Genomic DNA, 227,275 nt, shown 5'->3' with positions numbered 1-227,275 from the left:
CGACCGCCGGCTTCGTCGTCTACGAGGGCGGCGGCGGCTACACGGCGGCCAAGCACGCCGAGACCGCCGTGGCCGAGACGCTGCGCCTGGAGCTGTCCGGCCGGCCGATCCGGGTCGTGGAGATCGACCCCGGCATGGTGCGGACCGACGAGTTCGCGCTCAAGCGCTACGAGGGCGACGCCGAGAAGGCCGCCGCGGTGTACGCCGGGGTGGCCGAGCCGCTGGTCGCCGAAGACATCGCCGAGTGCGTGGCCTGGACCGCGACCCTCCCCCACCACGTCAACATCGACCGGCTCGTGGTCCGCCCGCTCGCCCAGGCCGCCCAGCACAAGGTGCACCGAGTGTTCGAATGAGGCCTTTGGGTTCGATCACGCGCGGTACGACGAACCCGAACCGCCTGCGCCGGGTCGACAACTGGATCGCCGCGACGCTCGGCGGGGTGCTGCGCCGCGCCCGGGACCCCCTGGTGGTCGATCTCGGGTACGGCGCCTCGCCGATCACCGCGATCGAGCTGCACGCCCGGCTCGGCGTGCCGGTCGTCGGCCTGGAGATCGACCCGGCCCGGGTGGCCGCGGCCAAGCCCTACGAGACCGCCGGGCTGCGGTTCCGGCTCGGCGGCTTCGAGCTGGCCGGCCTGCGCCCGACGGTGGTGCGGGCGTTCAACGTCCTTCGCCAGTACGGCGAGCAGGACGTCCCCGCCGCCTGGTCAGCGATGACCGCGTCCGGCGCGTGGCTGGTCGAGGGGACCTGCGACGAGCTCGGCCGGCTGGCGGCCTGGGTGCTGGTCGCCCCGGCCGGCGCCCCGCGCACGCTGACGCTGGCCGCCCGGCTGGCGAACCTGGACCAGCCGGGGACGATCGCCGAGCGGCTGCCGAAGGCCCTGATCCACCACAACGTCCCCGGCGAGCGGATTCACGCCCTGTTGCGCGATCTGGACGCCGGTTGGCGGGCGGCGGCCCCGCTGTCTGTCTTCGGCCCGCGCCAGCGCTGGCGCGCCGCGGTGGAGTCGGCGCGGACCGCGGGCTGGCCGGTGCTGGACCGCCCGGCCCGCTGGCGCCTCGGCGAGGTCACCGTCCCCTACGCCGCCGTCGCGCCCTAGATCGCGCAGTTCACCAGCACGGGCTCCGGGTGCAGGGTCACGCCGAAGCGCTCCTCGACCCCCGCCCGGATCTCGCGGGCCAGGTCGAGCAGGGCGGCCGTGGTACCGCTGCCCCGGTTCGTCAGCGCGAGGGTGTGCTTGCCGGACAGGGCCACCCCGCTCGCCGGGTCGCCGTGGCCCTTGCGGAAGCCGGCCCGCTCGATCAGCCAGGCGGCGCTGAGCTTGACGTCGTCGCCGGACGGCCACGCGGGCGGGGTGCCGAACTCGGCGGCCAGCTCGCGGACCCGCTCGAAGTCGGCCGCGGGCACGATCGGGTTGGTGAAGAACGAGCCGACCGACCAGGTGTCGGGGTCGGCCGGGTCGAGGACCATCCCCTTGCCCGCCCGCAGCTTCAGCACGGCCGCGCGGACCTCCTCCAGCGGGGCGGTCGCGCCCGGTTCGACGCCGAGGGTGCGGGCCAGCTCGGCGTACGCGATCGGGGTCGAGCGGTCCGAGACGGCGAGCCGGAACGTCACCGACAGGACCACGTGGCGCGGGCTGTGCTTGAAGATGCTCGTGCGGTACGCGAAACCGCAGCCGCCGGCCGGGATCGTCACGACCTCGTCGCGCTCGCGGTCGTAGACCCGCACCTCGGTGATCGTCTCGGCGACCTCCTGGCCGTAGGCGCCCACGTTCTGGATCGGCGTGGCGCCGGCCGAGCCCGGGATGCCGGAGAGCGACTCGATCCCGGACCATCCGTTGGCCACCGCCTCGGCCACCACCTCGTCCCACGGGTGACCGGCGGCCACCGTGAGGGTGACCTCGCCGTCCTCGACCTGGGCCCGGGTCCCGCGCTGGCGGAGCAGCACCACGGTGCCGGGGAAGCCCTCGTCGGCGACGACGATGTTGCTGCCACCGGCCAGGATCAGCTGATCGCCACCGGCGCGGAGCGCGGCGAGCGTCTCCTCCTCGGAGGTGACCTCGATCAGCCGGCCGGCCGGGCCGCCGAGGCGCAGGGTCGTGAACGCGGCGAGCGTGCGGGGTTCGGGCACCGCACCAGACTAGGCCTTGCCCTAATCTTGTTGGCTATGAGCAAGCCTCAGCTCACCAAGGACATCTGGCTGGTCGCACTGCGCACCGAGGGCGACGCCTTCCGCGCCGCCCTGAGCAGCGGCACGCCGCTCGACGCCCCGGTGCCGAGTTGTCCGGGCTGGAGCCTGGCCGACCTGGCGTGGCACCTGAGCCAGGTGTACACGTACGTGACCGGCCACATCACCCGTGGCTCGCTGGACAAGCCGGAGCCCCGCTCGAGCGACCCGCTGCCGGCGGGCGTGGACGCGGCGTCCGCCTGGACCGACGCCTTCACCGAGCTCGTCGCCACCCTGGACTCGGTCGACCCCGAGCAGCCCGCCTGGAACTTCGCGCCCCAGGCCAAGAAGGCCGCGTTCTGGCACCGGCGGATGGCCCACGAGACGACGATCCACCGCTGGGACGCGCAGATGGCCGGCGGCCTGGCCGAGCCGATCGAGGCCCGCCTGGCCAGCGACAACGTGACCGAGGTGCTCGACACTTGGATCCCGTCCGGGCGCCGCAGCGGACCCGCCGACCGGGCCGGCATGATCGCGCTGCACGCCACCGACACCGATCAGGTCTGGTACGTCCGCCTCCGCAACGCCGGCATCGCCCTGCTGGACACCGACACGCTGCTCGACTCCGACGAGCACCACGAGCGGGCCACGGCCAGTGGCAGCGCGAGCGACCTGGCGCTGGCCCTGTGGGGGCGGGTGCCGTTCGACACCCTGCTGGTCAGCGGGGACGCAACGCTCCTGCGGGGCCTGCTGGCCTGATCGCGTCCGGGCCGGGCCGGTCCTCGATGGCCAGGCCCAGGCTGCGCCGGGTCAGCAGGGTCGCCCCGCTCACCGCGGCCGGGATCACGATGATCGCCACCACCGGGATCAGCAGCACCAGGAAGACCGGGATGCCGAAGCCGAGCGCGAGCGCCCGGTTGGCCCGCATGATCTTGCGGCGGTCGGCCAGGCGCATCCCGCGCCGGGTGAACGGGATGCCGGTCAGCTCGAGCGTGATCAGCCAGCCGCCGAGGATCGCGTTCAGCACCGGCACCACCGTCTGCCCGACGACCGGGATGAAGCCCATCGCGAACAGCGGGATCGCGCAGAGCACGCCGAACATGATCAGGCGGAGCGAGTCGACCACGCTGGGCCACAGCGTGCGGTACCAGGGAAGGTCCACGGCCCCGGGTGTGCCGCCGAGCCCTTCTTCGATCCGCTCGGAGATGGTCTCGTAGAACGGGTCGCCGATGAGCAGCGTGACCGCGGTGAACCCGACCGCCGAGAGGAACGCGGCCGCGATGAGGATGGCCGCGCCCGCCCCGAACTCGATCAGCCCGCGCCAGAACTCCGACCAGTCGTCGGCGAACCAGGTCGCCCAGCCGGCGATGTCGTCGATGTAGATGATCAGGAAGACCCAGGCGACCGCGAACAGCGCGCACGTGATCACGGCCGGGATGGCGCCGAGCAGCAACAGCTTCGGGCTGCGGCCGTACCGCGCGAACCCCTTGCCCAGCAGCCGCAGGCCCAGCATGAACTCGGCCCCGGTCGTCCTCAGCTGACTCACGGCTTGGCAGCCTACTCGCCGGGGGCCAGTCCGTTGCGGTACGCGTACGCCACCGCTTGCGCCCGGTCCCGCCCGCCGATCTTGGCCAGCAGGTGGTTGACGTGGCTCTTGACCGTACCCTCGCTGATGAACAGCCGCGCCGCGATCTCCCCGTTGCTCAGCCCGGCCGCGATCAGCCGCAGCACCTCGACCTCCCGCGGCGTCAGCAGCTCGTCGGCCTTCACCGGCGGCGGCTGGGTCAGCGCGTTGAGCACGTGGTGCTGCACGGCCGGGTCGAGCGCGGCCCCGTCGTCGAGCACGCGCTGCAGGGCGGCCCGGATCTCCTCGCCGCCGGCCTCCTTGGTGAGGTACCCCTTGGCCCCGGCCCGCAGCGCCTCCAGCATCGACCGGTCGTCGGAGTAGGTGGTGAGCACCACGACCCGCACCTCGGGCGCGCGCTGCCGCAGCCGCCGGGTCGCCTCGACCCCGTCGCAGCGCGGCATCCGCAGGTCCATCAACACGATGTCGGGCCGCAGCCGCACCGCGAGCTCGACCGCCTCGGCCCCGTCCCCGGCCGCCCCGACCACCTCGACGTCCGGCAGCAGTCCCAGCACGAGCGCCAGCCCCTCCCGGACCACCCGCTGATCGTCGGCGAGCAGCACGCGGATCACGGTCATGCCGGCACATCCAGCGTGACCCGGAAGCCCGTCGCGGTGGGAGCGGCGTCGAGGGTACCGCCGAGCAGCTCGGCCCGTTCCCGCATGCCCGTCAGCCCGTAGCCGGCCCCGGGGCTGGGCGTCGCCGCGCGCGGCCCGAAGTCCTCGACGGTCAGCCGGACAGTGTTGGCCAGATATTCGAGGTGCACGGTGACCAGCGTGGGCGACGCGTGCCGGGCCGCGTTGGTCAGGGCCTCCTGCGCCACCCGGTACACCGCCAGCCGGGCCGGCGACTCCAGCTCCCGCTCGGTGCCGCCGATCGTGTATTCGCAGCGCACCCCGTGGTCCTGGGCGAAGGACCTGGCCAGCTCGGCCAGGCTGGGCAGCTCGTCGTCGCGCAGCAGCCCGATGGCCCGCCGCGCCTCGTCGAGCCCGGCCCGCCCGAGGTGCTGCGCCCGCTCGAGGGCGGCCGGCAGCCGCGGATCGTCGGGCGAGCGGGTGGCGAGCAGCCGGGCCCCTTCCAGCTGCAGCATCAGCCCCGAGAGCGAGTGGGCCAGCAAGTCGTGCATCTCCCGCGCGAGGTGCTGCCGCTCGGACAGCCGCGCCGCCTCGGCCTGCGCCGCGCGCCCCCGTTCGAGCTCCTCGACGAGCCGCTCGGCCTGCTGGTTGGCCTCCCCCAGCCGCAGCGCGAAGACCATCATCCCGTAGAAGGCGCCGACCATCACGGCATCGAGCAGCGCGTCGATGATCGGCCCGTTCCGCGCCGAGCTCACGGCGACGGCGAGCGAGATGAGCGCGACGACGGTGATCGGGATCGAGAGATGCCCCCGCAGCAGCGGCGCGAGCAGCGAGACGCCGACGAAGATCCCGGCCACGGCGGCCCCGTCGGGCTGCAGCCACACGAGCGCCGCCGAGGCCGCGAGCAACGCCCCGACGAACCCGATGTGCGTCCGCACGTAGTTGATCGACACCACCGCCCCGGTCCCGGCGACGATGAACGCGACCAGGGCGAGCAGCACCGCCCGGCTGGACGCCGGCCCCGGCTGCTGGGTGCAGGCCGACCAGACGACGATCCCCATGATCAGCGGGGCGAGCGGCCGCAGCCAGCGGATGACGGCCGCCCGCTGCGCCCGGGCCGAATCGAGCGAGGCCAGCGCCGGCGAGGTCATGCCCCCATTCAAGCCGGATCCGGCCGCGCCGACATCCAACCGGGGTTGGAGATCGCGGCTCTACCCGGGCGCCGATGCGGTTGAGGGCCGGTGGTCACGAGCCTGGAGGCATGACACGAACCCCGCGGTTGCTGATCGCCGCCTACCTGCTGCTGAGCCTGGCCACCCTGGTCGCGGCCTACCTGCTGCGACACCACGCCGACCTGGTCAACGACGCCGTCTGGGTCCGCGCCACGATCGTCGTGGCGAGCGCCGCCGTCTGCAACTGGCTGGCCGCCCGCGGCGACGTGAAGCGGCTGCGCATCATCGCCATCGTCATGACGGTGGCCATCGCGGTCATCGTCTCGGTCCCGCTCCCGTTCCCGCTCTGGCTGAAGCTGGAACAGATCGCCTGCGGCCTGCTGCTGATCGGGGTCGTCCTCACGCTACGAGGCGGCCAGCCGGCGAAGGGCGGCGCGGACGACGTCGGGCTTGGTCGTGTACCAGAACGGCGGCAGTGACTTCCGCAGGAACGGCCCGTAGCTGGACGCGTGCTGCAGCCGGGAGTCCAGCACCGCCACCACTCCCTTGTCCCCGCGCGAGCGGATGAGCCGGCCGACTCCCTGGGCCAGCCGGACCGCCGCGATCGGCACGCTGACCGCCGCGAAACCCGACCCGCCGGCCGCCTGGACCGCGTCCGAGCGCGCGGCCGACAGGGGCTCGTCGGGGCGCGGGAAGGGCAGGCGGTCGATGATCACCAACTGGCAGGCGTCGCCGGGCACGTCGACGCCCTGCCACAGCGACATCACACCCAGCAGGCAGCTGTTGCGGTCCTCGCGGAAGCGCCGCACCAGCAGCGGCAGCGACTCCTCCCCCTGCAGCAGGATCGTGATCCCCGGCGTCCGGGCCCGCAGCACCTCCGCCGCCCGCTCCGCCGCCTTGCGCGACGAGAACAGGCCGAGGGCCCGCCCGCCGAGGGCTTGGACCAGCTCCACCATCTCGTTGGCGGCCGGCTCCGACAGGCCCGAGGTCTGCGGCTTGGGCAGGTGCGCCGCGACATACAGGATGCCCTGCTTGGGATAGTCGAACGGCGAGCCGACGTCCAGCGAGCTCCAGGAGAGCCCGGCCGTGTCCCGCGCCTCGTCGGCCCGCACGACCGCCTCCCGGGCCTGCTCGGCCGGGGTGGCCGCGGTCGCCGGGCGCTCGACGGCGGTGGGCAGGCCCAGCGAGCGGGCGACGGTGTCGAACTGGCCGCCGAGGGCGAGGGTGGCCGAGGTGGCGACCACGGTGCGCTCGCTGAACAGGTGGCTGCTCAGCGTGCCGGCCACCGACAGCGGGGCGATGACCACGGCCCGGCGGCCGCGCTCGTCGCGCTCGACCCAGGTGACGTCGTGCTCCGCGTTGGCGAGCATCCGCTGGGCGACCTTCACCAGGTCGCCGATCATGGTCTTGGCCTGGGTCTTGCGCACCGGGTCGGCGTCGTCGGCGCGGACCTCGCCGATCGCCTCCAGGGCCTTGCGGCCGCCGCCGTCGAGCAGCGTGAGCGCCTCGGCGAGCACGGTCGGCAGCTCGCCGGTGATCCGCCCGGCCGGCACCTCGGCCAGGGCGATGGTCAGCACGTCGCCGGCCTCCATGAGCCGGTCGGCCACGTCGTCGTCGACGTAGGTCCGGCACCGGCGGGCGGTCCGCTCCAGCGTCTCCGGGGTGAGCTCGGCCTGCGAGGCGGAGCTGACCCGGTCGGCCAGCTCGTGCGCCTCGTCGACGACCAGCAGCTCGTGCGGCGGGATGATCTGCCGGCCGGTCAGCATGTCGACCGCGAGCAGGCTGTGGTTGGTGACGACGATGTCGGCCTCGCGGGCCCGGGTGCGGCTGGCCTCGGCGAAGCACTCGGCCCCGTAGGGGCAGCGCTGCGCGCCCACGCACTCGCGGGCCGGCATCGAGACCTGCCGCCAGGCCGTGTCGTCCACGCCCGGGTCGAGCTCGTCGCGGTCGCCGGTGTCGGTCTCCATCGCCCACTTGCGCAGCCGCTCGATCTGCTTGCCCAGCCGGCCCGCCTCGCCGAGCCACTTGGTCGGCCGCGCCTCGCCGACGTCGAACAGCGCGTCGTCGGGCTCGTCGGCGTTCGTGCCCTCCAGCCGGGCCAGGCAGAGGTAGTGGTGGCGGCCCTTGAGCACCGCGAACGTGGGCCGCTTGCCCAGCGCCGGCTCGACCGCGTCGGCCAGCCGGGGCAGGTCGTGGTCGACCAGCTGGGACTGCAGGGCCAGGGTGGCCGTCGAGATCACCACCGGCCCGTCGACCAGCAGCGACGGCACCAGGTAGGCCAGCGACTTGCCGGTGCCGGTCCCCGCCTGCACCAGCAGGTGCTCCTCCTTCTCCACCGCGGCCTCGATCGCCTTCGCCATGCTCTGCTGGCCGGGGCGCTCGGCCCCGTCCGGGACCGCGCCGACGGCGGCGGCCAGGAGATCGATCACTTCCGGTCGGGGGCGACGAGGCTTGGGGGTGGCGGTCACGGGTGGGACGCTACCCCTTGCGTACGACAGAAACGGCGGGCACACGCGGTCGGTACCGTGAGGCGCATGAAACGCGTGAGGGTCGTGTACCGCAAGTACGACGGCTCGCTGCACTGGAACTACGAGACGCAGTGGCTGGGCGAGGACGAGCACGGCGTGTGGGTCGGGGCCGGCCCGCAGACCGCGATCTTCAAGGGCGAAGCGCCGAAGGGGGTCGCCGAGTCCCCGCACGTGCTGCTGTTCCCCCGGCAGGCCTGGTGGACCGCCTGCTTCAACGCGGCGCCGCACCGGACCGAGATCTACTGCGACATCACGAGCGTGCCGCACTGGCCCGCCGAGACCGAGGTCACCGCGATCGACCTGGACCTCGACGTCCGCCGGCGCCGCCACGGCGGGGTGGAGCTGCTGGACGAGGACGAGTTCGCGGTGCACCAGGTGCGCTACTCCTACCCGTCCGACGTGGTCACGCAGGCCCTGGCCAGCGCGGACTGGCTGATGGGCGCGGTCACCGAGCGGGTCGAGCCGTTCGGGTCCGCGTATCACGAGTGGCTCAGTTTCGTGACCTAAAGTGGCCGCGCACGAAATGTGCGTTAAGTACCATTTTGCTATGACCACTGCCCTGGCGACCGTCGCCACCGGCCTCGCCGGCCTGGCGACCTGCGGCGCCCTCGGTGCGATCGCCGCGTCGAAGGTGCGCCGGGGCCGGCCGTATCTCGCCAGCGGGCTCTTCGTGGCGCTGGACGGCCCGATCGATCCCGCCGCCACCGCGGCCCGGGCCGGCTTCGCCGGAGTCGAGGTCGGCGTGCGGATCGATCCGGACACGACCACCCCCACGCTGCGGCTGACCTGCGCCATGCCGCCCGGGGAGCCGCCGCCGACGTTCGAGCAGGCGGTGCTCGCCCCGCTGGCCGCGCGGGTGGCCGGCAATCCGCTCGGCCGGGTGCACGCCCGGCGGGCCGAGCCGTTCCTGCTCATGGTGCGGGCCGAGCCGGAACCCGACCCGGAGACCGGCGTGGTGCGGGCGAGCGGCCGGGAGTACGACACGCTGGACCACCTCCTGCGCCCGCACGCGCCGATCCTGACCCAGTTCCTCGGCGGGCGGGTCGTCCCGGGCGCGATCACCGTGGTGCTCACCGGGGCGCACTGGTCGCGGGCGGACCTGCTGGGCGCGTACGAGCGGTACGCGTTCCTGGAGGGCCGCTTCGGCGACCTGGAGCCGGGCGGGCTGCCGGTCGGGGTCGCGCCGATCGTCACCGAGTCGCTCGCGGCCCGGCTCGGCTTCGACGGACAGGAGGAGTGGCCCGAGTTCCCGGCCGAGGCCCGGCACATCCTGCGCTCGCTCGTGCGGGCCGCGCACGAGGACGGCCGCCGGGTCCGCTTCGCCGACGTCCCGGAGGCGCCCCGCCGGGTGCGCAACGCCTTCTGGGGCGAACTGCGGGCGGCCGGGGTCGACGTGATCGCGAGCCGGCACCGTGCGGCTCTGGCCCGATTTCTCCGCCGGCCGGTCCAGCGCACCTACAAGCACCGCGCGGCAGCCGTCCGGTACACCCCCGCCGCCCGAGGCGAATATTCGGTGAACGGAGGATGAACCAGCAGCGTGCGAGGGATCTCACGGCGACGGCCGGATGGTATGGGCCTTAGCATTCACGCTTTAGGCGTTTCAGCGCCCCCTCAATGACGTAAGAGGTTCACTGTGCGGTTCAGGCTGCGTCCCAGCGACGATTCGTTCTACGAACTGTTCAGCCGTGCGGCGCAGAACCTCGTCAAGGGCACCGACCTGCTCTCCGAGCTGGCCGTCCCGGGCGTCGACGTGCAGTCGGTGAGCGAGCGCCTGGTCGAGGTCGAGCACGACAGCGACGCGATCACGCACGAGCTGTACAAGAAGATCAACTCCAGCTTCATCACGCCCTTCGACCGCGAGGACATCTACCGCCTCGGATCGCTGCTGGACGACGTGATGGACCACCTGGAGGCGGTGGGCAGCCTCCTGTACCTCTACGGCCTCACCAAGCTCCCGTCGCTGCCCCGCGAGATCCACGAGATCGTGAAGGTGCTCGACCAGCAGTCCCGGCTCACCGCCGAGGCGATGCCCCGCCTGAAGTCGATGAAGGACCTCGAGTCGTACTGGGTGGAGTGCAACCGGCTGGAGAACGACGGCGACAGCGCGTACCGCATGGCCCTGGTCCGGCTGTTCTCCGGCGAGTACGACGCGCTGACCGTGCTCAAGATGAAGGAGGTCGTGGACGAGCTCGAGGCCGCCTGTGACGCCTTCGAGCACGTGGCCAACACGATCGAGACCATTGTGGTCAAGGAGTCGTAGCCATCAGCGCACAGCTCGTAGGAGTTCTCGCCGTCATCCTGGTGGCGCTGATCTTCGACTACACCAACGGCTTCCACGACGCCGCCAACGCCATCGCCACCTCGGTGTCGACCCGCGCGCTGACCCCGCGGGCCGGGCTGCTCATGGCCGCGGCCGGCAACTTCATCGGCGCGCATCTGGGCGGGCACGTCGCCGCGACCGTCGGCAGCGGCATCATCGACCCGCCGACCGGCATGAGCGGGCTGGGCATCGTCTTCGCGGCGGTCGTCGGGGCCATCGCCTGGAACCTCGTCACGTGGTACTTCGGGATGCCCTCCTCCTCGTCCCACGCCCTCTTCGGCGGCCTGGTCGGCGCCTCCGTCTGCGCCGTGTGGTTCGGCCTCGACGCCAAGGTGCTGTGGTCCGGCATCGTGGACAAGGTCCTGGTGCCGATGGTCGTCTCGCCGGTGGTCGGCTTCGTGCTCGGCGGCCTGTTCATGATCGCGATCATGTGGCTGTTCCGGCGGGCCCACCCGCGCGTGCTCGGCCGCGGCTTCCGGCGGGCCCAGACCGTCTCGGCGGCGGCGATGGCGGTCGGCCACGGCATGCAGGACGCCGCCAAGACGATGGGCATCATCGTGCTGGCCCTCTACACGGGCGGCTACCACGCCGACAAGACCGACATCCCGGAGTGGGTGTTCCTGGCCTGCTCGACCGTGCTGGCCCTGGGCACGTACTCGGGCGGCTGGCGCATCATCCGCACCCTCGGCCGCAAGATCATCGACCTCGACCCGCCGCAGGGCTTCGCCGCCGAGACGGTCGCGGCCGGCGTGCTGTTCACCACCTCCCAGCTCGGGCTGCCCATCTCCACCACGCAGAGCATCACCTCGGCGATCATGGGTGTGGGCGCCACGAAGCGGCTGTCGGCCGTGCGCTGGCAGGTGGCCGGGGACATCGTGATCGCCTGGATCCTGACGTTCCCGGCCGCCGCCGTCATCGCGATGCTGACGTATGTGCTGACCCACCCGCTGTTCTGAGCTCAGGGCGAGCCGTACCGCTCCCGCTCGCCCAGCCCCAGCTCGCCCCGCAGCCCATTCTCGGTCCGGGCCAGCGGGTGGCCCGGGTCGATCCGGTTCGGGGTGGCCGGGTCGCCGTCGTCGTCGATCGGCAGGCCGACCGCCTGCCGCTCGAAGTTCTTCACCGGCGGCCCGCCTCTCCACTGGTGGTCGGGGCCGCTGGCCTGGTTGTAGTCGTTGCGGTCGGCGTTGGCGCGCTCGTAGTCGTACACGTGCGCCATCTCGTGGAACAGCGTCGTGACCGGCGGGCGGTCGTCGAAGGACGGGTTGTACTGGATGACCGGCACCCCGTCGCGGTAGGTCGCGAAGCCGTTGCGAGCGTCGAGCGGCTCGATGTGCAGCCGCTGCCCGGAGGCCCGCAGGTCCTCGAGCATCGCGCGGCCCGCCGGCGAGGCGGCGAGCAGGTCGAGGTCGGCGTGGACCCGCGCCCGGTACTGCGCATCGCCCCCGACCTCGATGAACCCGCTCAGGTCGGCGGTCTGGGCGGCGGTCATCCGCTCGACCTCGCGCACCGTGTCCTCGGTCTGCCCGTAGAGCGTGTCGACCCCGTCGCCGCCGCGCACCGCGTCGCGCCCGGCGCCGGAGTAGACGACGTCGTCCCCGGCCCCGCCGTCGAGCTGGTCGTCGCCGCGGCCACCGGAGACCACGTCCGCGCCCTCGTCCCCGGCGGCCAGGTCGGCGCCCTCGCCGCCCTCGACGTAGTCGTCGCCCTGGCCGCCGCGCAGCTGGTCGGAGCCGCCCAGCCCGTACAGCGTGTCGTCGCCGCGGCCGCCGGCCAGCACGTCGTCCCCGTCGCCGCCGTCGAGGTAGTCGCGCCCGTCGCCGCCGGTGAGCCGGTCGAAGCCGGCCCCGCCGAGCAGCCGGTCGCCGCCCCCGCCGCCGGCCAGCACGTCGTCGCCGTCGTCGCCGGACATGCGGTTGTCGCCGTCGGTACCGAAAAGCAGGTCCGACCCGCCCCCGCCGGTCACGTCGTCGGTGCCCTGACTGCCCCACAGCCGGTCGTCGCCGTCGCCCAGGTCGGCGCGCTCGGCGGTGCCCTCCGGCACCGTGCCGCCCGCGGGCACCATGACCCCGAGGCTGACGCGGTCCGCGCCCGCCCCGCCGCTGACCGTGTCCACGCCCGAGCCGGCCACGAGCACGTCGTCGCCCCGGCCACCGGTCAGCCGGTCGTCACCGTCGCCGCCGAGCACGGTCGCGCCCGTGGTGGCGGTGGACCGTACCGTGTCGTCCCCGGTGCCGGTGCGCACCACCAGCCGGGCCCCGGGCGGGACGATCAGCCGCACGCCGTTGACGATGACGTAGCCGTCCTCGACCTCGACACGGTCCGCGCCGCCGGTCGCCTGCACCACGAACACGTCGCCGACCCGGCGCGCGTCAATCCCGGCGGCCGGTGGCGGCGGCACCCAGGCCGGCAGCATCCGTCCGATGACCATGGCCCACACGGCCCCGAGCGACTCCCAGCGGGCCTGCGCGTCGGCCAGCCGCCCGTGCTGCTCGGCCAGCCCTCGCTCCAGATTCCGCCCGGATGTCCAGCGCCTCGGTGATCGCGGCCCGCACCGCCGCCTCCTGCGCCGCGTCAACCGGCGCGAACGTGACGGTCCCGTCGCCGCGCCGGTGCGGTACTCCCGACGCGTAGCCGAAGGCAGCATCGAGCTGGTCCCGGCCGTTGCGGAGCAGGGCGGCCGCGCCGTCCAGGGCTACGGACGTGTCCAGCAGGACGGCGTCGAGGTCGTGCAGGCATTCCGTGTACCGCGCGAAGTGCCGCCGGAACCCCTCCGCGGCCTCGCCCTCCCAGGAGCCCCGAGTTATCGGGCCCGCGGCCTGTTCCAGGGCGTCCAGGGCGGCGCGCACGTCGGCGCGGACCGCCCGCCAAGTTGTGGCCGCCCGCCCGAGCAGTTCCGGTCGTGCGGCGAGTTCCCAGATGTCGTCCACCGTGACGGCGGACAGCTCAACCGTCTTCACCATCAGTAATTCCCCCGTGATGTGGGCCAAGGCCCCTGAATACAAAGAGACGTACTGCCTAGCCAGGAGCGCGCCTGGCGTTGCCTACGGTCTGCATGGCCTGGCGGTCGGCGGCCAGGTACGCGAAGGCCGTCTGCAGCAGCGCGTCGGCGTCCTCTTCGAGGACTTCGACGTGTGCTGAGACGGCCCGGTGGGCGTTCGCCCCGACCGCGGCGGCCGTGCGGGCCAGCCCGGCCGACACCCCGGTGTTGCCGAAGGCGTCGGCGGGCAGGTCCAGCTCGCCGTGGTCCGAGCGGTAGCGCCCGCCCAGTGTGTCGGCCGCGGCCAGGCAGGCGGCGGCCAGCTTGATCAATTCGTCCGGGTCGGCCCGGAGTTCCTGAGCCATACGCCGCACGGTAGTGAGGGCGGAACGCTGCGTCCGCCCCGTTCAGTCCTCAGCTTGAATAGTCAAGTCCGACAATTCCGGATACCTCCGCGAGCAGCCGGAGGATGTCCAGCGTCTCCCCGAGCGGGACCAGCGGGCTCTCCAGCAGGCCTTCGCGCAGGCAGCGGTGCACCTCGGCCGCCTCGAACTGATAGCCGCTGCCCTCGTACGGCAGCTCGAACTCCTCGGTCTCGCCGGCCCGCCAGAGCGTGAAGCCGTGCGGGTGGAAGAAGTCCCGCTTGACGTCGATGCGGCCCTGGGTGCCGGTGACGATCCCGGTCCGGGCCGTGTCCCCGAGCAGCGAGCACGTGAGCGCGGCGACGGCGCCCGAGTCGTACCCGAAAAGCATGCCCGTGTTCTCGTCCACCCCGCCGCCGCTCATCCGGGCCCAGGCCTGCACCGAGGCTGGCCGGCCGAGGAACAGGTGCGCGAACGTCACGGGGTATATCCCCACGTCGTACAGCGCCCCGCCGCCGAGCTTGCGGTCGCGCAGCCGCGAGGTCTCCGGGAACGGCCCCTGCATGCCGAAGTCGGCGTGCACCGCGACCGGCTCGCCGATGGCCCCGTCGCGCACCATCTCGGCCATCCGCCGGATCGCCGGGATGCAGCGCATCCACATCGCCTCCATGAGGAAGACCCCGAGCTCGCGAGCGGTGGCCACCATCTCCTCGGACTCCGCGACGGCGAGCGTGAACGGCTTCTCGCAGAGCACCGCCTTGCCGGCCCGCAGCGCGAGCATCGAGGCCTCGTAGTGGGCGCTGTGCGGGGTCGCCACATAGATCGCGTCGACGTCGGGGTCCTCGACCAGCGCCTGCCAGCTCCCGTGGGCCCGGGTCACGCCGTGCGCGGCGGCGAAGCGCTCCGCCGATTCGGTGCTGCGCGAGCCGACCGCGGCCAGTTCGGCGTCGGGGAGCAGCTTCAGGTCCTCGGCGAACGTGGCGGCGATGGAGCCGGTCGACAGGATCCCCCAGCGGATGCGATCACTCATGGGGACAGCCTATGTGGGTACACGGTGGTCATGAACGACCAGAACCACAGCGGCCCCGATGCCGCCCACACCCGCCCGGAAGGGCTCTCCGACAAGACCGTCGAGGCCCTCGGCAAGCTCAGTGAGGCGCTGGAGACCGTGGAGCGGGCCCGCGGCCGCCTGTACGACCTGCACCAGCTCATCGGCCACGCCGACCTCATGCTCGACGACGCCGTGGACCTCCTGCGCGCGGCCGGGCACGACGAGGAGGCGGAGCGGGTCGAGACGGAGCTGCTGGGCCGCAACGTGATCGCCGGGCGGTGGACCTTCCAGATCGTGGAGGACTTCGACGACGGGTACTACACCGTGTTCAAGGACCTCGAACGGGACGCCCGGGACAAACTGGCCCAGGGGCGCCGGCACCTGTTCGAGGCCGAGATGAAGGAGCAGCGGAGGACCCACGGTCGCGCCGGCCACGAGGCCACCCCTTAACGTAGGTTCATGGTCTCGTACAAGCTGCCGCCCAAGATGGCCGAGATGGCCCGCCGCTTCGAGGCGGAGGGTGGCGTCCCGGTGCGGCCGAGGCTGGCGAGCACGGTGGTGCTGCTGCGGGAGCCGTTCGAGGCGTACCTGATCCGGCGGGTGGCGACGATGGCGTTCGCCGCCTCGATGTACGCCTTCCCCGGCGGCGGGGTCGACCCGCGGGACGCCGCGGTCGTGCCGGGCTGGGCGGGGCCGTCGCCGGAGGACTGGGCGGCCCGGCTGAAGCTGGACGAGTCGGTGGCCCGCTCGGTCGTCTGCGCGGCCGTGCGCGAGGTGTTCGAGGAGTCCGGGGTGCTGCTGGCCGGGGCCGACGCGGACACCGTGGTCGGCGACGTGAGCGGGCCGGACTGGGAGCAGGCGCGGCGGGCGCTGATCGCGCGGGAGCTGGGGTTCGCCGAGTTCCTCAGCCGCAACGGGCTGGTGCTGCGCAGCGACCTGCTGGCGCCGTGGTCGCGCTGGGTCACGCCGGAGTTCGAGCCCCGGCGCTTCGACACGTACTTCTTCCTCGCCCTGCTGCCCAAGGGCCAGGTGACCCGGGACGTGGGCGGCGAGGCCGACGACCACGTGTGGTGCGCGCCGGGCGAGGCGGCCGACGGGCGGTACACGATGCTGCCGCCGACCAGTCACACGCTGCTGGAGCTCGCGGAGGCCGGCGGCATCGAGGCCGCGCTGGCGGCGGCGCCGGAACGGGACCCGTCCGACGCCATCCGCCCTGGTGCGTGAATCGTCCTGGTGCGTGAATCGTCCTGGTGCGTGAATCGGCCTAGCCGAAGCGGCCGGTGATGTAGTCCTCGGTCTTCTTCACCGAGGGGTTGGTGAAGATCTTCGCGGTGTCGTCGTACTCGATGAGCCGGCCCGGCTCCCCGGTCTTGTCGATCGAGAAGAAGCCGGTGCGGTCCGAGACACGGGCCGCCTGCTGCATGTTGTGCGTGACGATCACGATCGTGTACTGGTTCTTCAGCTCGGTGATCAGGTCCTCGATCGCGAGCGTGGAGATCGGGTCGAGGGCCGAGCAGGGCTCGTCCATCAGCACGACCTGCGGCTCGACCGCGATCGTCCGGGCGATGCACAGCCGCTGCTGCTGACCGCCGGACAGGCCCGCGCCGGGGCGACCCAGCCGGTCCTTGACCTCGTTCCAGAGGTTGGCGCTGCGCAGCGCCTTCTCCGCGACCTCTTCCAGCACCGACTTCTTGCGCACGCCGTTGAGGCGCAGGCCGGCGACGACGTTCTCGAAGATCGACATCGTCGGGAAGGGGTTCGGCCGCTGGAAGACCATGCCGATCATCCGGCGCACGGCCGTGACGTCGACGTCGCGGTCGTAGATGTTCTGCCCGTCGATCAGGAGCTGGCCCTCGATGCGCGCGTTGGGCAGCACCTCGTGCATGCGGTTGATCGACCGCAGGAACGTGGACTTGCCGCAACCCGAGGGTCCGATCAGGGCGGTGACCGACTTGGGCTCGATCGTCATCGACACGGAGTCGATCGCCTTGAACGATCCGTAGTACGAGGTGACGCCGTGGGCTTCAATCCGCTTTGCCATGTTGGCGCTCCAGTGATTATCGGGCGAGCTTGTTGCGGCGGGCGAGCAGCTTCGCGGCAACGGTGAGGACGAGAACGAGGACGACCAGCGTCAAAGCGGCCGTCCAGGCCCGCCCAGGCGCGAACTCCGAGGCGACACCGGCCTGCTGATACACGAACAGCGACAGCGACGACTGGTTGCCGTCGAACAGGTTGAAGTTGATCGCGGAGGCGCCACCGGCCACGAGGAGCACCGGAGCCGTCTCGCCGCACGCGCGGGCCACGGCCAGCATGACACCGGTGACGATACCCGGGCCGGCCGTCGGCAGGACGATGCTCGTGATCGTCTTCCACTTCGGCACGCCCAGCGCGTACGAGCCCTCACGCAGCGCCGTCGGCACCAGCCGCAGCATCTCCTCGGCGGAGCGCACGACGGTCGGCAGCATCAGCACGCTGAGCGACAGGCCGGCGGCGAAGCCCGAGTAGTGGGCGAAGCCGTCCGAGCTGTACAGCGGCGTGATCGTGAACACCCAGAACGACAGGATGAACAGACCGGCGACGATCGAGGGGATACCGGTCATGACGTCGACGAAGAAGCGGATGAGGTTGGCGAACCAGCCCCGGCCGTACTCGACGATGTAGATGGCGCCCAGGATGCCCAGCGGCACGGTGATCAGCGTGGCGATTCCCGCCTGCTCGATCGTGCCGATGATGGCGTGGTACGCGCCGCCCTGCTCGTCGAACGGGCCGATGTTGTTCATCGACGTGTTGAAGAAGTTGCCGTCGAGGCGGTCGCTGCCCTTGTCGAGCAGGGTCCACACGACCGACAGCAGCGGCAGCAGGGCGAGGATGAACGCCCCGTAGATCATGATGCTGGCCATGCGGTTGCGGGCCGACCGGCCGCCCTCGACCACGGTCGCCGCGGCTCCCATGAGGAGCACGAACAGCACCGCGGCGACGACGCCGGTGAGCACCCAGCCACCCGCGCCGGTGAGGTTGATCAGCACGTAGGACAGGACGATCGCCACCACGGCGACCGCCCACGGCGACCACGACGGCAGCGTCTTGGCCCGCAGCTGGGACGCGTCCTGCACGCCCAGGCTGCGAACGGGGGTCTCGACGGCCATTACGCACTGCCTCCCACGAACTCACGACGCCGGTACACGATCGCGCGGGCGGCCATGTTGACGACGAGCGTGATGGCGAACAGCACCAGACCGGACGCGATGAGCGCGCTGCGGCCGAACTCGTTGGCCTCGCCGAACCGGCTGGCGATGTTGGAGGCGATGGTGACGCCGCCGGGGCCCAGCAGGTCGAAGTTCACGGCGAAGACGCTGCCGAGGGTCAGTGCGAGCGCGATCGTCTCGCCCAGCGCGCGGCCGAGGCCGAGCATGACCGAGGCGATGATGCCGGCGCGGCCGTAGGGGATGACCGCGGTACGGATCATTTCCCACTTGGTCGAGCCGAGCGCGAGCGCGGCCTCCTGGTTCTCCGGAGGCGTCTGGAGGAACACCTCACGGGACAGCGAGGTCACGATCGGCAGGATCATGATGCCCAGCACGACCGAACCCAGCAGCACCGACTTGCCGTAGGGGCCCTCGCTGCCGAAGATCGGCAGCCAGCCCGCCACATCGTGCAGCCAGGCGGAGAAGTTCGAGATGGGCTCGTAGAAGTAGTCCCGGCCCCACAGACCGAACACGACGCTCGGCACCGCCGCGAGCAGGTCGATGACGAAGCTCAGCGCCGTCGCGACCCGCCGGTGTGCGTAGTGCGACAGGCACAGCGCGATGCCCAGGGCCACCGGAACGGCCATGAGCAGCGCGAGCACGGCGGTGAGCACCGTCCCGAAGGCGGTCGCGGCGACACCGAACTTCGGCTGGTCGCCGTCGGTGAACCAGTCCTTGTAGGTCAGGAAGTTCTCGGTGTCCTTGCTGATGGCCGGGATCGCCTTGACGAGCAGGAAGATGGCGATGGCCGCGATGATGACGAGCACCATCGAGCCGGCGGCCGTGGCGGTTCCGCGGAAAATGATGTCACCGCTGAACCGCTTGCGCGGCGGAAGACCGCCACCTCCGTCGGGCGAACCGACGGAGGTGGCGGGCTGAGTCGTCTGGCTCAACGAGACTTCCTGTCAGGCCAGGTTCTTGACGGAGGCAGCGACCTTGGCGCGGACCGTCTCGGGCAGCGGGGCGTAGCCCAGCTTGTCGAGCTGGGTCTGGCCGTCGGCGCTCGAGGTGAAGCCGAGGAAGCCCTTGAGGAGCGCGAGCTTGTCGGCCTGGTTGCCCTTGCTGCAGACGATCTCGTAGGTCACCAGGACGATCGGGTAGGCCCCGGCCTCCTTGGTGGAGTAGTCGATCGTCATCGCGAGGTCGTCGCCGGTGCCGGTGACCTTGGCGCCCGCGATGGTCTTGCCGGCGGCCTCACCGGTGAGGGCGGTGTACTCGCCCGCGCCGTTGTAGACCTTGGCGGTCGCGAGGGCGTTGGTCTTGGCGAACGACCACTCGACGTAGCCGATGGCGCCCGCGGTCTTCTTGATCGCGCCGGCCACACCGTCGGACTTCTGCTCGCCCGAGCCGCCCGGTGCCTTCCAGACCTTGTCCTTGCCGAACGTCCAGGCGCTCGGGGCGGTCGCGGTCAGGTAGTTGGTGAAGTTCTCCGTGGTGCCGGAGGAGTCACCGCGGTGCACCGCGAGGATCGCGGTCGAGGGCAGGGTGGCCGACGGGTTGTCCGCCTTGATGGCGGCGTCGTCCCACGTCTTGACCGTACCGGCGAAGATCTTGGCGATGGTCTCCGGCTTGAGCTGGAGGTCCTTGACGCCGTCGAGGTTGTAGGCGATCGCGATCGGACCGGTCACCATCGGCAGGTTGAGCGCCGGGGCGCCGCCGCAGCGGGCGTTGGCCTTGGTCTGCTCGTCGCCCGACTTCAGCGAGGAGTCGGAACCGGCGAAGTCGGCCGTGCCGCCCTGGAACGCGGTGATGCCCGCACCGGAGGCGGTCGCCTGGTAGTTCACCTGGGCGCCCGAGCACTTCTGCTGGTAGGCCTTCGCCCACTCGGCCATGGCGTTGCCCTGGGCGCTCGAGCCCTGCGAGGTAAGGGTGCCACTCGCGCACTCGACGGTGCTGCCGGTGCCACCGGAAGCTCCGCCGGTCGCCGAGGTCGAGGGTTCGTTGTTGTCCGAGCCGCACGCGGCGAGCGCGAGCGTCGCGGTGAGCGCGATGCCGGCGATGAGGCCGTGCCGCTTGAAGTTCACTGCGGTCCCTTCGTCGGGAGTAATCCGACTTCCGATGCCTGGGGAGGGAGTCGGAAGGCCGACGCAGTTCGTCGACTGACAGCGACGCTAAGAGGGGTAGGTAACCACCCCTCTGGAGAAGGGTGAACGCGGGGTGAACAGGTCACTCTCCGCAGATGACGCCTGGTCGGAGGCGAGTTGGCCATTGGGTGAACTGCCCAGCGGTGATGCGTGGTGTCCGTTTTGGCCGGGTGATCACCGTTACAGAGAGTCAGATCACAGCGCGCGCTGGAACGAAACGTCGTTCGACCAGCGCACGAACCCGAGCTTCTGGTACAGCTCCACGGCCCGCGTGTTGCTCTCGTCCACGTACAGCATCACCTGGGCCAGGCCCCGGTTGCGCAGGTGGTGCAGGCCGGCCAGGGTCAGCGCCCGGCCGAGGCCGCCACCGTGCGCGTCGGGGGCGACGCCGAGAACGTACACCTCACCAATCGGCTCGTGCGCATGAGGCCGCTCGCCGGTGTCGTGCGGATGAACATGGGTCTCCCCGTGCACCTTGGTCCAGTGGAAGCCGAGCAACCGATCGTCCCGCTCGTCGGTCGCCAGGATGAACCCCGCCGCCTCGAACCACGGCTCGCGCAGCCGCACGTGCAGGTCTTCGAGGGTCCACTTCCCCTGCTCGGGGTGCTCGGCGAAGGCGGCCGAGTTGACGGCCAGCCAGGCCTCGTCGTCCCGGCCGGGCTCGAAGGCACGGAGACGTACACCCGCGGGAAGGCGAATCTCGTCCAGCGGCGCGAACAGCGAGCGCCGAAGCTGCAACAGCACCCGCACCCGATCGAAGCCCAGCCGGATGGCCAGCGCCGACGCCGACGGGTGATCACCGTGCGCCCACAGCCGCAGCCGCCCGTCGGCCCGCTCGTCGGCGACCGCCATGGCCACCGTGACCAGCGCGCGCCCGAGTCCGTGGCGCCGGTGCAACGGGTGCACGACCAGCTCGGCCGAGGCCCCCTCGACGGCGTCGGTGGTGTCGACGTGCGCATAGCCCACGACGTTGTCGTCATCCAAAGCCAGCAGGTGTACTGCCGGTGCCTCGCCCCCGTCCCGCAAATGCAGCACGACGTGCTCGGACAGCGGCAGCGCGCCATCGGTGTCCCCTGCCGCCCGCATGAGCGCGAGCACCTGCTCGACCTGATCCTGGGAAAGACGATCGGCGCGCTGGACCTCTGTGCTCATTCGATCAATCTAGCGGGGGTTCGCGGAAGGACCATTTGGCACGGTTGACTACCGTTCGATGTCCTGAAAAACGGTGGGGGAGCTTCGCTCCACCCACACCCCCTCAAGACCGCACCTGGTCCTAGCTCCGCAGCCGGGACTTAGACCCGGACCGGTTCGGAGTCGTGGAGCGGGCGGGACGGCGGGACGACGAACTTGTAGCCGACCTGGCGGACCGTGCCGATCATCGACTCGTACTCCGAGCCGAGCTTGGCCCGCAGCCGTCGCACGTGGACGTCCACGGTGCGGGTGCCGCCGAAGTAGTCGTAGCCCCAGACCTCGCGCAGCAGCTGGTCGCGGGTGAACACCCGGCCCGGGTGCTGGGCCAGGAACTTCAGCAGCTCGAACTCCTTGTAGGTCAGGTCGAGCGGGCGGCCCTTGAGCTTCGCGGCGTAGGTGTCCGGGTCGATGGTCAGCTCGCCCGCCTTGATCATCCCGCCGCTCGCCGCCGCGGCCGAGTTGAGCCGGCCGACGGCCAGGCGCAGGCGGGCCTCGATCTCGGCCGGCCCGGCGGTGGCCAGGATGACGTCGTCCAGGCCCCAGTCGGCGTGCAGCGCGACCAGGCCCGCCTCAGTGACCACGGCCAGCAGCGGGACACCGAGCCCGGTGGCGTGCAGCATCCGGCAGGTGGCGCGGGCGTCGGCGAGCTCGGTGCGGGCGTCGACGATCACGGCGTCGGGGCTCGGCCCGCTCACCAGCGTGCGGACGTCGCGCGGAGCGGTGCGCACCGTGTGGGGCAGCAGGTCGAGTCCCGGCAGGACCACCTGGCCCGCGGGCGCCGCGGTCAGCAGCAGAATCTCCACGAGTCACCTCCGTGGCCGCGGCGCTCCCTCGAGGAGGGGCGCTGTGGGCTCGCTAGCGTCCCGGCAACTCTGACGGGAGGTATGTGGCTTGTCCCGAACGAGAATATCGGAGTATTCACGTTTTGCGACCGGTCGAACCGCACTTCGAGACAGTCGGGTGAGCCACACCCCACCGTTTCCGGCAACGTGATATGGGCTCCGTGACCAGCGTTTCTACTGTATTTCACCGTTGTGTTGGGGCCGTTTCGGGCCCACTTTCGGGTGCCACGGCCGCCGGTCCACTGTTTCGTACGGCCCTATGGCCCGGACCCACTTCCAGCACCTCAAGAGACTCGGCTGTCCCCGGCGCGGCCGGAACGCCCACTCTCTGGCACCATCGTTGCGTGCCCGCATCCCCGCCGCCCACCGAGGACTTCGGCGCCTGGCCCGACGCCACCGAGCCGGCCGCCCGTCGCCGTCGCCGCGACGCGGGCCCCGACCACTCGAAGGGTGACCGCCGCCCGGACGACTCCCGCGCGGGTGACTCCCGCCCGGACAACTCCCGCCAGGACAACGCCCGCCCGGACGACTCCCGCGCGGGTGACTTCCGCCCGGGTGACGACGCCCCCGACGGGCAGCAGCAGCCGCTGCCGCCCGTGCGCCGCTGGGTCTCCCTCGGCGTGGCCGGCTTCGCCGCCCTGGTCGCCATCGCACTGATCGTCGGCGCGCAGACCCGCCACGAGTCGTACGCCGTGGTCATGTTCGGCGTCCAGGCCCTCTTCGTCGCCGTCTGGACCATCGCGAGCCGCCCGCCGGCCCCGAAGGTCGTCGGCACCGTGGGCATCGCGGTCGCCCTGGGCACCGACGCGGCCGCGGTCTTCACCCGCCCCGCGTCCCTGGCCCCCCTCGCGTACGTCACCGCGGCCGGCTTCATCATCGGCGTGGTCGGCCAGCTCACCCGCCCGGCCGGCCGGCAGCGGGTGACCGAGTCCCTGGGCTCCTCGCTGGTGGTGACCCTGGGCGTGGTCTCCCTGGCCAGCCTGATCGTCCTGGGCCGCAGCCCCAAGGGCACCCAGGCCATCGTGGCCTGCCTGGCCGCCGCCGGCATCGCCCTGTTCATCGCCCGCTTCGCCGACTCGATCGCCGCCCTGCCGCGCATCGCACCCCAGGTCCCCCGCGGCGGCGCCGGCGTGGTCCTGGGCACCATGGTCGGCACCGCCGCCGCCGGCGCGATCGGCAACTACCTGGACGGCCTCGACCCCCTGCCGAGCGCCCTGGCCGGCCTGGCCACAGCCATCGTCGCGGTCATGGTCGACCTGTCCGTCGGCTACGCCGAAGCCAGCCGCCTCATCGACGGCGACGAGCCCGCCCTATGGCTGGCCAGGCACATCCAAGGCCCCATCGGCGCACTAGCCTTCGCCGCCCCCGCCGCCTACGTCGCCTCCACCCTGTTGCTCCTATAACTTCCGCCCGCTTCTACGACGTCCTGCCTGCTTCTACGACTTTCGGCCCCCTCATCCCACCAGGTGCGCTCTTGAGGGGGCGCCCGCTCCTACGACCTTCTGCTTGTATGACTTTCGCCCCCTCATCCCACCAGGTGCGGTGTTGAGGGGGTGTGGGTGGAGCGGAGCTCCCCCACTGCTCTTCAGGACATCGAACGGTAATCAAAAGCGCCAGTAGGTCCGTCCGCCCACGGCTCTAAGGACACCGACGGTAACCAGCAGCGCCAGTAAGACCATCCGCACACTTGCAGCGGTAAGAAAAACTCGTTCGTGGGTACGAGCGGTGCAACCACGGTCGGAGGGAGTCCCAGTGGCGGCGAGGCGAGGGGCCAAGATCGGCATCGTGCTGGTCGTGCTGGTGATCATCCTGGTCGGGGTGCTCGTCGTGGTGGACCGGATCGCGGCCAGCGCGGCCGACGACCGGATCACCGAGGAGACGAAGTCGCAGCTCGCGGCCAACAACGTCCAGTACGAGGGCGAACCCGACGTGACCATCACCGGGTTCCCGTTCCTGACCCAGGTGATCGCCGGCGAGTACAAGAAGATCACCATCTCGCTGACGAAGCCGCAGGTCAACAACGTCAAGCTGGACACCCTCACGGTGGAGGCGCGCTCGGTCAAGGCCGACGCCCGCGATCTCATGAACGGCCGGGGTGACGTGGTCGCCGGGGTCGTGGCCGGCAACGCGACGATGTCGTGGGAGAACGTACGGCCGCTGCTGGAGGTGGCCGGGCTGCCGTCCTCGATCGACCCGTCCAACGTCGACCTGAAGGTCGTGGACAACAAGATCGAGATGCGGGTGCCGCTGTCGTTCCAGGGGTTCAGTCTCACGCTGATCGCCAAGGGGGCGATGGTCGTGGAGACGGGCAAGGTGCGGCTGAAGCTCGAGTCCGTCACGACCGACCGTGGCAATCTGCCTTCGCAGATCAATTCGCTGATCAAGCAGTACCAGAGCAAACTGCAGGTGTCGGTGAAACTGCCCGGCCTCCCTTACAACCTCGTGGTCAACTCGGTGCAGACAACCGATGCGGGCCTGCAGGTCACGGCCTCGGCCGCGGACGTCAAGCTCACGGATCAGTGACGCGGCGGACCCTGGGCGGGCACGCTCGGCGATGCTAGGCTGCCGGACTATGAGCATGCTGCTCACGAAAAGGCGCGCGGTCGACCTGTGCCGCGTGGCCACGTGCCTGTGTTGCCGCCCCTAGTGGTGCGGCCCTGCAGCGTGCTCTTCTGACGGCTCGAGGCAGCGGCGCCCCAGACCGATGAGTCTGGCCCGCCGGGCTTTTTGCGACTCATCGTCGAAACCGTGATCCGTCCCCCTGGGTCGCGCGCGGCACCATGCCCGCGTGCCCAACTCAATCCTGGGAGAGAGAACACCCATGAGTCGCGAATCCGCCCTGGTCACGGCCGACTGGGCCGAGCAGAACCTCGAGACCCCCGGCGTCGTGTTCGTCGAGGTCGACGAGGACACCACCGCGTACGACGGCGGGCACATCCCCGGCGCCGTCCGGATCAACTGGAAGACCGAGCTGCAGGACCAGGTCCGCCGGGACTTCGTCAACAAGGAGCAGTTCGAGGCCCTGCTGTCCAGCAAGGGCATCGGCAACGACGACCACGTCGTGCTCTACGGCGGCAACAACAACTGGTTCGCGGCCTACGCGTACTGGTACTTCAAGCTCTACGGCCACGGCGACGTGAAGCTGCTCGACGGTGGGCGCAAGAAGTGGGAGCTCGACGGCCGCCCGCTGAACAAGGAAGAGGTCAACCGCCCGGCGACGACCTACTCCGCCGTGCACGACCAGGACCTCTCGATCCGCGCGTTCCGCGACGACGCCATCAAGGCGATCGGCTCGTACAACCTGGTCGACGTCCGCTCTCCCGACGAGTTCGCCGGCCGGCTCCTCGCCCCGGCGCACCTCCCGCAGGAGCAGGCGCAGCGCCCGGGTCACATCCCGACCGCGATCTCGGTGCCGTGGAGCAAGACCGCGAACGAGGACGGCACCTTCAAGTCCGACGACGACCTGCGCAAGATCTACGGCGACGCGGGCCTGGACGAGAGCAAGCCGACCATCGCGTACTGCCGCATCGGCGAGCGCTCCTCGCACAGCTGGTTCGTGCTCAAGGAGATCCTGGGCCACGCCGACGTGCGCAACTACGACGGCTCGTGGACCGAGTACGGCTCGCTGGTCGGCGTGCCGGTGGCGCTGGGCGACGAGCCCGGCCAGGCCTGAGGGAAGAGGTACTGACATGAGCACCGACAGCTGCGCCGCGCCCGACCAGAGCGCACCCATCCCCGCGAGCGTCGACGTGGAGAAGGAGACCGTGATCACCGGGGTCGTCCGCTCCGGGTCCGAGCCGGTCGGCGGCGCGTACGTGCGCCTGCTCGACTCCACCGGCGAGTTCACCGCCGAGGTCGTCACCTCGCCGGCCGGGCAGTTCCGCTTCTTCGCCGCCCCGGGCACCTGGACGCTGCGCGCCCTGTCCCGCCAGGGCAACGGCGACGCCACCCTCGCCGCCGACCGCGGCCTCAACGAGGTCGCCGTCACCGTCGGCTGACACCGTGTGACGTGACGCCGCTCGCCGGGTTCGCCCCGGCGGGCGGCGTCTCACTATGTGGCTGCGAGGATGACCGCCGTGAAGCGTCGCTGGATCATCGCCGGACTGGTCGCCTGGGCCGTGGTCATCGCCGGGCTCGCGCTGTACTCGTACTCCAGCGACCCGCCCACCGCCCGCGACCAGACCACGATCGCCGACGCCCTGCCGACGGTGGACGCGGCCCTCGGACGCATCTACGCCGCCCTTGACCCGGCCGGCTCGGTCGCCGCGCTCGGCGGGTACCGGCGCACGGAGGTCAGCTGCCGGGTGACCACGGCCCGCGAGGGCACCCGGTTCAGCCGGGACCTCATGGTGTACGTCAAGCAGGACGCCGAGGCCGCCACCCTGGACCGGGTGAAGGCGGCGCTGCCCAAGGAGTACGAGGCGGAGGTGGCCCACAGCGGCACCACCGACATCCTCAGCGCCGACGCCGGCAACTTCGTGGCGGTCCGCGGCACCGTGACCGACAAGGGCATCCTGCGCTTCTCGGCCGACACGGGCTGCCGGGTGCAGGACGCGCCCGTCACCGAGGCCACACCGCAGTCCGAGAACGCCAACCGCGCCCCCGTCCAGGCCGTCCTCGACACGCTGGGCAAGCCGCCGGCCGAGTGGAGCACGCACCGGCTCACCAGCCCGGCATGCGGCGCGCTGTGGACCGTGGAGGCGGTCGTCACCAGCGACGGCCAGGCCGTGCGGGCCACAGTTCCCGCCTCAGCGGTCGTTTTGGACACCGAGAAGCTTTTCGTGTACCGCGCAGGCTCAGCCGGCCTCACGCTCCGCCGAGACGGCGACAAGTTGATCGTGAGCTCGACGGCGGGCTGCTAAATGCTGATATTTCCGATATGTCGCGGCGCGTCAGCGCCCGACATATCGCCCTAATACACCAGCGCCTGCGCGCCGTCGGCCAGCGCTTCTTCGACGAACGCCGCCGCGCCCGCGATGCGGATGCCGGGCAGGACGTCGTCCGGGCCGATGCCGCGGCGGGCCGCGCACTGGGTGCAGACCGTGACCGTGCCGCCGGCCAGGATGGCCTCCAGCAGGTCGGGCAGCGGCGCGGCGTGCGGGAGTTCGAACTCGGCGGCGCGCCCGGGCACGGCGAACCACGCCGACTCGCCGGTGAGCCACAGCGAGGTCGGCACGCCGCCGGCGACGGCGGTCGCGGCCACGGTGAAGGCCTGGGAGCAGCGCTCCGGGGCGTCTGATCCGGCGGTTGCCTTGACGACGAGAGAACGGGCCATGCTCCGCAGCATAGGATTCCGGTGATGGTTACGGAGATCGGGTTCGTGAGCCTGCTGGTCGCCGGCATGGGTGCGCTGGCCGGTGGGCTGATCTATCTCGCGGTTCGGGTGTCGAGGGGGCGTTGGTGACTGACGATCAGCCGCCGTGGGCGGGGCTCGCCCAGGTCGGTGAGTATCCGTACGAGGAGACGCACGACCTGCGTCAGGGACCGGACCTGCATCCGGCCCTGCTCGGGCTGCTGCCGCTCGTCGGGGTGTGGCGCGGCCGCGGCCAGGGCGACTACCCGACGATCGAGGGCTTCCACTACGGCCAGCAGATCCGCTTCAGCCACGACGGCCGGCCGTTCCTGTTCTACGAGTCGCGCTCGTGGCTCATCGACGAGGACGCCAACCCGATCCGGCCCGCCCAGCGGGAGGTCGGCTGGTGGCGGCCGGTGCTCACCGACGAGGGCAAGGCGACCGACGAGCTCGAGGTGCTGACGAGCGCGCCGACCGGGATCGTGGAGCTGTACACCGGCATCGCCCGCACCACCACGCAGTGGCAGATGGCCACGGACGGCGTCGGGCGCACCGGCACCGCCAAGGAGGTGCGCGGCGGCCAGCGGCTCTACGGCATCGTCGACGGCGCGCTGCTGTACACCTTCGACATGGCCGCCGTCGGGCAGCCGCTCCAGGTCCACCTGTCCGCTCGGCTGGAGCGGGTCGCGGGATAGATTGGGAGCTGTGGACCTCGCGGAACTGCTTCGGTCGCGCGGGCTACGGCTGACCGCGCCGCGGCAGCTCGTGCTCGAGGCCGTCTACCGGCTGCGCCACGCCACGCCCGACCAGATCCACGCCGAGGTGGCGGGGAAGGCGGCCGGGGTCAACATCACCACCGTGTACCGCACGCTCGAACTCCTCGAGGAGCTCGAGCTGATCACGCACGCGCACCTGTCGCACGGCGCGCCCACGTACCACGCGGTCGACGAGCATCAGCACGCCCACCTGGTGTGCCGGGACTGCGGATCGGTGCGCGAGCTGCCGTCCGCGGCCCTGGACCAGCTGGCCGGCGAGCTGCTCGCGGCGCGCGGCTTCCGCCTGGACATCGGGCACGTGGCGCTGTTCGGCGTGTGCGGCGACTGCGGTACGAGCAAGGGAGCACCATGCTGAGCGCCATCCCCGTCGCCGCCCTCGATCCCACCGACCCCGATGCCGGCGCCGTCGCGCACTACGGCGAGCCGGCCAAGGAGCAGCGCACCCTCGACACGGCGGCCGGTCTGGTCGACCGCTCGCACACCGGCGTGCTGGCCGTGCCCGGCGCCGACCGGCTGGGCTGGCTGCACAGCCTGACCACCCAGCACCTCACCGACCTGGCCCCGATGACCGGCTCCGAGCTGCTGGTCCTCTCGCCGCACGGGCACGTCGAGCACCACGCCGTGCTCACCGACGACGGCGCGGCCACCTGGCTCGACACCGCCGACGCGCCCGGGCTGCTGCAGTTCCTGGAGCGCATGCGGTTCCTCATGCGGGTCGAGCCGGCCGAGGTCACCCAGGACTGGGCCCTGCTCTCGGTGGTCGGGCCGCAGACGGACGAGGTCCTGATCTCGCTCGGCGTCGGCCCGATGCTGCCGCCGGACCTGCTCGCGGTGCCGGACGCGAAGTTCGCCACCGGCTCGGTGCCGCCCCGCCCGACCGCGGTCTACGCCGTGGAGCGGCTCACCTACGGCGGTTGGGTGCGCCGGATGCCGTACGGTGCCGACCTCCTCGTCCCCCGCCAGGTCGTGCCGACCGTGGTCGACGATCTCGGGCTGCCGCTCGCCGGCATCTGGGCGTTCGAGGCCATGCGGGTCGCCGCCCGCCGCCCGCGGGCCGGGTTCGAGACCGACCACAAGACCCTGCCGGCCGAGGTCGGCTGGACCGCGCCCGCCGTACACCTGGAGAAGGGCTGCTACCGCGGCCAGGAGACAATCGCCCGGGTGCACCACCTGGGCCGGCCGCCGCGCAAGCTCGCCCTGCTCCACCTCGACGGGATCGCCACCGACGAGCTGCCGGCCCGGCACTCCCCCGTGCTGGTGGAGGGCAACGAGCGACCGGTCGGCTTCATCGGTACCGCGGTCCGCCATTACGAGCTGGGCATGATCGCGCTGGCCGTCGTGAAGCAGAACCTCACCCCCGACTCGCCACTGCGAGTGGGGCCGTCCACCGCCCGGATCGACCCGGAGTCCTGAGGCCGCCCCACCGGCCGCCTCGACCGCCCGAGCGGATCGACGCGGCGCCAGGACCGACCCGGAGTCCTGAGGCCGCTCCACCGGCCGCCTCGACCGCCCGAGCGGATCGGCGCGGCGCTGGAACCGACCCGCAGGCCTGAGGCCGCCTCGACCGCCCGGGGCGGATCGGCGCGGCCGGGGCGGATCGGCGCGGCCGGGGCGGATCGGCGCGGCCGGGGCGGATCGGCGCGGCCGGGGCGGATCGGCGCGGCCGGGGCGGATCGGCGCGGCCGGGGCGGATCGGCGCGGCCGGGGCGGATCGGCGCGGCCGGGGCAGCCGCACCAAGGCCCGTCGGCCGCCTGGGTCGACCCGGAGTCGTGGTGCGGTCCCGGATCGTGGAAAACTCGGCGTCGTGATGACGACGACGTTGATCACGGTGGCCCCGACCGGCGCGGAAAACCGCAAAACGGACGTGCCGGCGCTGCCCGTGACGCTGGACGAACTGGTGACGACGGCGCGGGACTGCGAGGCGGTCGGGGCGAGCGTGATCCACGTCCACCTCCGCGACGACAAGGCGGAGCCGACGCTGGACCTGGGCCGGCTCACCGACGCGGTGGCCGCGCTGCGCGAGGCGACCGGCCTGATCGTGCAGCTCTCGACCGGCGGCGCGGTGACCGACCCCGAGGCCGACCGGCTGCGGGTGCTCGACGCCCGGCCCGACATGGCCTCCTGCACCATGGGCACGGTCAACTTCGGCGACGACGTGTTCCTCAACCGCTGGGAGTTCATCGTCGAGCTGCACCTGCGCATGCAGGAGCGGGGCATCGTCCCGGAGTACGAGATCTTCGACCTGGGCCAGCTCACCACCCTGGCCCGCCTGCTCGACAAGCACGGCCTGCCCGCGGGTGGGCACGTGCACGTCGACCTGGTGATGGGCGTGCCCGGCGGGATGCCCGGCACCGTCGCCGCGGTCGCCGCGTGCGAGGCGGCGATCAAGGACCTGCCCGCCGGTACCACCTTCTCGGCCACCGGCATCGGCCGCTCCTCGCTGCCCGTGCTGCTGGCCTCGCTCGCCGCCGGCGGTCATCTGCGGGTCGGCCTGGAGGACACGGTGACGTACGCGAAGGGGCAGCCGGTCGAGAGCAACGCCCAGCTCGTGGCCCGGGCCAGCGGCTTCGCCCGGCTCGCCCAGCGCCCGCCGATGACCGCCGGCCAGGCCCGCGAGCTGCTCGGGATCGACCGTGTCTGACCTGTACGCGGGCGGCGAACCGCTCGCCGAAGTGGTGCGCAACGAGATCGTGGAGAGCCGGCACTACGGCTCGGTCGTCGTGCTCGGCGCCGACGGCGAGGTCGACCGTGTCTGACCTGTACGCGGGCGGCGAACCGCTCGCCGAAGTGGTGCGCAACGAGATCGTGGAGAGCCGGCACCACGGGTCGGTCGTCGTGCTCGGCGCCGACGGCGAGGTCGACCGTGTCTGACCTGTACGCGGGCGGCGAACCGCTCGCCGAAGTGGTGCGCAACGAGATCGTGGAGAGCCGGCACCACGGGTCGGTCGTCGTGCTCGGCGCCGACGGCGAGGTCGCGGCCTGGGCCGGGGACGTGCTCGGGGCGGTGTTCCCGCGCTCGTCCGCCAAGCCGCTGCAGGCGGTCGGGATGCTGCGCGCCGGGCTCGACGTGGAAGGCCCCGACCTCGCGCTGGTGGCGGCGAGTCACCGAGGTCAGGCAGTACACGTGACGGCGGTTCAGGCTCTTCTGGACCGGACCGGGCTGACCGTGGACGACCTGCGCTGCCCGCCCGATTTTCCGCTGTCCGAGGACGCCCGCGATGCCGTGGTGCGCGCCGGGCACGGCCGTGAGCGGGTGTTCATGAACTGCTCGGGCAAGCACGCCGGGATGCTGCGGACCGCGCGGGCCAACGGGTGGCCGCTGGAGACCTATCTCGACCCGGCCCATCCGCTCCAGGAGCACCTCACGGCGACCGTCGCCGAGCTGGCCGGCGAGCCCATCCGCGCGACCGGGGTGGACGGCTGCGGTGCGCCGGTGCTCGCGTTCTCGCTGCGCGGACTGGCGGGATCGTTCCTGCGCCTGGTGCACGCGCCCGAGGGCACGCAGGAGCGGGCGGTGGCGGATGCGATGCGGCGGTACCCCGTGCTGGTCTCCGGCGACGACGCCGGTGACGACGACACGCGGCTGATGCGCGCGGTGCCGGGCCTGCTGCTCAAGGGCGGGGCCGAGGGCGTGGCGGCGGCCGCCGTCCCGGGTGTCGGCGCGGTCGCGCTGAAGATCGACGACGGTGGCATGCGGGCGCGGTTCCCGGTGCTCGCGTCGGCGTTCGCACGCCTCGGGGTGAACCTTCCGGGCCGGGTTCCGGTTTTGGGCGGCGGGCGCGAGGTGGGCGTGGTTCGCTCGGTGTGGTGACCCGGTTCACGCTAGCCAGAGTTAGCACTTTGCTTGCAACCAGCTAGCACTTCGCGCTACCGTCTGTAAGCGTGACCGAAGAGCCGCGCGACCTGGGTGGGTTCATCCGTGACCTGCGCCGCAACGCGCGTATCTCGCTCCGGCAGCTCGCTGAGCAGGCCGGAGTGAGCAACCCGTACCTGAGCCAGATCGAGCGTGGCCTGCGCAAACCCAGCGCCGAGGTGCTGGCCCAGCTGGCGGGCGCGCTGCGGGTGTCGACCCCGCTGATGTACCTGCGGGCCGGGCTGCTGGACCGCGAGGGGCACGACGTGCTGGCCGCGATCGCCGCGGACAGTGATCTCACCGTGGCCCAGAAGCAGTCGCTCACCCAGATCTACGAAACGTTCCGCCGGGAGAACGCGCGGAACACCTCGGACCCGGCCGACGCCGGAGCCGATGGCGCGAACACGCAGGACGCGCAAGTTGAGCGCGCGCCCGACGCCGAGCCCACACGTTCCCTTGAGGAGTCGCAGTGACCACCGAGTTCAACACCAAGACCACCACGCGCAAGATCCCCACGCCGCTGTACGCCGCCGCCGGTGCCGGTGACCTCGCCTACGAGCAGCTGCGCAAGCTGCCGGAGCAGTTCGCCCAGCTGCGGGCCCGGGTCGACGACCTGCGCCCGGCCGGCCCCGACGCCAACCTGCGCACCGACCTCAACCGCCTGCGCGGCGTGGCCCGGCGCAACGCCGCGAGCTTCCTGGCCAGCGCCCAGCAGGGTGCCCAGGTCGCGCAGGACCGGGCCCTGGCCGTCTACACCGGCCTCGTCGCCCGGGGCGAGAAGGTCGTGAGCACCGCCCGCACGGCGGAGGCCCGCGTGGAGCTGAAGCCGGCCAACAAGGCCGTGACCGCCCAGGTCACCACCGTCGAGACGCCGACCGCGACGGCCCCGCAGACGGCCACCCAGACGGATGCGCAGCCGGCCAAGAAGACGGCCGCCAAGAAGCTCGCCCCGAAGAAGTAACAAGGTTTATTCCCGGGCCCTCCGGCACCGTCGTACACGGGCCGGAGGGCTTCGGCTTAAGCTCGTTGCATGGTGAGTGCCGTCCCGATCTTCTACGCCCAGGTCGAGAACTACATCTCCATCGTCGTATGGATCTTCTGCCTGGTACTGGGGGCCGCGTCCTTCCTGCACTGCGTGGTGCAGCGCACCGACGCCTTTCCGGCGATCGGCACCATGTCCAAGTCCATCTGGCTCGCCCTGATCGGCGGCGGCGAGCTGCTCACCGCGATCTCGCCCAACCTCGGGCTGGGCTACCTCGGCATCTTCCCGCTCATCGCGTGCGGGATCTTCGCGGTGTACCTGCTCGACATCCGCCCCGCGCTGCGTGACGCGGTCGACGGCCACGGCTCCTGGTGATGGACTTTCGCTGGCCGCCCCCGCCGGACGGGCGCCCCGACCGGTTCCGGCCGCCCGTGACCCGGGGCCCGCAGACCGGCCGCCCGACGCTTCCCGCCCCGCCGACCGAGCTGGTCGCCACGCCGCACGGCGTCGAGCTGGAGCAGCTCGTCACCGGCGAGGGCGACCCCGTCACGGTCTTCGCGCACGGCCTCGGCAGCGGCATCGCGGAGACCCGGCCGCTGGGCAGCGCCGTGCGCGGGCGGAAGGTCTTCTTCCAGTTCCGCGGGCACGGGCAGTCGGCGGCTCCGGGGGGCTCGTGGACGTACGTCGACCTGGCCCGTGACCTCCGCGCGATCGCCGACCTGGCCGGCGCGACCCGCGCGCTCGGCGTCAGCATGGGTGCCGGGGCCCTCACGCGGCTGCTCGCCGACAACCCCGGCCGCTTCGAGCGCGCCGTGTTCTTCCTGCCCGCCGTGCTCGACGCCCCGCGCCCGGCCGCCGCCCACGAGCGGCTGACCGCCATGCTGGAGGCGATCGAGGCGGGCGACGCGGCCGCGGTGGCCGACGTGATCTCCCAGGAGATCCCGGCCCACCTGCGCAACTCCCCGCCGGTCTGGGCCTTCCTGCGCCAGCGCCTCGACCAGCTCATGCGCGACGGCCTCGGCGCCGGACTGGCCGGGCTTCCCGAGCAGGCCGCCCTGGACGACAAGGCCGACCTGGCCGCCGTCACCGCCGAGTGCCTGGTCATCGGCTGCCGCGGCGACGACCTGCACCCGGCCGTCGTCGCCGAGCAGCTCGCGGCGGCCATCCCGGGCGCCGAGCTGCACCTCTACGACCGCCCCGGCATCCTCTGGACCCAGCGGGCCGACCTGCGCAACCGCATCTCGGAGTTCTTGAACGCCTGATTCGGGATGTATCAGTGCGGCGCGGTCGCGACTCCGTAGGGCGCTATGACATGGATGATGGAGGTCATGCGCGACGACCCGACGCTGGTGGCGCTGGTCGATCGAGCGCGCGGCGGCGACCAGGCCGCCTGGGATGCGCTCGTCGCCCGTTATGCGCCGCTGGTGCATGGGATCTGCCGCCGGTACCGCCTGCAGGACGCCGACATCGAGGACGCTGGAGCCGCCGTCTGGCTGCGACTGGTCGAGCGCCTCGCCACCATCCGCGAGCCGGCCGCGCTGCCCGGCTGGATCGCCACCACCGCGCGCAACGAGTGCCTGCGGGTGCTGCGGGCCCGGCAACGGGTGAGCGTCGTGGACTTTCTCGACGGCCCCGAACCCGGCGCCACCGACGAGGACTGGCTGCTGGTCGAGGAGCGGGCGATCGCCCTGCGCGCCGCGTTCGCCGAGCTGCCCGAGCGCTGCCGGCGCCTGCTGGCGCTGCTGTTCGCGGATCCGCCGATGCCGTACGCGCAGATCAGCGCCGAGCTCGCGATCGCCGTCGGCGCCATCGGCCCCAACCGCCAGCGCTGCCTGGACCGCCTGCGCCGCGACCCCGCGCTGGTCCCGCTGCTCACGGAGGTGGCCGGATGACCGCTTTCTCGGACGATCACCTGCTGGACTCCCTCGGCGAGGCGGTCCGGGCGGCCGCCGCGGTGCCCGAGTCGTTCCTGGCCACCGGCCGCTCGGCCTTCACCTGGCGGACCGTCGACGCGGAACTGGCCACCCTGACCGAACCGGAGACGGCCGCGGTGCGTGGTGCCTCCCGGGTGTTCACCTTCGTCGCCGGCGAGCTCACCATCGAGGTCGAGGCGACCGAGGAGGCGCTCGTCGGCCAGGTCGCTCCCCCGGCACCGGGCCGCATCGAGCTCACGCCCCACCGCGGCGCGCCGACCACGGCCGAGGTGGACGCGCTGGGCTGGTTCACCCTGCGCCCGTTGCCCACCGGCCTGTTCCGGCTGCTGGTGGAGACGACGAACGGCTCCCGCGTAGTGACCGAATGGCTGAGCCTCTGACGCGTATCAAACCCGGGGTCGACGGTTTCTGTATTGCATGACTACTTCGCAGTGCTGGGCCGGGCCGACCTGCCGCATATAGTCGGCTTTCATGGGTGTCACACATCACGGCCGCACGTACCGGCTCGACCTCGCCGACCCGACGCTTCGTGAATGGACCGCCAAGGTCCTGCACGCGTCGGCCGAGGACGGGATCGTGCTGGATCGTTCGGCGTTCTACCCGGGCGGGGGCGGCCAGCCCCCGGACCACGGCGTCCTGCTCTGGCAGGGCGTCCAGACGAGGATCGTCGGCACCCGCAAGGCCGACGACCTGTACCTCCTGCCCGCCGAGGGCGACCCGTTGCCCCCGGTGGACACCGAGGTGACCGGCGCCGTCGAGGACGATCGCCGCACGAAGCTCATGCGCACCCACTCGGGCCTGCACGTCCTGTGCGGGGTCGTCTTCCGCGACTTCGGCGCCCTGGTCACCGGCGGCTCCATGGAACCGGCGGAGGCGCGGATGGACTTCAACCTGCCGGAGGTCCCGCCGGACTTCAAGGCCCGCCTCGAAGAGCTCGTCAACGCCGAGGTGGTCGCCGACCGCAAGGTGGTCACCAAGGTCCTGGGCCGCGACGAGGCCCTGGCCCTGCCGGACATCATCCGCACCCAGTCCAACCTGATCCCGGCCGACGAACAAGAAATCCGCATCGTCGACATCATCGGCCTGGACACCCAGGCGGACGGCGGCACCCACGTCGCCTCGACGGCCCAGATCGGCCGCCTCCACGTCGTCAAGGTGGAATCAAAAGGCAAAGCCAACCGCCGTGTCCGGCTACGCATCACCGACTAGGACCCGCTGCGCTGAGTAGGACCCGGTGCGGTGTTGAGGGGGTGTGGGTGGAGCGGAGCTCCCCCACTGCTTTTCAGGACATCCAACGGAAGCCAAAAGCGCCAATAAGTCCGTCCGCTGACAGACCTTCCGCTGCCCCAAGACAAAAGAGCCACTACTCCGAAGAGACGATCACGGCGTCTGGTGGGGGCTCGCTGCGGTGCTGGACCAGGTGGCGGATGCCCGTATTCAAGACGGCCACCAGCGGGACAGCTACCAGGGCGCCGATGATGCCGGCCAAAACCACGCCGGTCGCGATCGCCACGATTACGGCCAGCGGGTGGACCGAGACGGCCCGGCCCATGATCAGGGGCTGCAGGACGTGGCCCTCCAGCTGCTGGACGGCGATCACGCCGATCAGGACGACCAGGGCGGTGATCGGGCCCTCGTCGACCAGGGCGACCAGCACGGCGACCGCGCCGGAGACGGTCGCGCCCACGATCGGTACGAAGGCGCCCAGGAAGACCAGGGTGCCCAGCGGGAACCAGAAGTCCACGTCGAGGAAGAACAGCAGCAGGCCGATGCCGAGGGCGTCGATGAAGGCGACGAGGACGGTGGCCCGCACGTACGCGACCAGGGTGCGCCACGCCGCCTCGCCCGCGCGGCGGATCGGGTCGCGGGCCGGGGTGGGCAGGATGCCGGTGACGAAGTGCCAGATGCGCTTGCCGTCGCGCATGAAGAAGAAGGTGACGAACAGGATCAGCAGCATCAGGGCCAGGAACTCGACCGTGGCCGTGGCGGTGTTCACGGCGCTGTCGGTCAGGCTGCCGCGGTTGTCGTTGAGCCAGGTCGTGGCGGCGTCGAAGGTGGCGTCCAGCTGACGGCCGCTCAAGTGCAGCGGGCCGGTGGTCAGCCACTCCTGGATCTGCTGCACGCCGATCGAGGCCTTCTCGGCCAGGGCCGGGAAGCCCGCCACGAACTCGCTGATGACCAGGGTGAGCACGCCGGCGACGGCGCCCAGCCCCATGATCAGCACGACGAACGCGGCCAGCGACGGGGGCAGCTTCACCCGCCGGCTCAGCACGCCCATCACCGGCGCGAGCAGGGCCGAGAGCAGCAGGGCGATGCTGAGCGGGATGAGGACCGTCTTGAGCCGGCTGATGAGCCACAGCAGCACGGCGGCCGCCGCGATCAGGATCAGCAGGCGCCAGGACCAGGCGGTGGCGACGCGGAGACCGTGCGGTACCTCGGCGTCGTCCCGGCTTGTCGTCGTCGCATGGTCGAGCGGGCGGACCGGCTCGACCGGCTCCGGCTCGGGTTCCGCGGCGGCGTGCTCGCGCTCGGCCTGAGCCGCCGCCAGGCGCTGGACGTAGGCCCGGCGCAGATTGGCGCGCACCTTGTCGAACCGGCCCACGTGAAGTACCTCCCCAAACGCCCCAACGCCGCGACGGTGACTCCCCACGGTAGACCGGGTCGCGCGACGTTGGCACGCACCGAAGCGGTAGCGTCGCAAGCGTGACAGCACAACCCGCCGGTGGTTACCAGGCGTCCACCGGCGATCTACCCGGCAATCCGCCCACCGAGGCCCTGCCGATCCGCCTCCTGCACGACCGGGTGCTCGTCCGGCTCGAGGGCGCCGAGGGCGAGCGCCGGCACATCTCCGGCATCGTCATCCCGGCGACCGCGTCGGTCGGCAAGCGGCTGTCGTGGGCGACCGCGGTCGGCGTGGGGCCCAACGTGCGCTCCATCGTCTCCGGCGACCGCGTGCTCTTCGACCCCGAGGAGCGCTCCGAGGTCGAGCTGCAGGGCCGCGACTACGTGCTGCTCCGCGAACGGGACGTGCACGCCGTCGCGGCCCGGCGGGTCGAGCCGGACTCGACGGGCCTCTACCTGTAATACGGCGCGTTCTTTACCTGTAATACGGCGCGGCAAACATCGGCGGGGGCGGCGGGGCCAGGGAGACCGGCACCGGGACCACTGGCGTCGGCGGGGCGTCCAGCACACGGACCACGCCGTCCGGGAACGTGATGTGGTACCGGGCGCCGTCCCATACCGCGCGCGGCGATTGCGGGTCGCGGCCGATGAAGACTTGACGGTACGCGTCGAGGGCAGTCAGCAGTTGTCGCTCTTCCGCGAGCGCCTCCATGCGGCGTTTCGGCTCCTTGTCCAGCCCGCGGTGCAGCCCGTCGCGCAGGAGCGCCAGGCGGGTCGCATCGAACTGGAACGCGCGCATCGCCTTGGCGCCCGCGTCCCCGGCCACACGCTTGGCCCAGCGGCGCGCCGAGAGCCGGCGGCCGAGCGTGCCCAGCGCGGCCACCTCGGGCGGCGAGAACCATCCGGCGCGCGCGTACTCGCCCAGCACCCGCTCGGTCAGCTTCCCCTCGTTGGCCCGCAGCCACAGCGCGAACCCCACCATGCAGAGGAAGATCGGCATCATGACGGCGAAGTAGCCGTACAAGAGGACCCAGGCGCTGGTCGAGGCGGTCACCGACATCAGGTTCCACGAACCGTGCAGCATCATGGCGACCAGCAGCCCGGCGATCGGGGCGAGCCAGCGCACCGCCTTGGCCGACGAGCGCGAGGCGAAGCCCAGCCCGATGCCGGTCATCGAGGTGAACAGCGGGTGGGCGAACCCGGTCATCAGGATCCGAACGATGAAGATGCCGACCAGCGCCGCGGCTCCGGTCACGGGCCCGGACTTGTCGGCCGTCTCCCCGTAGCCCTTGAACCCGAGGTACAAGATGTTCTCCACCATCGCGAACCCGGTCGCCGACAGTCCACAGTAGACAATGCCGTCGATGATGCCGGAGAACGCGCGGGGCCGGCGCCAGAACAGCAGCACCGGGCCGAGCGCCTTCATGCTCTCCTCGATGAGCGGCGCCACGAGCACGGCGACGATGGCGTCGGAGAGGCCGGCCTTCTCGGCGAAGTACGACCCGGCCGTGTTGACGACCAGGGCGACGCCGGTGGCCACGAACGCGCCCCAGCCGAAGACGAAGACCAGGTACTTCACCGGCTCCGGCTCGTACCGGTCCAGCCACAGGAAGCAGGAGACCAGCACCGGCACCGGAATGATGGCGGAGGCTACGCCCACGACCAGGGCGGTCCAGCCCCCGTTGAACCCGAAGAACGCGAGCACGGCCACACCGCACGCCGCGATGAAGCTCATGACGCCGATGAGCGTCCAGAGCCGCCGCCGATCCGACCTCCGCGCTGGTGGCGCGGCGGCCAGGGCGAGGGCGGCGGTTGGATATTGCTGCTGGCCGGTTTGGGGTTCGGCCGCTTCAGTCACATTTGGTACGGCCGAAGCCGGCACCATCGGCCCCGCCCCTTGCCCGAGCGCACCCTGCCCCATCACCGGTCGCGCCCACTCCGACCCGGCCGCGGTAGGGCCAGCAACCCCCTGCCCAGCCGCCGGTCCACCATGCCCAGGCGGCGGAACCTGCCCTGCCGGCGGAACCTGCCCTGGCTGCGCGACCTGCCCTGGCGGCGGGACCTGGCCTGGTGGCGGGACTTGCCCTGGCGGCGGCGCGGCGGCATAACCGGACGGCGGCGGAGTGACGGTTCCGGGTGGCGGCGCGGCGGGGTAACCGGGTGGCGGCGGTGCGCTGTGCCCCAACGGTGGCGCTGCGGGCTGTGCGCTCGGGGAGCCCCAACCGTGGCCCGGAGGCGACGAAGCGGGTCCAGGCGGTGCCGAGGCAGGCTGCGCACCCCAAGCCGGCGGCGCCGACGCGGGACCGGGCGGCGCGGAAGCCGGTCCGGGCGGCGCCGAGGCGGGCTGGGCCTCCCAAGCGGGCGGCGCCGACGCGGGCTGGGCTTCCCAAGCGGGGGGCGCTGACGCGGGCTGAGTCCCCCAAGCCGGCGGCTCCGAAGCAGCCCCAGCCGGCTGCGTCCCCCAAGCCGGCGGCGACGAGGAGGGCCCAGGCGGCGCGGACGCGGGTCCGGGCGGCGCGGAGGAAGGACCGGAAGCGGGCGGCTGAGCGGGTGATCCCCAGCTCGGATCGGGCGAACCCCACCCCGGCGACGGCGCGCTCGGGGAAGCCCAAGGCCCCGCATCCGAGGATGGCGCGGCGGGCGGCCCGGAAGCCGGATCGGACGAGGACGGCGTCCCACTCGGCGGGAGTTCGCTCATGGGGCAACTCTATCCGCGGTACCGTCGGGACAGGTCATGAGTGCCAGCGCACAGCCCCGGCTTGCTGGCCGGCAACCCTCGCGTTCGCGGCGGGGTGCCCCGGGTGATGACCCGGCCCGGCACGCGGTGTGCTGGGCAAGCGCGAACGATTTGGGGTGCACCCGTGTCTGAAATCCTCACGCCCGGCGACGTCAAGCTGTCCGACGGGCGGTCCGTCGACTTCGCCAACCTCGACATCGCCGCCACCGCGCCGTGTCTGCGGGTCGTGGCCGACGCCGTTGCCGAGCTGCTGCCCTACTACGGCAGCGTCCACCGGGGTGCGGGCGCGCTGTCCGAGCGCTGCACCCGCGAGTACGAGCAGGCCCGCGAAACCGTCGCCGACGTGCTCGGCCACGGCGCCGGCGACACGGTGATCTTCACGCGCAACACCACGGACGCGTTCAACCTGCTCGCGCGGGCCGTCCCGGTGGGCACCACGGTCGTCACGTTCGACGCCGAGCACCACGCCAATCTTCTGCCCTGGCGCGACGCCGTGCGCCTGCCCGCGCCACGGTCGGCGGAGGAGGCGGTCGGGGCGTTGGAGCTTTGGTTGTACCGTCGACAAAACGCGAACGTCCTCGTCAGCATCACCGCGGCCAGCAATGTGACCGGGGAGCTGTGGCCGGTCAAGCGCCTCGCCGAGGTCGCACACCGCTTCGGCGCCCGCATCGCCGTGGACGCCGCGCAGCTCGCGCCGCACGCGCCGGGCCGCCTCGCCGAGCTGGACGCCGACTACATCGCGTTCTCCGGCCACAAGCTCTACGCGCCGTTCGGGGCGGGCGTCCTCGCGGGGCGGGCCGACTGGCTGGACGCCGCGGAACCGTACCTGGCCGGCGGCGGCGCCAGCGCCCACGTCCCCGACGCCGGCGCCACCCGCTGGGCGACCGGCCCGGCCCGCCACGAGGCCGGCACGCCGAACCTGCTCGGTGCGGTCGCCCTCGCCACCGCCCTGCGCGCCCTGCAACACCGCGACCTGGCCGCGACCGAGCAGGCCCTGCTGCACCGCCTGCGCACCGGCCTGGCCGCACTGCCGCACGTCGAGGAACTGCGCCTGTTCCCGGCCGACGCCGAGCGCGTCGGCATCGTCTCCTTCACTGTCGCCGGCCGCGACCCGTCCGAGCTGGCCGCAACCCTCGGCCGCGACCACGGCATCGGCGTCCGCACGGGCCTGTTCTGCGCCCACCCCCTGACCCGCCGCCTGCTGACCGCGGCTGAAACCCGCATGTCCGACATTTCCGATAAGTCGCGGCGCGCAGCGCCCGACTTATCGGACCCCGCCCACGAGCCGCCCGCCGCCGACCACGCGAGTCCAGCCACGCACGAGCCGCCCGCCGCCCGGGCAAGTTCAGCCGCGCACGAGCCGCCCGCCGCCCGGGCAAGTTCAGCCGCGCACGAGCCGCCCGCCGCCGACCAGGCGAGTCCAGCCACGCACGAGCCGCCCGCCGCCCGGGCAAGTTCAGCCGCGCACGAGCCGCCCGCCGCCGACCAGGCGAGTCCAGCCGCGCACGAGCCGCCCGCCGCCGACCAGGCGAGTCCAGCCACGCACGAGCCGCCCGCCGCCGGCCAGGCGAGTTCCACCACGGGCGAGTCTGCCGCCGGCCACCCAAGTCGAGCCACGCACGAGCCCGCCGCCGGCAAGGCGAGTTTCGTCGCGGGCGTTTCGCCGGCCAGCGGCGCAATTCGCGGCGCGGCGTGCGAGCCGGGCGCCGACCAGGCGATCCGGGCCAGCATCGGGATCGGCACCACAGCGGAGCACATCGATCGCCTGATCAACGCGCTGCGCTAACCCAACAACAAAATCGGGCATATACGAAATATCCGATAAGTCGCGGCGCGCCAGCGCCCGACTTATCGGATCACAACCGCAACAGATCGCCGAGCGACTCGACCCGTTCCAACACGGCGGAAGGGCCCAAATCGACCGCCGTCAACTCGCCCGCCTCGACCTCGTCCCAAGTGAGCGGGGCGCTGACCGTAGGCACCGCGCCCGCCCGCAAGGAGTACGGCGCGATCGTCGTTTTGAACGCGTTGTTCTGGCTCCAGTCGATGAAGACCTTGCCGGGGCGCAACTGCTTGGCCATTTTCGCGACGATCAGTTTCGGATGGGCGCGGGCCAGTTCGTCGGCGATCGATTTCGCGTACGCGCTCAGTTCGTCGGCCGTCTCGTCGCCGGGTAGCGGTACGACGAGCTGCATGCCTTTCTTGCCCGACGTCTTCGCGCAGCACGAAAGGCCGTCCGTGGACAAGCGTTCGCGCATGATCAGGGCGACCTCGTAACACTCCGGCAAGCCCGCCGGCGGACCCGGATCGAGGTCGACGACCAGCTGGTCGGGGTCGAGTTTCTGCCCGTCGGCGTCGACCCGCCATTGCGGCGTGTGCAGTTCCAGCGCCGCGAGGTTGGCCAGCCAGACCATGGTGGCGAGCTCCTCGACCACGATGAAGTCGATCTGCTCGCGGCCTTTCGAAGAACCGGGAACCGGCAGCCGCACCGTCCTGACCCAATCAGGCGTGCCCGCCGGCGCGTTCTTCTCGAAGAAGCTGTTGCCCTCGACGCCGTTGGGATAGCGGGTGCGGGTGAGCGGCCGGTTTTCCAGATACGGCAGCAGGGTGGGCGCGATGCGGGTGTAGTAGTCGAGCACCTCGCCCTTGGTGAAGCCGGCTTGCGGGTACAACACCTTGTCCAAATTGGAGATTTCGAGCTGCCGGCCGTCCACTTCGACGCGCACTCGATCAGGCATCGTGCACCTCCTCGGCGGTGAGGTCCGGGCGGATGCGCAGAAAGCGCGGGAAACGCAGCCGGCCGTCGCGCGTCCGGTGGCTGAATTTGACCTCGACCACCAGGTGCGGGTGGACCCAGACGGCGCCGCGGGCATCCTCACGCGGTACCGCTGCGGCAAAGGGATTTTGGTTCGTCGACAACGGCTCGAGTGCGGCCAGCAGCGCCCGCTCGGACGCGCCGGAGATGCCGCCGCCGACCCGACCGCGATAGGCGAGCCCGCCCGGGACCGGGACGCCGACCAGCAGGGCGCCCAGCGCGCGCTTGCCCGGCCGCCAGCCGCCGACCACGAACTCGGCGCTCTCCTCCAGCTTGACCTTGATCCAGTCGGAAGTGCGAATCCCCGGGTGGTACAGCGAGTCGGCCCGCTTCGCCACCACGCCCTCGAGCCGGTTCTCGGCGCTCGCGGCCACCGTCGCCGGGCCGTCGTCGAAGGACGGGGGGACCATCGCGCGGGGACCCAGCGGCAGTGCTTCGAGGCGTTCCCGGCGGCTCCGGTACGGCACGCCGGTGATCTCCTCGCCCTCCGCGCGCAGGGCGTCGAAGACGAGGTACGTCACCGGCACCGCCGCCGCCAGCCGGGCCGCGCGGTGCGGTTCGCGCACGTGCATCCGCTCGGCGAGCACCTGGAACGACGGCTGCCCGGCCTCGTCCATGGCGACCACCTCGCCGTCGAGCACCGAGTCGGCGAGGCCGCGCCCGATCCCGGCGAGCTCGGGATAGGCGGCCGTCACCTCGGCCCCGCTGCGGGCGAAAAGCCTGGTCACGCCCGCCTGGACGACGGCGATCGCGCGGATGCCGTCCCATTTGAACTCGTACGCCCAGCCCGGCCCGGCGGGCAGCACGCCGGGCGAGGCGAGCATCGGTGCCGGTGGACCTGCCATGCACCACACGATAGTTCGCCTAAGAGTTGCTCGCGCCCAGGTCAAAACGATGCGAAGCTGAAGATTGCATGGTCGATACGCTGCGGAAAGGATCCTCATGCGCGCGATCTGGAAGGGCGCGGTCTCCTTCGGGTTGGTCTCGATCGCCGTCCGCCTCTATTCGGCGACGGAAGAGAAGGACATCCGCTTCCACCAGGTGCACCGGGAGGACGGCGGGCGGATCAAGTACAAGCGGGTCTGCTCGGTCGACGGTGAAGAGGTCTCCTACGACGACATCGCCAAGGGTTACGACCTGGGCGGCGGCGAGATGGTCATCCTGACCGACGACGACTTCGCCGAGCTGCCGCTGACCTCCAGCCGCGCGATCGAGGTGCTGGAGTTCGTGCCGACCGAGCAGGTCGATCCGATTTTGTACAACAAGGCGTACTACCTCGAGCCCGAGCAGACCGCGGCCAAGCCGTACGCGCTGCTGCGGGACGCGCTGACCAACGTCGAGCGGGTGGCGATCGTCAAGGTCGCGCTGCGGCAGCGCGAACAGCTGGCCACGCTGCGGGTCCGCGACAACGTGCTCGTGCTGAACACCATGTTGTGGCCGGACGAGATCCGCGCGGCCAAGTTCGACATCCTCGACGAGGACGTCACCGCGCGCCCGGCCGAGCTGGCGATGGCCGGTTCGCTCATCGAGTCGATGGCGGCGGACTTCGACCCCTCGACGTACACCGACAACTACCGCGAGGCGCTGCAGGAGGTCATCGACGCCAAGGTGGCCGGGCGCGAGGTCGTGCAGCCGGAGGAGGCCGAGGAGGCGCCGGCCGCCGCGGTCGATCTCATGGCGGCGCTGCGCGCGTCGGTCGAGCGGGCCCGCGCCGCGCGGGGTGAAGAGCCCTCGGACGAGGACGAGGAGTCCAAGCCGACGCCGATCAAGAAGGCGGCGGCGAAGAAGGCTCCCGCGAAGAAGGCGACCCCGGCCAAGAAGGCCCCGGCGAAGAAGGCGGCCGCGAAGAAAAGCGCGTGAAGTACACGGTCGCCGACGCGCGGTCGAGCAGCAGGCCCTCGCCGACGGTGATCCAGTGCGGCGCGGGCGGGGCGAACGGGCGCAGGTCGACCGGCACGTCGGGGTCGGCCGCGGCCGGTCCGTCCGGGGCGGCCGCCGCGCGCTGCGCGGTCAGCACCGCGAAGCCGTTCATCTCGTAGTCCATCGGGCCGATCTCGGGGCAGCTGCGCGCCCTGGCCTCGTGCTCCTGCCAGTGGACGGACTGGATCGGCTTCAGCGTGGGGTACGACTGCTCGATCCTCGCCTTTTCGGTGATGACCGAGGTCTTGGCGGGTCTCGTCGGGTCGGCGCAGCCCGCGAGCCCCGGCACCCAGTCCTTGAGTGCCAGGGCCACGCCGCAGAGCGCGATCACGCATGCCGACAGGGCGGCGGTGATCGCCAACGCAATCTTGGCCGGGCGGGTCACCCGTTGATCTCTACCACCTCCAGGTCCCCGCCCGCATAGTCGGACCGGACCCGCTTCTTGTCGAACTTGCCGACCGAGGTCTTCGGCACGGCCTCGATGAACGACCAGCGCTCGGGCAGCTGCCACCGCGCGACCTTGGCGGACAGGAACTCGCGCAGGGTCGCGGCGTCGGCGCTCTGGCCCTCCTTGAGCACCACCGTCGCGAGCGGCCGCTCGCCCCACTTGTCGTCCGGCACGCCGACCACGCAGGCCTCGAGCACGGCCGGGTGGGCCATGAGCGCGTTCTCCAGGTCGACCGAGCTGATCCACTCGCCGCCGGACTTGATGACGTCCTTGGCGCGGTCGGTCAGCGTGAGGTACCCGTTCGGGGTGAGCGTGCCGACGTCGCCCGTGCGCAGCCAGCCGTTGTCGAACTTGTCCGGATCGGGACCGTCCTCGCCGATGTACTGCGCGGTGATCCACGGCCCGCGCACCTGCAGCTCGCCGACCGCCTTGCCGTCCGCGGGCATCGGCTCGCCGGTGGGGCCCACGATGCGGCCCTCGACGCCGGCCGGGATGCGGCCCTGCGTGTAGCGGTACGCCCAGGCCTCGGGGCCCTCGGTGCCGAACGGCGCCCGCGCGATCGAGCCGAGCGGCGACATCTCGGTCATGCCCCAGGCGTGGATGACCTGGATGTCGTAGCGCTCGGCGAACGCGTGCATGAGCGCCGGCGGGCAGGCCGAGCCGCCGATGACGACCTCCTTGAGCGAGGAGACGTCGGTCGGGTTGGCGTCGAGGTACGCGAGCAGGTCCGTGAAGATCGTCGGGACCGCACCGGCGAACGTCGGCTTCTCCGCCTCGATCATCTTGGCCAGCGGGGCGGCCTGCAGGAACCGGTCGGGCATGACGAGCTGCGCACCGCTCATGAGCGCCGCGTAGGGCAGACCCCAAGCCATGGCGTGGAACATGGGCACGATGCACAGGTCGCGCACCTGCGGGCCGAGGCCGAACGACTCCGCCATGCACACCTCCATCGAGTGGAGGTAGATCGAGCGGTGCGAGTAAGCGACGCCTTTGGGGTTTCCGGTTGTACCGCTGGTGTAGCACAACGCCGCCGCGTCGTCCTCGTCCACGTCCGGCCATTCGAACGTGTCCGGCTTGCCCGCGAGGAGTTCGTCCCAGGCGTGCACCTCCACGCCGTCCTTGGCGAGCTTGGCGGTGTCGCCGCCGCCGACCACGACGATGTGCCGGATCGTGGTCAGGTGCGGCAGGACGCCGGCCAGCAGCGGGATCAGCGTCGAGTCGACGATCACCACGCGGTCCTCGGCGTGGTTGGCGATGTAGATCAGCTGCTCGGGGAACAGGCGCAGGTTCAGGGTGTGCAGCACGGCGCCCATGCTCGGCACCGCGAGGTACGCGACCAGATGCTCGGCGTTGTTCCACATCAGGGTGCCGACGCGCTCGTCGCCGGTGACCCCGAGCCCGCGCAACGCGTGGGCGAGACGCGCGGCCTGGCGGCCGACCTCGGCGTAGTTGGTCCGCCGGGCGCCCTCGCCGGTCCAGGTGGCGACCTCGGAGTCGCCGTGGACGGTGCTGCCGTGCTGCAAAATGCGGGAGATCAGGAGGGGTGTCTTCATCATCGTGCTGCGCATGCCTGCAAAAGTAATGTGTCCTGCGCCACAATGAAAACCCACCGGTAACAAAATATGGCCGGACTCCTTTCCCAGGAATCCGGCCATATCGTGACTTTTCTAGAAAGCCGCGGCTTTCGCTTCCATCTCGGCCGCGGCGTCCTCGCCCGTGGTGGTCTCCACCGGCGAGCTGCCCTGCAGTGACTTGTTCGGCAGGGCGATCGTGATGAGCGTTCCGACCAGCGCGACGACCGCGGCGGACAGGAACACCGGGTGCAGCGCGTTGACGAACAGCCGCTCGACCATCTCCAGCTGGGCCGGCGGGAGCGCCCGCACCTGCGCCGGAGCGTTGATCGACACACCGCCGCTGCCGCCGCTGAGCTTGCTGTTCATGACCGCACCGAGCGCCGCGACGCCGACCGAACCGCCGAGCGAACGGAAGAACGTGGCGGCGGACGTGCCGGCGCCCATGTCACGCAGCTCGAGCGAGTTCTGCACGGCCAGGATGAGCGGCTGCATCGCCATGCCCAGGCCCACACCGATCACGGTCATGTAGATGAACGCCTGCCACAGCGGCGTGTTCACTTCGAGCGTGGTGAAGAGCAACAAGCCGGAGCCCATGATGACGGTACCGGCGACCGGGAACCACTTGTAGCGCCCGACCTTCGAGATGATCCGCCCGGACACGATCGACGTCACGATGACGCCCGCCATCATCGGCAGCATGAGCAGGCCCGAGCGGGTCGGCGTGGCGCCCTTGACGATCTGCAGGTACAGCGGGACGTAGATGATCGAGCCGAACATCGCGAAGCCGAGAATGAACGTGGCCGCGTTGGACAGCGAGAACGTGGCCCGCTTGAACAGCCGCAGCGGCAGGATCGGCTCCTCCGCCCGGCTCTCGACGACGATGAACGCCGCCGCCAGCACCGCGAACGCCGCGAACAGCCCGAGGATCGTGGCCGAGTCCCAGGCGTAGCCGTCGGTCCCGCCCAGCGACAGGGCCAGCAGCAGCGCGCTCGACCCGGTCACCATGAACGCGGCGCCGAGGTAGTCGACCTTGTGGTCGCGCCGGGTGTGCGGGACGAGCCGCAGCACACGAGCACAGACGAAGAGCGCGAAAATCGCCAGCGGTACGTTGATGTAGAAGATCCAGCGCCAGTCGTGCTCGGCGAAGTAGCCGCCGACGAGCGGACCGGCGACCGAGGAGATGCCGAACACCGCGCCGAAGAGGCCCTGGTACCGCGCACGCTCACGCGGGGCGACCACGTCCGAGATGATCGTGAACGCCAGCGTCATGAGACCGCCGGCCCCGATGCCCTGCAGCGCGCGGGTGGCGATCAGCTCGGGCATGTTCTGGCTGAGCCCGGCGAGCAGCGAACCGGCCAGGAAGGTCGCGATCGCGAACAGCAGCACGGGCCGGCGGCCGTAGAGGTCGCTGATCTTGCCGTACAGCGGGGTCGAAGCGGTGGAGGCCAGCAGGTAGGCGGTGACCACCCACGAGTAGTGGTCGAGCCCGCCGAGGTCGCCGACGATCGTGGGCAGCGCGGTGCCGACGATGGTCTGGTCGAGCGCGGCGAGCAGCATGCCCGTCATGAGGCCGCCCATCAGCAGCAGAATCTGCTTGTGGGCCAGGGCTGGCCGGGCTTGGTTCATCGAGCGTCTCTTTCTTTCGGCAGACGTTGCGCAATGGACTCGTTCAGACGGGCGAACAGCGCGGCGAACTCCTCGCGCTGCTCGGGTGTCCAGTCGGCGAGCAGTTCTTCCCAGGTGGCCAGCCACTGGGCCCGGTTCTCGGCGAACACCTCGCGCCCGAGTTCGGTGACCTCGACCAGGCTGGCCCGCCGGTCGTGCGGGTCCGGGTACCGCCCGATCAGCCCGGCCGTCTCCAGCGCGGCAACCTGCCGGCTGACGGTCGAGAGGTCGAGGCTCACATCGGCGGCGAGGGCCGACAGCCGGAACGGCCCGTCGACGGCGATCCGGCTCAGCAGCAGGTAGGCGGGGCGCTCGAGGCCGCGACCGGCCTCGTTCCACTTGAGCGTGGCAAAGAGCCGCTCGGACAGCCGGAGGAACCGGCCGACCTCCCGCCCGATCTCTTCATGCACGCCCGCGTACTCCCGCTTCGTCGCCGATACTTGCTTGCCACAAGCATCGGTTCAGCGGGCAGCGTTGAACAACTTATTTGCGGGTGATACGCGTTACCTAGGCGTTTTGCTCAGCCAAGTGTCTTTTCGCGACCTGGCCTCTGCCGCCCGGTTTTCAGCTGGCGCTCTCGGCGGGACCGAACTCGTAGCGATCGGCCGGGTAGGCCCGATCGCCCACCACGAGCACCGGCACGCCTTCCTGCATGCTGTGCTCTTTCTTCTCCACCGGCGTGGGCATGCGGGCGGTGACGACCTCGCCCGGATGCAGCCAGACCCGTTCGCGCTGCTGGAGCGAGCGCACCCGGCTGCGATAGCCGCGCTTGCTCTCGACGAGACCCTCGCTGCGCAGGTGCGCCATCGCGTCTCGGATCGTGTCGCGACCGACATCGTGCTCCTCGGCCAGGTACTTCTCCGAGGGCAGCAGACTCCCCGGCGGCAGTTCACCGCTGATGATCTGTTGCCGAATCGCGTCCGCGACCTGCCGATACAGCGACAAGCCGGAACTCCGGGAGATCATGCTGGCGACCATACGAAGTTCCATCGGCCCGGGGGGTACTGGCCTTAGGGCCAAACGGCTACTATGTTGTTCGTAGCGCGAAGCCGGGCTGGGCGGTCAGGCCTCGCGCTACCCCAACCGGGGTGCGGCGGCCGCCAATCGCTGCGAGCCGCACGGCCGCCGCACCCCGCTCGGCCTTTTTTTGGAGCTGGTAGCGATGCTGGACGACGACGAAGAACTGAGCCCCGTGGTCTCGCTGGACCTGCGCGCCATCCACACCCAGCTGACCGAGGACGACGGCGACCCGATCCTGCTGATCGACGACGGCGACGTGCAGATCGAACTGACGTCAGGCATGAACGGCAGCTACGAGACCGCCATCATCGGCGCCCAGCGGGTCGCCTCGGCCGCACTGGAATTCGCCGCGATACTCCGCCGCCTGGTCCCGAGATAGTCCGCCGCTCCCTCCGCGCCGCCCCCACCACCAACCGTTCCTGGACTCCCAGGAGCGGCTTTCGTGTTTCGGAGCCACCGCGAACCAGCAACGGACGACGGCAGCCCTAGGCCCCGGGGTACGACAAAAAACGCCGCCCGGGCAGCCCTCCCGGAGGAAGGGCTGCACGGGCAGCGAAGGGGTTACGAGGGGTCTCAGACCGCCGACGACCGGCGGCGGGCAAGGACGACGAACATCCGCCCCGCGACGACCAGCAGCAGGCCCGCGCCGGCCACGATTGCCGTGGTTGAGCCGGTCACCGGGAGCGTGCCGCCGCCACCGCCGCCGGTGTCGCCGCTCACGCCGCCGTAGCCGCCCGAGTGTCCGCCTGTGCCGTAGCCGCCGGAGGAGGACGGGGCGGCCGCGGCGGCCTCGAGGGCGCAGACGCCCAGGTCGAGAATCGTGGTCTGGTCGGTCTGGTCGCCGTAGCCGCCGGACTTCCACTTGGTGCGCACGATCAGTTTGACGCGGACCGAGTATGCCTTGGCGTACAAGCCGGTCTTGCTCGTCTGCTTCTCGACCGAACCGAGCTCGACCCGCAGCACCACCGCGCGCGCCGGGTGGGTCGATTGTCCTTCGGTGTTGCGGACCGTGGACTCGCCGCCGCCGACCACCGGCAGGCCCGGGAGCAGGCCGGCCAGCAGCGACTCGGGGATGGCCGTGGCGCCGGCCACGGTGCCGGACAGGGCGCTCGTCGCGCCGCCCAGGAGGTCCAGCAGCGGCAGGCCGGCTACCGGCAGGTTCTCCGCGCGGCCGAGGTCTTCCGCCTCGGTGCGGGAGTTGCCGTCGACCGGGACGACGACGTCAATGTGCGAGCCGGCCGAATCGATCTTCATCGCGTCGCGGCCGGGGACGCGGACCTCCAGGACGGGGGCCTTGTAGTCGACGGTCTGCTTCGATGCGCTTGCCGCGACCTTCAGGGTCGGAGGGCTGATGACCCGCACACCCATCGCGGCCGGGGTGCCGGCGAGGAGGCTGAAGTCGGCGATGTCGCCGGTCGCGGTGGCCTGGGCGGCCGCCTTGCCCGCGACCTTGTCGACGCCGGTGTTGGTCGAGCTTTCGATGGCGCCGAAGCGCAGCAGGGCCTTGCCGCCGCGGCCGGGCAGGATGGACAGGCCGCCCAGGCGGGCGTCGGCGGTGGCGCGGGGGCCGGCCGACTCCGTGCACTGCGCGGCGTCCTTCCAGGTGGCGTGAGCGCTCAGGCCACCCGTGCCGACGGTGAGGGCGCCGAGGTTGACGCCTTGTACGGGTACCGTCGCCGCCTTTTCATGCGGTGGAGGAGCCTGCTGGTAGGCGCTCGGTCCGATGAGGCCGGGAGGCAGCACGCCGCTGCTCTGGATGTAGCGGGCGTCCGCCGCCGCGCGGGCCGGGCCGCCGGCGAATCCGGAGTGGGCGGTCGCGGCGCGAAGCTCGGGCAGCGGGGGCGTCTTGAGGCCGATGCCGCGCAGGTCGAGCCCGCCCACGGCCAGCGTGTTCGCGGCGGCGGTGGCGCCGAAGCCGTTCGGGCAGCCGGAGCTCTCCGCCGCGCCAGCCGAGGCGGGAGTCGCTAACGCGACCGGGCACGCTGCTCCGAGCAGCCCTGCGGCAGCGAGGGTGGCGAGGAGTCGGGCTGTTTTTGGGCGCGCTGAAGCTACAGGTGCCGTCATAGCGATGAGGTCCTCCGAGACCGGGAGTACGGGAAGCAAGCCCGTCAGGGCGTGCCACTGCTGCGCCCAACGAGGCCTTCCCGGCCGGAGTTACGCCCCTTTTTGCGGTCCCATCCGCACTAGTAACGACGAAAGGGTTGAGATAGGTACGGCGTCCCCCAAAAGTGTCGAGTCGGACTTTTCCCTACTTTTCCTGTCATCCGATCGCGGGCCGTAGGCGCCCGGCGTGACCCGCGTTACTGTGATCGCCATGGGCATGCTGTGCGCGGTGAGTTTCAATCGCTACGGACGGCTGTTCTACTTCGACCCGGGCGAGCTGCGCCCGCAGGTGGGCGACCGCGTGCTGGTGCCGACCGACGACGGGCCCGAGGTGGCCGAGTGCGTCTGGGCCGCCCAGTGGGTCACCGAGGAGACCGAGGGCTTCCCGCGCCTGGTCGCCATGGCCGGCGACGACGACCTGCGCCGCGACGAGCTGCTGCGCAAGCGCAAGGCCGAGGCCAAGGTCGCGGCGAAGCGGCTGATCCGCGACCACGAGCTGCCGATGAAGGTCGTCGCAGTAGATCACGTGCTGGACTCCGCGGGCGGGCAGGGCGCGCGGACGACCATCTACTTCACCGCACCCCATCGGGTGGATTTCCGTTCCCTGGTACGGGATCTGGGCGCGACCCTGCACTGCCGGGTGGAGCTGCGGCAGCTGTCCGCGCGTGATTCGGCCCGCGTCCAGGGCGGCATCGGCTCGTGCGGGCGCGACCTGTGCTGCGCCACGTTCCTCAACGACTTCGAGCCGGTCACCATCCGCATGGCCAAGGACCAGGACCTGCCGCTCAACCCGCTGCGCATCTCCGGCGCGTGCGGACGGCTCATGTGCTGCTTGAAGTACGAACATCCGTTGTACGCCCAGTTCCAGGCGACCGCCCCGGCCGTCGGAGCGCGGGTGAGCACCCCGGACGGCGAGGGCCGCGTGGTGGGCCACAGCGTTCCCCGCGACTCGGTCATCGTCCGCATGGACGCCGACGGTTCACGCTGTTCGTGCAGCCGGGCGTCGGTCTGCGGATCGCGCCAGGCCTACGAGGAGCGGCACGGCTAGGAACTGAACGCCCCCCGAACGCCACCGCGAGCCGTCATCGAGGGGCGCAACCGGAACTCCGCCGTGAGCTGACGTGAGAACGCGGCAGGGGCGGGCATGTTTCGGAACTCGTTGCCAACCGCGCGGGTCCGTGGTGTCGTGGCGCCCGTGACGAAAGTGCTGGTGATCAGCGGTACCGGGCACACGCTGGCCGAGCTGATCCGGCCCGTGGCGGACGGTGTGGAGGTGCGCCCGATCGTCGACGTGCTCGGGGGCACCACCCCGGCGGCGGACGTCGTCGTCCTGCACACGCTCGCACCGGTGCGCGAGCTGGCGGCGCTGGCGACCTTGCCGGGGCCACGCCCGCCGGTGCTCATCCTCGCCCACGCGATCGTGCCGGGCGACGTGCTCACCGCGCTGCGCTCGGGTGCCCGCAGCATTCTGGTCGAGGGGCAGTACACGCGCGCGGATCTGCTCGATGCGGTGACCGCGACGGCCGCCGGGCACAGCCGCCTGTCGCCGGGGCCGCTGTCGGTCGTCGTCGACCACGTGCAGAGCCGGCCGCCGGAGCATGGTGCCGGGCCGTTCCGCCAGCCGCTCACCCAGCGGGAGCTGGACATCATGGAGCTGCTCGCGGCGGGCGAACCGAACGCGGTGATCGCGGACCGGCTGGCCCTGGCCGAGAAGACCGTGCGCAACCGGGTGAGTCAGATCTACCTGAAGCTACAGGTGAACAACCGCACCGAGGCGATCGTGCACTGGCTCAGCCGCACGGGGAGCCGTTGACGGTGAAGCCCGCCGGGTTCGGATTGGTGCCCTGCCAGGTGCCCTGGATGCCGAAGGTGAGCGACCCGCCGGCCACCACCGACGGCTGGTCGCCGGTCGGGCGGACGGTGACCGCGGTCCCGCTCTGGGCGGCGATCGCGTTCCAGTAGCCGGTGACCTTCTGCCCGCTCGGGTAGTCGAAGCGCAGCGTCCAGCCCCGCAGCTCGGCCCCGGTCAGGTTGGTCAGGGTCACGTCGGCCACGAAGCCCGGGTTCCACTCGGAGCGCTTCACGTACGTGACCCGGCAGGTGCGCTGCTCGGCGGCGAGCGTGCCGGGCGGCGGGGTGGGCGGCGGCGCGGCCGGGCCGGTGCCGGTGGGCGCGACCGAATCCGACGGCCGCGCGGACGCGCCGCGCGACGCGGTGGCGGTCGGGTTCGCGGTCGAGGACGAGCGGCCGGGCCCGACCTCCGAGGCGGGCAGCGCGGTCGCCGGGCCGTGGGTCGCGTTCGGGTCGAAGGGCAACTGGCCGTCGTCGGTCGCGAGCGGCGTCGTGAGGCCGCCGGAGGTGCTGAAGGCGGCGATGACCACCAGCGGTACCGACGCAGCAGCCAATGCGGCCCCCAGCCGGACCCGCCACGTGGGCCCCGCGACCACCTTCGCGGCGAGAACAGCCGGGACGACGGCGGTGACCCTGGTTCCCTGACCCGGCCGCGACCAGACCGTCAGCTGCCCGCCACAGACTCGGGCCCGCTGCTGCATGCCGGCGATCCCGCGGTGCCCGGCCGGCCCGGACGCGAAGCCGACGCCGTCGTCGCGGACCTCCAGCAGGATGCCGTCGCCGTCGCGGCCGAGCGTGACCGCGACCGTTTCGGCGCGCGCGTGCGCGGCCACGTTGCGCAGCGACTCGCGCAGGATCCAGCACAGCTCGAGGCTTGCCCGCGGCGAGGTGTCGCCGGCCTCCTCCAGCCCGGCGCTGTGCAGGATGACGCCGATGCCGGTGCGCGCCGACCACTCCTCGGTGATCGCCGCGACCAGGTCGGGCAGGGGCGCCTCGGCCATCTCGAGCGTCTCGGGCAGCTCCACCGCCCGCCGTCCGCGCGCCGTCCAGCGGCGCCAGGCCCATATGGCGAGCGGTGGCAGTACCCCGGCGAGGACGACGGCGACCCGGGCCGCTGTCCCGTCGGCGAGGAACAGCAGGGCCGGCCCGGCGAGCGCACCCGGCCAGCCGAGCAGCGCCCCGGCGGCACACGCGGCCGCGATGAGCACGATCGCTCCGAGCAACCCCGGCAACCCGGGCAGAACGGACGCGGCCACCGCGGCCACGACGACGGCGGCGAGGGACACGCCGAGGCGGAGGCGAAGGTGGGCACCCATGGCCCGTGCAGTATCACACCTCCGGGCCCCAGACCTCCGCCTCGTATCGCGACAGATCGCCGGCCGGAAGCCATCGCTGCAGCTCAGCGGGGGTGAGCGGGCGGGCGAAGTGATAACCCTGGGCCTTGTGGCAGCCGAGCAGCGTCAGCTCGCGCGCCTGCGCCTCGTTCTCGACGCCCTCGGCGACGGTGTCCAGGTTCAGGATCTGCCCGAGGCGCAGCACGGCCTGCGCGACCGCGCCGCCGCGGGAGGTGCCGTCGAGCTCGGCCACGAAGAGCCGGTCGAGCTTGAGCACGTCGACCGGGAGGCGGGCGAGGTACCGCAGCGAGGAGTACCCGGTGCCGAAGTCGTCCAGCGCGATGCGAATGCCCGCGTTGCTCAGCACGGCCAGCTGCGCGACGGAGGCCGGCGCGCCGATGACCGCGCCCTCGGTCACTTCGAGCACCAGGTTGCCGGGGAAGAAGCCGGTCCGGTCGAGCACGCGCAGGACCTCGGCGGCGAAGCCGTCGTCGTCGAGCTGGCGCGGCGAGACGTTCACGTTGAGCTGGAGGGCCGGCATCCGCCGCTGCCAGCGCGCGGCCTGGGTGGAGGCCTCCTGCAGCACCCAGCGCCCGATCTCGCCGATCAGCCCGACGCGCTCGGCGAGCGGCACGAACGCGTCTGGTTCGAGCGTGCCGCGTTCCGGATGCGCCCAGCGGACCAGCGCCTCCACGCCGGTCAGCTCAGCGTCGGGAAGGGCCACGATCGGCTGGTACAAGAGCCGCAGTTGGTCCTTTGTGGTCGCCTCCCGCAGCGCCTCGGCGAGCGGGGTGGTCGCCGTCGGGTCCGGCTCGTAGCAGGCCCAGGGCGCCCCGTCGGGCCGGCTGCGCGCCTCCTGCAGGGCGAGGGCGGCCCGGTTGAGCAGGTCGTCGGCCCCGTACTCGCCGGGCGCGGCCACCGCGATGCCGATCCGCGCGGGTCCGGCCACGGCGATGCGCCGCGCGACCGCCTCGGCATTGTCGACGCTGCGGATGTCCTGGAGGACGGCCGCGTACTCGTCGCCGAACCGGCCGATCGGATCGTCGCGCAGCACGCTGCGGCGGATGAGCTCGCCGAACCCGTCCCGCGCCGCGCCGTCGGCCCCTTCGAGCCCGACGAGGAGCACCGCGGTGCTGCGCCCCTCGCTCGCGCCCCGACTGAGCGCGGCGGCCACGGCCTCACGCATTCCGCCGTCCCGATTCCACCCCGGCCCAATCGACCGACGCGCCCCGAACCTGACGAAAACCGGCGCCGATGCAGATGAAACTCGCGGCGGACCGCGCGTCCGCGAGCGCGACCTGCGCATCGGCGAGCGCCTCGGCCGGCGTGCGGCCACCGGCCAGGCCCTCGTGGAAGGCGAGCATGAGCGCGTGGGTGCTCGCATCCGGCACCGGCAGCACCGGCGCGATCAGCTGCGCGGCCCCGCGGGCGAGAAACGCCACCCCGAGCCCCATCAGCTCGTCGCCGGCGCGCACGACCGGCCGCCCGCCGTCGCAGGCGGCCAGCACGAGCGTGTGCGGCACGCGCGGCAGCCGCTCGATGTCGTACACCATGAGCGGCCCGTCGGCGAGCGCGATCGCCGAGAACAGCGGGTTCTCCGCCGACAGCCGTCCGTGCGCGGCCAGGTGCGCGAGCCCGGCGGTGCCCAGCGCGGCCAGCGTCGCCGCCACGGTCGCCTCGGCGCCGGTCAGCGCGACCCCGCCGTGCCGCGCCGCGACCGCCACCGCCTCGGGTCCGGCCGCGGCCAGCCCGGGCCCGGCCACCGCGACCACGGGTCCGTCGTCCGCGACCCGGGCCTGCGCCCGCAGCCACAGCGTCGCCGACGGCGCCACGGTGATCGGCCGCCCCGCGCACGAGGGCAGCAGCGACCACGGCAGCGAGTGCAATGGCCCGGTCGGCACCACGACCAGCGGCCGGTCGCCGAGCCCGAGCGATCCGAGCAGCAGCGCGTCGAGCCGGGCGGCGGCGTCGGCGAGCAGCGCGGCCGCCGCGGGCCGGGCCAGCCGGCTCACCGCGAACGCGACCCGATCGACGAGGTCCCCCACGTCCGCGCGGCCGAGTTCGTGCACCCGGGCCCGCCCGTCGACGACGGTGATCGCATAAAGAGCCCCATTGCGCCGGGTGTACTCGACCAGCCCGCACTCCCCCAGCGCCACCCCGAGTTCGGCGACCGAGGCCGGCCGCCCCGCCAAGGTGCCGGACCCGCCGTCGAGGTGCCGGCTGCGATCCCGGATCCGCCGCTCCAGCACCGCCTGCCGGGCCGGGGACGGCCGGTCGGCGTGCATGACCGCGCGCAGCCGGGCGAGCAACTCGGTCAGCAGGGGATCGTCGGGCGGGCGGACCGGGGTGGCCGGCAGCCGGCTGGCCCGGGCCCGCTCCGAGAACTCCAGCAGCGTCGCCGGCCGCCCGGTCGCGAACGCCGTCTCCAGCCCGAGCGCGGCCAGGTCGGCCCGGTGCGCGGCGGCGTGCACCCGCAGGTCGGTGGCGCCCATCGCGGCCCCGTGCTCGTCCAGGATGCGCAGGCCCGCCCGGGTCGCGGCCAGCGTGCCGGCGGTATCGCCGCGCGCCTGGTGCTGCCGCGCCCGCGCGTACCACCCGCGCGCCCGCACCAGCGCCGGCCCTCGACTTCGCGTGGCCGCGGCGGCCCGGGCGAGGTACGGCGCCCCGTCGGCGGCGAGCCGGGCGGCGACGAGGGCGGCGTCCGTGGCCGCACCCGGCCAGCCGGCGGTCGCGAGCGTGGCCAGCATCGCGTCGAGCACGGCGACCGGCACCCGCGGGCGGCCCCCACCGGCCAGCCGGGCGCGCAGGCCGCCGAGCCGGGCGAGCTCGGCGTACGCGGGCCGGTCCTGGGCCCGGAACGCCCGCCGCGCCGCGTCCGCGTGCCGCCCGGCCGCCGCCGGATTCCCGGCCAGCAGCTCGGCCTGGGCCAGCAACAGCTGCACCTCGGGCACCTTGAGATGCCGGTGCTCGCGCCGGTACGTGGTGACCGCCCGCGCCGCCGCCTGCCCCGCCTCGGCGGTCAGCCCGACCGTCAGCAGCAGCTCGGCCCGATCCTGGTGCAGGGTCCCGAGCTGGGCCCCGTGCGCGCCGATGATCCGCTCGGCCCGGTCCAGGTGCCGCAGCGCCGCCGGCACGTCCCCGCGCAGGGTCTCCATCAGGCCGAGGTTGTTCGCGATGAGCCCGATGGTCAGCGGCCGCTCGAGCTCCCGGGCGAGCTGCTCGGCCTCACCCAGATCCCGCTCGGCCGCGGCGAACGCGTGCCGGTCGGCGTGCACGAGCGCACGATTGATGAGCATCCGTTGTACGCCGAGCAGGTCCGCCTCCCGCCGCAGGACCCGCAGGGCGACGTCGTACTCGCCCAGCGCCTCGTCCAGCCGCCCCATGTTGTGCAGCACGATCCCGCGCTGCGCCCGCGCCCGCGCGGCCGGCACCCCGTCGAGGTCGGGCAGGGCCGCGTCGATCTCGCGCAGCGCCGCCTGGGGCCGCCCGCGCTGGAGCACGGCGAAGGCGAGCTTGTGCCGGGCCTCGGCGGTCAGCTGGGGCGAGCCGGCCCGGGTGCCCCAGGCGGCGGCGCGGCCCAGGTGCCGTACCGCGCCGGCGAGATCCCCCTTGTGCAGCAACGCATGGCCCCAGGCCCGCTCGGCGGTCGACGCGGCCGCCGCGTGCCCGGCCCGAATCGCCGCGCGGGCGGCCCGCTCGGCCAGCGGAAGCCCGCTGCCGGGGTCGCGGTCGACCGCCGCGAGGGCCGCGCCCGCGCGCTCCAGCAGCCCGTCCGGGTGTATCACCGGCCCGGTTGGCGACTCTGGTCCGTATTCGGACAGCTGGACCTCCCGTGTGAAAGGACACTGGCGCCATGGTGGACAACCCGGATGAGCTCGTCGTCGATCTCCTGCACCTCAAGGTCGTCGAGGACATGCTGAAACGTCTGGACATCCCGTACAACCCGATTGCCGATGACGACCGGGACGAGCGACTCGGCCTGGCCCTCGTTCGGGGGATCGCGTCCATGGACGTCGGCGAGGCCCTGGCCCTGCTGCGCCAGCGCTGCGCGGCCGAGCGGGACGGCTGGACGCCGACGATCGGGCGCAACCGCGACGTGGAGGCGGTCGTCGGCGAGAGCCACAAGCCGATGGACGGCGGCCCGCCCGGCTTCGTCGAGGGCCCGGTGACCATCGTCCCGCTCGGCGACCCGGTCGACGAGCACTCCGGCCGGGGCGTGCGCGTCGGCGTCATCGACACCAAGCCGGCGGCGCCCGGGACCGAGCCGGTGCCGTACCGCTCCGGCCACGCGATCTTCGTGAAGAGCCTGATCCGGGCGTACGCGCCGGGGGCCGAGATCGTCGAGCTCCCGCTGCTCGACCCGGTCACCGCCCGGGCCACCTCGTGGGACACCGCCCGCGCGATCATGGACCTGGCGACCGATCCGCAGAAGCCGCTGGACATCCTCAACCTCTCCCTCGGCTGCTACACCCTGGCCGGCGGCCCGCCGCTGGTCATCGCGCGCGCGATCGAGCGGATCGGCGCGCGCGTGCTGGTGGTGGCGGCGGCCGGCAACCACGGCCTGTTCGAGACCCTCACCAAGGGCCGCGACAAGCACTCGGCGACCTGGCCGGCCGCGATCCCGCCGGTGATCGCCGTGGGAGCGGTCGACGGCGACGGCGCCGTGCCGGACTGGAGCCCGCATCTGCCGTGGGTGCGGTACGCCGCGCCGGGGGTGGAAATCGTGGCCGAGTACCTGAACGAGACCGAGGTCGAACACCCCGAGGGCCGGCAGAAGTTCACCGGCGCGGCCAGCTGGAGCGGCACCTCCTTCGCGGCCGCCATCGCGTCCGGGGCCATCGCCGCGCGCACGGTTCCCGGCTCGGTCACACCGCTGGCGGCGCTGGACAAGATGACCGGCCCGGACGGCGGCGGACCGGTGCGCCGACTGTAAGAAGCCCGACCGCATCACGGCTCCTCCTCGTGCATCTGCCCTGTGTACGCAACACGAGGAGGAGCCGGTTATGGCATGGAGAGCGGCAAAGTCCATCCTCGCCCTGTTCGAGCAGCTGCAGCGGGCCGCGCCGCGAGCCGTCCCGCCCGGCACGGACCCCAAGTCGTGGGGCACGGTGGGCAACGACCTGCACGACGAGACCAGCGACCACTCGCCGCACGATTTCCCCGGCTGGGGCGACAACATCGTGACGGCCGGGGACTTCCCGAACGTCCCCGGGCTCGGACTGGACGCGCGCAAGGTGCTCGACGACATCCGGCGGGCCCGGGACCCGCGGGCGAAGTACGGCATCAGCAACGACGAGATCTTCAGCAACCACGACGTCAACCAGGACGGCAAGCACTACCCGGCCTGGACCTGGCGGCCGTACCTGCCGCACGACCCCGACCGCGACCAGCACCGCGAGCACGGGCACCTGTCCGTGGTCGGCGACCAGCGCGCGGACGGCACCCAGGCGTGGCCGACCCTCGGCGGCCTGCGGGCATTCGATGAGGAGGAAGAGATGGGCGCATCATTCGGACCAATCCAGCTCGAGGCCACCCAGACGTCACTGACCATCCCGCCGGTACAGGCCGGCCTCGCCGACCCGCGCAAGGTCTGGCTCAACGTCGGCGCCGACAGCGGCAACGACGCCTACGCGCTGCGCATCTGGGGCAGCAAGGGCGAGGGCAACTGGTTCCCGGTCGACACCGGCGGCAGCCGCGACGGCATCCACACCCTCAAGTCGGGCGTGGTGCTCTCGATCGAGCTGACCAAGGGCCTGCGCGTGCTCTCGGTGACCCGCATGCCGATCGAGGCCGGCCGCCCGCCGTTCGCGGGGTCGATCTCGGCCTGCTTCGAGCGGGCCTGACGTCCGTATGGAAAGGGCCCGGGAACTGAGTCCCGGGCTCTTTTCGCTGGGCGCTCAGCGCTCGACCCGGCCGGTCCCGCCGCAGATCTCGCACTGCGTCTGCGGCGCCGACTCATCGACGAAGCCCTCGCCGTCGAAATCGAGCGTTCGCCGGCTGCGATCCACCCACCCGCGCCCGCGGCAGTTGATACAAACCGCCGAGATCGGTTGATCCGGGGATCGGCGGAAGAAACGGCGGTCATCGAGACGGCCGCGGACCGCATAACCCGCGACCGCCAGCACCGCCAGAAGGCAGACGCCACCGCAGATCCATTCCATGCCGGCGCATCCCTCCGCTCATCCGCGTGCCGGATCGAACTTAACCGCCGACTGACACGGAAACCGTCCGCCGTTCGGAGCACCCCCATCACCTGGCGGGCCGCCGTATCGACACTGACGGCCGGTGAGCCGTCCGGTCGGCTGCCCGCACTCCGGATGATCGAGCATTCCTTGTACCAAATACGTTGAGTGCTCTTCTGTGATCTTAACGTAGCTGATTCACTTGCGTCGGGACAGGCGTCGACATCCGACGATTCGGGTCGTACCCGTTCCATGATCTGTCCGGAGGGCCGGAAGGACGTCTCGACACAATGAGCGAAGCGAATATCGAACCGAGCCCGCTCACGCGGTTGGCCGTTCCTGGCGAACGGTTCGGATGGATCTTCCGCGACCGGAATCTTTTCCGGCGCCGGTTCACCGAACCGCCGCCCGAGCCGATTCCGGTGCCGCTCGCGCTCGTCGAAGCCGCACGCAATGCCAAGCTGCGTATGACGAATCGGATCGTCATCGCCGTCGGCGTCACGCTCGGCGCCGTCATCCTGTTCGCCTGCTGCGGCGGCGCGACCAACAGTGCCGCTTTCGGCGTACTGGCGGCGATCGCATTCATCGCCGGTGGTGGCATCGTGGCCCTCATCGTCTACTCGGCCGGCCAGGCCGAGGGGGCGCTCCAGCGCAAGACCGACGAGCTCCGGGCCGCGTACCAGCAGGCGTACGGACAGTGGGACGCCCGCCGGCAGGCCCACGAGCACGGCCAACAGCAGATGATCAGCGGGATGCTCGAGTGGGGCGCCGCGACGCCGTCGCCAGGCACTCGCCGGGTTGACGTCTTCGGCGGCACCACCTGGGGCTGGGAAGCCGTGCTGACCATCTTCGGCGGCTCGTTGCTGAGCACCCACGGTTCGATGGTCGTCGTCGACTTCAGCGGCGAAACACTGTGCGGCGAGCTCGCCGACCTGGCGCGCCAGGTCGGCTCTTCGGTCGACATGCGGCACATCCCGTCGCAGCTCGCCGAGGTCGACCTGCTGGCCGGGCTCGGCAAGCAACAGCTCATCGACAGCCTCGTGGAAGCGATGCACGGCGATTCCACCACCGGCAGCCGGGCCGACCGTGTGCAGGACAGCATGCTGCTCCACGAGATCTGCGAGGAACTCGGGGACGACGTCACCATCGGCAGGCTCATCGCAGGCCTTCGGGTGATCACAGACCGGTCCGGCGGCCCCGCGCTCACCCTCGCAGAGGCCGACCGGATTCGCGACTCGATGCCCGATGAGACCCGCCGGCAGCTGCACGGCAACGTACGGCGGATCGAGGCCTTCCTGCGCCCGCTCGGCGCGATGGGCACCGCGATCCGCCCAGCCACCCCATCCGCCATGACCATCCTGGCGACGGACCGGGATGGCCGGTCGGCCCAGAACGAGCTGCTGAAGGATCTCGTCGTGCAGTGGCTCACCCACTGGGTCGGCAGTGGTCAGGGCAAGGTCGGCTCGCTGATCGTGGTCGGGGCCGACGAGATCGACCACCGGCACGTCGAGAAACTCGGCACGCTCTGCGAGCGGCAGGGCATCCGGCTCGTGGTGATGTTCGAGCACCTGCGCGAGTCGTCGTTGCATGCGATCGGAGGCGGCGAGGTCGCGTTCATGCGCTTGGCCAACCACGACGAGGCCCGGCAGGCGGCCGAGTTCATCGGCAAACAGCACAAATTCGTGCTCAGCCAGCTCACGCGCACCCTGGGCGGCAATGAGACGCATTCCGTCGCCGATACCGAGGGCTACTCGACCAGCGAGAGCCAGACCTCGGGGTGGTCCAGCGGACACGGTCACAGCAGCCGCAGCCGGAGCCGGACGTGGACCAACACGTACAACTGGAGCCAGACGGTCACCAATGCCGAGGGCACGACGTGGTCCGACGCGGCCTCCGCGCAACGCGTCTACGAATACGCGGTCGAGCCGCGCGTTCTCCAGGATCTGCCCGACTACGCGATGCTGCTGGTCAAGTCCCACGACCGCGGTTCCACCCTGCAGGCCGTCGAGTGCGACCCGGCCATCGTCATGCTGCCCCGGCTGAGCATGCAGCCACTGCCGCCGATGGCGTTGCCGCATCAGCACGAGGCGGTGCATCCGGTCTCCGGTCTGCCGAACGAGGCGACCATCTCACAGCCGGTCACGATCGCGCCCCAACCGGTGTCGCCAGGCGCGGCCGCCGCGAACACCATTCCGGGCTGGGGCGGCGCACCTGGGCAATCCGGACCGTACCCACAACACGGACCGGGCTGGCGGCGCTGATGGGCGGTGCCGCGGCTCTGTACGACTGGCTCGCCCAGGTCGCGGGCGTCCGGGTGGTCGAGTTGCCCCGCCGGGCACCGGCGAAGGCTGAGGGACGCCCGATCGACCTGGGCCAGCAGCAGCGACTCGCCGCCGTCACAGCGATCTACCACGCGGCCGGGGCGGACACCGGCGCGCCGCTGGCCCTGGGCTGGGCGCGCAACGGCGCCACGAACGCGGTACACGTCTTCACCGCCGGCGGCATCATCGGCGCCGCCGGCAGCGACGGCCGACGGCCGCTGAGCCTGCCGCCGGGGGCAACCGGCCTGGCCCGCGAGGGTGGCGCGCTGTTGCGGATGCTCGCCGCGATGCCGCACTGGACGCGAGTTTCCGGCATAGCGGACGGGCTGCTCGTGGAGGACGGGATGTACCGGCCGGACGACCTGCGTCCGACGCTCGACGAGTGCCTCCTGCGCGTCTGGCATGCCGAGTTCGCCTGGCTGCTGCTGGCCGAACCCGTACCCATGGCCGAGATCGACGCGGCGGCCCGCAGCGTCGCCGCCGACGAGCGTGACGCGCGCACGCGAGCCGGATCGCCGGAGCACGCGGTGCGCGCCGAGCGGCTCGCACTCCGGCACCGCGAGCTACGCCAGGGCGAGTCCGGCGGCATGTGGCGAGTGCATCTGCTCGCCGGGGCAGCAACCCCGGCCGGCGCCGCCGCGGTCGCCGGACTGCTCTGTGCGTCGGCCGACCTCAGCCGGTTGCCGTACGCGCTGATACCCAGTGGCATCGTGACCGACCTCGCGTCGGCCCTCGACGGATCGCCGCTGGTCGCGAGCTCGGCACTCGTCGCGGCGCTCGCCGTGACGCCGGTCGAGGAAATTCCGGGGGTCCGGCTCGCGGTCCGCTCGGAGTTCGACGTGACCCCGGAGATGCCGGCCCCGACCTCCCCGCGGCCCGGCTCGGCCGCGGTGGGCGTCCGGCTGGGCCAGGTCCTCGACCACGACGGTCGGCCCGGCGAGGACCTGCACATCGGTACGGCGAGCCTCAATCGGCACACGTTCGTGTCGGGCGCGACCGGCGCCGGCAAGTCACAGACCGTGCGCCACCTGCTCGAGGAGACCACCCGCGTCGGCGTGCCGTGGCTTGTCGTCGAGCCGGCCAAGGCGGAGTACCGCCAGATGGCCGACCGGATCGGCGGCGAACGGGTCATCGTGATCCGGCCCGGAGACCGCGATGCTCCACCGGCCGGATTCAATCCGCTCGAACCGGCCGCCGCCGACTTTCCACTGCAGACCCACATCGACCTCGCGCGCTCGCTGTTCCTGGCCGCTTTCGACGCCGAGGAGCCGTTTCCGCAAGTGCTCAGCGCGGCCCTGACGCGGTGCTACGAGGACCTGGGCTGGGACCTCGTGCTCGGTGGCCCGAGGGTGCCGGGCAGCCGGCCCCGGTATCCGACGCTCGGAGATCTGCAGCAGACCGCAGAGTTGGTCGTCGAGCAGATCGGCTACGGACGCGAAGTGACCGACAACGTCCGCGGCTTCATCCGGGTCCGGCTGGCCAGTCTGCGGCTCGGCACGACCGGACGGTTCTTCGAGGGCGGTCATCCCCTGTCCGTCCAGCAGTTGCTCGCGCACAACGTGGTCTTCGAGATCGAGGATGTCGGGGACGACCGGGACAAGGCGTTCCTCATGGGCGGGCTGCTCATCCAGCTTGTCGAGCACCTGCGGACGATCGGCCGGCAGCAGCCGGACCTGAGCCGGCTCGGCCTGCGCCACCTCAGCGTCTTCGAGGAGGCGCACCGGCTGCTGCGCCGGGCCGAGCGGGCCGGACCGGCCGCACACGCCGTCGAGCTGTTCGCCGCGCTGCTGGCCGAAATGCGGGCCTACGGCGAGGGGCTCGTGATCGCCGAGCAGATACCCAGCAAGCTCATCGCTGACGTCATCAAGAACACCGCGGTGAAGGTGATGCACCGGCTCCCGGCCGAGGACGACCGCAAGGCCGTCGGCGCGACGGTCAACCTGACTGACCCGCAGTCGAAGTTCGTGGTGACGCTTCCACCCGGCACGGGCGCCGTGTTCGCCGACGGCATGGATCAGCCGGTGCTTGTCCGGATGCCCGACGGCAGCTCTCGCGAACAGGGCGGCGTGACCGCGACCGCCGCTGTCGGCCCATTGATCGGTCGGCGCAGCGGGACCTGTGGAGGTACCTGCGCGGCGGACGCCTGCACACTCCGCGACATGCGCACCGCCCAGCTGTATCTCGCCGAGCACCCATGGCTTCCGCTGTGGGCGGAGCTCGCGGTGCTCGGACATCTGACCGGCTGGCCGGTGCCCGCGCTGCGGGCGGCCCACATCCGCGCCCTGCTCGACCTGCCGGATCGGCTTCGCGAGTGCGCCTTGTCGCATGCCGTCGACGAGGCGGTCGCGGCCCGTTCTTCAGTGCTGTCCGCGACCGCCGGCCCGGATCGGCTGGGACGGCACGTGTTGCGGGCGCTCGACGGATATCTGCACGGCGTGGTCCGCTGCGAGGACGACGAGACCTGGAGTCTGGCCAAGCCGTACCGCTGGGCCCGCCTGTGGGACGACCTGCGGGCCGCCGACCGCGCCGGGGCGACTGGACGTGATCCCCGCAGCGCCGAGTGGGCGGCCCGGTACGGCCGTACCGTCCCCGGCGACGACGTCTCCGCCCAGCTGGCCGAGGTGTCCCGCTGGTTCGACGCGGATCTGCGCGACCCCGCGGTCAACCGACGGGTGGCGCTCGGGGTCCATGCCCCGTCGGCACTGGAGCGTTCAACCGCGGCTTCGTCGAGTCCACCCGCATGGCGGGCGACGCGCTCAAGCAGACCCATCCCCTGCCCGGCGCGGCGCTGGGCTTGAGCGCCAACATCATGGAGGCCGTCAACGCCCGAAGCACCTCGGAGCGCGGCGAAACCGTGATCAAGCAGGGCCTCGGCCTGGTCACTCCGGAGCATGACCCGGCGAGCAAGGCGGCCGTCGACCAAGCGGCCGGCTATGTGGGCATGGTGCTGGAGCAACGGCACGGTGGCGGTGGCGAGGACTCCCAAGGCCCGCTGACCCGCTGATGGCCGAGTCCGTCCGGGAGAACCGTCCGCCCGAGCCGCCGCCGAAGCCACCCGAGGTGGTGAAGCCGATCGAGCACCGCGCGAGCGGCGCCCGGTCGGACTCGGCCGGCACGGCGTCACACGCTGACGCCCAGCGGCAGACCGGCAATGCCGTCCGCGACGAACATGCCAAGGCCGCTGCGCCGGTCGACGGTTCGCTCCGTCCGTCGCCGGAATTCCAGGCGAAGCTCGACGACTTCAAGGCCGCCAAGGCCGCCAAAGGCAACGGCCCCGCACCGGGCGACGGCTCCCTCCGGCCCACTCCCGAGTTTCAGCAACGGCTGGACGCGCATCAGGCGGCGAAGGCCCAACGCGACACGCCAACCGGGCCGCCCGGTGAGCGCGCCGCGGCCCACGAGCGCACCGGCAAGGTCGCGACCGCCGAATTCGTCAAGGCGACCGCGCCGGCCGGGTCGAACTCCAGAATCGGTGAGGAGGCCCTCCATCCCGCGGCCGACCAGTCCCGGCAGAGCGTTCAAGGCGCCGGCGAGCAGGCGCGGCCACCCGCTCGGCCGGGTGACAACGCGCTGCCTTCCTGGGCCGTGCCGACCGACACGACGCAACGGACCGGCCTCGACACCCCCGGGACCGGCAACCTTCCGCGGCAGAGCACCGGCGAGCACGACACCTCTGGTCAGAAGGCCGTCGATCAGCATTCGACCGGCAAAGACGCCCTCCCGAGCTGGGCAGTCCCCGGCGACGGAGGAAGCGGGCCGGCGTCTGGCGAGAACCCGCAGAAAGCTCATGTCACCGACGCGGCCAAAGCCGCCGACCAGCCGTCCGCAACACCGCGAGCGGATTCGTTGCGCGAAAAGCAGCCGGACAACATACCCGGCCCGGTCTGGGATCGCATCTGCAACGGCGTCGCCTTCAACGAGCAGCGAGAACCGCTTTACCAGGAACGTGGCGGCGCAAACGAGATCACGCTCGAGAATGGCAAGCGGCTCGACTCGTACGTGCCCGGCGACGAGATCGTGTCGCGTAAATTCAGCCAACTGGATCAAGTCGACCCGGCGACCGCTGCCGGTTATGTACGTGAGGTGGCCAACAAGTACAGCCCCGAGCAGGTGATCGCCGATACACCCAAGAATCGTGAGAAGATCCCGGACCAGATCGGGCAGAACCTTCGGGGCGTCATGGTGCTGGAGATTCCCCCACAGGACTCCGGGAGCGTTCCCCGGGAAGCCATCGCCGCCGCCTGGGCGAACAATGTCACAATCAGAGACACCGACGGAAAGTCCTACATGCAACCGCTTGGAGCCTTGACGTGACGGTTTCGTATTGTCGCCGCTGGAACACCTTGTTGCATGCTCCGATCGAGCCGATGACGGAGGAGGAGGCTCGGGCGGCAGATGCCGCCGGCACCCTCTATTGTGCCGTCGTCGGCGGCCCGCACGAGGTCGACGCGGTCGTCGAGGTCGTGCGCGGGCATGGTTATTTCGGCGTGTACTTCTTCGACGCCCACGAGCGGCAGAAGACGAAGTTCGAGTTCAGCCGGCGTCCCGGTGGAGGCCTCTTCCTCAAAGCGGTCATCGCCTGGCAGTACCCGGACGATCAGCCGCGCCGGCAGATCAACGAGTCCTCCCGCATCGACGAAGTCCAGTACCAGCCCGACGGCGTCGTGCGGCACATCGTCCGTGACAAGATCGCCGACGAGAAGACGACCACCGACTTCCAGGACGTGCCGCTGGACATCAACGGTGAGCCCGAGCCGGCCTTCGGAGACTGGGCGTCCATCGCGCGCTTCGACCGCGCCCCCAAGCCGGCCGCCTGACTCACGGGCGACCACGAAGCTGAGACGACGATGGCCCGGGAGAACCTCCCGGGCCATCGTCGTGGCTGGTCAAGCCGGTGGAGCCGCCTAACGGAATCGAACCGTTGACCTATTCATTACGAGTGAATCGCTCTGCCGACTGAGCTAAGGCGGCAACGGTTCCCAAGTGTACGGCACGCCCCCGGGCGTCGCGCGAGGGGTTTCCCCCTTGGTCGTTAGCCGGGTAACGTCCCGCGCGTGATGCCCGACGATATGCCGCCCGCGCCTGGTGAGCTGAGCGCCGACCCGGGCGAACCGCTGCTGCCGCTGCCCCAGGAGGACGACGAGGCCCTGCCCGCGCCGCCCGGCGGGCGGCCGACCGCGCTGGACCCGGAGCAGATGGGGTTCACCCCGCGGCGGGGGGTGCCGTGGCTGAGCCCGGTGCTGCTGAGTGGGACGGCGGTGCGGGTGGTGCTGGCCGACCTGTTCGGGGCGTACCTCGACAAGCGCGAGCTGCAGGACGCGCTCTCCCCGCGCATCCTCCGGGAGGGGCCCGGTTTCGCCGGCGAGCTCACCGACGACACGGAATGGCCGGACGACGGCGAGCTGTGGCTGGACTACGCGGCCGACACCGGCGACGGGTTCAACGCCACCTACTCGGTGGCCTACCTGCTGGCCCAGCCGAGCCTGAGCGTCGACGGCCACGAGCTGCCGCGGGGTGAGGTGCTGGTCCTCGGCGGCGATCAGGTCTATCCGACGGCGAGCGGGCAGCAGTACGAGGACCGCTTCAAGGGCCCGTTCCGCGCGGCGCTGCCCGAGGCGCCGGCCGAGGGTCCGCAGCCGAGGATGTACGCGGTGCCGGGCAACCACGACTGGTACGACGGACTCACCGCCTTTCTGCGGCTCTTCGTCCGCAGCGACGAGGGCTCGGTCGGCGGGTGGCGGACCCGGCAGTCGCGCTCCTACTTCGCGATCCAGCTGCCCAACCGCTGGTGGATTCTGGGGCTGGACGTGCAGGCGGGCGCCTACATCGACGACCCGCAGCTGCGGTACTTCCGCGCGGTCGCGGCCCGCCTGGGCCCCGGCGACAAGGTCATCATCTGCCCGCCGTCGCCGAGCTGGGTGGAGGCGACGGACGACCGCAAGGCGTACGACAGCCTCGACTACTTCATCCGCACGATCATCGACCCCACGGGCGCCGAGGTGCGCGCGATGATCTCCGGCGACCTGCACCACTACGCCCGCTACTCCCGCCCCGGCCGCGAGCTGATCACCTCGGGCGGCGGCGGTGCGTACCTCTACCCGACCCACGAGCTGCCGGACAAGATCGCGGTGCCGCCGGTCCGCTCGCTGGTCCGCAACGCCTCGCCGTCGCGCTCCTACCAGCTCAAGCAGACGTTCCCGACCAAGGCCCAGTCGCGCGGGCTCGCGTTGGGCGTCTTTTGGCGCGTACCGTGGCGAAATCCTGTGTTCCTGGGTCTTCTCGGCCTGTTGCAGCTGCTCACCATGCTGTCGTTCGTCAACGCGGCCGACCGCGTGGTGTCGGGCGTCGAGCAGCGCCTGGTCACCGTGCCGGCCGTGCTCATGGTGATCATCGACCTCCTGGGCACGTGCATGCTCGCGATGCCCCGCTCGGCCGGCCAGCGAAGGCCGCGGCACTGGCTGCTGGGCCTGCTGCACGGCCTGGCGTTCGTCGGCCTGGCCACGCTGGGCACCTGGGCGTGGCTCAACCTGCCGTTCGTCGACCTCGCCTGGCCGTTCCCGCTGTTGATTTCCATCGTCTTGTACCTCCCGCTGTCCGCCGTCGCCGCCGGCGAACTGTTCGCGCTGTACCTGCTCATCGCGGCCAAGTTCGACGTGAACCTCAACGAGCTGTTCGCCGGCCAGGGCATCACGGGCTACAAAGGCTTCCTGCGCCTGCATTTCCAGCGCGACGGATCGCTCACCATCTACCCGCTCGGCGTCCGGCGCACGGGCCGGCACTGGCACGCCAATCCGGACGCCCCGCTCGACGCGCCGTGGTTCGAGCCCGGCCGCCCGATGGACGTCCACCTGATCGACGACCCGATCGTGATCCGATGAGCTCGTACCTGCAGTTCCTGATCTTCGCCGCGATCCTCGTCCTCATCCCCGGCGCCGACTTCACGATCGTCGTCAAGAACACCCTGATGGGCGGCCGGCTCCGGGGCGCATGGGCCTCGGTCGGCGTGAGCGCGTCGAACGTCCTGCAGGGCGCGGCCGCCGTGGCCGGCCTGGGCGCCGTCATCGTCCGCGTCGAGCCGCTGTTCCTGGCCGTGAAGTGGGCCGGCATCGGGTACCTGCTCTACCTGGCCTTCGACTCGTTCCGCTCCTGCTACCAAGGCGCGTACCCGGCCCAGCTCTCGGCGGCGCCCGACTCCCGCGCCGCGTTGACCGGCTTCCGCCAGGGCTTCCTGTCGAACATCACGAACCCGAAGGTCCTGGTCTTCTACCTGGCCGTCCTTCCCCAGTTCCTCGGCCCGGCCTCGCCACCGCTCACCCTCCTGGCGTACGCCCTGAGCCACGCCCTCCTCTCGCTGCTCTACCTACAACTCATCGTGGCCCTGCTGAACCGGGCCCGCCGCTTCTTCGCCAACCGCCGCGTCCGCCGCACCCTGGACGCCGCGACGGGCGGCATCCTGCTCGCGTTCAGCACCCGCCTGGCTCTTGAGCACGCCTAAAGTTCGACGCGCGTGACGCCAGGGATAACCGCCCCCTCTTGTACCGCGAGCAGCTGCCACTCCAACCGCCCGACCCGCGGTTCCCAGCGCCGCCGGAGGTCCTCGGCCGCGTCCAGCCCTTCGGCCGCGGTCCGCAGCACCCGCTCGGCGATCTTCCCAGCCGCTTGTACGGCCGGCACCCCACCGGAGGTCACGACGACGACGGCCTCGGCAGAGGAGATGACCCGGGCAACGGCCTCGGCCACCTCGTGCCGGAACCCCGCAGCCCAGGCCGCCACCCCGTCCGCATACCCGGCAGTGGCATCGAGCCGTTCGACCATGCTCTCGAGGTGTTGGTTGAGCCCGTTCCAGGCGACCCGGAACGCCTCGGCTCCCGCGCCTTCCCAGACGGTGTCACCGACATCGGCCCCGAGCCTCGCGGCCTGCCCTCGGAACTGATCCCGCAACACCCTGACCTCTACGGCGGCGGCGCGAAGGGCATCGACATCAAGCTTGAGCGCGTACTCCAGCACCTCGGCCGGCAGCGCCCCGACCCGCCGCACCAGCTCGACGGCGGCGGGCGGCACTCCCCCGCCGGAGAGTAAGGTTCCGACCCTTCGCAGGAGATCGTCCCCGGGCTCGGCGAGCCGTTCGAGCGCATCGGTGACCATCACGGCCGCCCTTCTTCGGCCCCGCGATACCCGGCGGCCGCCTTCCGCACCGCATCGGCCATCTCCGCCAGGCGCCCGCCATGGGCCACGGCTTCGCTCCCCCGCTCGGCGAGTGCGATGGCGAGCAGCCGATACAGGTCACGGCCGGCCTGCCCGAGCGCCCCATCGGAGTCCGCCCCGAACACCCGCGCGCCCGGATCGACGACGTTCATGGTGGTGCCCGCACCGGCGAGCTCATCGGCGACCGCATCGAGCCGCCGCGCTAGTTCCTCGAGCCGCATCTCAGTCCCCCGCCACCGCCGTTTGAGCCGTCACACACGCCGAATCGCCGCGGCCACGCACCAAGCCGCACCGATCAGACACGACGCGCCGGGCAGACACGACCCGCCGGGCAGACCGGACCCGCAGCACGGTGAGCCGGCCGCACCGAAGTCGCGGCCCGATCGACCGAACCGGCGTGGCCCGCATCGCCGCCAGTCGGCCCCGCAACCCGGCGAGTCGGCGCGGCCGATGCCACAGCGCGGCGGGTCCAGGCACCCCACTCGACAGCACGACGGATCGCTCCAGCTCGACCCGCAGTGCGGTGGTCCGGTCCAGCTCGACCGTCAGCGCGTTGGGTTGGCCCGACCCGACTGGTGGCGTGGTGCAGCGATGCGGCCCAACCCGCAGTCCGGCAGCCCAGCCCGACTCAACCCGCGACGAGGTAGAACGGTCCGGCTCGATCTGTGGCGCGATCCGTCGATCCGGCTCGGCCCGTGGCGCGCTGGAACGGTTCGGCTCACCCCGTGACCAACCCGGCGATGCGGTGAACCGGTGCGACTCGACCCGTGGTGCGGTGGGTCGGTGCTGTGCAGCGCCGGTCGTCATTGCAGTTCGCGGTAATCGCCGAAGGTCTCGGCCTGAAGCTTCTTCCGCGCCCAAGCCGCAGCATCCCCGGCAGCAGTCACCGCCTCCCGGAGCGCCCGCGACACGGACTCGTTCGTCCTGTTCTGCAGCGGCCCGTTGATGTGCACGTCGCGGATCGTCCCGTCCGCGGCGACCAGAACTTCGACCAGCCCGTCGGCCGAGCGTACGGTCACCTCGACGGTCTGAACCGCCTTGTCGAACTTGGCCTGCAGGGCCTCGATTCGGCGGTAGCGCTCGACCGCCTCCTCGATCCAAGTCTCGTCGATCTCCCGCCCCATCCGACCTCCCCGCACCGACCGTACGGCACCCCTCCGCGCCCAAGGAAGACCGAACCCCGCCCTGTGGATAACTCCGGAGCGGAAGCTACTTGTCGATGTCGCCGACGACGAAGAACATCGATCCCAGGATGGCGATGAGGTCGGGGACCAGGGTGCCGGGGAGCAGGGTGGAGAGGGCCTGGACGTTGGCGTAGGAGGCGGTCCGCAGCTTCAGGCGCCATGGCGTCTTCTCGCCGCGGGAGACCAGGTAGTAGCCGTTGATGCCGAGGGGGTTCTCGGTCCACGCGTACGTGTGGCCCTCCGGCGCCTTGACCACCTTCGGCAGGCGGACGTTGACCGGGCCGGTGAGCTGGTCGACGCGGTCCAGGCACTGCTGGGCCAGGTCGAGCGAGACGTACACCTGGTCCAGGAGCACCTCGAAGCGCGCGTGGCAGTCGCCGGCCGTGCGGGTCACCACGGGCACCTGGAGCTCGCCGTAGGCAAGGTAGGGCTCGTCGCGGCGCAGGTCGAGGTCGAGGCCGGAGGCGCGGGCGACCGGGCCGGACGCGCCGAACGCGGCGGCCTGGGCGGCGGTGAGGACGCCGACGCCGACCGTTCGGGCGCGGAAGATCTCGTTGTTGCGGATCAGCTTGTCGAGGTCGGGCATGCGCCTGCGCACCTGGTCGATCGCGGTGCGGGCGCGCCCCGTCCAGCCGGCCGGCACTTCTTCTTTCAAGCCACCGACGCGGTTGTACATGTAGTGCATCCGCCCGCCGCTCGCCTCTTCGAGCACCGCCTGGATGGTCTCGCGCTCGCGGAACGCGTAGAAGACGGGCGTGATGGCGCCGATCTCCAGCGGGTACGAGCCGAGGAACATGAGGTGATTGAGCACCCGGTTGAGTTCGGCCAGCGCGGTGCGCAGCCACACCGCCCGCTCGGGGACCTCGATGCCCATCAGACGCTCGACGGCCAGCACCACGCCGAGCTCGTTGCAGAAGGCCGACAACCAGTCGTGCCGGTTCGCCAGCATGATGATCTGGCGGTAGTCGCGCACCTCGAAGAGCTTCTCGGCGCCGCGGTGCATGTACCCGATGATCGGCTCGGCGCTGAGCACCCGCTCGCCGTCGAGCACCAGCCGCAGGCGCAGCACGCCGTGGGTCGACGGGTGCTGCGGGCCGATGTTGAGCACCATGTCGGCGGTGTCGAGGCCGGCACCCGTGCCGACCGTCACCTCGGACGTCATGTCGTCACTCTAGAGGTACACCTCAGAGATCCTGCAGGATGCGCAGCGCGCGCGAGACGTTGTGCATGGTGCTGGTGTCGGCGACCGCGACCCGCTCCACGAACCACCGTTTCAGCGGCGAGGACAGCCGGTCGGGCATGACGACGAGCTCGTCGAGCTCCACCGCGAGCGGCGAGTCCCGCAGCTCCTCGGCGTCCGTCACCTCCGCCACGATCACCACCGGGACGTCGGTGCTGTTGAACACGTCGGAGCTGACGATCAGACCGTACCGCTCCCGGGCACCCTTGATGAGCCACACTTCACCGCGACGCACGGCGTCCACGGTATAGCTCGGCGTGGACGAGCGCGATCTCCTCCTCGTCGGCGAGTGCGGACGCGTCGAGATCGATCTTGGCGCGGCGGACCGCCTCGGCGTGGGCCGTGAAGATCTCCCGCAGGGCGCGCTCCTGGGTGGCGCGGTCGATCCACGCGCTGAGCGACACCCCGTCGCGCTCGGCCCAGTGGCGGGCGTCGGCGATGGTCTGGTCGGAAAAGGAGAGAGTCACCTTCGTCGTCATGCCTTCGAGTGTACCGCTGGTATGACCGCGAGTCATACCCAGCGCATGACCCAATAGTGACCCCCGAGGCCCGACGGGTCGGTGAGCTCCGCCGCCGCCGAGGCGCGGGCAAGTGCGCGCACATATCCGGCCGGATCGGTGCTCGCCAGGGCCAGCGGCGGGCGGGCGCCGTCGACTCCCAGCAGCCGCAGCGCCTCCCGCTGGGTCATGACCGGGTCGCCGAGCGAGTCCAGCGCCACATGGGCGGTCAGGTCGCGGTTGCCGTCGGCGAGCGGTTCGACCTGGCGCCCGTCGCGGTACCCGGTCAGCGTGCCGAACGGCGGCCGGTCGGCGGCGAAGTGGCCGTAGTCGACGGCCAGCGCGAGGCCGCGCTCGACCGTGGCCGCCGCGGCCGCCCAGGCCTCGTCGCGCGCGCGGCCGATCTCGGCGCGGGCCCCGGGCGGCGCGCCGTCCAGCGGCCACCAGCGGTCCAGCCAGGCGGCGTCGCCCGGGTGCAAGGGCTCGTCGGTGGGGGTGAGGAGGCTCGTGAGGTACCAAATCCGGCTCTGAAAATCGACCTCGACGATCTCCAGCGGGACGTTGTCGAGCCACTCGGTCGCCATCAGCAGGCCGACCGTGCGCGGAGGCGGGCTCGCGGACCACTCGATCGTGGGCGGCAGATCACCCGGCCGGGGCGCCCGCTCCACCCCGGTCGCGCGGACGCGGCGGCGAATCCCTTCCGGCAGCGCGGCCAGGATGCCGACCAGCAGCTCACCGCGGCCGGCGCCGACGTCGACGAGGTCGAGGCGCTCCGGTTGCTCCAGGGCCTCGTCGAGGCGGCCGAGCAGGGTGGCGATCGCACCGGCGAACAAGGGCGAGGCGTGGACGCTGGTCCGGAAGTGGTCCGCCGGCCTCTGGTGCACGAAGAAGCCCGCCGGGCCGTAGAGGGCGGCCTCCATCGCCTCGCGCCAGCGCGTCACAGGAAGGCGTGGCCCTCGCCGCGATACGTGGGGACGACGTCCACGATCCGGTCGCCCTGCACCAGGTGTACCTCGTTCACGTGCTCACACAGCTCGCCGGCCTTGGAGTGGCGGAAGTACACGCGTTCGCCGACGCGCAGGCCGGACGCGCCCGGGCCGACCAGCGGGGTCTGCACCTCGCCGGCGCCCTCGGTGCCGATCAGCTTGAGGCCCTCCGGCAGCCAGGGCAGCGGCTGGCGGGTCGGGGAGGTCTCGCCCGAGGCGATCCAGCCGCCGCCGAGCACGGTCGCGGTGTGCGCGTCGGGGCGGCGGACCACGGACATGGCGAAGAGGGCGGCGGGTTGGGGGCGCCAGGTGCGGTACCCGTCGAAAAGCCAAGGTCCGAAGAGCCCGGAACCGGCGGCGACCTCGGTCACCGAGGGGTCGGCGGCCGTCGCGGCGACGCTGCCGGTCCCGCCGCCGTTGACGAACTCCAGGTCGGCGTGGCGGCGCACCTCGGCGACGACGGCGGCCCGGCGGGCCAGCAGCTCCGGCATCGAGCGGGCCTGGATCGCCCGGATGAGCGCGCCGCGGACCGGGCGCCCGGGCGGGGCGTCACCGAGGCCGGCGATCTGGGCCTCGTACGACATCAGCCCGACCAGCCGGAATCCCGGCCTCTTGGCGATGGCGGCGGCCAGCTCGCCGGCCTGCTTGACGCTGTGGATCGGCGAGCGGCGGACGCCGATGTGGACCTTGGACAGCGGGCGCCACGAGGCGTCGAGGTCGATGCAGACCCTTTTCAGCAGGTCGCTCTGCGGCACCAGGTCGAGCTGCCCGACGCTGTCGACCATGATGGTGATCTTGGCGGCCAGCTGCTCGTCGGTGGCCAGGCGGCGCAGGGCGGCGCGGTCGGCGGTGGGGTACGCGACCAGGATGTCGTCCGCCGTGCCCTGCTCGGCCAGCCAGATGGCCTCCGGAAGGGTGAACGCCATGATGCCGTGCCAGCCCGGCTGCGCCAGGGTCCGCTCGATCAGGGCGCGGACGCGGATCGACTTGCTCGGCGCGCGCAGCGGCTTGCCGGCCGCCCTTGCGACCAAGGCTTTACTGTTCGCGTCGAAGGCGTCCAGGTCGACGATCGCGAACGGCGGATCGAGATCGGCGGTGGCCCGGTCGTAGCGGGCCCTGAGATCGGACACGCCTCAAGGTAACCGGTGCGATTCGAATATGAAAGAACCTCGCATCCGCTGGCGCGCCGCGAGAATTGTCAGGGGTGGGCTGTAGCGTGAGGGCCGGAGATTTTAGGGGGTGTCGTCATCGCCAGCAGCGATCTCTCCGGATTCGGGGAACTTCAGGCCGTCCTGCGCATCCGGCCCTTCCGCCGGTTGTGGGCGGTGCTCGGGCTGTCCTCCCTCGGTGACTGGCTCGGCCTGCTCGCCGCCTCGACGTTCGCCGCCGCGCAGGTGTCCAACGAGGCCGCCCAGGGCGTGGCGTTCGGCTCGGTCATCGCGGTGCGGCTGCTGCCCGCGCTGATCCTCGGGCCGGTGGCGGGAGTCTTCGCCGACCGCTTCGACCGGCGCTACACGATGGTCGTCTGCGACCTGCTGCGCTTCCTGTTCTTCGCCTCCATCCCGGCCGCGGCGCTGATCACGCACGATGCCGCGCTGGTCATCACCTGGACCGCGATCGCCACGTTCGTGATCGAGACGGTCGCGATGATCTGGACGCCGGCCAAGGAGGCGGCGGTGCCCAACCTGCTGCCCCGCGCGCGGCTGGAGACGGCCAACCAGCTGACCCTGGCCACGACCTACGGTGTCACCCCGGTCGCCGCCGCCCTCGTCCTCATCGGCCTGCAGCAGCTGGTGACCGCGGTCTTCGGCCGGGACGCGCCCGCCGGCGTGCAGCCGAGCAACGTGGCGCTGTGGTTCAACGCGCTGACGTTCCTGGCCACCGCGGCGACCGTGTTCTTCGGCATCCGGGAGATCAGCGGCCGGCGTACGGCCGGGGTCGAGCACAAGCCCGGCATGCTCCGCGAGTTCACCCAGGGCTGGGCCTTCGTCAGCAAGACCCCGCTGGTGCGCGGCCTGGTGCTGGGCATCTTCGGCGCCTTCGCCGGCGGCGGCGTGGTGGTCGGCACGGCCAAGTTCTACGCGGTCTCGCTGGGCGCCGGCACGGCCGCGTTCGCCCTGCTCTTCGCGGTGCTCTTCCTCGGCCTGGGGGTCGGCATCGCGGCCGGGCCGAAGCTCGTCGGCGCGCTGTCCCGGCGCCGCTGGTTCGGCCTGTCGATCATCCTGGCGGCCGGCTCGGTGCTCATCCTGGCCCTGGCCACCCACCTCGCCATCGCCGTCGGCGGCGCGCTGCTGGTCGGCGTCGGGGCGGGCATGGCGTTCCTGTCCGGCACCACGCTGCTGGGCGGCGAGGTGGCCGACGACATGCGCGGCCGGGCCTTCGCCTTCGTGCAGATGGGCACCCGCGTGGTGCTCATGCTGACGATCTCGCTCTCCAGCGTCATCGTCGGCCTCGGCGGCACCCGCACCATCAACCTGGGCTTCTACGAGTTCGACGTCTCCAGCACCCGGCCGCTGCTCGCGATCGCCGGCGTGCTGGGCGTCTTCGCCGGCCTGTTCGCCCTGCGGCAGATGGACGACAAGCGGGGCGTACCGATCCTGGCCGACCTGCTCGGCTCGATCCGCGGCCGCCCGCTCAGCGCGGCCGACCCGCGGGCCGCCCACGGCCTGTTCATCGTGTTCGAGGGCGGCGAGGGCGCGGGCAAGTCGACCCAGGTCAACCGGCTCGCCGAGGCCCTGCGCGCGATCGGCCGCGAGGTCGTGACGACCCACGAGCCGGGCGCCACCCCGGTCGGCTCGCAGATCCGCCGCCTGGTGCTCGACAAGCCGTCCGACGGCGGCGACGTGGTGACGCCCCGGGCCGAGGCCCTGCTCTACGCGGCCGACCGCGCCCACCACGTGGCCTCGGTGGTCCGCCCGGCCCTCACCCGCGGCGCGGTGGTCATCAGCGACCGCTACGTCGACTCCTCGCTGGCCTACCAGGGCGCCGGCCGCACCCTGCCGGTCGACGAGGTGTCCTGGCTGTCGAAGTGGGCCACCGGCGGCCTGAAGCCCGACCTCGTGGTCCTGCTCGACCTCGACCCGACGGTCGGCCTGGCCCGGGCCGGCAAGCGCGGCGAGACCGACCGCCTGGAGGCCGAGTCGCTGGCCTTCCACGAGCGGGTCCGCTACGCATTCCTCGACCTGGCCTCCGCGGACCCCAGCCGCTACCTGGTCCTGGACGCCACCAACGGCATCGACGCCCTGGCCGAGGGCATCCTGCAGCGGGTGCGGCACCTGATCCCGGAGGACGAGTCCTCGATCGAGACGGTGCTGCACGACGCGGCCGAGGTGGCCACCACCCTCACCGGCGACGCCGACGCCGATGCCGATGCCGATGCCCCCTCCGGCAAGGGCTCGCGGGTATGACGCCGCCGATCTTCGACGAGCTGGTCGGCCAGCCGGACGCGGTGGCGACGCTGTCGCGGGCCGTGCAGGCGGCGGACGCGATCGTGCGCGGCGAGTCGCCGGACGTGGCCGGGCAGCAGGCGATGACGCACGCGTGGCTGTTCACCGGACCGCCGGGCTCGGGGCGGTCGGTGGCCGCGCGTACGTTCGCGGCCGCGCTGCAGTGCCCCAACGGCGGCTGCGGCACGTGCCAGGCCTGCCACACGGCGCTGACCGGCACACACGCCGACGTGCGGTTCGTGGTGCCGGAGGGCCTGTCGATCGCCGTCGGCGAGATGCGGGCCCTCGTGCTGCGAGCCGCCAGCTCGCCGACCCAGGGCCGCTGGCAGGTGCTGCTGGTCGAGGACGCCGACCGGCTGACCGAGGCGGCCGGCAACGCGCTGCTCAAGGCCGTCGAGGAGCCCCCACCGCGGACCGTGTTCCTGCTGTGCACCCCGAGCACCCACCCCGACGACATCTCGGTGACGATCCGCTCGCGATGCCGCGTAGTACCGCTCCGCCAGCCCCCCGCCGACGCCATCGCCGACGTCCTGCACCGCCGCGACGGCATCGACGCCGAAACCGCCGCCTGGGCCGCCGCGGCCGCCCAGGGCCACGTGGGCCGCGCACGCCGGCTGGCCCGCGACCCACAGGCCCGCAGCCGGCGCGATGCCGTGCTGGCCGTACCCCGCCGGCTGACCGGGATCGGAGCCGCCTTCGACGCGGCCAGCTCGCTGATCGAGGCGGCGGAAGCGGAAGCGGCAGCCTCGGTGGCCGAGCTCGACGCCAAGGAGCGCTCGGCGCTGGAAACCGCCCTGGGCGCGGGTGGCACGGGCAAGGGCGCCGCGGGCGCGGCCCGCGGCTCGGCCGGCCAGCTGAAGGACCTGGAGCGCCGGCAGAAGTCCCGCGCGACCCGGGCCCAGCGGGATTCACTGGATCGCGCGCTGGTCGACCTGGCCGGTTTTTATCGCGACGTGATCGCGCACTCCTTCAAGGCCGACGTGGCGCCGGTGCATGGGGACATCGACGAGCTGGCCAACACTGCCGCGGAGAAGTGGGCCCCGGAGAGCACGTTGCGCCGCTTGGAGGCGGTGTTGGAGTGCCGGGTCGCCATCGAGGCCAACGTCAAGCCGAAGATCGCCGTAGAGGCCATGATGCTGACCCTCTGGCGCGGCTGAGGGCCGCGGTCAGCGCCAGCGGTCGTCGTTGTTGTCGAAGTCGGCGATCGGGCGGGTGGGACGGCCGCCGCGGTGGTCGTTCCAGCCGTATTCTTCGTCGTCCTGGGGGCGGCGGGGGACGCGGTCGTCCTCGCGGGGTGGGGGCGAGGTCCAGCGGGAGGCCGGGTCGGCCGGGGACGGGGGCAGCGCGGCCTGGGGGCCGGTCAGGCTGCGGTCGGTGCGGCGTACCTCGGACCAGCGGGTTGAGCCCGTCTCGTCGCGGCGGGCCTCTTCGTAGGTGCTCTCCGACCACTGGGCTTCCGGGCGGCGGCCGACCTCGACGCGGGCCTGTTCGCCGGAGGCCCAGCTGCGTTCGCGTTCGCGGCGGGCTTCGGAGCGGCGGGGGCTTTCGGTGCCGGCGTCGTACCGGCCCTCGAAGCGGGCGTCGTGGTCCTCATCGTGGTCGTCGGGCTCGGCGCGGCGGCGGCCGGGGCGGCGTTCGTCGGGTTCGGCGTGGTGGCCGCCGGAGCGGGTCTCCTCGGCGTAGTACTCCTCGTGGCGCACCGTGGCCCAGCGGTCCTCGATGCGGACGTGGGTGCCGGTCTCGTCGGCGTGCACGGCCGAGCGGCGCTCGCCCATGCGCAGCTCGCGGCCGCCGCGTTCGTCGCTGTGGACCGAGGCCCAGCGGTCCGTGGTGCGCATGCCGCTGACGTTGTCGTCCTCGTCCTCCTCGGCGGCGCGGCGGCGACCGGCGCGGCGCTCGACCTCCGCGCCGCTGCGGGGGGCCGGGACCTGGGGCCATTCGCTGCTCTGGGAGCGTTCGAGGCGCTCGCGCAGCAGCTGCTCGGTCCAGGAGGTCTGCTCGCGGGCCTGCTCGCGAACCGACGGTTCGCGAGTGCGTTCGCCGCGGCCGTAGTCGTCGCGCTCGCCCCGGTGGTCGGGCCGGCGCTCCTCGCGGCGGCCGTAGTCGTCGCGCTCATCACGCCGCGCGAAATCGTCGCGGTCAGAGCGGTGGCCGAAGTCATCGCGGCGGTCGTCCCGCCGATCATCCCGGCGTTCGTCCCGACGATCATCGCGGCGTTCGGAACGCTGACCGTAATCGTCGCGCTCGGAGCGGTGGTTGAAGTCGTCACGTTCGGAGCGGTGGTTGAAGTCGTCACGTTCGGAGCGGTGGGCGTAGTCGTCGCGCTCCGGGCGGGGCTCGGGCCGTGGTTCCGGGCGGGCCGAGATGCGCTCGGAGCGGTCCGGGCGGCGCTGCTGGGGGATGTCGGCGCGCGGGCCGGCGCCGTACACGGTGCCGGAGCGGGACTCGTTCGGGTCGACGACCGTGGTCTTGGTGGTGACCTGCACGGTCTCGGTGTGGCGCAGGACGCTCGGCGGGGCCTGCGGGGCCGGCGCCTGGTGCTGCTGCGGCGGGGGCTGGGCCGCCGCCCGCTCGAGCTGGCGGCGCATCATCTCGACCTGGTTCCGCAGCGCGTCGACGGTCTCGTGCAGGACGCCGATGCGCTCCATGAGCTGGCCGTGCGTCTGGCGGGCGGCGTGGGTGATGTCGCCGCGGACGTTCTCGCGAAGGGTGTCGATCTCCTCGTACACCATCTCCTCGACCTCGCCCTTGACCGTCTCGCCCTCGCGCCGCAGCGCGATCGACAGGCCGATCAGGACCACGGCGAGCAGGCCGAGCACGGCGGCGAACTGCAGGACGAAGCCGCTGCCCACGAGCAGGAGCAGGGCGGCCAGCGGGGCAAGCCCGACGCCGCCCCAGAAGAGCAACTGGAGCAGTTTGGTGCTCCGCTTTACCCCGGTCACACCGGTGGTCTCCGCGGGGGGCATGAGCAGACAACTTACCTGCTCTTCATGACAAACGAAATGTCCTCTCGTACCGCCTTGCAGCAGGCGGTACGAGAGGACGTGTTACGAACCTGCTAGCCCAGCGAGCCGTCGGACGAGAACACCAGCGCGAGCGAGGCGGTGCCCTTCTTGAGGGCGTCCTTGCTCTGCGGGCCGCCGGCGTCGAGGCTCAGGACCTTGCCGAACTGGATGCCGTACGTCTTCTCCAGGCCCGGCTGGCAGAACGGGCGCTGCGGGCACTCCGCCGGACCACCGAGGACGGTGGCCTGACCCGAGCACTTGGAGGCGAAGTCGGTGAGGGTCTTCAGGCCGTACTTCGACGCGAACTCCGACGTCACCGCGAACGCGTTGCCGTCGGTCGCCGTGGACGCCTTGCCGAAGGAGAGGCCCTGCTTGCCGCCGAGGTCCTTCAGCGCCGCCACGGTCTTGTCGACGTCACCGGAGGCGAGCGCCGTCGCGTCCTTGCCGTTGACCGACTGGTTGATGAACTCGGTCAGCGTCGCGGCGTACTCCGGGACGATCTGAATGTCGCCCTTGGTGAGCTGGCCGTAGTAGACCTCGCGCTTGCCGATGGTCTGCACCGAGGCGTCGTAGCCCGCGGCGTCGAGGACCAGCTCGTACAGCGCGCCGAGGGTGGCGCTCTCGGAGAAGTCGGCGGCGCCGATCTTGACGGCCCCACCCTTGCCCTTCTCCAGGCCGGTGGTGAGGTTTGCGGTCTTGGCGAAGTCCTCCGCCGCGACCTTGGAGGTCTTGCGGTCGACGTCGACCGCCTTGTTCAGCGCGATCAGCTTCTCCGGCGTCAGCGCGTCGGAGACCTTGTCCAGCGCAGCGATGAGGGCCGGGTCGGCGACCTTGGTGTTGATCGCCGGAATGATGTTGTCCGCCAGCTGGAGCTTCTTGTCGTCGTTGAGGACGACCAGCTTCTCTCCAGCAACCGGGGCACAACCCGCACCGCTGACACTCGCCGGCGCCTCAGTGCCCGAAGAGCCCGACTCGCCACAGGCCACGAGGCCCATGCTGGCGAGACCGAGGACGACTCCGAGCGAGGCGCGTATGGCTGTTCGCAAAATGGCCCGCCTTCCGTGTCCCGGCGCGATCACTGTGACCGGCCGCGTGTCCGACGGGCAGCGCTTCAATTGGCAATGGAAGCCCGCCCGCTTCCAAATAGGCAACTCCGGCGATGGAAATTCGGCAACCGCAACCAGGCACGTTTTCGTAACGACGTGTCACCGGATCGTGTTCACACGCGGCCGGCGGCCCGGCGGAGCACCTTCGGTGTGAGCTTCCGCTCAATGATCGCCATCACACCGTCGATGATGAGCGCGAGACCGGCCACCAGGATCGCGCCGGCCAGGATCTGCCCGCCGTGTCCGGGACCGAGCCCGAAGCCGGCCGAAATGATCATGCCGAGCCCGCCGCCGTTGACCGCTGTGGCCAGAGTGGCGGTGGCGACCACGGTGGTGGTGGCGATGCGGAGTCCGGTGGCCAGGAACGGTACCGCCAAGGGCAGTTCGATCCTGAACAGTCGCTGGGCCGAGGTCATCCCGACGCCCTTGGCCGCGTCGCGCACCTCCGGGTCGATCTGGCGCATGCCGGTGTAGGCGTTGGCGAGGAGGGCCGGCAGCGAGAACACCGCGAGCGCGATGATCACCGCCGGTTTCCCCAGGCCGATCGGGGTGAGGGTGAGGATGGTCAGCAGCGCGATGACCGGGACCGCCTGGGTCAGGTTGGACAGCAGCACGATCACCCCGGAGGCGGCCCCGCGGCGCCCGAGCAGGATGCCCAGCGGCCAGGCGACCAGGCAGCCCAGGACCACGGCGCCGGCGGAGATCTCGGCGTGCTCGGCGAGCCGGTCGAGGATGCCGTCGGGGTTGGTCCAGTTGAGCGGATCGTTGAACCAGACCAGGGCGTCCGAGATGACGCTCATGCGACCCGCCTCCGCGTCCACGGGGTCAGCGCGCGGCTGACGAAGATCAAAATGAGATCGAGGACCAGGGCGAGGGCGACGCAGCCGATCGCGGCGGTCGAGATCTCGGCCTTGTAGTAGTTGTTGCGGAACCCGGCCAGGATCAGCGAGCCCAGCCCGCCGTGCGAGCCGACGATCGCGCCGACTGTGACCAAGGCCACCGTCGATACCGTCGCCAGTCGCAGGCCGGTCAGCATGCCCGGCAGTGCCAGCGGCAGCTCGACCCGCCACAGCCGCGCGAACTTGCCGTACCCCATCGCCGTCGCGGCCTCGCGCACGTCATCGGGCACCTGCAAGAGGCCGGTGAGGGCGTTGCGGATGAGCACGATGAGGGCGTACGAGGTGAGTGCCAGGATCACCGGCGACCGCCCGGTGCCCATGAACGGGGTCAGGGCGGCGAGCAGGGCCAGCGACGGAATCGTGTAAAGCACGCCCGCTGATGTCAGAATCGGCGTGGCGAGCGGGCGCACCCAGTACGCCAGCACCGCCAGGGGAATCGCGATGACCACCGCGATCACCACTGACCACACGGTAATCACCACGTGGTCGAGGAGCGCATCCCGCAGCGTGTCGTAGTTGTCCTGAACGTACGTCCAGGAGAACCAGGGGTTGCCCGCCTCACCGCGAGCCAGGAAGGACATGCGTGGACGTTACCGCGAAGCACGATGCCGCGCCGATCACCCTCGATCGGCTGCGCAAGGTGTATCCGGACGGGACGGTGGCGGTCGGCGAGCTCAGCCTCGAGATCGGCAGCGGTGAGGTCACGGTGCTGATCGGCCCGTCGGGGTGCGGCAAGTCGACCGTACTGCGAATGGTGAACCGGCTCATCGAGCCCTCCGGCGGCCGCATCCTCATCGACGGCGCCGACGCCACGGCGGCCGACCCGACCCAGCTGCGGCGGACCATCGGCTACGTCATCCAGAACGTCGGGCTGTTCCCGCACCAGACGGTGCGCGCCAATGTGGGCACCGTGCCGCGGATGCTCGGGTGGGACAAGCGCCGGATCACCGAGCGCACCGATGAGCTGCTCGAACTCGTGGGGCTGACCCCGGCGCAGTACGCCAAGCGATACCCGCACGAGCTCTCCGGCGGCCAGCGCCAGCGGGTCGGCTTCGCCCGGGCGCTCGCCGCGGACCCGCGGGTGCTGCTGATGGACGAGCCGTTCTCGGCCGTCGACCCGATCAACCGGGGCCGGCTGCAGGACGAGTTCCTGCGGCTGCGGCAGGCGGTGCGCAAGACCACGATCCTCGTCACGCACGACCTGCAGGAGGCGATCAAGCTCGGGGACCGGATTGCGGTGCTCTCGGATCACGCGCAGCTGCAGCAGTACGCCACGCCGGCCGAACTCCTCGCGCGCCCGGGCAACGAGTTCGTGGAGCGGTTCGTGGGCGAGGACCGCGGGATCATGCGGCTCTCGGTGACCCCGATCCCGGCCACCGGGCTGCGGCCGGTCGGCGAGGCGGGCGACGGCGCGCCGGTGGTGTCGTCCGGCGCGACGCTGCGGGAGGCCTTCGGGGCGATGCTGGCGGCGGGCAAGGGCGCCGTGGTGGTGCGGGACGGCGACTCGCCGATCGGCGCACTCACCGCCGCCGACGTCCAGGTCGCCCTGGCGTCCGCGGCGGTGGACACGCCCGCCTGATCATGAGCTTCCGGGCGGCGATTACGGTCGCCGCCCGGCCATGGTCGCCAGGCCGATGATCCAGCCGACGATCAGGCCGTACCCCGCGCCGCCGGCCGCATTGGCGGTGGCCTGGCCGAACGAGGGGTTGGCGAGCAGGAACGACGTGATGAAGGCGGCGAGGGCGGCCGCGAAGATGTAGGCGGCCCACCCGGTGAAGATCGCCGAGATGGTGCCGCGCGCCGAGGCCAGCTGCGCCCCGACCAGCAGCGTGATGAACAGCGCCGTGAAGACGATCAGCAGGATCGCCTTGAGGTCGGCCCCGAGCAGGTCGCGCACGGAGGCGTCGCTGTCGAAGGCCCAGGCCGGCCAGGCCAGGGTCTCCAGGAAGATGCCCCGGTCGCCGGAGTTGACCCAGTCCACGTACCAGGGACTGCCGAAGATCAGCACCAGGAGAAAGGCGACGAGTGTACCCGCACTCGTCGCGGTGCGGTATCGGGATCGCGTGATTGCCATGCCGGGATAAGGCCCCCCGGCATCAAAAACTAAACCGCGAGCCTCAATGTCCGGATTCGTCCCCGTACTTCATGATGTAGTCGATGAACGCCGCCCGGACCAGGGGCTCGTTGCCGCCGTAGTCGTGCCCGGTGGCCTCGCGCCACAGGGCGACGGCGTCGTCGATGGTCGCGTCGAGCGAGCCGAGCCAGCCGTCCTGGGTGTCGTCATCGCTGTGCGTCACGTGCGTGAACAGGTCCCAGAAGAACTTGATGTCCCGCCGCTGCCGGGCCAGGGCGAACGCGCGCTCGCGCAGCTCCTCGGTGGGCATCGCATCGAGCTGTTCCAGGGTGACGTCAGTCATGGTCACCAGGTTATCGGGTGACGCGCGCGGCTACCGGGTGCCCCAGCGCTCCTCGGCGCTCCAGCCACGGTCCGGGCCGCGGTCGCGGTCGGCGTCGGGCGCGAAGCCGCCGGGCCAGCTGCCGGTGCGGCTGGAGGGCGGGGACCAGTTGTCCTCGACGTCCACCGGCGCCGGGGTGATCGACGGCGGCGTCCACGGCGCCTCCTCGGCCAGCTCGGCAGCGGTGCGCGGACGGCCGAACGTCTCCACCAGGCGGGTCACCACGAGGCCGAGCGCGATCGCGCCCGCCGCCAGGGCGATGGGCTGGAGCTTCCAACCTTCAGCAGCGGTGTACCGCAGCAGAAGCGTGATGACGGCGACCGCCAGCAGCGTGCCGAGGACCCCGCCGCGGCGGCCGTAGGCGGAGGTGCCGCCGGCCAGCGCCGCGCCGAGGGCGAGCACGGTGACGGTGAACCCGCCGAACGAGCCGGTCGCGTCGGCCGCCGCCACCCCGCGGTCGTCGAGCGCCACGAGCACCCCGGCGACCGCCGCGAGCAGCGACGATCCGGCGATCGCGAGGCCGGTGAAGGTGGCCGCCCCGCCGCCGCGCCGGTCGGCCGGGTCGCGGACCGGGCGGAAGCGGCCCAGCGAGCGCCGCAGCGGCCGGATCACCCCGAGGGCTCCCCCGCCGGCGGCGAGCACGGCCACGCCGAGGGCCCACCACATCGCGTGCTTGTGCGGGTCGTACGCGCCGTCGACGAGCTTCTCGCTCGGCTGGTTGGCGATCCAGGCGATCAACGCGAGCGCGACGGCCAGGCTGGTCGCCCAGCCGGGCACGTGGAACGCGACGACCAGGACCGCGATCACCACCCCGACGCCGACCGCGATCAGGCCGGTGATCAGGGCGGTCATGAGCAGGCCGCGCTCGGAGTTGCTCGCGAAGAACAGCCCGGCGGCGAAGGCGATGGGGCCGGCCGCCAGGTTCGGGGCGCCGGCCCGCAGGCTGAGGCCGAGGGCCAGGGCGACCAGGCCCAGCTCGGCCCCGGAGAGCAGCAGGCCGCGCAGCTCGTCGCCGCGCAGGGCGGCCGGGCTGGCGTCGCGCACGAGGTACAGCAGCGCGCCCGCCGCGAGCAGCAGCACCAGCTCCCACAGCGCGTGCACCGCGAACCGGTCCCGGCCGGGCTCGCCGTGCTCGGGGTCGTCGAACACGTCGCCGAGCTGCTGGGCGGTGGGGGTGCGCCGGCGCGGCGGGTCGTCGAAGCTCTCGCCGGACGGGGAGCCGTAGGCGGGCGAGACCGGGAAGGCGCCGGGCGTGTACACCGACTGATTGGAGACCCCGAGCGTCGGGGCGTCCTCGGGCACGCCGCCCGAGCGGAAATCGGGTTCCTCCCGGAATCCCGGCTCGCCGCGGAACCGCGAGTCGTCGTACGCCATGGCGCGCGCCTCCTGCCAACCGACGGGTACGCGTCGCACAGTAACCGCGTCAGGTGACGGGCGACAGACCCAGCGATCTGCTCATCCGGCTTTTTATGCGTTCTGGTCGTCGGGGGTCCGGTCGTTGCCGCCCTGGCGGTTCTGCCTGGGCACGTCCTTGTCCCGGTCGCTCGGGGGCACGCGGCAGGAGCGCTCCAGCCAGAGCGCGGCCGCGATGAGCACGATCGATGCAGCCACCCCGAGCAGGGCCTGCGGCAGGTTCTCGGAGACCTTGGCCAGCACGCCGCGCTGGGTGAGCAGCCAGGTCGACAGCCCGACGTACATGCCGCCGAAGAGCGCGGCGACCAGTGCCGAGGCCTTGCCGAGCACGGCGTAGCGGGCGATCACCAGTGGCTGGAGCGGTCCCGCGCCCTCCTTGCGGAGGATGCGGTTGCGGGTGGAGTACGCCTCGATGCCCTCGAAGATCGCCAGCCCGATCAGCGTCAGCGGCGGCAGCCACGGCAGCGTCGGCAGGCTGTTCCAGAAGTTGCTGATCGCGATCCAGGCCAGCGCGGTGGTGGCGAGCGCCGCGATCACCAGCGTGGCCGGGCGGGTCGGCTCCATCCGGCCCTTGGGACCGTTCGGTCCGTTCACGTTGGGGTCTTCGGGTGGCGGCGTGGCCATCGCTTAGCGCTCCAGACTCAGGTGTCGAGGTGGACGTCGACTCGTGGACGCAGGTCGGCGAGGTCGGCGGCGACCGCGTCGGCCCGCAGCAGGTCGTTGACCCATCCATGCCCCGGCAGCTGGGCGTACGGCTGGATGTCCAGCCACGGCCGGAGCACGAACGCCCGCAGGTGGGCGCGCGGATGCGGCAAGGTCAACTCTGGATCGCCGGAGGTGACCGGCGTCCCGTCGTCGTTCCACACAGCAATCACGTCAACGTCCAGGGTACGCGGACCGAAGCGCCGAGCGGGATCGCGCACTCGGCCGGCCGCCTCTTCGAGCCGGTGCGCGGCCGCCAGCCAGTCCCGCGGTTCGGCGTCCGGATCCGTCGCGAGCAGGGCGGCATTGAGGTAGTGCGGCTGGTCGGGATCTCCCCAGGGCGGCGTCTCGTACACCCCGGAAACCACGAGGATCTTGTCCGCCAGGCTCTCCACCGCCCCGCGCAGGTGCTGCTCACGGTCGCCGAGGTTGCTGCCGAGGCTGAGCACCGCGGTGGTCACGGCCGCTCCCTTCGGATGACGACGGCGACGTCGGCGAACTCGAGCGGGATCGGGGCCTGCGGCTTGTGCACCGTGACGGTCGCGGCGCGGACCCGCGGGTCGGCCAGCGACTCGGTGGCCAGCTTCTCGGCCAGCGTCTCGATCAGGTTCACCGGCGGCCCGGTGACGACCGCGGCCAGGCGCTCGGCCAGCTCGCCGTAGTGGACGGTGTCGGTGACGTCGTCGGAGGCGGCGGCCGGGCGCAGGTCGAGCTCCAGGTCCACGTCGATCACGAAGTCCTGGCCCTCCCGGCGCTCGAAGTCGAAGACGCCGTGGAAGCCGCGGACCTTGAGACCCCGGAGCAAGATCCGATCCGGTACGTTCACGCCGCCGCCTTCGTCGCCTGCCACACCTTGATCGCGTCCACGTTCCCACGGACCTCGTGCACGCGCACGCCCCACGCGCCCGCGGCCACCGACAGGACGGTCGTGGCGATGGTGGCGGCCTCGCGGTCGTCGGCCGGGCGGTCGTGGCCCTCCGGATCGGCGAGCAGGCGGCCCAGGTGCGACTTGCGGCTCGAGCCGACCAGCACCGGATGCCCCAGCGCGACCAGGTCGGGCAGGTGGGCGGCCAGGCGCCAGGTGTGCTCGGGCTTCTTGGCGAACCCGAGGCCGGGGTCGAGGATGATCCGCTCGGGCGCGACGCCGGCCGCGACCGCGTCCTCCACCCGTTCGAGCAGCTCGGCGGTGACCTCCTTGACCACGTCGCCGTACACCGCGAGATCGGACATCCGCCGCGAGTGCCCCCGCCAGTGCATGAGAACCCACGGGCAGCCGGCGTCGGCGACCACCCGGCCCATGTCGGGGTCGGCCAGTCCTCCGGAGACGTCGTTGACCAGCTCGACCCCGGCCTCCAGCGCGGCGGCGGCGACCGCGGCCCGGGTGGTGTCGATGCTCATGGCCACGCCCTCGGCCCGCAGCGCGCGGATGACGGGCAGCACGCGGGCCGCCTCGGTCTCGGCGTCGACCCGCCCGGCACCCGGACGGGTGCTCTCCCCGCCGACATCGACCAGTTCAGCGCCCTCGGCCGTCATCTGCAGCGCGTGGGCCACCGCGGCGTCGAGGTCCCCGTAGCGACCCCCGTCGGAGAAGCTGTCCGGGGTCACGTTGAGCACGCCCATGACGAGCGGCGTTGAACGGCGCAAGACCATCACTTGAATGAAGGTACTCAACTCACCGAGGCTGCCCGGTGGCGACCTGCGACAACCTTCGGGGGCCTGCGCGCAAGCACCTCAGGAGGCACACTGTGCACACTGACCCCACATCGGTCAGCTTGTTGGACAGGGGACTGCAACGTACTCTCTGCAAGTGAACGTTATTCGGACCGTTAAACCCGACAATGGTCATTTAACAGGGCAAACGCCCGGATAAGGTTCCGCCGGAGGGCGACACAGCAGCCGGGGTTGTACCCCTGGGTCGTCTTTTCGGCGAGGCTTAACGTGTGGCGTGCACCTTGCCCGCCGCACCTCCGGGGAGGTCTGATGATGTTGATGGAGATCGGCCAGGCGATGTGGGGCTCGGCCGCACACGCCGTGGATGCGATCGCCCTCGCGCCGACGCCAGATCCAGCGCCGAAGACGATCAACACCGATGGCATCCTGACGTTCTTCACGACCAAGATCGTGCCGATCCTGTTGGCCGCCCTTGGAGTGATCTTCATCGGCCGGGCCAGCAAGGGCGAGGTCTCGCGGGTGCTCACGAGCTCCGCGATCGCGATCATCGGCCTCGCGTTCGTCGCCGGCGCCGCGTCGCTGTTCTTCTTCGGCGACTCGCTGGTCAACCTGATCTTCAACTAGGCCTGACCTGCCATGCGCCTGCGCACCGACGACGACATCTACCGAGCACGGCTGGTCTACCTGGGCCCGCCGGGCTACACGCTGCCCATCCAGCTGCCGTATGCGCAGTACGGGGTGTTCGCGCTGCTGGTGCCGTTGTTCATGTTCATCCGCTACCTGATCACGCTGCACGTCGACTACTTCCCCGCCTACGAGATCGCCCTCGCGATCGTGGCGACGTCGCTGATCTTCCGTTACGTCGACCCCGATCGTCCTGCCCGCATGGTGGTCCGCACCGCCCTGACCGACTGGCGTCACACCCGCGAGCCGAGCGCCGAACAGCGCGACGCCCGGCTGGTCGCGTCCAAGGTGCGCATCCGCCCGGAACTCACCGGTGATCTCGTATGACCACACCTCCGCCCCGCAAGAACGGGGGCTTTCAGGACCGCTCGGACTTCGATGACGACGCTGCGCAGTCGGACGACTACGATGGCGGACTTCGCGCTGTCGCCGAGGGCGGGCGCGTCGCCATGTTCCGGGGCCCTTCCCGCGAGAACGGCAGCGGCCCTTCCCGTGAGAACGGCGGCTCCGGGCGTCCCGGTGGAGCGCAGCCCGCTCCCGACGTCGACTCGCCGTTCATGGGGTTGTTCGACGACCCGCCGGGCGGGGCGGCGCGCGATCGGCTGCGCGCCCTGGAGCCCAGCCCGAGCCGGGCCGAGCGGGTGCAGCCCATTTCCGGGGTACCGATCTCGGCCGCGCCCTCCTCGGGAGCGCCACGGTCGGCCGAGGACCTGCGCGTGCCGAAGCGGGCGATCCCCCGCGGGCCCGGCGCCGAGTCCGGCCGCACGAACGGCTCCGAGTCTGGCCGCGCGAACGGCTCCGAGCCTGGCCGCGCGTACGGCGAGCGGCACCCTACGCGGCCGGCGCTGAGTGACCGGCCGGCCTTCGACAACTGGGCTGAGACGAGTGGTCGTCGTCCCGGCGCCGCCCCGGGCGAGCCGCGCCCGATGGGTGGACCGGCTGCTCCCCGGCCGCCCGAATGGGGTTCCGGGGGGCGTGGGGGCACTGGGGGTACCAGTCGAAGGGCTGTAACGACAGCGCCTCCCCCACCGCCGACGCGCCGGGCCGCACCCGCCCGGGTCGTGCCCACCCAGCAGCCGCCGCGGCCGCCGCGGGAGTTGCCGCCGGCCGCGCAGCGCGGGCGCAAGACGCCGCTGGACAAGACGCCGCGGCCGAAGCACAAGGACCGCAGCGCGGCGATCGACCTGGCGATCAAGGAGATCGCCGGGCACCTGACCTTCACGCCGAACACCGTCACCGCCTGGTACTGGCTGCCCGAGGTGCGCTGGGCGTTCCGCCCGGACGCCGAGCGGGAGGCGCTGCTGTCGGCGATCTCGGAGCAGTACGCGGGCCTGGCGGGCTTCCGGCTGCACCTGCGCCGCACGACCCGGCCGTTCCCGGCGGACCAGTGGGCGCGCGTGGTCGACGGCAACACGCCGCACCCGCTGCCGTCCGTGCCCGGCGGCCCGTCGTGGGCCGACCACCTGGTCGGGGCCCAGAAGCACCTGCTGTCGATCAATCACGCCGAGGGCCAGACGTACCTCGGGATCGCGTTCGCCCGCCGCACGCTCGGCGACACGCTGTCCGAGCGGATCGGCGCCCTGTTCAAGCGCGGGGTCGCCGACGCCGAGCGCCGCCGCATGGCCCGCACCGTCGAGCAGTTCGACGAGGTGCTGGGCGCGTTCGGCATGCGTGGCCGCCGAGTGAGCTCGTTCGAGCTGGAATGGCTCTTGTACCGCTCGGTCGCGCTGTGCATGTCGCCGCCCGGTCACATCACCTCGCTGGAGGGTGGCTGGGACGCCGGCGACCTGCTCGCGTTGACGGAGGCGGTGGAGCGGTACCGGACGCCGTACGGGTCGACGGTGAAGCTCGTCAATCGCCAGACCGGCGAGGAGCGGCACGTCGCCGTGCTGACCGTCGGCCGCATGGAGCCGCTGGAGATCCCCGAGCGGCACGAGCCGTGGCTGCACTTCCACGAGCGCATGCCGTGGCCGATGGAGCTGTCGTCGCGGATCGACATCCTGGGCCCGGGCGACTCGTTCCGCAATCTCGAGCACCGCCTGCGCCTGATCCGTTCCCAGCAGGCCGACTACTCCGAGCACGGCATCGACGCTCCCCCGGAGCTCGAGCGCCTGGCCAAGCGCGCCCTGACCATCGGCGACGAGATCAGCACCGGCCTGCCGGTCGACTCGTCCCGCGCGCACGGCTGGCACCGGGTGGCGGTCGGCGGGCGCACCCGCGAGGAGTGCCTCGAGCGGGCTCGCCGGATCACCCAGATGTACTCCCGGGAGATGCGCGTCGCGCTGCAGCACCCCAAACAGCAGGACTGGCTGGCCCGCGAGTTCATTCCCGGCGAGCCGCTGGCCAACACCGGCTACCTGCGGCGCATGCCGGTCAAGCTGTTCGCGGCCGCGCTGCCCCAGGCCGCCTCCACGGTCGGCGACCGGCGGGGCGACCTCATCGGGCGCACGGCGGGCACCTCCCGCCGCCCGGTCTTCCTCGACCTGCACTTCCCGATGGAGGTGCGGGAGCGCTCCGGCCTCGCAGTCTTCGTCGCCGAACCGGGCGGTGGCAAGTCGACCCTCATGGGTGCGCTGGGGTACCTGGCGGCGCGTCGTGGGGTACAAGTGACGCTTCTGGATCCTTCGGGACCGCTGGCGCGCCTCTGTGCGATGCCCGAGTTGGCCCCGTATGCGCGGGTGCTCAACCTGACCGGCTCGGAGCAGGGCACGCTCGCTCCGTATTCCCTGATTCCTACCCCGCAGCGCCAACATTATGCGCACGGCCCGGCCGGCGACCGCGAGTTCGAGATCGCCGTCTCCAACGCCCGCGCCGAGCGCCGCATGCTCGTGCAGGACATCTGCATGATGCTCGTACCGCCCCAGGTGGCCCGCGAGGCATCGACGGCCACCATGCTCCGCCACGCCGTCCGCCAGGTGCCGGCCGAGGAGTCCTCGACGCTCGAGGACGTGATCCGCTCCCTGCGCGACACGGGCGACCACGACGCCGCCGAGCTGGGCAACCTCCTGCTCGACACCGCCGAGATGCCGCTGGCCATGCTGTTCTTCGGCTCCCCACCCCCCGGCCTGCTCGGCGCGGACGCAGCCCTGACCGTGATCACCATGGCCGGCCTGCGCCTGCCCGACCTCAAGATCGAGCGGGAGTACTGGTCGGCGGAGGAGTCCCTGGCGCTGCCCATGCTGCACACCGCGCACCGCCTCGCCGTCCGCCGCTGCTACGGCGGTGACATGTCGATGCGCAAGCTCGTCGGCCTGGACGAGGCGCACTTCATGGAGGGGTGGCGGTCGGGCCGCTCGTTCCTGGTCCGCCTCGCCCGTGACTCGCGTAAATGGAACCTGGCGGCGCTGGTCGCTTCCCAGAACCCCAAGGACATCCTGGGGCTGGACGTGCAGAACCTGGTGTCGACGGTGTTCGTGGGGCGGATCGCGGAGGACTCGGAGATCGCGGCTGAGGCACTTCGGTTGCTGCGGGTTCCTACTGACGTGGGGTACGAGCAGACGCTGGCTTCGCTTTCGCAGGTCGACACGAGTTCTTCGTCGCGCTTGGGCTTCCGCGAGTTCGTCATGCGGGATGTGGATGGGCGCGTGCAGAAGGTGCGCGTGGACGTTTCTTACGTGACTGATCTGCTGCGGTACTTGGACACGACGCCTGGCGGCGTGCCGGGGACCCCGACCCTGGGCGGCGAGATCATGGACCTGCACGAGGATGGGGCGGAGGATGAGCGGTGAAACGCTTGCGACGCTTGCCCGTGTATTTGATCGTGGTGGTTGTTGCGGCTTTGGGGACGTTGTTTGCTGGGCCTATGGGGCCGGCTTCGGCGGCTCCGGCCTACGCCCCGGGTGATCCCCTCTGCACCGTCGAGGAATGGCGTTTCCCGGGCAACTTCGACAACTGCGCAAACCGCCTCCAGGTTGACATCCAGGGCAAGCTCAGCTGCCTCGATGCCCCGGTTCCAAGTGCTCCGGATTCGGGCGTGGCCGGGTGGTTCGCACAGCAGCCGGATGCGGATCGCGGTTCTCGCCTATTGTTCCGCTACAGTGAATACGGTTACGCGGGCTACGACTTCAGCACATACGATCTTAAATGCGCAGCCGTCGTTACCAATCCCAGCGCAGAATTCGAGAATACCGTAGCTAACGGCGAATTCCTGTTTGCAACAGGTATCGTCGGTGCATCGAATGCGCTTCGCGAACGCGCATGGGACCCATCTTACATGTGGGGATGGGCTGATCCGTTGGTCGACACCGCCACGAAGGCGGTCTACTCGAAAGTGTTCACCGTGTTCGGCGCGATCACGGTGGCGATCGTAGGCCTCTATCTACTGTGGCGTTCTCGACAATCCGATCTTTCCAATGCAGTCACCACGGCAGGCTGGGCGCTTTTCGTGATGGTCTTGATCACCGCCCTCGCGCAATGGCCGAGTTTCTCTGCCCATCTGGCGGATAAGACGCTGATCACGAGCCTCGACATGATCCACGGCGCCGTCGGTCCTCCGGACGAGTCCATTCCGCCGGAGAAGTGCCACAACAACGATCCGACCGCTTGCCAGGACGGTCGACCGCCTGCTGTCCGGGCCAGCGACACCGTCGTCGACGGGCTGCTCTACCGCAACTGGCTGCGCGGCACACTCGGATCTGCGGACAGCGAGACGGCGAACAAGTACGGTCCGGCCCTGTACGACGCGAAGTCCTTCACCTGGGTTGATATTCAGAACATCCGGGCCGACGAGAAGCAGGCTGCCGACCGCGAGGCAGACCGCATCCGAAACCAACAGCCGGGCCCGCCGATCACCTCTACGATGCGCAAGACCATCACCGAGGAGAAGCAGCAGCGGTGGATGAAGATCGCCGAGCAGATTCGCACCGAGGATCCTGAAGCCTACGAGCACCTCCAAGGCAGTCGGGGCATGGATCGCGTCGGGTCGGGATTCCTCGCCATCCTCTCCGCCCTGTTCTTCGCCTTGTTCGACATCACGGCATCGGTGCTCGTCATCCTGGGCTTCCTGATCTTCCGGTGGGCGGTCATCGCATCGCCCATCCTGGGAACCATTGGATTGTTGCGTCCCGCCAATGCCGGTCTCCGGCGACTCGGCAATGCCGTCATCGCTGCGATGTTCAACATCATCATCTTCGGAACCGGGTCGGCGATCTACCTGTTTGCCGTTTCGTTGATCCTGACGACCGGCTCCTTGGCGCCATGGCTTCAAGTGCTGCTGATCTGGCTCACCGGTGTCGTCGGCTGGCTTCTCCTGCGGCCGTATCGGCGGATCACCCAACTCGGCGGCAAGGACTCCACTCGCGCCATCACATCGGTGGGCGGCTGGCACCGGCTGTTCATGCGAGACGTCCGGCAGGCTGCAGCGCTGAAAATCGTGGACGCCGGCGGGACGCGCGAGCCGGGGTCGCAGCGGCGCGGCGGCGAAACCGTACAGACGCAGCAGCGGCCCGAGTCTCGTACCGAGGACGTTGTCTCCGCCGGTGGTAGCGAAGTGGCGCCCGTGGATCGGCCAGAAACTGGGCGGCCCTCGACCGCTGCCGGCAGTCGGACCACCAGCGGGACCACCCGGCGGCGAGAGCCCTCCTGGGAAGCGCCCGACGTGCCGGCCGAGAGTGCGCCGTCGTACTCGATCTATCGGCCCGGGTCGGATCGGAGTGGGTCTGAACGGGCGCCGGCGCGACGGCCTGAGTCGGCGAATCTCCCCGGGTAGGCGGGCATGCGTACGGTCCTGCGGCTACTTGGTACGCGGTACGGCATCGCGTTGGTTCTTGTTGTCGTGGTGCTTGTCGTTGTGGGGCTCGGCCGGACCGTTCTCGATCGGAGTGACGGGCAGTCGGCCAACGACGGGCTCGGGCCGACCGTTGCCGCGGTTCCCACCTCGGCCGATCCGTACGCGTCGCTCGGCGATGACGGCGTCGACGAGTCGGCCAATCCCGCTCCCTCGCTGAGCAAGGGGGCCGCGGACGTGTCCACTGTGGCCACTCGGTTTGCCAAGGCCTGGCTGCGCAAGCCGGGGATCAGCGGCGATCAGTGGCGGGCCGGGCTCAAGCCGGACGCGTCCACCGAGCTCATGACCGACCTTGCCGAGACCGATCCCGCCGACGTGCCGACCGACGCCATTACCGGCGCGGTTCAGCTGCAGAACCTCGGGTCCGTCACCGTCGCCAAGTTCCCCGCGCAGGGCGGGACGATCGTGCTCGAGCTGCAGGTCACGGGCGGGCGCTGGGTGGTCACGTCGCTGGACTGGGAGACGGCGTGAGCATTCTGGGCGAAGAAGACGATTTCGATGTACCGCCGGCAAAGAAACGCCTCCGGCCAGTTATTTGGGCAGCCGTTGGCGTTTTGCTGGTACTGATTTGTTGTGGCGGCGGAGCAATAGCGTTCTTTATGGACGCGGCTCGCAACACGCAGGACTACGACGCCGCCGGGTGCGGTAATGGGCAGCTCGTGGATGCGGCCGCGAATATGCCGAGCCACCATGAATTGTCCGAGGAGCAGGTGCGCAACGCGGCCATTATCGTGCGGGTCGGGCAGGACATGAAGGTGCCGCCACGCGGATGGGTGATTGCCGTGGCGACCGCTATGCAGGAGTCGAGTCTGCACAACCTGCCGAATCTCGGTGCGCGCAACGACCACGACTCGCTGGGACTCTTCCAGCAGCGACCGAGCACCGGATGGGGCACTCCGGAGCAAATCATGGATCCGCAGTACGCCACGAGAAAATTCTACGAAAAGCTCCTGCAGGTGCGAGGCTGGGAGCAGATGAGCCTCACTCGGGCCGCGCAGCGGGTGCAGCGGAGCGCATACCCGAATGCGTACGCGAAACACGAACAGCTCGCGAGCACCGTGGTGAATTCACTCACGGGCGGGGCGGCACGCGCGGCCGGCAACTCGACGCAGCTGATGTGCGTGAGCGCGAATCAGATTGCGGCCTCGGGCTGGACGGCACCGGTGAACGGCGAGGTGGGATCCGGATTCCGTACCGCCTCGCGCCCCACCCACCAGGGCGTCGACCTCATTGTCCCGCGCAATACCGTGGTTCGAGCAGCGGCGGCCGGACTCGTGGTGAAGGTACGCTGCCAAGCCCATCTCGCGAACGGCACCGAATGGGGCTGCTGGCGCGACGGCTCCCCATCCGTGCTCGGCTGCGGCTGGTACGTTGAGGTTCAGCACGCGAACGGTCTTCTCACCCGGTACTGCCACATGATCAAGCAGCCCAGCGTCGTCATCGGCCAGCAGGTCGCACCGGGCCAGGAACTCGGCCTCTCGGGCACAACCGGCCACTCGTCCGGTCCGCACCTGCATTTCGAGGTACACATCAACAGCGACCCGAGCAGCAATGGCGCAATCGACCCCGTGGCGTTCATGCAGCGCATGGGCGCGCCACTGGGAGTCAAGACGTGAGCGATTTACCCTCGGACGGCGACTTCCCCGACTGGGACCTGCTGGCCGGCGGCGACGAACGCGTACCGCCGGGCATCGAGTTCGTCCCAGCCGCCGGATCACGCTCTTTGCGCGGCCGCCGAGCGGTAGTCGGTCTCCCCGGCCTCGGATGGCGCGGCGACTTGCGCATCGACGACGCCATCGTGCAGGCGAGCCGAACTTACGTGCCGGCTCTGCCGGAACAGGAGTGGTACCGGGCGGAGGCCGAACAGACTGAAGTGTTCGCACCACTCGTGCCGATCGAGCGGGTGTGGGTGGAACAGCTATCCAGTTCAGTGACGCCGCCATCCGGGGCGGACCTGGCGCTGGTCTCATTGGATGCCCCGCCGCCAAAGGCACCTCGGCGAATTCGTGAGGCTCCCCGGGTCACCGGCTTACGGGTCATTCGAATTCCCGGGCCGGATGACAAAGTGGGCAAGGATCAGCGAGATTTGCGGGCCGTGACCGAGGCATACAACGGCGTGGAAGGCGACATCTGCGTTCGGGTCTGCCGGGAGGTGGACTGGTACCGGTGGGCGTGGAGCGGGCAGGCGCCCAAGACCATGGAGATCCCGGTCCACTTGCTCTGGGTGGAGTAGCTCCTACACCTGCGATGCCGAACAGACTCTCCAGCCGCTTTCCAGCGTCATACCGAACTCCCAGTTGTAGACCTCGCCTGAGCTCCGGCCGCCTTCCTCCGGGATCTCGTAGGTAATCTTGGTGCGCACGGTGGCGGTCTTCGATGTCGATGTCGTGATGGACATCTCCGTGGTGAACATCCGGATCCGTATCTGATCTTTCTGCTCGCGCCGTTCCACATCGCTGATCGCCTGGTCCATCGCCGCGAGCTTCGGCGAACTGCACACGAAAACGCTTGCTCGTCCTGCGTCGCGCGAGTTGTACCGGGCGTCGAGATATTGCCGCAACGTCGCGGTCGGATTGCCGCGATCAGGCTCCGCCGCCTTGTTGTACAACACAAACGCAGTAATCCCGCCACCCAGACACCCCACCACCACAATCCCGAGCAACGTCCACAAGATCGTTCGCCGCACCCGTCCCGGACGCCGCGGTTTTCGGGGTGGTGGAGCAGGAGGCGCTTGCGGCCCCGGCCGAGCCCGCCCCAACGGCACGCCCTTGTCGATGACCTCGCCCTCAAGGACCTCCCCCTCCCCCGATCGGGAGCGCGGGATCGACCTCCCCTGCTCCACGCCGGGGTCGTTAGGAATCGATGGGTCCACGCCCCAGAGGCTATCCGCCACACGCCCCCCAAGGCACCCTCCCGCGCCGCAGACGCGCCAGCAACGCGCCGGCAACCGCGCCGGAGACAGACCAAGGTGAGCCAAGACCAGATAAAGGCAACACGGCTACCAGCGACTATGCGCAAGCCCCAGTGTGCCTGCTGACGAGAATGGCAGTCTGCGTTACCGTTCCCGCATCTGCTTGGATCGGAAGGGGCACGGTGGCACGCCTGCGGGCACGGATCGAGCGAGCGGCTGCGCAGCATCGGCACACCGCTGCGCTGATCGCCGCCGCCGGGCCGATCCTCGAGGGGTACTCCGCCAACGCCGCCCCCGCCGAGCAGTACGCCGAACAGCATGATCTTGCCGCTGGGCTGCGGGCCAATGCGGCGATGCTCGCGCCGGGGTGGCTCGGGGCTCAGCTCGACGCGCTCGCGCCCACCACGCCGCTCGGGGGGCCGCTGCCCCCTACGTTTGTGCGGGTCGGGCAGGCGCATCCGCTCGATGATGCTCGATTCCCGGTGATTGTGCCCCTGCTGCGGGCCGGGCACATCGCGATCGACGCCGATGCGCGGGACGCGCGGGTGGGTGGACTGCTCCGCAGCCTCGTGCTCCGGCTGCTCGCCTCGTCGCCGCCGGGGTCGGTGCGGATTCGGACGATCGATGCGGTGGTCGACGGGGGGACGTTCGACTGGTTCAGCGGCATCGATGCGATCATGCCGCCGCCGGCTACCGATGCCGAAGGACTTCGCGCCGTACTCGATGAAGGCGAACGCTGGCTCGCCGCCCGCACCGACGGGCCGGCGCCCACGCTGCTCATTGTCATCGCGTCGCTGCCCGAGCTCACGGAGGGGCGCGACCTCGCACGGATCGCGCAGCTCGCGCACGCCGGGCCGGCCGGGCGGCTGCATCTGATCGCCGCCGGTTGGCCGCCGCCGCCGCTGACGCAGGAGACCACGCAGGCGCCGTTGCCGCACGCCACCCAGATCGCGATTCGCAACCCGCACGCCTGGGTGGGCGATCCGCCGGGGGCGACCTTCTCCGGCACCGGTACCGGTCCCAGCCGCCTCAACGCGCCCGTCTACCTCGACCCCGACCCGCCCGCCGAGCTCGTCCGGCGGGTCTGTGCCCAGCTCAGCGGGCCCTGGACGGCGCCACCGGTCCCGGTCGGCGAGGCGAGCCGGACGGCCTGGACGGAGTACGTCGCCGCCGGCCAGCGCCTCGACGCCGTCCGCCGCGAGGTGATCGCGGTCGTGGCGGAGCACAAGTCGGCGCTCAAGGCGGCCCAGCAGGACCTGGCGGCGATCCGGGCCAAGCTCGCCCACCACGAGGCCTACCTGTCCGAGGTGGCCGGCGAGGCGGGGGGCCGCCCGTTGGAGATGCGTCCCGCGTGGCCGGAGATCCAGGCCGCCCACAGGGCGCTCACCCAGGGCCCCCAGCCGGTCGACCCGCGCCGCGGCGCACCGATGGCCCCGCCGCCGCCCCCGTCCGCCGCGCTCACCGGCGGCTCGGGTGCGTGGCCGCAGGGGCAGCGCATCCTCACCACCCCGGTCAGCTCCCCGCCGTGGCCGCCCACGAGCGCGCCCCCGGTCTCGGGCGTGCCGACCTCCGCCATGCCGGGCACCCCGACCCACGCCATGCCGGGCACTCCAGCCGTCGCCGGCGCCCCGCGGGCGGTTCAAGCCCCGCAACAGCCCGGCACCGGCGGCTATCCCGTCGTCGTACCCCGCAGTGCCCCGCCAACCCCGCCCAGCCTCCACAACACCGGGGCGATCCCACGGGTCCCCGTCAGCGGCATGCCCAACCGCGTCAGCGGCGTGCCGGTCTCCGGGCCGGGTGGGTTCGTCGGAACCGGGGTCGTAAGCCCCCTGAGCCCGCCGGTACCGAACTCAGTGCCCGGAAGGGTATCGACGGCCCTGCGCATCGCCGCGGCGGGTCTGAAGCGTTCTGAGGCGGAGTTGGCGGCCCCGGGGCGGCAGGCCGCGTCCAACCGCCGCGTCTGGCTCAACGCGGGCGTCTACTTCGCCTTCGCGCTCCTGGCCGCGATCGTCCAGATCCCCGCGCTCCTGGCCAGCGAGCAACTGACCGGAGCAGGTCTCCTGGTCCTTCCCTGCGCTCTGGTACTCCCCGCCCTCTCCTTCGGCCTCGGCTGGCTCACAATCGGCTCGATGACCCGCAAGTCCACCTCGCGCACACCGGTCCTCGGCCTCGTGATCAGCCTCCTGGCCCTCGTCCCCCTCCTGGTCTTCGGCGGCGTGATCCTCTTCTACTGACCCGCCCGCCGAAAACGCGCACAAATACGCTGCAGAACCGGCGCGAGCAAAGAACCCCCTGGCCCAAAGAGGGCGCAGGGGGAGCAAGCCGAGCCGTTATGGCACAGGAAGTACCAACGAAACCTCTAACTGTGCAGAATCAACGCCATAGCCTCAGAACGAGACTTCGCGTCATCGCGCAGCAAGCCGCGCACCGCCGAAGTGATCGTGCGGGAGCCGCCCTTCTGAATGCCGCGCATCGACATGCACATGTGCTCGCACTCGATGACCACGATCACGCCGCGCGGGTTCAGCTGGCTCTGCAGCAGGTCGGCGATCTGCGAGGTCAGCCGCTCCTGCACCTGCGGGCGCCGGGCGTAGACCTCGACCAGCCGGGCGAGCTTCGACAGGCCCGTGATGCGGCCGTCGGTGCCGGGGATGTAGCCGATGTGCGCGACCCCGTGGAACGGCAGCAGGTGGTGCTCGCACATGGACTGGACCTCGATGTCCCGCACGAGCACGAGCTCCTCGTGGTCGGCCTCGAAGGTCGTGCTGAGCACCTGCGCCGGCTCGACGCGGAGGCCGGCGAAGAGCTCTGCGTACGCGCGCGCGACGCGGGCCGGGGTCTTGCGCAGGCCGTCGCGCTCGGGGTCCTCGCCGATCGCGATCAGGATCTCCCGCACCGCGTTCTCGATGCGCTTGAGGTCGACGTTGCGTTCGACCTCGACGCCGCCCAGCTTGCCGCTGACCAGGCGGGCGGCCACGTGATCAAGCTCCCGGTCGGCAACGAGCCCGGCACCGTTGTCGGTGTCGGGCTCGGTGCCGCTGAACTCGCTCAGTGCGTGCCGTCCGGGGTCTCGCCGCCGCCGATGCGGACGTGGTCGTCCCCACCGAAGCCGGTCGGCTGGTTGACCTCGGAGCCGTTCGCGCCGGCCTCGCTCGCGCGCCGGCGACGGCCGTTGCCGCTGTACGGCGCCATCGGCGGCCGCTTGACGACGCGGGCGCAGATCCGGGTCATGTCGGCCTGGGAGATGGTCTCCTTCTCCATGAGCTCCTCGACGATGCTGTCGAGCACGTCACGGTATTCGACCAGGATCTCCCACGCCTCGTCGTGCGCGATCTCGATCAGGCCGCGCATCTCGCCGTCGATCTCGGCCGCGACCTTCTCGGAGTAGTCCCGCTCGTGGCCCATCGTGCGGCCCAGGAACGGCTCGCCGTCGCCGGTGCCGTACTTCACGGCGCCGAGCTTGGCGCTCATGCCGTACTCCGTGATCATCGAGCGGGCGAGCGCGGTCGCCTTCTCGATGTCGTTGCCGGCGCCGGTGGTCGGCTCGTGGAAGACGAGCTCCTCGGCGGCGCGACCACCCAGCGCGTAGGCCAGCGTGTCGATCATCTCGGAGCGGGTCTGGGTGTACTTGTCCTCGGTCGGCAGGACCAGCGTGTGGCCCAGCGAGCGGCCGCGGGACAGGATGGTCACCTTGTGCACCGGCGCTGAGTGGGGCAGCGCCCAGGCGACGAGCGCGTGGCCACCCTCGTGGTACGCCGTGACCTTCTTCTCGTGCTCGCTCATAACCCGCGTGCGCCGCTCCGGGCCGGCGATGACCCGGTCGATGGCCTCTTCGAGGTAGTCGTTGGTGATCGCCCGCTTGTCGTTGCGGGCGGCCAGCAGCGCCGACTCGTTGATCACGTTGGCCAGGTCGGCACCGGTGAAGCCGGGCGTGCGCCGGGCGACCGAGTCGAGGTCGACGTCGGGCGTGAACGGCTTGCCCTTGGCGTGCACCCGGAGGATCGCCTTGCGGCCCTCCATGTCCGGCCGGTCGACCGCGATCTGGCGGTCGAAGCGGCCCGGGCGCAGCAGCGCGGGGTCGAGGATGTCGGGCCGGTTGGTCGCGGCGATCAGGATGACGCCGCCCTTGGTGTCGAAGCCGTCCATCTCGACGAGCAGCTGGTTGAGCGTCTGCTCGCGCTCGTCGTGACCGCCGCCCATGCCGGCGCCGCGGTGGCGGCCGACGGCGTCGATCTCGTCGACGAAGACGATGGCCGGCGCGTTGGACTTGGCCTGCTCGAACAGGTCGCGGACGCGGGAGGCACCGACACCGACGAACATCTCGACGAAGTCCGAGCCGGAGATCGAGTAGAACGGCACACCCGCCTCGCCGGCGACGGCCCTCGCGAGCAGCGTCTTACCGGTTCCGGGCGGCCCGTAGAGCAGCACGCCCTTCGGGATCTTGGCGCCGAGGGCCTGGTACTTGGCCGGCGCCTGCAGGAAGTCCTTGATCTCGTGGAGCTCCTCGACCGCCTCGTCCGAGCCGGCGACATCGGCGAACGTCGTCTTCGGGGTGTCCTTGGAGATGAGCTTCGCCTTGGACTTGCCGAAGTTGAGCACCCGGGAGCCGCCGCCCTGCATCTGCGACATGAACAGCAGCAGGAGGACCACCAGCACCGCGATCGGGAGCAGGTTGATCAGCAGGCTGATGAAGATGTTGTCCTGGGTGACGTTGACGTTGTAGCCGTCCGGGAGCTTGCCCTGCGACTGCAGGGTGCTCAGCTCGGTCTGCAGATCGTCAGCGCTCTGCGAGGAGAACTGGCCCTGGATCTTGTTGGTTTCCGTGCCCTTGACCTTGATCTTGGTCTTGAGATCGAGGTTGAGCGTCTGCTCCTTGTCCTGGATCACAGCCTTCTTCGCGTTGCCGTTGCGAAGTTCCGCGAGCACGACGGACGTGTCCGCCTTGGTGTAGCTCGGGCCGGAAGTGAAGAAGGAACTGAGCACGATGGCACCGATGATCACCAGAAGGATCCAGACCACCGGCCGGCGGAACAAACGGGTACGTTCCATGTTGTCGTCGGACGCCGCGGCGCCCGGCCCCTCCATCCGTAAGGCCGTCAACCGCGCCGGACCCACTTTCCGACGCGGTGTCGAAAGCGCCGCCAAGGTATGGGCTCAGTTGACGCTTGCGACCATTTGACGGTACACCGTGGCACCGACAGACGCGGATCGGCGTCGGCCGGGGAGGATGGGCTCTCAGCAGACTCTCAGGAAAGTTCCGCCGAAAGTGCTGGTCAGCCGCGTCCGTACACGGAGGGCTTCAGAACTCCGACGAACGGCAGGTCCCGGTAGCGCTCGGCGTAATCGAGCCCGTATCCGACCACGAACTCGCTCGGGATGTCGAATCCGACGTACCGGACCGGGATGTTGACCTTGAGGGCGTCGGGCTTGCGCAGCAGCGCCACCACGTCGACCCGGGCCGCAGAGCGGCTCTCCAGGTACTTGAGCAGCCACGACAGCGTCAGCCCGGAGTCGACGATGTCCTCCACGACGACCACGTGGCGCCCGGCGATGTCCCGGTCGAGGTCCTTCAGAATCCGCACCACGCCCGACGACGTGGTCCCCTGCCCGTACGACGAGACCGCCATGAACTCGAGCTCCACCGGCGGCCCGACCCGCCCGAGCGCCCGCGCGAAGTCCGCCATGAACATGACCGCGCCCTTGAGCACGCCCACCAGCAGGATCGACTCAGCGTTCGCGTGATCGGCCGCGACCTGCTTGGCGAGCTCCGCGGTCTTGTCGCGGATCTGCTCCTCACTGACGATGACGTGGTCGATGTCGGACGAATGCCAGGTGGTGCCGTCGGCCATGCGACAAGCCTGCACTATCCCCGGTGCCGGATCGACGGGGGGTCGCTCGGATGAGAAACCCGTCTCGGCTCGTCAGTACCCCATCGCCTGCCCGTCCGCGCGCGGCTCCGAGCCCGCCACGAAGCCGGCCGGCGTGCGCCAGATCGCCTGCCCCATCCCGAACACGTCCGGCGCCGGTGAAACCGACGCCGCGTGACCCTTGCGTCGCAGCCCGTCGACCTGGCCGGCCAGTTCCGGCTCGACGAGCACCTCCTGCCCGCGGTGCCAGTACCACCGCGGGCGGTTGAGCGCCTCCTGCGGATCCAGCCGCGCGTCCACCGTCGCGAGCACCACCTGGACATGCCCCTGCGGCTGCATGTGGCCGCCCATCACGCCGAACGGCCCGACCGGCGCCCCACCTCTGGTCAGAAAAGCCGGAATGATCGTGTGGTACGGCCGTTTGCCCGGTCCGACCACGTTCGGGTGACCCTCCTCGAGCACGAACCCGTACCCGCGATCCTGCAGCGAGAAGCCGGTCCCGGGCGGCACGACGTGCGAGCCGAACCCCATGAAGTTCGACTGGATCAGGCTCACCATCCGCCCTTGCGCATCGGCCGTGCACAAATACACGGTGCCGCCCTTGCGCGGCTCGCCCGCCGGATGGCGCCCGGCCCGCTCCCCGATCAGCGCGCGCCGCCCGGCCAGATAGTCCGCGGTGAGCAGCTCGCGCACCGGCCCGTCGAGCGAGGGATCGGCCACATACGCGTGCGCGTCCGCGAACCCGAGCTTGACCGCCTCGATCTGCTCGTGCAGCGATGCCGACGCGAGCCCGTCCAGCACGCCGAGCGCGATGAGCGCCGCGATGCCCTGCCCGTTGGGCGGCAGCTCCCAGATTTCGTGCCCGCGGTACGAAACGGCAATCGGATCGACCCACGCCGAAGTGTGCGCGGCCAGGTCATTCGCGCGCAGCAGCCCGCCGGTCCGCTCGGAATGCGCGACGATCGCCTGCGCGATGTCGCCGTGATAGAAGTCGTCGCCGTTCGTACGCGCAATCCGGCGCAACGTTCGCGCGGCGTCGGGATTGCGCCATCGCTCACCCGCCCGCGGCGCCCGCCCGCCGAACGTGAACACGCGCGACCACTCCGCGAACTCGTCCCCGTGCAGTTTCGAATGCTCGCGCTCGGCCGCGATCCGCCACCCGGCGGCGACGTGCGATGACACCGGGTAACCGTGCTCGGCGTACTGCACGGCGTCCTCGAACAATGCGGCGAACGGCAGCGACCCGAACCGCGCGTGCAAATCCCGCCACCCGGCCGGCGCGCCCGGCACCGTGACCGGCAGCCACCCACGCGCCGGCATGGTCGGTTCACCGAGTCCCGCGGTCGGGTGGGTCGCCCGCTCGAGCACCAGCTCCCGCGTCAGCAACTGCGGAGAGCGACCGGACGCGTTCAGCCCATGCAGCCGCTCCCCGTCCCACACCAGCGCGAAGAGATCCCCGCCGATGTCGTTGGACCCCGGCTGCACCACGGTGAGTGCGACAGCCGTGGCGATGGCCGCGTCGACCGCGTTCCCACCGCGCCGCAGCACGGCCAGCCCGGCCGACGACGCGAGACTCTGGCTGGTCGCCACCACACCCCGAGGAGCAAAAACCGAAGTGCGCCGGATTTGGTACCCCATGTGCCTCGACCTCCAGCCGCCGGCCCTCCTCAGCCGCGCAACTGCCCGCCCGTCCTCGACACCGAAAGCCCGCCGGGCAGCGCGACCGCCCCCTGACCATGCCAGCGCACGATCAGTTGTTCCAGAGCCTCCACATGCCGGTACGACAAATCGGTCCCCGGCGCCCCCAGCCCCAACGCCCACGCGTGCAGCACCCGCGTGCGAATCGGCCCCGGCATCCGCTCCAGCTCGGCAACCGCCAGCCCGCCACCCTCCGTAACGGCCTTGGCGAGCGCGTCGGCCGCCAGCCCGTCGAGAAACGCGGAGTCAGCCCCGATCAACCGAGCGGTACGAGCGAGGTTGTCAACCACACCCTCCCCGAGCGCCGCAACAAGCGGCCGAACCCGCGACCGCGCATAGGCGACGTCAACGTTGTGCGGATCGTCCCAAACGGTCAGCCCCTCGGCCGCACAGGCCGCCCGCGTTTCGGCTCGACTGACATCGAGCAACGGCCGAACAAACAACACCCCGTTCCGCACCCGCCGCTCCGGCATACCGGCCAGCCCGCGCGGCCCCGACCCGCGCGCGAGCGCGAGCAACACGGTCTCAGCCTGATCGTCCCGCGTGTGCCCGAGCAGCACCATGACCGCCCCATGTTCAACGGCGGCTGCCTCCAACGCGGCATACCGAGCTTCCCGAGCGGCCGCTTCGGGCCCGCCGGAACCACCGACCCGCACACTCCGCACCTGTACCGGCGAAAACCCCCGCTCCACCGCCCAGTCCGCCAACTCCGCCGCCCGATCCCCGGAGCCGTCCTGCAGCCGATGGTCGACGGTCACCAGCCCGCACCGAACCCCGATCCGCCGCGCCACGAACAACGCCGCCACCGCCAACGCGAGCGAGTCGGCCCCACCCGAACAGGCCACGAGCACCGTGTCCCCCGCCACCACCCGCCGCGGCACCCCACCCAGCACGCTCTGGTTGGACCGCTCACCCTCGCGCGCATCCCCGAGCACGCCTTGGCTGGATTGCTCACCCGCGCGCGCATCCCCGAGCACGCCCTCGACGGATCGCTCATCTCCGACGGACCGCCCATCTCGGACGGAACGCTCATCGCGGACGGAACGCTCATCGTGCAGGACGGCATCGCGCGCCACCGCCGCGAGTCGGGCGGCGGATGGGCCGGATTCGGTAGCCGGGCTCCCGATCGGCGGCGTGTCGGCCTGGGCCGCCATCGCCGTGGTCGGCTTCAGTGACCGCGGGCTTGCCGCGGACGCCGCCGATCGGGAGCTCGGAGCTGCGGTGCCGGCCTCCACCGGACCGCTGGTCGTGGCGCGAGCGGGACCGCCGAGACTGCGCCGCACGGCATTTCGTACGGCGGCAACCGCCGGCGCCAGGCTCGCCACCCGATCAGCCGCTGCCGACGGGCCTGGCTGGACCCTCGTCGTCGCCGGTCTTCGCTTCGCCCACCCCGCTGTCGCCCGCCGCAGAACCGCCTACCGCAGATTCGTCTGCCACAGAACCGCCCGTCGCGAAATCGCCCACCGCAGTCTCGCCCGTCGCGAAATCGCCCACCGCAGTGCCGCCCGCCACGGAATCGTTCGCCGCAGTGTCGCCCGTCGCGAAATCGCCCACCGCAGAACCGCCCGCCACGGAATCGCCCGCCGCAGCGTCGGTCGCCGCGGAATGGCCCGCCGTGGACGTGTCGCCCGCGCCGGTGTCGGTCGCGGTTTCGGCCGCCTTCATCGCCTCGCCCGGTTGGAACGCGCCGATCGGGCCGGAAGCCGGATCGCCGCTCGCCGAGGCCGCCGACGAGTCCGAGTCGGCCGTGGTCGTCCAGCCGGACGGGGTGGGCGGCTCGGCATCCGGCACCGGTGTGGTGGCGGCGACGTTGGTGTCCGAGGTCTCGGCCACGTTCATCGCCTCCCCCGGTTCGAAGGCGCCGATCGGCTCGGGAGCGTCCAGCCGCGCCTCGGCCGCCGTCTCGCTCCGCTCGGCCGACAGCTCCGGCTCGCCGTCCTCGTCCACCCGCGCCGACGCCGGCGGACCCGGCTCGATCTCGGCCGGCTCGTCGTCCACATCGGACGCAGCAGTCGCACCAGCCGCAGGAGTCGCGGCCGTGGAGGAAGCGGTGGACGCAGGAGTCGCGGTCGTGAAGTCGGTGGGCGTGGGAGAGGCGTCGGCGGGGACGAAGCCGGGCGGTACCGCAGAAGGAGCCACAACCGCGGCGGACTCCTCCGACGTCAGTCCGGCCACCTCGGTCGCCTCGGCGACGCCCGCTTCGGCGGCCGCCTCGTCGACCGGCTCCGGCACCGTCGGCACGGGGGCCGGCGGCTGCTCGACCACCGCGGCGGCGGTCGGGGCGGCGATCGAGGACGGCGGCACCTGCACCGGTCGGCTCAGCGCGCTCGCCCCCAGCACGCGCACGATCCAGGCGTCGGGGTCGCCGAGCTCGTTGAGGCGCGGAATGGTCAGCGGCGACTGCCAGATCCGGTTGAAGCGCTCCATGCCCACGCGCTCGACGACAGCGTGGACGAACTTGCGGCCTTCCGCGTACTGGCGCATCTTGACCTCGACGCCGAGGAGCTTGCGCAGGACGCGGTCCAGCGGGTTGCCCGCCTCGCGGCGGCGGTTGAACTTGGAGCGGATGTCCTCCACCGTCGGTACCACGTCGGGGCCGACGCCGTCCATCACGAACTCGGCGTGCCCCTCCAGCACCGTCATCAGCGCCGTGAGGCGATCGAGCACCGCCTTCTGGCCCGGCGTCTGTACGAGATCCAGCACCGAAACCCGGCTGTCGGGGTCGCGGACCACGTCGGCCAGCGCGCTCACCCCGCGGCGGACGCGCTCGGCGAGCTGGTCCTGGTTGAGCTGGGAGGCGTCGACGAACGCGCCGACCTCGCCCAGAAAGTAGCCGCGCATCCACGGCACGCCGGTGAACTGGACGCGGTGGGTGACCTCGTGCAGGCACACCCAGAGGCGGAAGTCGCGCGAGTCGGCGCCCAGCTTGCGCTCGGCCTCGACGATGTTCGGCGCGACGAGCAGGAGTTGGCCGGGGTCGGCGGAGAAGACCTCGTACTGGCCGAGGACCTTGCCGGACAGGTACGCCAGCACCGTGCCGGCCTGCACGCCGGTGAAGCGCGAGCCGATCGCGCCGACGATCGCACCCGGTGGCTTGCCGCCCGCCAGCCGCTCGGCCAGCGGCTGGATGACCTCGCGCAGGCCCGCGATGTTGGTGGCGGCCCAGTCTCGACGGTCCACCACGCGAACCGGCGGACCCTGGATCATGGCCTTCAGGCCGGTGAACTCGGTGACGTGCCCGGAGGCCTCTTCGGCCAGGCCGCGCAGGTCGGTTACAGCGTCCGCGGCCTCCTCGTATGACACCGCGGGGCCGCTCTTGCCCAGCGCCGCGGCGGTTGCTGCGGCCAGATCCCAATCGACGAACTGCGCCATGGACCAACCGTACCCGCGCGGGACCACCGCCGCCGGAGGTGCGAACCCTGAGTATCCCCTGATCGACCCAGCGTCACCGGAGGACTGCTCAGCGGCATCCACACGCGGCGAGAGCTGCGGCGACTCTGTCAAGGGCGACAACCGCCTGATCCGCGTTCGTGGTCTGGTCGGCCATGAACGCGAACGCGAGCGTCCGCCCGTCGGCGTCCACCACGACCCCGGCCAGCGAATTGACGCCGGTCAGCGTGCCGGTCTTGGCGCGCACCATGCCGGCCGCCGATCCGCCCTGGTCCGACTTGAGGTACCGGGTGCTCAGCGTCCCCGAGTACGCCGCCACCGGCAGCCCGCTGAAGATCGAGTGCAGGTCGGCGCGGTCCGCCCGCGCGGCCATCGCGAGGATCGCGGTGAGCAGGGCCGGGGACAGCCGGTCGTTGCGGGAGAAGCCGCTGCCGTCGACCAGCCCGTACCCGGTCGTCGGAAGGCCCAGCTCCTCCAGGACCGCCTTGGTCGCCGCCGCGCCGCCCTCGAACGAGGCCGGCTGGTTCTTGGCCAGCGCGACCTGCCGCGCGAGCGCGTCGGCGAGCACGTTGTCGCTCTCCTGCAGCATGAATTCGACCATCCGCGCCATCGGTGCGGACTCCACCTTGCCCAATTCCTTGGCGCCCTGGGGAGCATTTCCAACCGCAACCGCATTCGTCGGTACTCCCAGTGCCCCCGCAAACGCCTGCGCCGCCTGCAGATCCGGCTTCGGGTACCGCTGCGCGTATTTCTGGGACTTGACTCGTCCACCCTCGGTCATGATCGGCGTCATCACGGCCCCGGAGCCGCCGGTCGTGGCGTCGGCGTCCCAGGCGGGCCCGATGCCGGACCCGGTGTAGACGCTGACGTCGTAGGTGACCTTGGTCGGCGCCTGGCCGCCCAGTGCCTCCTTGACCTGCTTGGCGAGGTCGTCGATCCGCGCCGCGCCCGGGTAGTAGGGAGGTCGGGAAGACCGCGAGCGTCGGATCGCCCCCGGCCACCAGCACCACCTCGCCCGGCTGCGCACCCGCGACGACCTTGGTCTCGATCCGGTACGCCGGCCCGCGCGCCGCCAGCGCCGCCGCCGCGGTCACCAGCTTGGTCGTCGACGCCGGGGTCATCGCCGCGTCCGGTTCCGACGAGTAGATCGTCTCGCCGGTCGACACGTCGACCACGGAAGCGGTGATGTGCGGCCCGAGCTGCGGCACCGTCAGCAGCGCTTGGAGCGCCGAGGTCACCCCGTCCTTGGTCGGCATCGGGGCCTGGCTGTCCATCGCGGCGAGCACCGGCGGCGGCGCGGCCGGCGCGCGGCCGTCCGTCCAGTGCGTCTTCTGCCCGCCCGCCAGCCCCAGCCCGTTGACGATCTCGGTCCCGGCGACCAAGGCGGAAACGGCCAGCCCGAGCGCGACAACCACCGCGACGATGCTGGCGATCAAGCCTCGTTGTGGTGTTTCCCTCGCCATCTGACCCTCCCCGTACCGCGCCGGCGTGCCGTACGGAAGACTAATGGCAGGCGCAGCGGTGCGAGGGTGAGGAGTCGTCAGATGGACTTCGACGTCACGGTCGAAATCCCCAAGGGTCAGCGCAACAAGTACGAGGTTGACCACGCGACCGGTCGGATCCGGCTGGACCGGACGCTGTTCACCTCGACGCAGTACCCGGCGGACTACGGCTACATCGAGGGCACGCTCGGCCAGGACGAGGACCCGCTCGACGCACTCGTGCTCGTGCAGTCCCCGACCTTCCCGGGTTGCCTGATCCGCTCCCGGGCGATCGGCATGTTCCGCATGACGGACGAGAAGGGCGGCGACGACAAGGTCCTGTGCGTCCCGGCCGACGACCCCCGTCTCGAACACCTGCGGGACATCCACCACCTCGGCGAGTTCGACCGCCTGGAGATCCAGCACTTCTTCGAGGTCTACAAGGACCTTGAGCCCGGCAAGAGCGTGGAGGGCGCGACCTGGGTCGGCCGCGTCGAGGCGGAGGCGGAGATCGCCGAATCCCGCCGCCGCTACGCCGAGGCCATCGCCGACGGCACGTACCACGACCCCGGCGTGGCCCCGATCGCCCGCCCGATCTGACCAGCAGCTCCACCGCGAGGCGCCCGGTAGCAACCCGCCCGGGCGCCTTTCGCGTTGCCTGTCCTTTTTCCGGCGGCGCGGATGGCGTCGGTGTGCACCGGCTCGCTCATCCCCGCCGAAGCCGAGCTCAGGGAATGGCTCCTCAGCTTCCGGACGCCTTCCGCACAACCGCGCACCGCACATCCGCGCACCGCACAACCGCGCACCGCACAACCGCGCACCGCACAACCGCGCACCGCACAACCGCGCACCGCACATCCGCGCACCGCACATCCGCGCACCGCACATCCGCGCACCGCACATCCGCGCACCGCACAACCGCGCACCGCACAACCGCGCACCGCACAACCGCGCACCGCACAACCGCGCACCGCACAACCGCGCACCGCACAACCGCGCACCGCGCACCGGGCACCGGGCACCGGGCACCGGGCACCGGTAGCAACCTGAATGGACGCCTTAGCGTCGCTTGTCCTTTTCCGCGGCCTCCTCAGCTTCCAGGCGCCTCCTCAGCCGAAAAGTCCGTAGAGTCCCAGCACCGCGCAGGCGAGCGGGACCATAGCCATCAGGCACAGCGCGTCGAGCAGGTCGGCGGCGCGGCCCAGGTAGGGCGACGCCGGACGGACGGCCCGGCGGGCGCCCGCGACGGTGGCCGCCAGGCTTATCAACGGCACCAGCGTGGCCGCGATCCACGCGTCGACCGGGACGAACAGCCCGATCAGCGCGAAACCGGCAGCCCCCGCCGCGATCAGCGGCAGCCGCTGTCGCGCGGTCAGGAACGTCCGGGCCCGCAGCAGCAGAGCCGCCGCCGCGACCGCCACGAGCACCGTGCCGGAAACGTCGCCGGACCGCGCGAGGACCAGGAACGCCCCGGCGGCGGCCAGTGCAAACCCCTGGACCTGTCCGGTCAAAATCTCGTCCGCCCGGGCGACGGAGACCGGCCGCCGTGCCTCCGCGGGCTGCCCGGCCGCGACCGGCACCGGCTGCCGCGCCTCCGCGGGCTGATCGGCCGCGACCGGCATCGGGAGCCCGCCCAGGCGGATGGCCAGCAGCGGCAGCCCGGCCACGCCCGCCACGAGGACGGTGAGCAGCACCGCCGCGGCGGCCACCGGGCGGGTGGTGGCCGCCAGCAGGCCCGTCAGGGAGCCGAGCAGGCCCGCGGTCGCGGCGGCGACGAACAGGCGGGCCAGGTGGGCGACACCGACGATCGCCACGAGCGCGGCGAGCAATACGGCAACGCATCCGAGCAGCGCCCGCGCGGCCGGTGTGGCAGGTCCGGGTGCGGCTAGCCAGCCCGCTAGGAAAGCGAACGGTAGAGCGAATGCGGCCAGGCCGGAGCCGATGAGAGCATCACCGTACACACGAGCCGAAATGATGCCGGAGAGCAACAGCGCGACCGTAACCGCCGCGGCCGCTGGTGGCAGGTCGGCGCGCGCGATCACGGCGAGTGCGACGAGCAGCCCGGTGGCGGTGATCCCCAGCGCGGTGGCGCGGGTCGCGGCCGGGCTCCAGGCGGCTCCCTGGCGGCGCGCGTCGGCCGCGATGGCCTCGACGACGTCGTCGTATTCGAGCTCGGGCCAGCCCGTCAGCGCCGGGACCAGGTGCAGCACGGCGCCGTCCTGCACGCCCTGCCCGGCCAGCCCCGCGGCTGGGGACAGCATGGTGCCGTCGGCGCGGCGCAGGAGCCATCCGCCGTGCCGTTCGCCCTCGTCGGCGAGCCCGTTCCCGGCGTGTTGCAAAAGCTCAGGGAGCAATTCCGCCACTGGTACCGCATCAGGCACCGCGACGTCCACGCGCCTCCTGGGAGCGTTGATCGTGATGCGGGCCAGACCGGCCGCGACGGTGGACATGGCGACAGGAGTACCACGGTCCCCGGCGCCGCGTCGTCCCCGCGATGCCGCCATTCGCACAAAGTGAAGGAGCGGTTCCGGGGTCGAAAAAATGTCGTACCGTCCGCCTAGAGTTCCGCAACGTGACATCGGTCAGCGTCAAAAGATCACCTCGGCGCCCCGCTCCGGACATCCCGAGCGGGGAGATCGCCGTGGACGCACCGCCGGAGGTGCCGCGGGCGCCCGCGTCGCGCTGGCAGCAGTTGGTGCAGGTCGTGCCGATGCTGACCGGCACCATCGCGACGGCTCTGCTCTTCGCCGGGCGGGAGGGCGGCACCTACTCCTACGTCGTCGGGGCCATCTTCGGCTTCTCGACCCTCGGCATGCTGCTCACGACCGGTGCCGGCGGGCCGAAGAAGGCCGAGATGATCGCTGCCCGCCGCGAATACCTGCGGCACCTGGCCCAGCTCCGGCACCGGGTCCGCGACACCGCGAGCAAGCAGCGCATCGGCCTGCACTACCGACATCCCGACCCCCGCGCGCTGTGGTCCACGGTCGACAGCTTCCGGTTGTGGGAGCGAAGGCCGAGCGACGGCGACTTCGGGGTGGTGCGGGTCGCGATCGGACCGCAGACTCTCGCCACTCCGCTCATCCCGCCGATGACCCGGCCGCTCGAAGACCTGGAGCCGATGACCGCAGCGGCCCTGCGGCGCTTCCTCGACGCGTATTCCGTGATCCCCGACCTCCCGGTGGCGATCTCGCTGCGCGGCTTCGCCCGCGTCCACCTGCGCGCCGGCGCCGGAGGTGAGCAGGATCCGGCGCGGGCCCTGGCGCGGGCGATCCTGGCCCAGCTCACCGTGTTCCACGCGCCCGAGGATCTGCTCGTCGCGGTCTGCGCGGGACCGGATCGGCGGGCCTGGTGGGAGTGGACGAAGTGGCTGCCGCACGCGCTGCACCCGACCCGCCGCGACGCCGTGGGGCCGGTCCGGCTGTTCGCCGAGACGGCCAAGGAGCTCGAACAGGGCCTCGACGACCTGCTGCGCGACCGGGGCCGCTTCGACGGCGAGCGGGACGAGGGGGCGGGCGCCACGCCGTACCTGGTGATCGTGCTCGACGGGGCCGACCTCGCCAGCAGCGCGCACCTGGGCACGGACGGCGGCATCGACGGGGTGACCCTGATCGACCTCGACCGGGAGCCGCCCCGGCTGCTCGACCGCTCCGCGATCGTCCTGCAGCCCGCCGACGGCCGGCTGACCACCATCTCGGCCGACGACGACGTCGCCGAGCCGCGGGCACCGGTCGGGGTCGTCGACGCCCTCGGACCGGCCGAGTCCGAGGCGATCGCCCGGCGGCTCGCCCCGCTGCGGCTGGCGTTCGGGGCCGGGCTCGAACCCGGCGACCCCCACGCGGCGATCGCCGAGCCGGACTTCGCGGCGCTGCTGGGGATCGGCGACCCGGAGACCCTGGACGTCACGCGCACCTGGGCGCCGCGGCCGCAGCGCGACCGGCTGCGGGTCGCGATCGGCCTCGACGTCGACGGTCAGCCCGTCGACCTGGACCTCAAGGAGGCGGCCCAGGGCGGGGCGGGCCCGCACGGGCTGCTCGTCGGGGCAACCGGCTCCGGCAAGTCCGAGCTGCTGCGGACGCTGGTCCTCGGGCTCGCCGCGACGCACTCGTCGGAGACGCTCAACTTCGTCCTCGTGGACTACAAGGGCGGCGCGACGTTCGCCCGGATGGACCGCCTGCCGCACGTGGCCGCATTCATCTCCAACCTGCGCACGGAGCTGCTGCTGGTCGACCGCATGACCGACGCGATCACCGGCGAGGTGATCCGGCGCCAGGAGGTGTTGCGCCGCTCGGGCGGCTACGACTCGGTCCGCGACTACGAACGGGCCCGGGCCGGCGGCTTGCCGCTGCCGGCGCTGCCCAGCCTGCTCATCGTGTGCGACGAGTTCAGCGAGCTGCTCGAGGCCAAGCCGGACTTCATCGACCTGTTCGTGCAGCTCGGACGGGTCGGGCGCTCGCTCGGCATCCACCTGCTGCTCGCCTCCCAGCGCCTGGAGGAGGGGCGGCTGCGCGGGTTGGACACGCACTTGTCGTACCGGATCGCCCTGCGCACTTTCACGTCCCTCGAATCGCGGACGGTGCTGGGGGTGTCGGACGCGTACGAGCTGCCCAAGACGCCGAGCGGCCAGGGCATCATCAAGGCGGGCAGCGAGCCACTGAACCGGTTCAAGGGCGCCTACGTCGGCGGGGTGTGGCAGCGGGCGAGCCGGGTGGCGGCGATGCGCGCCGATGGGCGGCCGGTGGTGACGTCGTACGGCACGGAGTACGTTCCCCCGCCGCCCGTCCCGGAGCAGGAGGCGGAGCCGGTCGAGGCAACGGGGAGCGAGACCCTGCTCGACATTGTGGTCGACCGGCTGGCCGGCCGGGGCGTGCCGGCGCACCAGGTGTGGCTGCCCCCGCTGGGCGCCGCCGCGCCGCTGGACGAGCTGCTCGAGCCGCCGGCCGTCGACCCCGACCGGGGCCTGCACGTCACCGACCCGGACCTGCACGGCGCCCTGCACGTTCCCGTCGCGCTCGTCGACAACCCGCTCGAGCAGCGGCGCGACACGCTCTGGTTCCGGCTCGACGGCGCGCAGGGGCACATCGCGGTCGTCGGCGGCCCGCGGAGCGGCAAGTCGGTGGCGCTGCGCACGCTGGTCATGGCACTGGCGCTCACCCACACCCCGGTCGAGATCCAGGTGTACTGCCTGGACTTCGGCGGCGGCCAGCTCGCCGGACTGCGCGGGCTGCCGCACGTCGGCGGGGTCGCCGGCCGCCTCGACACCGACCTCGTCCGCCGCACGATCGGCGAGGTGGCCACCGTGCTCGCCACGCGGGAGCGAGAGTTCGCCGCGGCCGGCATCGAGGGCATGCCGGCGTACCGGCGGCGGCGCGCGGCCGGTGCCGCCGACAATCCCGACGACGGCTGGGGCGACGTGTTCCTGGTCATCGACGGCTGGCCGAGCGTGCGCAACGACTACGAGGACCTCGAGCCGGTGGTGCTGGACCTGGCCGCGCGCGGACTGTCGTACGGCGTCCACGTGATCGTCTCCGCCTCGCGCTGGATGGACTTCCGCCCCAGCTTCCGCGACCTGTTCGGGGCCCGCGTGGAACTCCGGCTCGGCGACCCGTCCGACTCGCTCGGCCCACGCAAGGCGGCCACGGCGGTGCCGGCCGAGTCGCCCGGGCGCGGCATCACCCCGGAGGGCCTGCACATGCTCGTGGCCCTGCCCAAGCTGACCGGCGGCGAGCCCGGCGAACTCGTCGAGGCGATCGCGGACGCCTGGCCCGGCGCTCCGGCCCGGCCCGTGCGGATGCTGCCGGCCTCGGTGCCGTACGCCGAGATCGCCGCCGACGCCGACCCCGGCAACCCGTTCGCACTGCCGATCGGCATCGCCGAGTCCAACCTGCAGCCGGTGCGCCTCGACTTCGCGAGCGAGCCGCACCTCATCGCCCTCGGCGACGCCGAATGCGGCAAGTCGACCCTGCTGCGCGGCCTGGCCACGGCCATCAGCACCCGGTTCACCCCGCAGCAGGCCCGCCTGGTGGTGATCGACCACCGCCGGAGCCTGCTGGGCGCGGTGCGGTCCGAGCACCTGATCGGCTACGGCACGGGGCCCGAGCAGACCGTCGACCTCATCGCCTCGGTGGCCGACTACATGCAGCGCCGCCTGCCGGGCCCGGACGTGACCGAGGAACAGCTGCGCACCCGGACCTGGTGGGCGGGGCCGCACTGCTTCGTCGTGGTCGACGACTACGACCTGGTGCCGTCGGGCGGCGTGAACCCACTGACGCCGCTGCTGCCGTACCTCGCCCAGGCGCGCGACATCGGCCTGCACCTGATCGTCGCCCGGCACAGCGGTGGCGTGGGACGGGCACTGTACGAGCCGATCCTGCAACGCCTACGCGAACTGGCCTCGCCGGTCCTGGTCATGTCGGGCGATCGGGAGGAGAACCTGGGGCTTGGGAACGTGCGATTCGGCTCGCTCCCGCCGGGCCGAGCCCGCCTGGTGACCAGGAAGGGAGGCGGCATCTTGATGCAGATCGCCGACTGCCCCGCCCCTGTGTGACGCCCGGCCCGCCCACGACCTGCGCCCAGTCCACGGGTCACAGCAGATGGCGCGGCACGACAGGCACGGCACGGCGCGCGGCACAGCGCGGCACGGCAGGCACGGCACGGCACGCACGGCACGGCGGACAGCGGGCGCGGCACGGCACGCACGCGAGGCACGGCACGGCACGGCACGGCACGGCACGGCACGGCACGGCACGGCACGGCGCGCGAAGCATGGCGCGGCACGGCGCGCGAAGCATGGCGCGGCACGGCGCGCGAAGCATGGCGCGGCACGGCGCGCGAAGCATGGCGCGGCACGGCGCGCGAGGCACGGCGCGGCACGCGGCACGGCACGGCGCGCGAGGCACGGCGCGGCACGCGGCACGGCGCGGCACGCGGCACGGCACGGCGCGCGCGGCACGGCGCGGCACGCGGCACGGCACGGCGCGCGCGGCACGGCGCGGCACCGCGCGCGAGGCACGGCGCGGCACCGCGCGCGGCACGGCACGGCACCGCGCGCGCGGCACGGCGGATGGCGGGCGCGGAACGGCAGGCGCGGAACGGTAGACGGCGGGTGTGGAACGGCGGTGAAGTTCGCGTGGCGGTCGTGGGGCGTGGGCGTTGTGCGGTATCGGCACGGAGTGGGCACGCTTTGTCACCGAGGGTCGGAACAAGCGGTTCGCGCGGGTTGGGCGTTGCTGTGGGTGAGGCGGAGGGACGAGAACACCTTTCGGCGAGGGTGTGGCTAGATGCCTGACAGATTTGGAGGCGCGGTCCAGAATTGGGCCATCGCGCTCACCTCCGTCACCCGCGCCGCCGGCCGTGTCCTTGTTTTGGGACTGTCGGCGGCGCTCGCCTGTTCGGTGGGGGTCTTCGGGGTCGCGCCCGCCGCGCAGGCCGATGAGGCGCGCAGTGAGCAGTGGCAGCTCAGTGCGCTCGACGCGCGCGATGCGTGGAAGGTGTCGACCGGTAAGGGCGTCGTCGTCGCGGTGATCGACAGTGGGGTGGACGCCAAGCACCCCGATCTGGTCGGGCAGGTGCTGCCGGGGATCGACTTCGTGGACCCCAAGGCCGGGGACCAGGGGATGGTCGATCCGGTTGGGCACGGTACGACTGTGGCGGCCCTTATCGCCGGCAGCAACTCTGACAATTCCGGCGCCGAGGGCATCGCGCCCGGGGCGAAGATTCTGCCGATCCGGGTGTTGGACAAGGCCAACAAGTACGACGATCCCGGTGTCATCGCCAAGGCTCTGCGCTGGGCGGTCGACCATCACGCGTCGGTGATCAACCTTTCGCTCGGTGGGGCGCTGCGGAGCGAGGCTATTGCGGAGGCGCTGCGGTACGCCGCGGAGCATGACGTCGTCGTGGTCGCGTGCACCGGCAACATCGCCACCGATCCGTCGATTCATGAGGTCTGGTATCCGGCGCGCGAGCCGGGGGTCGTGGCCGTTGCCGGGCTCGGGGCGGCGAGTCCGCGCGGGCCGGAGACGCTCTGGGCCGGGTCGCTCACCGGGCCGGAGACGGTGCTGACGGCGCCCGCGGTGAATTTGACCGGAGCAAAACCCGGCGGCGGGTACTGGGTCGTCCAAGGCACCAGCTTCGCCACTCCCCTGGTCGCCGGGGCGGCCTCACTCGTGCGGGCGCGCTACCCGCGGATGAGCGCGGCGAACGTCATCAACCGGCTGATCGGCACCGCGAAGGACCTGGGGCCCGCGGGCCGGGACGACCGCTTCGGCTACGGCGAGGTCGACCCCGTCGCCGCCCTCCACGACACCATCGGCGAGGTCGACAGCAACCCGCTCGCCGAGGTCGGACCCCCGCCGGTGTCGGCCACGGGTGAAGCGGGCGAAGCGGGCGAGGCCGACGAGCTGCACGCGGACGCGGCGCCGGCCGAAGGAGCCGAGTCGCAGCGTCCGGGCGGGGCGGCCCCCATGCCTGACGGCGCGGACCAGCCCCAGGAGCAGCGACTCGCCAGCGAGGCCCGCACCCAGCTCAGCGCACTCGCCGGCCTCACCGCGATGCTGCTGATCTCCGCGCTGGGCGCCGGCGGCGTCCTGTTCCACCAGCGCCGCCGCAACAATGGCCGCTGGAACCGATAGGCCTGCAAGAACAAGGGAAAACTAAGCGCACTTCCCAGTAGGCGTGGGATCCGTGTGCGCCTTGCCCGCCTCGGCGACCACCGACGCCTCGTCCGCCGTAACCGCGAACCCGGTCTGCGGATCGTCAGCCGCCGCCGCGAAGATCACGCCCAGCACCTCGCCCTCCGGGGAGAGCAGCGGCCCGCCGGAGTTGCCGGACCGTACCAGGGCGCGGATCGTGTAGATCTCCCGCGTGACCTTGCCGTCCTCGTAGATGTCGGGGCCGGTGATGTTGCGGTGGTCGCGAATGCGGGCGGACTGCGCGTCGTACGGGCCGTCGAGCGGATACCCCAGCACGATCGCGTCCGCGTTGGAGTCGGCCTTCTTGGTGGCGAAGGGCATGACCGGGGCGGTGAGGTTCTTGACGTACAAGACGGCGATGTCGCGTTCGGGATCGTAGGCGACGACCGTGGCCGGAAGGGGGCGCGAGGAGCCGTCGACCAGGACGCTCACGGTCTTCGTGCCGGCGACCACGTGCGCGTTGGTCATGACGCGGTTCTGGGAGTACACGAAGCCGGAGCCCTCGATGCGCCGCGAGCAGCTCGGGGCCTGGCCCAGCACCTTGACCACGGACTTCTTGGAGTTCTTGACCAGCTCCGAGCCGGCGAGCTTCGGGTCGGGCGGGGAGACCTCCTTGACCCGGGTCGGCGAGAGGCCGTCGAACACGTCGGGGAAGCCGCGGGTGTCGACGGTGTCACGCAGCGCCTCGGACAGGGCGTCGGCCTGCGCGGGCATGGCCTTGTCGACCACGTTCAGGATGATCGAGTTGCTGACCGCGCGGGCCAGCCAGGGCAGCGACGAGGCGCTCAGGGGTGCGGCGACGAGCCAGACCACGAGGAGCACCGCGACCACGGAGACGACGGCCCCGCCCGCGTTGTCGACGGCCTGGGCGTTGCGGCTGACGATCGCGTTGCGCAGCCGGTTGCCGACGAAGCTCGCGAGGGCCTGCCCGGCGACCGCGAGGCCGAAGACGAACGACAGCGAGATGACCACGCGCGCCTGGTCGGACTCGAAGAAGCGCTCGGCCAGCAGCGGGCCGAGCTGGAGGCCGAGCAGCGCACCGCCGAAGAAGCCGACGAATGACAGCAGACCAACAAGGAACCCCTGGCGATATCCGTTCACCGCGAACATCACCATGAGGAGCAAAAGGACTAGATCGATCACGCTGCCAGACACGCATTCAACGTACAGGTGCGGCACCAGATGTCGGCAGTTCCTCAACTCGGCCGGTCGGCCAGTCCACCGCCCATCCGCCGAGTTCCAGCAGCGTAGAGAGCACGCCCGCGGTGAAACCCCACACCAACATGTCGTGAATCCGAAACGCCGGGCCGATCCAGCCGCTGGGGTGGCGCAGGCGCAGGCGGTTCGCGGGGTCGACCAGTTCGCGGATCGGCAGCCGCTCGACGCGGGCCACCTCGTTCGGATCGGCCGGGCCGACCGGATGCGGCGCGCGCCACCAGGCGATGACCGGCGTGACGAGGAAGTTACTCACCGGGATCCACAGCATGGGCAACGTGGTCACGACCTCGACGGTGCTCGCGTCCAGGCCGACCTCCTCCTCGGCCTCGCGCAGCGCGCACGCGACGGTGTCGGCGTCGTCCGGATCGACCGCGCCGCCGGGGAACGCGGGCTGGCCGGCGTGGTTGCGCATGGTCGCGGCCCGCTGGAGCAGCAGGATGTCGGGGCCGGTGACCGGGTCCTCGCCGAACAGCACGAGCACGGCGCTCTGCCGCCGCCCCTCACCCTCCGGCGTCGGCAGGCGCGTGAAGTCGGCCGCCTCGCTCGCGCGCAGGTTGGTGAGCAGCGGCTCGAACCAGTCGGGCAAGGTCACGCCGAAACCCCCAGATACTGCTGCGTCAGCTCCCGCACCTTGTCCGTGGTGAGCGGTTTGCCCTGGTACGCGTACGCGATGCGGCCCTCCGCCGTCACGAACAGCGTCGCCGGCAGCGCGACCAGCGACCGCGACACCAGCGGACTGGCCGCGATCGCGAACTGCTGCCCCTGGTCCTCCAGCATCGGGAACGTCAGCTTCTTGTCATCGATGACCGACTGCGCCTGGTCGTGGCGATCCTTGGTCACGACGCCGACCACGCGCACCTTGCCGCCGGCCGCGAGCTGCTGCAGCACCGGCAGTTCCTCCCGGCACGGCTCGCACCACGAGGCCCAGAGATTGACGACGGTCGGCACCCCGCCGAGGTCGGCCACGTCGGTGAACCGGCCGCCGGAAAAGCACGGAAGCGCCATTGCCGGAAGAGCAGGGCCGGCTTTTGTACCTTCAGTGCCCCCCGAACCCGCCAGTTTCTCGATGCACCGGGGCCCGGACGTCGCCGCCGCATCGGGCGCGGACGGCTTGACCTCGGCGGCGCAGGCGGCGAGCAGCACGGCCACCGAGAAAAGCGCGGCCAGGGACAGGAGACGCTTCACAGCACCAGCTCCGCGAGTTCGTTGGCGCGCGGGCCCTTCAACAGCTTGATGGCGCTTTCGACGTCGGTCGGCCCAAGACCGTACGACGGACAGTCTTTCTTCAGGGTGCACGCCCCGCACGCCGGCTTGCGCGCGTGGCAGACCCGCCGCCCGTGAAAAATGATGCGGTGCGAGAGCATCGTCCACTCGCGCGGTGGAAACAGCACCGCAATGGCGAACTCGATCTTCACCGGATCGGTCTCCTCGGTCCACTGCCACCGATGGACCAGCCGCTGGAAATGCGTGTCGACCGTGATCCCCGGCACGTCGAAGGCGTTACCGAGAATCACGTTGGCCGTCTTGCGCCCGATCCCGGGAAGCGCGACGAGTTCATTGAGGGTGCCGGGCACTTCGCCGTCGTGCCGCTCCACCAACGCCTGCCCGAGCCCGATGAGCGAGTCGGTCTTGTTCCGGAAGAACCCGGTCGGCTTGATGAGCTCCTGCATCTCGATCGGGTCGGCGCCGGCATAGGCGGCCGCATCCGGATAGCGCGCGAACAGCTTCGGCGTCACCTGGTTCACGCGCTCGTCCGTGCACTGCGCGGAAAGAATCGTGGCCACGGCCAGCTCGAGCGGACTGGTGAAATCGAGCTCACAGTGCGCGTCGGGATGGATCGTCACGAGGGCCCGGCCCATCCGCCGCGCCCGCCGCTTCAACGCCAACGCGGTCTCGGTCACGCCACGACAATACGTCGCGCCGCTCGCCCGCCCGATCGAGCGACCCGCCCGTCGGCCACCCGGCCGATGCCCGCGCCACTCAACGCCCTGCTCCGCCGCCCTCGCCGCGCAATCGCGGCTTGGGTCAATCAAGAGCCCCGGCGGTCGATTCGGACCACCAGCGCTTATCCGAAATTTCCGATAAGTCGCGGCGCGCCAGCGCCCGACTTATCGGAACCAAACGCTAAGCAGCCGGAGCCGTGATTGTGCCGTCCTGGGCGATGACCGCTCCGCTCTTCGGGAAGTCCTGCTTCGTCAGGTTGGAGACGAACGGGATGGCCTGCTTCTTCGGATCGGGCTGCGGCAGGCCCGGCGACACCATGTACGTCGCGGTCAGCGAGCCGCCCTTGAACGTACCGTCGCCGAGGAGGGTCACCTTGAGCACGCCGCCGATGCCGACCGTGCCGTTGTAGGACAGCGCCCGGTAGCCCGCGAAGTTGCCCAGGCTGTAGGCGATCAGCCGGCCCTTGTAGAACTCCATCGCGCGCATCACGTGCGGGCCGTGGCCCACGACCAGGTCGGCGCCGGCGTCGATGACGCGGTGGCTGAACGCGACCGGGTTGCAGCGGTTCTCGCCGAGGAACATCTCGGTCTGGTCCTTGGCGTGCGTCTTGTCGGAGCCCTCGGCGCCCATGTGCACCTGCACGACCACCAGGTCGGCCTTGGTCGTGGCCTCCTTGACGATCTTCTCGGCGGCGTCGAGGTCGGAGCAGAGGTTCGACCACTTGTAGGAGGCGAACCCGATCACGGCGATCTTCACGCCCTTGGCCTCGCCGACCGAGATGTCGCCCGGCCAGCCGGTGTACTTGATGCCGGCGCCGTCCAGCGCCTTCTGGGAGTTCTTGTAGCCGACCTCGCCGTAGTCGTAGGCGTGGTTGTTGGCCATGTTCATCATCTTGAAGCCGGCGTCGGTGAGGTTCTGGACGTACCCGGGCGGGGTCCGGAACGCGAAGCACGTCTTGCCCGCGCTGTCGGCCGAGCACTTGCCCACGCCGGTGTCGTCGGTCAGGACCTGCTCGAGGTTGCCCATCTGGAAGTCGGCCGCGAGGTACTTCTTCACCGGGTCGAAGAAGCCCTTGCCGTTGTTCGGCGGCAGCCCGCCGGGGGCCATGCCCATGACGATGTCGCCGGTCGCGCTCAGCGAGATGCCCTCGGCCGGGCCGGGCACCGCACCGGCCGGAGCCGACGAGCCGCCGCCCGCGGGCGAGGAGGAGCCGTCGCCGACCGGGGCCTGCGCGGCCGGGGTCTGGCCGGCGGGCTTGTCGTCGCCGCCGAGGAAGGTGGCCGCGCCCGCGGTGCCGGCGCCGATGACCACCGCGGCCACGGCGCCCAGGATGATCGCGGTCCGCCGGCCGCCGCCGCTGCGTGCGGCCGGAGCCTCGCCGGGCAGTGGCAGCTTGCGCCGGCCCGCGCGCTCGTCGGGTTCGTACGCCCTGGCGTTGTACAGGTCCTCCGGGCGCTGCGGGCCGGGGATCGGCTCGCGACCGCCGCCGTAGAGGGGCTGGACGGGCGGGGCGCCGTAGACCGAGCCGGTGCGGTCGCCGACCTGACCGGTGCGGTCGCCGCCCCAGATGTTGCCGGAGCCGGGCTCGGGGCGCTGATCGGGATGTTCGGCGCGCGGGGTGCGACCCGCCGCGAATCCGTCGAAACGCCCCGTACCGGACCCGTAACCCGCGTCCCGGCCCGGCGGTTGATCACGTTGCGGGGGCGTAGTGCCACGCTCCGGCTCCTCGTCGGGCCAGCGAGAGGGCCCGGCGCCGTACACCGTCATGCGATCCACTCCACCACTCGGCAACGCCCATGCCCACGGCGAGCACGAGCGGTCGTGTCCGACGCGAAGATATCGCACGCCCGCGAACGGGGCGCCGCCCTTCAGGACTACTGCCCCGCCGCAGGTCGCGGAGTACTATCCCGGCCGCCCACCGTCGGAGAACCGACCCCGTATGCATAAACTGGCGTTCGGCCGACTGATAGAGGTGGACGCGATGGACGAGGTACTGGCGCGGAGCGGGATTTTCCAGGGGGTCGAGGCCGACGCCGCGGAATCGCTCGCCAAGGAGATGGAGACGATCGACGTCCGCAAGGGCGAGGTCGTGTTCAGCGAGGGCGAGCCCGGCGACAGTCTCTACATCGTGCTGTCCGGCAAGATCAAGGTCGGGCGCCGCGCGGCCGACGGCCGGCAGAACCTCATCGCCGTGATGGGCCCGAGTGACATGGTCGGCGAGCTCTCGCTGTTCGACCCGGGTCCGCGGACCGCGACCGCCACCGCCGTGCTCGACACCCGGCTCGCCCGGCTGCGCAAGCAGGCGCTGCGGCCCTGGCTGACCAACCGCCCGGAGATCGCCGAGCAGCTGCTGCGCGTGCTGGCCCGCCGCCTGCGCCGCACCAACGACTCGCTGGCCGACCTCATCTTCACCGACGTGCCCGGCCGGGTGGCCAAGACGCTGCTGCAGATGGCCGGCCGCTTCGGCACCCGCGACGGCGGCGTGCTGCGGGTCAACCACGACCTCACGCAGGAGGAGATGGCCCAGCTCGTCGGCGCCTCGCGCGAGACGGTGAACAAGGCCTTGGCCGACTTCGCCTCCCGTGGCTGGCTGCGGCTGGACGGCAAGAGCGTGATCATCATGGATCCGGAGCGCCTCGCCCGCCGCGCGCGCGTGTAAGTAGGACCAGGCCGTCCACACCAGGGCGGCCTAAAAAACACGTGCGAAACAATCAGTCTTGACTGTTTGTTTTCTAGCGAGCAGGCTGAGTACATGCAGGAGCGGAGCCGAATCACCCAGCGCCGCCTGCTCGAGGCCACCGTCGAGTGCCTGTACGACTTCGGCTGGTCCGGCGCCACCACCACGGTCATCGCCGAGCGCGCCGGCGTCTCCCGCGGCGCCCAGCTGCACCACTACCCCACGCGCACCGCCCTGGTCCTGGCCGCCGTCCAGCACCTGGCCGAGCGGCGCGCCGAGGAGATCCGCATGGAGGCCGCCGAGCTCACCGGCGATCGGGCCGAGCGCCTGGACCGCGTCGTCGAGCTGCTCGCCGCCGCGTTCACCGGCCCGCTGTTCGTCGCCGCGCTGGAAGTGTGGGTCGCCGCCCGTACCGATGCGGAATTGCGCGATGCTCTGGTGCCGCTCGAGGCCCGGGTCGGCCGTGAGATGCACCGGCTCACCGTCGACGTGCTCGACGCGGACGAGTCGCGGCCGGGCGTGCGGGAAGCGGTGCAGGCGACGCTCGACCTCCTCCGCGGCCTCGGCGTCGCGAACCTGCTCACCGACGACACTCCCCGCCGCACCCAGCTCCTCGCGGCCTGGAAACTCCAACTCGCCGAAATCCTGTAACCGGAGGCGCGAATGCAGCTCGACGAGGTGCTGCAAGACCTGGCGGCGGAGTCCGAGGCGCTCGACCGGCTGGTCAGCGGCCTGGACGCGCAGCAGTGGAGCCGCCCGACGGCGGCGCCCGGCTGGACCGTGGCCCACCAGATCGCCCACCTGCACTGGACCGACGAGGCGGCCACCCTCGCCAACACCGACCCGGCCGCGTTCTTCGCGCGGCTCAGCGAGATCGACGACCCGCACACGTTCGTCGACCGGGCCGCGGCCGCCGGTGTCGCCCCGCCGGACGAGCTGCTCCCCCGCTGGCGGGCCGGCCGCCAGGCGCTGGCCGACGCGCTGCGGAAGGTCCCGCCGGGCGAGAAGCGGCCCTGGTTCGGCACCGCGATGTCGCCGGCGTCGAGCGCGACCGGCCGGATGATGGAGACCTGGGCCCACGGCCGGGACATCGCCGAGACCTTCCCCGAGCTCGCGCAGGATCACCTGCGGCCGACCGCACGTTTGCGACATGTCGCTTTCATCGGGTACCGGACGATCGGTCATGGCTTTGCAAGCCACGGTCGATCCGCTCCGACCGATCCGTTCCGCGTCGAACTGAGCCTGCCGGACGGGGACCTGCTCGCGTTCGGCCCAGCGGGCGCGCCCGATCGCGTGACCGGCCCGATCCTGGACTTCTGCCTCCTCGTCACCCAGCGCCGCAACCCGGCCGACCTGGCCCTGCAGGCCACGGGCGAGCACGCGACCGAGTGGCTGACGGTCGCCCAGGCCTTCGCCGGCCCGCCCGGCGCCAAGCGTGAGCCGAAGGCCAAGAGATGATCCGAATCGGCAACGCCTCCGGCTTCTACGGCGACCGCGCCTCGGCCTGGCAGGAGATGCTCGATGGCGGCGAGCTCGACGTGCTCACCGGCGACTACCTGGCCGAGCTGACCATGCTCATCCTCGGCCGCGACCGCATGAAGGACCCGTCCACCGGCTACGCGAAGACGTTCTTGCGGCAGTTGGAAGCCGTCATCGGTACCGCCAAAGCCGCCAACGTCCGCCTCGTGACCAACGCCGGCGGACTCAACCCGGCCGGCCTCGCCGACGCCATCCGGACCCTCGCCGCGCGGCTCGGCCTCGACATCGCCGTCGCGCACGTGGAAGGCGACGACGTGACCGCGCAGGTGCCGGGGCTGACCGCCAACGCCTATCTCGGCGCCTTCGGCATCGCCGCCTGCCTGGAGCACGGCGCGGACATCGTGGTCACCGGCCGGGTCACCGACGCCTCGCTGGTGGTCGGACCCGGCATCGCCCACTTCGGCTGGACCCGGGACGACCTCGACGCGCTCGCCGGGGCCACGGTCGCCGGCCACGTGCTGGAGTGCGGCGCCCAGGCCACCGGGGGCAACTTCGCGTTCTTCACCGAGCTGCCCGACGGCGCCCGCCGCCCCGGCTTCCCCCTCGCCGAGCTGCACGCCGACGGCTCCTCGGTGATCACCAAGCACCCCGGCACCGGCGGGGCGGTGACGGTGGAGACGGTGACGGCGCAGCTGCTGTACGAGATCGGCGCTCCGGCCTATCCGGGCCCCGACGTGGTCGCGGACTTCGGCTCGATCACCCTGGCCGCCGACGGGCCGGACCGGGTGCGGATCTCGGGCGCCCGCGGCACCCCGCCCCCGCCGGAGCTCAAGGTCGGCGTCAACACCCTCGGCGGCTTCCGCAACGCGATGACGTTCGTGTTGTGCGGGCTGAAGATCGAAGAAAAGGCTGCTCTGGTACGGCAACAGCTCCGCGATTCCCTCGGCCCCGACGGTCTGGAGTTCACCCTGGCCCGCACCGATCGCGCCGACGCCCCGAGCGAGGCGGCGGCGAGCGCGCTGCTCACGGTGTCGATCAAGGATGCCGACGCCAAGCGGGCGGGCCGGCCGTTCTCGCAGGCCGCGGTGGAGCTGGCGCTGGCCTCGTACCCGGGGCTGGCCGTCACCGCCCCGCCCGGCGACGCCACCCCGTTCGGCGTGTTCACCGGCCGGTTCATCCCGCAGGCCGCGGTCGAGCACGTCGCCGTCCTGCCCGACGGCAGCCGCCAGTTGATCAGCCCTCCGAAGATCACCGCACCCCACAATATGGTGATAAGTCCGAAATATCCTGACGCGCCAGCGTCTGGATATTTCGTCGCCGCGCCCTTGGGCGAGGTGTTCGGCGCCCGCTCTGGAGACAAGGGCGGCGACGCGAACATCGGCGTATGGGGGCGCAGCGAACAAGCGTATGAGTGGCTCCGCGACTATCTGACGCCCAAGCGGATCCAGGAATTGCTGCCCGAGACCCGCGAGCTGATCGTCGAACGGTATGAGCTGCCGAACCTGCTTGCCGTGAACTTTGTGGTGCGCGGGATTCTTGGCGAGGGGGTCGCGGCCAGCACGCGGTTCGATCCGCAGGGCAAAGCGCTCGGCGAGTGGCTGCGGTCGCGGGTGGTCGAGCTGCCTCGGGAGTTGCTGCCGTGAGCGATCCCTTCGAGACCGAAGAGCGGCGGCGGTTGCGGGAGCTTGTGCGCGCCTTTGTCGAGCGTGAGGTGGTGCCGCACCTCGACGGGTGGGAGCGGGCGGGCGAGATTCCGCGGGCATTGCACCGTACCGCTGCGGGGGTTGGCATTTTGGGCATCGGATTCGCCGAGGACGTAGGCGGGTCCGCGGGAGATCTGGTCGATACCGTCGTGGTGATCGAGGAGATCATTCGGGCCGGCGGGTCGTCCGGGCTGGTGGCGGCGCTGTTCACGCACGGGATCGCGCTGCCGCACATCGTGGCGACCGGGCGGGCCGACTTGATCGAACGGTTCGTGCGGCCGACCCTCGCCGGGGAGCGGATCGGGTGCCTCGCCGTCACCGAGCCCGGCGGCGGGTCGGACGTGGCCGGCATCCGCACGACCGCCGTCGACCGGGACGACCACTACCTGGTCAACGGGTCGAAGACGTTCATCACCAGCGGGGCGCGGGCCGACTTCGCGACCACGGCCGTGCGGACCGACGACGGCTTCCGGCTGCTGGTGATCGAGGACTTCCAGGTCACCCGGCGGCTGGAGAAGATGGGCTGGCACTGCTCGGACACGGCCGAGCTGGCGTTCGTGGACGTGCGGGTGCCCAAGGACCACGTCGTGGGCGGCTTTCCCGAGCTCATGACCCACTTCGCGACCGAGCGGATCACGCTGGCGGTGCAGGCGTACGCCACCGCCCAGCGCTGCCTGGACCTCACCCTGGCCTGGGTGAAGGACCGGCACACGTTCGGCCGTCCACTGGCCGGCCGGCAACTCGTGCGGCACCGGCTCGCCGAGATGGCGCGGCAGGTGGAGGTGGCCCGGACGTACGTCCGCCACGTCGCCGTCCGTGTCGCAAGCGGCGAGCGGCTCGTTACGGAGGTGGCGATGGCGAAGAACACCGCGGTCGCGACCTGCGACCACGTCGTCGACCAGGCCGTGCAGCTGCACGGCGGCCTGGGGTACGTCCGCGACGCCGAGGTCGAGCGCCACTACCGCGACGCTCGGATCCTGGGCATCGGCGGCGGGACCACGGAGATCATGAACGAGATCATCGCGAAGCAGTTGGGGGTCTGAGGCCATGCCGGTCCTGACGAGCAACCTCGACCCGCGGGGCGCGGCCTACTCGGAGAACCGGGCGGCCATGCTCGAGCGGCTGACCGAGCTGGAGTCGGCGCTGCGGCAGGCCCGCGGCGGCGGGGGCGACAAGTACATCGCCCGCCACCACGCCCGCGGCAAGCTCCTGCCGCGCGAACGCATCGAGCTGCTGATCGACCGCGACTCGCCGTTCCTGGAGATCTGCCCGGTCGCGGCCTGGGGCACCGACTACCCGGTCGGCGCGAGCGTGGTGGCCGGCATCGGGATCGTCGAGGGCGTGCCGTGCGTGATCGTGGCCAACGATCCGACGGTACGCGGCGGCGCGGTGAACCCGTTCTCGCTCAAGAAGACCCAGCGCGCCTCCCAGATCGCGCGGGAGAACCGGCTGCCGCTGATCAACCTGGTCGAGTCCGGCGGGGCGGACCTGCCGCAGCAGGCCGAGATCTTCATCCCGGGCGGCGCCGCGTTCCGTGACCTGACCCGGCTCTCGGCCGACCGGATCCCGACCGTGGCCGTGGTGTTCGGCAACGCGACGGCGGGCGGTGCGTACGTCCCCGGCATGTCCGACTACACGATCTTCGTGCGCGACCGGGCCAAGGTGTTCCTGGCCGGGCCGCCGCTGGTCAAGATGGCCACCGGCGAGACGGTCGACGACGAGACCCTGGGCGGCGCGATCATGCACGGCACGCGCTCGGGGCTGGCCGACTACATCGCCGAGGACGAGCGCGACGGGCTGCGCCTGGCCCGGGCCTGCGTGCGCAACTTCAGCCACACCGTGAGCCGGACCTACGGCGCCGAGCCCAAGTTCGACGCCGACGACCTGCTCGGCATCCCCTCGGCCGACCTGCGGGTGCCGTTCGACCCGCGGGAGATCCTGGCCCGGGTGCTCGACGGCAGCGAGTTCGACGAGTTCAAGCCCGCGTACGGGGCGGCGCTGTGCACCGGCTGGGGCGCGATCCACGGCCACCGGGTCGGCGTGCTGGCCAACGTGCGCGGCGTGCTGTTCTCGGCCGAGGCGCAGAAGGCGGCCCAGTTCATCCAGCTGGCCAACGCGAGCGGCACCCCGCTGATCTTCCTGCAGAACACCACCGGCTACATGGTCGGCAGCGAGTACGAGCAGGGCGGCATCATCAAGCACGGCGCGCTGATGATCAACGCGGTGGCGAACTCACGGGTGCCGCACCTGACGATCAACATCGGCGCGTCGTACGGCGCCGGCAACTACGGCATGTGCGGGCGCGCGTTCGAGCCGCGGTTCCTGTTCACCTGGCCCAACGCCAAGTCCGCGGTGATGGGCCCGCAGCAGCTGGCCGGGGTGCTGTCGATCGTGGCCCGCCAGGCGGCCGAGGCCAAGGGGCACGCCTACGACGAGGAGCAGGACCGCACCATGCGGTTCATGGTCGAGCACAAGGTCGAGCAGGAGTCGGCCGCGCTGTTCCTGTCCGGCCGCCTGTACGACGACGGCGTGATCGACCCACGCGACACCCGCACCGTCCTGGGCATGTGCCTGGCGCTCGTCGGCACCGGCGACCGGGCGAACTTCGGCGTATTCCGGCATTAGGGGAGCCATAGTGATCAGAAGGCTGCTGGTAGCCAACCGCGGCGAGATCGCCCGCCGGGTGTTCGCCACCTGCCGGGCGATGGGGGTCGAGACGGTCGCCGTCTACTCCGACGCCGACGCCGACTCCCCGCACGTGGCCGAGGCGGACTACGCGGTCCACCTGCCGGGCAACTCGCCGACCGCCACGTACCTGCGCGGCGACCTCCTGATCGCGGCCGCGCGCAAGTGCGGGGCGGACGCGGTGCACCCCGGCTACGGCTTCCTGTCCGAGAACGCCGACTTCGCCCGCGCGGTCATCGACGCCGGCCTGACCTGGGTCGGCCCGTCGCCCAAGGCGATCGCCATCATGGGCTCGAAGTTGGAGGCCAAGGCGATGCTGGCCGAGGCCGGCGTGCCGATGCTGCCCACCGCCGTCGAGCCCGAGGACGTCGACACGTTCCCGGTGCTGGTCAAGGCGTCCGCGGGCGGGGGCGGCCGGGGCATGCGGATCGTGCGCGACCGCGACTCGCTGGCCGAGGCGGTGGCCGCGGCCCGGCACGAGGCGGCGTCGGCGTTCGGCGACGGGACCGTGTTCTGCGAGCGGTACGTCGAGCGGGCCCGGCACATCGAGGTCCAGATCATGGCCGACTCGCACGGCAACGTGGTGCCCCTGGGCGAGCGCGAGTGCTCGATCCAGCGGCGGCACCAGAAGATCCTGGAGGAGACCCCGTCCCCGGCGGTCGACCCGCAGCTGCGCGAGAAGCTCTGCCAGGCGGCGATCGCGGCCGCGCGCGCCGTGTCGTACGTCGGCGCCGGGACGGTCGAGTTCCTCCTCGCGCCCAACGGCGAGTTCTTCTTCCTGGAGATGAACACCCGGCTGCAGGTCGAGCACCCGGTGACCGAGTGCGTCGTCGGCGTCGACATGGTCCGGCTCCAGCTGGTCGTGGCCGAGGGCGGGCCGCTGCCGTTCAACGGGCCGCCGGTGCTGCGCGGGCATGCGATCGAGGTCCGGCTGTACGCCGAGGACCCCGCCTACGCCTGGATGCCCTCGACCGGCACGCTGCACCGCTTCGACATCCCCGGCGTCACGCACTCGTTCGGCCCGCTGACCGCGCCCGGCCTGCGCCTGGACTCCGGGGTCACGGACGGCTCGGTCATCGGCGTGCACTACGACCCGATGCTGGCCAAGCTGATCGCCTGGGCGCCGACCCGCGCCGAGGCGGCCCGGATGCTCGGCGGGGCGCTGGCCCGCGCGCGCATGCACGGCGTGACGACCAACCGCGACCTGCTGGTGCGGACGCTGCGGCATTCGGCGTTTCTTTCGGGCGGTACCGACACCGGCTTTTTGGATCGTCACCCCGAGGTCTTCGCGCCCCTGCTGTCCTCTGTGGACGCGGTGCGGTTGTCCTGCCTGGCCGCGGCGCTCGCGGGAGCCGCACGGCGGGCCAAGACCGCGCTGCTGCCCGGGCTGCCGTCGGGCTGGCGCAACGTGCCCAGCGCCCTGCAGACCGTGGTCTACGAGGGTCCGACCGGCACGATCGAGGTCGGCTACCGGCTGGACCGCGCCAACGACCTCGCCGCGTGGGCGGTGCGCCGCATCGACCCGGAGGACATCGGCCTGCCCGGCGCGGGACTCGACCCGGCCGGCGCCCCCGACCACCCGCCGGCCGCCATCCTCAGCGCCACCGGCGAGCGGGTCGTGCTCGACGTCGGCGGGGTGCGGCTGCAGTTCGCGGTGCACGAGGTCGACGGTGTGTCCTTCGTGGACAGTCCCGAGGGCTCGGTGGCGCTGACGGAGCTGCCGCGGTACCCGCTGCCGGTGCCCGACCAGCCGGAAGGCTCCCTGGTCGCGCCGCTGCCGGGCGCCGTCGGCCGGGTGCTCGTGGTCCCCGGCCAGCGGGTCGCGGCCGGCGACCTGCTGCTCACGGTGGAGGCGATGAAGCTCGAGCACCCCGTGCACGCCCCCACCGACGGCGTCATCAGCGACCTGCGGGTTGCGGCCGGCTCGCAGGTCGAGTCCGGCGCACTGCTGGCGGTGCTCTCCCCCTCATAGCCCCTTGTAGGAGTTAGCGTGGATTTCGATTACACCCCTCAACAGCAGGATCTGCGCGACGCGGTGGCCAAGCTCGGCAAGCGCTTCGGCCACGAGTACTTCGTGCGCACGGCCAAGGCCGGCGAGCACTCCGACGAGCTCTGGCAGGAGGCGGCCAAGCTCGGCTACCTCGGCGTCAGCGTCCCCGAACAGTACGACGGCGGTGGCGGCGGCATCACCGAGCTCGCCATCGTCTGCGAGGAACTGGCCGCGGCCGGCACGCCCCTGCTGCTGCTCGTCGTCTCCCCCGCCATCGCCGCGACGATCGTGGCCAAGCACGGCACCGAGTCGCAGCGCCAGGCCCTCCTCCCGGGCTTCGCGGCCGGCTCCCTGAAGGTCTGCTTCGCCATCACCGAGCCGGACGCCGGCTCCAACTTCCACAAGCTGACCACGGTCGCCAAGCCCTTCGAAGGCGGCTACTCCCTGACCGGCCGCAAGGTCTACATCTCCGGCGTGGACGAGAGCGACAAGGTCATGGTCGTGGCCCGCCTGGAGGACGAGCGCACCGGCAAACTCAAACCGGCCATCTTCGTCGTCCCCACCAACGCCCCGGGCCTGACCGCAACAAAGATCGACATGGAGATCGTCAGCCCCGAAAACCAGTTCCAGGTGTACCTCGACGACGTACGCGTTCCCGCCGCCGCCCTGATCGGCGAGGACCCGGAGGCTGGCCTGCCGGCCCTGTTCTCGGGCCTCAACCCCGAGCGCATCACGGTGGCCGCGATGGCGTGCGGCACGGCGCGGTACGCCCTGGAGCGCGCCTCGGCGTACACCGCGACCCGGGCGGTGTGGGGCCGGCCGATCGGCAGCCACCAGGGCGTGGCCCACCCGCTGGCCCACGCGTACATCCAGGTCGAAATGGCCCGCCTGATGGTGGCCAAGGCGGCGGCGCTGTACGACGCGGGCCGCGACCTGGAGGCGGGCGTGGCCGCGAACACGGCCAAGTACGCCGCCGCGGAGGCGGCCGCGCTGGCGGTCGACACGGCGATCCAGTCGCTGGGCGGCAACGGCATGACCACCGAGTACGGCGTGGCCACCCTGCTGGGCGCGGTCCGGGCGGGCCGCATCGCCCCCGTCTCCCGCGAGATGATCCTGAACTTCGTCTCCCAGCACCTGCTGGGCCAGGAGAAGTCGTACTAACTCTCCAGGGAGTGACGGCTTGATTCACGGCCGTCACTCCCTTCGCTTGTTTTAGCCAACATGAGCTGCGGAAACACCGGAGCGGTACGCCGGTCGACGTCCGGGCGCCCGCCGGTCACCCGGTGTTATGAGCGGCCTGACCTGCGCACACTTCTGGATGTCGATATTTTCGCCCGCTCCGGAAGGCCCGTCGTGCGCGTCCCCCGTCAGCCCCGCCACTTCGTCATCGCCGCGACCGCCTTCATGGCCGCCCTGGCCTGGACCACGGCTCCCGCGGGCGCCGGTACGGGCTGGACGGCCGCCACCGACGTCCTGGTCCTGGGCAAGGCCGCCCAGTTCGCCCCGCCCACTTCCGCCCCGGCCACTTCACCTACGGCCGATTCGGTCGTTGCCGTGGTTGCTGCGCCTAAATCGACTTCTTCACCTGTTCGGGCCAAGCCCACGACGGCCGCCCCGGTCCTTCCTGGGACTCCCGCGCCTACAACGCAGTACCCCAACAAAATCAAGAACGGCACAATCCTCCTCGGCCAACCGCCGGCCGCCGTGGAGACTCCCGCCGCGGAACCGGTAGCGGAATCGACAACGGCCGAGGCCCCGAAGCCCACTCCGACGGAATCGCCCGCACCATGACGCTCGCCGAACTCCGCCCCGTCCTGGTGGCAGCAACGTTGGCCACCACAATGGGCGTGTCAGGCTACGCCTTCGACACCCTCCTGAAGACCACGGACGCCAGAGCCGGCGACGGCCGCGCCGGCGACCTGAAGCCCTTGGTGGTCGACCCGTCCACCGTCAGCTCCATCTTCGACGGCGAGGACGGCCTCTTCCCCGGCCACAGCGCCGACATCACCATGCGCGTGACCAACCCGAACCACGTCCCCATGACCGTCACCTCGATCACCCCAGCCGCAGCCCAGCCGAAGTCGGTAACGTCAGGCACCACCCCCGACGACGCCACAACGCGCGCGTATTGCACCGCCCGCCTGACCATGGCCCCACAGCCGGCCTTCGCGATCGACGACCGCCCGCAGACGTCCCGAATCCCCCCGACAACGACGGTCACAATCGTCCTCCGCTCGGCGGTGACCTTGAGCCCGGAGACAGACAACCGCTGCCAACGCATGAAGTTCGAAACCCGCTGGACGGTCGCCGGCCAGAACGCGTGAAGTTCATGAATCGCCGTATGCTCGCCGCTTGAAAGCTCCCCGACGAGACGAGGGCGAATTTGTCACGGAGCTCCGGAGCACGAGGGCGGCGACCACGTTGAACCAGCCGGCCCTCGTGAACGCGCGTGGCTAGACATTCCGCACCGCCTCCGCGCCCTTGGGTAGTGGTGTTGACGGCGGTCGCCTGGTTCGCAATCGCCGCCGTCGGCGTGATGCTCATCCTGCTCTGCGGCCACGCCTGACCGGCACGCAAGTCGGGGAAACGATGCAGGGCCGGTCCCTCGTGATGAGGAAACCGGCCCTGCTTACGAAGTCGGGGTAGCCGGATTTGAACCGACGGCCTCTTCGTCCCGAACGAAGCGCGCTACCAAGCTGCGCTATACCCCGAGCGTGCCGAGTAATCGTAGCCCACGCCCGTCCCGCCTCCAACTCGGTATCCCCCGTGTCGGGCAAACGGGTCCTGACCAGCCACTACACCGAAGCCAAGAACGAGGCCAAGCGCGATTCGTACGCCAAAGGATCTCGGTTCCAGCCCCGGCAGTGACCCGCCTCACGCGTCTCGACCAGCGCGGCGCGGGAACCCAAGGAGGCGGCGAACGCGATGGTCGGGGCCGAGGCCACCGTCCGGTCATCGTGGTCGACGTACAGCAACGTCGGCACATCCACCCGCGCGGACAGGGAGCTGTAGTCGAGGTCGGAAGCACGTACGCCCAAGCGGCGCTGGATCAGGCGCATCGCTGTCCAGACCCAGATCGGGGGGACGTTCAGCTGGCGGCCGTTCATCCGCAGCGTCTCGTTCCAGTCGACCACCGGGCAGTCCAGGACCAGGGCACGCAGGAAGCCGCCATGGTCCCACTCGCGCAACAGGTTGAAGATCGCGGCGCCGCCCATGGACCAGCCCATGAGGATCACGTCCCGGGCGCCCGCGGCGCGGGCGTAGTCGATCGCCGCGCGCACGTCGCGCCATTCTGTGTGGCCCAGGTGGAAGCGGTGGTCGTAGGACGGTGGGGCGTCCTCGTCGTTGCGATATGACACGACCAGGGTTCGGCGGCCCGAGGCGGCCAGGGTGGGCAGGGCGCGCAGGGCCTCGCCGCGGGGGGCGCCGCGGCCGTGGACGGCGATGATCCAGGTGTCGTCGACCAGGGGGACTGTCGGCGGGACCAGCCAGGCCGGCAGTGGGCCCAGCTCGCCGGAGACCACCACGTCCTCGAAGGGCAGGCCGCGCGCTGCCGGGGTGCCTTCGAAGACATAGCCCGAGGTGTACCCCCTGACGCCCGTCACCAGCGCCCCTCGGGTGACCTCGGCGACCTCGCGGGTCACGGTGGCGCGGTCGACCGAGATCACGTCGCCGAGGATCGCGTGGCCCGCCGCCCAGACGAATGACAGGGGCAGGTTGCGCGCGGTGTCGGGGGTGCGGGTCAGCGTGATGCGGCGACCGGCGTAGGCGCGTACTCGCACGGGGTACACGCGAGGGCTGTTGACGTTGAGAACCTGCCCGGCGAGGAACCAGGCGGCGCCCGCCGTGCCCGTGGGGAGCAGGACGGCCAGGCCGGCGGCTCCGGCGATCCCGGCATAGGCGGCGCGGCGGGGCCATTTGCGGACGACCACCGCGCCGGGCGCCACCGCTGTCATCGCGGGATGAGGGTCAGGATCGTCGCCTCGGGCGGGCAGGCGAAGCGGATCGGCGCGGTCGGGTGGGTGCCGAGGCCGGCCGAGACGTGCAGGAAGGCCTCGGAGTAGGGCCAGCGGTGCAGGCCCTTGGCGAGCTTGCGGTCGAGGCCGCAGTTGGTGACGAGCGCGCCGTAGAGGGGGACGGCGACCTGGCCGCCGTGGGTGTGGCCGGCCAGCAGCAGGTCGAAGCCGTCGTCGGCCATGCGGTCGAGGATGCGCGGCTCGGGGGCGTGGGTGACGCCGAGGCGCAGGTCGACGTCGGGCGAGGTGGGGCCGGCGACGGCGTCGTAGTCGTCGCGGCCGACGTGCGGGTCGTCGACGCCGACCAGTTCGACCGAGCGGCCGCCCGCCTTGATCGTGGTGCGCGCGTTGTTCAGGTCGGCCCAGCCGGAGCCGGTCAGCACGTCGCGCAGTTCCTCGGCCGGCAGCGCGGCGCCCTGGACGTACGGCTTGTTCTTGTTGAAGTACCCCAGCGGGTTCTTGAACACGGGGCCGAAATAGTCGTTCGAGCCGAAGACGAACGCGCCCGGCCGGTCCAGCAGCGGGGTGAGCGCGCGGACGACGGCGGGCACGGCGTCGACGTGGGCCATGTTGTCGCCGGTCACGACGACAAGGTCCGGGTCGGTGCCGGCCAGCTCGGCCACCCAGCGCTGCTTGCGGTGCTGGCCGGGCATCATGTGCAGGTCGCTGATGTGCAGCACGCGCAGCGGCTCGGCGTCCGGGGCGAGCACCGGCACGTCGAAGCGGCGCAGGGTGAACATGTTGCGCTCGACGAGCGAGGCGTAGGCAAAGGTGGCGGCGCCGGCGGCGACGGTGCCGGCCGCGAGTCGCAGTACGGTCTTCGAGCGCATTGCTTCAGCCTACCGGCGCTTTTACAACGGGATTTGAGCAAGATCTGACGGATAGACTTTTCTCATGTTGAAGGCACGCCTGGAGTCCGACCTGCGCGACGCCATGAAGGCTCGTGACGAGCTGGTGACGTCGACCCTGCGGATGGCGATCGCCGCGGTACGCAACGCGGAGGTCGCCGGGAAAGCCGCTCGTGAGCTCTCCGACGACGAGGTCCTGTCGGTGCTCACCAAGGAGGCCAAGAAGCGCCGGGAGGCCGCCGACGCGTTCGCCGGCGCGGGCCGCGAGGCCCAGGCGGCCAAGGAGCGCGCGGAGGAGGAGGTCATCGCGGGGTACCTGCCGAAGCAGCTCTCCGACGAGGACCTCACCGGCATCGTCCGCGACGCGCTGGCCGCCGGTGGGTTCAGCGGTCCCGGCAGCATGGGGCCGGCGATGAAGGCCGCGCAGGCCGCGGTCGCCGGTCGCGCCGAGGGCGGCCGGGTCGCCGCGATCGTGAAGGCCCAGCTGACCTCCAGCTGAACACAGAAGAGGCGGGCGCCCCGATCAGGGGACGCCCGCCTTTTTCATGCCTTCAGGTGATCAGCAGACCCACGGGATGGGGCAGTTGTTGGTGTCCACCCCGTCGCCGGTGTTCGGGATGTCGCCGTTCTGCTGTACTCCGCCGTTGCCGTTGCCGCCGTTGTTGCCCAGGTACGGCGGGGCCGGCGCGCCCGGGCCCTTGCTCACGACCAGCTGGACCCCACCGCCCTTGGTGGTGGAGCCGGCCGGGTTGGTGCGGTCGACGGTGCCGGGCGGGCACTGCGAGGCGACCTGGCCCGAGGCGACCGAGACCGAGAAGCCGGCGTTCTTGACCTTGGCCCGGGCCTGGTCGACCGAGAGGCACTTGACCGACGGGATGTCGACCAGCTTGCCCTGCGAGCGGTCCTTGGTCGGCGCGGTGAAGCCGACGATCGGCTGGCCGGCCAGGCCGTCGCGCAGCACACCCAGCGCGGCGTAGTTGACCGGCGGGTGCTTCATGTCCTTGTTGGTCTCGGGCCAGTCCGGGTCGGTCAGGAAGCCGGAGACCGCCATCTGCTTGGTCATGACGGTGAAGGTGGCGCTCTTCTCCGAGTCCGTGGTGCCCGTCTTGCCGGCGATCGGCCGCTTCACGAAGTCGCGGGCGTAGCCGGCGGTGGCCCCGGCGCACTTGCCGGAGGCCGACTGGTCGCCGACCGGGCAGCGGGCCATGTCGACGGCCGCGCGGGCGACCTCGGGGTCGATGGACTGCTTGCACTTGGGGTCGAGCCCGTCGACCTTCTTGCCGCTGTTGTCCTTGACCTCGAGGATCGGGGTCGGCTCGCAGTACAGGCCGTCCGCGGCGAGGGTGCCGTAGGCGTTGGCCAGCTGCAGCGGGGTGGTCGCCGACACGCCCAGCGTGAAGGCGCCCCAGCCCTTCGGGTTGGCGGCGAGCTTGGCGTCCTCGGGGGCGTTGAACTGGATGCCCATGCGCTTGGCCACGTCGACCACGTGGTCGACGCCGACCTGCTGCTCCAGCGGCACGAAGAACGTGTTGATCGAGCTGCCGAAGCCGGTCCACATGTTGTAGGGGCCGGACTGGCCGCCGGAGTTCTTCGGGCAGTAGTGGTTGCCGTTGCAGGCGGCCGGGCTGCTGGAGCTGATGATGAAGTCCGAGACGAACTGCTTCTCGGTCTGGATCGTGGTGGCCAGCGGGAGCCCGGACTCCAGGGCGGCGACCGCGGTGAAAATCTTGAACGCCGACCCGGCCTGGTAGCCGGGGATGTCCGAGTCACCGGTGATGATCGGCACCGTGGTGTTGGGCCAGTTGCCCTTCTGGCCCCTCTTGTCCGGGTTGGTGTTGCCGCCGTTCTGCGTCTGGTCGTTGCTGAAGTTGCGGTTGGTGGCCAGGGCCTGCACGCGGCCGGTGCCGGGCTGGATCGCCGCGAGCATCATCGCGTTGGACTGGCCCAGCTTGACCTTCTGGTCCTTGGAGACCAGCGGCTGGTCCTGCGCGTACTTCCACGCCGCCGTCTGCGTCTGAATGTCCAGCGACGACACGACGGTGTAGCCGCCCGCCCGCAGCCGGTTCGCGCGCTGGTACTGGTCCTCGCCGAACACCTTCTGGTCCATCCACCAGCGGCGCAGGTAGTCGCAGTAGAAGCCGGCGCCGAGCTCGGGGCGCTGGACCGACTCGCAGCCCTCGGGCGTGCGCTTGCCGACGATCTTCAGCTTGTCCTTGCCGGCGGCGGCGTCGGCGGTGGCCTTGTCGATGTAGCCCATCGTGACCATCTGGTTCAGCACGTACTTCTGCCGGTCCAGGGCGCGCGGCAGGCCCTCGGCGGTGGCCGGGTCGTTGGTGCCCGGCGCCTTCACCAGACCGGCGATGAGCGCGGCCTCGGAGAGCGTGAGGTCCTTGGGGTCCTTCTCGAAGTACACGTGCGCGGCCGCGTAGACGCCGTAGGCGCCGTGGCCGAAGGGCGCGATGTTGAGGTACCGCTCGAGAATCTCCTTCTTGGAGAGCTTCTTCTCGAGGTCGATCGCGTACTTCATCTCGCGCAGCTTGCGCGTGGGCGTCTTGTCGGTGGCGTCCACGACCTCCTGCGGCGTGCGCGCGGAGTAGGCGATGGCCTGCCGCACGTACTGCATCGTCAGGGTCGAGGCGCCCTGCTCCGTCTGGCCGCCGGCGTTCTGGTTGGCCACGAACGCGCGGGCCACACCCTTCACGTCGACGCCGCGGTGCTCGTAGAACCGGTTGTCCTCGGCCGCCACCATGGCCTGCTGCATGACCTGGGCGACGTCATCGATCTTCACGTCGCGGCGGTTCTCGTCGTACATCATCGCCAGCAGCGTCTTGCCGTCGGACGCGTAGACGTACGAGATCTGCGGCGACGGCAACACGTCGATATCGGTCGGCAGATTCTCGAACGTGTCGGAACCGGCTTTCGCCGCCAATCCCGACATCGCGACCGCAGGGAACGCGGCCGCAGCGACCACCAGTCCCGCCAAGAGCCCACACAGCAGCAATGAAGCCGCGTTGGGCAGCAGGCCGTGCTCGCGTTTGCGCATCCAGGTCACCGCCTCAGACTACGTGACGACGTCATGAGGCCGCGTCCAGATGCACGCGTCCTCGTTGTCCTAGACGCGTGACACCGAGCGTGAGGTTGACCCGATTCCGATTCTGCGGCATGCCGCACGGGGGCCGTCGGCATTTTGGGCAAATCGCACCCGGTAGTGGCGCAGCGGTAGCACGGATCGGCCCTTTGGTGGATCGCGAAAGGGCGGTTAACCTGGTGCAACAACGTTGCGTAACTGGACGACTACAGAGCATGATGTTCCGGAAAGCTCCTTTCGGGGTTCCCGAGGCCGGGAACCCTGCCGTCTGACCGGGGAATCCCGGCGAACTGCACCCGAATGCCATGGGGGGACGTGGTTTGGGCGCTTTTCGCCGGGGCAAGACCGGCGGATGGACCCGGGGGGAGTCCAAGGGGGGAAGAGGAAATATGAGCATGGTCGTCGACTGGCCCAGCATCGCCGCGTGTCGCAATGGCGACCCGGACGCACTGTTCGTCCAGGGTGCCGAGCAGAACGTGGCGAAGCGGATCTGCCGGAGCTGCCCCGTGCGGTACGAGTGCCTGGCGGACGCCCTCGACAACCGGATCGAATTCGGAGTGTGGGGCGGCATGACCGAGCGCGAGCGCCGGGCGTTGCTGCGCCGCCACCCGCAGGTGCCCAGCTGGCGCAAGATGTTCGAAGCGGCCATGGACCGCAACAGCACCAGCAAGGACACCAAGGAGCTGGTGCCGACCGGCTGAAGCACTACGCGAAGGTCGCTCCGATCGCGCGCAGCCCGTCGAGGTCATGGACGTCGGCGGGCTGAGCCGGGATTCGGACGACCGGCACACCCGGGTAGGCGTGCAGGAACCGGCCGGAGACCGCCGCCTGCCTATCGTGCTGGTCGGCCAGTTCCGCGTGCACGCGCAGCACGTCCGCCGTCGCCTGGTGGCCGCCGAGCTCGTCGAGACGCTCCGCGGCCGCCCGGGCGTCCTCCGCCGTGAGGTCCGGTGCCGCCACCGGGATCACGCGGTTGAGCACCAACCCGGCCAGCGGCATCCGGTCCGCGGCCAGCCGCCCGGCGAAGTAGACCGCCTCGCGGACCGCGTCGGGCTCGGGCGCCGCGACGACCAGGAACGCCGTCTCGGGGGCCTGCAGCACGCGGTACGTCTGCTCGGCGCGCTCCCGGAAGCCGCCGAACATCGAGTCGAGCGCGCCCACGAAGCCGGACAGGTCGGTCAGCAGCTGCGCGCCCAGGATCTTCTGCACCGTGCGGCTGAACAGCCCGAACGAGGCCGAGACCAGGTTGAACACGCTGCGGCCGCCGGCCCGCGCGGGGGCGAGCAGCAGGCGCAGCATCTTGCCGTCGAGGAACCGCGACAGCCGGGCCGGCGCGTCGAGGAAGTCCAGCGCCGAGCGCGACGGCGGGGTGTCGACGATGATCAGGTCCCAGTCGTCGCGGGCCCGCAGCTGGCCCAGCTTCTCCATCGCCATGTATTCCTGCGTGCCCGAGAACGTCGAGCTCATGGCCTGGTAGAAGGGGTTGGCGAAGATCTCCTCGGCCTTCTTCGGGTCGGTGTGCTGCAGCACGACCTCGTCGAAGGTCCGCTTCATGTCCAGCATCATGGCCTGCAGCTCGGCCGAGTCCGGCTGGAGGCCCTTGACCTGGCGGGGCGTGTTGTCCAGCTCGGTGAGGCCGAGGGCCTGGGCCAGCCGCCGGGCCGGGTCGATGGTCAGGACGACCGTGCGCCGGCCGTGCTCCTCCGCCGCGCGCAGCGCCAGCGCGGCGGCCGTTGTCGTCTTCCCGACTCCGCCCGAGCCGCAGCAGACCACGATCCGGATCGCGCGGTCGGCGAGGATCGCGTCAAGATCCAGGTCGGGGGACCCGGGCGTCTCGGCATTGGGAGGCACTCTGCGAGCGTATCCGCTGCGAGCATCCTCAAGCAGACGTGAGGAGCAGATCACCGAGGGACTCGAGGGTCGCGGCGGTCACACCCTCGGGAAACACCGGCAGTTCGACGACCGGGCGGCCCAGGCTCTGCAGCTCCGCGCGCAGGGAGCCCTCGGCCGCCACCTTGGTCTGATACGCGCGCGCCTCGCCCGCCAGGCCGGCCAGCGTGTCCTTGTCCGCCGGTACGCCGGCCGCGCCCAACCCGCGCCGCAGGTCGGCCTGGGTGATCTTCACCCCGGCGAGCACCGGCGGCCGGGTCGCGTTGACGATCACGGTGCCGATCGGGATGCCCAGCCGGGTCAGCTCGTCGATCGCGTCCGCCGTCTCCTGGACCGGCATCTCCTCCAGGAGGGTGACCACGTGCACGGCGGTCATCGGCGAGCGCAGGATGGCCGCCACGCCCTCGCTCTGGGTCTTGATCGGGCCGACCTTGGCCAGCCGCGCCGTCTCGGCCGTCACGTTGAGGAACCGGCCCACCCGACCGGTCGGCGGCGCGTCGAGCACGACGGCGTCGTAGACCCGGCGGCCGTCGGCGGTGCGCGTGACCGCCTCCTTGATCTTGCCGGTGAGCAGGACGTCACGCAGGCCCGGGGCGACCGTGGTGGCGAAGTCGACCGCGCCCACCTTGCGCAGGGCCCGTCCGGCCACGCCGAGGCGGTAGAACATCTCGAGGTACTCGAGCAGCGCCTCCTCGGCGTCCACCGCCAGCGCCCGCATCTCGCCCCCGCCGGGCGCCGTGGCGATGCGCATCTCGCGGTAGGGCAGCGGGTCGCGGTCGAACAGCTGGGCGATCCCCTGCCGCGCCTCGACCTCGATCAGGAGGGTCCGCTTGCCGTCGCGCGCCAGGGCCAGCGCCAGCGCCGCGGCCACCGTCGTCTTGCCGGTGCCGCCCTTGCCGGTGACCACATGCAGACGGGCGGGCCAGCCGTAGCCGCCCCGCCCGTCCGAAGTCTCGCGCGCCGTCACACCCTCGACGCTACCTGGTCGAGGCCCGTGGTCACGCGGCAGTGATCTCGCACACGAACCAGCCGTCGCCGTGGGTCGCGACGTACCGGTACTTCGTCTCCGCGACCTTCTCGTCGCTCGTGGTCACCTTCACCGTGGTCGTGAGCGTGGCCTCGTCGGCGGTGGACTTCTCCACGGTCGGCGCCGGCCAGGTGTAGGTGGGGCTGGAGAGGCCGCCGTCGTACTTGCGGATGTCATCGATCCGCTGGGTCAGCTTCTCCTTGTCGCGCGCCGCCGAGCAGACGTACTTCAGCGCGTCGTCGATGTTGCGGTTCTTGTACACCGCGGTGAGGAAGCCGTTGACCGCCTCGGCCGCCGTCGGCGCGCCGGTGCCCTGGTTGTTCTGGACCACGAAGTACGCCGCGGCGCCGCCACCGCCGCACAGCACCACGACCACGGCCAGGATGATCAGGGTGATCATGAGGCCGCGCTTCTTCTTGACCGGGGCCTGCTGCGGGTACACCGGGTAGCCCGGCGCCGGCGGCCCGGAGAACGGCGGCGCCATGCCCGGCTGCGGCACCGGCCCGGTCGCCATCGGGCCGGTCGGGAACTGCCCGGTGGGCGGCGGGAACTGCCCCGTTGGCTGACCGAACGCGCCGGTGGCCGGCGGCGGGGCGTAGGGCTGGGCATACGGTCCACCGGACGTCGGCGGGGCCGACGTGGGCGGCACGGCGTAGGGATCCGGCTGCTGCGCGTAGGGGTCCTGCACCGGCGGAGGCCATCCCGGCTGCCCGGGTTGACCGGGTTGGCCCGGATACTCCGGCTGGCCCGGGTACGGGGGCGGTTGCGTCATTTCTCCCACCTTTGTGCGACACACGCGACGGCGGCCCTCACAGTAGCGTCACCCGGCCACCGGCGGGGGTCCCGATATCAGGCTGTGCCCCGACAAACCCGGACGGCTCGGCGCTACTGTCCCCACATGCAGAAATGGGAGTACCTGACCGCGCCGCTGCTCGTCCACAACACGAAGATGATCCTGGACAACTTCGGCGACGAGGGCTGGGAGCTGGTGGCCATCGTGCCCGGGCTCAACCCGGAGAACCTCGTCGCCTACTTCAAGCGCCCCAAGGCCGGCTGACGTGGGCGACGTCCACGCGCGCCTGGCCGAGCTCGGGATCACCGTTCCGCCGGTGGTACCGCCGGTGGCCGCGTACGTTCCCGCCGTGCGCACGGGCAATTACGTGTACGTCTCCGGCCAGCTGCCGATGGTCGACGGCGCGCTGGCCGCCACCGGGCTGGTCGGCGCCGAGGTCGCGCCCGAGCGCGCCAAGGAGCTCGCCCGCACCTGCGCGATCAACGTGCTCGCCGCCGTGGAGGCCCTGGTCGGCCTGGACAGCGTGGTGCGGGTGGTCAAGCTCGTCGGGTTCGTCGCGTCCGCGCCGGGCTTCACCGGGCAGCCGGGCGTGGTCAACGGCGCCTCCGAGCTGTTCGGCGAGGTCTTCGGCGACGCCGGCAAGCACGCCCGCAGCGCCGTGGGCGTCTCCGCGCTGCCGCTGAACGCGCCGGTCGAGGTCGAGGCCGTCATCGAGGTGGCCTGAGGCCGGATGGCCCAGCCGGCCCCGCCTTTTACCGCTGGCGGGGTCGGCTACTGGCCGGTCGGGTGACGTGTGAGGCGAAGAACGCCGCCGTAGGATCACGTTCGTGGTAAGCCACGTCACCACCCCCGCCGCCGAGGTGCTCACCGCGTTGCCCGACTGGGTGACGCTGGTCCGCGCGCCCAATCCGGGCCCGATGACGCTCGACGGCACCAACACGTGGCTCCTGCGCGCTCCCAACGGCGGCAGCGTCGTGGTCGACCCTGGCCCCCTGGACGAGGGCCACCTGCGCGCGGTCGCCGCGCACGCCCCCGTCGCCGCGATCGTGCTCACCCACGGCCACATCGACCACACCGAGGGTGTTCAGCGGCTGGCCGAGCTCACCGGGGCGCGGGTGTACGACCCGCCCGTGCTCGAGCACCTCGACGCGGACGGTCTCACGGTCGAGCCACTGCCGACGCCGGGTCACACGAAGGATTCGGTGTGTTTCCTCGTGCGGTACCAAGGCGAAGAAATGGTGCTGACCGGCGACACCATCCTGGGGCGGGGCACCACGGTGGTCGCACATCCGGACGGCGACCTCGGCGACTATCTCGCCAGCCTGGACAAGCTGGCCGCCCTCGACGGCCGCCCCGCGCTGCCCGGCCACGGACCGTCACTCACCGACACCGGGATCGCGGCACGGTACTACCGCCAGCACCGCCAGGCCCGCCTGGAGCAGGTGCGCGCGGCGGTGGCGGCCGGCGCGACCGACGCGCCCGAGGTCGTGGCCCGGGTGTACGCCGACGTCGACCGCTCGCTGTGGTGGGCCGCCGAGATGAGCGTGCGGGCGCAGCTCGATTTTCTGCGACGGGAATCACACCCACCCGCTGATGGTTTGGGTACGACGTGACCTGTTCGGTCTGCGGGACCGTGGCCGTTCCCGGCGCGCGGTTCTGCCACCACTGTGGCTCCGCGCTGCCGGCCGCCGCCACCCTGCCCGCGGCCGAGCGGCGGATCGTCACCGTGCTCTTCGGCGACCTCTCGGACTTCACCGCCTGGTCGGAGGACCTGGACCCGGAGCGGGTCGGCGCGGTCACCGACCGGGTGCTGGCCGCGCTCGCGGGCGCCGTGAAGACCTTCGGCGGCCACGTCGACAAGCTCACCGGCGACGGGATCATGGCCGTGTTCGGCGCGCCGGTCGCCCACGAGGACGACGCCGAGCGGGCCGTGCGGGCCGCGCTGTCCATGCAGCGCGCGGTCCGCCGGGTGCTGGACGACGAGCGCGGCGGCGGCGCCCCGCTGGGCCTGCGCATCGGCCTCAACACCGGGCCGGTGGTGGCGGGCGTCCAGGCCGGCATCGAGTACACGGTCATCGGCGACACCGTCAACACCGCCGCCCGGCTGGCCGACGCGGCCGCGATCGGCGCGGTGTACGCGGGCGATCGCACCTCCTCCTCCACCCGCCTGCTGGCCTCCTGGCGGGCGCTGCGCCCGCTGCGGCTCAAGGGCAAGCGCGAGCCGGTCGAGGCCTACGAGCTGCTCGGCCTGCTCGACGCCCCCGGCACCCGCTCCGGGCTGGGCGACGAGGCGCCGTTCGTGGGCCGCGAGCCCGAGCTCGGCCGGGTCTCCGGGCGCCTCGCCGAGATCGCGGACCGGCAGGAGCCGCGGGTGCTGGTCTTCACCGGTGAGGCGGGCCTGGGCAAGACGCGGCTGGCCGGCGAGATCGAGCGCTTCGCGGCCGGCTATCTGGGCGGCGCGGGGTACACGCCGAGCGCCGGTTTCGCTCCTGGCGGCGGCGCCCGCGTGCTGTCCGTGCACTGTGCCGCGTTCGGCGAGCGCCGGCGGCTGGCCCCGCTGGCCGACCTCGTGCGCGCCGCGATCGGCCTGCCCCCGGACGCCGCGCTGACCCGCGAGGCGGTCGAGGAGCGGCTGCGCCGCCTGGCCCAGCGCCTGGCCCGGGCCGCGCGGGGGCGTCCGGAGCCGCCCCGGTTCGCGAGCGATCTGTTGTTGACGCTGATCGGCTACACCGAGGCGATCGGCGACACCGCGTGGGTCGCGCCCGGCGGCAAGCCCGACGAGCTGGACCTGCACGCCGTGCCCGCCGCGGTCGCCGAGCTGCTGTCCGGCCTCGCCGCCGAGACGCCGCTCGTGGTGATCGTCGACGACCTGCACGACGCGACGGCCGAGACGCTGGACGCGCTCGGGGCCACCATCGAGCGGCTCGAGGGCTCGGTGCTCATCGTCCTGCTCGGGCGGCCGGAGCTGGTGCGGTCGGCCGGAGTGCTGACGCGGATCGCCGATGCCGAAGTGGTACCGATCCCGCCCCTGCGTGGCGCGGACGCGGCCCGGCTGCTGTCGGCCTACCTCGGCGGCGGACGGCTCGCCCCGGCCGACGAGGACCGGCTCCTCGCGACCGCCCAGGGCAACCCGTTCTACCTCGCCGAACTGGTCACCCTGCTGCAGGAGCGCGGTGCGCTGACCACCGTGGCCGGCACCGACCCGCCCGGCTGGCGGCTCGCGCCCGGCTCGCTCGGCGGCCGGCTGCTCTCCCGCGACCTCGCGGCCGTGCTCGCGGCCCGCATCGACGCGCTGCCCACCGACACCCGCGCCGTCCTGCGCGACGCCGCGGTCATCGGCGACACCGTGCCCGCCCGCGCCCTGGAGGCGCTGCGGTTCAACCCGCCCGGCCAGCCGGCCCGGCCCGCGGTCGTGGCCGCGGTCGAGCTGGAGCGGGCCGTCGAGGAGCTGCTGCAGCGCCGCATGCTGCGCCGGGGCCGGGGCGGGTTCGCCTTCGCCACCCCGCTGCTGCGCGAGGCGGCGTACGCGGGCATCGGCAAGGCCGACCTGGCCGAGCGGCACGCCGCGCTCTCGCGCTGGGCCTCCGCCGCGGTCACCACCTTCCTGGCCGCCGGTGGCACCGGCAACGTGGCCGGGTTGAACATGACGCTGGGCTCCGCGGACGCGTTCATCGCCGAGCACGCCGAGCGGGCCGGGAAGCTCGCCGACGTGGTCGGGCTGCGGCCGGACTCATTGGCCCGCTCGGCCGCGCCGCTGGGCGTGCAGGCGCTGGGCCGGGCCGCCCGGGCCGCGCTGGCATCCGGCGAACCGGCCGTCGCCGCGCAGGCCGCCGACCGGGCCGCGGTGCTCGGCGGCGGAATACTGCCGGCGGCCGATCGGCTCGTGCACTCCCGGGCGCTGCTCCAGCTGGGGCGGTTCGCGGAGGCGCTCGGGTACGCCGAAAAGATCACGGCGAACGCGGGAGACGACGCGGCCGTCCAGGTCGGCGCGTTGCTCGTGGCCGGTCGGGCCTATCGCGGCATGGGCGACCACCGGCGCAGTTACGCCACGCTGTCCGACGCGCTGGAGGCGGCGACCGGGGCCCACCTGACGTACGAGCGCGGGGACGCGATGCGCCGCCTCGGCATGGCCGACTTCCTGGAGGGCCGCCTGGCCGAGGCCGGCGGCCGCTTCGCCGAGTCGTTCCAGATCGCGGTCACGGCCGGCGACCGGCGCGCCCAGGCGTGGTCGCTGCAGCACCTGGCCTGGGTCACCACCACCCGCGGCGACTTCGCCGGGGCCGACGCCGCGCTCGGCCGCGCCGCCCGCCGCTTCGCCGAGCTCGGCGACCCGGTCGGGCGGGCCTGGCTGCGCGGCACCACGGCGTTCGTGCGCCTCCTCGCCGGTCGGCTGGGCGAGGCGCGGCGGCTGGCCAAGGCGTTCCTGCCGTTCGGCGAGCGGGTCGGCGACGCCTGGGCGGTCGGCACGCTGCGCGCGGTCGAGGCGTTCGCGGCGGCCGAGAGCGGCGACCTGGCCGAGGCGGACCGGGAGGCGCGGCGGGCGTACCGCGAGTTCGCGGCGGCCGGCGACGACTGGGGCCGCGGCCTGGCGCTCGTCGTCCGCGGCGTGGTCGCGCGCGAGCTGTGGGAGCTGCCGCACGCGTTCGACCTGCTCTCCGACGCCACCGAGTGGGGCGAGAAGACCGGCCACCCGCTGCTGTTGGGCATGTCCCGCACCATCCGCGGCTTCGTGAGCCTCGATCGGGGCGACCCGGTCGCGGCCGAGGCCGACGCGCGGGCGGTGCTGCAGGTCGTGGAGACCCACGACGTGCTGGAGCCGGCCACGGTCGGCCCGCGGGTGCTGTTCGGGCTGGCCCGGCTGGCCCAGGGCGACCTGCCGACGGCCCTGGAGACGCTGGGCTGCGTCGCCGCCGAGCGCCCCGGCCCCTCGGTGATCTTCTCCCGCCGCCAGGCGATCGCCGCCTACGCCGCGGCGCTGCTGGCGGCCGGACGTAACGCCGAGGCGCTGGACTGGGCCAGGCAGGCGCAGGGTGCTCCGGGCGAGGACGTTCGCGGTCGGGATTATGCGGCGTCGGTACTGCATGCGGCGCTCGAAGCCAACCGAGAGTGCGCGACCGACTCCGTTGCGGCGGTTGCCGAGACGTGACCGTGCACTGTCACACCTCTGCCGTACCTTCTTAGGCGTGACCGCATCGGCTCCGCTTCCCTCGGTGCCCGGCTTGACCGGGTTCTCGGTGCTGGCCCGTGGTGGATACGCCACCGTCTACCGGGCCCAGCAGGAGTCGGTCGGCCGCGACGTCGCCGTGAAGGTCGAGAACCGCACCCTGGAGACCGAGCGCGACCGCCGCCGCTTCCTGCGCGAGGCCCGCGCGGCCGGCCGCATGTCGAGCCACCCGCACGTCGTCGACCTTTTCGACGCCGGCGTCACCACCGACAGCCACCCCTACCTGATCATGGAGCTCTGCGACGGCTCCTACGCCGAGCGCATGCGCACCAAGCCCCTCACCCCGGCCGAGGTCCGCGAGGTCGGCTTCAAGATCGCCGACGCCCTCGCCGACGCCCATTCCCTGGGTGTACTGCACCGCGACGTCAAGCCGGCCAACATCCTCTTCAGCCGTTTCGGTGAACCGGCACTGGCCGACTTCGGCCTGGCCATCCTGGCCGAATGGCGCGACGTGTCGATCACCCTCGACGTGCTCACCCCCGCGTACGCTCCGCCGGAGACCTTCCGGCACGCCCCGCCCGGCCCACCCGCCGACGTCTACGCCCTGTGCGCGACCCTCTACGCCCTCATGCGCGGCCGCCCGCCCCGCTGGCGCGAGGACCAGATGCCGAGCCTGCTCTCGCTGGTCGACATGTTCAACGACCACATCCCCGACGTGCCGGGCTGCCCCGACGAGCTGATGGCGATCCTGCGCGCGGGCATGTCGAACGACGACGCCAAGCGCCCGACCGCCCTGCAACTGCGGGACGCGTTGATCGGCCTGCAGCTGAAGCCGCCGCCGCCGGTGATCGTGCCGCCGCTGGGATCGCCGCCGCTGGAGCCGGTGTACACCTCACCGCCCGCGCTGCCCCCGCCCCCTCCCGACCGCCTGCTGGACTCCCCCTTCATGGGCGGCGGATTTCCGCATGACCCGGAGCAGACGGTGCCGCATGAGGCGGGTCCGGAGGAGCCGCCGACTGATCCTCTGCAGCCATCGGCTGTTTTGCTGGAACCCCCTCCCGTCGCTCCTCCCGCTGATCCCCTTGTGGTTGGTTCGCGAAGCCGCCGCGGCTTATGGATCGGCGTCGGCGCGGGCCTGCTGGCCGTGGCCGCGCTCGTGACCGTGGCGATCGCGTACGGCCTGGGCGACGGCACCCCCACCCCCGTCGTCTCCGCCTCGGCCGCCGCCGCCCCGGCCACGTCGAGCTGCGGCCAGTTCGCCGGCGAGGGCGCCCGGTGCTCGGCCACGCCCGAGTGCTTCGACACCAAGCTGACCCAGGTCGACTGCGCGGGGAAGCACACGTGGGAGGTCTTCGCCTACGGCGAGCTCCCCGCCGGCAGCAAGGTCACGAGCAAGAAGGACAAGCCCGTCGCCGCCGTCTGCAGCGTCGGCACCCTGCTGACGGTGAACATCGGCGCCGCCAACTGGGAGATCTCGGCCCTGCTCCCGAGCGCGGCGGCCCAGAAGGCGGGCCCGACGACGTACCGGTGCCTGGCGGGCCGCGGCGACGACGCCCTGACCGGCGAGCAGTTACACAAGACCCGCTGACGGCACTTTCACCATCGGCAACGCGGGCGCCGGGTCCGTCGGCCCGAACGGCCACACCGCGTCCAGGAAGGCGGCCAGCTCGCCGCGTTCGATGATGCTCAGAAGCCGCTCGAGCCCCCGGCGCGCATCGTGCAGCTGCTCCGGCTGGAGCTCCTCCTCCATTTCCGCGACGTCCTGCACCTGATGGCTGACCCCGTCCGCCCGGACGAGCACGTCGGCAAAGAGATCCACGGCGTGGACCGCATCCCCCCGCACCACCATCGGCGTGGCCACGTCACAGTTGAACGCGAACGCCGGATGCCCCGGCCCGGGCGCGGTCTCGACGAGCCGCCCTTGCCGGTCCAGCGTCACATTGACCTTGAACCACTCGTCCCGGAACGCGAAGTGCCGCAGCACCACGTCGCCGAACCCCACGTCATAGACGAACGCGACATCATCCAGTCGCCGCACATCCGAGCGCGGCACCCGAAACTGCCGCACGTACGGCTCATCGGGGTGGTAGTCGAAGTCGCTCACCAGGTCTGCCATTGCGCCCCCTTCCGCCCTAGCATTGAAGCACCGAGACAGCGGGGGTTGTTGCGATGCGATCTCGGACGACTCGGTGGCTCCTGGCGGGCGTCCTAACCCTGAGCCTGGACCTGAACATGGCCTTCATCCTGCGCGAGCTGTTCCACGAGTCCTTCGCCCGCGGCCTGGCGACCGCCCTGGTCTCGAACGCCGCGCTCCTGCTGGCCTGGCACATCTCCAACCTGGAAAAACGCCGCCGCGCCGCGCTGCCGCACGGGCCTGCTCCGATCCGGCACTAACGTCGAGGGCATGAACGAGTACCTGACGTCCGAGGTCGTGGTCGACTACGCCGACGGGCTGATCGGCCGTCGGGAGGCCCTGCGCCGCCTGTCCCTCATGGGCGTGGGCGTCGCCGTGGCAACGTCGATGCTGGCCGCCTGCTCGACGCCGGAGGCCACCCCGGCCCCGTCGTCGTCCTCATCCTCCACCGCCGCCGGCCCGCCGGCCCTGCCCACGTCGCCGATCACGTTCGAGGGCCTCCAGGCCGCCTGGGCCCCGGCCGCGGCGCCGCGGGGTGCGGTGCTGGTGATCCACGAGAATCGGGGCCTGACCGACCACATCCGCTCGGTCGCGGGCCGCCTGGCCGCGAGCGGCTTCTCCGCGCTGGCGCTCGACCTGCTGTCGGAGGAGGGCGGCACGGCCCACTTCACCGACCCGGCCCAGGCGACGGCGGCCCTGAACGCGGCCGACCCGGCCCGCTTCATCAAGGACATGAAGACCGCCCTGACCGAACTCACCCGCCGCGCGCCGGCCCTGAAACTGGGCGCGATGGGCTTCTGCTTCGGCGGCGGCGAGGTCTGGCAGTTGCTGGCCGCGGGCGAGCCCCGCTTGTCAGCCGCCGCCCCGTTCTACGGCCCCTTCCCGAGCGGCGCCTCGCTGACGGGCTCGAAGAATGCCGCGGTACTCGGCGTCTACGGCGAACTCGACTCCCGCGTGAACGCGACCCGGGACGCGGCAGAGGCGGCCCTGACCGCGGCCGGCCTGCCGCACGAGCTGGTCACCTTCCCGGGCGCGAACCACGCGTTCTTCAACGACACGGGCGAGCGCTACAACGCCCCGGCCGCGACCGAGGCGTACCAGCGGCTGATCCAGTGGTTCACCGACCACCTCCGCTGACCCAAAAAGCGAAGCGGCCCGCCGGATCGGCGGGCCGCTTTTCGTTGTCTGCTGTCAGTTGGCGGTGCTGAATTCGGCGCCGTTGGCGAACGCGGTGGCGAAGCGCTCCTGCAGGGCGTCGAGCTCGGAGAATTCGGCCTGGTGCACCGATTCCGAGCCTTCGGCGGCGAAGACGTGGTCGTCGACGGAGGCGTCGTGGCTGTAGTTGGTGAAGTCCGTCGACTCGTAGTGCACCGCGCCGGGGGCGTCGTATTCGACGTGCTGGCCGGTGGAGAAGTCGGTGGACTCGGCCGCGGAGTGGTCCTGCTCGTACACGCCGAACTGGCTGTTGGCGTCGTACTCGGAACCTTCGGCCTGGTGCAGCTCGTCCAGCGAACCGCTTTCCTGGCCGGCCTCGTACTGCCCGTAGTCGACGTCGCTCATGTCTCTATCTCCCTGTCATCAAAGTCCGTTTGGCTTGCAACGAGAACGGTAGAGGTGACGGGAGCAGGAGAAATCCCGGAAACGTGCCAGCGGCGAAAGGGGCGAACCCCGCCCGGGACCAGGACAGGGCCTAGGGGCAGGACCACCGGACCGGGGTGATCGGGTCGTTCTTGGCGCGGAACAGCCAGCCCACCGCCATGTGCCCGTCCGCCGTCATCGACATCACCGTCGCCGACTGGCCCGCCTCCAGCACCGGCAGGTCGAGGACCTTCCCGTCGCGCCACGCGGCCGGCGGGGAGTACTCGTGGTCGTCGTCGTTGCGCACGACGCCGACCATCGCGCCGGTTGCGTCGATCGCGGCCGGGATGAAGGTGTCCAGCAAGGTTGCCGCGCCGGTCTGGATGTTCCAGCGGACGCCGTGGTTGGTCCAGGCGCCGTCGTCGTACCAGCCGATGGCCCAGTCGCCCGCGAGCTGGGTGGCGCCGCCGGCCGGGCGGCCGTCCGGGAGTTTCAAGGCCTCGCCGGTACCGTCCGGGCGCCACACGTACGCGCCCGCGTCGCCCGCATCGCCGAGGATTGTGCCGTCGTCGGCGATGGACGCGGCGCGCGCGACCGCCGGGGTGGTCGTGACGTACGTGAACTCGCCGGGGCGGGCCGCGTTCCAGCGCACGATGCGGGATTTCGCGTCCCACGCGGCGGTACCGATGATGTCTCCGGAAGCATTGATGTCGCTCACCGTGACCGATTTCGCGTCCGGTGGGAGGGCCAGGCGGGTGTAGGTGTGGTCCTTGAGCATCCATGGGATCGAGGTCGCCTCGCCGCCGTTGCCGACCACGACGCCCGAAGCGTTCACCGCGGCCGGGTAGGCGTTCAGCGGGGCGCCCTCCAGGACCTGCAGGACGCCGGCCGCCCAGAGCAGCACGCCGTCCTGGGGCTTGTCGTCCAGGCCGCCGATCGCGTAGCCGCCCGCCGGATCGACGCCCACGGCGGTGCCGGGGCCAGGTGCGGGCAGGCGGTGCACGGAACAGCCCGTCGGCAGCGGGTCGTCGGCGGGGGGACTCGAGGGGCGCTCCAGCGCGAAGGCCGACACGCCGATGAGCGTCGCGCCGACGGCGATCGCGGCGGTGGCCACGGCGAGCACGCGGCGGTTGCGCTGCCGGCGGCGGCCGTCGCGCAGGGCGCGGTCGAGGTTCACTTTGGACGGTGGCAGATCCGCCGGAACGCGCAGCGGGGCAAGGGGGTTCACCGGGCACCTCCGCCGAGGGTCGCAGTGGCACTGGGGCCGAGGATCTTGCGCAGCGCGGTCAAGCCCGCCGAGGTGTGGCTCTTCACCGTGCCGGGTGCGCATCCGAGCGCGGCCGCGACGTCCTCGACGGGCAGATCACACAGAAAACGCAGCACTAGTACTGCCTGTTGCCTTGCCGGCAGCCGCCTGAGCGCGCCGCGGACGAGGAGGGCGTCGTCGGTTGGAGGAGGCTCGGCCGCGCGGTCGGGGAGCCGGTCGGTGAGCCAGGTGCGCGCCCACGCGCGGCGCTGCTCGGCCAGGAAGGTGTGCACGACCATCTTGCGCACGTACGCGTCGACGTTGTCCGCGGCGCGCACCTGGCGCCATTTCAGGTAGAGGTTCGTCGCCGCCGTCTGCACCACGTCGTCGGCGCGGTCGAAGTCGCCGGTCAGGGCGTGGGCGAGGCGGCGCAGATGCGGCATCCGCACGCGGAGGTACTCCACGTACTCCCGCTCGAACTCGTCGCGCACCGCTTCCCCTTTCCGCCTGCTCCAGCCCTCAGATGCGGCCGGGCCACAGAACGGTTGGGTCAGCGTACGAAAAAGGGGGGCCGCAGCCCCCCTTTCCGCGAAACAGCGTGCTCAAGCGGCCTTGCTGAACTTCTCCCAGTCGCCCACCGCGGCGCGGTTGGCGGCCAGGACGGCGCCGTTGCCGAGGTCGGCGGTGACGTACTTGCCGTTGGCCAGGGCCAGCACCGTGACCACGCCGTTGGCGTCGGTGGCGATGCGGAACCGTTCCCAGCTGCCGGCCGCGGTGCGGTTGGCGATCAGGGTGCCGTTGTTGTTGAGATCGGCGGTGACGTACAGCCCGTTGGCGTTCGCCCGCAGGGCCACGTCGCCGTTGCCGAGGTCGACCACCTCGAAGCGCTCCCAGGCGCCGACCGCGTCCCGGTTGGCGACCAGCGGCAGGAGGCCGCCGCTCGCCGCGGTGACGATCTTGCCGTTGCCGCTCGCCTTGAGTGCGAGCGACGTCGGCACCGGGACCTTGGTGAACTTCTCCCAGGCCCCGACCGAGGCCCGGTTGGCCACCAGGGTGCCGCCGTTGCTGAGGTCGGCCGTCACGTACTTGCCGTTGGCGTTGGCGAACAGGCCCATGGTGCCGTCGGCGTTGGCGACGACCGTGAACCGCTCCCAGGCGCCGATGGCCGGCCGGTTGGCCACGAGGGTGCCGTTGTTGCCGAGGTCCGCGGTCACGTACAGCCCGTTGGAGTGCGAGCGCAGGGCCACGTCGCCGTTGCCGGCGTTGACCATGTCGTACTGCTCCCAGACCCCGATCGCGTCCCGGTTGGCGATCAGCGGCGAGTTGCCGCCGTTCGCCGCGCTGACGTACCGGTTGTTGGCGGCGGCGCGCAGCTCGAAGGCCGGGCCGTCGGCCGGGACGTCCCCGGCGAGCTTGGTCAGCGCCATGTAGTCGCCGTTGAACGCGTCCTTGTCGTAGTTGCCGGCGACCGCGGGGTTGCCGGCCGCGTACTGCCAGAGCGCGTACGAGGTCCACCCGGCCGGCAGGATCAGCGGCGGAACGCTGCCCCACAGGGCCAGGTCGAGCGGGTTGTTGGCGAACGAGGTGTCGTTGCCCGTGCACGGGTTCCACCAGCTCGTCGCGGTGTAGATCATCATGTCCCGGCCGGTGCGGGCCTTCACCTGGTCGACGAAGCCGCGGATCCACGCGACGACGTCCGGCGGGGCCATGCCGTAGCAGGCCGGGAGGTCGAGCGACGCGTACGGCCATTCCATGTCCAGGAACGGCACGAGGGTCCGGGAGTCGTTGACCCATTCCGCGTGGTCGATGAAGTAGTTCGCCTGGCCCACGGGATCGCCGAGGTCCGGGCGGCCGTACGTGTACGCGCCGGTGAGCAGGCCCGCGGCCTTCGCGGCGACGTAGTCGTCGTGGAAGTAGCTGTTGACGTAGAACTGGCCCTCGGTCGCCTTGATGTAGGCGAACCGGGTGCCGGAGGCGGCGACCCCGGGCCAGTCGATGGGGAAGTTCGCGTGGTCGTGGCTCGAGACGTCGATGCCGAGCATCGGGAAGCCGACCGGAGGAAGGGTGACGGCGTTCGCACGCACCCCGGGTGGCTGGCCGCCCTGGGCGTGCCCGCCACCATCGCCCGACGGCTGCGCCGAGGCAGTCCCGGCCACCGCGATCGGAAGCAGGCCACAGGCGACGACGACGGCCGCCCGGGCCAGCTTGAGTACGGATAACCGTAACGACATGCCGGAGAATGTACGCATGAATGTGAATCGCTGTCGCCTGGGGTAATGCGAAGATCGGTCGCATTAGGCGATCGAACACCTACTATTTGTCCACGTCGCGGACTCGTCGCGGTCAATGCTGGAGGTCAGGCCGCGGGATCCGTCCGTCCGGGCCCAAACGAAGTGTGCCCGGACGGCCGAGCGGAACGGACCGAACATCGCACCGGGCGTGACCCCATGGACGGTTGATACGCCGGTGGCAGGCGGGACGGATGGGACGGGAATCGCCCGACGCCTGTCCCCCGATGGGCCAATTGCGCCCGAACTGCTCAGCGGGGCCGTGTGAAGGCCGATCAAGCTGACGATGAACGTGCAGGATCCCGTCACCGGCGCCCGTCCCCGCGCCGCCCTCGACGATGCCCTGCACGCGGTCGACGGGGCGAGCCTGCTGCTCTTCGACGTCGACCATTTCAAGACCGTCAACGACGCCTTCGGGCACCTGCGCGGCGACATGCTGCTGCGCCAGCTCGCCGAGCGCATCCAGGGCCTGATCCGGGCCGAGGACGTGCTGTTCCGCTACGGCGGCGACGAGTTCGTGCTGCTGCTGCCGGGCACCGCGGCCGACGAGGCGCTGCGGCTGGCGATCCGGCTCACCGACGAGGTGCGGGCGCGCGAATTCGCCGGCACGCCGCCGCTGCACCTGTCGATCAGCCTCGGCGTGGCGTCCAGCCCGGCCGACGGTACCGACGGGGAATCGCTCATCGCGGTCGCGGACCGGCGCAACTATCTGGCCAAGCGACGCGGCCGGGGCCAGGCGGTCGGCGACGACATCGAGGCGGACCCGGCGGCCGGCTCCTCGCGGCTGTGGGAGCGCGACGCCGCGTTGAGCGCCACCCAGGAGTTCATGACCAGGGTCTCCTCCGGGCTGCGGGGCAGGCTGCGGATCACCGGGCCGAAGGGCGCCGGGCACACGCGTTTCCTGCGCGAGGTGGCCCAGATCGCGCGGCTGCGGGGCTTCGCGACCGAAACGCCCGGCGCCCCGGCCGCCGCGACCGACAAGCCGTTGATCCGGCTGGCCGATGTGGGCGATCCGGTGCCGGCGCTCGGCGACGCGGCTGCGGTGGTGTACGCCACCACCGACCTGAACGGCAACGGCGACCCCACGATCGAGCTCACCCCGTGGTCGCCCGCGACGCTCAAGATCTGGCTGCGGATCGCGCTGGCCGGGGAGCCGACCCGGGCGCTGCTCGACCGGCTCGTCGAGCGCTCGGGCGGGCTGCCGGCGCGGGCCGAGGCCGAGCTGCAGCGGCTGCGCGCACAGGGCGAGCTGGTGGCGGCCGGGGACGGCACGTGGGGCGTCAAGCCGGCCGCGCCCAAGCGACGGCGCACCCGGCTGCCGGTGCCGATGACCAAGCTCGTCGGCCGCGACCGGGAGACCGCGCGGGTCGCCGGGCTGGTGCGCGACGGGCGGCTGGTGACGCTGGTCGGGCCGGGCGGCATCGGCAAGACCCGGCTGTCGCTGGCCGCGGCAACCGCGGTCGCGGACGAGTTCGCCGACGGGGCGGTGTTCGTGCCGCTGGCCGACACCACCGACGCCGAGCTGCTCACCGCCGCCCTGGCCCGCGCCCTGCACGTCACCGAGCTGCCCGACCAGCACCTGTTCGACACGGTCCTGGACCAGCTGGCCGAGGCCGAACAGCTGCTCGTGCTGGACAACTTCGAGCAGGTGGTCGACGACGGCGCCGCCCTGGTCAGCGACCTGCTGGCGGCGGCTCCCGGGGTGCGCGCCCTGGTCACCAGCCGGGAGCGCCTGTCGTTGTACGGCGAGCAGGTCTACCAGGTCCCCACGCTCGCCGACTCGCCCGCCGTGATGCTGTTCGAGCAGCGCGCCCGCGCGGTCGACGCGGACTTCGAGATCACCATCGACACCGCGCTGCCCGTCGCCCAGCTGTGCCGCCGCCTCGACGGCCTGCCGCTGGCGATCGAGCTGGCCGCCGCGCGGATCGACCGCTGGAGCCCGGACGAGCTGCTCGACCACCTCACCGAGCACCTCGACCGCGAGCTGGACACGCTCGGCGGCGGCGGCCCGCGCGACCTGCCGGCCCGCCAGCAGACCCTGCGCGGCGCCATCGACTGGAGCTTCGTGCTGCTCGACACCGAGGAGCAGCGGCTCATGACCGAGCTCTCGGTGTTCGTCGGCGGCTGGACGGCGGCCGCCGCGCTGGCCGTGACCGCGCCGGGCGGGGACCTCGACCTGCTGGCGAAGCGGCTCGCCGCGCTGGTGGACAAGCACCTGGTGGTGCGCGACGACGACGAGGGGCGCTATCACCTGCTCTCGACGATCCGGGCGTACGCGCGCAACCGGCTCGGCGACGAGCGCGGCCCGGCCGACCGGCACGCGGACTTCTACGCGGCGTTCGCCGAGGCCTCCGCGGTCGGGCTGACCGGCGCGGACCAGGTCGAGTGGACCGGGCGGATCGAGTCCGACTACGAGAACGTGCGCGCCGCGTTCGGGCACGGCGACGGTCCGACGCGCACGCGCATTTGTCTAGGGCTTTGGCGGTACTGGCGAAACGGCGCCCACATCGGCGAGGGGCGGGACTGGCTGGCCCGTGCCCTGGCCGCCGACGTGCCCGACGACGGCACCCGGGCCCGCCTGCTGCACGCCGCCGCGATCCTGGCCGCGACGCAGGACGAGCACGAGGCCGCGTACGGGTTCGGCGAGGAGAGCCTGCGCCGGGCCACCGCGGCGGGCGACCGCGCGACGATCGGGCACGCGCACAACGCGATGGGCATCGCGGCGATCGGCGGCGGCGACCACGCGGCCGCGACCGCGCACTTCGGCGAGAGCCTCGCGGTCTGGCGCGAGCTGGACGTGCCGCAGGGTGTGGCCGCGTCGCTGGGCAACCTCGGCAAGGTCGCGCTGAGCCGGGGCGACTACGCGGCGGCCGAGCGGTACGCCGGCGAGTGCCTCGACCTGGAGCGCGCGAACGAGAACACCCGCGGCATCCTGCTCGCGCTCGAGTGCGTCGGGCAGGCGCTGCTCGGCCGGGGCGACGTGGCGGGCGCCCGCGCGGCGCTGGACGAGAGCCTGGCCCTGAGCCGGCAGATCGGCGACGCGTTCGGCGCGGCCATGGCCCAGCACCAGCTCGGGCTGGCCGCGCTGGCCGAGGGCGACCGCGCGGAGGCGCTGCGCCTGCTCGTGGCCGCGCTGATCACCCGGCACGAGGTCGGCGACCGGCTCGACCTGGCCATCTCGCTCGACGTGGTCGCCGCGCTGCTCGCCGCCGAGGATCCCGCGCACGCGGCCCGCCTCGTCGGGGCGGCCGACGGGCTGCGCGCCCGGCACCGCCTGCCCGAACCGCCGGACGCGCAGACGCTGCGCGCGCAGACGCTCCCGCGCGTGGCCGAGCACCAGCGCGACCGCGCGGCCGGACGGGCGGTCAGCCTCGATCACATCGTGGAGAGCGTCGAGCCCTTACGCTCGTGAGGTGATCGAGGCTTGGCGGCGCATCTTCCCGGGCGCGGACGCGGTGGGGCGCGACCTGCTGGCGCGTTATTCCGAACCGCATCGCCGGTACCACACGCCGGCGCACCTCGCCCGCATGCTCGAGGTCATCGACGCGCATGCGGAACTGGCCGCCGACCCGGACGCGGTGCGGCTGGCGGCGTGGTTCCACGACGCGGTGTACGACACGTTCGCGCCGGACAACGAGGAGCGGAGTGCGAGCTTGGCCAGTACCACATTGGCGGCACTCGGCTTTTCTCCGGAACGCACCGCGGAAGTCGCGCGATTGGTGCGCCTGACGGCCGGCCACAACGTCGAGCCGGGCGACCGCAACGGCGCGCTGCTCGCCGACGCCGACCTGGCCATCCTGGCGTCGGAAGCGGCGGACTACGCGGGTTATGCCGCGGCCGTGCGCGCCGAATACGCGGCGGTTCCCGACGACGTGTTCCGGCCGGGCCGGGCGGCCATTCTGCGCAAGCTCGCCGACTTGCCAGAGCTTTTCCGAATTGTACCGGCACGAGCGGAATGGACCGCCCGTGCCCGCGCCAACCTCGAGTCCGAAATCGCTAGCCTTCTGGGTGCTCGGTGACGTTCTGCAGGTACAGGGCCTCGCCGAACTTCTCGATGAGCCCGAGCTGGGTTTCGAGATAGTCCACGTGGCTTTCCTCGTCGGCGAGGATGTCCTCGAAGATGTTCGCCGACGTGACATCGCCGATCGAGCGCATGTATTCGATACCGCGCCGCAGCCGGTCGACGGCCTCCAGCTCGATCTGCATGTCGCACTTGAACTGCTCCGGCACCGATTCGCCGATGCGCAGGGCGAACAGGCGCTGATAGTTCGGCAGGCCGTCCAGGAACAGGATTCGATCGGTGAGCACCTCGGCGTGCTTCATCTCGTCGATCGACTCGTGCTTGGTGTGCTTGGCCAGGATCGTGTATCCCCAGTTCTCCTGCATCTTGGCGTGCAGGAAGTACTGGTTGATCGCCGTGAGCTCGGCGGTGAGCTGTTCGTTCAGAAACTCGATGACTCGTGCGTCCCCTTGCATGCTTGGCAGGTTACGCCTCTTATGCCCGTTTCTAGTTGAAAACGGGTACCGCGCCAGCGTTTTCCGAGTCGATCAGGTCCGCGATGCGGTCCAGGCATGTGCCGCAGCCGGTGCCGGCCGCGCATTCGTCACCCACGGCGTCCTCCGAGCGTGCGCCCGACTGGATGACCCGCCGGATCTCGCACTCGCGGACGCGATGGCAGATGCAGACATACATGCCCGTACTCCTCGCTTAGCCTTACCTAAGCAAGGGTCACCTAATTTTTCCCAGGAGACAAGCCCTGACCAGGCTTTTTCTTTCCCTTCGAATCAGACAAATGCCGCGGCCGACGCAACCCGGCGGCAACCAGACGCTCAACAATCGTCCGCGAGTCCACCCGGGTGGCACCCAGCCATACGGCGATTTGCGCCCGTTCGGCCGGCAGGTCGTAGTGGTCCCGCTCGAACGCCCGCCGCGGCGCCCCGACCAGCTCGGCGAAGGCATGCAGCTCGGCCGCCGACACGTCACTGATCAGATGCGCCCAGAGGCGCCCGTGCGCGGGCCACCGGGGCGTGTCGATGTAGAGCACACGCACTAGCGTGCCAGGTATGGATCGCGACTTGGATCTGGTCGAGGAGCTGCGGGCGGCGCTGCCTCACGAGGGTGGCGTGCTGACCGATCCGGACCTGCTGCGCTCGTACGAGCACGACGAGGCGGACCTTGTGCCGTACGGCACACCCAGGGTCGTCGTGCGCCCGCGGACCACCGGCCAGGTCTCGGCCGTCCTGCGCGCCGCGAGCCGCCACCGCATCCCCGTCATCCCCCAGGGCGCCCGCTCGGGCCTGGCCGGCGGGGCCAACGCGATCGACGGCGCCATCGTGCTCTCGCTGGTCGCGATGAACGAGATCATCGACATCGACGCGGAGAACCGCATCGCCGTGGTCCAGCCGGGCGTGGTCAACGCCCAGCTGCGCCGGGCGGTGGCGGAGAAGGGCCTGTACTACCCGCCCGACCCCGGCTCCTGGGAACAGTCCACCATCGGCGGCAACGTCTCCACGGACGCCGGCGGCATGTGCTGCGTCAAATACGGCGTCACCAGCGACCACGTCCTGGGCCTGGAGGTCGTCCTGGCCAGCGGCGAGGTGCTGGCCTGCGGGCGGCGGACCGCGAAGGGGGTCGCGGGCTACGACCTGACCAGCCTGTTCGTCGGCTCCGAGGGCACGTTGGGCGTGATCACCGAGATCACCGTGCGGCTGCGGCCCGCGCCGGAGCCGTCACTGACGCTGGTCGCCGTGTTCAACACCTTCGCGGCCGCGGGTGCGGCGGTCTCGGCCATCGTGGGTTCGGGCCTGCAGCCGAGCATGCTGGAGGTCATCGACCGGGTGGCGATGAGCGCGATCGAGGCGTACCGGCCGATGGACCTTCCGACGACCGCGGCTGCCCTGTTGATCGCCTCCGTCGACTCGGGCGCGCGGGCGCCGGACGATCTGGCGGCGATCTCGGCGATGTGCCACCAGGCGCAGGCCGCTGACGTGTACGTGGCGGCGGATGCGGCCGAGGCGGATGCCCTCCTGGCCGCGCGGCGCTTGGCGCATCCGGCGCTGGAGCACTTCGCGGCCCACCTGTTCCCGCTGGGCGGCGGCATCATGGTGGACGACGTGGCGGTCCCCCGGACGCGGCTGGTGGAACTCATCGAGGGCATCGAACGCATCGCGCAGGAGCACGGCGTGGTGGTGGCGACGGTGGGTCATGCCGGCGACGGAAACCTGCACCCGATCATCGTCATCGACCGCTCGGACGCCCTGAACCTGGCGCAGGGACAGAAGGTGTTCGACGCGATCATGTCGCTCGGGCTGTCCTTGGGCGGCACCTCGACCGGCGAGCACGGGGTGGGGCTGCTGAAGCGCGACTGGCTGGCCCGGGAGATCGGCCCGACCGGGCTGAAGGCGCACCGCTCGATCAAGGCCGCCCTGGACCCGGACAACATCCTCAACCCCGGCAAGATCTTCTAGTGGCACGTTTCCGGGATTCTCGCCGCCCGTCGTTTCTCTAACGTTCTTGTCATCACCGAGTTGCCTTTGATGACAGGGAGATAGAGACATGAGCGACGTCGACTACGGGCAGTACGAGGCCGGCCAGGAAAGCGGTTCGCTGGACGAGCTGCACCAGGCCGAAGGTTCCGAGTACGACGCCAACAGCCAGTTCGGCGTGTACGAGCAGGACCACTCCGCGGCCGAGTCCACCGACTTCTCCACCGGCCAGCACGTCGAATACGACGCCCCCGGCGCGGTGCACTACGAGTCGACGGACTTCACCAACTACAGCCACGACGCCTCCGTCGACGACCACGTCTTCGCCGCCGAGGGCTCGGAGTCGGTGCACCAGGCCGAGTTCTCCGAGCTCGACGCCCTGCAGGAGCGCTTCGCCACCGCGTTCGCCAACGGCGCCGAATTCAGCACCGCCAACTAAAACCAGACAACGAACAGCGCGGCCCGTCCTCAGGGACAGGCCGCGCTGTTGTCGTGTGCGGGCCTCAGACGCCGGCGCGGTCGGCCTGGAAGCCGCGGACGTCCGGGGCGCCCAGCCGAGCCGCGTCGGCGGTCAGGTCGTCGGGCATGCGCTGCGACTCCTGCTCCGCGGCCACCCGGGCCAGGTAGTGATCGACCTCGCGGGCGCGGGTGGCCGCGTCCCAGCCGAGGACGTCGCCCATCACGCGGGCGGCGTCCGCGGCGCTCGCGGTGCCGCGGTGGTCGGTCTCGAAGGAGATGCGGGTGCGGCGGGTCAGCACGTCCTCCAGGTGCAGCGCGCCCTCCGCCAGGGCCGCGTACGCGACCTCGGCGGCCAGGTACTCCGGCGCGCCCTCCACCGGGCGGAGCAGCGAAGGGTCGAGCGAGAGGACCTCGAAGGCGAGCGAGCCGTACCGCTCCAGCAGATGCTCAAGCACGCCGGCCTGGATGCCGTGGCGGCGGGCCAGGTCCAGCCGGTTTGTCCACAGTGGATGGTAGCCGTCCGCGCCCAGGAGGGGCAGGTCGGCGGTGCGGGACGCGGGGACCAGGCCGCCGTGCCGGCGCAGGCCGCCGAGGCGGTGCGCGACGCGGTCGATGACGTCGGCGGCCATGACGCGGTAGGTCGTGTACTTGCCGCCGGCGATCAGCATCAGGCCCAGCATCGGCTCGACGACGGCGTGGGTGCGGGACAGGGCCGAGGTCTGCTCGTCGCGGCTGTGCGGCTGGCGGTGCCGCGCCTCGCGGGAGAGCAGGGGGCGCAGGCCCGCGTAGACGCCCTCGATGTCCCCGGTGCCCAGCGGCCGGTCCAGGACGGCGTTGACCTGGCCGAGCAGGTAGGAGATGTCCGTCGCCGACGCCGCTGGGTGGCCGCGGTCCAGGTTCCAGTCGGTGTCGGTGGTGCCGATGATCCAGTGGCCGCCCCACGGGATCACGAACAGGACCGACGTGGGGGTACGGAGGATGAGCCCGGCCTCGCCCGTGATGGCGGAGCGGGGTACCACCAGATGCACCCCCTTGCTCGCGCGCACCTGCAGGCCGGAGGACTCGCGGGGGCCCGCGGCCGAGAGCATGCCGGCGATGTCGTCCATCCACACGCCGGTCGCGGCCACCACGGTGCGGGCGTGGACCTCGAACTCCTCGCGGGACTCCAGGTCGCGGACCCGGACGCCGGTGACCTCGCGGGCGTCGCGGAGCAGGCCGACCGCGCGGGCGCTGGGGACGATCGCGGCGCCGAGACTGGCCGCGGTACGCGCCAGCGTGGCCACCAGCCGCGCGTCGTCGACCTGGCCGTCGAAGTACTGGATGGCGCCGCTGATCGCGTCCTCGCGCAGGGACGGGAAGCGGCGGTGGGTCTCCGCGCGGGAGAGGTGGCGGTGCAGGGGCATGCCGCGCGGTGACGATCGCCGCAGGCGCGCGGTCGCGGCGAAGGCGTCGTAGAGGCCCACCCCGGCGCCGTAGTACGCGCGCTGCCAGGCCCGCCGGCCCAGGCCCGTCAAGCCTCGCTGCGCGGGGAGCGGGACGAGGATGGGCACTGGACGTACCAGATGAGGAGCCAATCGGGACGCGAGCAGGCCGCGCTCCTGCAGCGCCTCGGCGACCAGGCCGAACTCGAGCTGTTCGAGATAGCGCAGGCCACCGTGGATGAGCTTCGAGGAGCGGCTGGAGGTGCCCGAGGCCAGGTCGCGGGCCTCGATCAGGGCGACCGACAGGCCGCGGGAGGCGGCGTCGAGGGCGGCCCCGGCGCCCGTGACGCCGCCGCCGATGATCAGGACGTCGAAACGCTCCCGCCGCAGCCGGGCCACGTCGGCGGCACGGCGTGCGGGCGACAGGCGGGACGCCTCGAAACGGGACGTGGAGGGTTCACGGCGCACTACTACACGGTAGCCTCGCCCGTCACGCCGATGGTGTGAGATGCGCTGCCACGGGCATGAGACAAGGGTGTCCATCACCGAACGCATCGTGCGGGCCCCGGCCGAGAACGTGTACGCCGTACTGTCGGATGGCTGGTCGTATTCCGACTGGGTGGTCGGAACGGCGCACATCCGCGATGTCGACGCCGAGTGGCCCGCGCCCGGGTCACGGCTGCTGCACAAGGCCGGCCCGTGGCCGCTGTCGATCCGCGACCGCAGCGAGTCGCTGGAGTGGGAGCCGGGGCGGATGCTGCTGCTGAAGGTGCACCTGTGGCCGTTCGGGGCCGGGCACGTGCGCTTCACCCTCGACCCGCTCGACGAGCAGGCCACCCGGGTCACCCTGCAGGAGCAGTTCACCGACGGCCCGCTGCTGGGCGTGCGCAACAAGGTCGGCGACGTGCTCCTGCACTTCCGCAACACCGAGGTGCTGCAGCGCCTGGCCGACCACGCCGAGCGGCGGATGGCGGCCGCTCAGCGCGGGTAGATCCGGCGCAGGGCGGCGTCGATCGCGGCCTTGTAGGCGTCGCCCAGAACCGGCCGGTTGCGGGCCAGCGCCGCGCGGGCCGCGTTCGCGCCGGGCGCGCCGTGCACGCCGCCGCCGGGGTGGGCGCTGGAGCTCGCGAGGTACAACTTGTCGATCGGCGTGTCCGCGCGCCCCAGTCCGGGCGTGGGCCGCCAGATGAGCTGCTGATACGCGCCGGCCGTGCCGCCGTTGATGGCCCCGTCGACCAGGGACGGGTTCTTGGCCTGCAGTTCCGCCGGGCCGGCCACATAGCGGGCCAGGACCAGGTCGTCGAAGCCGGGAGCGTGCCGCCGCAGCGTGTCGGTGACCCGGTCCACGTGCGCCGCGATGGCTTCCGGGCCGATTTCTCGAGGCAGATGGGTGTACGCCCAGAGCTGCTCGGTCCCGCCCGGCGAACGCGTCGGGTCGGCCGTGGTCATCTGCCCGATGAGCAGGAACGGGTCCTCGGGCGGGCGGCCGGTCGACAGGTCCGCGGCGTAGCGCACCGGATCGGCGCCGAGGTGCACGGTGCCGGCCCCGGCGACGTCGGGCGAGATCCACGGCACCGGGCCGGAGAGCGCCCAGTCGATCTTCAGAGTGGCATTGTCCCAGCGGAACCCGGCCAGGTCCGCCAGCAGCCGGCCAGGCAGATGTTCGGGTTTGATCATCGTCTGGTACAGCGGGAGCGCCGGAACATCCGCGATGACCGCTCGGCGCGCCCGGAAAAACCTCCCGTCCGCGCAGCGCACCCCCAGCGCTCGGCCGCCACCCACGATGACCTGCTCGACGGCGGCATGACGGTGCACGACGCCGGGGAAGCGGCGCAGGAGCGCGTCGGTGATCTGCTGCGCGCCGCCGACAGGGACCGGGAAGCCGTACTGCTGGGCGAGCATCGCCAGCAGCCAGCCGAACCCGCCGCCGGCCGCGTCGTCGGGCGCCAGGTCGGTGTGCAGCGCGAGGCCGGTGAGTAGCATCCGGGCGCCGTCGCCGGCGAACAGTTCCTCACCCAGGACGCGGGCCGGGACCAGGAAGCGGCGGCCGAGCCGGAGCGCGCCGCCCAGCCCGGCGCGCGCGGCGAGGCGGGCGCCCGCGCGGACCGGTGGAAACGGGGTGAGCAGGGCCGGGATGAGGTCGGGGGCGAGGGCGCGCCACTCGGCGTACCACTGCCGCCAGGCCTTGCCGTCGCCCGGCGCGAACCGCTCCAGCGACTCGACGGTGATGTCGAGCTCGCGGCTGAGCACGGCGGCGCGGCCGTCGGGGAACAGGTGGGCCACCACCTCGGGGGCGTGCGTCCAGCGCAGGCCGTGCGCCTCCAGGTCGAGGGCGAGCAGCGGCGGGGAGGCGGCCGAGAGCGGGTAGAACGCGCTGCACAGGTCGCTCAGGAACCCGGGCGCGGTGACCTCGGCCGAGCGCACCGCCCCGCCGATGTCGCCGGTGGCCTCCAGGACCGCCACGTCCCAGCCCGCGTCGGCGAGCATGTTGGCCGCGACCAGGCCGTTGTGTCCCGCCCCGATCACGACCGCGTCGACCGTTTCCGTCATGCTCCCCAGTCTCCTTCTCACGCCCTCGGGATTTGTCATACCCGCCACGTAGCATCCGGACCATGGAACCTGGGGCGGTGCCGTCGAAGCGAGCGTGGGGCTGGTCGCTGGCCCTGACGATCGTGCTCGGGCTGTGGGTTCCGTTCGTCGTGGTGGCCCCCAACGCGGTGCTGTGGCTGGTCGCCGACACGCTGACCATCGAGGGCGAGTCGGTGCCGCGGGTCCTCTGGGTCGCCGTCGCGGTCGGCACCCTGCTGCTGGTCGGCGTGCCGGCGCTGCTGCTGGCGATGCTCTCGCCGGTGCGCTTCGCGCGGATCGCGGGCCGGCAGTGGGCGCTCACGGCCGGTTTCGGCGCACTGCTGGGGTGCGCACGCCTGGTGCCGCTGACGTACCACGAGGTGTACCTGGCCCTGCTGGCCGCGCTCGCCGCCGGGGCCGCCCTGGTCCACCGGCTCGTCGCCGGGCGGGTGGAGCGGCGCGGGGAGCCGGACCGCTGGATGGTGTGGCTGTCGCTCGCCGCCGGGCTGCTGCTCCTGCTGCCCTGGCTGTGGGTGGGTGCGCTGGGCGGGGCCACCGAGACCGTGCTCGCGCTGGTCGCCGCGCTCGCCGTGGGCTGGCTGGCCACCCGGCCGCTGCTCGCCCTGACCAGCCGCGCGGTCACGCCCGGGCACCGGTGGGGCGGTGCGGCGCTCGGCGGGCTGCTCGCGGGCGTGGCGCTGGTGCCGCTGGCGGCGGGGGTGGGGGAACCGGCGGTACAACTGCTGGCTCTGGTGTGTGTGCCGCCGGTGGCGTTCGCGCTGGGCGCGTTGCGTCAGGCCGGCGTGCCGTCCGTGGTGGCGCTGCTGACGCCGGTGTTGTTCGGTCCGCTCGGGCTGGTCGACCCGGACGAGACGTCGCTGATCCTGGGCCTGCGCGACGGGCTGTTCTGGGGCGCGATCGGCGCGGCCGCGGCGGGCGTGCTGGCCCTGGTCGCCGCGATCGCGCTGCTGGTCGTGTTCCGGCGGGTGCACTGGCACGCGTGGCTCGCCGCGGTCCTGGCCGTGGTGGTCGCGGCGGCCGGTGCCACGGTCTACATCGCGCTGGGCCGGCCCGGGCTGTCCGGCGAGCGGCTCTTCGTGGTCATGCGCGAGCAGGCCGACCTGTCGGGGCTGCCGGCCGTGAGCGATCGGGCCGAGCGGGTGCGGCAGACGTACGAGCGGCTGGTCACGACGGCCGAGCGCACCCAGGCCCCGCTGCGCAAGGAGCTGCGCGACAAGCACGTCTCGTTCACCCCGTTCTACCTGGTCAACGGCATCGAGGTGGACGCCGGCCCGCTGGCCCGGCAGTGGCTGGCCGGCCGCTCCGACGTCGCCCACGTGCTGCTCAACCCGCAGCTGCGACCGCTGCCGGCGGCGGCCGAGCCGATGCACGGCTCGCAGGCGGCGCCGAGCGCGACGCCGTGGAACCTGACGCTGATCGGTGCCGACCGGGTCTGGTCCGAGCTGAAGACCACCGGCCAGGGCATCGTCGTGGGCAGTTCGGACTCGGGCGTCGACGGCACCCACCCGGCGCTGCGCGGCAACTTCCGCGGCGGCGACGACTCCTGGCTGGACCCGTACGGCAAGGACACCACGCCGACCGACGGCAACGGCCACGGCACCCACACCATGGCCACGGCGGTCGGCGCGGGCGTGGGCGTGGCCCCGGGCGCCGAGTGGATCGCGTGCGAAAACCTGCCCCGCAACCTCGGCAGCATGACCAACTACCTGACGTGCCTGCAGTTCATGCTCGCGCCGTACGCCAAGGGAGCCGACCCCTGGCACGCCGGCCACCCCGAGCGCGCCCCGCAGGTGCTCACCAACTCCTGGGGCTGCCCGACGGTCGAGGGCTGCGACCTGTACTCCATGCGCCCGGCCATCGACGCCTTCACCGCCGCGGGCATCTTCTTCGTCGCGGCGGCGGGCAACACCGGCCCCCGCTGCGACACCATCACCGACCCACCGGCCAACTACGCCGCGACCCTGACCGTGGGCGCCGTCGACCGCTCCTCGCGCGTGGCCGAGTTCTCGAGCCGCGGCCCGGCCCCCGACGGCTCGCCCAAGCCCGACGTGATGGGCCCGGGCGTCGACATCCTGTCAGCCCTGCCCGGCGGCGGGTACGACGTGCTGAGCGGTACCTCGATGGCCACCCCCCACGTGGCGGGCGTGGTCGCCTTGATGTGGTCGGCCAACCCGGCCCTGATCGGCGACATCGCCCGCACGCGCGCCATCCTCACCGCAACGGCGGCCCCGGTCCAGCTACGCGGCGCCACTTGCGGCGGCTCCGCCAACGTCGAGGGCGCGGGGCTGGTGAACGCTTTCGCTGCTGTCCAGGCGGCCGAGGCCGCGAAGGAGCAGACCAAGCCCTAGCCGTACTGCCCATGAGCGCTGTTGACGCGGCGGATTGGCTTGATCGATAGAAAGACCTCCGGCGAGGTGCGAGTTACGACGCTTTCACCCTGACCAGAGTTCTCCATGGCCTACCGCGACGCCCGGCTGACCGTGCATGGCCGCCGCCTCCTCATCGCGCTTGTCGTGCGCGACGGCCGGTCTCTCGCGCACGTGGTCAAGGAGCTGAGCTGTTCCCGGGCGACTGGCTACAAGTGACTGGCCCAGTGGCGCGCGCCGAAGGCGACCCTGGACTCGCCGACCGGCCCAGCACAGCACACCGGCTCCCCGGCAAGACCAGGCCGCAGCTGGAAGCCCGGGTCTGCGCGCTGGCGCACCGAGCTCAAACGCGGCCCACGCAGGCTGGCTCCGCTGCCGGGCATGCCAGCCTCCACGGTGCACGCCGTGCTCCCCCGGCATGCCTGCACCGCCTGGCCTGGCTGCACCGCCTGGCCTGCCTGCACCGCGCCGCCGCCCACTTCGCGCGGTTGGGCATCACCCGCATCGAACGCATGATGACCGACAACACCCTGGCCCACCGCCGCGGCCGCGCCTGGCACCAAACCCTGACCGAAACCCTGCCCGACCTCGGCGCCCAGGCCCGATACAGCCGCCGCTACCGCCCACAAACCAACGGCAAACCCGCACGCTTCAACCGCACCATGTGCAACGAATGGATCTACGCCCGGCCCTTCACGGCAGCGCGGCACGACAGCAGCGCGGCACGACAGCAGCGCGGCACGACAGCAGCGCGGCACGACAGCAGCGCGTGAACAGAGGCGGCGCGGCGCGACGGCAGCACTGCGGCCGGCGTCGGCGGGTGGGTGTGTTGGTGACGACCTCGCAGCGGTGATGGCAATCGCGGCGGCGGTCTCGCGTTCCGGCGACGGTCTCGCGTTCTAAGGGCGGTCTCGCGTTCTAAGGGCGGTCTCCCGTTCCGGTCCGGCGGTGCTCTCTCGGGCGGTGGTGACGACCTTGCAGCGGTGCTGGCGATCGCGGCGTCGACCGGGATGCAGCTGGTCGGTGGCCGGGGTATGACCACGAAAAGTCGGGCGCTGGCGCGCCGCGACTTTTCGGACTTATCGCCCGACAGGGCATACGCACCCTTAACCCCGCTTTGCCCGAATCACGCGGTCGGTTGTGGCGGGGTGGGGCGGGGTTGCGGAGGCGTGACCTGGGCGGACCTCCGGCGAAACAGTTAGGTATGTTTACCAAATGATCGTGGACCTCGATGACGTTGCTGGTGCTGGGGTGCTGCTTTCTCGCGCGCTTGACCTGCCGGAGGACGCTGCCGAGGGTGGGGTGCTCGCCGCCAGGCTTGCTACGCCGCCGGTTGGGCGGGGTGTGGTCAGGGTTGGGGCATCGGACGGTACCGGTGCGGCGTTTGCTTCTATCAATGATGTCGATCCCGGTTTGGGGCATGTTGAGCTGCTCGCGGTGCTGCCTGAGGCGCGCCGGCGCGGGGTGGGAGCGCGGCTTCTGCGCGCGGTTGAGGAGCGGCTCCGCGCGATGGGTGCGACTCGCGTTCGGCTCGGGGGGAATCCGCCTTGTTATGCGTGGCCCGGAATTGACGTGCGGTACACGCCGGCGGTTTGTTTGGCGCGGCGGGCCGGGTACAAGATCAGCGATACCGCTTGGAACATGACGGCGGACTTGGGTCGGCGTGAGGCGTTGCCGGTGGCGGCGGATGAGGCGCGGCTTCTCGATGCGGGCGTCAAGGTTGAGGGCGCCGGGCCGGGGACGTCCGAGTGGGTGCGCGCGATCTGGGGGGACGGCTGGGCCTGGGAGGTTGAGCAGTCTTTGGGGCGCGTGGGGGCGGGCTGCTACGTCGCGACTCGGGACGGCGAGGTGCTGGGGTTCGCGGCGTACGGGGCGAATCGGCCCAGCTGGTTCGGGCCGATGGGCACGGCGCCGGCCGCCGAGGGGCTGGGGGTTGGGCGCGTGCTGCTGCGGCGGTGCCTGGCTGATCAGCGGGCCATGGGGCTGCGTACGGCGCAGATCGGCTGGGCCGGGCCGATCGGGTTCTACTCCAAGGCCGTCGGCGCGCGGGTCGAGCGGGTGTTCTGGATCTACACGAAGTCGTTGGTGTGAAACGTATGCGGGGCAGGGCCGTGGGTTCGCCACGATCCTGCCCCGCACACGTGCCGCCGTCGCCCGTGATCCCCCGTCATGCCACGGGCGGCGACGCGTCTGTGGCGGCCTTGCTCACATGTCGGGCTGGTTGCCGCGCTTCTTCTGCAGTGAGGTCTGCTCCTGCTGCGTCTTCGTGCGCGCCCGCATGGTGGCCGTGTTCGCGTTGGTGGACTCGCCGGACATGATCGAGTCGGGCGTGATCGTCATGTCGTCGGTGAGGTCCTGGTCCAGGTAGCCGAGGTCGTCTTCGGAACGGTGCATGCCGCGCTCGATGCCCTGGCTGTCGAAGCTGCTGCTGTTCTTCTTTGACTTGCCCATGGGTCCCCCCTCATGTCGGCCAACTTCACCATATGAGGACCGTTCGTATGTCCGCGGCAAAACGCGCATTTCGCGACCTGCCCTTTGGCCGCCTTTAAGGTCGGTACATGGACGTACTGGACGGCCACAACGACCTGCCGTGGCGCCTGCGCGTGCGCGACCCCGGCGAGACGCTGGACCTGCGCGACGACCTGGCCGGCCTGGGCCTGCACACCGACCTCCCGCGCCTGGCCAAGGGTGGGGTAGGAGCGCAGTTCTGGAGCGTGTACGTCCCGAACGACCGCCCCGAGCCGCAAGCCGCCATTCAGGTCGTGGAGCAGGTCGAACTCGTCCGCCGCATCGTCGACCGCTATCCGGACGCCCTGGCCCTGGCGACGACGGCGGCCGAGGTGGAACAGGCCCGGTCGGCGGGGCGCATCGCCTGCCTCATGGGCGCGGAGGGCGGCCACTGCCTGGACAAATCCCTGGTCGTGCTGGGTTCGCTGCATCGCCTGGGCATCCGGTACCTCACGCTCACCCACTCCCGCAACACCGACTGGGCCGACAGCGCGACCGACAAGCCCGCGAGCGGCGGCCTGTCCCCGTTCGGCCACGAGGTGGTCCGCGAGCTCAACCGCCTCGGCATGCTCTGCGACCTGGCCCACGTCGCGGACGCGACGATGCACGCCGCGCTGGACACGTCGGTGCACCCCGCGTTCTTCTCCCACTCGTCGGCGCGCGCGCTCTGCGACCACCCGCGCAACGTCCCGGACGACGTCCTGCTCCGGGTGCGTGACTCCGAGGGTCTGGTGATGATCACGTTTGTACCGTTCTTTCTCACCAACCCCTGCCGCGAGTGGGGCGAGGAGCTGGCCCGGGTCGAGGACGCGATCGCCGTTGCGTGGGACACCCCGGACTTCCTGCGCGAGCGCCAGGACTGGATCGACGCCAACCCGTGCCCGCCGACGACGGTGGGGGACGTGGCCGACCACGTGGAGCACGTACGCGGGGTCGCCGGCATCGACGCGGTCGGCCTCGGCGGCGACTTCGACGGCACCGAGATCGTCCCTACGGGCCTGCCGGACGTGTCGGCCTATCCGGCGCTGTTCGCGGAGCTGGGCGACCGCGGCTGGTCAGAGGCCGAACTGCGCAAGCTGGCCTGGGACAACGCACTCCGGGTGCTACGCGCCACCTGCGGATAAGCCCGGTCGCAGAAAGCGCGAGACCTGGACGTGGAAAGCGCGGCCCGGACATGGAAGCGGGCCCATAGCAAAGCGGGCCGGCCCAAAGGGCCGGCCCGCTCCGGTAGAGCTGTGGAAGGCTGGACTCAGAAGTCCATGTCGCCGCCGCCAGGGGCGGCCGGGGCCTTCTCCTTCTCCGGCTTGTCCGCCACCACGGCCTCCGTGGTGAGGAACAGCGCGGCGATGGACGCGGCGTTCTGCAGCGCCGAGCGCGTCACCTTGGCCGGGTCGATGATGCCCTCGGCCAGGAGGTTGACGTACTCGCCGGTCGCGGCGTTGAGGCCGTGGCCGGGCTCCAGGTTGCGCACGCGCTCGACGACGACGCCGCCCTCGAGGCCCGCGTTCACGGCGATCTGACGCAGCGGGGCGTCGAGCGCGACCTTGACGATGTTCGCGCCGGTCGCCTCGTCGCCGACCAGGTCGATCTTGTCGAACGCGGTCTTGCCGGCCTGCACGAGGGCCACGCCACCGCCGGGGACGATGCCCTCTTCGACGGCCGCCTTCGCGTTGCGCACGGCGTCCTCGATGCGGTGCTTGCGCTCCTTGAGCTCGACCTCGGTGGCCGCGCCGACCTTGATGACCGCGACGCCGCCGGCCAGCTTGGCCAGGCGCTCCTGCAGCTTCTCGCGGTCGTAGTCCGAGTCGCTCTTCTCGATCTCGGCGCGGATCTCGGAGACCCGGCCGTTGATCGCCTCGGCGTCACCGGCACCATCGACGATGGTGGTCTCGTCCCGGCTGACGACGACCTTGCGGGCGCGGCCGAGCAGGGAGAGGTCGGCGTTCTCGATCTTGAGGCCGAGGGTCTCGCTGATGACCTGGCCACCCGTCAGGATGCCGATGTCGGCGAGCATGGCCTTGCGGCGGTCACCGAAGCCGGGGGCCTTGACGGCGACCGACTTGAACGTGCCGCGGATCTTGTTCACGACGAGGGTCGCCAGGGCCTCGGCCTCGACGTCCTCGGCGATGATCGCGAGCGGCTTGCCCGCCTGCATGACCTTCTCCAGCACCGGGAGCAGGTCCTTCACCGCGGAGATCTTCGACTCGACGATGAGGATGTAGGGGTCGTCGAGGACGGCCTCCATCCGGTCGCTGTCGGTCGCGAAGTACGGCGAGATGTAGCCCTTGTCGAAGCGCATGCCCTCGGTGAGCTCGAGCTCGAGGCCGAAGGTGTTGCTCTCCTCGACGGTGATGACGCCTTCCTTGCCGACCTTGTCCATCGCCTCGGCGATGATCTCGCCGACCGTGGAGTCGCCGGCGGAGATGGAGGCGGTGGAGGCGATCTGCTCCTTGGTCTCCACGTCCTTGGCGAGGTTGGCCAGCTCGTCGGCGACGGAGGCGACAGCCGCCTCGATGCCGCGCTTGAGGGCCATCGGGTTCGCGCCGGCCGCGACGTTGCGCAGGCCCTCACGGACCAGCGCCTGCGCGAGCACGGTGGCCGTCGTCGTGCCGTCACCGGCGACGTCGTCGGTCTTCTTCGCGACTTCCTTGACCAGCTCGGCGCCGATCTTCTCGTACGGGTCCTCGAGCTCGATCTCCTTGGCGATGCTCACACCATCGTTGGTGATGGTGGGCGCGCCCCACTTCTTCTCGAGGACGACGTTGCGGCCCTTGGGCCCGAGCGTCACCTTGACGGCGTCGGCGAGCTGGTTCATGCCCCGCTCGAGACCGCGGCGCGCCTCTTCGTCGAACGCGATAATCTTGGCCATTCGGCGTTGTCCTCCTGGACACTCACGATTCGCCTCGACCCCGTGGGGCCTGCGGCTCACCGCCTGCTTTCGCACCTTCGGGGCCCCAGCGGGAGCCCCGGGCGGTCGGGCCGGATGAGCCCGCGACGACCAGCCTCACGGTGGTTGCCCACCGGAGGACTGCACCGTCCCGACCTTGGCACTCACGGGTTGCGAGTGCCAAGTCCCTGTTTAGCACTCTGGCCGGTCGAGTGCAAGCAAACGGAGAGCCCCACGAGGTGATCCCCAGGGTTCACCCAGAGAGCGCTCTCCCATACGGACGCCGACAAGGAATGAAAAGAAATGCCGTAAAAAGGACGCAGGGCACCAGCCCTCGTCAATGAGGGCGGTGCCCCGGCGGTTGAATACGGAGACTTGGGTCAGCCTGGGGAGTCAGGCCAGGAGCCGAACCCCTTCGGCCTGCGGCCCCTTCTGACCCTGCGCGATCTCGAACTCGACGCGCTGTCCGTCTTCCAGCGACTTGTAGCCGTCCATCTGAATCGCGGAGAAGTGGACGAAGACGTCCTGCCCCCCGTCGACCGCGATGAAGCCGTAGCCCTTTTCGCTGTTGAACCACTTGACGGTGCCCTGTGCCACGGTGCACTTCCTCTACTTCGGTCCTGCTGCTTACTCGGCTGGCTGTGGGGACCAGCTCCGGGTCTTCATCCACAGCCGCCGGGTCCGGGGGTGGAACCGGCGAAGGAAGACGACCGAACCGCACGGTACAGGAGTAACCCCACTCCCGACAGGCCTAAATCGGACAGCAAGGTCACGGTTCAAACAGCGGAAAAAGGTCGCCGAGCATGCCTTCTCGCAACTTTTCCTTGCAGAGTCAAGCATCGCCCGGCGACTACTCGTTAGGAACCTTCAGCACTACACGTGACGTCGTGACTGAACGACACGGAACCTGCTGGCGACGTAGGCACCGTCGGTCAGCGCGGCATTGGCCGCGGGATTGGCACCGCTGGCATGGAAGTCGGAAAACGCGGCGGACTGGTTCACGAACACACCGCCGGTAAGGTTCACTGACAAATGCACACCTGCAACCAAAGCGGCCTCTTCCACGGCGTCGAGGACGTCCGGCGACGTCGAATAGACCGACGCGGTCAATGCGCCCTTCTTGCCGACCGTGTCCGCGAAGATCCGCACACTGCCGTCCGTGGAATCGGTCGCGACAACGAAGGAAATGGGACCGAACCACTCCGACCCATAGGTCTCGGCGTCATCCGCGCCGAGTTTCCGGATGAGCGGTGTACGCACAGTCGCGGTCGCATAAGCCGGGTGTGAAACGTCTGAGGATTCGAGTACCGGATCGCCGACGGTCGCGGCTTTCTGGAGCCTCTCCAGAACGCCTTCGTTCACGATTGCGCCGGTGAGTTCCACGCCCTTGGCGGCATCTCCGGTGAGTGCACCGACGGCCTCCGCAATGCCACGCGCGACGTCGTCGAGGCTCTTGTGCCCCTCGTTGGTCGCGATGCCTCCCACGGGCACGAGAATGTTCTGCGGAGTGGTGCACATCTGCCCGGAGTACAACACCAAGGAGAACCCGATGTTGCGGCACATTCCGGCGAAGTCGTCGGTCGAGTCGACCACCACGGTGTTCACGCCGGCCTTCTCGGTGTAGACCACGGCCTGGCGCGCGTTGCCCTCCAGCCAGTCGCCGAACTCGGTCGAGCCGGTGAAGTCGATGATGCGGACCTCGGGGCGCAGGGCCAGGGTCTTGGCCAGCCCCTCGCCGGGCGCCTCGGCGGCCAGCAGCACGAGGTTGGGGTCGAAGCCGGCGTCGGCGAGCGTCTCGCGGGCGATCTTCACGGTGATCGCCAGCGGCAGGACGGCCCGCGGGTGCGGCTTGACGACCACCGGGTTGCCCGTGGCCAGGGACGCGAAGAAGCCCGGGTACGAGTTCCACGTGGGGAACGTGTTGCAGCCGATGACGAGGGCGGCACCACGCGGTACAACATGGAAGGTCTTCGACATGTGCAGCGTCTGGCCCTTGCCCGCGGGCTTCTGCCAGTCGGCCGCGGCCGGGGTGCGGGTCATCTCGCGGTAGGCGTAGGCGACGGCCTCGAGCGCCCGGTCGAACGCGTGCGGGGCGCCGGCCTGGAACGCCATCACGAAGGCCTGGCCGGTGGTGGCGTGCACGGCGTTGGCGAGCTCGAACGAGGCCTTGTGCAGCCGGTCGAGGATCTCCAGACAGACGCCGGTGCGGGTCTGCGGGCCGGCCGCGCGCCAGGCGGGCATGCCCTCGGCCAGCGCGGCGAACGCGGCGTCGACGTCCAGGTGCGGGTAGCGCACGTCCAGCTCGATGCCGAACGGCGAGCGCTCGGTGGCCACCCAGTCGGTGATGCCGGGCTGATCCTTGAGGGGGAAATCGGCGCCGAGGTACGCCCGGAAGGCCGCCTCCCCCTCGCCGGCGGCGTGCTCGCCGTAGATGCGGGGGCTGGGCGACTCGGGATAGTTGGACCAGTACGCACGCTCGGCGATCGCGGTCAGCGCCCGCTCCAGCGTGTCGGCGTGGCTGGCGAACATGGGGTGTGAGTTCTCCATGTCCGCCATCCTGCCGCACCGGACGGCCTCTCGGGCACCGTTGGATACCGTGCGATGCCCTGAGGAACAGTGGGGGAGCAAGCTCCACCCACACCCCCTCAAAAGAGCACCCGGTCCTCCCCCCAGCGAAAGTGATGCTGAAGCGGTCCTAAGCCAGCGGCCCCTGCCAGTTGGCCCAGAGGTCGACGAACCGGAACCCCATGGCCTCGTTGATGGCGATCATGTACGAGTTGTCCGCCGCGTTGAACGTGTCGATCACCGTCACTCCCGGCTCCGCCGCCCGCATGGTCCGCAGGTTGGCGAGCTTGGCCACCAGGCCGAGGCGGTGGCCCCGGTGCGCCGGGTGGACCAGGGTGATCAGCTGCCAGGCGTGCCAGTCGACGGTCCGGGCGACCTTGATCGCCGTCCACGCGACCATCCGGCCGGTGGCCTCGTGGATGAGCCCGGTCTCGTACCGCCGCGACCCCCACGCCACGAAGGCCGCGTGCTGCTCGCGCAGCCGGGCCGCGTCGACCTTCTCCGGCTCGTAGACGAGGTCGCCCATCGGCGTCTCCGCCATGAACGAGCTGTCGAGCGCGGCGAGGTCCTCGACGTGCTCGTCGGGCAGCGTGTCGCCCCAGTGCACGAGCCGGTAGCCGGCCGCGCGCGCGAGCGCGTCGGCCTCGAGGCGGTCGAGGGCCGCCTGGTCCACGTCGGCCAGCAGAAGCCGGCGGCGCGCGTCGAGCAGGCCGTTGGTGAGTCCCAACGAGGCGGCGAACGCGCTGGGCGCGGCCCCGGTGGGGCTGAAGCCGAGCACGGTGGTCCGGCCGTCGGCGCGGGCGACCGCCCCCGCCTGTGCGAACAGCGCTCGGCCGACGCCCCGGCGCCGGTGGGCCGGGTGCACGTGGACGTCGACGACGGCCTTGTCGAAGTTGTCGTGGGCGGTCAGGTCGACCTGGGCGACGCCGACGGGCTCGTCGCCGTCCCGGGCGAGCAGCAGCGTCCGCGGGCCGCGCGGCGGCGGGACCCGGAACTGCATGTCGAACTGGTACCGGCACTCCGGCGGGAGGTCCGGCAGGTCGGCGTGGAGGGACGCGCCGACGATCGTGAACGCCGCGTCGACGGCGGCCGGGTCATCGGCGCTGACCTCGACGATCTCTAGCGTTGACTGGGCCATGAGGGTGAGGGTCGCGCCGCGCGGCAGACCTCTGCAAACCATTTATGCCCGGAAATTGGTCGAGAGGACGCTCGCCAACACCTCCGGTGTTGTGGTCGCGGATCCAAGGATCTCGCGGCGACACGTCCTCCCGCACCGAGCATCTTGAACCCCGGACTTAGGGCAGTCAAGTCAGCAAACCGACGATGTGCTCATCGATGGTTACGCACCGTGCCGATCTTCTCCCCCACTCGGACGAGGGGACCCTCGTCCGAGCATGGAAGCGCTCTCAGCCGATCAACGCTGCGTGATCGTGCCGCTCAAAAAATCATCCGAGCAGGCCGGCTTCGCGAGCCGACTTGAGCGAGGGCTTGACAGTGTGGGTCGGACCGACCCGGTCGGCCACCGCATCGAGGGTCTTGAGCCCGTCGCCGGTGTTGAAGATGACCGTCTCGACGTTCGGGTCGAGCTTGCCCGACTCGACCAGCTTCTTGAGTACCGCCGTGGTCACCCCGCCGGCGGTCTCGGCGTACACCCCGGCCGTACGGGCGAGCAGCTGGATGCCCTCGCGGATCTCGTCGTCGCCGACGTACTCCATCCACCCGCCGGTGCGCCGGACCGACTCCAGCGCGTAGACCCCGGCCGCCGGGTCGCCGATGTTCAGCGACTTGGCGATGCCGGTCGGCTTCACCGGGGTGATTTCGTCGGTACCGTCGTGCAGCGCCTTCGCGATCGGGTTGCACCCGGCCGACTGGGCGCCGAACACCTTCCACTCGGTCGCGGGGACGAGCCCGATCTCGACCAGCTCGGTGAACGCCTTGTCGATCTTGGTCAACAGCTCGCCGCTGGCCATCGGGATGACCACCTGGGCCGGGATGCGCCAGCCGAGCTGCTCGGCCACCTCGTACCCGAGGGTCTTGGAGCCCTCGGCGTAGAACGGCCGGACGTTGACGTTGACGAACGCGGTGTCCTCGAACTCGTCGGTCTCGGTGAGCTCCGAGCAGAGCCGGTTGACCTCGTCGTAGGAGCCCTCGATGGCGACCACCTGCCCGCCGTACACCGCGGTCATGACGATCTTGCCGGGCTCCAGGTCGGCCGGGATGAACACGGTCGACGGGACGCCGGCCCGGGCGGCGTGGGCGGCCACGGAGTTGGCGAGGTTGCCGGTGGAGGCGCAGGAGTACCGCGTGAAGCCCAGCGCCTTGGCCGCGGTCAGCGCCACCGAGACGACCCGGTCCTTGAAGGAGTGGGTCGGGTTGGCCGAGTCGTCCTTGACGTACAGCGGCGCCGTGAACCCGAGCTCCTTGCCCAACCCGTCGGCCTTCACCAGCGGGGTGAGGCCCGGGTCGAGGGTCACGCGGGTCGCCGGGTCGACCCCGACCGGCAGCAGCGGCGCGTACCGCCAGATGTTCTTGGGCCCCGCCTCGATCTGCTCCCGGGTCACCGTGGCCAGCGCCGCAGCGTCGTAGCCGACCTCGAGCGGGCCGAAACACTCGTAACAGGCGTGCTGGGCCGCGAGCGGGAACGTCGCGCCGCAGCCGCGGCAGACGAGGTTGCGGGCCGGGGAATCGGTGAAGACGCTGAGCGTCGAGGTCATGGCGGAGGGCCTTCCTCTCATCTTCCCCAAGCACACGGGCGTGCACCGGGACGGATTTGGCACCTACCGCGACGGACCTCTTCGTTGAGCAAAGAACGTCGCAGGGGTTGCCGGGGCTTCATCGGGCCGTATCCCTCTGCCCCTCTGGATGAGGTATTCAGTTGTCACGTGGTGCTTTCCCGAGTGTAAGGGCCGCCACCGCCGACCGGGTATGAGTCATCTCACGAGGTGGGCACGGCTAGCGTTTCACTCATGCACCCGATGGCGGCGGACTGGTTCGCGCGGCGCACCTCCCGCTGGACCGACTGGCCGGTCGACGAGGTGCTCGCGGCGAAGGGCGACACCCGGGTCAGCGTGGTGCTGCCGGCGCTGGACGAGGAGCCCACCGTCGGCGAGATCGTGGCCGGGGTGCGCACCCTGGGCCCGCTCGTCGACGAGCTGATCGTGGTCGACTCCGGCTCGGTCGACCGCACCGCCGAGGTCGCCGCGGCCGCGGGCGCCACCGTGCACCACCGCGACGACATCCTCCCGGCCGTCGGCTCCCGGCCGGGCAAGGGCGAGGTGCTGTGGAAGGCGCTGGCGGTGACCAAGGGCGACATCCTCGTGTACGTCGACGCCGACCTCACCGACTTCCGCCCGCACTTCGTCACCGGGCTGCTGGGGCCGCTCCTGGCCGACCCGGCGACGCTGATGGTCAAGGCGTTCTACGACCGGCCGCTGCTCGACGTCTCGGCGGCGGGCGGCGGCCGGGTCACCGAACTGGCCGCCCGCCCGCTGCTCAACGCCCACTTCCCGGAGCTGTCGGGGGTGGTCCAGCCGCTGGCCGGCGAGTACGCGGCCCGCCGCTCCCTGCTCGAGTCCCTGCCGTTCGCGGCCGGCTACGGGGTCGAGACCGGCCTGCTCATCGACGCCTGGCGGGCCCACGGCCTCGACGCGGTCGCGCAGGTCGACCTGGGCCAGCGCACGCACGGCCATCAGGACACGGCCGCCCTGGGGCGGATGGCCGCCACGATCCTGCAGACGATCAACGCCCGCGTCTCCCCCAGCCACTCGCTCTGGCCGACGCTGACGCAGTTCGAGCGACAGGATTCCGCCGTGGTACCGCACGAGACAGCGGTCGCCCACCCCGACCGGCCGCCGATGCGCTCGGTCCCCGGCTACACGGACTCTTCCGCGTAGGCCGCGGGCACGAACCGCCACAGCTGGACGGTCGCGACCCCGGCGCCGAGGATCGCCACGGCGAGCGCGGCCCACTCGGCGGCCAGCAGCCACAGCGGGGTGTCGATGATGGCCACCGGGTCCTCGCCGGTGAACGAGCCGATCGCGATCACCACGGCGACCAGCAGCATCAGGACCAGCAGCAGGACCGACGTGAGCCGCAGCACCCAGCCGCCGGTGCGCCCGCCGAGCCGGGCCAGGAGCACGCTGCCGGCCGCCACCACGGCGCCGAACGCGCTGGCGATCGCCCCGAGCAGGGTGAAGATCTTCGCGGTCTGCGCCTCGACCGGGCCCCGCGTCAGGTTCGAGCTCTGCGCGAAGTGCGTCCACTCGTACAGGTGGAGCTGGTCGTAGTACAGCCCGGCCGCGAGGGCGGCGAGCCCGGCGGCCAGGACGCACGCGCCCCCGAGGGCGGAGATCCGCATGGACGGGCACCCTACCCGCCGGTAGGGGCCCGTCCAACTGAGGTCAGCTGACGACGTCCTTGCGCAGGAAGCGCCACCAGGCCAGCGAGAAGAACACGGTGGCGTAGGTCAGGGACGCGATCGCGCCCTTGACCAGGTCATCGGTCTGCATCGGGCTGGACAGCAGGCCGAGCCAGGCGTCGGCGTAGTGGGTCGGCAGGACCGTGCGCAAGTTCCCGAGCGCGGTGATCTGATCGAGGATGTTCGACAGGATCTGCAGCAGCACCGCCCCGCCGACCGCGCCGAGCGGGGCGTCCGTCGACACCGACAGCAGGAAGGCCAGCGAGGCGACGACGAGCAGGGTGATGCAGAGGTACCCCACGATCTCCGCCAACCGCACCAGGCTCGTCCCGGCCGGGATCTCACCCCCGATCGGGGCGCTCAGCGGCGACCAGCCGTAGCGCAGCGTGCCGGCGACCAGCGCCGTCACCACCAGCGTCACGATGGCGGCCAGGCTGTAGAGCAGCGAGACGGCCAGCTTGATGGCCAGCAGGCGGGAGCGGGGCACGGGCATCGCCAGGAGGTACCGCAGACTCCCCCAGCTCGCCTCGGACGCCACCGTGTCGCCGTGGAACAGCGCGACCACCACGACGAGCAGGAACCCGGCCGAGACCAGCAGGGTGAACAGGGTGAAGTTGGGCCCGCCGCTGGTCGCCAGGTCGGACAGGCGGGAGAACTCGCCGCCCCCGCCGCCCTCGTCGTCGCCGCCGTTGCTGTCGAGCTGGAACGCGGTGAGGATGATCAGCGGCAGCAGCACCATGAAGGCCAGCGCCATCTGCGTGCGCCGCCGGGAGCCCTGCCGCTTGATCTCCGTCCACAGCGAGAGGGTCCGGTTGGGGCGGTAGCCGACGGCCCCGCCGACGACCTCGGTCGTGGTCACGATCGCTCTCCGCTCGCCTTGGTGTCCCCGCCCACCAGGGACAGGAACGCGTCCTCCAGCCGCCGCCGCGGCGTGACCCGGTCGATGCCGACCCCGGCCCGCACCAGCGCCGCCACCACCTCGGCCCGCGGCGTGCCGTCGATGTCGACGACCAGGCCGCGCCCGCCGGACCAGGCCACCGAGCGGACGCCCGCGAGCTCGCCCAGCACCTTCTCCGCCTCGTCCACATCGGACACATCGAGCTGCACCGTCGGCGAGTCGCCCACGATGTCGTCGACCGGGCCGGCCGCGACCACCTCGCCGCGGTGCATGACCACGACGTCGGTGCAGGTCTGCTCCACCTCGGCGAGCAGGTGGCTGGAGACCAGCACGGCCCGGCCGCCGGTGGCGTAACGCCGCAGCACCTTGCGCATCTCGGCGATCTGCGGCGGGTCGAGCCCGTCCGTCGGCTCGTCGAGCACCAGCAGGTCCGGCAGGCCGAGCATGGCCTGGGCGATCGCGAGGCGCTGGCGCATGCCGTGGCTGTAGGTCTTCACCCGCCGGTGCACCGCGCCGCCGAGACCCGCGATCTCGTACGCCTCTTCGAGGTGCGCGTCCTCCGCCGGTCGGCCGGTGGCCTGCCAGTACAGCTCCAGGTTCTGCGCCCCGGTCAGGTGGGGCAGGAAGCCGGGCCCCTCGACCAGCGAGCCGACCCGGGACAGCACGGGCGAGCCGGGCAGCAGCCGGTGGCCGAAGACCAGGATCTCGCCCGCCGTGGGCCGGGTCAGCCCCATGAGGACCCGCAGCGAGGTGGTCTTGCCCGCCCCGTTCGGCCCGAGCAGGCCGACCACCTGTCCACGCTGGACGGTGAAGTCCACTTTGGACACCGCCACGAAGTCCTTGTACTCCTTGCGCAGCCCGCGCACCACCAGCGGGGTGTCCACGTGCTCCGTCGCGACGCTGCGGTCGATGCGCCGGGCGCGGCCGCGGGCCACGAGCAGGGCCACCGCGAGCGCGATGACGAGCAGCGCGAGGAGGGCGATCAGGACGTACCGCCAGATGACCTCGGGGTTGGCGATCGGCGTGCCGGCGATGGCGGGCAGCGTGACCGCCCCGTCGACGGCGACCGTGTAGACGGCCGGGTCCGGCGGCGACCAGTAGGCGGTGTCGGCGGTCGCCACGGTGATCCCGACCCGGCTGCCGGCCTCGAAGCGGTGCACGATCGCGGGCAGGACGACGGTCATCGGTACCGCATCCGCGATGTTCTTGGCCAGGCCGGTCAGCTTGATCGGGGCGATCAGCCCGTCCGGGATCGACGGCGCGCCCTTGGCCGGAATGTCGTAGAGCTTGACGAACAGGGTCGCCTCGCCGGTCGGGGAGGCGGCCCGGATCTGGACCCGGGGCGAGCCGGCCGTGTCCAGCGCGGCCGGCAGCGGCTCGGAGACGAAGTCCGCGTGCTGGCCCGGAATCTCCTGGGAGATCCCGTCGCCCAGCCCGCTGGAGCCGAGCAGGCTGGACAGCCCGGCGATCGGCAGCGACGAGATCGCGGCCGGGTTGCCGTCCGGCGGGTTGGCGATCGGCTGGGCCGGCCCGCGCAGGCCGACGGTCGCCCCGGCGTTGGTGAGCCCGGGGTACTCGTCGATCTTCGAGGCGGTGGTGACCAGGCCGCGGCCCTGGGCGTTGAGGCCGGAGACGCGCGAGTAGGTGAAGCTGTCGGCCGGCGCCGCCCCGTTGCCCTTGACGTAGTGGTCCAGCCACTGCCCGGTCAGCAGGCGCAGCCGGTCGACCTCGGACTGCGGGCCGGTGCCGCCGTCGTGCCCGCCCGTGAACCAGGCGACCCGCACCGGGGTGCCGGTGGCCGCGATGCCCCGGGCGTTGGCGTCGCCCTCGCTGAGCGGGAACAGGGTGTCGACCTGGCCCTGGATCAGCAGCGTCGGTGCCTTGATCCTGTCCAGCACCTCGGACGGCGAGGACCGGCGCAGCAGCGCCTCCTGGGCCGGGGTGGCCTTGCCGGTGGTGGCGATGTCGAGGTACGCGCGGCAGATGTCGGCCGCGAACCGCCCGCACTGCGGATTGCGCGGGTCCTCGGTGGAGCCGAAGAACTGGCCGGCCCACTGCTTCTTGAACACCCCGCCGGGCAGGAAGACGTTGACCAGGTCGTTCCAGGTGATCATGGGCACGATCGCGTCGACCCGGCTGTCCTGGGCGGCCAGCAGCAGCGAGAGCGCGCCGCCGTAGGAGCCGCCGACCGCGGCGACCTTGGGGTCATCGCCGGACTTGGCGATCTCCGGGCGCGCGGCGAGCCAGTCGAGCAGCCGCTGGGCGTCCTTGACCTCCCAGTCCGGGCTGTCCAGGTGAATCTCGCCGGTGGAGCGGCCGAACCCCTGGGCGGTCCACGTGAGGACGGCGTAGCCCTGCTCGGCGTACAACTCGGCATCGCTCTTGACGCTCTGTTTGGTCCCGCCGAAGCCGTGCGCGAGCAGGATCGCCGGCACCGGGTCGCTCGCGCTCGCCGACTTGGGCAGGTAGAGCGTCGTGTCGAGGGTGACCTCGTCGGCGTCGGCCGGGCCGGTGCGGACGGTGAGCATCTGGTCGGTCGCGCGGTAGTGCTTCGGCGCGGGCGCCGCGGCCCACGCCACCAGCCCCGCGACGAGCACGATCGCGACGGCACCGGCGATGATCTGGCGCCGGGTGAGGCTCGGCAGGCGAATCCGCATTGACCAAACGTACGCACTTGATGTTGCGGCTTGACGAAAGACTCAGCCCCTTCACAGCAACAGTTACGCTCGAACGCGTGTCGGCGACCTTGACGCTCACTGCCAGCCTCCGCCCGGCCGCGCTCGACGCCCGCCGCGGCGTCGTGCGCCTGCACCCGGAGGTGCTCACCGCCCTCGGCCTGCGCCCGGGCGATCCCATCACGCTCACCGGGCGGCGCACCTCGGCCGGCATCGTCGCGGTGGCCGAGCCCACGGCCAGCCGCGCCCTGCTGTACGCCGACGACCTGCTGCTGGGCAACCTCGGCCTGCGCAACGGCGGCCAGGTCACCGTCCAGGCCGCCCCGCTGCGGGCGGCGGGCAACGTCACGCTCTCCGGCCCGGCCGAGATCATGGCGGCCGTCTCGCCCGAGATGCTGCGCCTGGCGCTGCTGGGCAAGGTGGTCACGGTCGGCGACAACGTGTCACTGCTGCCCCAGGACGTGTCGCTGGGCACGCTGTCCGTTTCCGCGCCGGCGGTGCACATGGTCGACCGCGGCCTGGTCGAGGCGGCCCGGCGGAGCCTGTCCAACACGGTCGGGTACGCGTGGACGAGCGCCCTGCTCACCGTGGAGTCCGCCGACCCCGAGGCGGCCGCGCTGGTCACCATGGACACCGCGGTCGGCTGGCTGCACGGGCAGGCCACCCACGCCCCCGGCGGTGTGATGGCCGGGCCCGGCTCCGTGCCGACGGCGACCCCGGCCGCGGCGACCGTGATCTCAACGGTGGCCGGGGCCCAAACGACGGCCCGAACGACGGCCCAGCCGGCCGCCCCGGCGGTGCCGCCACCCACCCTCGACGACCTCCCCGGCCTGCGGGCCCAGGCCGAACAGCTGATCGAACTGCTGGACCTCGGCTTCCACCACGGCGAGGTGCTGGCCAAGCTGGGGACGAGCGTTTCCTTGGGGGTACTGGTCACCGGCCCGGCCGGCTCCGGCAAGTCGGCGCTCGTGCACGCGGTCGCGGCCGAGGTGGAGGCCCAGGTGGTGGCCCTGTGGGCGCCCGAGATCGCGGCGCTGACCAACAACGACGCGGCCGGGCGGCTGCGCAGGGCGGCCGACGAGATGCGCGCCGCAGACGGGAATGAGCATCGCCCGGCGATCCTGCTCATCTCCGACGTCGATGCGCTGGTCCCCCGCGACCAGCCGGGCCCGCTGTCGACGGTCTTCCGCCAGCTGCTCGGCGAGCTGATCCGCGAGGGCGAGGCGGTCGTGTGCACCACCAGCCGCCCCGAGTCGGTCGATCCGGCCCTGCACTCCCCCGACCTGCTCGCCCACGAGATCTCGCTGCCGCTGCCCGACGCCGCGCTGCGCAAGGAACAGCTCGCGGTGCTGACCCGGGGCATGCCGCTGGCCGATGACGTGAAGCTGGACGACGTGGCCGCGCGGACACCGGGCTTCGTCGCCGCCGACCTGGGCGCGCTGGCCCGGGAGGCCGGCGTGCGGGCCGCGCTCCGGCACCGCCGGGAGGCCGAGACCCCGCAGGTCCTGATGGCCGACTTCGAGGCCGCGCTGGAGGTCGTGCGCCCGACGTCGATGGCCGAGAGCTCGCTCGAACTGGCCAAGGTGACCCTGGACGACGTGGGCGACATGGTCGAGGTGAAGCAGACGCTGACCGAGTCGGTGCTGTGGCCGCTGTCGTACCCCGACGCCTTCTCCCGCCTGGGCGTGGACCCGCCGCGCGGCGTGCTGCTCTACGGCCCGCCCGGCTGCGGCAAGACCTTCCTGGTGAAGGCGATCGCCGGCACCGGCAAGGCGAACGTGCTCTCGGTCAAGGGCGCCGAGCTGCTCTCGAAGTGGGTCGGCGAGTCCGAGCGGGCGGTGCGGGAGCTGTTCCGCCGGGCCCGCGAGGCCGCGCCGACGCTGGTCTTCCTGGACGAGGTGGACGCGCTGGCCCCGACCCGCGGCCAGGCCACCGACGGCGGGACCACGGACCGCGTGGTGGCCGCGCTGCTGACCGAGCTCGACGGGGTGGAGTCGCTGCGCAACGTCGTGGTCATCGGCGCGACGAACCGCCCGGACCTGGTGGACCCGGCGCTGTTGCGGCCGGGGCGGCTGGAGCGGCTGGTGTTCGTACCGCCGCCGGACGCCGACGCCCGCGCCGAGATCCTGCGCGCGGCGGCCAAGTCGGTGCCGCTCGCCCCGGACGTCGACCTGCCCGCGCTGGCCGCCTCGCTGGACCGCTTCTCGGCGGCGGACTGCGCGGCCCTGGTGCGCGAGTCGGCCCTGGCCGCGATGCGGGAGTCGCTGGACGCCACGCAGGTGACCGCCGAGCACGTGGAGCTGGCCCGCTCCCGGGTCCGGCCCTCGCTCGACCCGACCCAGGTCGAATGGCTGGCGAACTACGCGGAACAGCAGAAAGTGCGCTGACCTCACCGAAACGCCGCCGGTTCACGACGCACGGCGCGGCGGCGCGACGCACGGCCGGCCCACGCCGGAAACGCGGGAGGCCGGACGCTCAGCGCCCGGCCCCGCGAGAAGCGGCTGGGTTCAGCCGCGTACAACAACCGTGATCAGCCGACGATGCCGCTGAAGAACGGCATGACGCCCTGGGCGATGCCGCCGACGGCGGGCAGGCCCGTGACCAGCGGCAGCGCCTCGGTCTGGGCGTGACGGGGAGCGTAGGCGTCCGACTCCGCGTGGCGCGGGGCGTAGGCCGCCGACTCGGTGACCAGCGGCAGGTTGCTCGCCGCCTGGGGCAGGGCGCCCGTGGTGGGCACGAGCCGGCTCGCCACCGCGCTGGTGCTCACGCCCGGGGTCGGGCCGACGCCGCCGATGACCGGCACGCCCGTCACCGAGTCGTTCTTGAGGACGTCGCTGCCGCCCAGCGGGAGGTCACCGACGAGCGGAAGGCCGCCCGCCTCGGTCGCGCCGCGGCGGGCGCCCGGCATGCCGCCGCCGACCGGGATGCCGACGTTGTCGACCGGGTTGAGGGTGCCGCGCACCGGCAGGCCGCCGCCGTTGAGCAGGGGCAGGCTGCCGACGAGGGGCAGGCCTCCGCCGCCGGCCAGGGGCAGGGCCTCGGTCTTGGGCTGCTTGGCCTTGCGCGGGGACGGCTTCGCCGTGCCCGGGAACGCGGAGGAGGTGTCCGCGATCGAGGCGCCCTGCAGCGTGTCGGTGCCGGGCAGGCCGCTCACCGGCAGGCCGAGCTGTGACAAATCGGTCAAGCCGCCCACGAGCGGAAGCCCCGAGAGCGCGTCCTCGGTCTGCGCCACCGACGGCGCGTGGCCGGCGCTGGGCAACACGTTGCCGGCGACGGCGTCGGTCGGCAGGGCCGGCAGGTTGGGCAGGCGGCTGGACGTGGTGCGGGGCAGGCCCAGCGCGTCCGTCGGCACGAGGCTCGTCAGCGGCAGCCCCGGCAGGGCGCTCGGGACGGCCTGGCGGTTGACCCGGTTCTGGCCCAGCGAGGTCGTCGTGGACGACTCGGTGGTGGTCTCGATCCGGTCGCTGTGCGCGGTCAGCTGCAGCGCCTGGTTGTTCGGGCCGCCCGCGGGCGAGAACAGGTCGTCCAGCTGGCCGGGTGCCAGCGCGGTGTCATCGGCGTGCGCGGCGCCGGCGCCGAGCAGCAACATGCCGCCCGCGATACCGACGGTCCCTACCGTCCGGCGAAGCCACGTGTTCATCCTCGAAAACCCATCTGGTCGACAATGCGATTCGAGTGGCCCAACGAGGTCACGGGTCTTCGGAAACTGGTGATCTTCGCTAGGATCGCCCGGTGACGTCCGAGTCGTGGCTGATGCGGCGGCTTCGGGGGAACCTTCCACGCGTTCAGGCGATCACCCGTCCGTGGACGATCGAACCCGCCGCGGGAGCCGAGCGGCACGTCGTGCACGCGCCGGCCAAGCGGGTCGTGGTGTGCGGCGACGACGCCCTCGCGCACCGGCTCGTCGGCGAGCTGCTCCAGCAGTACGACGTGCACGTCACCGCGATCCTGCCCAGCGTGAAGCGCCGGCACGGGCCCGACATCGCCAAGCTGCTGGCCGAGCACGGCGGCCGGGTCGTCGAGGCCGAGCGCTTCGACACCGAGTCGTTCGAGCGGGCCGGGCTGGCCGGGGCCGACGCGCTCGCCCTGGTCAAGCAGGACGACATCGGCAACCTCGACGCGGCCCTGCAGGCCCAGGAGCTCAACCCGCGCATCCGGCTGGTGATCCGGATGTTCAACCTGCGGCTGGGGCACAGCGTGCGGCGCAACTTCGCCGACGTCCGGGTGCTCTCCGACGCCCAGATGGCCGCGCCCGCGTTCGTGTCCGAGGCGCTCGGCGAGGTCGCGCCGGTGCACGTCCGGGTGGCCCAGCGCACGCTCTTCGTGGCCCGCCGCACCGAGGTCCGGCCCGACGACATCGTCTGCGGGCTGGCCCGGGACGACGCCGAGCTCCTGCCCAAAGACGATGCCGATCTTGTACTGGCGGTGGCCACCGGCGAGCGCGCGGCCACGGTCATCGAGCGCGGCGACCGCCCCGACCGGACCCGGGCCGCCCGCGACGGCCGGCTCCGCCGCTGGTGGCGCCGCCAGCTGCACAGCCCGCTGCGCACGCTGCGCGGCCTGGTCAGCCGCAAGCTGTGGGCGACCGCGCTGGTGCTGCTGGCCATGCTGGTCGCCGGCACCTGGGTCATCGCCCACTACAAGCACATCAGCTGGTGGAACGCCGCGTACGTCACGCTGCTCGCCGAGCTCACCGGGGCCAGCCCGGAGCTCGAGTCGCACTGGCAGGAGAAGCTGGTCACCACCATGCTCGGCCTGGTCAACGTGGCCCTGATCCCGGTGATCACGGCGGCGGTGGTCGAGGCGGTCGTCAACGCCCGGCTGGCCATCGCGCTCGGCCGGCTGCGCGAGCCGGTCTCCGGGCACGTGGTCGTGGTCGGGCTGGGCAACGTCGGCACCCGGGTCATGCACTCGTTCGTCGACCTCGGCGTGCCCGTGGTGGTGATCGATCGCAACGAGAACGCGCGCGGCGCCGAGGCGGCCCGGACCCGCGGGGTGCCGTTCATCGTCGGCGACGCCAGCAACGTGGAGACGCTGCGGGCCGCGTCCGTGGACACCTGCCGGGCGCTGGTCGTGGTCTCCACCGACGACCAGGCCAACCTCGAGGCCGCCCTGGAGGGCCGCGCGCTCAAGCCGGATCTGCGGGTCATCCTGCGGCTCTTCGACGGCCGGTTCGCCGACCGCGTGCAGCGCGCGTTCGGCGTGACCGCTTCGCGGAGCGTCTCGTACCTCGCCGCCCCCGCCTTCGCCGCCGCCCTGCTGGAGCGGGAGGTCATCGGCACCATCCCGGTCGGCCGCCGGGTGCTGCTGCTGGCCGAGGTGCCGATCGTGGCCGGTTCGCGGCTGGACGGGCGGCCGGTCGACGCGGCCCAGGACATCGGCGAGGTGCGGGTGCTGGCGGTGGCCACGGACGAGGAGCGCCAGACGGTGTGGGCCCCGCCCGCCGCGTACGTGCTGAAGGCGGGCGACCTGCTCACGGTGGTGACCACCCGGCTGGGCCTCGGTGGCCTTCTGGCTCATACCGGCGGGACGGTCGACGGATACCGGTGAGAATCCGATCCCTCGGCCGGGGATGCGTCGTTGAATGGGCGGATCGCCCGAATCACCCCTAACTATCCGAAGCGGGCGTTCCCTTCTTGCGAACCCATGGAAGGACGCGCTCATGCGGCGTAGGTCGTTGCTGGTGGCCGGGGTCTGTGCCCTGCTGGGAATCACCGGGGCGGGGGTCGCCGTGGCGTCCTCGGACCCGGCGCAGCCCCCGAGAGCGCCGGCCGCCGCGGCCGCGGCCCCGAAGCTCCGGCTGTTCCACGACGTGTCGGGCCTCGAGGAGCCGGGCGCTCAGCAGGCCGGCGTCCTGGAGTCGGTGACCGGCGGGAGCATCGAGCGGGCGGCCAGCCGCACGTTCTCCTACCCCGGCGCCGACTACGTGAAGGTGCACTTCTCGCGGCTCGCGCTCGACGACGGCGACAAGGTCATCGTGAGCGATGCGAGTGGGTCGGAGCACTACGAGTACACCGGCGGGGATCTGAACCAGTCCGACAACTGGACCATGTCGGTGACTGGGGACCGCGCGGTGGTCCGGGTCGAGAAGGCCGGCAAGGACGTGTTCGGCCTGCGCTCGCGGCTGGCGGGCCTGGGTGTCACGGTCGACCGGATCGCCCGCGGCCAGACCGCGACCGAGCGTTCCAAGGCCGACGCCGATCGGAAGGCCGCCCTGGCCGCCGCGCCGCACGAGGAGAGCATCTGCGGCCGCAGCAACGAGACCGAGAACGCGGCCTGCTACAAGTCGTCGGACCCGGTCGCGTACGCCAACGCCAAGCCGGTCGCGCGGCTGCTCATCAACGGCGTCGAGCTGTGCACGGCCTGGCGGGTCGGCACCCAGAACCGGATGCTGACCAACCACCACTGCTTCACCACCACCCGCGAGGCGCGCAGCACCGAGGTGTGGTTCAACTACGAGTGCGCCAGCTGCGACGGCGGCTCGACCCTGCGCCCGACCAAGGTCATGGGTGACCAGGTCCTCGCGACCGACGACATCCTCGACTACACGCTGTTCAGCGTGAAGAACTTCGCGCAGATCCAGCAGTTCGGCTACCTGGAGATCGACGACCGGGCCCCGGTGCGCGGCGAGGAGCTGTACATCCCGCAGCACCCGCGCGGCGCCCCGACCGTCATCACCACCGAGGACAGCACCGAGCGCAGCGGCAACTGCGCGGTGAGCCAGCCGTCCTACGACGGCTACGCGGCGAACACCGACATGTCGTACTACTGCGACACCGACGGCGGCTCGTCCGGCTCGCCGGTCATCTCGCGCCGCACCAACAAGGTGATCGCGCTGCACCACTTCGGCGGCTGCCCCAACTCGGGCGTGCGCATCGACCGGATCGCGGATCAGCTGCGCAACCTGATGTAGCGATCCGGTGTGCGAAGGGCCCGGGCGACCGGGCCCTTTCGCATGTTCGGGTACGGTTTTCTGTCGTGCGCATCGAACTCAGACCCGTCCGCCCGTCCGGCTGGTGGCTCGACGCGCTGCTGGTCGCGGGCTTCGTGCTGATCACGGTCCTGCTCGCCGCGAAGACGCCGGTGCTGAGCCTGGACCTGGCCGTGCGGGACTTCGTCGACGCGCACCGGCCCGGCTGGGCCGACACCACGCTGCGGGTGTTCAACAAGCTCGGCCAGGGCGGGCAGATCCTGACCCCGCTGGCCGTGATCGTGGCGTTCTTCATGGCCCGGGCCCGCCACACGGTACGCCCGTTCCTGCTGGTCATCGGCGCGTTCGCGATCACCTACGTGACGATCGGGCCGCTGAAGATCTGGACCGACCGGGCCGCGGCCAGCGAGCACACGATCACGCACCCCGAGTGGCTGTTCCGGATCGACTCCGGGATGTCGTACCCGTCCGGGCACGTCGTCAACGCCATCGTCTGGTACGGCGTGCTGGCCACCCTGCTCACCGGCGTGCTGCGCCCCGGGCTCGTGACGGCGATCCGCTACACGATCCCGCTGGTGCTGCTGTTCACGACCACGTACCTGAGCTTCCACTGGATCACCGACGGGCTCGCCGCGCTCATGCTCGGCGTGTTCCTCGACCGGATCCTGCGGCGGGTGCCGTGGGACGCGATCCCACTGCCGTTCAAAAACTGGGACGGCGCGTTCTACGACACCCAGGAGCCGGCGCGCATCACGCGCTGAACGTTGAGGTCCTCGTCGAGCAGGACCAGGTCCGCCTGCGCGCCCTCGCGCAGTTCGCCGGCGTCGGAGAGCCCGATCGCCCGCGCGGGCGTGCCGGAGGCCATCCGCGAGGCGGCGGTCAGCGAGAGGCCCGCGCCCACGGCCCGGCGGAAGGCCCGGTCCATGGTGAGCGTGCTGCCGGCGATCGCCCCGTCGCGGGTGAGCCGGGCCACGCCGTCGGCCACCTCGACGCTCTGACCGCCCAGGTCGTAGGTGCCGTCCGGCATACCGGCGGCGGCCATCGCGTCGGTGATCAGGGCGGCGCGGGCCGGGCCGGTGACCGAGGCGGCGAAGGCCAGGGTGCCGTCGTGCAGGTGAATGCCGTCGGCAACGAACTCGCAGGTCACGCCGGCCGCGCCGAGCAGGGCGAAGACCGGGCCGGGCTCGCGGTGGTGCGGCGGGCGCATGCCGTTGAACACGTGGGTGCCGACCGTGGCGCCGGCCTCGACGCCGGCCAGCGTCTCCTCGTACGTGGCGTCGGTGTGCCCGATGGCCGCCACCACCCCGCGCTCGACCAGCAGCCGGATCGCGTCCAGGGCGCCGGGCAGCTCGGGGGCGACCGTCACCAGCCGGACCGCGCCCTCGCCCGCGTCGATGAGTGCGGTGAGCTCGTCGAGGGACGGGTGGCGCAGGTGGGCCGGGTTCTGGGCGCCGCAGCGCGCGTGGGAGAGGTACGGGCCCTCGAAGTGGATCCCGGCCAGCACGCCCTCGGCCGCGAGCGGGGCGAACGCCTTGGTGGCGCTCATCATGAGCTCCGGCGGCGAGGTGACCAGGCTGGCGAGCATCGTGGTGGTGCCGTGGCCCAGGTGGTACGCGGCCGCCGTGCGCGCTTCCTCGGCGTCGCCGGTGGTGAAGGTCGCGCCGCCGCCGCCGTGCACGTGGATGTCGACGAACCCGGGCAGCACCAACGCGGCGTCTCGGGTCTGATCGGGGCTCGTCCCGATCTCGGCGATCCGCGAACCCTCGACCCGGACGAACCCGTTGTCGATGACCCGATCGCCCGCGACGACCCGTACCCCGGACACCAGCGTCATGCGTTGTTCTCCTTCAGGTTGTCGAGCGCGAGCAGTGCGGCGCCCAGGCAGCCGGCCTCGTCGCCGAGCGCGGCCCGGGTGATCTCCGGTTCCCGGTGGAAGGTCACCCGCTCGTGGATGCCGGCGCGCAGCGGGGCCAGCAGGGCCTCGCCGGCCTCGGCCAGCCCGCCGCCGAGCACGATCACCGCCGGGTCGAACAGCGCCATGCCGGTCAGCAGGCCGTCGGCGAGGGCGTCGATCGTCTCGCGCCACACCGCGACCGCGGTCGGCTCGCCCTCGGCGGCCAGGCGCGCGACCTCCTCGGCGGTGGCCTTGCGCCCCGCCTGCTCGGAGTAGCGCCGGCCGACCGCGGACGCCGAGGCGATCGCCTCCAGGCAGCCGCGCTGGCCACAGCCGCAGGCCGGGCCGCCCGGGCGCACCACGATGTGCCCGATCTCGCCGCCGGCGCCGTGCGCACCCGTGTAGACCTGCCCGTGCACCACGTTGGCCGCGGCGATGCCGGTGCCGATCGGGATGACCAGCACATAGTCCTGGCCCCGCCCGGCCCCGAGCCGCGCCTCGGCCAGACCGCCGGCGCGCACGTCGTGGCCGAGGGCCGCGGGCAGCCCGAGCCGATCCTCCAGAAGAGCCTTCAGCGGTACGTCCCGGAAGCCCACGTTCGCGGCCCACACCGCGATGCCGTTGACCTCGTCGATGACCCCCGGCACGACCAGCCCGGCGCCCACCGGCTCCAGCCCCTTGGCGCGGGCGGTGTTCGCCAGTCCCTCGGCGATGTCCAGGATGGTGGCGATGACGGCCGCGCCGCCGCGCTCGGCCCCGGTGGGGTGGCGCTCGGCGTGCAGGACCGTGTGCAGCGCGTCGCCGTCGGCGCCGACCAGGGCGCACTTGATCCCGGTGCCCCCGACGTCGAGGGCGATCACGGTTTGCGTCATGTGCGGCTCTGTCCTCGCCCCATCTTTACTGGCAACAAAGTTTCCGGTTCGGGCATCATCGCCTACCGTCCGGCGGACTGGCAACCGTCGCCCATCCGTTCGTTCGAGCAGTTGCCTTTGCGTTTACCCGTCGTTTCGCGCATCATTGTGCACACATCTCGCACCGTACGCGCAGAGAGGGGCCGCGTGGACCGTTACGCGCGCTGGAACGCGCTCCTCGAGATCCTCACCGACAGCGGCCGGATCAGCGTGGAGGACGCCGCCGAGCGCCTCGACGTGTCGCAGGCCACCATCCGCCGCGACTTCGATCAGCTCGCCCAGCAGCAGATGATCACGCGCACCCGCGGCGGCGCGGTCGCCAACGGGGTGTCCTACGACCTCCCGCTGCGGTACAAGACGGCCAAGCACGCCCCGGAGAAGCAGCGCATCGGCGCCGCCGCGGCCGCCCTGGTCTCGCCGGGCATGGTGGTCGCGCTCAACGGCGGCACCACCACGACCGAGGTGGCCCGCGCGCTCGCGGTGCGCCCGGAGCTGACCGGCGGCGTGGACGACGCCCAGCTCACGGTGGTCACCAACGCCCTGAACATCGCCAACGAGCTGCTGGTCCGCTCCCGGATGAAGATCGTGGTCACCGGCGGCGTGGTGCGCCCGCAGTCTTTCGAGCTGGTCGGCCCGCTCGGCGGCAACATCCTGCGCGACGTCACCCTCGACATCGCCCTGCTCGGCGTGGACGCCCTGGACGTGACCCTCGGCGCGGCGGCCCACCACGAGGGCGAGGCGGCGATGAACAGCCTCATGGTCGCCCGGGCCCGCCGGGTCGTGATCATCGCGGACAGCTCGAAGCTCGGCGGGCACGCGTTCGCCCGGATCTGCCCGATCGACCGCATCGACACGCTGGTCACCGACTCCAACGCGACCCAGCAGACCTTGGATGCCTTCCGCGACGCGGGCGTCAAAATCGTCACCGCCTGACTGCACATTTCCTCGATTTCGTGCGTCTCCAAGGCCTGTTTGGTAACTGGGGTAGGTGCTGCGGCGGAGTCCAGATTTCGTCTGCGTGCGCAGCGCGGAGGCCCGGCTACCGGTGTTGTAACCGGGCCTCCGCGATGTGTGCGCAGGCGGAATCTGGGCCCGCCGCAGCCCTGCCTCAGTTACCAAACAGGCCTTAGCTTGATCTTTAACCTAGGGCCGTCTGGCATCGACCCCGGCTGATCATGGGTGCAGCCCTTGATCGATCATTCCTCTTGTCTAGGGAAGAAGATCGCATCAAAGGCTGCGGAGGATCAGTGTGCCTGATAGCGGGTGTGGTGGGGCGGGCGGGGATCTGGGCTGGTTCCGTGGGGAGTTCTACCGCTGTCTGACGGCTCGCGGGGATGCGTTGTTCGAGTTGGCGGATGCGGTGTTGTGCGCGGATGGGCCGGTGCGGTCGTTGCCGGCCTTGTCGCTGGTCGCGGAGCACCGTCGGGGGCACGGCGCGTTGTATGACGCCCTGGGTGCTGGGCGGGTCGACGTGGATCGGCTGCGGACCGCGGTGGCGTCGGTGCCGTTGCCACGCGCGGCTGACGGCCGGATCGTCCTCGCGGTGGACGTCACCTGCTGGCTGCGGCCGGAGGCGAACACCGTGCCGGAGCGGATCCTGTGTCACACCTACGGACGGGCCAAGGATCAGCACATCGGGGTGCCGGGCTGGCCCTACTCGTTCGTGGTCGCGTTGGAGAGCGGCCGCACCTCGTGGACCGCGCCGTTGGACGCGGTGCGCCTGGCGCCGGGCGCGGACCTGGCCGCGGTCACCGCCGGACAGGTTCGGGACGTCCTCACGCGGCTGATCGCCGCAGGGCACTGGCGGGCCGGTGACCCGCCGATGTGGGTCGTGATGGACGCCGGCTACGACGCTGCCCGCCTGGCCTGGCTGCTGCGGGACCTGCCGGTGCGGGTCCTGGCCCGCCTGCGGTCGGACCGGGTACTGCGCCGGCCCACCCCACCGCGGCAGCCCGGCATGCTGGGCCGGCCCCGCCGGCACGGCGGCGAGTTCATCTTCGGCGACCCGGCCAGCTGGAACGACCCCGACGTCACCACCATGACCGAGACCCGCCGCTACGGCACCGCCACCGCCCGCGCCTGGCATCGGCTGCACCCCAGGTTGACCCGCCGAGCTGCTTGGGCCGACTGCCCGGACCTGCCGATCCTGGAAGGCACCCTGATCCGCCTCGAGGTGGCTCGCTTGCCCTCCGGTGCCACCGCGAAACCGGTCTGGCTGTGGTGCTCCACCAGCATCGGCAACGACCCCACACCCGACGCGGCGATGGTGAACCTGTTATGGCAGGCGTTCCTGCGCCGGTTCGACATCGAGCACACGTTCCGGCTGTTCAAACAGACCCTCGGCTGGACCGTGCCGAAACTGCGCGACCCGGCCGCCGCCGACCGGTGGACCTGGCTGATCATCGCCGCGCACACCCAGCTCCGCCTGGCCCGCCCGATCGCCGCGGACCTACGCCGCCCATGGGAACGGCCAGCACCACCCGAACGACTCACCCCGGCCCGCGTCCGACGCGACTTCCGGCACCTCCGCGCGACGAGCACCTGTCCCGCGAACGCGCCGAAACCCACCCGGGCAGGACCCGGACGGCCCCCCGGCCAACCGAACCGGCATCCCACCCGCCGCCACGACGTCCACACCGTCACCAGCAACGAAGCCAGCAAACCGAGGCCCAGAAAGAAGAAATCGACGAATCCCCGACCACGCCGCACAGGTTAAAGACCAAGTTAGGGGCGATGGAGTTCGAGGAGTTTCTCAGCGCCCGGCTGGCGGCCCTGCTGCGGTACGCCACCGTGCTCGCCTGCGACCCGCACCTCGCCGAGGACATCGTCCAGGAGGTGCTGGCCCGGGCGCAGCCGCGCTGGGCCCGGATCAGCGCCGCGGACGTCCCCGAGGCCTACGTCAAACGCATGATCGTCAACGAGCTGGCCTCGTGGCGCCGGCGGCGGGCGGCCCGGGTCGTGCCGATGTCGCTGGCGGCGCTCGACGCGGCCGGCACGCCGCAGGCCGACCCGGCGACGGCGGTCGACGAGCGGGACGCCATGCTCCGCCGGCTCGCCGCGCTGCCGGTGCGCCAGCGGATCGTGGTCGCGCTGCGGTACTACGAGGGGCTCACCGATCCCGAGATCGCCGACCTGCTGGGCTGCCGGCCCGCGACGGTGCGCAGCCACGCCGCACGCGCCCTCGCCACCCTGCGCAGCGACCGGCCCCAGTCCCTGCTTGGAGGACGCCGTGATGGATGAAGATCGGATGCGCGCCGCGTACGAGGCCCTGGCCGCGACGGCTCCCCCGCCCGAGCGGGTCCGGGCCCGGATCGCCGGTCGGGTGCGGGTGCACCGGCAGCGCCGCGCGTTGCTCGTGGGCGCGGGCGCGATGGGCGGGGTGGCGGCCGCGACGGCGGTCGGCCTGCCGCTGCTGGGCCGGGGCGATGCCGGTGGCGGCGTGGCGGTCGCACCACCTTCGGGCTCGCCAGCGCCGTCCGTGCCGTCCGCGCCGTCCCTGTCGCCGGCACCGTCCCTGTCGCCGGCACCGTCCGGGTCCGGTGCGCCGGCCGGCGGGATTCCGCTCCGGTTGGCGCCGAGCTGGCTGCCGGCGGGGGTGACCGAGCGGTACCGGGAGGTCTCCTCGGGCTTCATCGGCGTCCGCCGCGCCTGGCTGCCCGGGGACGCCTTCCAGCCGGAGGACCACTCCGTCACGCCCGGCGTCTCGATGGCGATCGGCGAGACGCTCGACGACAACGGCGAGGGCGAACCGGTCATGATCGGGCCGTGGCCGGGCACGCTGCGGGCCGGTGACCTGACGATGGTCTCCTGGAAGCCCGACGGCATCCCGGTGTCGGTGCTGGTCGCCGATCTGCCCCAGGCCAGGGACGTCGCGCTGCGGGTCGCGCGGTCGGTCGGCGCGGACCCGGCGGTCCAGCCGGTGACCATGCGGATGCCCGCGGTACCGCAGCGGTTCGAAGGGCTGCTGACCTGGCGCGTGCATCCGCGCCCGGGCGGCTGGCTGACCTCGCTGAGCTCGATGTCCGTGGATCGCACGCGGCAGTGCATGGTGATCGCCACGACGGGAGCGGCGCCGGCGCACACGTACGCGCGGGCGCAGCGGCCGGGCGGCGTGACGCTGTGGGTGCCGGACGAGCAGGAGCCGAGTGCCAACTTCACCCGCGACGAGGCCGACCAGGTCCTGCGCGACCTGGAGTTCTCGGCGCCGGACCTCGGGTGGGCGGGTACGCGCTGACCTTGAGTGTCCACATAGTTGCGTTGCGTGCTGGGTGATCTCGCTCTTCACCCACTAGGGTGGTGCGCATGAAGCGCGACGACCTGGCGGCCGCCCGCGTTCCCGCCCAACCGTCCACAGAGGACGTCGAGGACTTCATCGACAGCGACGATCTGCTGGGCGACGCCGGCGAGCGTCCCGACGTCGCTGTCGCCGAGGAGCCGGCCGAGCTCGACGAGCGCGGGAAGAAGATCCTGGCGTTCGAGAAGCAGTGGTGGCGGCAGGCGGGGGCCAAGGAGCAGGCCATCCGCGACTCGTTCGGCGTCAGCACCACGCGGTACTACCAGCTGCTCAACGCGCTGCTCGACAACCCGCTGGCGCTGGCCCACGATCCGCTCGTGGTCCAGCGCCTGCGCCGGTTGCGCGCGTCACGCGCCCGTCGGCGGTGACTCGTAGCTCAGCTCGCCTGCCCTGATCGGCTCGGTCAGCCGGTTCTCATAGGGGGCGAGCGGGCAGGCCCACTGGTCGTCGTACGCGCACGACGGGTTGTAGGCGTAGTTGAAGTCCAGCCGCACCTGGCCGCCGGGCAGCGGGACAACACCGCGGCCGTGGGTGCCCTTGACCGTGTCGGTCAGGTAGCGGCCGGCGCCGTAGGTCTCCCGGCCACTGGTCCCGTCGCGGAAGGGCAGGAACAGCCCGCCGCCGTACGCGTCCAGCCAGAACAGCGTCAGCGGCCCCCACGGCGTGGCGAGCAGGCCCGCGCGCTCGTAGCGCAGCACCCCGTCCGGGCCGCCGGTGGCGATCTCCAGGCTGCCCTCGGCCGGGGTCAGCTCGACCGTGGCGACGAACTCGTCGGACGGCGGGAAGTAGCGCAGCGGGCCGGGCGCGGCCGACTGGGAGTGGGTGGCGAAGAGGTCGTCGCGGCGGGCCCGGAATCCGGCCAGGTCCTCGTCGGCGAGGTACATGGCGGCGACCCGGGCCCGGTAGTCGGCGAGTGCGAGATGGTCCACGATCTCGAAGCTACCGCCGCAGCGGCGCGCCGGCCTCGTGCAAGTGGCGAAGGGCCTGGACGTAGGAGCCGACGAACGTGGCCGAGTGGTACGGGACGCCGATCTCCGCGCAGTACCGCTCGACGATCGGCTGGGCCTTGCGCAGGTTCGGGGTCGGCATGCTCGGGAACAGGTGGTGCTCGATCTGGTAGTTCAGCCCGCCGAGCAGCACGTCGACCCAGCGCCCGCCGCGCACGTTGCGCGAGGTCAGCACCTGCTTGCGCAGGAAGTCCAGCTCGTCCTCGGCGGTGGGCATCGGCATGCCCTTGTGGTTCGGGGCGAAGGTCAGCCCGAGGTACAGCCCGAACAGGCACTGGTGGACCAGGATGAACGCGATCGCCGTGCCCGGGGACAGGATGAGGAAGGCGGCGGCGAGGTAGACGGCGATGTGGCCGTACAACAGGAAGCTCTCCAGACGCCGGCGCTTGACCGTGCCGACCCGCCGCAGGCTCGACACGTGCAGGTTGAAGCCCTCCAGGAGCAGCAGCGGGAAGAACAGCAGCGCCTGATGCCCGCCGATGAACTTCGCCGGCCCGCGCGCCTGCTCGGCCTGCCGGGTCGACCACACGATCACGTCGGGCGCGACGTCCGGGTCGCGGTCCTCGTGGTTCGGGTTGGCGTGGTGACGGGTGTGCTTGTCCATCCACGCGCCGTAGCTCATGCCGATCATGACGTTGCCGGCCAGCAGGCCCAGCACCTCGGACCAGCGGCGGCCGCGGAAGACCTGCTTGTGCGCGAGATCGTGGGCGACCAGCGCGACCTGCGCGGAGGCGACGGCCAACAGCACGCCGAACCACAGGCTGTGGGTGAGGACGAGCCCGGCCCACCCGCCCACGTACATGGCGAGCACGAGGGTGAGGCGGAGGGCGTAGTACGCGGGCCGCCGATCGAGCAGGCCGGCCGCGCGGATTCGTTGGGAGAGGACGGCGAAGTCGGTGGCGCGGTCCGCTTCCGCTTTCGGTTTCGCTTCCGCCTGGGCCAGCGTTGTCATGCGCATCAGCGTTGCGAATGCGCGCGGCGGGATCGAACCCGTCAGCCCCCGGGATTGGTGGTAGTGCTGACCCCACCCTTAGGGGTTCGGGCGCCACCGGGTGGGCGACTGCAGGAACCGCGCCTCTTCCAGCGCGAAGATTTCGATGGGCGTGACGCGCACGATCGCGCTGTCTTTTTGCTCAAGGCTGGAGTTGTACTTCGTGCGGTACACCTGCAGCGCTTTTGTCGCCTCGGTCACGAATTCCGCCGTCCCGTCGACGATCACCGGCTCGGCGCCCCCTTCGGTGGTGACCGTACACGCCGGGTTCGCTCGAAGGTTGCGAATCTTCCGCGACTGCAGGCCGCTGGAGAACCAGAGCGCGCCGTCGCACCACGCGGCCCAGACGGGCATGGCGTGCGGGCGACCGTCGGGCCGTACCGTGGCGATCCAGTAGTTGTGGGCGGTCGCGAGCCGCCGCTCGGCGATGTCCCACTCGATGAGGCCGTCGTCGCCCCGCTCGATGCCGTAGCCGGGCATCAGGGGCCGTCCGCGCTGCATACCCATGAAGCGGAGCCTAGGCTTGGTCGAGTGCCAGTGCTCATCGGCTCCTACGCAGACCAGTACTCCACCTACGACGACGACTTCAAGCCGCTCGCGCCGCCGGTGTCGACACCCGCGCCCAGCTTCCTGGCGGTGGGCCCGGGCGGCGTGCGGTACGCCGTCGGCGAACTCGACGACGGCGAGGTCTCGGCCTTCACACCCGGCGGCGAGCTGATCAATACCCTGCCGACCGGCGGCGGCTCTCCGTGCCACGCGGTGGTCGCGGACGGCCGGCTCTTCGTGGCCAACTACGGCACCGGCAGCGTCACCGCGTTCGCGCTGCGCCCGGACGGCGGGCTGGACCGCCGGACGGATCTTGCCCAGCACGCCGGGGCGAGCGTCCACCCGGACCGGCAGGAGGGCCCGCACGCCCACCAGGTGACCGTGCGCGGCACCACGCTGCACGCCGTGGACCTGGGCATGGACGCGATCGTGCACTACCGGATCACGCCCGAGGGCCGGCTGGAGCACCTGCGCACCACCACGGTCCAGCCGCTGGGCAGCGGGCCGCGGCACCTCGTGTTCCACCCGGACGGCCGGGTGTTCATGACCAACGAGCTGGCTTCGACCGTCGCGACCTACACCTCGGGCTTCGAACTGCTCGACGTGAAGCCGTCGTGCCTGGTCCAGCCGGTCGGCGACAACCTGCCCAGCGAGCTGGCGCTGTCGGCGGACGCCCGGCACCTCTACGTGGCCAACCGCGGCAACGACACGATCACCACGTTCGCGGTCGAGGCCGGCGGCCTGCTCCCGATCGACGAGGTGAGCACGGGCGGCACCTGGCCCCGCCACTTCGTCGTGCTGGACGGCGCCCTGTGCGTGGCGAACCAGCACTCGAACACGGTCGCGCTGCTCGAACTCGACCGCGACTCGGGGGTGCCGCATCCCGCTCGCGTCGTGATCGAGCACCCGTCGCCGACGGCAGTGATCCCGGTCGCTGGCTAGTTCGTTTCGGGCGGTCTCGCGTTTCTCGGGCTATCTCGCGGATGATGCGGCACGGAACCCTTGCTGAACCGGCGTTCAGTGCCGCACCATCGATGCATGGGTGAGCTTGTTGCGCTGCCCAAGTCGGGCGACGTGTTCGAGGACCGCCGCGGCGGGGACCGCACCATGCGGGTCACGTGCCACCCGCAACGGGGCACCGTCGTGGTCTCCCTGTGGGTGGACAAGATCTGCCGGGCGTCGTTTCAGCTCGCGTCGGAGGACCTGCCGCGGCTGCAGTCGGCGCTGGCGGAGATGGTGTTTCCGGCGCCGCCGGACGCTCTTTCCGACACTGCTTGATGTTGGCCCGATAGGTCGGGCGCTTCGCGTCGCGACATATCGCCGCTGGTCAGACGGCCTCGGGCGTGGACAGGGCGGCCTTGTCCGCGGCCTCCGAGCGGGAGTTGCGGCTGCGCTGGCGGGGCACGCGCGCCCGCGGGAGCAGCGTCGCCGCCGTGATGCCGGCCTGCCGGGCCGCGTCGAGCGTGTCGCGCAGTTCGGCCGCCTCCTCCGCCACCTCGGCCGCCTCCTGGGCCAGTGCGGCGGCGGCCACCACGGCCACGTCGGCGGCCTTGACGGCGGCGCGTTCGGTTGCGGCGGCCGCCTCGTACAGGCGGCGGGCTCGGCTTTCGGCGGTGCGGCGCAGCTCGACCTCGCGGGCCGCGAGCTCCTGCAGCGGGTCGGCCCCGGCCACGCCCTTGAAGACCTGCTCGAGGGCGTCGACCGTGATGTCGCCGCGCTTGAAGGCGTCCAGGGCCGCGCGGGAGACCTCGCGCTTGGTCTCGTCGTCCTGGTCGGTGACCGGCTGCTGCGCCTCGGCGACGTGCCCGGCGGCCTGCAGTGCCTCCTGGTACGCCTTCTGCGCCACGTCGAACGTGGTCCAGGCGTGCTCGCGCGCGGTCTGCGCGGCCAGGCTGCGGGCCTGCGCCTCGACGACCGTGAGCTGGGCCCGCTTCGCGGCGGCGGCGGTCGCGGCGGCCTGGCGGATGAGCTCGCCGGCCTCGGTCCGCAGCCGGGCCCGCTCGGCCGGGCTCAGACTGGCCTCCGCCTCCTCGACGGCGGCGCGGCGGTCGGCGCGATTCAGCCGGTACAGGCTCCAGCGTGAAAGAAACGCCGCCAGCAGGACGAACAGCACGATGAGCGCCATCAGCCCGACCCAGAGCACGATGGCCCCGGTGACCGGGTCGAGACCGAAGATGCCGCGCCCGCCCGTGAGCGTCCAGGGCAGGTCACGGGGTGATTGTGCCAACGTGGCGGGGGTGTGAATGGCCACGGCGCGACCTCCGGCTGTGCGTGTCGCTACAGCGTAAGCGCACCACACCAACCCGGTCACCCGATCGAAAGGTGACTATTCGAAGAAGTTCCGTACACGAATAGTGATGACCGCGCAAGAATCCCCCGCTCACCGGCGCGTCGCCCGGCGTGTCGCGGTCGCGGTACGTGTCGATCATCACCGAGGTGTCGGCGACTTGTCACCACATCGTGATCAGCCCGGAAATTCGCGTGTCCATCCGCGGGGCGATCGCTAAGGTCCGCCGCATGTGCCTGCGCATCGTGTGCCCGCCGCCGATCCGGTAGCGGGCCTTTTCGGCCCAACGGCTGCCGCGTTCGACCTGACGCGTCCATCCAGCCCTCTTGGGAGACATCCGCATGCGCACATCCATCGGCCTCAACCTGACCTTCATCGCCTTCGCCGCCGTCTCGTGGGGCGTGGGCGGCTTCATCGCGGCGGTGCTGTACCGCCACAGCGACCTCGGCCCGATCGCCGTCACGTTCTGGCGCTACGCCGGCGGCCTGGCCCTGCTCGCCGCGCTCCGCCCGGTCCTGCGCACCCCCGGCCCCCGCCGCCCGAAGCTGCGCTGGCTCCTGCTGAACGGCCTGGGCATGGCGGTCTACCAGACGGCGTACTACGTGGCGATCGCCCTGGGCGGCGTCGGCATCGTGACCGTCGTGACCCTGGGCTCCGGCCCGGTCCTCATCGCCCTGGGCGCCCGCCTCTTCCTCCACGAACACCTGGGCCGCGCGGGCGCCGCGATCGTGGCCGCGTCGGTCGTCGGCCTCACCCTGCTGGTGGCCCAGAACCCACAGACCGGCCCGCACCCGCTGGCCGGCATCGCGGTCGCTCTGGTCTCGGCCGCGGGCTATGCGGCGGTCACCCTGCTGAACCGAGCCGCGTCCGACGACCCGTACGACTCAGCCTTGGGCGGCTTCGCGATCGGCGCGGTGGCGCTGCTGCCGTTCGCGGCGTTCGAAGGCCTGATCCCCAGCTCCGACGGCCTCGGCGAGACGGTGGGGCTGCTGGCGTTCCTGGGCGCGGTCCCCACGGCGCTGGCTTATGCGCTGTTCTTTCGAGGACTTGCGGTGGTACGAGCGACGACGGCTTCGGTGGTCGCGCTGAGCGAACCACTGGCGGCTGTGGCGTTGGGTGCCCTGGTCCTGCACGAGCCGCTGACGCCGTGGTCGGCGGTGGGCGGCGCGATCCTGCTCGCCTCGGTCGCCGCCCTGGCGGCACTGGAGCGAAAGCGGACCCGCGTTCGAGGCGACGAGCAAACGGAAGAACAAATCGATCCAGAGGGACTTGGTAGGGTTCGCCAAAATTCCGACTCGCTGCCAGCGTGATACCACCCGGAAGGACGCAATGGAGCGCTCGCTTGTGCTGCGCCGGTTAGGTTCCACACCGCGTCAGCGCGGTTCTCGAGAAGAGCTCAGCTGCCCCGACATCTTCGAGCTGAAGGACGGCCGGTTTGCCGTGATCGGGACCGACATGACCGTCGACCTCATCGGTCATCTCCCGCCGGATGCCGGTGTCGCCGATTACGAGCGAATCGTCGTGATCACCCGCGACACCATGCTGCACGCGAAGCGAGATATTCCCGACGTCTAGTCCGCGGGAGTCCGTACGAGCTGAAACGCCGCTTCGCACAAGCGGTCGAACTCGCCACTACCTGGTTCGTTCGCCCGCACGCGTAGCCGGTATTCGCGCACGGACTCCCAGAAATCCTGCATGATCGGGCTTTGAAAGACGTCCGCGATGGTCTCGCGCAGGTGGTCCTGACCGAGGCCGGACGTCAGATGCCCGAGGCGAATGTGCGACAGGACCAGGTTCGCGTAGAGGAACTGCTTGCGGCGCACCGGATCAACGTCAGGGCCGACTCCGGCCAGACCTCGGCGAGATCCTCGTCATTGATCGCCATCTCCAGCAGGTGCACGTGCAACTCGCGAAACACCGACTCGGACGAGCGGAACAGTTCGTGCCGGGACTGTTCCGCCGCCTCGCGTTGCATGCGGAGTTCGGCTCGCTGCATGCGGAGTTCGTTGAACTGAATCCACACAGTCACCAGCACGACGATCAGCGCCAACGCCGAGAAGATCCCGTTCACCACCGAGAAGGCGTCGCTCAGCTCGTCCCAGCCGTGCGGTGCCGGCAGGCCGACGCCCATCCCGACCAGGATCAGCACGCCGGCCGTCAAGAAGACGGCCAGGGCGGCAGCGGCCCGCCTGTCCATAACATCATCATGGACGTCAATGTCAACGCTCACCGGACGGATTCCGGACCCGCGTCGTGATGGGTCGGAGTGGCTACCGCATGGTCCAGACCTGCACGGAGGCGCCGACGCAGTCGTAGATGACGACGTAGCTGCCCGCCCCGGTGCCGGCCGCGGTCACGCACTTCTTCGAGTTCGGGTTCTGCCAGGTGTTGTCGGCCCGCCGGACCCAGGTCTGGGCGACCGTGCCGTTGCAGCTGTACACCTGCAGGATCGTGCCGTTGTCCTTGCCCGCGTTCGGGACGTCCAGGCAGTAGCCGTTGTCCGCCGATACCAGGGTGGCGCCCTTCGTGGGGTCGCCCTTGATTTTCCAGACCTGGTTGTTCTGGGAGTCGCAGTTGTCGATGACGATGCGGTTCGAGGAGCCGCTGCGGTACTCCGCGCACTTGTTGGACTGCGAGCCCACCAGGCGGCCCTGGGTCGGCGGCGCGGGAGGCGGCGGCGGGGCCGCGGCCGTGGTCTGGGTCTTGGTGGGGGCGGCGGCCGTGGTGGCCGGAGCGGTGGTCGCCTGGCCGCCGGTCGCGGTGGTCCGCGGGCGGGTCGGCACCGGGTCGGCGGCGGCCTCCGTCGGCGGGGCGATGAGCGCGTCCTCCGAGGGGCTGCCGGCCGCGGCCTGGGGCTGGCCGCTGCCGGGCAGGTCCACCGACGGGACCTTGGCCGGGAGGCCGTCGTCGTGGCTGCTCGCGGTGCTGTCGCTGCGGACCGTGGAGAAGACCACGGCGCCGGTTACCAGCAGGAGCAGGACGGCCACCGCCACCGCGCCGACCGGGTAGCGGCGCCAGGGCATCACGCGGCGGCGGCTGCCTCGGTAGTCGTCGGCGTCCTCGTGGGCGTAGTCGGTGACGATGGCCAGGGCGGGGGCGTGGTAGTCGGCCACCGTCGGCGAGTCGTCGGCGGCCATCAGGGGTTCGGCCGTGACCAGCTCGCCCTCGACCGTTTCCACCGAGGGATCAGCGACAGGGACGGGCTCGTTGGACAGGCCGGGCAGCGAGACGATGAACTCCACGTTCTGCATGTCACCCATGTCGGCCGCGTCCGCGCGGGCCTCGCCGGCCAGCGTGGCCACCGTTGAAGGATCAGCCTCATCCGAGGCGGACGACGGGGAAGGGACCGAAGCCATGGCAATCGCTGTGGGACCGTCGGGGCGGCGCTGGTGGGGAATCGCCGGAATCGTCGGCTTCGGTGGGGTGAAGGGCTCCGGCAGGACCCGCGCCGCCGCGGTGGCTGTTGGCGGCACGCGGTGTCGGGCCTGGGGACCGGCGGCGGGTGGCAGCGGCCCGGCGACCGGCGTCTCAGCGCCCGAATCGCCTGCGTTGTCCCCGTCTCCAGCGACGGACATGCCGTGAATCCCCTTCCGGTGACGGGTCTCGCCCGGAGCACCGTAGCTGCTGACGCAACAAAAGGCGACCGGCCGTAAGTCCGATGTCGGGCACTTCTGCGACGGCGGCGCGCGGTATTCGGCGCAGTGCGTTGCCGACGGCCGGTAAGTTTTCCCGCATGGCGCCAACGGGCTGGGAAACGATCGCGGGGCAGCATACGGTTTGGGGTCGCGTCGACGACGCGTCCACGTTCCGTGACCAAGCCGTCGCGCTGGCGGCCGAACTGGCCGTCGCGCGCGGGCGGGCGGCCGCCGCGCTGGGCGACGACCCGTGGCAGGACGACGACTTCGGCGATCGGATGTCGCAGCAGGTCCAGCACCTGATCGGGATGCTGCCGGACACCGAGAAGTTCAGCGGGCCGGAGGCGGTCCTGCTCGTGACGGTACCGATGCTGCATGACGCTCTGTGGTCGGGGCTGGCGGCCCAGGAGCGCGGGGTGGAGCCCGGCGACCTGGAGCCCTCGCAGGACGCGAGCAGCGACCGGGCCGCGTTCGAGCGCTTCACGCAGACGTATGCCCAGCCGCACCGCCGCGCCCTGGCCGCGATCCGGGCCGGGCGCCGGGAGACCGCGGCCGAGCTCGGCTGGTGGCTGCTGCACCGGTGGATCGGGCGCCGGCCGCAGGCCTATCAGCCGGGGACGATCGCCGCGCTGACCGGTGCGGCCGAGGACGCGCGCACCGCCGAGCTGCTGCGCGCGGTGCGGGCCGACCCGGCGTTCCTGAACCGCCACGACCGGCCGGAGTCGCTGCTGTCGCAGCACGGTGCGGTACGAGAGCGGCTCGTAGGTTTTCTGCTCGCCATCGCGCGCGGCCTGGCGATCGAGGTCACGGTGCTGCCCGAGGTGATCGGCGAGCATCTCGGCATCGGCGACCCCGTCACGCCCGGCCAGGTGCTGGAGACCGTGCGCGGTTCGCACTGGGAGCCGCGCGGGGCCACGCTGGTGCTCACCGCGGCCTGCGCCCACCCGTCGATCGAGGTGGCGCTGCGGGCCCACATCGACACGCTCAACCAGCTGCTCGCCGAGGCCCAGCGGGCCACCAGCCGCGACGACGTGCTGCTGCCGCTGCGGCACCTGCCCAACCGGGCCGCCACCGACGACGTCGGGCCGCTGATCCGCGACGGGGTGCCGGCCTACCAGTCGGCCGGCGTGCGGTTCCGGCTCGCCGAGGACCGGGTGCGGGAGCTGCTCATGGGCGAGCAGCTCTACGGGGACCCGGCGCTGGCCATCCGCGAGCTGTACCAGAACGCCCTCGACGCCTGCCGCTACCGCGAGGCGCGCACGGAGTACCTGACGCGGGCCCATGATCGAAAGCTCCCGTGGGACGGGCGGATCAAGTTCGTCCAAGGCGTCGACGCCGACGGCCGGGGCTATCTCGACTGCACCGACAACGGCATCGGCATGGGCGTGCGCGAGCTCAGCGAGGTCTTCTCGCAGGCCGGCGTCCGCCTGGCCGACCTGCCGGAGTTCCTCGAGGAGCAGGCCGAGTGGGCCCGCCTCGACCCGCCGGTGCAGCTCTTCCCCAACAGCCGGTTCGGCATCGGCGTGCTCAGTTACTTCATGCTCGCCGACGAGCTGACCGTGGAGACCTGCCGGATGGGCCGCGACGGGCAGGCCGGCGAGCGGCTGCGGGTCTCGATCGCGGGCCCGGGCAGCCTGTTCCGCATCCAGGACCTGGGGCCGGGCACCGATACCGGCACGACGGTCCGGCTGCACCTGCGCGAGGGCGTGACCGTCAGCTCGGTCGAGGAGCTGCGCAAGCTGCTGTGGGTGGCCGAGTTCGGCACCGACGCGACCGACGGCGTGCAGAGCCAGGCCTGGGCGCCCGGCGAGCTGTCCTCGGCCGCCGAGGACCTGGGCGACGACGAGGACGACGAGGAGCGCGTCGGGCCGGGCGTGGTCGCGGCCGAGGGCGCGCGGGTCTGGTGGTGCCGCAACAACGGCGCGCTGCTGGCCGACGGGCTCTACGCCGGCAAGGAGATCTTCGGGGCGGTGGTCAACCTCAACCGCGACCTCGCCCCGCGGCTGTCCGTCGACCGGACCAAGATTCTCGCGTACCGCGAGGACGACGTCGACCGCCTCCTGTGGGAAGCCGTTCCGGCCCTGACCGCACCCGGCACGACCCTGCTGGGCTACGAGTGGCTGTGCCGGCTGGCCCCCGTCCGTCCGCTGGTCGCCGACCTGATCTACGAGCAGGCGATCGAGCGCGGACACGGCAAGTGGGAGATGGACGGCGAGACCGTCGACGCGGCCGTCACCGGCTGCTTCGTGGCCAACGACGGCCCGGTCGGCGGCCCGGACGAGCTCGTCGAGTGGCGGCTCACCGCACTCGCCGCGGGCGGGCGCTACCGCAAGGTGCTCAAGCCGGGACCGGACTGGCGGCGGGCCATGCGGGCCCGCCCGTCCGACGCACTGCTGCTCAGTGTGGACGTCGACGGTACCGGCCCGTGGCTGGACCCGGTCGACATCGTCCCGCTGGTGCACCTCGTCCGGGCGGCCCGCAAGACCGGCCGCTCGGCACCCGAGATCGCGGCCCGGCTGGAGGCGCTCGGCTTCGAGCCGTCGGTCGGCGCGGCGAGCGTCGGCGTGGACCCCGACGACCTGATCTTCACCAGCCGCGACGTGGACGGGACGCGGCCCTGGCTGCAGCCCGACCAGCCGGTGCACCTGGTGCACCTGCTGCGCGCCGCGCACCGCAGCGGCCGGAGCGTGCACCAGGTCGTGGCCCGGCTGCGCCAGCTCGGCTTCGAGGTGGACGTGGACGTCGAGGTGCTGCCGCTGGAGCAGTTCGGCCCGAAGGACCTGACCATCGCCAGCCGCGACCTGGACGGCTCGCACCCGTGGTTGGACCCGCGGGAGCCGGTGACCCTGCTGCACCTGCTGCGGGCGGCGCACAAGGTCGGGCTGCCGGCCGAGGAGACCGCGGCGCGGCTGGCGCTGCTGGGGTACCCGCTCGACGCCGGCTGGGAGACGCTCACCACCGAACCCGACGACCTGGTCCTCATCTCCCGCGACCTGGACAGCACCTCGCCCTGGCTGGACCTGAGCGAGGAGGTGGCGCCGGTGCACGTGCTGCGGGCGGCCGAGCGGTCCTCGCGCCCGGTGCCGGAGGTCGTGGCCCGGCTCCGCTCGTTCGGCTTCACCCTCGGCGGCAACCTCGACGCGATCGAGGTGGTCAAGCTCGAACCCGAGGACCTGCAGCTGGCCAGCCGTGACCTGGACGGCTCGCAGCCGTGGCTGGACTCGTCCCGCCCGGTGCCGCTGATCCACCTGCTGCGGGCGGCCGAGTCGACCGGGCGCGAGGTGGGCGAGGTGGCGGCGCGGCTGTCGGCGTGCGGGTACCGCGTCGACGTCGACCCCGACGCGATCCTCATCGACCACCTGGAGCCCGACGACCTGACCATCACCAGCGAGGACCTCGACGGGTCGGACCCCTGGCTGGACCCGATGAAGCCGGTCCCGACCATCCGCATCCTGCGCGCCGCCCAGCGGACCCGCCGCAGCGTGCACGACATCGCGGCCCGCCTGACGTTCCTGGGCTACGCGGTGAGCCTCAACGGCGCCGGGCCGTCGCTGGACCAGGTCGAGCCGGACGACCTGCTCATCACCAGCCGCGATCTCGACGGGTCGCAGCCGTGGCTCGACCTCGACGAGCAGGTGCCGCTGCCGCACCTGCTCCAGGCCGCCCGCCGGGTGCGCCGCCCCGTGCACGAGATCGCGGCCCGGCTGGAGACCCTCGGGTACACCGTGGACGTGGATCTTTCGAGCATCGCCGTGGACTCGGTGAAGCCGAACGACCTGCTGCTGGCCAGCACCGACCTGGACGGCTCGCGCCCGTGGCTGGACGCGTCCCAGCCGGTGCCGCTGAACCATCTGCTGGCCGCGGCGCAGAAGATCCGCAAGCCGATCGAGGAGGTCAGCGCGCGGCTGCGGGCGCTGGGCTACTCGGTGCCGGACGTCGACTCGCGCCTGCCCCGCCTGCGCCCGGGTGGTGTGTAAAGCAGCAATATTGGTCATCGACCCCATGCGGGGCATGGGCCAGAATCAATCGATGCCTCCCTATTGGCCGGTGGTACGGAACCGCGTCTTCGCCCGGTTGCTGCCCGGCCTGGCCATCTCGGCGCTCGGCGACGGGATGAGCGCGGTCGCGATCGGCTGGCTCGCCGTGCAGGTCGCGCCGCACCACCAGCGCGGGCTGTGGGTCGGGCTGGCCATCGCGGCGTACACGTTGCCGGGCGCGCTGGGGGCGGTGCTGCTGGCCCGGCCCCTGCGCGGGCGGAGCGGGGCGCACCTGGCCGCGCTGGACGCCGCCCTGCGCACCGTGTTCCTCGGCGCGATCCCGCTGCTGGCCTGGTCAGGGGCGCTGACCATCGGCCGGTACGCCACGCTGCTGGCCTGTTCCGCGCTGCTCTCGGCCTGGGGGTCGGCCGGCCGCTACACGCTCGTCGCCCAGGTGCTCCCGAGCGAGCTCCACGTGCCGGCGAACGCGCTGCTCACGGTGCTGACGGAGGCCTCGACGGTGGTCGGGCCGATGCTGGCCGGGCTGCTCATCGCCTGGTTCGACGCGGCCGCGGTGCTGGCGGCCGACGCGGCCACGTTCGCGGTGCTGGCGGTCTCGTTCGTGCTCGTGCGCACCCGCGCGGCGCTGCCGGAGCGGGAGCGGCGCTCGGCCGGGCTGGTGGCGATCCGGCGGGACCGGCGGCTGTTCGCGCTCATGGCGCTGTCGTTCTGGTTCTTCCTGCTGTTCGGGCCGGTGCCGGTGGCGGTGCCGCTGTTCGCGGACTCGGCGCAGGAGGTGGCGATGCTGTACACCGCGTTCGGCATCGGCGCGGTGATCGGCGCGATCACCACCGGGCACCTGCCGCACCTGCCGCTGTGGCCGGCCTCGATCGGCTCGGTGCTCGGGTTCGGCCTGCTGCTCCTGCCGCTCGGGCTCGGCCTGCCGCGCTGGGCCGACCTGCTCACGCTGGCGCTGGCCGGGCTGGCCTGGGCGCCGTACCCGACCGCGAGCATGTCGATCTTTCAGCGCCTGACCCCGGCCGCCTGCCTGCCGTCGGTGCTGGCCGCGCGCGGAGCCGTGCTCGTGGTCTCCACGCCGCTGGGCACCCTGCTGGGCGCGCCGCTGGTGCAGGCCACCGGACCGGCCGCGACCCTGGTGACCTGCGGCGTCGCCATCACCGTGCTCGGCCTGGTGGCCGTCGGGGTGCGACTGTTCAGGCCGCTTCCTCGAGCACGTTTCGACGAGCGCAAAGCCTCCGGGTGTACTCCCTGAGCGCCCGGATCGCCTCGTCGATGTCCTCGGTCAGCACGTCCGGCAGGTCGATGAGCATCCGCCGCCCGTCGATCGTGGCGTAGCCGCTCACCTCGAACCCGCCCTCGCGCACCCACACGTCCACGCCCAGGTCGACCGTGGTCCGCTCGTACCGCAGCACCACGCCGACCAGCGCGAACGGGGACTCGCCGGGGCCGATCCGCCCGATGCGGCCGATCAGCTCCCAGTGCATCTGGCCGTGCGCGGCGGCCACCTGCTGGCCGTACAACTGGAAATCCTCACAGGCCTCGTTGAGCGCGGCGAGCAGTGTGGCGGCTCCACTCGATCTCGCATCCAGAGACATTTCGATCATCCTCCTGCGGCTCGATAGGCGGCGCCCACCTGGGTCGGGGTGGTGCCGTTGCTGTAGAGCCCGGTGTCACCGGACTTGCTGGTGTAGAGCAGGAACCAGCTGTACCGCTCGACGTAGGACAGGCCCTGGAGCATGGCCGTCGAGCTGTTGACGAACGCGACCTGCTGGTCCGTCGAGGGGTAGACGGTGCCGTTGTCGAACTTCATCAGGGCGTACTCGGTCAGCCAGATCGGCAGGTGGTAGCGGTTGTACACGTTCTGGATGTAGCCCTTGAGCTGGTTGGCCGCGTTGGGGCCGAAGTCGCCGCCGTACCAGTGCAGGGTGATGAAGTCGACGCGGTAGCCGCGCTCCTGCACGCCCTTCATGAACCGGTCGAACCAGCCGCCGGGGGTGTCGGCGCCGTACGCCGGGGCCGGGCTGCCCAGCCGCATGCCGGTCTGCTGCAGCTGCGGCCACAGGTCGAGGACCTGCTCCGGGGTCATGTTCGACTGTTCCTTGAGGTCCGGCTCGTTGAACGCCAGCAGCGTCTTGCCGTTCGCCTTGGCCTTGGCCAGGTCGGCGCTGACGTTGCCGCCACCCCAGATCATCGGCACGAACTCGACTCCGGAGACGCCGGACATGGGGCTCGGCGACCAGTCGTAGTACCAGGCCGCCTTGACGTCCTTCATCGCCGGGCCGTTGTTGCCCCCGAACTTGTCGTTGGTGCTCACGCCCTTCTTGGCGCTCGTCTTGGCCGGCGGCGCGGCCGGCACCGTCGTCTTGGCGGGCGTCGCGCTGGACGGCGGCGGCGCGCTGCTGGGCGCCTGGGCCGGCGGCGGGGCCTCGCTCGCCGGGGGCGCCACCGATTCGGAGGGGGCGGCCGCTACCACGGCGGGCTTCTCGTCACCCTGCGTCGCGATATAGACGGCGCCGGCGGTACCGGCGATCGCCACCGTCGCCGCCACCCCGACCATGGCCGGCTTGGCGGCGGCGAACCACCCGAAGAACATGGCCTTGAGGCCACCGGCTCCCTTGGTGGTGAGCACCGCCCCGGTCGTGGTGGTGGCGGCGCCCGATCCGGCCGCCATCGCGCTGAACACGAAGGGCACCGGGACGAGGGCCACGCCGGCCAGCAGGCGCTCGGCGGCGACCATGTCCGACCAGGCGCGGTCGCACTGCCGGCACTCGCGGGTGTGCCGGGCCAGCCGCTTGCGCCACAGGGCGCTGGGGCGGCCGTCCCAGCTGTGCAGGACGGCGCTGAGCTCCGGGCAGCGGGGCCGGGCGGCCAGCGCCCGCACGACCGCCCGGGCCGCGTCGAGCTGGGCCTTCATCCGCTGGATGCGCACCGCCGCGTGCTGGCGGGTCAGCTGCAGCGCGTCGACGACCTCCTCGCGCTCGAGCTGCCCGGCCGCCTCCAGCCACCACAGCGACAGCAGCTCGCGGTCGTCGTGGTCGAGCCAGCGGGTGGCCTCGGCGACCTCCTGGCGCTGCCCGGACAGGCGCAGCCGGGTGATGGCCAGGTCGGCGAAGTCGGCGCCGGGGTCGGCGGTGTCGGTCGGGTCGGCCCAGTCCCCGACCAGCGGCGCCTGCGTCTGCCGGCGGTGGCGGTCGCGGACCTGCGACATCGCGATCGCCACGACCCAGGAGCGGAAGCTGTCGGGCTCGCGCAGCCGGGGTAACCCGTCGATCACGCGCAGCATGGTCTCCTGCACGACGTCGTCGACGTCGGCGTGCCCCTGCAACGCCCGCCCGATGATGTTGTAGATCAACGGCAGGTACTCGCCGACCAGGGCATCGAGTGCCCGCTGGTCGCCGGCCCTTGCCGCGATCACCGTGGCCGTGCCCATCAGCGCCTCCTGTCGAACCTATTCAGGAGACGTGGTGGCGCAGGGTCAATAACGCTTCCGGAAAAACTACTTTCTGTTACGTCGCCGCAGCAGGTAGACACCCAGAATGCCCAGGGCCACGAACCCTCCGTAGGTGACTACGAACACGACGGCCGCGAAGCCGTCCATCGGGACGTCCAGGTCGGGGTCGGAGTTGTCGTTGACGATGAGCGTCCAGAGGCCGCCGCAGCACAGCGCGAGCACGGCCAGGACCAGCGACGTGATCGCCCCGACGAGGAGGCCGACCTTGTTCGAGGATTTCGGCGGCGCGGTCACCGTCGCCGGGGCCGGGCTCGACGGCACCGGGATGTCCTCGGGGTCGCGCGCCGGCAGGGGCACGGTCACCGGGGCCAGGGCCGCGTCGAGGTGGGCGAGGGCCTCCGGCGGGATGTGGAACAGCGTCGGCTCGACGCGGATCGTCAGGCTGTCGACGCCGATCAGCTGGCGGCCGCCGTCGGGATGGGCCAGCGACACCGCGCACTGGTCGAACGGGATCGACACCGGCGGGCGGCCCTCGCGGTCCAGGCCGACCCCGGACGCGCCGACGACGAGCCGGATCTGCGGGTTCTCGACGGAGGGGTACCGCGGCCCCTCGATCGCCCGCTCGGAGCTGACCGGCGCCGGAGCGAACCCGGCCCACTCGGCGTCGTGCCCGTGCGGCGTCTGCAGCAGCCCAGAGCCGAGCATCTCCAGCGCCGCGCCGTGCACGTCGGCCACGGTCACCGCCCGCAACTGCTCGCGCACCTCCTCGACGCTGCGCAGCGACGCGCCGGTGAGCAGGTCGAACGCGCGCAGGGGCAGCCGGCCGACGTCGGCCATCGGCCCGCGCAGGCTGTCCTCGGCCTTGGCCCGCACCGCGTCGAGGTCGGCCTGCTCGATCCGGCCGGCCCGCAGCTTGGCCAGCACGTCGACGAAGCCGCCGAGGACGGCGTCCTGCTTGTCGGGCACGCTGTCGGCGATCGCGGTGACGACGGCGTATCCGTCCCCGCGCGGGTCGTAGTTGGTCGCGGCGGTGTAGGAGTTGCCGTCCTCCTGGCGCAGGCTGCGGTACAGCTCCCGCTCCAGCACCTCGGAGAGCACCATGCCGGCGGTGCCGCGCCGGACGATCCCGTCGTAGGCCACGTGGTTGCCGTCGCCGCAGAAGTAGGCGGGCGTGCCGCGCAGCGCGGTCGTCGGGGCCGGCACCGGGCGCCGCTCGCCGTCGGGCAGCGCGAGCTTCAGGGCCGGTGGGATCCGCTCGCCGGCCACCCAGAGCACCGCGTTCTGCCGGGTGAACCAGGTCCGCGCCCACCACTGCAGCTCGTCGGGGCCGATCCGGGGCAGGCCCATCTCGCCGTACGCGGGCAGGCCGTAAGTGCGCGCGCCGTAGCGCCACAGCGCCAGCGAGTCCGCCGCCCCGGAGCTCCGGCCGCGCTCCTCCGCTCGCAGCACCTGACGCTCGGTCTCCAGCCGGTGCATGGGCAGGGCCTGCAGCGAGGCGCAGACGCCGTTGAGGTACGCCACGATGTCGTCCTCGCCGCCCTGCAGGTGGAAGGTGGTGACGACGACGCCGGTGCTGCCGTTGTAGTGGTAGTCGGTCAGGCCGTGGCCGTGCAGCACCAGGTGCTCGAGCAGGTGCGTGATGCCGCGCCGGGCCAGGGTCTCGTCGGCCTGGCCCACCCGGAAGGTGAGGCCGGCCAGCGTCGGACCGTCGTGCTTGGCGAACAGCGCCGGAACCCTGTCGACGTCGGTGATGTCCATGCTCATGCCTTCATCGCCTTCGCCCGCGCCGCGTCGTAGGCGATCGTCTCGTCGCCGCCGAAGTCGCTCATGCCTTCATCGCCTTCGCCCGCGCCGCGTCGTAGGCGATCGTCTCGTCGCCGCCGAAGTAGCTCCAGAAGTAGCCGGTGCAGTAGCCGCCGGTCGCCTCGAAGAACGGGCGGGCCGCGGCCGGGTCGCCGAGTTGGCTGAAGGCCAGCGCGAAGTGGTTGTTCGCGGTGAGCGCGCGGTAACCGCCGGTGCGGAACGCCGGGTGGCGTACCGAGCGGTCGGCCGCCTCCTCGATCTCGGCCCGCACGTCCGGCCGCCGCCAGTGCGCCCGGCGCCCGTCGGCGTCGAGCTCGAACGCGATCTCGAAGTGCGCCTCCAGCAGCGCCAGCGGGGCCAGCGAGCCGGGCGGGGCGGCCCGCATGCACTCCAGCCCGAACGCGTGCACCTTCTCGATCGAGCCGCTCCACTTGGGGCAGAACTGCTGGACGACGTTGGCTTGCGCGACGTACAAGTGCGGCACGTATCTGCTGAGGCGGTCGTAGCGGCGGCGCGCCTCGGCCTGACCCAGTTCCAGACCCCGGTTGATCTTGATCCGCTGCGACCAGGCGGTCGCGTTGCCGGGCTGCTCGGCGGTGACCTCGATGAGCACCTGCTCGGCCCGGCGCAGGTGGTCGTGGAAGGTGGCGAACTGGGCGTTGCTGACGTTCTTGGCCCGGGCCCCGGTGCGCACCTCCCAGCCGGCGCTGATGAGGCGGGCGCCGTACAGCGTGCGGGCCAGCGTGCCGTCCCCCGCCTGCCGTTCGCGCTCGGCCGCGGCGCCCAGGAAGCCCTCCGTGTCGGCGGTGTCGGCGACGAGCCGGGCCGCGTACTCGTGGTCGTCCCAGTCCTGCCACCCGGCGAACTGCGCGGCGATCGCGGGCCAGTCCCGGCGCAGCACCGCGCGGCGCAATTCCCCCAGCTCCGGGAAGGGCCCGGCGGGGTCGAAGGAAGTCACGAGCCGGGAGCATAGGTGAAAGGATCTCGCGACGGGTGCCCCATCTCGGCGCTTGCCATGTAGCTGCTGGGTGCACGCGGTGCCGGTGGGGCACAATGCCATCTCGTGACGGTCTCGATTCACCAGCGCATCGCAGAAGAGCTCGGCGTCAGGGAGCGGCAGGTTACGGCGGCGGTCGACCTGCTGGACGGCGGGGCCACGGTGCCCTTCATCGCCCGGTACCGCAAAGAGGCGACCGAGATGCTCGACGACGCCCAGCTGCGCACGCTGGAGGAGCGGCTGCGGTACCTGCGGGAGATGGAGGAGCGGCGCGCCGCCATCCTCGAGTCGATCCGCACCCAGGGCAAGCTCGACGAGGCCCTCGAGGCGCAGATCATGGCGGCCGACTCCAAGGCCCGGCTGGAGGACATCTACCTGCCCTTCAAGCCCAAGCGGCGGACCAAGGCGATGATCGCCCGCGAGGCCGGGCTGGAGCCGCTGGCCGACGGGCTGCTCGCCGATCCCACGGTCGACCCGCAGGCGGCTGCGGCCGTGTTCGTCGACGCCGAGAAGGGCGTGGCCGACACCGCCGCCGCGCTGGACGGCGCCCGGGCCATCCTCGTCGAGCGCTTCTCCGAGGACGCGGACCTGATCGGTGACCTGCGCGAGAAGATGTGGGGCCAGGGCCGGTTCGTCTCCAAGGTCCGCGAGGGCAAGGAGACCGACGGGGCCAAGTTCGCGGACTACTTCGACTTCAGCGAGCCGTACACGAAGCTGCCCTCGCACCGCATCCTCGCCATGTTCCGCGGCGAGAAGGAGGAGATGCTCGACCTGGTGATGGAGCCCTCGGCGGACCCGGAGGCGCCGTCGCTCTACGAGCCGACCATCGCCTCGAAGTTCGGCATCCGCGACGAGGGCCGCCCCGGCGACAAGTGGTTGAGCGACACTGTGCGCTGGGCGTGGCGTACCAGAATCCTCGTGCATCTGGGCATCGACCTGCGGATGCGGCTCTGGCAGGCGGCCGAGGAGGAGGCCGTGCGGGTCTTCGCGGCCAACCTGCGCGACCTGCTGCTGGCCGCCCCGGCCGGCACCCGGGCCACGCTGGGCCTCGACCCCGGCTTCCGCACCGGCGTGAAGGTCGCCGTGGTCGACGCCACCGGTAAGGTGGTCGACCACGCCACGATCTACCCGCACGTGCCGCAGAACAAGTGGAACGAGTCGATCGCGATCCTGGCCGCGCTGTGCCAGAAGCACAAGGTCGAGCTGATCGCGATCGGCAACGGCACCGCGTCCCGCGAGACCGACAAGCTGGCGGCCGACCTGGTCAAGCAGTTCCCGCAGCTCTCGGTGGTCAAGGTGATGGTGTCGGAGGCGGGCGCCTCGGTGTACTCCGCCTCTGCCTACGCCTCCCAGGAGCTGCCCGAGCTCGACGTGTCGATCCGCGGCGCGGTCTCGATCGCCCGGCGGCTGCAGGACCCGCTGGCCGAGCTGGTCAAGATCGATCCGAAGTCGATCGGGGTCGGGCAGTACCAGCACGACCTGTCCGAGGCGAAGCTCAGCCGCTCGCTCGACGCGGTCGTCGAGGACTGCGTCAACGGCGTCGGCGTCGACGTCAACACCGCGTCGGCCCCGCTGCTGACCCGGGTCTCCGGCATCGGCTCGACGCTGGCCGCCGCGATCGTCGCCCACCGCGACCAGAACGGCCCGTTCCGCAACCGCCGCGCGCTGAAGGACGTCGCCCGCCTCGGCCCGAAGGCGTTCGAGCAGTGCGCCGGCTTCCTGCGCATTCCCGACGGCGACGACCCGCTCGACTCGTCCTCCGTGCACCCGGAGTCCTACCCGGTGGTCCGGCGCATCCTGAGCGCCACGGGCGGCGATTTGAAAAGCTTGATCGGCAACGGTACCGCCCTGAGCCGCCTCAAGCCCGCGGACTACGTCGACGACACCTTCGGCCTGCCGACCGTCACCGACATCCTCAAGGAGCTCGAGAAGCCGGGCCGCGACCCGCGCCCGGCCTTCAAGACGGCCGAGTTCGCCGACGGCGTCGAGAAGATCTCCGACCTGACGCCGGGCATGCTGCTGGAGGGCGTGGTCACCAACGTGGCCGCGTTCGGGGCGTTCGTGGACGTGGGCGTGCACCAGGACGGGCTGGTCCACGTGTCGGCCCTGTCGCGCACGTTCGTGAAGGACCCGCGCGAGGTGGTCAAGCCGGGCGACATCGTGCGGGTGAAGGTGCTGGACGTGGACATCCCGCGCAAGCGGATCTCGCTGACCCTGCGCCTGGAGGACGAGACTGTCAAGCCGTCAGGCCCCCGGGATCAGCGTCAGCCGCGCGAGCAGCGCGAGCCGCGCGAGCAGCGGCAGCGGACCGATCGCCCGCGCTCCGGTGGTGGCGGCGGCGGTGGTCGGGACCGTCAGCAGAGCGCGCCGTTCACCGGAGGCGGCGCGCTGGCCGATGCACTGCGCCGGGCCGGGCTCGACAAGGGCCTCGACGGACTCAACAAGGACCAGAAGCGCCGGAAGTAAGCCGCCAGACCTTCGTGCGCATGACGTCCCGGTCCTCCAGCAGTTGGCGGACCGGGACGTCATAGGCGGCTTCTTCGATGAACAACCGCTCCGGCAGGAACCCGCGGCCCGGATCGCCGACCAGGGCCACCGGCGCCGTGTCGCGCAGCAGCTGCAGGACCGGCCCGACCACGGCCGGCGAGTAGAACACGTCCCCGGCCAGTACCACGTCGGCCACTTCCGGTTGCCGCGCCGTCTCCAGCTCCACTTTGTTGGCCGCCGCATTGCGAACGCACGCCGCCAGCGCGGCGGGATCGGTGTCCACCGCGACGACCCGGCGCGCGCCCGCCATGGCGGCGGCGATGGCCACGATCCCGGAACCGGCGCCGATATCGACCACGGACTTTCCCAGTACGCACGACGGCGAATCGAGCACGAATCGGGCCAGCGCGAGTCCGCCGGGCCAGACAAAGGACCAGAACGGCGGCGGGGTGTCGCTGCGATATCCGCCCGTGGCGTCGAACAGGCCGACGTTCTTGGGGGCGAGGTCGAGGGCTATCTCCGGTACGAGCATGTCAGGCCACGCGATTCGCCGGAAAGCGCCCGATATTGGCTTCCACCCATGTCCGCAGTTGCGCGAGCGGCCCATTCGCGTCGCGCCCCAAAGCGGTCAGCGCGTATTCGACCCGCGGCGGCACTTCGGCGAACACCTCGCGGGTGACGAGCCCGTGCTCCTCGAGCCGGCGCAGGGTCGCGGTGAGCACCTTGGGGCTGACCCCCTGCAACCGCGCCCGCAGCGCCCCGAACCGCTGCGGCCCACCCTCCAGCGCACCCAGCGCGAGCGCACTCCACTTGTTCGCGAGCAGGTCGAGCATGTCCCGGCACGGACAGCAGGCGGCGTAAACGTCGTCGTCGCGCATTGCCCGATAGTACCCAAGGGGAAGTAATGTCCCTTGCCGGTAACCACCGTTTCCGACCTAGCGTCGGGGGCATGGCACAGAACATGCGAGCTGTCGGCTATCGGACCGCGGGCGCCCCGGGCGTCCTGGAGGACCTCGAACTGCCGGCCCCGGAGCCGGGCCCGCGCGACCTGCTGGTGCGGGTCGAGGCGGTCTCGGTCAACCCGGCCGACGTGAAGCTGCGCGCGAGCGCGAATCCCGGCCCCCAGCCCCGGATCCTCGGCTTCGACGCGGCCGGCACGGTCGAGGCGGTAGGACCCGAGGTCACCCTGTTCGCGCCGGGCGACGAGGTCTACTACGCCGGCTCCATCGACCGCCCCGGCAGCAACCAGCAGCTGCACCTGGTCGACGAGCGGATCGCCGGCCGCAAACCCTCCACCCTGGGCTTCCCGGAGGCGGCCGCGCTCCCGCTGACCACGATCACCGCCTGGGAGACCCTGTTCGACCGCTTCCGCCTGGGCCCCGACAGCACCGGAACGCTCCTCGTCCTGGGCGCCGCCGGCGGGGTGGGCTCAATGGTCATCCAGCTGGCCCGAGCCCTGACCAAACTCCACGTCGTCGGTACCGCCTCCCGCCCCGACTCCCGCACCTGGGCCCTGAACCTCGGCGCCCACGAGGTGGTAGGCCACGACGACCTCCCCAGCGACGTGGACTTCATCTTCTCCCCGTTCACCGCCGGCCAGATCGAGCGCTACGCCGAGATCCTGCGCCCGGGCGGCGAGATCACGGCGATCGACGAGCCGGCGGGCCTGGACCTGCTGCCGCTGAAGTCCAAGAGCATCACCTTCCACTGGGAGCTGATGTTCACCCGCCCGCTCTTCCAGACCCCGGACATGGTGGTCCAGCACGAACTCCTGAACCGCGCCGCCGCCCTGGTCGACGCCGGCACCATCCGCCACACCATGGCCACGAACCTGGGCCCGATCGACGCCGCCACCCTGCGCAAGGCCCACGCAATGGTGGAAGACGGCCACATGACCGGCAAGATCGTCCTGAGCGGCTTCTAGGTCACCGTCGCCTTCCCGGCCTCTCCACCGGCGCGACGGCTCCCGCCCGTCGCGCCATGCCTAATGCACACCGCCACCGCCACGCCCGGTGCACGCCACGCCGGGTGCACGCCACGGCCGCGCTGCCACCCCGCGCCGCCGCCGCGCGACGCCCGGGTGCACACCGCTGCCGCGCCGCCACGCCTGGTGCACGCCACCGCCGCCGCCCTCCATGGGGGTGCGGTGGCGCGTGCTGTTGCGGCGCGCCGCCGCCGGGCCGGCGTCGGCGGTCTGCGCGACGTGGCCCATGCACGCGGCGGGCCTGGGCAACGTGGCTGCGATTCACGGCAGCAGGCCCGCGACCTGGCCCGATTTACGCGCGGGCCCGATCCACGGCGGCGGGCCTGCGACCTGGCCCGATTCACGCGGCGGGCCCACGCGCGTCGCTCGATTCACGCGGCGGGCCCACGCGCGTCGCTCGATTCACGCGGTGGGCCCGCGCGGCGTGGCTCGATTCGCGCGGCGAGGCTGGGCAAGCCGCGCGAGACAGTGGAAGACGGACACATGGTCGGCAAGGTCGCGCTGGGCGGCTTCTAGGCTTGGGGGAAATCCCGGCCGCGGGGTCTAAGGTTGTTGCGCCCCGTTGCCGAACTGCCCCCGCCCGGAGGTTCTCGTGGACTGGCCACCGTTCCTGCAGCTCAGCGTGCCCGTCACGCTGGTCGTGTGGGCGCTGCTCGCGGCCGGCGCGCTCTGGCGTTCGCGTCCGCGGCTGCCGGAGCCGGGAGAGACGCTGAGCACTCCTCCGGGTGAGGAGCCGCCGGCGGTGGTGAGCCTGATGGTCAACCGGTGGCGGGCCGACGAGGACGCGATCGACAGCACGCTGCTCGACCTGGCCGCGCGGGGCTTCCTGGAGCTGCGCCAGCCGGGCGAGGACCCGGCCGAGACCACGGTGCGGTTGCGCAAGGGGGATGGGCGGAGTCTCACGCCGTACGAGCAGCAGGTCCTGGATCGTGTCAACCAGCTCTCGGTGAACGGCGAGGCCTCGTTGACCAGCCTCGCCTTCCGCAGCTGGACCGAGGCCCGGCGGTGGCGTGGCGCCTTCTACCGCGCCGTGATCGAGGAGGCCCGCACGCGCGGCCTGTCGCAGCGCCGCCTGTCGCGCCCGACGCGCCGGACCTTGCTCGGCGCGGCGGTCGTCCCGTCGGGCTTCATGTTCGCCACCTGGATGTGGGCGTCCTTCAAGCTGCACGCGAACCTGGCTGACCAGATCACCGGCTCGCTGATGGCCGCCGGCGCGGTCTTCCTGATCCTGTACTTCGTCGTCGAGCTGCGCTGGAGCGACCAGCTCACCCCGGAGGGCACGCGATCGGCCGGGGAGTGGCTCTCCTACCGCGCCCACCTGGTGGCCATGGAGGGCGTCAAGGACCTGGCCCCCGCGGACGTGGCGTCCTGGGGCCGGGAGATGGCGTTCGCCTCGGCCCTCGGCGTGCTGCCTACCGAGGAGGCTCTTATGCGCTCCAAGGTCGCCCTGTAGCCCACTGTATGGGTGCCCTGGCGGCGGGGTTGGACCGTTCGATGTCCTGAAGAGCAGTGGGGGAGCTTCGCTCCACCCACACCCCCTCAAGACCGCACCGGGTCCTACGTCGCGCCTCAAGGCTTGGACGCGCAGCAGGAGGGTGCGGAGCTCGGCGTGGACCGCACCGGGTCGGGTCCTGCCTTGGGCCTTAGGCTTGGCCGCGCAGTAGGAGGGTGAGGAACTCCGCGTTCGACTGGGTCTTGGCCAGGCGGTCGAGCAGTTGTTCGGTCGCCGGTTGACCGTTCGCGCCCAGGGCCTTGCGCAGGCGCTGGACGGCCTGCAGTTCGTCCGGGTGCAGGATGACGTCGTCGCGGCGGGTGCTCGAGGCGTCGATGTCGATCGCGGGGAAGACCCGGCGGTCGGCCAGCCGGCGGTCGAGCTTGAGCTCGGCGTTGCCGGTGCCCTTGAACTCCTCGAAGATGACGGTGTCGCCGTTGGAGCCGGTTTCGACCAGCGCCGAGGCGATGATGGTCAGCGAGCCGCCGTTCTCGATGTTGCGGGCCGCGCCCAGCAGGCGCTTCGGCGGGTACAGCGCGTTCGCGTCGATGCCGCCGGTCAGGATGCGGCCGGAGGCGGGCGCCGAATTGTTGTACGCGCGACCGAGCCGGGTAATCGAGTCGAGCAGGAACACGACGTCGTGGCCC

Annotated in this window: 205 protein-coding genes, 2 tRNA genes, 8 pseudogenes and 2 riboswitches (2 of these 217 cut by a window edge); of the genes and pseudogenes, 107 read left to right on the top strand and 108 right to left on the bottom strand. The window is 71.6% G+C overall.

Annotated elements, in window-relative coordinates; all coding sequences use genetic code 11:
- Together ACQP00_RS03205 and ACQP00_RS03200 are read left to right on the top strand one after the other, a co-directional pair.
- Positions 1–353, top strand: the 3' end of a protein-coding gene (locus ACQP00_RS03205; protein ID WP_433214041.1) for an SDR family oxidoreductase. Its footprint begins 406 nt before the window's first position; only the last 353 of its 759 coding nucleotides appear in the window; its start codon lies beyond the left edge, outside the window; the stop codon is at positions 351–353.
- A complete protein-coding gene (locus ACQP00_RS03200) occupies positions 350–1,099 on the top strand; it encodes a class I SAM-dependent methyltransferase (RefSeq protein WP_433214038.1) in 750 nt (249 codons plus the stop codon). The genes ACQP00_RS03205 and ACQP00_RS03200 overlap by 4 nt, the downstream gene beginning before the upstream one ends.
- On the opposite strand, the gene ACQP00_RS03195 is transcribed toward ACQP00_RS03200, so the two are convergent.
- Positions 1,096–2,130, bottom strand: a complete 1,035-nt coding sequence (locus tag ACQP00_RS03195) for a UDP-N-acetylmuramate dehydrogenase (protein ID WP_433214035.1) — start codon at positions 2,128–2,130, stop codon at positions 1,096–1,098. The genes ACQP00_RS03200 and ACQP00_RS03195 overlap by 4 nt on opposite strands.
- 36 nt (positions 2,131–2,166) lie before the next feature.
- On the opposite strand from ACQP00_RS03195, the gene ACQP00_RS03190 reads away from it, so the two are divergent.
- Positions 2,167–2,925, top strand: coding sequence for a maleylpyruvate isomerase family mycothiol-dependent enzyme (locus ACQP00_RS03190; protein ID WP_433214032.1), 759 nt, complete (start codon positions 2,167–2,169; stop codon positions 2,923–2,925).
- On the opposite strand, the gene ACQP00_RS03185 is transcribed toward ACQP00_RS03190, so the two are convergent.
- From ACQP00_RS03185 to ACQP00_RS03175, 3 genes are read right to left on the bottom strand one after another with little or no spacing between them, the layout of a single operon-like run.
- The gene (locus tag ACQP00_RS03185) at positions 2,885–3,679 is read right to left on the bottom strand and encodes an EI24 domain-containing protein (protein WP_433223664.1); all 795 of its coding nucleotides are present in this window, start codon (positions 3,677–3,679) and stop codon (positions 2,885–2,887) included. The genes ACQP00_RS03190 and ACQP00_RS03185 overlap by 41 nt on opposite strands.
- 44 nt (positions 3,680–3,723) lie before the next feature.
- Positions 3,724–4,368 (bottom strand): response regulator, encoded by a 645-nt coding sequence (locus ACQP00_RS03180; RefSeq protein ID WP_433214030.1) that lies wholly within the window; start codon positions 4,366–4,368, stop codon positions 3,724–3,726.
- Positions 4,365–5,516, bottom strand: a complete 1,152-nt coding sequence (locus ACQP00_RS03175) for a sensor histidine kinase (protein WP_433214027.1) — start codon at positions 5,514–5,516, stop codon at positions 4,365–4,367. Before ACQP00_RS03175 ends, ACQP00_RS03180 begins: the two co-directional genes overlap by 4 nt.
- Positions 5,517–5,626: 110 nt before the next feature.
- Between ACQP00_RS03175 and ACQP00_RS03170 the strand changes: the two genes are divergently transcribed.
- Entirely contained in the window at positions 5,627–6,016 is a 390-nt protein-coding gene (locus tag ACQP00_RS03170) for a hypothetical protein (protein ID WP_433214024.1), read from the top strand.
- Here ACQP00_RS03170 and ACQP00_RS03165 read toward each other — a convergent pair.
- Positions 5,942–8,005: an ATP-dependent DNA helicase gene (locus tag ACQP00_RS03165; RefSeq protein ID WP_433214021.1), complete on the bottom strand. Its 2,064-nt coding sequence runs from the start codon at positions 8,003–8,005 to the stop codon at positions 5,942–5,944. The genes ACQP00_RS03170 and ACQP00_RS03165 overlap by 75 nt on opposite strands.
- Positions 8,006–8,071: 66 nt before the next feature.
- Between ACQP00_RS03165 and ACQP00_RS03160 the strand changes: the two genes are divergently transcribed.
- The 4 genes from ACQP00_RS03160 (at position 8,072) to ACQP00_RS03145 (ending at position 11,341) form a co-directional block, all read left to right on the top strand.
- Positions 8,072–8,572 (top strand): DUF402 domain-containing protein, encoded by a 501-nt coding sequence (locus tag ACQP00_RS03160; RefSeq protein WP_433214018.1) that lies wholly within the window; start codon positions 8,072–8,074, stop codon positions 8,570–8,572.
- Positions 8,573–8,612: 40 nt separating this feature from the next.
- Positions 8,613–9,593 (top strand): hypothetical protein, encoded by a 981-nt coding sequence (locus ACQP00_RS03155; RefSeq protein ID WP_433214015.1) that lies wholly within the window; start codon positions 8,613–8,615, stop codon positions 9,591–9,593.
- A 105-nt stretch (positions 9,594–9,698) separates the two neighbouring features.
- Entirely contained in the window at positions 9,699–10,325 is a 627-nt protein-coding gene (locus tag ACQP00_RS03150; RefSeq protein WP_433214012.1) for a DUF47 domain-containing protein, read from the top strand.
- A 2-nt stretch (positions 10,326–10,327) separates the two neighbouring features.
- Positions 10,328–11,341: an anion permease gene (locus ACQP00_RS03145; protein WP_433223662.1), complete on the top strand. Its 1,014-nt coding sequence runs from the start codon at positions 10,328–10,330 to the stop codon at positions 11,339–11,341.
- A gap of 2 nt (positions 11,342–11,343) precedes the next feature.
- Here ACQP00_RS03145 and ACQP00_RS03140 read toward each other — a convergent pair whose 3' ends face one another.
- From ACQP00_RS03140 to ACQP00_RS03125, 4 genes are read right to left on the bottom strand one after another with little or no spacing between them, the layout of a single operon-like run.
- On the bottom strand, positions 11,344–12,813 hold the full coding sequence (locus ACQP00_RS03140; RefSeq protein ID WP_433214009.1) for a M91 family zinc metallopeptidase: 1,470 nt from the start codon (positions 12,811–12,813) through the stop codon (positions 11,344–11,346).
- Positions 12,755–13,345, bottom strand: a complete 591-nt coding sequence (locus tag ACQP00_RS03135) for a WXG100 family type VII secretion target (protein WP_433214006.1) — start codon at positions 13,343–13,345, stop codon at positions 12,755–12,757. Before ACQP00_RS03135 ends, ACQP00_RS03140 begins: the two co-directional genes overlap by 59 nt.
- Positions 13,346–13,400: 55 nt before the next feature.
- Complete coding sequence (locus ACQP00_RS03130; protein ID WP_433214003.1) at positions 13,401–13,727, bottom strand: hypothetical protein; 327 nt, start codon at positions 13,725–13,727, stop codon at positions 13,401–13,403.
- 49 nt (positions 13,728–13,776) lie between these two features.
- Complete coding sequence (locus ACQP00_RS03125) at positions 13,777–14,754, bottom strand: Gfo/Idh/MocA family protein (protein ID WP_433214000.1); 978 nt, start codon at positions 14,752–14,754, stop codon at positions 13,777–13,779.
- A gap of 30 nt (positions 14,755–14,784) precedes the next feature.
- On the opposite strand from ACQP00_RS03125, the gene ACQP00_RS03120 reads away from it, so the two are divergent.
- Positions 14,785–15,225, top strand: a complete 441-nt coding sequence (locus ACQP00_RS03120; RefSeq protein WP_433213997.1) for a hypothetical protein — start codon at positions 14,785–14,787, stop codon at positions 15,223–15,225.
- Between the two features lie 9 nt (positions 15,226–15,234).
- Positions 15,235–15,999 (top strand): NUDIX hydrolase, encoded by a 765-nt coding sequence (locus ACQP00_RS03115; protein ID WP_433213994.1) that lies wholly within the window; start codon positions 15,235–15,237, stop codon positions 15,997–15,999.
- 40 nt (positions 16,000–16,039) lie between these two features.
- Here the strand turns inward: ACQP00_RS03115 and pstB are convergent, their stop codons facing one another.
- From pstB to ACQP00_RS03085, 6 genes are all read right to left on the bottom strand, one after another.
- Entirely contained in the window at positions 16,040–16,816 is a 777-nt protein-coding gene (pstB, locus tag ACQP00_RS03110) for a phosphate ABC transporter ATP-binding protein PstB (RefSeq protein ID WP_433055832.1), read from the bottom strand.
- 16 nt (positions 16,817–16,832) lie between these two features.
- Entirely contained in the window at positions 16,833–17,921 is a 1,089-nt protein-coding gene (pstA, locus tag ACQP00_RS03105) for a phosphate ABC transporter permease PstA (RefSeq protein ID WP_433213991.1), read from the bottom strand.
- Positions 17,921–18,913 carry a phosphate ABC transporter permease subunit PstC gene (pstC, locus tag ACQP00_RS03100; RefSeq protein ID WP_433055826.1) on the bottom strand — a complete coding sequence of 331 codons (993 nt, stop codon included), beginning with the start codon at positions 18,911–18,913 and terminating at the stop codon, positions 17,921–17,923. Before pstC ends, pstA begins: the two co-directional genes overlap by 1 nt.
- 12 nt (positions 18,914–18,925) lie before the next feature.
- Positions 18,926–20,044 (bottom strand): phosphate ABC transporter substrate-binding protein PstS, encoded by a 1,119-nt coding sequence (gene pstS, locus ACQP00_RS03095; protein WP_433213988.1) that lies wholly within the window; start codon positions 20,042–20,044, stop codon positions 18,926–18,928.
- A gap of 255 nt (positions 20,045–20,299) precedes the next feature.
- Positions 20,300–21,256 (bottom strand): mycothiol synthase, encoded by a 957-nt coding sequence (gene mshD, locus ACQP00_RS03090; RefSeq protein ID WP_433213985.1) that lies wholly within the window; start codon positions 21,254–21,256, stop codon positions 20,300–20,302.
- 140 nt (positions 21,257–21,396) lie between these two features.
- On the bottom strand, positions 21,397–22,098 hold the full coding sequence (locus tag ACQP00_RS03085; protein ID WP_433055817.1) for a winged helix-turn-helix transcriptional regulator: 702 nt from the start codon (positions 22,096–22,098) through the stop codon (positions 21,397–21,399).
- Between the two features lie 383 nt (positions 22,099–22,481).
- On the opposite strand from ACQP00_RS03085, the gene ACQP00_RS03080 reads away from it, so the two are divergent.
- The 6 genes from ACQP00_RS03080 to ACQP00_RS03055 all read left to right on the top strand — a co-directional run bounded on the left by ACQP00_RS03080 (position 22,482) and on the right by ACQP00_RS03055 (position 26,999).
- Positions 22,482–23,540 carry a hypothetical protein gene (locus tag ACQP00_RS03080; RefSeq protein ID WP_433213982.1) on the top strand — a complete coding sequence of 353 codons (1,059 nt, stop codon included), beginning with the start codon at positions 22,482–22,484 and terminating at the stop codon, positions 23,538–23,540.
- Between the two features lie 349 nt (positions 23,541–23,889).
- Positions 23,890–24,660 (top strand): LmeA family phospholipid-binding protein, encoded by a 771-nt coding sequence (locus ACQP00_RS03075; RefSeq protein WP_433213979.1) that lies wholly within the window; start codon positions 23,890–23,892, stop codon positions 24,658–24,660.
- Entirely contained in the window at positions 24,605–24,784 is a 180-nt protein-coding gene (locus ACQP00_RS03070) for an Ms5788A family Cys-rich leader peptide (protein ID WP_433213976.1), read from the top strand. Before ACQP00_RS03075 ends, ACQP00_RS03070 begins: the two co-directional genes overlap by 56 nt.
- A gap of 174 nt (positions 24,785–24,958) precedes the next feature.
- Entirely contained in the window at positions 24,959–25,810 is an 852-nt protein-coding gene (locus ACQP00_RS03065) for a sulfurtransferase (protein ID WP_433213973.1), read from the top strand.
- 16 nt (positions 25,811–25,826) lie between these two features.
- Positions 25,827–26,135, top strand: a complete 309-nt coding sequence (locus ACQP00_RS03060; RefSeq protein WP_433213970.1) for a DUF1416 domain-containing protein — start codon at positions 25,827–25,829, stop codon at positions 26,133–26,135.
- Between the two features lie 78 nt (positions 26,136–26,213).
- Positions 26,214–26,999, top strand: a complete 786-nt coding sequence (locus ACQP00_RS03055; protein ID WP_433213967.1) for a hypothetical protein — start codon at positions 26,214–26,216, stop codon at positions 26,997–26,999.
- Positions 27,000–27,049: 50 nt separating this feature from the next.
- Here ACQP00_RS03055 and ACQP00_RS03050 read toward each other — a convergent pair whose 3' ends face one another.
- On the bottom strand, positions 27,050–27,424 hold the full coding sequence (locus ACQP00_RS03050; RefSeq protein ID WP_433213964.1) for a DsrE family protein: 375 nt from the start codon (positions 27,422–27,424) through the stop codon (positions 27,050–27,052).
- Positions 27,425–27,436: 12 nt separating this feature from the next.
- Between ACQP00_RS03050 and mtfM the strand changes: the two genes are divergently transcribed.
- The 15 genes and pseudogenes from mtfM to ACQP00_RS02975 all read left to right on the top strand — a co-directional run bounded on the left by mtfM (position 27,437) and on the right by ACQP00_RS02975 (position 36,185).
- On the top strand, positions 27,437–27,541 hold the full coding sequence (mtfM, locus tag ACQP00_RS03045) for a small membrane protein MtfM (RefSeq protein WP_033363477.1): 105 nt from the start codon (positions 27,437–27,439) through the stop codon (positions 27,539–27,541).
- Positions 27,538–28,125: an FABP family protein gene (locus ACQP00_RS03040; RefSeq protein WP_433213961.1), complete on the top strand. Its 588-nt coding sequence runs from the start codon at positions 27,538–27,540 to the stop codon at positions 28,123–28,125. The genes mtfM and ACQP00_RS03040 overlap by 4 nt, the downstream gene beginning before the upstream one ends.
- A gap of 1 nt (position 28,126) precedes the next feature.
- On the top strand, positions 28,127–28,561 hold the full coding sequence (locus tag ACQP00_RS03035; protein ID WP_433213958.1) for a Fur family transcriptional regulator: 435 nt from the start codon (positions 28,127–28,129) through the stop codon (positions 28,559–28,561).
- Positions 28,555–29,619, top strand: coding sequence for a YgfZ/GcvT domain-containing protein (locus ACQP00_RS03030; protein WP_433213955.1), 1,065 nt, complete (start codon positions 28,555–28,557; stop codon positions 29,617–29,619). Before ACQP00_RS03035 ends, ACQP00_RS03030 begins: the two co-directional genes overlap by 7 nt.
- A 395-nt stretch (positions 29,620–30,014) precedes the next feature.
- Positions 30,015–30,848, top strand: a complete 834-nt coding sequence (locus ACQP00_RS03025; protein WP_433213952.1) for a 3-keto-5-aminohexanoate cleavage protein — start codon at positions 30,015–30,017, stop codon at positions 30,846–30,848.
- Positions 30,841–30,963: a hypothetical protein gene (locus ACQP00_RS03020; RefSeq protein ID WP_433213949.1), complete on the top strand. Its 123-nt coding sequence runs from the start codon at positions 30,841–30,843 to the stop codon at positions 30,961–30,963. Before ACQP00_RS03025 ends, ACQP00_RS03020 begins: the two co-directional genes overlap by 8 nt.
- Positions 30,956–31,078, top strand: coding sequence for a hypothetical protein (locus ACQP00_RS03015; RefSeq protein WP_433213947.1), 123 nt, complete (start codon positions 30,956–30,958; stop codon positions 31,076–31,078). Before ACQP00_RS03020 ends, ACQP00_RS03015 begins: the two co-directional genes overlap by 8 nt.
- Positions 31,071–32,018: an asparaginase gene (locus ACQP00_RS03010; RefSeq protein WP_433213945.1), complete on the top strand. Its 948-nt coding sequence runs from the start codon at positions 31,071–31,073 to the stop codon at positions 32,016–32,018. Before ACQP00_RS03015 ends, ACQP00_RS03010 begins: the two co-directional genes overlap by 8 nt.
- Positions 32,019–32,089: 71 nt before the next feature.
- A pseudogene (locus tag ACQP00_RS03005) lies at positions 32,090–32,461 on the top strand (helix-turn-helix domain-containing protein); the annotation flags it as partial.
- 68 nt (positions 32,462–32,529) lie between these two features.
- Positions 32,530–33,021 carry a hypothetical protein gene (locus ACQP00_RS03000; RefSeq protein ID WP_433213942.1) on the top strand — a complete coding sequence of 164 codons (492 nt, stop codon included), beginning with the start codon at positions 32,530–32,532 and terminating at the stop codon, positions 33,019–33,021.
- Positions 33,022–33,090: 69 nt separating this feature from the next.
- Positions 33,091–33,417: a DUF2516 family protein gene (locus ACQP00_RS02995; protein ID WP_433213939.1), complete on the top strand. Its 327-nt coding sequence runs from the start codon at positions 33,091–33,093 to the stop codon at positions 33,415–33,417.
- On the top strand, positions 33,414–34,304 hold the full coding sequence (locus ACQP00_RS02990; protein ID WP_433213936.1) for an alpha/beta fold hydrolase: 891 nt from the start codon (positions 33,414–33,416) through the stop codon (positions 34,302–34,304). Before ACQP00_RS02995 ends, ACQP00_RS02990 begins: the two co-directional genes overlap by 4 nt.
- 66 nt (positions 34,305–34,370) lie before the next feature.
- The gene (locus tag ACQP00_RS02985; protein ID WP_433213933.1) at positions 34,371–34,934 is read left to right on the top strand and encodes an RNA polymerase sigma factor; all 564 of its coding nucleotides are present in this window, start codon (positions 34,371–34,373) and stop codon (positions 34,932–34,934) included.
- Positions 34,931–35,356 (top strand): hypothetical protein, encoded by a 426-nt coding sequence (locus ACQP00_RS02980; protein ID WP_433213930.1) that lies wholly within the window; start codon positions 34,931–34,933, stop codon positions 35,354–35,356. The genes ACQP00_RS02985 and ACQP00_RS02980 overlap by 4 nt, the downstream gene beginning before the upstream one ends.
- A 91-nt stretch (positions 35,357–35,447) precedes the next feature.
- Complete coding sequence (locus ACQP00_RS02975; protein WP_433213927.1) at positions 35,448–36,185, top strand: alanyl-tRNA editing protein; 738 nt, start codon at positions 35,448–35,450, stop codon at positions 36,183–36,185.
- Positions 36,186–36,339: 154 nt separating this feature from the next.
- Here the strand turns inward: ACQP00_RS02975 and ACQP00_RS02970 are convergent, their stop codons facing one another.
- Complete coding sequence (locus ACQP00_RS02970) at positions 36,340–37,626, bottom strand: AI-2E family transporter (RefSeq protein WP_433213924.1); 1,287 nt, start codon at positions 37,624–37,626, stop codon at positions 36,340–36,342.
- Positions 37,627–37,751: 125 nt separating this feature from the next.
- Between ACQP00_RS02970 and ACQP00_RS02965 the strand changes: the two genes are divergently transcribed.
- Positions 37,752–38,060 carry a GroES family chaperonin gene (locus tag ACQP00_RS02965; RefSeq protein WP_433066203.1) on the top strand — a complete coding sequence of 103 codons (309 nt, stop codon included), beginning with the start codon at positions 37,752–37,754 and terminating at the stop codon, positions 38,058–38,060.
- A gap of 13 nt (positions 38,061–38,073) precedes the next feature.
- Here the strand turns inward: ACQP00_RS02965 and ACQP00_RS02960 are convergent, their stop codons facing one another.
- Positions 38,074–39,456, bottom strand: a complete 1,383-nt coding sequence (locus ACQP00_RS02960; RefSeq protein WP_433213921.1) for a PrsW family intramembrane metalloprotease — start codon at positions 39,454–39,456, stop codon at positions 38,074–38,076.
- An 872-nt stretch (positions 39,457–40,328) separates the two neighbouring features.
- A riboswitch (SAM riboswitch) is annotated at positions 40,329–40,444 on the top strand.
- Between ACQP00_RS02960 and ACQP00_RS02955 the strand changes: the two are divergent.
- A pseudogene (locus tag ACQP00_RS02955) lies at positions 40,403–41,557 on the top strand (aminotransferase class V-fold PLP-dependent enzyme); the annotation flags it as partial. Its footprint overlaps the riboswitch before it by 42 nt.
- Before the next feature lie 634 nt (positions 41,558–42,191).
- On the opposite strand, the gene ligD (ACQP00_RS02950) reads toward ACQP00_RS02955, so the two are convergent.
- On the bottom strand, positions 42,192–43,073 hold the full coding sequence (gene ligD / locus ACQP00_RS02950) for a non-homologous end-joining DNA ligase (protein WP_433213918.1): 882 nt from the start codon (positions 43,071–43,073) through the stop codon (positions 42,192–42,194).
- Complete coding sequence (gene ligD, locus ACQP00_RS02945) at positions 43,066–43,995, bottom strand: non-homologous end-joining DNA ligase (protein ID WP_433213915.1); 930 nt, start codon at positions 43,993–43,995, stop codon at positions 43,066–43,068. The genes ligD (ACQP00_RS02950) and ligD (ACQP00_RS02945) overlap by 8 nt, the downstream gene beginning before the upstream one ends.
- A gap of 97 nt (positions 43,996–44,092) precedes the next feature.
- Here ligD (ACQP00_RS02945) and ACQP00_RS02940 point away from each other — a divergent pair, with 97 nt between their 5' ends.
- A complete protein-coding gene (locus ACQP00_RS02940; RefSeq protein WP_433213912.1) occupies positions 44,093–45,010 on the top strand; it encodes a Ku protein in 918 nt (305 codons plus the stop codon).
- Here the strand turns inward: ACQP00_RS02940 and ACQP00_RS02935 are convergent.
- The 5 genes from ACQP00_RS02935 to ACQP00_RS02915 form a co-directional block, all read right to left on the bottom strand.
- Positions 44,916–45,455 (bottom strand): hypothetical protein, encoded by a 540-nt coding sequence (locus ACQP00_RS02935; RefSeq protein WP_433213909.1) that lies wholly within the window; start codon positions 45,453–45,455, stop codon positions 44,916–44,918. The genes ACQP00_RS02940 and ACQP00_RS02935 overlap by 95 nt on opposite strands.
- A complete protein-coding gene (locus tag ACQP00_RS02930; RefSeq protein WP_433213906.1) occupies positions 45,452–47,086 on the bottom strand; it encodes a fatty acid--CoA ligase in 1,635 nt (544 codons plus the stop codon). The genes ACQP00_RS02935 and ACQP00_RS02930 overlap by 4 nt, the downstream gene beginning before the upstream one ends.
- Positions 47,087–47,185: 99 nt before the next feature.
- A complete protein-coding gene (locus ACQP00_RS02925) occupies positions 47,186–48,718 on the bottom strand; it encodes an MDR family MFS transporter (RefSeq protein WP_433213903.1) in 1,533 nt (510 codons plus the stop codon).
- Positions 48,715–49,167: a MarR family winged helix-turn-helix transcriptional regulator gene (locus tag ACQP00_RS02920; protein ID WP_433213900.1), complete on the bottom strand. Its 453-nt coding sequence runs from the start codon at positions 49,165–49,167 to the stop codon at positions 48,715–48,717. The genes ACQP00_RS02925 and ACQP00_RS02920 overlap by 4 nt, the downstream gene beginning before the upstream one ends.
- A gap of 154 nt (positions 49,168–49,321) precedes the next feature.
- Positions 49,322–49,723, bottom strand: a complete 402-nt coding sequence (locus tag ACQP00_RS02915; RefSeq protein ID WP_433213897.1) for a winged helix-turn-helix domain-containing protein — start codon at positions 49,721–49,723, stop codon at positions 49,322–49,324.
- 196 nt (positions 49,724–49,919) lie between these two features.
- Between ACQP00_RS02915 and ACQP00_RS02910 the strand changes: the two genes are divergently transcribed.
- Entirely contained in the window at positions 49,920–50,156 is a 237-nt protein-coding gene (locus ACQP00_RS02910; RefSeq protein ID WP_433213894.1) for a hypothetical protein, read from the top strand.
- A gap of 194 nt (positions 50,157–50,350) precedes the next feature.
- Here the strand turns inward: ACQP00_RS02910 and ACQP00_RS02905 are convergent, their stop codons facing one another.
- Positions 50,351–51,658: a hypothetical protein gene (locus tag ACQP00_RS02905; protein WP_433213891.1), complete on the bottom strand. Its 1,308-nt coding sequence runs from the start codon at positions 51,656–51,658 to the stop codon at positions 50,351–50,353.
- 433 nt (positions 51,659–52,091) lie between these two features.
- Between ACQP00_RS02905 and ACQP00_RS02900 the strand changes: the two genes are divergently transcribed.
- Positions 52,092–52,928 (top strand): PSP1 domain-containing protein, encoded by an 837-nt coding sequence (locus tag ACQP00_RS02900; protein WP_433223660.1) that lies wholly within the window; start codon positions 52,092–52,094, stop codon positions 52,926–52,928.
- Between the two features lie 147 nt (positions 52,929–53,075).
- On the top strand, positions 53,076–53,693 hold the full coding sequence (locus ACQP00_RS02895; RefSeq protein ID WP_433213888.1) for a LuxR C-terminal-related transcriptional regulator: 618 nt from the start codon (positions 53,076–53,078) through the stop codon (positions 53,691–53,693).
- On the opposite strand, the gene ACQP00_RS02890 is transcribed toward ACQP00_RS02895, so the two are convergent.
- From ACQP00_RS02890 to ACQP00_RS02880, 3 genes are all read right to left on the bottom strand, one after another.
- Positions 53,671–54,756, bottom strand: a complete 1,086-nt coding sequence (locus tag ACQP00_RS02890) for a cellulose binding domain-containing protein (protein WP_433213885.1) — start codon at positions 54,754–54,756, stop codon at positions 53,671–53,673. The two genes, ACQP00_RS02895 and ACQP00_RS02890, sit on opposite strands and share 23 nt — an antisense overlap.
- 304 nt (positions 54,757–55,060) lie before the next feature.
- On the bottom strand, positions 55,061–56,251 hold the full coding sequence (locus ACQP00_RS02885; RefSeq protein WP_433213882.1) for a putative bifunctional diguanylate cyclase/phosphodiesterase: 1,191 nt from the start codon (positions 56,249–56,251) through the stop codon (positions 55,061–55,063).
- On the bottom strand, positions 56,244–58,850 hold the full coding sequence (locus ACQP00_RS02880; protein ID WP_433213879.1) for a CHAT domain-containing protein: 2,607 nt from the start codon (positions 58,848–58,850) through the stop codon (positions 56,244–56,246). The genes ACQP00_RS02885 and ACQP00_RS02880 overlap by 8 nt, the downstream gene beginning before the upstream one ends.
- 68 nt (positions 58,851–58,918) lie before the next feature.
- Between ACQP00_RS02880 and ACQP00_RS02875 the strand changes: the two genes are divergently transcribed.
- The gene (locus ACQP00_RS02875; RefSeq protein WP_433213876.1) at positions 58,919–59,998 is read left to right on the top strand and encodes a S8 family peptidase; all 1,080 of its coding nucleotides are present in this window, start codon (positions 58,919–58,921) and stop codon (positions 59,996–59,998) included.
- A 70-nt stretch (positions 59,999–60,068) separates the two neighbouring features.
- Positions 60,069–60,908: a hypothetical protein gene (locus ACQP00_RS02870; protein ID WP_433213873.1), complete on the top strand. Its 840-nt coding sequence runs from the start codon at positions 60,069–60,071 to the stop codon at positions 60,906–60,908.
- 54 nt (positions 60,909–60,962) lie between these two features.
- Here ACQP00_RS02870 and ACQP00_RS02865 read toward each other — a convergent pair whose 3' ends face one another.
- Entirely contained in the window at positions 60,963–61,226 is a 264-nt protein-coding gene (locus ACQP00_RS02865; RefSeq protein WP_433213870.1) for a hypothetical protein, read from the bottom strand.
- A 311-nt stretch (positions 61,227–61,537) separates the two neighbouring features.
- Here ACQP00_RS02865 and ACQP00_RS02860 point away from each other — a divergent pair, with 311 nt between their 5' ends.
- The 5 genes from ACQP00_RS02860 to ACQP00_RS02840 are packed head-to-tail and all read left to right on the top strand — an operon-like array spanning position 61,538 to position 68,385.
- On the top strand, positions 61,538–63,508 hold the full coding sequence (locus tag ACQP00_RS02860; protein WP_433213868.1) for a hypothetical protein: 1,971 nt from the start codon (positions 61,538–61,540) through the stop codon (positions 63,506–63,508).
- The gene (locus tag ACQP00_RS02855) at positions 63,508–66,366 is read left to right on the top strand and encodes an ATP-binding protein (RefSeq protein WP_433213865.1); all 2,859 of its coding nucleotides are present in this window, start codon (positions 63,508–63,510) and stop codon (positions 66,364–66,366) included. The genes ACQP00_RS02860 and ACQP00_RS02855 overlap by 1 nt, the downstream gene beginning before the upstream one ends.
- Positions 66,309–66,572 carry a hypothetical protein gene (locus ACQP00_RS02850; RefSeq protein WP_433213862.1) on the top strand — a complete coding sequence of 88 codons (264 nt, stop codon included), beginning with the start codon at positions 66,309–66,311 and terminating at the stop codon, positions 66,570–66,572. Before ACQP00_RS02855 ends, ACQP00_RS02850 begins: the two co-directional genes overlap by 58 nt.
- Positions 66,572–67,882, top strand: coding sequence for a hypothetical protein (locus ACQP00_RS02845; RefSeq protein WP_433213859.1), 1,311 nt, complete (start codon positions 66,572–66,574; stop codon positions 67,880–67,882). Before ACQP00_RS02850 ends, ACQP00_RS02845 begins: the two co-directional genes overlap by 1 nt.
- Positions 67,879–68,385, top strand: coding sequence for a hypothetical protein (locus tag ACQP00_RS02840; protein WP_433213856.1), 507 nt, complete (start codon positions 67,879–67,881; stop codon positions 68,383–68,385). Before ACQP00_RS02845 ends, ACQP00_RS02840 begins: the two co-directional genes overlap by 4 nt.
- 78 nt (positions 68,386–68,463) lie before the next feature.
- Here the strand turns inward: ACQP00_RS02840 and ACQP00_RS02835 are convergent.
- Positions 68,464–68,539, bottom strand: a tRNA-Thr gene (locus ACQP00_RS02835).
- Positions 68,540–68,625: 86 nt separating this feature from the next.
- Between ACQP00_RS02835 and ACQP00_RS02830 the strand changes: the two genes are divergently transcribed.
- A complete protein-coding gene (locus ACQP00_RS02830; RefSeq protein WP_433223658.1) occupies positions 68,626–70,446 on the top strand; it encodes a metallophosphoesterase family protein in 1,821 nt (606 codons plus the stop codon).
- Positions 70,443–71,063: a LysE family translocator gene (locus ACQP00_RS02825; protein ID WP_433213853.1), complete on the top strand. Its 621-nt coding sequence runs from the start codon at positions 70,443–70,445 to the stop codon at positions 71,061–71,063. Before ACQP00_RS02830 ends, ACQP00_RS02825 begins: the two co-directional genes overlap by 4 nt.
- On the opposite strand, the gene ACQP00_RS02820 is transcribed toward ACQP00_RS02825, so the two are convergent.
- The 8 genes from ACQP00_RS02820 to ACQP00_RS02785 all read right to left on the bottom strand — a co-directional run bounded on the left by ACQP00_RS02820 (position 71,060) and on the right by ACQP00_RS02785 (position 76,810).
- Positions 71,060–71,713 (bottom strand): WXG100 family type VII secretion target, encoded by a 654-nt coding sequence (locus tag ACQP00_RS02820; protein ID WP_433223656.1) that lies wholly within the window; start codon positions 71,711–71,713, stop codon positions 71,060–71,062. The two genes, ACQP00_RS02825 and ACQP00_RS02820, sit on opposite strands and share 4 nt — an antisense overlap.
- The gene (locus tag ACQP00_RS02815; RefSeq protein ID WP_433213850.1) at positions 71,713–71,994 is read right to left on the bottom strand and encodes a hypothetical protein; all 282 of its coding nucleotides are present in this window, start codon (positions 71,992–71,994) and stop codon (positions 71,713–71,715) included. The genes ACQP00_RS02820 and ACQP00_RS02815 overlap by 1 nt, the downstream gene beginning before the upstream one ends.
- Positions 71,995–72,576: 582 nt before the next feature.
- The gene (locus ACQP00_RS02810) at positions 72,577–72,897 is read right to left on the bottom strand and encodes a YbaB/EbfC family nucleoid-associated protein (RefSeq protein ID WP_433213848.1); all 321 of its coding nucleotides are present in this window, start codon (positions 72,895–72,897) and stop codon (positions 72,577–72,579) included.
- A gap of 85 nt (positions 72,898–72,982) precedes the next feature.
- Positions 72,983–74,119, bottom strand: a complete 1,137-nt coding sequence (locus ACQP00_RS02805; RefSeq protein WP_433213845.1) for an NADH-quinone oxidoreductase subunit D — start codon at positions 74,117–74,119, stop codon at positions 72,983–72,985.
- 22 nt (positions 74,120–74,141) lie between these two features.
- Positions 74,142–74,441, bottom strand: coding sequence for a type II toxin-antitoxin system PemK/MazF family toxin (locus ACQP00_RS02800; protein WP_433055690.1), 300 nt, complete (start codon positions 74,439–74,441; stop codon positions 74,142–74,144).
- Complete coding sequence (locus ACQP00_RS02795; protein WP_433213843.1) at positions 74,419–74,676, bottom strand: DUF6364 family protein; 258 nt, start codon at positions 74,674–74,676, stop codon at positions 74,419–74,421. Before ACQP00_RS02795 ends, ACQP00_RS02800 begins: the two co-directional genes overlap by 23 nt.
- 32 nt (positions 74,677–74,708) lie before the next feature.
- Entirely contained in the window at positions 74,709–75,614 is a 906-nt protein-coding gene (locus tag ACQP00_RS02790) for an SAM-dependent methyltransferase (RefSeq protein ID WP_433223654.1), read from the bottom strand.
- A gap of 17 nt (positions 75,615–75,631) precedes the next feature.
- The gene (locus tag ACQP00_RS02785) at positions 75,632–76,810 is read right to left on the bottom strand and encodes an amino acid deaminase/aldolase (protein ID WP_433213841.1); all 1,179 of its coding nucleotides are present in this window, start codon (positions 76,808–76,810) and stop codon (positions 75,632–75,634) included.
- A gap of 99 nt (positions 76,811–76,909) precedes the next feature.
- Between ACQP00_RS02785 and tmk the strand changes: the two genes are divergently transcribed.
- Together tmk and ACQP00_RS02775 are read left to right on the top strand one after the other, a co-directional pair.
- Entirely contained in the window at positions 76,910–79,087 is a 2,178-nt protein-coding gene (gene tmk / locus ACQP00_RS02780) for a dTMP kinase (protein ID WP_433223652.1), read from the top strand.
- Positions 79,084–80,283: a DNA polymerase III subunit delta' gene (locus ACQP00_RS02775; protein WP_433213838.1), complete on the top strand. Its 1,200-nt coding sequence runs from the start codon at positions 79,084–79,086 to the stop codon at positions 80,281–80,283. Before tmk ends, ACQP00_RS02775 begins: the two co-directional genes overlap by 4 nt.
- A gap of 9 nt (positions 80,284–80,292) precedes the next feature.
- Here ACQP00_RS02775 and ACQP00_RS02770 read toward each other — a convergent pair whose 3' ends face one another.
- The 4 genes from ACQP00_RS02770 to ACQP00_RS02755 all read right to left on the bottom strand — a co-directional run bounded on the left by ACQP00_RS02770 (position 80,293) and on the right by ACQP00_RS02755 (position 84,717).
- Positions 80,293–82,092, bottom strand: coding sequence for a hypothetical protein (locus ACQP00_RS02770; protein WP_433213835.1), 1,800 nt, complete (start codon positions 82,090–82,092; stop codon positions 80,293–80,295).
- A 92-nt stretch (positions 82,093–82,184) separates the two neighbouring features.
- Positions 82,185–83,126, bottom strand: coding sequence for a glycine betaine ABC transporter substrate-binding protein (locus tag ACQP00_RS02765; protein WP_433213832.1), 942 nt, complete (start codon positions 83,124–83,126; stop codon positions 82,185–82,187).
- Positions 83,127–83,350: 224 nt separating this feature from the next.
- The gene (locus ACQP00_RS02760) at positions 83,351–84,037 is read right to left on the bottom strand and encodes an ABC transporter permease (RefSeq protein WP_433055666.1); all 687 of its coding nucleotides are present in this window, start codon (positions 84,035–84,037) and stop codon (positions 83,351–83,353) included.
- Positions 84,034–84,717 (bottom strand): ABC transporter permease, encoded by a 684-nt coding sequence (locus tag ACQP00_RS02755; RefSeq protein WP_433213829.1) that lies wholly within the window; start codon positions 84,715–84,717, stop codon positions 84,034–84,036. The genes ACQP00_RS02760 and ACQP00_RS02755 overlap by 4 nt, the downstream gene beginning before the upstream one ends.
- Before the next feature lie 2 nt (positions 84,718–84,719).
- On the opposite strand from ACQP00_RS02755, the gene ACQP00_RS02750 reads away from it, so the two are divergent.
- Positions 84,720–85,715 (top strand): ABC transporter ATP-binding protein, encoded by a 996-nt coding sequence (locus tag ACQP00_RS02750; protein WP_433213826.1) that lies wholly within the window; start codon positions 84,720–84,722, stop codon positions 85,713–85,715.
- 21 nt (positions 85,716–85,736) lie between these two features.
- Here the strand turns inward: ACQP00_RS02750 and ACQP00_RS02745 are convergent, their stop codons facing one another.
- The 7 genes from ACQP00_RS02745 to folP all read right to left on the bottom strand — a co-directional run bounded on the left by ACQP00_RS02745 (position 85,737) and on the right by folP (position 90,357).
- Positions 85,737–86,210, bottom strand: coding sequence for a hypothetical protein (locus tag ACQP00_RS02745; RefSeq protein ID WP_433213823.1), 474 nt, complete (start codon positions 86,208–86,210; stop codon positions 85,737–85,739).
- A 43-nt stretch (positions 86,211–86,253) separates the two neighbouring features.
- Positions 86,254–86,553 carry a hypothetical protein gene (locus tag ACQP00_RS02740; RefSeq protein WP_433055655.1) on the bottom strand — a complete coding sequence of 100 codons (300 nt, stop codon included), beginning with the start codon at positions 86,551–86,553 and terminating at the stop codon, positions 86,254–86,256.
- 30 nt (positions 86,554–86,583) lie between these two features.
- Entirely contained in the window at positions 86,584–87,966 is a 1,383-nt protein-coding gene (locus ACQP00_RS02735) for an ABC transporter permease (protein ID WP_433213820.1), read from the bottom strand.
- Between the two features lie 93 nt (positions 87,967–88,059).
- Entirely contained in the window at positions 88,060–88,599 is a 540-nt protein-coding gene (locus ACQP00_RS02730; protein WP_433213817.1) for a DUF3180 domain-containing protein, read from the bottom strand.
- A 47-nt stretch (positions 88,600–88,646) separates the two neighbouring features.
- Positions 88,647–89,168: a 2-amino-4-hydroxy-6-hydroxymethyldihydropteridine diphosphokinase gene (gene folK / locus ACQP00_RS02725; protein ID WP_433213814.1), complete on the bottom strand. Its 522-nt coding sequence runs from the start codon at positions 89,166–89,168 to the stop codon at positions 88,647–88,649.
- On the bottom strand, positions 89,165–89,533 hold the full coding sequence (gene folB, locus ACQP00_RS02720; protein ID WP_433213811.1) for a dihydroneopterin aldolase: 369 nt from the start codon (positions 89,531–89,533) through the stop codon (positions 89,165–89,167). The genes folK and folB overlap by 4 nt, the downstream gene beginning before the upstream one ends.
- Entirely contained in the window at positions 89,530–90,357 is an 828-nt protein-coding gene (gene folP, locus ACQP00_RS02715) for a dihydropteroate synthase (protein WP_433223650.1), read from the bottom strand. Before folP ends, folB begins: the two co-directional genes overlap by 4 nt.
- A 330-nt stretch (positions 90,358–90,687) precedes the next feature.
- Here folP and ACQP00_RS02710 point away from each other — a divergent pair, with 330 nt between their 5' ends.
- The 7 genes and pseudogenes from ACQP00_RS02710 to ACQP00_RS02680 all read left to right on the top strand — a co-directional run bounded on the left by ACQP00_RS02710 (position 90,688) and on the right by ACQP00_RS02680 (position 99,080).
- A complete protein-coding gene (locus tag ACQP00_RS02710) occupies positions 90,688–91,002 on the top strand; it encodes a hypothetical protein (RefSeq protein WP_433213809.1) in 315 nt (104 codons plus the stop codon).
- Positions 91,003–91,014: 12 nt separating this feature from the next.
- A complete protein-coding gene (locus ACQP00_RS02705; RefSeq protein ID WP_433213806.1) occupies positions 91,015–91,389 on the top strand; it encodes a hypothetical protein in 375 nt (124 codons plus the stop codon).
- 647 nt (positions 91,390–92,036) lie between these two features.
- Positions 92,037–94,790: pseudogene (locus ACQP00_RS02700) on the top strand (ATP-binding protein); the annotation flags it as partial.
- Positions 94,787–96,769 carry an MFS transporter gene (locus ACQP00_RS02695; protein ID WP_433213803.1) on the top strand — a complete coding sequence of 661 codons (1,983 nt, stop codon included), beginning with the start codon at positions 94,787–94,789 and terminating at the stop codon, positions 96,767–96,769. The pseudogene ACQP00_RS02700 and the gene ACQP00_RS02695, both read left to right, overlap by 4 nt.
- Before the next feature lie 6 nt (positions 96,770–96,775).
- A complete protein-coding gene (locus tag ACQP00_RS02690; RefSeq protein WP_433213800.1) occupies positions 96,776–97,318 on the top strand; it encodes a hypothetical protein in 543 nt (180 codons plus the stop codon).
- A 2-nt stretch (positions 97,319–97,320) separates the two neighbouring features.
- Entirely contained in the window at positions 97,321–98,463 is a 1,143-nt protein-coding gene (locus ACQP00_RS02685; protein WP_433223648.1) for a peptidoglycan DD-metalloendopeptidase family protein, read from the top strand.
- Positions 98,460–99,080, top strand: a complete 621-nt coding sequence (locus ACQP00_RS02680) for a hypothetical protein (RefSeq protein WP_433213797.1) — start codon at positions 98,460–98,462, stop codon at positions 99,078–99,080. The genes ACQP00_RS02685 and ACQP00_RS02680 overlap by 4 nt, the downstream gene beginning before the upstream one ends.
- Positions 99,081–99,083: 3 nt before the next feature.
- On the opposite strand, the gene ACQP00_RS02675 is transcribed toward ACQP00_RS02680, so the two are convergent.
- Positions 99,084–99,509 (bottom strand): hypothetical protein, encoded by a 426-nt coding sequence (locus ACQP00_RS02675; protein WP_433213794.1) that lies wholly within the window; start codon positions 99,507–99,509, stop codon positions 99,084–99,086.
- 431 nt (positions 99,510–99,940) lie between these two features.
- On the opposite strand from ACQP00_RS02675, the gene ACQP00_RS02670 reads away from it, so the two are divergent.
- On the top strand, positions 99,941–101,992 hold the full coding sequence (locus tag ACQP00_RS02670) for a hypothetical protein (RefSeq protein WP_433213791.1): 2,052 nt from the start codon (positions 99,941–99,943) through the stop codon (positions 101,990–101,992).
- Positions 101,993–102,117: 125 nt separating this feature from the next.
- Here ACQP00_RS02670 and folE read toward each other — a convergent pair whose 3' ends face one another.
- The 7 genes and pseudogenes from folE to dacB all read right to left on the bottom strand — a co-directional run bounded on the left by folE (position 102,118) and on the right by dacB (position 112,176).
- A complete protein-coding gene (gene folE, locus ACQP00_RS02665; protein WP_433223646.1) occupies positions 102,118–102,810 on the bottom strand; it encodes a GTP cyclohydrolase I FolE in 693 nt (230 codons plus the stop codon).
- Positions 102,807–104,807, bottom strand: coding sequence for an ATP-dependent zinc metalloprotease FtsH (gene ftsH / locus ACQP00_RS02660; protein WP_433213788.1), 2,001 nt, complete (start codon positions 104,805–104,807; stop codon positions 102,807–102,809). The genes folE and ftsH overlap by 4 nt, the downstream gene beginning before the upstream one ends.
- A gap of 224 nt (positions 104,808–105,031) precedes the next feature.
- Positions 105,032–105,607, bottom strand: coding sequence for a hypoxanthine phosphoribosyltransferase (gene hpt, locus ACQP00_RS02655; RefSeq protein WP_433213785.1), 576 nt, complete (start codon positions 105,605–105,607; stop codon positions 105,032–105,034).
- Positions 105,608–105,679: 72 nt separating this feature from the next.
- Entirely contained in the window at positions 105,680–107,215 is a 1,536-nt protein-coding gene (locus tag ACQP00_RS02650; protein WP_433213782.1) for a gamma-glutamyltransferase family protein, read from the bottom strand.
- Between the two features lie 77 nt (positions 107,216–107,292).
- On the bottom strand, positions 107,293–108,477 hold the full coding sequence (gene tilS, locus ACQP00_RS02645; RefSeq protein WP_433213779.1) for a tRNA lysidine(34) synthetase TilS: 1,185 nt from the start codon (positions 108,475–108,477) through the stop codon (positions 107,293–107,295).
- Positions 108,478–109,654: 1,177 nt separating this feature from the next.
- Positions 109,655–110,695: pseudogene (locus ACQP00_RS02640) on the bottom strand (zinc-dependent metalloprotease); the annotation flags it as partial.
- Positions 110,696–110,783: 88 nt separating this feature from the next.
- Positions 110,784–112,176: pseudogene (dacB, locus tag ACQP00_RS02635) on the bottom strand (D-alanyl-D-alanine carboxypeptidase/D-alanyl-D-alanine endopeptidase).
- Between the two features lie 81 nt (positions 112,177–112,257).
- On the opposite strand from dacB, the gene ACQP00_RS02630 reads away from it, so the two are divergent.
- Positions 112,258–112,794: an inorganic diphosphatase gene (locus ACQP00_RS02630; protein ID WP_433055607.1), complete on the top strand. Its 537-nt coding sequence runs from the start codon at positions 112,258–112,260 to the stop codon at positions 112,792–112,794.
- A 204-nt stretch (positions 112,795–112,998) separates the two neighbouring features.
- Here ACQP00_RS02630 and ACQP00_RS02625 read toward each other — a convergent pair.
- Together ACQP00_RS02625 and eccD are read right to left on the bottom strand one after the other, a co-directional pair.
- Positions 112,999–113,202, bottom strand: a pseudogene (locus tag ACQP00_RS02625) (pentapeptide repeat-containing protein); the annotation flags it as partial.
- A 101-nt stretch (positions 113,203–113,303) separates the two neighbouring features.
- Complete coding sequence (eccD, locus tag ACQP00_RS02620; RefSeq protein WP_433213776.1) at positions 113,304–114,644, bottom strand: type VII secretion integral membrane protein EccD; 1,341 nt, start codon at positions 114,642–114,644, stop codon at positions 113,304–113,306.
- Between the two features lie 122 nt (positions 114,645–114,766).
- Here eccD and eccCa point away from each other — a divergent pair, with 122 nt between their 5' ends.
- Entirely contained in the window at positions 114,767–118,738 is a 3,972-nt protein-coding gene (gene eccCa / locus ACQP00_RS02615) for a type VII secretion protein EccCa (RefSeq protein WP_433213773.1), read from the top strand.
- A 733-nt stretch (positions 118,739–119,471) separates the two neighbouring features.
- Positions 119,472–120,821 carry a type VII secretion-associated serine protease mycosin gene (gene mycP / locus ACQP00_RS02610; RefSeq protein WP_433213770.1) on the top strand — a complete coding sequence of 450 codons (1,350 nt, stop codon included), beginning with the start codon at positions 119,472–119,474 and terminating at the stop codon, positions 120,819–120,821.
- 21 nt (positions 120,822–120,842) lie between these two features.
- Here the strand turns inward: mycP and ACQP00_RS02605 are convergent, their stop codons facing one another.
- The 5 genes from ACQP00_RS02605 to ACQP00_RS02585 all read right to left on the bottom strand — a co-directional run bounded on the left by ACQP00_RS02605 (position 120,843) and on the right by ACQP00_RS02585 (position 125,429).
- Entirely contained in the window at positions 120,843–121,991 is a 1,149-nt protein-coding gene (locus ACQP00_RS02605; RefSeq protein ID WP_433223644.1) for a MarP family serine protease, read from the bottom strand.
- 49 nt (positions 121,992–122,040) lie between these two features.
- Positions 122,041–122,691 carry an NUDIX hydrolase gene (locus tag ACQP00_RS02600; protein WP_433213767.1) on the bottom strand — a complete coding sequence of 217 codons (651 nt, stop codon included), beginning with the start codon at positions 122,689–122,691 and terminating at the stop codon, positions 122,041–122,043.
- Entirely contained in the window at positions 122,688–123,248 is a 561-nt protein-coding gene (locus ACQP00_RS02595) for a TlpA family protein disulfide reductase (RefSeq protein ID WP_433213764.1), read from the bottom strand. Before ACQP00_RS02595 ends, ACQP00_RS02600 begins: the two co-directional genes overlap by 4 nt.
- A gap of 32 nt (positions 123,249–123,280) precedes the next feature.
- A complete protein-coding gene (gene nth, locus ACQP00_RS02590) occupies positions 123,281–123,958 on the bottom strand; it encodes an endonuclease III (protein WP_433223642.1) in 678 nt (225 codons plus the stop codon).
- Positions 123,959–124,223: 265 nt separating this feature from the next.
- Entirely contained in the window at positions 124,224–125,429 is a 1,206-nt protein-coding gene (locus tag ACQP00_RS02585; RefSeq protein ID WP_433223640.1) for a CapA family protein, read from the bottom strand.
- 595 nt (positions 125,430–126,024) lie between these two features.
- Between ACQP00_RS02585 and ACQP00_RS02580 the strand changes: the two genes are divergently transcribed.
- From ACQP00_RS02580 to ACQP00_RS02540, 9 genes are all read left to right on the top strand, one after another.
- Positions 126,025–126,702 (top strand): Crp/Fnr family transcriptional regulator, encoded by a 678-nt coding sequence (locus ACQP00_RS02580; protein ID WP_426509797.1) that lies wholly within the window; start codon positions 126,025–126,027, stop codon positions 126,700–126,702.
- Between the two features lie 93 nt (positions 126,703–126,795).
- Positions 126,796–127,371, top strand: a complete 576-nt coding sequence (locus tag ACQP00_RS02575) for a TetR/AcrR family transcriptional regulator (protein WP_433213761.1) — start codon at positions 126,796–126,798, stop codon at positions 127,369–127,371.
- Positions 127,372–127,383: 12 nt separating this feature from the next.
- Positions 127,384–128,178 carry a TIGR03084 family metal-binding protein gene (locus tag ACQP00_RS02570; protein WP_433213758.1) on the top strand — a complete coding sequence of 265 codons (795 nt, stop codon included), beginning with the start codon at positions 127,384–127,386 and terminating at the stop codon, positions 128,176–128,178.
- Positions 128,175–129,842 carry an acyclic terpene utilization AtuA family protein gene (locus tag ACQP00_RS02565; RefSeq protein ID WP_433213755.1) on the top strand — a complete coding sequence of 556 codons (1,668 nt, stop codon included), beginning with the start codon at positions 128,175–128,177 and terminating at the stop codon, positions 129,840–129,842. The genes ACQP00_RS02570 and ACQP00_RS02565 overlap by 4 nt, the downstream gene beginning before the upstream one ends.
- On the top strand, positions 129,839–130,945 hold the full coding sequence (locus ACQP00_RS02560) for an acyl-CoA dehydrogenase family protein (protein WP_433213752.1): 1,107 nt from the start codon (positions 129,839–129,841) through the stop codon (positions 130,943–130,945). The genes ACQP00_RS02565 and ACQP00_RS02560 overlap by 4 nt, the downstream gene beginning before the upstream one ends.
- A 4-nt stretch (positions 130,946–130,949) precedes the next feature.
- On the top strand, positions 130,950–132,527 hold the full coding sequence (locus ACQP00_RS02555; protein ID WP_433213749.1) for an acyl-CoA carboxylase subunit beta: 1,578 nt from the start codon (positions 130,950–130,952) through the stop codon (positions 132,525–132,527).
- Between the two features lie 10 nt (positions 132,528–132,537).
- The gene (locus ACQP00_RS02550) at positions 132,538–134,559 is read left to right on the top strand and encodes a biotin carboxylase N-terminal domain-containing protein (RefSeq protein ID WP_433213746.1); all 2,022 of its coding nucleotides are present in this window, start codon (positions 132,538–132,540) and stop codon (positions 134,557–134,559) included.
- An 18-nt stretch (positions 134,560–134,577) separates the two neighbouring features.
- Positions 134,578–135,738, top strand: coding sequence for an acyl-CoA dehydrogenase family protein (locus ACQP00_RS02545; RefSeq protein WP_433213743.1), 1,161 nt, complete (start codon positions 134,578–134,580; stop codon positions 135,736–135,738).
- Positions 135,739–136,364: 626 nt separating this feature from the next.
- On the top strand, positions 136,365–136,901 hold the full coding sequence (locus tag ACQP00_RS02540) for a hypothetical protein (RefSeq protein ID WP_433213740.1): 537 nt from the start codon (positions 136,365–136,367) through the stop codon (positions 136,899–136,901).
- A 313-nt stretch (positions 136,902–137,214) separates the two neighbouring features.
- Here the strand turns inward: ACQP00_RS02540 and ACQP00_RS02535 are convergent.
- The 3 genes from ACQP00_RS02535 to ACQP00_RS02525 form a co-directional block, all read right to left on the bottom strand.
- Positions 137,215–137,288, bottom strand: a tRNA-Pro gene (locus tag ACQP00_RS02535).
- 84 nt (positions 137,289–137,372) lie between these two features.
- Entirely contained in the window at positions 137,373–138,533 is a 1,161-nt protein-coding gene (locus ACQP00_RS02530; protein ID WP_433213737.1) for an alpha/beta hydrolase family protein, read from the bottom strand.
- Positions 138,530–139,423 (bottom strand): metallophosphoesterase, encoded by an 894-nt coding sequence (locus ACQP00_RS02525; RefSeq protein ID WP_433213734.1) that lies wholly within the window; start codon positions 139,421–139,423, stop codon positions 138,530–138,532. Before ACQP00_RS02525 ends, ACQP00_RS02530 begins: the two co-directional genes overlap by 4 nt.
- A gap of 64 nt (positions 139,424–139,487) precedes the next feature.
- Here ACQP00_RS02525 and ACQP00_RS02520 point away from each other — a divergent pair, with 64 nt between their 5' ends.
- Positions 139,488–139,940: a GatB/YqeY domain-containing protein gene (locus ACQP00_RS02520; RefSeq protein ID WP_433213731.1), complete on the top strand. Its 453-nt coding sequence runs from the start codon at positions 139,488–139,490 to the stop codon at positions 139,938–139,940.
- 60 nt (positions 139,941–140,000) lie between these two features.
- Here ACQP00_RS02520 and ACQP00_RS02515 read toward each other — a convergent pair whose 3' ends face one another.
- Positions 140,001–142,484: a transglycosylase domain-containing protein gene (locus tag ACQP00_RS02515; protein WP_433223638.1), complete on the bottom strand. Its 2,484-nt coding sequence runs from the start codon at positions 142,482–142,484 to the stop codon at positions 140,001–140,003.
- 434 nt (positions 142,485–142,918) lie between these two features.
- On the opposite strand from ACQP00_RS02515, the gene ACQP00_RS02510 reads away from it, so the two are divergent.
- Complete coding sequence (locus ACQP00_RS02510) at positions 142,919–143,230, top strand: WhiB family transcriptional regulator (protein WP_433213728.1); 312 nt, start codon at positions 142,919–142,921, stop codon at positions 143,228–143,230.
- A 4-nt stretch (positions 143,231–143,234) separates the two neighbouring features.
- On the opposite strand, the gene ACQP00_RS02505 is transcribed toward ACQP00_RS02510, so the two are convergent.
- From ACQP00_RS02505 to ACQP00_RS02495, 3 genes are read right to left on the bottom strand one after another with little or no spacing between them, the layout of a single operon-like run.
- Positions 143,235–144,380, bottom strand: coding sequence for an ArsA family ATPase (locus ACQP00_RS02505; protein ID WP_433213725.1), 1,146 nt, complete (start codon positions 144,378–144,380; stop codon positions 143,235–143,237).
- A 28-nt stretch (positions 144,381–144,408) separates the two neighbouring features.
- Positions 144,409–145,386: an ArsA-related P-loop ATPase gene (locus ACQP00_RS02500; protein ID WP_433213722.1), complete on the bottom strand. Its 978-nt coding sequence runs from the start codon at positions 145,384–145,386 to the stop codon at positions 144,409–144,411.
- Positions 145,387–145,417: 31 nt separating this feature from the next.
- On the bottom strand, positions 145,418–146,134 hold the full coding sequence (locus ACQP00_RS02495; protein WP_433213719.1) for an Rv0361 family membrane protein: 717 nt from the start codon (positions 146,132–146,134) through the stop codon (positions 145,418–145,420).
- A 210-nt stretch (positions 146,135–146,344) separates the two neighbouring features.
- Between ACQP00_RS02495 and ACQP00_RS02490 the strand changes: the two genes are divergently transcribed.
- From ACQP00_RS02490 to ACQP00_RS02470, 5 genes are all read left to right on the top strand, one after another.
- Complete coding sequence (locus ACQP00_RS02490; protein WP_433055486.1) at positions 146,345–146,503, top strand: hypothetical protein; 159 nt, start codon at positions 146,345–146,347, stop codon at positions 146,501–146,503.
- Between the two features lies 1 nt (position 146,504).
- Positions 146,505–146,963, top strand: a complete 459-nt coding sequence (locus ACQP00_RS02485) for a RidA family protein (protein ID WP_433213716.1) — start codon at positions 146,505–146,507, stop codon at positions 146,961–146,963.
- 103 nt (positions 146,964–147,066) lie between these two features.
- Positions 147,067–147,852, top strand: a complete 786-nt coding sequence (locus ACQP00_RS02480; protein ID WP_433213713.1) for an MBL fold metallo-hydrolase — start codon at positions 147,067–147,069, stop codon at positions 147,850–147,852.
- Positions 147,849–151,385, top strand: coding sequence for an adenylate/guanylate cyclase domain-containing protein (locus tag ACQP00_RS02475; protein WP_433213710.1), 3,537 nt, complete (start codon positions 147,849–147,851; stop codon positions 151,383–151,385). Before ACQP00_RS02480 ends, ACQP00_RS02475 begins: the two co-directional genes overlap by 4 nt.
- A 37-nt stretch (positions 151,386–151,422) precedes the next feature.
- Complete coding sequence (locus tag ACQP00_RS02470) at positions 151,423–152,991, top strand: serine/threonine-protein kinase (protein WP_433213707.1); 1,569 nt, start codon at positions 151,423–151,425, stop codon at positions 152,989–152,991.
- Here the strand turns inward: ACQP00_RS02470 and ACQP00_RS02465 are convergent.
- Positions 152,974–153,519: a hypothetical protein gene (locus ACQP00_RS02465; RefSeq protein WP_433213704.1), complete on the bottom strand. Its 546-nt coding sequence runs from the start codon at positions 153,517–153,519 to the stop codon at positions 152,974–152,976. The genes ACQP00_RS02470 and ACQP00_RS02465 overlap by 18 nt on opposite strands.
- 53 nt (positions 153,520–153,572) lie before the next feature.
- On the opposite strand from ACQP00_RS02465, the gene ACQP00_RS02460 reads away from it, so the two are divergent.
- A complete protein-coding gene (locus ACQP00_RS02460) occupies positions 153,573–153,797 on the top strand; it encodes a hypothetical protein (RefSeq protein ID WP_433213701.1) in 225 nt (74 codons plus the stop codon).
- A 10-nt stretch (positions 153,798–153,807) separates the two neighbouring features.
- On the top strand, positions 153,808–154,674 hold the full coding sequence (locus ACQP00_RS02455) for a dienelactone hydrolase family protein (protein ID WP_433213698.1): 867 nt from the start codon (positions 153,808–153,810) through the stop codon (positions 154,672–154,674).
- A 54-nt stretch (positions 154,675–154,728) separates the two neighbouring features.
- On the opposite strand, the gene ACQP00_RS02450 is transcribed toward ACQP00_RS02455, so the two are convergent.
- The 4 genes from ACQP00_RS02450 to ACQP00_RS02435 all read right to left on the bottom strand — a co-directional run bounded on the left by ACQP00_RS02450 (position 154,729) and on the right by ACQP00_RS02435 (position 158,592).
- Positions 154,729–155,097 (bottom strand): hypothetical protein, encoded by a 369-nt coding sequence (locus ACQP00_RS02450; RefSeq protein WP_433213668.1) that lies wholly within the window; start codon positions 155,095–155,097, stop codon positions 154,729–154,731.
- 130 nt (positions 155,098–155,227) lie between these two features.
- Positions 155,228–156,343, bottom strand: coding sequence for a hypothetical protein (locus ACQP00_RS02445; protein WP_433213695.1), 1,116 nt, complete (start codon positions 156,341–156,343; stop codon positions 155,228–155,230).
- Positions 156,340–156,852, bottom strand: a complete 513-nt coding sequence (locus ACQP00_RS02440) for a SigE family RNA polymerase sigma factor (RefSeq protein ID WP_433213692.1) — start codon at positions 156,850–156,852, stop codon at positions 156,340–156,342. Before ACQP00_RS02440 ends, ACQP00_RS02445 begins: the two co-directional genes overlap by 4 nt.
- Positions 156,853–156,963: 111 nt before the next feature.
- Positions 156,964–158,592 carry a GH25 family lysozyme gene (locus tag ACQP00_RS02435; protein ID WP_433213689.1) on the bottom strand — a complete coding sequence of 543 codons (1,629 nt, stop codon included), beginning with the start codon at positions 158,590–158,592 and terminating at the stop codon, positions 156,964–156,966.
- Between the two features lie 343 nt (positions 158,593–158,935).
- Between ACQP00_RS02435 and ACQP00_RS02430 the strand changes: the two genes are divergently transcribed.
- Together ACQP00_RS02430 and ACQP00_RS02425 are read left to right on the top strand one after the other, a co-directional pair.
- On the top strand, positions 158,936–162,061 hold the full coding sequence (locus ACQP00_RS02430) for a diguanylate cyclase (protein WP_433213686.1): 3,126 nt from the start codon (positions 158,936–158,938) through the stop codon (positions 162,059–162,061).
- Position 162,062: 1 nt separating this feature from the next.
- Entirely contained in the window at positions 162,063–162,668 is a 606-nt protein-coding gene (locus tag ACQP00_RS02425; RefSeq protein WP_433213683.1) for an HD domain-containing protein, read from the top strand.
- Here the strand turns inward: ACQP00_RS02425 and bfr are convergent.
- The 3 genes from bfr to ACQP00_RS02410 are packed head-to-tail and all read right to left on the bottom strand — an operon-like array spanning position 162,646 to position 163,694.
- Positions 162,646–163,125, bottom strand: coding sequence for a bacterioferritin (bfr, locus tag ACQP00_RS02420; RefSeq protein ID WP_433213680.1), 480 nt, complete (start codon positions 163,123–163,125; stop codon positions 162,646–162,648). The two genes, ACQP00_RS02425 and bfr, sit on opposite strands and share 23 nt — an antisense overlap.
- 31 nt (positions 163,126–163,156) lie before the next feature.
- A complete protein-coding gene (locus ACQP00_RS02415) occupies positions 163,157–163,342 on the bottom strand; it encodes a (2Fe-2S)-binding protein (RefSeq protein WP_433213677.1) in 186 nt (61 codons plus the stop codon).
- Between the two features lie 40 nt (positions 163,343–163,382).
- Complete coding sequence (locus ACQP00_RS02410) at positions 163,383–163,694, bottom strand: DUF4031 domain-containing protein (protein WP_433213674.1); 312 nt, start codon at positions 163,692–163,694, stop codon at positions 163,383–163,385.
- A gap of 19 nt (positions 163,695–163,713) precedes the next feature.
- On the opposite strand from ACQP00_RS02410, the gene ACQP00_RS02405 reads away from it, so the two are divergent.
- Positions 163,714–165,117, top strand: coding sequence for an FAD-binding oxidoreductase (locus ACQP00_RS02405; protein WP_433213671.1), 1,404 nt, complete (start codon positions 163,714–163,716; stop codon positions 165,115–165,117).
- 88 nt (positions 165,118–165,205) lie between these two features.
- Complete coding sequence (locus tag ACQP00_RS02400; RefSeq protein ID WP_433213668.1) at positions 165,206–165,574, top strand: hypothetical protein; 369 nt, start codon at positions 165,206–165,208, stop codon at positions 165,572–165,574.
- A gap of 64 nt (positions 165,575–165,638) precedes the next feature.
- Here the strand turns inward: ACQP00_RS02400 and ACQP00_RS02395 are convergent, their stop codons facing one another.
- Positions 165,639–167,570, bottom strand: coding sequence for a glycerol-3-phosphate dehydrogenase/oxidase (locus tag ACQP00_RS02395; RefSeq protein ID WP_433213665.1), 1,932 nt, complete (start codon positions 167,568–167,570; stop codon positions 165,639–165,641).
- Between ACQP00_RS02395 and ACQP00_RS02390 the strand changes: the two genes are divergently transcribed.
- Entirely contained in the window at positions 167,551–168,006 is a 456-nt protein-coding gene (locus ACQP00_RS02390) for an SRPBCC family protein (protein WP_433213662.1), read from the top strand. The two genes, ACQP00_RS02395 and ACQP00_RS02390, sit on opposite strands and share 20 nt — an antisense overlap.
- Here the strand turns inward: ACQP00_RS02390 and ACQP00_RS02385 are convergent.
- A complete protein-coding gene (locus ACQP00_RS02385; RefSeq protein WP_433213659.1) occupies positions 167,994–169,565 on the bottom strand; it encodes a phytoene desaturase family protein in 1,572 nt (523 codons plus the stop codon). The two genes, ACQP00_RS02390 and ACQP00_RS02385, sit on opposite strands and share 13 nt — an antisense overlap.
- A gap of 62 nt (positions 169,566–169,627) precedes the next feature.
- On the opposite strand from ACQP00_RS02385, the gene ACQP00_RS02380 reads away from it, so the two are divergent.
- From ACQP00_RS02380 to ACQP00_RS02370, 3 genes and pseudogenes are all read left to right on the top strand, one after another.
- Positions 169,628–171,952, top strand: a complete 2,325-nt coding sequence (locus ACQP00_RS02380) for a S8 family serine peptidase (RefSeq protein ID WP_433213656.1) — start codon at positions 169,628–169,630, stop codon at positions 171,950–171,952.
- A 105-nt stretch (positions 171,953–172,057) separates the two neighbouring features.
- Positions 172,058–172,668 (top strand): annotated as a pseudogene (locus ACQP00_RS02375) (leucine zipper domain-containing protein); the annotation flags it as partial.
- Positions 172,669–173,185: 517 nt separating this feature from the next.
- Complete coding sequence (locus tag ACQP00_RS02370) at positions 173,186–174,061, top strand: GNAT family N-acetyltransferase (protein WP_433213653.1); 876 nt, start codon at positions 173,186–173,188, stop codon at positions 174,059–174,061.
- A 114-nt stretch (positions 174,062–174,175) separates the two neighbouring features.
- Here the strand turns inward: ACQP00_RS02370 and ACQP00_RS02365 are convergent, their stop codons facing one another.
- Positions 174,176–174,421, bottom strand: a complete 246-nt coding sequence (locus tag ACQP00_RS02365) for a hypothetical protein (protein WP_433213650.1) — start codon at positions 174,419–174,421, stop codon at positions 174,176–174,178.
- Positions 174,422–174,528: 107 nt separating this feature from the next.
- Here ACQP00_RS02365 and ACQP00_RS02360 point away from each other — a divergent pair, with 107 nt between their 5' ends.
- Positions 174,529–175,602, top strand: a complete 1,074-nt coding sequence (locus ACQP00_RS02360) for a dipeptidase (RefSeq protein ID WP_433213647.1) — start codon at positions 174,529–174,531, stop codon at positions 175,600–175,602.
- A gap of 125 nt (positions 175,603–175,727) precedes the next feature.
- Here the strand turns inward: ACQP00_RS02360 and groL are convergent, their stop codons facing one another.
- From groL to thrC, 5 genes are all read right to left on the bottom strand, one after another.
- Positions 175,728–177,347, bottom strand: coding sequence for a chaperonin GroEL (groL, locus tag ACQP00_RS02355; protein ID WP_433213644.1), 1,620 nt, complete (start codon positions 177,345–177,347; stop codon positions 175,728–175,730).
- 411 nt (positions 177,348–177,758) lie between these two features.
- Positions 177,759–177,962 (bottom strand): cold-shock protein, encoded by a 204-nt coding sequence (locus ACQP00_RS02350; protein ID WP_190251253.1) that lies wholly within the window; start codon positions 177,960–177,962, stop codon positions 177,759–177,761.
- Between the two features lie 276 nt (positions 177,963–178,238).
- Entirely contained in the window at positions 178,239–179,912 is a 1,674-nt protein-coding gene (gene paaN, locus ACQP00_RS02345; RefSeq protein ID WP_433223636.1) for a phenylacetic acid degradation protein PaaN, read from the bottom strand.
- Positions 179,913–180,060: 148 nt separating this feature from the next.
- Positions 180,061–181,068: a GNAT family N-acetyltransferase gene (locus ACQP00_RS02340; protein WP_433213641.1), complete on the bottom strand. Its 1,008-nt coding sequence runs from the start codon at positions 181,066–181,068 to the stop codon at positions 180,061–180,063.
- 307 nt (positions 181,069–181,375) lie between these two features.
- Positions 181,376–182,644, bottom strand: a complete 1,269-nt coding sequence (gene thrC, locus ACQP00_RS02335) for a threonine synthase (protein ID WP_433213638.1) — start codon at positions 182,642–182,644, stop codon at positions 181,376–181,378.
- A gap of 14 nt (positions 182,645–182,658) precedes the next feature.
- A riboswitch (SAM riboswitch) is annotated at positions 182,659–182,799 on the bottom strand.
- Positions 182,800–182,896: 97 nt separating this feature from the next.
- Between thrC and ACQP00_RS02330 the strand changes: the two genes are divergently transcribed.
- The gene (locus ACQP00_RS02330; protein ID WP_433213635.1) at positions 182,897–183,823 is read left to right on the top strand and encodes a glucosyl-3-phosphoglycerate synthase; all 927 of its coding nucleotides are present in this window, start codon (positions 182,897–182,899) and stop codon (positions 183,821–183,823) included.
- Here the strand turns inward: ACQP00_RS02330 and ACQP00_RS02325 are convergent.
- The 3 genes from ACQP00_RS02325 to ACQP00_RS02315 are packed head-to-tail and all read right to left on the bottom strand — an operon-like array spanning position 183,802 to position 187,902.
- Positions 183,802–184,287: a hypothetical protein gene (locus ACQP00_RS02325; protein WP_433213632.1), complete on the bottom strand. Its 486-nt coding sequence runs from the start codon at positions 184,285–184,287 to the stop codon at positions 183,802–183,804. The two genes, ACQP00_RS02330 and ACQP00_RS02325, sit on opposite strands and share 22 nt — an antisense overlap.
- Before the next feature lie 43 nt (positions 184,288–184,330).
- Complete coding sequence (locus ACQP00_RS02320) at positions 184,331–185,206, bottom strand: ABC transporter permease (protein ID WP_433213629.1); 876 nt, start codon at positions 185,204–185,206, stop codon at positions 184,331–184,333.
- Positions 185,203–187,902: an alpha/beta fold hydrolase gene (locus tag ACQP00_RS02315; RefSeq protein ID WP_433213626.1), complete on the bottom strand. Its 2,700-nt coding sequence runs from the start codon at positions 187,900–187,902 to the stop codon at positions 185,203–185,205. The genes ACQP00_RS02320 and ACQP00_RS02315 overlap by 4 nt, the downstream gene beginning before the upstream one ends.
- Before the next feature lie 77 nt (positions 187,903–187,979).
- On the opposite strand from ACQP00_RS02315, the gene ACQP00_RS02310 reads away from it, so the two are divergent.
- Positions 187,980–190,307 (top strand): AAA family ATPase, encoded by a 2,328-nt coding sequence (locus ACQP00_RS02310; protein WP_433213623.1) that lies wholly within the window; start codon positions 187,980–187,982, stop codon positions 190,305–190,307.
- Positions 190,308–190,450: 143 nt separating this feature from the next.
- Here the strand turns inward: ACQP00_RS02310 and ACQP00_RS02305 are convergent, their stop codons facing one another.
- Positions 190,451–191,509 (bottom strand): hypothetical protein, encoded by a 1,059-nt coding sequence (locus tag ACQP00_RS02305; RefSeq protein WP_433213620.1) that lies wholly within the window; start codon positions 191,507–191,509, stop codon positions 190,451–190,453.
- Positions 191,510–191,652: 143 nt separating this feature from the next.
- Between ACQP00_RS02305 and ACQP00_RS02300 the strand changes: the two genes are divergently transcribed.
- The 3 genes from ACQP00_RS02300 (at position 191,653) to ACQP00_RS02290 (ending at position 195,612) form a co-directional block, all read left to right on the top strand.
- Positions 191,653–193,470, top strand: a complete 1,818-nt coding sequence (locus ACQP00_RS02300) for a potassium channel family protein (RefSeq protein WP_433213617.1) — start codon at positions 191,653–191,655, stop codon at positions 193,468–193,470.
- A 112-nt stretch (positions 193,471–193,582) separates the two neighbouring features.
- Entirely contained in the window at positions 193,583–194,833 is a 1,251-nt protein-coding gene (locus ACQP00_RS02295) for a trypsin-like serine peptidase (protein WP_433213614.1), read from the top strand.
- Between the two features lie 65 nt (positions 194,834–194,898).
- On the top strand, positions 194,899–195,612 hold the full coding sequence (locus ACQP00_RS02290) for a phosphatase PAP2 family protein (RefSeq protein WP_433213611.1): 714 nt from the start codon (positions 194,899–194,901) through the stop codon (positions 195,610–195,612).
- Here ACQP00_RS02290 and nagA read toward each other — a convergent pair.
- Positions 195,576–196,685 (bottom strand): N-acetylglucosamine-6-phosphate deacetylase, encoded by a 1,110-nt coding sequence (gene nagA / locus ACQP00_RS02285; RefSeq protein ID WP_433213608.1) that lies wholly within the window; start codon positions 196,683–196,685, stop codon positions 195,576–195,578. The genes ACQP00_RS02290 and nagA overlap by 37 nt on opposite strands.
- Entirely contained in the window at positions 196,682–197,617 is a 936-nt protein-coding gene (locus tag ACQP00_RS02280) for an ROK family protein (protein ID WP_433213605.1), read from the bottom strand. Before ACQP00_RS02280 ends, nagA begins: the two co-directional genes overlap by 4 nt.
- Positions 197,618–197,803: 186 nt before the next feature.
- On the opposite strand from ACQP00_RS02280, the gene ACQP00_RS02275 reads away from it, so the two are divergent.
- The 5 genes from ACQP00_RS02275 (at position 197,804) to ACQP00_RS02255 (ending at position 202,318) form a co-directional block, all read left to right on the top strand.
- Positions 197,804–198,589, top strand: coding sequence for a DeoR/GlpR family DNA-binding transcription regulator (locus ACQP00_RS02275; protein WP_433213602.1), 786 nt, complete (start codon positions 197,804–197,806; stop codon positions 198,587–198,589).
- 310 nt (positions 198,590–198,899) lie between these two features.
- The gene (locus tag ACQP00_RS02270) at positions 198,900–200,372 is read left to right on the top strand and encodes an NF041680 family putative transposase (protein ID WP_433223634.1); all 1,473 of its coding nucleotides are present in this window, start codon (positions 198,900–198,902) and stop codon (positions 200,370–200,372) included.
- 17 nt (positions 200,373–200,389) lie between these two features.
- Positions 200,390–200,896: a SigE family RNA polymerase sigma factor gene (locus ACQP00_RS02265; RefSeq protein WP_433213599.1), complete on the top strand. Its 507-nt coding sequence runs from the start codon at positions 200,390–200,392 to the stop codon at positions 200,894–200,896.
- Positions 200,889–201,890: a hypothetical protein gene (locus ACQP00_RS02260; RefSeq protein WP_433213596.1), complete on the top strand. Its 1,002-nt coding sequence runs from the start codon at positions 200,889–200,891 to the stop codon at positions 201,888–201,890. Before ACQP00_RS02265 ends, ACQP00_RS02260 begins: the two co-directional genes overlap by 8 nt.
- A gap of 68 nt (positions 201,891–201,958) precedes the next feature.
- On the top strand, positions 201,959–202,318 hold the full coding sequence (locus ACQP00_RS02255; RefSeq protein WP_433213593.1) for a DUF3263 domain-containing protein: 360 nt from the start codon (positions 201,959–201,961) through the stop codon (positions 202,316–202,318).
- Here ACQP00_RS02255 and ACQP00_RS02250 read toward each other — a convergent pair.
- The 3 genes from ACQP00_RS02250 to ACQP00_RS02240 all read right to left on the bottom strand — a co-directional run bounded on the left by ACQP00_RS02250 (position 202,298) and on the right by ACQP00_RS02240 (position 204,455).
- Positions 202,298–202,879, bottom strand: a complete 582-nt coding sequence (locus tag ACQP00_RS02250; protein ID WP_433213590.1) for a DUF1684 domain-containing protein — start codon at positions 202,877–202,879, stop codon at positions 202,298–202,300. The two genes, ACQP00_RS02255 and ACQP00_RS02250, sit on opposite strands and share 21 nt — an antisense overlap.
- Before the next feature lie 10 nt (positions 202,880–202,889).
- Complete coding sequence (locus tag ACQP00_RS02245; RefSeq protein WP_433213587.1) at positions 202,890–203,909, bottom strand: fatty acid desaturase family protein; 1,020 nt, start codon at positions 203,907–203,909, stop codon at positions 202,890–202,892.
- A 78-nt stretch (positions 203,910–203,987) separates the two neighbouring features.
- Complete coding sequence (locus ACQP00_RS02240) at positions 203,988–204,455, bottom strand: pyridoxamine 5'-phosphate oxidase family protein (protein WP_433213584.1); 468 nt, start codon at positions 204,453–204,455, stop codon at positions 203,988–203,990.
- Positions 204,456–204,479: 24 nt separating this feature from the next.
- On the opposite strand from ACQP00_RS02240, the gene ACQP00_RS02235 reads away from it, so the two are divergent.
- Both ACQP00_RS02235 and ACQP00_RS02230 read left to right on the top strand, forming a co-directional pair.
- Entirely contained in the window at positions 204,480–205,436 is a 957-nt protein-coding gene (locus ACQP00_RS02235) for a lactonase family protein (RefSeq protein ID WP_433213581.1), read from the top strand.
- A 96-nt stretch (positions 205,437–205,532) separates the two neighbouring features.
- On the top strand, positions 205,533–205,772 hold the full coding sequence (locus ACQP00_RS02230) for a hypothetical protein (protein WP_433213578.1): 240 nt from the start codon (positions 205,533–205,535) through the stop codon (positions 205,770–205,772).
- A 49-nt stretch (positions 205,773–205,821) separates the two neighbouring features.
- Here the strand turns inward: ACQP00_RS02230 and ACQP00_RS02225 are convergent, their stop codons facing one another.
- Positions 205,822–206,745, bottom strand: coding sequence for a hypothetical protein (locus ACQP00_RS02225; RefSeq protein WP_433213575.1), 924 nt, complete (start codon positions 206,743–206,745; stop codon positions 205,822–205,824).
- Positions 206,746–206,912: 167 nt separating this feature from the next.
- Between ACQP00_RS02225 and ACQP00_RS02220 the strand changes: the two genes are divergently transcribed.
- From ACQP00_RS02220 to ACQP00_RS02210, 3 genes are all read left to right on the top strand, one after another.
- Entirely contained in the window at positions 206,913–207,050 is a 138-nt protein-coding gene (locus ACQP00_RS02220; RefSeq protein ID WP_433213572.1) for a hypothetical protein, read from the top strand.
- A gap of 72 nt (positions 207,051–207,122) precedes the next feature.
- Positions 207,123–208,091, top strand: a complete 969-nt coding sequence (locus tag ACQP00_RS02215) for a DMT family transporter (RefSeq protein ID WP_433213569.1) — start codon at positions 207,123–207,125, stop codon at positions 208,089–208,091.
- A gap of 19 nt (positions 208,092–208,110) precedes the next feature.
- Positions 208,111–208,356: a hypothetical protein gene (locus ACQP00_RS02210; RefSeq protein ID WP_433213566.1), complete on the top strand. Its 246-nt coding sequence runs from the start codon at positions 208,111–208,113 to the stop codon at positions 208,354–208,356.
- On the opposite strand, the gene ACQP00_RS02205 is transcribed toward ACQP00_RS02210, so the two are convergent.
- The 3 genes from ACQP00_RS02205 to ACQP00_RS02195 all read right to left on the bottom strand — a co-directional run bounded on the left by ACQP00_RS02205 (position 208,353) and on the right by ACQP00_RS02195 (position 210,083).
- Entirely contained in the window at positions 208,353–208,604 is a 252-nt protein-coding gene (locus tag ACQP00_RS02205; RefSeq protein WP_433213563.1) for a DUF6082 family protein, read from the bottom strand. The two genes, ACQP00_RS02210 and ACQP00_RS02205, sit on opposite strands and share 4 nt — an antisense overlap.
- Positions 208,541–208,978, bottom strand: a complete 438-nt coding sequence (locus ACQP00_RS02200) for a DUF6082 family protein (protein WP_433213560.1) — start codon at positions 208,976–208,978, stop codon at positions 208,541–208,543. The genes ACQP00_RS02205 and ACQP00_RS02200 overlap by 64 nt, the downstream gene beginning before the upstream one ends.
- 73 nt (positions 208,979–209,051) lie before the next feature.
- On the bottom strand, positions 209,052–210,083 hold the full coding sequence (locus ACQP00_RS02195; RefSeq protein WP_433213557.1) for an RICIN domain-containing protein: 1,032 nt from the start codon (positions 210,081–210,083) through the stop codon (positions 209,052–209,054).
- A 431-nt stretch (positions 210,084–210,514) separates the two neighbouring features.
- Between ACQP00_RS02195 and ACQP00_RS02190 the strand changes: the two genes are divergently transcribed.
- Both ACQP00_RS02190 and ACQP00_RS02185 read left to right on the top strand, forming a co-directional pair.
- Positions 210,515–214,393 (top strand): HD domain-containing protein, encoded by a 3,879-nt coding sequence (locus ACQP00_RS02190; RefSeq protein WP_433213554.1) that lies wholly within the window; start codon positions 210,515–210,517, stop codon positions 214,391–214,393.
- Positions 214,394–214,445: 52 nt separating this feature from the next.
- Positions 214,446–215,666 (top strand): MFS transporter, encoded by a 1,221-nt coding sequence (locus tag ACQP00_RS02185; protein ID WP_433213551.1) that lies wholly within the window; start codon positions 214,446–214,448, stop codon positions 215,664–215,666.
- Here the strand turns inward: ACQP00_RS02185 and ACQP00_RS02180 are convergent.
- The 4 genes from ACQP00_RS02180 to ACQP00_RS02165 form a co-directional block, all read right to left on the bottom strand.
- Complete coding sequence (locus tag ACQP00_RS02180; RefSeq protein WP_433213547.1) at positions 215,608–216,009, bottom strand: hypothetical protein; 402 nt, start codon at positions 216,007–216,009, stop codon at positions 215,608–215,610. The genes ACQP00_RS02185 and ACQP00_RS02180 overlap by 59 nt on opposite strands.
- Positions 216,010–216,014: 5 nt before the next feature.
- The gene (locus ACQP00_RS02175; RefSeq protein WP_433213544.1) at positions 216,015–217,844 is read right to left on the bottom strand and encodes a sigma-70 family RNA polymerase sigma factor; all 1,830 of its coding nucleotides are present in this window, start codon (positions 217,842–217,844) and stop codon (positions 216,015–216,017) included.
- 66 nt (positions 217,845–217,910) lie between these two features.
- The gene (locus ACQP00_RS02170) at positions 217,911–219,629 is read right to left on the bottom strand and encodes a M16 family metallopeptidase (RefSeq protein ID WP_433213541.1); all 1,719 of its coding nucleotides are present in this window, start codon (positions 219,627–219,629) and stop codon (positions 217,911–217,913) included.
- A gap of 61 nt (positions 219,630–219,690) precedes the next feature.
- A complete protein-coding gene (locus ACQP00_RS02165; protein WP_433213538.1) occupies positions 219,691–220,626 on the bottom strand; it encodes a hypothetical protein in 936 nt (311 codons plus the stop codon).
- A gap of 105 nt (positions 220,627–220,731) precedes the next feature.
- Between ACQP00_RS02165 and ACQP00_RS02160 the strand changes: the two genes are divergently transcribed.
- Entirely contained in the window at positions 220,732–223,131 is a 2,400-nt protein-coding gene (locus tag ACQP00_RS02160) for a Tex family protein (RefSeq protein WP_433213535.1), read from the top strand.
- Here the strand turns inward: ACQP00_RS02160 and ACQP00_RS02155 are convergent.
- Both ACQP00_RS02155 and ACQP00_RS02150 read right to left on the bottom strand, forming a co-directional pair.
- A complete protein-coding gene (locus ACQP00_RS02155; RefSeq protein ID WP_433213532.1) occupies positions 223,103–223,684 on the bottom strand; it encodes a class I SAM-dependent methyltransferase in 582 nt (193 codons plus the stop codon). The two genes, ACQP00_RS02160 and ACQP00_RS02155, sit on opposite strands and share 29 nt — an antisense overlap.
- A gap of 1 nt (position 223,685) precedes the next feature.
- Positions 223,686–224,030: a winged helix-turn-helix transcriptional regulator gene (locus ACQP00_RS02150; RefSeq protein ID WP_433213529.1), complete on the bottom strand. Its 345-nt coding sequence runs from the start codon at positions 224,028–224,030 to the stop codon at positions 223,686–223,688.
- A gap of 71 nt (positions 224,031–224,101) precedes the next feature.
- On the opposite strand from ACQP00_RS02150, the gene ACQP00_RS02145 reads away from it, so the two are divergent.
- Both ACQP00_RS02145 and ACQP00_RS02140 read left to right on the top strand, forming a co-directional pair.
- Positions 224,102–225,076: a zinc-binding alcohol dehydrogenase family protein gene (locus tag ACQP00_RS02145; protein WP_433213526.1), complete on the top strand. Its 975-nt coding sequence runs from the start codon at positions 224,102–224,104 to the stop codon at positions 225,074–225,076.
- Between the two features lie 652 nt (positions 225,077–225,728).
- Positions 225,729–226,589, top strand: coding sequence for a DUF2207 family protein (locus ACQP00_RS02140; protein ID WP_433213523.1), 861 nt, complete (start codon positions 225,729–225,731; stop codon positions 226,587–226,589).
- Between the two features lie 190 nt (positions 226,590–226,779).
- Here ACQP00_RS02140 and rho read toward each other — a convergent pair.
- Positions 226,780–227,275, bottom strand: a pseudogene (gene rho / locus ACQP00_RS02135) (transcription termination factor Rho) (its annotated part continues 671 nt past the right edge of the window); the annotation flags it as partial.

It is taken from the genome of Dactylosporangium sp. CS-047395, from assembly GCF_050942185.1.
GTDB lineage: Bacteria > Actinomycetota > Actinomycetes > Mycobacteriales > Micromonosporaceae > Dactylosporangium.
The sequence above is the reverse complement of the archived record's forward strand: the minus strand, read 5'-3'. Positions and strand labels throughout refer to the sequence as shown.

Bases quoted from the DNA above. Each gene is read 5' to 3' on its own strand.
- ACQP00_RS02405 (WP_433213671.1), top strand. From the start codon at position 163,714: ATGGATCGCGACTTGGATCTGGTCGAGGAGCTGCGGGCGGCGCTGCCT.
- ACQP00_RS02915 (WP_433213897.1), bottom strand. From the start codon at position 49,723: ATGATCTCCCGGAGTTCCGGCTTGTCGCTGTATCGGCAGGTCGCGGAC.
- ACQP00_RS02490 (WP_433055486.1), top strand. From the start codon at position 146,345: ATGCAGAAATGGGAGTACCTGACCGCGCCGCTGCTCGTCCACAACACG.
- ACQP00_RS02885 (WP_433213882.1), bottom strand. From the start codon at position 56,251: ATGCGTGAGGCCGTGGCCGCCGCGCTCAGTCGGGGCGCGAGCGAGGGG.
- ACQP00_RS02150 (WP_433213529.1), bottom strand. From the start codon at position 224,030: ATGCGCGACGACGACGTTTACGCCGCCTGCTGTCCGTGCCGGGACATG.
- paaN (WP_433223636.1), bottom strand. From the start codon at position 179,912: ATGGAGAACTCACACCCCATGTTCGCCAGCCACGCCGACACGCTGGAG.
- ACQP00_RS03125 (WP_433214000.1), bottom strand. From the start codon at position 14,754: ATGAGTGATCGCATCCGCTGGGGGATCCTGTCGACCGGCTCCATCGCC.
- ACQP00_RS02870 (WP_433213873.1), top strand. From the start codon at position 60,069: ATGGCATGGAGAGCGGCAAAGTCCATCCTCGCCCTGTTCGAGCAGCTG.
- ACQP00_RS02415 (WP_433213677.1), bottom strand. From the start codon at position 163,342: ATGTATGTCTGCATCTGCCATCGCGTCCGCGAGTGCGAGATCCGGCGG.
- ACQP00_RS02980 (WP_433213930.1), top strand. From the start codon at position 34,931: ATGACCGCTTTCTCGGACGATCACCTGCTGGACTCCCTCGGCGAGGCG.
- ACQP00_RS02540 (WP_433213740.1), top strand. From the start codon at position 136,365: ATGACGCTCGCCGAACTCCGCCCCGTCCTGGTGGCAGCAACGTTGGCC.
- ACQP00_RS02430 (WP_433213686.1), top strand. From the start codon at position 158,936: ATGAACGTGCAGGATCCCGTCACCGGCGCCCGTCCCCGCGCCGCCCTC.
- ACQP00_RS03070 (WP_433213976.1), top strand. From the start codon at position 24,605: ATGCGGGCCTGCAGGTCACGGCCTCGGCCGCGGACGTCAAGCTCACGG.
- ACQP00_RS02210 (WP_433213566.1), top strand. From the start codon at position 208,111: ATGGAGCGCTCGCTTGTGCTGCGCCGGTTAGGTTCCACACCGCGTCAG.
- ligD (WP_433213915.1), bottom strand. From the start codon at position 43,995: ATGGCAGGTCCACCGGCACCGATGCTCGCCTCGCCCGGCGTGCTGCCC.
- ACQP00_RS02555 (WP_433213749.1), top strand. From the start codon at position 130,950: ATGCCGGTCCTGACGAGCAACCTCGACCCGCGGGGCGCGGCCTACTCG.
- ACQP00_RS02455 (WP_433213698.1), top strand. From the start codon at position 153,808: ATGAACGAGTACCTGACGTCCGAGGTCGTGGTCGACTACGCCGACGGG.
- ACQP00_RS02155 (WP_433213532.1), bottom strand. From the start codon at position 223,684: ATGCTCGTACCGGAGATAGCCCTCGACCTCGCCCCCAAGAACGTCGGC.
- mtfM (WP_033363477.1), top strand. From the start codon at position 27,437: ATGGTTACGGAGATCGGGTTCGTGAGCCTGCTGGTCGCCGGCATGGGT.
- bfr (WP_433213680.1), bottom strand. From the start codon at position 163,125: ATGCAAGGGGACGCACGAGTCATCGAGTTTCTGAACGAACAGCTCACC.
- ligD (WP_433213918.1), bottom strand. From the start codon at position 43,073: ATGCCTGATCGAGTGCGCGTCGAAGTGGACGGCCGGCAGCTCGAAATC.
- ACQP00_RS03050 (WP_433213964.1), bottom strand. From the start codon at position 27,424: ATGCTGCGGAGCATGGCCCGTTCTCTCGTCGTCAAGGCAACCGCCGGA.
- ACQP00_RS02735 (WP_433213820.1), bottom strand. From the start codon at position 87,966: ATGGCGTACGACGACTCGCGGTTCCGCGGCGAGCCGGGATTCCGGGAG.
- ACQP00_RS03065 (WP_433213973.1), top strand. From the start codon at position 24,959: ATGAGTCGCGAATCCGCCCTGGTCACGGCCGACTGGGCCGAGCAGAAC.
- ACQP00_RS02775 (WP_433213838.1), top strand. From the start codon at position 79,084: ATGACGCCGCCGATCTTCGACGAGCTGGTCGGCCAGCCGGACGCGGTG.
- ACQP00_RS02380 (WP_433213656.1), top strand. From the start codon at position 169,628: ATGGAACCTGGGGCGGTGCCGTCGAAGCGAGCGTGGGGCTGGTCGCTG.
- ACQP00_RS02180 (WP_433213547.1), bottom strand. From the start codon at position 216,009: ATGTCTCTGGATGCGAGATCGAGTGGAGCCGCCACACTGCTCGCCGCG.
- ACQP00_RS03030 (WP_433213955.1), top strand. From the start codon at position 28,555: ATGCTGAGCGCCATCCCCGTCGCCGCCCTCGATCCCACCGACCCCGAT.
- ACQP00_RS02400 (WP_433213668.1), top strand. From the start codon at position 165,206: ATGAGCGACGTCGACTACGGGCAGTACGAGGCCGGCCAGGAAAGCGGT.
- ACQP00_RS03140 (WP_433214009.1), bottom strand. From the start codon at position 12,813: ATGGTCATCGGACGGATGCTGCCGGCCTGGGTGCCGCCGCCACCGGCC.
- ACQP00_RS02435 (WP_433213689.1), bottom strand. From the start codon at position 158,592: ATGTCGTTACGGTTATCCGTACTCAAGCTGGCCCGGGCGGCCGTCGTC.
- ACQP00_RS02570 (WP_433213758.1), top strand. From the start codon at position 127,384: ATGCAGCTCGACGAGGTGCTGCAAGACCTGGCGGCGGAGTCCGAGGCG.
- ACQP00_RS02630 (WP_433055607.1), top strand. From the start codon at position 112,258: ATGGACTTCGACGTCACGGTCGAAATCCCCAAGGGTCAGCGCAACAAG.
- ACQP00_RS02575 (WP_433213761.1), top strand. From the start codon at position 126,796: ATGCAGGAGCGGAGCCGAATCACCCAGCGCCGCCTGCTCGAGGCCACC.
- ACQP00_RS02855 (WP_433213865.1), top strand. From the start codon at position 63,508: ATGGGCGGTGCCGCGGCTCTGTACGACTGGCTCGCCCAGGTCGCGGGC.
- ACQP00_RS02825 (WP_433213853.1), top strand. From the start codon at position 70,443: ATGAGCTCGTACCTGCAGTTCCTGATCTTCGCCGCGATCCTCGTCCTC.
- ACQP00_RS02305 (WP_433213620.1), bottom strand. From the start codon at position 191,509: ATGTTGCTGCTCGGCGCCGGCGCCGCGCACGCCGATGACACCGCGCTG.
- ACQP00_RS02845 (WP_433213859.1), top strand. From the start codon at position 66,572: ATGGCCGAGTCCGTCCGGGAGAACCGTCCGCCCGAGCCGCCGCCGAAG.
- ACQP00_RS02185 (WP_433213551.1), top strand. From the start codon at position 214,446: ATGCCTCCCTATTGGCCGGTGGTACGGAACCGCGTCTTCGCCCGGTTG.
- ACQP00_RS02795 (WP_433213843.1), bottom strand. From the start codon at position 74,676: ATGACGACGAAGGTGACTCTCTCCTTTTCCGACCAGACCATCGCCGAC.
- ACQP00_RS02705 (WP_433213806.1), top strand. From the start codon at position 91,015: ATGCGCCTGCGCACCGACGACGACATCTACCGAGCACGGCTGGTCTAC.
- ACQP00_RS02295 (WP_433213614.1), top strand. From the start codon at position 193,583: ATGCGGCGTAGGTCGTTGCTGGTGGCCGGGGTCTGTGCCCTGCTGGGA.
- ACQP00_RS02255 (WP_433213593.1), top strand. From the start codon at position 201,959: ATGAAGCGCGACGACCTGGCGGCCGCCCGCGTTCCCGCCCAACCGTCC.
- ACQP00_RS02820 (WP_433223656.1), bottom strand. From the start codon at position 71,713: ATGGTCACCGATGCGCTCGAACGGCTCGCCGAGCCCGGGGACGATCTC.
- ACQP00_RS02245 (WP_433213587.1), bottom strand. From the start codon at position 203,909: ATGACAACGCTGGCCCAGGCGGAAGCGAAACCGAAAGCGGAAGCGGAC.
- ACQP00_RS02465 (WP_433213704.1), bottom strand. From the start codon at position 153,519: ATGGCAGACCTGGTGAGCGACTTCGACTACCACCCCGATGAGCCGTAC.
- ACQP00_RS02925 (WP_433213903.1), bottom strand. From the start codon at position 48,718: ATGAACCAAGCCCGGCCAGCCCTGGCCCACAAGCAGATTCTGCTGCTG.
- ACQP00_RS02765 (WP_433213832.1), bottom strand. From the start codon at position 83,126: ATGGGCCTCGTGGCCTGTGGCGAGTCGGGCTCTTCGGGCACTGAGGCG.
- hpt (WP_433213785.1), bottom strand. From the start codon at position 105,607: ATGGCCGACGGCACCACCTGGCATTCGTCCGACATCGACCACGTCATC.
- ACQP00_RS03190 (WP_433214032.1), top strand. From the start codon at position 2,167: ATGAGCAAGCCTCAGCTCACCAAGGACATCTGGCTGGTCGCACTGCGC.
- ACQP00_RS03120 (WP_433213997.1), top strand. From the start codon at position 14,785: ATGAACGACCAGAACCACAGCGGCCCCGATGCCGCCCACACCCGCCCG.
- ACQP00_RS02850 (WP_433213862.1), top strand. From the start codon at position 66,309: ATGGCGGGCGACGCGCTCAAGCAGACCCATCCCCTGCCCGGCGCGGCG.
- mycP (WP_433213770.1), top strand. From the start codon at position 119,472: ATGCCTGACAGATTTGGAGGCGCGGTCCAGAATTGGGCCATCGCGCTC.
- ACQP00_RS02530 (WP_433213737.1), bottom strand. From the start codon at position 138,533: ATGACAGCGGTGGCGCCCGGCGCGGTGGTCGTCCGCAAATGGCCCCGC.
- ACQP00_RS02395 (WP_433213665.1), bottom strand. From the start codon at position 167,570: ATGCGTTCGGTGATGGACACCCTTGTCTCATGCCCGTGGCAGCGCATC.
- pstB (WP_433055832.1), bottom strand. From the start codon at position 16,816: ATGGCAAAGCGGATTGAAGCCCACGGCGTCACCTCGTACTACGGATCG.
- ACQP00_RS02760 (WP_433055666.1), bottom strand. From the start codon at position 84,037: ATGAGCGTCATCTCGGACGCCCTGGTCTGGTTCAACGATCCGCTCAAC.
- ACQP00_RS02315 (WP_433213626.1), bottom strand. From the start codon at position 187,902: ATGCGGATTCGCCTGCCGAGCCTCACCCGGCGCCAGATCATCGCCGGT.
- ACQP00_RS02215 (WP_433213569.1), top strand. From the start codon at position 207,123: ATGCGCACATCCATCGGCCTCAACCTGACCTTCATCGCCTTCGCCGCC.
- ACQP00_RS02790 (WP_433223654.1), bottom strand. From the start codon at position 75,614: ATGGAGGCCGCCCTCTACGGCCCGGCGGGCTTCTTCGTGCACCAGAGG.
- ACQP00_RS02260 (WP_433213596.1), top strand. From the start codon at position 200,889: ATGGATGAAGATCGGATGCGCGCCGCGTACGAGGCCCTGGCCGCGACG.
- ACQP00_RS02170 (WP_433213541.1), bottom strand. From the start codon at position 219,629: ATGAGCATGGACATCACCGACGTCGACAGGGTTCCGGCGCTGTTCGCC.
- ACQP00_RS02940 (WP_433213912.1), top strand. From the start codon at position 44,093: ATGCGCGCGATCTGGAAGGGCGCGGTCTCCTTCGGGTTGGTCTCGATC.
- ACQP00_RS02875 (WP_433213876.1), top strand. From the start codon at position 58,919: ATGGTGGACAACCCGGATGAGCTCGTCGTCGATCTCCTGCACCTCAAG.
- ACQP00_RS02810 (WP_433213848.1), bottom strand. From the start codon at position 72,897: ATGGGGCGGGAGATCGACGAGACTTGGATCGAGGAGGCGGTCGAGCGC.
- ACQP00_RS03135 (WP_433214006.1), bottom strand. From the start codon at position 13,345: ATGGTGAAGACGGTTGAGCTGTCCGCCGTCACGGTGGACGACATCTGG.
- ACQP00_RS03025 (WP_433213952.1), top strand. From the start codon at position 30,015: ATGACGACGACGTTGATCACGGTGGCCCCGACCGGCGCGGAAAACCGC.
- ACQP00_RS02145 (WP_433213526.1), top strand. From the start codon at position 224,102: ATGGCACAGAACATGCGAGCTGTCGGCTATCGGACCGCGGGCGCCCCG.
- mshD (WP_433213985.1), bottom strand. From the start codon at position 21,256: ATGAGCACAGAGGTCCAGCGCGCCGATCGTCTTTCCCAGGATCAGGTC.
- ACQP00_RS03130 (WP_433214003.1), bottom strand. From the start codon at position 13,727: ATGGCTCAGGAACTCCGGGCCGACCCGGACGAATTGATCAAGCTGGCC.
- ACQP00_RS02770 (WP_433213835.1), bottom strand. From the start codon at position 82,092: ATGCCCCCCGCGGAGACCACCGGTGTGACCGGGGTAAAGCGGAGCACC.
- ACQP00_RS03180 (WP_433214030.1), bottom strand. From the start codon at position 4,368: ATGACCGTGATCCGCGTGCTGCTCGCCGACGATCAGCGGGTGGTCCGG.
- ACQP00_RS02995 (WP_433213939.1), top strand. From the start codon at position 33,091: ATGGTGAGTGCCGTCCCGATCTTCTACGCCCAGGTCGAGAACTACATC.
- ACQP00_RS02520 (WP_433213731.1), top strand. From the start codon at position 139,488: ATGTTGAAGGCACGCCTGGAGTCCGACCTGCGCGACGCCATGAAGGCT.
- ACQP00_RS02930 (WP_433213906.1), bottom strand. From the start codon at position 47,086: ATGCGCAGCACGATGATGAAGACACCCCTCCTGATCTCCCGCATTTTG.
- ACQP00_RS03160 (WP_433214018.1), top strand. From the start codon at position 8,072: ATGAAACGCGTGAGGGTCGTGTACCGCAAGTACGACGGCTCGCTGCAC.
- ACQP00_RS02330 (WP_433213635.1), top strand. From the start codon at position 182,897: ATGCACCCGATGGCGGCGGACTGGTTCGCGCGGCGCACCTCCCGCTGG.
- ACQP00_RS02515 (WP_433223638.1), bottom strand. From the start codon at position 142,484: ATGCGCAAACGCGAGCACGGCCTGCTGCCCAACGCGGCTTCATTGCTG.
- ACQP00_RS02860 (WP_433213868.1), top strand. From the start codon at position 61,538: ATGAGCGAAGCGAATATCGAACCGAGCCCGCTCACGCGGTTGGCCGTT.
- ACQP00_RS03155 (WP_433214015.1), top strand. From the start codon at position 8,613: ATGACCACTGCCCTGGCGACCGTCGCCACCGGCCTCGCCGGCCTGGCG.
- ACQP00_RS03170 (WP_433214024.1), top strand. From the start codon at position 5,627: ATGACACGAACCCCGCGGTTGCTGATCGCCGCCTACCTGCTGCTGAGC.
- ACQP00_RS03060 (WP_433213970.1), top strand. From the start codon at position 25,827: ATGAGCACCGACAGCTGCGCCGCGCCCGACCAGAGCGCACCCATCCCC.
- ACQP00_RS03175 (WP_433214027.1), bottom strand. From the start codon at position 5,516: ATGACCTCGCCGGCGCTGGCCTCGCTCGATTCGGCCCGGGCGCAGCGG.
- ACQP00_RS03115 (WP_433213994.1), top strand. From the start codon at position 15,235: ATGGTCTCGTACAAGCTGCCGCCCAAGATGGCCGAGATGGCCCGCCGC.
- tilS (WP_433213779.1), bottom strand. From the start codon at position 108,477: ATGGCGGCCCAGGCCGACACGCCGCCGATCGGGAGCCCGGCTACCGAA.
- ACQP00_RS02830 (WP_433223658.1), top strand. From the start codon at position 68,626: ATGCCCGACGATATGCCGCCCGCGCCTGGTGAGCTGAGCGCCGACCCG.
- ACQP00_RS02280 (WP_433213605.1), bottom strand. From the start codon at position 197,617: ATGACGCAAACCGTGATCGCCCTCGACGTCGGGGGCACCGGGATCAAG.
- groL (WP_433213644.1), bottom strand. From the start codon at position 177,347: ATGGCCAAGATTATCGCGTTCGACGAAGAGGCGCGCCGCGGTCTCGAG.
- ACQP00_RS02805 (WP_433213845.1), bottom strand. From the start codon at position 74,119: ATGACGTCCGAGGTGACGGTCGGCACGGGTGCCGGCCTCGACACCGCC.
- ACQP00_RS02340 (WP_433213641.1), bottom strand. From the start codon at position 181,068: ATGGCCCAGTCAACGCTAGAGATCGTCGAGGTCAGCGCCGATGACCCG.
- ACQP00_RS02710 (WP_433213809.1), top strand. From the start codon at position 90,688: ATGATGTTGATGGAGATCGGCCAGGCGATGTGGGGCTCGGCCGCACAC.
- ACQP00_RS02745 (WP_433213823.1), bottom strand. From the start codon at position 86,210: ATGGCAATCACGCGATCCCGATACCGCACCGCGACGAGTGCGGGTACA.
- ACQP00_RS02900 (WP_433223660.1), top strand. From the start codon at position 52,092: ATGGGCATGCTGTGCGCGGTGAGTTTCAATCGCTACGGACGGCTGTTC.
- thrC (WP_433213638.1), bottom strand. From the start codon at position 182,644: ATGACCTCGACGCTCAGCGTCTTCACCGATTCCCCGGCCCGCAACCTC.
- ACQP00_RS03185 (WP_433223664.1), bottom strand. From the start codon at position 3,679: ATGCTGGGCCTGCGGCTGCTGGGCAAGGGGTTCGCGCGGTACGGCCGC.
- ACQP00_RS02565 (WP_433213755.1), top strand. From the start codon at position 128,175: ATGATCCGAATCGGCAACGCCTCCGGCTTCTACGGCGACCGCGCCTCG.
- ACQP00_RS03200 (WP_433214038.1), top strand. From the start codon at position 350: ATGAGGCCTTTGGGTTCGATCACGCGCGGTACGACGAACCCGAACCGC.
- ACQP00_RS02240 (WP_433213584.1), bottom strand. From the start codon at position 204,455: ATGGGTATGCAGCGCGGACGGCCCCTGATGCCCGGCTACGGCATCGAG.
- ftsH (WP_433213788.1), bottom strand. From the start codon at position 104,807: ATGGAACGTACCCGTTTGTTCCGCCGGCCGGTGGTCTGGATCCTTCTG.
- nagA (WP_433213608.1), bottom strand. From the start codon at position 196,685: ATGACGCTGGTGTCCGGGGTACGGGTCGTCGCGGGCGATCGGGTCATC.
- ACQP00_RS02690 (WP_433213800.1), top strand. From the start codon at position 96,776: ATGCGTACGGTCCTGCGGCTACTTGGTACGCGGTACGGCATCGCGTTG.
- ACQP00_RS02360 (WP_433213647.1), top strand. From the start codon at position 174,529: ATGGACGTACTGGACGGCCACAACGACCTGCCGTGGCGCCTGCGCGTG.
- folP (WP_433223650.1), bottom strand. From the start codon at position 90,357: ATGGTCTTGCGCCGTTCAACGCCGCTCGTCATGGGCGTGCTCAACGTG.
- nth (WP_433223642.1), bottom strand. From the start codon at position 123,958: ATGGGCCGGGCCCTCGTGACGATCCATCCCGACGCGCACTGTGAGCTC.
- ACQP00_RS02265 (WP_433213599.1), top strand. From the start codon at position 200,390: ATGGAGTTCGAGGAGTTTCTCAGCGCCCGGCTGGCGGCCCTGCTGCGG.
- ACQP00_RS02365 (WP_433213650.1), bottom strand. From the start codon at position 174,421: ATGGGCAAGTCAAAGAAGAACAGCAGCAGCTTCGACAGCCAGGGCATC.
- ACQP00_RS02865 (WP_433213870.1), bottom strand. From the start codon at position 61,226: ATGGAATGGATCTGCGGTGGCGTCTGCCTTCTGGCGGTGCTGGCGGTC.
- ACQP00_RS02370 (WP_433213653.1), top strand. From the start codon at position 173,186: ATGATCGTGGACCTCGATGACGTTGCTGGTGCTGGGGTGCTGCTTTCT.
- ACQP00_RS02985 (WP_433213933.1), top strand. From the start codon at position 34,371: ATGCGCGACGACCCGACGCTGGTGGCGCTGGTCGATCGAGCGCGCGGC.
- eccD (WP_433213776.1), bottom strand. From the start codon at position 114,644: ATGTCCACCGTCGCGGCCGGTCTGGCCCGCATCACGATCAACGCTCCC.
- ACQP00_RS02605 (WP_433223644.1), bottom strand. From the start codon at position 121,991: ATGTTCGCGGTGAACGGATATCGCCAGGGGTTCCTTGTTGGTCTGCTG.
- ACQP00_RS02190 (WP_433213554.1), top strand. From the start codon at position 210,515: ATGGCGCCAACGGGCTGGGAAACGATCGCGGGGCAGCATACGGTTTGG.
- ACQP00_RS02580 (WP_426509797.1), top strand. From the start codon at position 126,025: ATGGACGAGGTACTGGCGCGGAGCGGGATTTTCCAGGGGGTCGAGGCC.
- ACQP00_RS02525 (WP_433213734.1), bottom strand. From the start codon at position 139,423: ATGCGCTCGAAGACCGTACTGCGACTCGCGGCCGGCACCGTCGCCGCC.
- ACQP00_RS02175 (WP_433213544.1), bottom strand. From the start codon at position 217,844: ATGGGCACGGCCACGGTGATCGCGGCAAGGGCCGGCGACCAGCGGGCA.
- ACQP00_RS02975 (WP_433213927.1), top strand. From the start codon at position 35,448: ATGGGTGTCACACATCACGGCCGCACGTACCGGCTCGACCTCGCCGAC.
- ACQP00_RS02385 (WP_433213659.1), bottom strand. From the start codon at position 169,565: ATGACGGAAACGGTCGACGCGGTCGTGATCGGGGCGGGACACAACGGC.
- ACQP00_RS02325 (WP_433213632.1), bottom strand. From the start codon at position 184,287: ATGCGGATCTCCGCCCTCGGGGGCGCGTGCGTCCTGGCCGCCGGGCTC.
- ACQP00_RS02510 (WP_433213728.1), top strand. From the start codon at position 142,919: ATGAGCATGGTCGTCGACTGGCCCAGCATCGCCGCGTGTCGCAATGGC.
- ACQP00_RS02910 (WP_433213894.1), top strand. From the start codon at position 49,920: ATGCTGGACGACGACGAAGAACTGAGCCCCGTGGTCTCGCTGGACCTG.
- ACQP00_RS02740 (WP_433055655.1), bottom strand. From the start codon at position 86,553: ATGACTGACGTCACCCTGGAACAGCTCGATGCGATGCCCACCGAGGAG.
- ACQP00_RS02230 (WP_433213578.1), top strand. From the start codon at position 205,533: ATGGGTGAGCTTGTTGCGCTGCCCAAGTCGGGCGACGTGTTCGAGGAC.
- pstA (WP_433213991.1), bottom strand. From the start codon at position 17,921: ATGGCCGTCGAGACCCCCGTTCGCAGCCTGGGCGTGCAGGACGCGTCC.
- ACQP00_RS02755 (WP_433213829.1), bottom strand. From the start codon at position 84,717: ATGTCCTTCCTGGCTCGCGGTGAGGCGGGCAACCCCTGGTTCTCCTGG.
- ACQP00_RS02815 (WP_433213850.1), bottom strand. From the start codon at position 71,994: ATGCGGCTCGAGGAACTAGCGCGGCGGCTCGATGCGGTCGCCGATGAG.
- ACQP00_RS02460 (WP_433213701.1), top strand. From the start codon at position 153,573: ATGCGATCTCGGACGACTCGGTGGCTCCTGGCGGGCGTCCTAACCCTG.
- ACQP00_RS02200 (WP_433213560.1), bottom strand. From the start codon at position 208,978: ATGGACAGGCGGGCCGCTGCCGCCCTGGCCGTCTTCTTGACGGCCGGC.
- ACQP00_RS02450 (WP_433213668.1), bottom strand. From the start codon at position 155,097: ATGAGCGACGTCGACTACGGGCAGTACGAGGCCGGCCAGGAAAGCGGT.